The sequence below is a fragment of the Flavobacterium pisciphilum genome, assembly GCF_020905345.1.
GTDB classification, from domain to species: Bacteria; Bacteroidota; Bacteroidia; order Flavobacteriales; family Flavobacteriaceae; genus Flavobacterium; species Flavobacterium pisciphilum.
Map to the genome: position 1 here is coordinate 2,768,231 of NZ_JAJJMO010000001.1, position 230,686 is coordinate 2,998,916.

The following is a 230,686-nucleotide window of genomic DNA, read 5'->3' on the forward strand; positions in this document are numbered from 1 at the left end:
TAAATACAGAATGGGTAGGAAACTTTTGGAGTACTCGTTATAACAACTTCGAACAAATAGTTATCCCTAATGCAGAAATTTATTTTGAGGATAAATTAAGCCCACACGCGATCTTAGATTTTAAAAGATTTACCTCAGATGCACAAGGTGAATATTTAAACAGACAAGCCAAAATACTTCGAAAATACGTTGATTCAAAACAATGGATAACAACCAACTTTACTAATGTAATTTACGATGCCGATCCAAGAAGTGCTAACAAAATGGATTTTATTACCTACACGATGTATCCTGTGAGTGGAAGAAATCCATTAGGAGGAGATAGTTTTAGAATAGGACATCCAAACAAAATTTCGGAAGCCAACGATTATTACAGATCTATAAGCGGTGTTACTGGTGTTATGGAATTACAACCAGGACAAGTAAATTGGGCTAGCATAAATCCACAATTACTTCCCGGAACAGTTCATATGTGGATATCACAAGCTTTTGGTGGCGGTTGCTCATTTACTTGCACCTATAGATACAGACACCCACTAGGAAGTAGCGAAATGTACCACGATGGAATCGTAGGAACTGATGGCGTAACTCTTACTACTGGCGGAAAAGAATTTGTACAATCTATCCAAGATATGAAATTACTTCGTGCAGCATACAATCCAAAAGCAGTAATCCCACAGGACATTGCCAAAAGAAAAACAGGCTTTTTATGGAGTCACGAAAATCTTTGGGATTTAGAAAACCAAAAACAAACTGAATTCTGGAGTACATGGAAACACAGATCTATCTATACAACTGCTATAAAATCAACTGGAGCACCAATGGATTTTATTACCGAAGAAGATGATTTCTCTGCTTATCCGTTTATTGTTGCACCCGCTTACCAACTTATAGATCAAAAATTAGTTGACAAATGGACTAAATATGTAGAAAACGGAGGAAACTTAATTCTTTCTTGCCGTACCGGTCAAAAGGATAGAAACGGGCATTTTTTCGAAGCCAATTGGAGCGCACCAATTGTACCGCTAATTGGAGCCGATGTTGAGTTTTTTGACATGCTTGTTGCCGATGTCAACGGAACAATAAGTTCTGGTAACACTACTTATAAATGGAACACATGGGCAGATGTACTGAACCCAAAACAAGGAACTGAAGTTCTAGCAACATATACAGACCAGTTTTACAAAGGTAAAGCGGCAGCCATTACAAGAAAACTAGGCAAAGGAACCGTTACTTATATTGGAGCAGAAAGCAAAGATGGAAATCTGGAAAGACAAGTTGTACGAACTATTTACGAACGTGCAAAAGTTGCTATCGAAGATTTACCAAAGGGTGTATTTGTAGAATGGAGAGATGGTTTTTATGTAGGTGTAAACTATACAAACGAACCTATAAACTTACCAATACCACAAGGAAGTAAAATCCTTGTTGGACAAAATCCTTTGCAACCAGCCCAAGCTATTATTTGGAAATAGAAGAAATATGCTTTTAATTTATAACCTCATTTAGCTCCAAAAATCTTAACCGATAAAAATAATTTAATACCAAATACCAATGATTTTTTCAGAAGCAGACATTCAGCAATTAGCGATAGAACATTATGGGTTATCCGCTACCGTAAAAGCACTAGACGGCTATGATGAATTGAATTTCATACTAACCGATGAAAAAAATCAGAAGTATATCTTAAAGCTTTCTGATGAAAATCAGCCCCATCCCTTCTTGGAAGCACAGGTAAAAATCATTCAGCACTTAAGAAAAAGTCCATTAGCCGATAATTTTCAGCAATTTTCTATAAATAAAAAAGGGGAAGCATTAACTCAAATTGCTAAAGACAATAAAACATATTATATACGGATTCTAAGTTTTCTCGAAGGTTCTTTCTGGTATGAACAACCAAAAAAATCAAATACTGCTCTTTACAATTTAGGAGCATTTATGGGGAATATGGACAAAGCATTACAGGATTTTTCACATCCAGCAATGCATCGCCATTATACTTGGGACATTAGCAGAGCTAGTGACGCCAATGAGAAACTGAAGTATATTACAAATCACGAACGCAGACGAATTGCAGGTTATTTTCTTTTGCAGTTTGATACCGAAGTGCTTCCGCAAATACACCAGCTTCGACACGCATACATTCATAATGATGCCAACGACTGTAATGTAATGGCACGAGAAGAAAAAACAACTGGATTAATTGATTTTGGCGATATGGTTTATTCTGCCTTAATCAATAACCTTGCGATAGCTTGTACGTATGCAATCCTAGAATATGATGATCCATTAACAGCTGCATCATTTATTGTAAAAGGATATCACGAAGCCTATCCTCTTAAAACAGAGGAACTTGATTTGTTATATTACTTAATTGCAGGAAGACTTTGCATAAGCGTAACACAATCAGCATACAATGCATCTTTAAACAGCGATAACATACATCATTTTATTACCGAAAAACCGGCTTGGGAGTTATTATACAAACTCATCAAGATTAATCCCATAAAAGCACAAGATACTTTTAGAAAAGTATGCGGATTTGATGGTGTAATAAACGATTCGGATTATTCGGATTTATTAGAACTTCGTCAAAAAAACGTAGGTCGAAATCTAAGTATTGGCTACAACGACAAATTAAAAATTGTAAAAGGAGCATTACAATATTTATATGACGACAAAGGAAGAACTTTTGTCGATTGTGTAAACAATCCCTCTCATGTTGGGCATTGCCATCCTGTAGTGGTAAAGAAAATGCAAAAACAAATTGCGACTTTAAACACCAATACAAGGTACCTTAACAATACAATATTAGAATACGCCGAAAAACTTACTGCTACATTACCTCCCTCATTAAGCGTGTGCTATTTTGTAAACTCAGGTAGTGAGGCCAACGATTTAGCCATCCGAATGAGTCGCCATTACACCAAACAAAAAGATATTGTAGTACTAGACCATGCGTATCACGGAACCTCAACCGTAGCAATGGAAATGAGTCCTTATAAATTTGATAGTAAAGGAGGTTTTGGTAAAATGCCTTGGATTCATAAAGCAATTAACCCCGACTTATATCGTGGCCCATATAAATATGGTGATGCTAATGCAGGCGAAAAATATGCCGCTGATGTACAACGAATTATTGAAGATTTAAAAAAAGAAAACAAATCGCCAGCAGTATTTATCTGTGAAACCCTATTGGGTGTTGGAGGTCAAATTCCGCTACCTGATAATTATTTAAAAACTGTTTATGATTACGTAAGAGCCTCAGGAGGTGTATGCATTGCCGATGAGGTACAAGTAGGTTTTGGAAGAGTTGGGGATAAGTTCTGGGGATTCGAACTGCAAGATGTGGTTCCAGATATTGTTGTACTCGGAAAACCTATTGGTAACGGACACCCGCTTGCAGCAGTAATTGTAACAAATGAAATAGCCGATGCTTTTAATAACGGCATGGAATACTTCAATACTTTTGGAGGGAATCCGGTATCTATGTCAGCTGGATTAGCCGTTCTAGAAGTAATTCAAGATGAAGAAATGCAACAGCACGCTTTGGAAGTAGGCAATCACCTAATGGATTTACTAAAAGGATTAATGAATAAGTTTCCAATTATCAGCGATGTTCGTGGTCATGGATTATTTATTGGTGCCGAAATGGTAAAAGACAGGACCACTATGGAACCAGCAATTCCAGAAATTGATATTGTAGTCGAAAAGATGAAAGAGAAAGGGTATTTACTAAGCACAGATGGGCCTTTACACAATGTTTTAAAGATAAAACCACCAATGCCATTCAATAAGCAAAATGCGGATGAAATGGCTCGATACCTTGAAGAAATTTTAAATGAGATTGGTCTTTAGAATAAATTAATTGTCAATTAGTTAATTACTCCACTGGGAATTTTTTATCTCAATAAATTAAAAAGGCGTATGAAATTTTCATACGCCTTTTTTTTATTCTCTCTGATATAACTATTATCAAGATTCGATATCCATTTCACCTTAAAATTATCCTTTAAGCACCTTACTTTTCTCTTCATCAAATTCTTCTTGCGAAAGAATTCCTGCATCAAGCAGTTCTTTTAAATCCAATAACGCTTTCTTTTTAGCAGCCATCGGATCTTGTTCTGTACCATTTGTTGGTTGACTTTGTTGCTGCTGAGGTGCAACAGTTGTTCCTGCGGGACTTGCCTTTAAAATGAATTCCGTTATTTCATTAAAGCCTTTAATATTACTGTAATCAATAGCTTTTTGTTCTTTTACATTCACAATGCTTAAATCTGCATTTTGGTCTAAAAGATATTTTACAACATCTTTCTTTCCACTTGCCGCAGCATAATGCATAGGTGTATTACCACTTTCATCTTGAATATTAATGTTTGCATCTCTTTCGATCAGCAATTTCACCATACTTAAATTACCTTTTTTAGCAGCTACATGCAACAAACTTTCACCACCATAACTATAAGAAGCATTAAGTGTAAATGTTGCTTCAATTGAAATGTTGTTAGCGGCTTCTATCCAATCTAAATAACTGTTCATAGAAGTAGTATCTTCGCTAAGTGGCTTACTAAAATTGACATCTACTCCATTATCTAAGAATAGTTCAACCATTTCTTTCTGATTCTTAGCACAAACATACCAAACAGGCAGAAGTCCATTATTTGAAGTTGTTAATACATCAGCACCTTTATCAATCAGCAGTTTCACAATTGCCCTGTTTGCTTCATAACAAGCAATTAGTAAAGCACTTTCTCCAGCATGATTAGCATGGTTGATATCAACACTATTATCTAAAAGCAAAGTCACTATAGGCAAGGCTTTAGAACGAACAGCAAGGATAAGTGTGTTATCACCTATTTTATTGGTCGTATTAATTTCTGCACCATTGTTCAATAACAATTCAACAATTTCTTTGTTTCTCAAACTAGCTGCGATTAATAGTGCTGTTTCAGCATTATTATCAGGCATATCAACATCAAAACCTTGTTCAAGTAATTGTTTAACAATTTCAGTTTGTCCGGTTTGCGCAGCAAGGTGCAATAAACTTTTGCCTTGTTTATCTTTGATAGTTACATCAGCCCCTTTATCAAGAAGATAAGTTGCTGTTTGCTTTTGTTTCTGAAGACAGGCAAAAAACAAGGATGTTTCGCCATTATGATCTTCGTAATTAATAGCTGCACCTTCATCAATAAGGATTTTTACTATATCAAGATAACCGCGATGTGCAGCATAATGTAATGCTGTTCGTCCTCTTTCATCAGTATATTTTACATCTACTTCTTTATTGGCTAGCAATAACTCTGCAATTTTCCTATTACCATTTTCACAGGCAATTATAAATGACATTGACATTTTTATAGTTTTTTAAATTATAGTTTTTTTGATTTTTATACTTTTTGCTGCATCAATAGTTCAACCGTTTTTATTTTAAGGTTGTCTGTTTGTGCTAGCGCTGAAGGAGTTTCATCTTTATCATTTACAACACTTGCATCAGCACCTGCACCCAATAATAATTTCACTTTCTGGTAGATACCCTTCGCCGCTTCTGCATCATAATTTACATTAAATGCGCATACTTTATGCAATACTGTGTTACCTGTATCGTCTTTTCTGTCAATATCTATATTCCCATTTTCTAATACAGCTTTCAGTACTGCTGCAGGTTTTTCTGCAAGCCAATCTACACCAGATTTTGGAGCGCTATAATAAAGACCTGTTTGATAAATATCGGCACCATCATTTAGCATTTCTAATAAAAATGCAATTTGATTTTCTGATGCTCCAACCCCTTTTATAAAAGCTGGAAGAATACGTTCACCATCATTATTTTCTAAATCAAAATCTGGAGAAGCATATTGTTTTAATATTTTGTATAATTCAAAATCCTGCTGCCAATTAACCGCTAAATAAAATGCTGTATTCCCTTTATTATCCTGTTCATTAGCATCAGCTCCGTTTTGTAATAGAAATTCCAAGCATTCTTTTTTTCTATCTTTTACTGCCGCCATCAATGGCGTTTCGCCAACGATGTCTTTTTCATTTACATCTAAACCTTCTGCAATCAACAATTCTAAATAAGCCAATGCCTGTTGAGTGTTCTGCATTCTTTTATTCACCACTTCATAAATAAAGTTCCGCTCTGCATTATTTTTGTAGCGAACATCACAACCTTCTTCAATCAAACATTTAATAATGGCAGGGTCTGCACCTTGCTCTAAACAATATCCTAGCAGGGTTTGATCTTTTACCTCATCGTTTTTATTATCAATTTTCTGCATGAACTCTTTCAGGAAAGAAATTGATTCATCATCCCCTTTCAATTCTGTAGCAATAGTTTTAAAGAATGATTTATCAAAGCTGTCATATTCATAAACATCAGTTTCTATTATGCCGTTTTTAACTAAAGAATCAACTAAATCAAATGCCTTTGATCGTAGAATACTACTGAATATTTGCCCTTTATTATTTTCAAAATAGTGCCCCGAAAGTTTCTCTCCCTCATTTAATAATAATCTTGCTTCATCGATTTTCCCATAAAGGATTGCTTCAGCTAATTTGTTTTGTTCTGACATAATTTAAATGTTTTGTTCTATAATAAAGTTTTAAATCCCAAATTAAAAAATAAAAAAAATTCTTACGTAAAAATAGAGATTGATTTGATTTACGTGACTCTATTTGTTGTTAAAATTCTTATAAAACTCTCCAAAAACATCATTATAGACACCGCTATAGATACCAACAAGTATTTGAAGCTAAAAATAATTAGAAATCAATACTGTTTTAGGATTTGCATTTAAATCAATAAAAACAGAAAACCCATTTATCTCTAAAGACAAATGGGTTTTTATTCTATTTAAAAACAATTTTACTCCTCAAACAACTCCATCAGCTCTAATGCCTTTTTAATTGATTTTACGTTGTCAAAAGTCAACAACAGACGCAAACCATTAACGGTTTGTTTTTCTTTCATTTTACAAAGTGTACTGTGTTTTTGTATAAACAGTAAAACCTTTCTAAATTTAGAAGATTGGTAATAATCCGATTGTTGATCGGATACAAAATACCCTATCATTTTACCTTGCTTCATTATCAGCCTTTCGATTCCAACATTAGTAGCAATCCATTTTATACGGATACTATTGAGTAACGAAACGGCTTGTCTAGGCAATGGCCCGAAACGGTCGATTAATTTTCTTTCGAATTCTTTTAATCCAGCTTCGTCTTTTATAGCACCAAGTTCATTATACAAAACCAATCGTTCTGAAACGTTGTTGATGTACTCGTCTGGAAATAACAATTCAAAATCGGTATCAATTTGCAGATCTTTTACATATTCCTTAGTATCGATATTATTTTCTTCAGGATATAAATCCTTGAATTCATTTTCTTTTAATTCTTCAATAGCTTCATTCATGATTTTTTGATAGGTATCAAAACCAATCTCATTGATAAAACCACTTTGCTCTCCTCCTAATAAATCTCCAGCTCCACGAATTTCGAGATCTTTCATAGCGATATTGAAACCACTTCCTAACTCGCTAAATTGTTCCAAAGCCTGAATTCGTTTACGAGCATCCTCTGTCATTGATGAATAGGGCGGACAAATAAAATAACAGAATGCTTTCTTATTGCTTCGTCCTACTCGTCCACGCATTTGATGCAAATCGGACAATCCAAAATTGTTAGCGTTATTGATAAAGATAGTATTGGCATTTGGTACATCCAAACCACTTTCGATAATTGTTGTAGCAACCAAAACATCGAAATCACCGTTCATAAACGCCAGCATCAATTCTTCAAGTTTAGCCCCTTCCATTTGTCCATGTCCAATTCCTACTCTAGCATTTGGAACCAAACGCTGAATCATTCCAGCAACTTCTTTTATATTTTCAATTCGGTTGTTAATAAAGAAAACCTGTCCGTTACGCTGAATCTCATACGAAATCGCATCACGAATCAATTCTTCACTAAATCCAACTACATTAGTTTCTATAGGATAACGATTAGGTGGAGGTGTTGTAATTACAGATAAATCTCGTGCAGCCATTAAAGAGAACTGTAAGGTTCTAGGAATTGGTGTTGCAGTCAATGTCAACGTATCAACATTGGCAGCAATAGTTTTAAGTTTATCTTTTACGTTAACCCCAAACTTTTGCTCCTCATCAACAATTAGCAATCCTAAATCTTTAAAAACTACATTTTTATTTACCAATTGGTGTGTCCCAATTACAATATCAAGTTTACCTTCTGCTAAATCTTTTAGCGTTTGTGCCTTTTGTTTTGCCGTTCTAAAACGGTTTAAATACCCAACAGAAACAGGCATTTCTTTTAACCGTTCCGAAAAAGTACGATAATGTTGGTAGGCAAGAATTGTTGTTGGTACCAAAACAGCGACTTGCTTGCTATTATCTACTGCTTTAAAAGCAGCACGAATTGCAACCTCTGTTTTCCCAAATCCAACATCACCACAAACCAAACGATCCATTGGTCGGTCGCTTTCCATATCGGCTTTTACTTCCTGTGTAGACTTAGTCTGATCTGGTGTGTCTTCGTATATAAACGAACTTTCTAATTCGTTTTGTAAATAACTGTCTGGAGCAAACTGAAATCCTTTTTCCAATCTTCTTTTTGCATACAACTGAATAAGATTGAATGCAATATGTTTGACACGTGCTTTGGTTTTTTGTTTTAAAATCTTCCAAGCATTAGAGCCTAACTTATAAATCTTAGGAGGTGTTCCGTCTTTACCGTTGTATTTTGAAATCTTGTGAAGCGAGTGAATACTCACATACACTATATCATTATCAGCATAAACCAATTTGATGGCTTCTTGCGTTTTCCCTTCTACCTGAATTTTTTGTAAACCACCAAACCTTCCAATTCCGTGATCAATATGCGTTACATAATCCCCAACCGATAAAGTGGTAAGTTCCTTAAGCGTGATATTCTGCTTTTTAGAATAACCGTTTTTAATATTAAATTTATGATAACGCTCAAAAATCTGGTGATCCGTATAACACGTAATCTGATTCTCATCATCGATAAAACCTTGATATAATGGTAAAACTACGGTATGGTATTGCTTACGAATATTCTCAGAATTGGCTTCGTCTAATGTTTCAAAAATATCATGAAATCGTTTTGCCTGCGCATCATTTGAACAAAACAAGTAATTCTTATATCCATTAAAATGATTATCACTTAGATTATTCAGCAATAAATCAAACTGTTTATTGAATGATGGTTGTGGCTGAATATGGAAATCGTATTGTTTTATTGTTTTAAAAATTGGCTTACTGGCTAATTCAACAATCGAAAAATCCAATGCCTTTTTTATAAATGAGCTCTGATTTAAGAACAACTGATCTGGCGTAGCATGTTTTATATCTTTTGATAATTTCTCATACGCTTCTTCTGCTCTAGCAAATTGCTTATCCAACTGACTTAAAAAACCATCAGTATTCTGGATAAAAAGTACTGTTTTTTCAGAAATATAATCTAGAAAGCTCTCTCTATTTTCCTGAAAAATTTTATTCTCGACATTTGGGATTATCGTGATTTTTTTATGTGTCTCAACAGATAATTGTGTTCCAACATCAAAACTTCGAATACTGTCAACTTCATTTCCGAAAAACTCAATTCGATACGGGTTATCATTCGAAAAAGAAAAGACATCGACGATTCCACCACGAACAGAAAACTCTCCTGGTTCTGTGATAAAATCAACTCTTTTGAATTCGTATTCAAACAAAACTTCATTGATAAAATCAATTGAGATTTTATCGCCCACAGCCACTTTCAAAGTGTTTTTATCTAATTCTTTTCTAGTAACTACTTTTTCAAATAATGCTTCGGGATAAGAAACAATTATAGCAGGTTTTTTTCGTGAATTAATTCGGTTTAATACTTCCGCACGAAGCAAAACATTTGCATTATCTGTTTCTTCAATCTGATATGGCCTACGGTATGATCCTGGATAAAACAATACATCTTGCTCACCAACCATTTGTTCTAAATCATTCAAATAATAGGCTGCTTCTTCCTTATTATCCAAAATAATAAGAAAAGGCAACTCCGATTTCTTAAACAAAGAACGAATTACAAATGAAACCGACGAGCCTAACAAACCGTTAAGATGCAGTTTTACTTCATTATTTTCTAATAACTGATTAGCAATTTGCTGTGTTTTAGGCAAATTATCATACGTAGTATATAAAGCACTTTTACTCAACTCTTGGAATATTTGGGTCTATAGGGGTATTAGGAATTGCTCTTGCAGTATCCTTTATCATTTTCATTAATTCTGATTCTCCTTCTTCCAATGGAATTTTATTCTTCTCAACTATTTTATCCATTTGTCTTTCTAGAGAAACCAGTTCCTTATTGATATCACCAATCAATAAAAGAACCTTTTCATCAGGAATTTTATCTAAATGAATATATAAATCCATCATTTTTATCTTAGTAATCAAGATAGAAATTCTGCTTTTTATTTGTGGCTGATTAAATTGCTCTGGAATATTATTATTTAATGCCACCGCTTTTTGGGCAATAGCACTTGATTTTTTCTGGAAAGCACCGATTGTTTTTTTAGGTTTTCCTTTTAGCTCCTCAAGAAATTGGCGCCATTCGTTCCAGCTCTTTATACTTTCTTCAGAAACGGTATTGATTGGAGTATCATAAAAAACCCAGCCTTTATTAATATTATTAAAAATCAATTCTTTCTTTTTAGCTTCCTTTTTATTTTCGGCAAGTCGCTTTTCATCTTGATTTTGACAAGAATTTAAAAGAAAAACAAAAAGGAGAAAAAGAGATATTCTATATTTCATCGGTTCAAACATTAGGCTACAAAGTTACAAAGTAAATTTACAATTATGAATTCCCCTTTAAGAAGAAGTTATGAATTTATTGTTCTGTTTTTAATCAACTTACTAAAACAGACATTAATGAACTATCATAAGAAACAAACACTGTTTTTGAGAACTTCTTAAATAATCAATAGCCAATTAAAATATAATTGCGAAATCGTTACCTTTGCTAGACTAAACAAACTTAACATGAATCCTAAAATATTAATCATTGGTGCTTGCGGCCAAATTGGAACGGAGCTTACCCAGAAACTACGTAAATTATACGGAACTGAAAATGTAATAGCATCTGACATTCGTAAATTAAACACAGACGTTGTTAACTCTGGTCCTTTTGAAGTAGTGAATGCGTTAGATTTCAATCAAATTGAGCACCTTGTAGAAGTTCATAAAATAACCGACATCTATTTAATGGCGGCATTATTATCTGCTACTGCCGAAAAGAACCCTGCATTTGCTTGGGATTTGAACATGAACTCTTTATTCCACGTTTTAAACTTAGCTAAAGCACAAAAAATAAAAAAAGTTTTCTGGCCATCAAGTATTGCTGTTTTTGGACCAACAACTCCAAAAGAAAACACTCCACAATACACTATCATGGAACCTTCAACTGTTTACGGAATTAGTAAACAAGCTGGAGAAAGATGGTGCGAATACTATCATAATATTTATGGTGTTGATGTTCGTAGCGTACGCTACCCTGGTTTAATTAGCTGGTCAACTCCTCCAGGTGGTGGAACAACTGATTATGCTGTTGACATTTTCTATAAAGCTATTGCTGATAAAAAATACGAATGTTTCTTATCATCTGAAACTAAAATGCCAATGATGTATATGGATGATGCTATTGAAGCAACTATAAATATCATGAAAGCTCCTGCTGAAAAGATCAAAATTCATTCTTCATACAACTTGGCAGCAATGAGTTTTACTCCAACTGAAATTGCAAACGAAATTAAAAAACATATTCCTGAATTTGAAATCACTTACAATCCAGACTTCCGTCAGAAAATTGCTGATAGCTGGCCTGCAAGTATTGACGATAGTTCGGCAAGAGAAGATTGGGATTGGAAACATACTTTTGACCTTGAATCAATGACAAAAGATATGCTAGAGCATTTAGGATAACCCTGAATACACAATAAATTCAAAGCGTATTATTTCTGAAGAAATAATACGCTTTTTTTTTGTAAAAATTTTCACTCTTAAGTCGATGATTATATAATTTTATTGCTTTTGATTGCGTTAGAATAATTTAAAGTTTATCTAAAAATACCAATCAAATCACAACGAAAACATTAATCAAATGACAAATTCTTACCAACCTCTTGCGCAAAACAAAAGAACTGCAATTGTAGACATCCTTCGGGGATGGGCAATTTTTGGTGTTGCCATTGGCAATTACTCCGGGTATCAATTTATTGGAATACCAAACGAAACCAAGAATAGTACTCTATCTGAGGTACTATCTAATTTTGATCAATATTTTTTAGCAGGAAAATCTTGGACCTTGTTAACCATTTTATTTGGCTATGGTTTTGCAATTTTAATTAATAATGTTGTCTCGAAAGGTAAAAACCCTGTTGCTTTTTTTAGTTGGCGAATGCTATTGCTTTTTGGCTTGGCTTTTATTAATTCGTCTTTTTGGTTTGGCGACATATTAAAAGATTATGCTTTTTTAGGACTTATATTATTATTGTTCTCAAAGTGTTCAGCAAAAACATTAGGTTATATTTCTGCTATCCTTATTCTTGCTATTCCTTTTATAATGTCTTACATCAAAGGCCTTAATATAGAAAAAGTGTCAATTATCACAAATCCTGAATATTTAAAATTATATCATTCTGGTAACTGGCTTGACTTTTTTAGATTTAATCTATTGGCCTCTTTTTACCAGCAAATTATTGTTCCTGGTTACGCCATTACATCACATATTGTAATGCTGGCTTGCATGCTTTTTGGGGTTATGCTTCAGAAAATAGATTTTTTTAATCGTTTAAACGAAATGAAAAATCTTTTAAAATATGTGCTTATATGTAGTTTCTTCATTGCCGTTCTACTAGGCATCATTTTTTACTTTGCTATTGAAAATAAAGCTGAATTTCTTAAATTCTTCCATCCTTATTTTTGGCTTATTTTAAGCACAATGATTTTTATCGCAACTGGAATTTGCCAACTGTATATCAACGGAAAACTAAAAACAATTTTTATCTATTTTAGCGCCGGTGGCAAAATGACATTGACCAATTACATCACTCAAAATATATTAGGAGCTTTCATTTTTTCTGGAATTGGTTTAGGAATTGCAGACGCTATGCCATATTGGTTTTACTTCTCGCTAGCTGTTTCTATTTTTATTGTTCAATTGTTCATTAGTAAATGGTGGCTTTCTAAATACACTTATGGACCAGTAGAATGGCTTTGGAGAGTAACAAGCTACAGACAACTATTTCCTTTTAAAAAACCAACTCAAAACAATCCTATCATCGAAATCAACACAAAAATAGCCGAATAATCATTTCGTCAGAATCAAGATATATTACACAAAAAAAAGCCCTTAAAAACAACATGTCTTTAAGGGCTTTTCATTTAATAACTAAAGAGAATTACTTCACTTCATAAACATTATTTGCTGCTTTTACATCAGCCATTAATCCGCTTGGATCAATAATTATTTTCTTAATAGAACTTTTGCTTTTAGCAATTGTAAAATTATACGTTGGCATTGCCCAAGCCCAATCATTTAAAACTGTTCTTTTCACATCTGGATTAGGGTTTTCTTTTATAAAGTTCATCATTCGTAACGGAATGTAGAAACTTTCTTTAGTCCCATCAGTATATTCTACAGTTAAATCAATAGGCATTGGCATTCTACCAATTCTTTCTAATGTTACAACCGTTTTGTCTCCGCTATCACTTACCTCTTTAATACCATAATCAATAGTATTTGTTGTTTGTGTCCAATCAATTAAATACCAATCCAATTCAGCTCCAGAAACACGTTCAGCAGTTCTTTTGATATCATTTGGTGATGGGTGTTTGAATTTAAAATCGTTATAATATCTTTTTAATGTAGCATCTAAATTATCCTGACCAATTACATAAACCAGCTGCGAAAGAAAAATACTTCCTTTTACATAAGATGAAATACTATAAGGTCTGTTCTCATCATAACGATCCCCATGTGTTGTTTGAGGCTGTTCTTTACCAGATGCAACTAAGTTGTAATAAGCTGCATAATTCCCTTTAAATGGGTTTTCAACCTTTTTATCACCTGCTAATTCGTTCAAAGCCATGTCTTCAATATAAGTAGTAAAACCTTCGTCCATCCATGGGTGTTTTGACTCATTTGAAGCTAAAACATGTTGAAACCAAGCATGTCCTAACTCATGTGTTGCAGTACCTAACATTCCTTGTAAAGTTCCACTTCCTAACATCAAAGTACACATTGCATACTCCATTCCACCATCTCCACCTTGAATAAATGAATATTGTTTGTATGGATATGGTCCCACTTTATGGTTATAAAAATCCATCACTTTTACCATTAACGGCTGTAGATTTTTCCAGTTTTCAATTATTTTTGGATTGTTTTTGTAAAAGAAATGCAAATCAACATCGTTTGGTCCTTTTACTACATCATGAATATATTCATTATCTGCAGCCCAAGTAAAATCATGTACCATTGGTGCTACAAAATGCCATGTAAGTGTTTTTGTTTTCTTAGGGTAAACTACAGTAACACCAGCATCTTGGTATCCATGACCAATTTCATTTTTGTTCTGTAAATAACCAGAACCTCCTATTGTATAATCCTTATCGATTGTAATTTTCACATCAAAATTCCCCCAAACACCATGAAATTCTCTTGCGATGTATGGATCTGCATGCCAACCTTCGAAATCAAATTCTGCCAATTTAGGGTACCATTGAGACATTGACAAAGCAACACCTTCTGTACTGTTTCTTCCTGCACGACGAATTTGTACAGGAACCTGTCCATCAAATTCTAATGTAAAAGTAGTTTTTGAATTTGGTAAAATTGGCTTAGCCAAAGTAACTTCCATAATTGTCCCCGAAGTTCTCGTTACTGCTGTTACTCCATCTTGCTTGAAATTTGTGATATTAAGAAAACCTATTTCATTAGGTTTTAAAGTTTTCATACGGCTTTCTTTAACATCCTTACCGTCAACTTTTACCTTATTTATCATTCTTCCATCAGGATCCTTAATAGTTTGGACTCTAGCATCCATCTCGCTTCCTGGTTGAAATGCATTAAAAAACAAATGATAAAACACTTTTCGCAAAGTATCTGGTGAGTTATTGGTATAAACCAATTCTTGCTTTCCTTTGTACAAATAGTTTTTTACATCCATCGATACATCCATTTTATAATCAACATGTTGTTGCCAATATGGTGCATTTTGAGCAACCAGAGAACCAAAACTAAGGCTCAAAAAAGAAAGTAATATAATTTTACGCATGGGCTATATAATAAAAAATGGAAGGGTTGCCACCCTTCCATCGGATTAATATTCTATACAATTTATTTTTTTGACATTTTTTCTGCCATCAATAATGCATTATAAGCATTCACCATTCTACCTGTTTTTGATGATTCGGTAGATGAAACCGCAACTGGTTTTTCCTCTGGGTTTGGATTTTCACCCAAAATCAACATCTCCGGAAGTAGAACTCCTGAATTCATTAAAATATGTTTTACCTGTGGAGCAGTTAACTTAGGATAATAAGAACGGATTAAAGCTGCAACTCCAGCCGCATTTGGTGCAGCCATTGAAGTTCCTTGTAAATACTTGTACTTATTATTTGGAATTGTTGCATAGATTTCTTCTCCTGGAGCAAAAACATCAACGTTTATTTTTCCAAAATTAGAGAAACCTGCCACTACCTTTTCTCCATATACTTTATTTATTGCACCAATTGTAATTAAATTATCTGCAAATTCTTTGATGTTATCCTCTGAGTCATTTGGGTAATTAATATTTTTCTCAATATCAATATTGTAACCATCATTTCCAGCTGCATGCACAATTAGAACATCTTTTTTAGCTGCATATTTTATAGCATCGTAAACCCATTGTTTATGAGGAGAAAAACTTTTTCCAAAACTTCCGTTGATTACTTTTGCTCCATTATCTACAGCATAACGTATTGCCAATGCAATATCTTTATCATACTCATCTCCATCTGGAACAGCTCTCACTGCCATAATTTCAACATTATTAGCAACACCATCTCCACCTAAATTATTGTGACGCAATTGAGCAACTATACCTGCTACGTGAGTTCCGTGTAATGCTTTATCTTTAACTGGTCCAATAACATTATTATTCCCGTAACGAGTATCTTTAATATCTTCTGGATTATCTCCTACAATTTTTCGACCATCAAATTCTTTATTCAAATTAAAATTTAACTGATCATACACTTGTTCTCTATACTCTTCAAAATCAGCTTCAGGATTAAAAGTAGCTCCTGCATTAGTGAAAATTTGAGTCATGATCATTTTACTTCTAGTTACTTTTGGGTCTGTAGAAGTAATAGTGCTTAAATCTTCAATCTTGTAGTTATCTTTATTTAATGCTTTTTTTACAGTCGAATGAACATCAAGTAAAAAATCTACCTGTTGTTTATCTTCTAATGCCTTTTCGTATTTTTCATTATACTGCGCCAATGCATTTTTATATTCAGCAGATCCGTCATCGCCTTTCTTTACAATACGAGTAAGTTCTAAATTCTCGCTTACAGCATCACCAAGAAAGTTCCAACCGTGAACGTCATCTATAAAACCATTTTTATCGTCATCGATTCCGTTACCAGGAATCTCTTTTGTATTCGTCCAGATTTTTCCTTGTAAATCTTCGTGTTCGATATCAACACCAGAATCAACAATTCCTACGATTACCTTTACTCCTTTTTTATCTTTTAGTAATTCGGCATACGCCTTGTCAACACTCATTCCCGGAATAGTATCTTTTACTAAATCCAAATGACTCCATCTCTTTAAATCATTTTCGCTAACTGGAGCATTTTTTTTAATAATTGCAGGAGCAATTTCAACAACTGGAGGTGTTGCAATTGATGCTTGTTTTGTAGCACCACAACCTGCTAAAACCATTAACGCAAAAGCAGACATGTAAATAGGCTTGATACTATTCATTTATATAAATTTAATAAAAGTTAAAATATGGGTCTAATTTATGATTTTTTGTTACAAAAAAAAGACAGATTAACACACTGTTAGGAATCTTACTCAATCTTTTTTCATCAAACTAGAAACGGTTCAAATATAATCATTCTATTAGAAATGGAAATAATCATTTTAATTACTACCTGACAAATAAAAGTTTAACAAGAAATCATTTCTAATTTGTATTATTGCATCAGCTAATTTCAAAAACCCTATTTATGAAAACAAAACTACTTTTATTGCTATTACTAGCAAATTTTTCTATTCATGCCCAGACACCAAATGTCCCAAATTACGTCCCTACAAATGGGTTGATTGCCTATTATCCGTTCAACGGAAATGCAAATGATCAAAGTGGTAATGCTGCAAATGGAATTACAACTAACACTACACTAACATCTGATAGATTTGGAGCTCCTAATACTGCCTATTCTTTTAATGGCACGACTAGTACTATTGAAGCTCTAATATCTAATATTCCTCAAAACAATTCCCCTAGAACAATTTCGGGATGGTTCAAAACAAACGATGCCTTTGCAGCTCCAAACAAACATGAAATTTGTATTTTTAACTATGGTATTTTAGCAAAAACACAAAGACTTTCTCTTTCTGTTTACTCAAAGGGATACCTCAATATAGTAAATGGTCCTGTTTTTTCTGATAACTCATTCTATATAAACAACTTTGATTATTCAAACAATGACTGGTATTTCTACACCCTTACCTATGATGGAAGTAAAGCTTCAATATTTATTAATGGTGAATTTGTATCCGAAAATATCATAAGCCTAAACACTACAGGAAACACTTTAAAAATAGGCCAAAGAATCTCTGGAGACACTACCGATGAAAGCTTCAAAGGAACAATAGACGATATTGGAATTTGGAACCGTGTCTTAACTCAAACAGAAATCATCGCTTTGTACGAGTCTGGAAATACAACCAATTCTTACACATTAATCCCCGATGCAAACTTTGAAAAAAAGTTAATTGCCTTAGGCCTTGATTATGGTCCTATTAATGGAAAAGTCTTTACAGCAAGTATATCATCTATAACTTCCTTAGACGTATCTGCCAGCCAAATATCAGATTTAACCGGAATTGAAGATTTTACAGCTTTACAAGTCCTTAATTGCAGAGCCAATTCCTTATCAAATTTAAACATAAGTAAAAACACTGCTTTGACATATTTAAACTGTAGCAGCAATCAGCTAAAAAATTTGAATATTTCTAATAACACTGCTTTAGCAACTTTAAGTACTGACAATAATCAACTAACGAGTTTAGATGCTTCTAACAGTACCGCTTTAAAAACTTTATTATGTGCTTCCAATAATGTATTAGCAAATCTAAATGTTTCTAAAAACACCGCTTTAACATATTTAAAATGTGATACCAATAAGTTAACATCTTTAGATGTTTCTAATAATACTGCATTGACATATTTAAATTGCAATGCCAATCGATTAACTAGTTTATATACTGAAAAGAACGTCTCTCTAAATATTTTATCTGTAGCTGTCAATCAATTAACTAATTTAAATCTTTCTAAGAATGTTGCCTTAACAGAATTATATTGCAGTGTTAACCAATTAACTAATTTAGATCTTTCTAAAAATATTGCCTTAACAAATTTTTCTTGTAGCGAAAATCCACTATTGACAAGTCTGAATTTAAAAAACGGAAAAAATACTCTTTTAAAAAGTTCTAATTTACAATTCATTTATAATCCAAATTTAACCTGTATTCAAGTAGACGATGTTGCTTACTCTAATGCAAATTGGTCAACAAAAAAAGACACAACTGCAAATTATAATACAAACTGTCCTTCTACTTATACAATAATTCCTGATATAAATTTTGAAAAAAAATTAATATCATTAGGAATTGATTCTGGTGCTCCAGATGGAAAAATTACAATTTCAGATGTTAGCTCAATTACCGATTTAGATCTCTCTAATAGCAACATTAAAGATTTAACCGGAATAAGCAGTTTTATTTCACTTAAAAGCCTAAAGTCATCAAACAATCAATTAGTAGATTTGGATTTATCCAAGAACATTCTTTTAGATGCCTTAGACACTTCTATGAACAACCTTTTAAAATTGAATATAAAAAATGGAAATAACACTAAATTTTACATCCCAAATTTAAATTTCACAGGCAACCCAAATTTAACATGTATTCAAGTAGACGATGTTACTTACTCTAATGCAAATTGGTCAACAAAAAAAGATGCAACTGCAAATTACAATACAAACTGTCCTTCTACTTATACAATAATTCCTGATATAAATTTTGAAAAAAAATTAATATCATTAGGAATTGATTCTGGTGCTCCAGATGGAAAAATACTAACTTCAAATGTTTCATCACTTACTTCATTAGATGTTTCATCAAGTTTAATTTCAGATTTAACAGGGATTCAAGATTTCACTTCATTGAATATATTGAATTGTGGAAACAACAAACTTTTGACCCTTGACATTTCCAATAACAAACTCCTGAAAGAATTAAATTGCAGATATAATAATTTAACCGCTTTAGAATTATCAGCAAATATAAATTTAACTTCATTAGATTGTATTTATAATCAGATTACTAACCTTGACGTATCCCAAGCGAAGTATCTTGAATCATTATTGTGTAATTCTAATCAAATTACCCATTTAGATGTGACTAATAATTTAGTTTTGGACTGGTTTGGTTGTAATGGCAATAAACTAACAACTTTGAATGTTTCAAAAAACAAAAATCTGCGTTTTTTAGACTGCGGATTTAATCAACTATCATCACTCGATATTAGTAGTAATAAAGATTTATTTTATTTAAATTGTTACAACAATAAACTCACTTCATTAGATGTTTCTATGCTTACTGAGTTAACGAATTTAGCTTGTTCCTCAAATCAATTGAGCAACCTAGAGGTTTCTAAAAATATCAAACTAAAATCTTTATTGTGTGAAAACATTAATATTTCATCTCTTAATCTTTCTAAAAATACAGTTCTTAAAGAATTATATTGCGGAAATGGACAACTCACAACTTTAGATATTTCCAAGAATAAGGCCCTAACCCATTTATCCTGCCAGAATAACCTATTAACTTATTTAAATATTAAAAATGGAGAAAATTCACTACTTACCGATGTTGATTTTAAACAAAATCCAAATTTAACCTGTATTCAAGTAGATGATGTAGCATACTCGAATGCAAATTGGGCAAACAAAAAAGACGCAACTGCAAGTTACAATACTAATTGCACTTCTTATTTCGTCCAGATTCCAGATCAAAATTTTGAACAAAGATTAATTGATTTAGGGATTGATAAAGATGGAAAGAATGGAATGGTCTTGGATAGTAGCATTTCACAAATAACTTATTTAAATATTAATTCTAGTTCTATAAAAGATTTAACTGGAATAAGCGGTTTTATTTCACTTAGAGGTCTAAAGTCATCAAACAATCAATTAGTAAATTTGGATTTATCTAAGAATACTCTTTTAGATTCCTTAGACATTTCTATGAACAACCTTGTAACATTGAATATAAAAAATGGAAATAACACTAAATTTCACATCCCAAATTTAAATTTCACAGGCAACCCCAATTTAACCTGTATTCAAGTAGACGATGTTGCTTACTCTAATGCAAATTGGTCAACAAAAAAAGACACTATAGCAAGCTATAACACATATTGTCCCTCTTATTTTGCCCAAATTCCAGATCAGAATTTTGAACAAAAACTAATTGATTTAGGAATTGACACAGATGGCTTAAACGGAAAAATTACAATTTCAGATGTTAGCTCATTTACCGATTTAGATCTTTCTAATAGCAACATTAAAGATTTAACCGGAATTGAAAATTTTACCGCTTTAAAAAATTTAAATTGCAGTAACAACCAACTACCCTCTTTAGATCTTTCTAAAAACACAAATCTTCAAATTTTAAGTATTATCAATAATCCACTAGTGTATTTAAACTTAAAAAACGGAAACAATAGAAACCTGATCATAGCATCTGGAACTGGCAAAAAAACAGTTAACACATCAGCAACCACCTTTTTAGGAATCACCACTTTAGGTTGTGTAAAAGTAGATGACGTTGCTTATTCTAATGCAAACTGGTCCAAAATTAAAGAGGCATCAACAACCTATTCTGAAACTTGCACTTTGGGACTTGAAGATTCAGTCTTAGACAAAATCACAATTTATCCAAACCCAACAAAAGGAGAATTACATATAAACAATACATTACTTGATAAAGCAACTGTTTATAATTCTTTAGGGCAATTAGTAAAAACTTTTACCCTTGATTCGGGTAATACCAACAATACAATAAACTTATCCGAACTACCAAAAGGTGTTTATTATGTGTATTTAATCCATCAAGACACAGCTTCAGCTAAGAAAGTCATAATAGAATAAATACAATCAATTAAACTAAAAAACCCGTTTTCAAATTTTGAAAACGGGTTTTTTTATCCTTTAACATTTACAATTTTAAAAAATATCCTCACAAGTAAAAACATCTTTAAAACGAACCCCTTTTTCAGTATGTTCTACTGTTATAATTTGATTATGTGCATCGTGCTCTAGAAACAAATAGTAGTTATTATCTGCTGCTGCATTCAGAAATTTTGCTTTTTCTGGCATTGTCAATAGTGGTCTTGTATCATACCCCATAACATATGGCAACGGAATATGTCCAGCAGTAGCCAATAAATCAGCACAAAAAACTATCGTTTTGTCTTGATATTGAATATGCGGAATCATTTGTTTCTCAGTATGTCCATCGGCAAAGAAAATTCCAAAACCAAGTTCAGACGTTGAAAGAAAATCTGCCTCAGTTCTTTTTATGAAATTTAATTGTCCGCTTTCTTGCATTGGTAGAATATTTTCAGACAGAAAAGAAGCCTTTTCACGAGCATTGGGTTTAGTCGCCCATTCCCAATGATTTTCGTTACTCCAGTATTTAGCATTTTTAAAAGCAGGTTCATAACCTGTTTTATCAGAATTCCATTGTACACTTCCTCCACAATGGTCAAAATGCAAATGAGTCATAAAAACATCTGTAATATCATCTCGGTGAAAACCATATTTTGCCAATGATTTGTCTATCGAATGATTTCCCCAAAGCGAATAATATCCAAAAAACTTATCCGATTGTTTATCTCCCATTCCAGTATCTATCAAAATAAGTCGGTTACCCTCTTCAATAAGCAAGCATCTTGCAGCTATATCTATCAAATTATTACCATCGGCAGGATTAGTTTTATTCCAAATTGTTTTAGGCACAACACCAAACATGGCGCCACCGTCTAATTTAAAATTTCCAGATTCTATTGGATAAAGCTTCATTTTATTTAATTGTTTAAAAATTCAAATGTTACAAAAATTAAGATTCAATAATCTTTTGTTTGATTAATCCTGCAATTTAATAAAATCCTTTTGCTTTCAAGGAAATGAAATAGACTTTATCTATTTTAACATTTGTTATAATAATGTGAACCGTTATGGAAAAAGGTTTTTATATAGTATCTTTGCAAATAATTTAGACAATAATCTATATAACAATGATAAAGGTTTCTGATTCTGCCAAAAAGAAAATTATCGACTTAATGCAAGACGATGGTTTTGATGCCGCACATGACTATGTAAGAGTAGGAGTGAAAAGCGGTGGGTGCTCCGGTTTATCATATGATTTAAAATTTGACAAAACCAAAGGGGACGACGATAAAATATTCATAGACAACGATATAACTATTGCTGTCGAAAAAAAATCATTTCTATATTTAGCTGGAACGATATTAGAGTTTTCAGGTGGATTAAATGGAAAAGGATTTGTATTTAATAATCCAAACGCAAGTAGAACTTGTGGTTGTGGCGAAAGTTTTTCACTTTAGCCAAACGTCGAAAGTCTTAAAGTCAAACGAAGCTATACATACTTCGAGCTTATAAGACATTCAAACTTTTAAGACAATATTGAAACAATGAGCAAATACACTGAAGACGATTTAAAAATCGAACTCGAAACTAAAGAATACGAATACGGATTTTATACAGATATAGAATCTGAGACGTTTCCTATTGGGCTAAACGAAGATATTGTTCGTGCCATTTCTCTAAAAAAAGAAGAACCACAATGGATGACCGATTGGCGTATTGAGGCTTTTCGTGCTTGGCAAGAAATGATTGAACCAGAATGGGCAAATGTGCGTTATGAAAAACCAGATTTCCAAGCAATATCTTATTATTCTGCTCCAAAGCAAGTAGATCCAAATAAAACATTAGACGATGTGGATCCTGAACTTTTAGAAATGTACAAAAAGTTAGGAATCTCTGTCGATGAACAAAAAATGATGAACAATGTCGCTATGGATATTGTAGTTGACTCTGTTTCAGTAGCTACTACTTTCAAAAAGACATTAGGAGAAAAAGGCATCATTTTCTGTCCTATTTCAGAAGCTATAAAAGAGCATCCTGAGTTAGTTCGTAAATACTTAGGAACAGTTGTTCCTCAAAAAGATAATTTTTACGCAGCATTAAATTCAGCTGTTTTCTCAGATGGATCATTCTGCTATATTCCAAAAGGCGTTCGTTGCCCAATGGAACTTTCAACTTATTTCCGAATCAATCAAGCAGGAACTGGTCAGTTCGAAAGAACATTGGTTATTGCTGACGAAGGAAGTTATGTATCCTATCTAGAAGGATGTACTGCACCAAGTCGTGATGAAAATCAATTACATGCTGCTGTAGTAGAGTTAATTGCTCTAGATGATGCAGAAATTAAATACTCAACAGTTCAAAACTGGTACCCAGGAAACAAAGAAGGAAAAGGTGGAGTTTTTAATTTCGTAACCAAAAGAGGTTTATGCGAGACTAATGCAAAAATTTCATGGACACAAGTAGAAACAGGTTCTGCTGTTACATGGAAATACCCATCTTGTGTTTTAAAAGGAGACAATTCGGTAGGAGAATTTTATTCAATTGCCGTTACCAATAATTACCAACAAGCAGATACTGGAACTAAAATGATTCATTTAGGAAAAAACACTAAATCAACAATCATTTCTAAAGGTATTTCAGCTGGAAAATCACAAAACAGCTACCGTGGATTAGTACAAATAAGTGCTCGTGCAGATAATGCAAGAAACTTTTCACAATGTGACTCTCTTTTAATGGGTAACAATTGTGGTGCACATACTTTCCCTTATATCGAAAGCAAAAACCCTTCTGCAAAAATAGAACACGAAGCTACAACAAGTAAAATCGGTGAAGACCAAGTATTTTATTGTAACCAACGTGGAATTCCAACTGAAAAAGCAATTGCATTAATCGTAAACGGATTTAGTAAAGACGTTTTAAATAAATTACCAATGGAATTTGCTGTAGAAGCACAAAAATTATTAGAAATTTCTTTGGAAGGTTCTGTGGGTTAAAAAGTTTAAAGTTTCGGGTTCCTAAGTTTGCAAAACACACTTTGATCCTTAAATAGAAACTTTTCACAAAAACCTAAATTGAAAATAAATAGTTTAAACAAGAAAAATTTTAAAGTAGCTATTCTTAACAAAATCAAGAACTTGAAACTTTAAACTTTAAACAAAAATAATATGTTAAGTATAAAAAACCTTCACGCCTCAATTGGTGACAAAGAAATTCTTAAAGGAATAAACATAGAAGTTAAAGCTGGCGAAGTACATGCCATCATGGGGCCAAACGGTTCTGGAAAAAGTACACTTTCAGCAGTAATTGCTGGAAACGAAAACTACGAAGTAACACAAGGTGAGGTTTTCCTTGACGGAGAAGATTTAGCCGATTTAGCACCAGAAGAAAGAGCACACAAAGGTGTTTTCCTTTCTTTTCAATACCCTGTAGAAATTCCAGGAGTTAGTGTAACTAACTTTATGAGAACTGCAATTAATGAAACACGTAAAGCAAACGGTCAAGAAGAAATGCCAGCTAACGAAATGTTGAAAGTAATTCGTGAGAAATCAGAATTATTAGAAATTGATCGTAAGTTTTTATCACGTTCTCTTAACGAAGGATTCTCAGGTGGAGAGAAAAAACGTAATGAAATTTTCCAAATGGCAATGTTGGAGCCAAAACTAGCAATCCTTGACGAAACTGACTCAGGTCTAGATATCGATGCATTAAGAATTGTTGCTAACGGTGTAAACAAACTAAAAAGCGATAAAAATGCAATTATAGTTATTACACACTACCAACGTTTATTAGACTATATCGTTCCTGATTTCGTTCACGTTCTTTACAATGGTAAAATTGTAAAATCTGGAGGAAAGGAACTTGCTTATGAGCTTGAAGAAAAAGGATACGACTGGATTAAAGCAGAAAACTAGGTTTTTGTTTCATGTTTCATGTTTTTTCTAGTTTGAAGTTAAGCTTATGTTTTGTAAGTTTAAACTTAAAATAAAAATCCATGACGACAATAAATAGATTTGAAGATTTAGAAATCTGGAAAGAAGCAAGACGATTAGCAAAAGAAATTCATCTCATTGCAAATGGAACTGAATTAAAATCAGATTTCAAATTTAAAAATCAAATAAAAGCATCATCTGGTTCAGTAATGGATAATATAGCTGAAGGCTTTGAAAGAGATGGGAATTTAGAGTTCCGACAATTCTTATCCATTGCAAAAGGTTCAGCTGGAGAAACAAGATCTCAGCTTTATCGAATTTTTGATTTTGAATATATTTCAGAACAAAAATTTGAAATTTTAAAAACAGATTATGAAAACTTAAGCGGTAAAATAAAAAACTTTATCACTTATCTTAATAAGAAGGATTTTAAAGGAAATAAGTTTCAATAGGCAAAACCTGAAACTTTAAACCTGAAACCCGAAGGAAACAAAAGAAAAATGGATTTAAAAGAAAAATTAGTATCGTCTTTTATGGCTTTTGAAGAACGTGTAGATGTCCATACAGACCTTCACGAAATCAGAACACAAGCGATAAAAAACTTCGAAAATAAAGGTTTTCCAACCAAAAAAGAAGAAGCTTGGAAATATACATCGCTAAATGCCATCTTAAAAAATGACTTTACTGTATTTCCAAAACAAGAAAATGCAATCGAATTTAATCATGTAAAAAAATACTTTTTACACGAGATAGACACCTATAAAGTTGTATTTATAGATGGTGTTTTCAGTTCACATTTATCTTCTACAACACACGATGGAATAGATGTTTGCTTAATGTCTTCGGCATTAACCAAGCCTAAATATAAGATGATTATTGATAATTACTTTAATCAAGTTGCTAACAAAGAAGACAGTTTAACTTCTTTGAATACAGCTTTTGCAATTGAAGGTGCTTACATCAATATTCCAAAAAAGAAAGTTGCTGACAAGCCTATCGAAATCATGTATTTCTCGACTGGAAATGAAACAGCACTTATGGTTCAGCCAAGAAACTTAGTAATTGTAGGTGAGAACTCTCACGTACAAATTATTGAGCGTCATCAAAGCTTAAACGAAAATCCTGTTTTAACCAATTCAGTTACTGAGATTTTTGCTCAAAAACGCGCTATTATTGATTATTACAAAATCCAAAACGACAATAGCGAAGCCAATTTAATAGACAATACTTACGTTTCACAACAACAAGAAAGTCATGCATCTGTGCACACATTCTCATTTGGTGGAAACTTAACCCGTAACAATTTGAATTTTTATCACTTTGGAGAAAGGTTAACAAGTACGTTAAACGGAATAACAATTATAGGCGAAAAACAACACGTAGACCACTATACATTAGTGAAACACGCAACGCCAAACTGTGAAAGTTTTCAAGATTATAAAGGAATCTTTACAGACCGCTCTATAGGAGTTTTTAACGGAAAAGTATTGGTTGAAAAAGAAGCGCAAAAAACAAATGCATTTCAAAAAAGCAACAATATTTTATTGAGTGACAAAGCAAGTATAAATGCAAAACCTCAATTAGAGATTTTTGCTGATGATGTAAAATGTTCTCACGGTTGCACAATCGGGCAATTAGACGAAACAGCTATGTTCTACATGCAATCACGTGGAATTCCTCAAAAAGAAGCAAAAGCTTTACTAATGTATGCATTCTCAAATGCCGTTATCGAAAGCATCAAAATACCTGAATTAAAAAAACGAATTACTACAATTATTGCCAGCAAACTAGGCGTAAAAATGGGATTTGATTTATAGACGGATTTAACTAAAAGTCTTGCAAAAGATTTAACCAAAAAGTTCGCAAAGGTTCACACAAAGACCGCAAAGTTTATAAGCTTTGCGGTCTTTTTTATATAAAACTTAACCGAAACACGAAGTTAGCTGAACTTAGCGCTCTTTGCGATTTCTTTTACTTTGCGAACTTTGCGGTTATTTTTTTACTTAATAGAAGAAACTATCTCCTTCAAAAAAGTATTAAAATTAAATTCAAGATCATCGGTCAGACCCATTCTAACTATGACTAGATCCAACGATGGAATAATAAAAACCTTTTGCCCTTGGAAGCCACTGCAATAAAACATATCTCTAGGAGCATCTTTGTATTTACCACCTGCATTAAGCCAAAATTGAGCACCATAGTCCCCTTTAGAGGTATTGGTCGGAGTAGACACATATTTCACCCAACTTTCATCAAGAATCTGCTCTCCTTTCCAGTTTCCTTTATGCAAATACAACAAGCCAAATTTAGACCAATCTCTAGTAGTTGCCCAAGCATAAGATGAGCCTACATAATTCCCCACCATATCAGTTTCAATAACTACAGAGTTCATCCCGATTTTATCTATTAATGCCGAATACCAAAAATCTAAATATTCCTGATGCGTCTTAAATTGTTTTCTCAAAATAGCTGATAATAGATTACTTGTTCCTGAGGAATAATTCCAATGCGTATCTGGCTTAAACAAAGCTGGCTTTTCTAATTGCACTCTTGCCATGTCTTCTGACTCAAAGAGCATAATCGTTGCATCACAAATAGTATTGTAATTCTCTACCCATTCCAAACCAGAATTCATATGAAGCAAATCATTGGTAGTAATAATTCTGCGGTCATCATTTTGCCATTCGACTATGGGAGCAGGTTTATAAATATCAAACTTTTTTTGTTTTTGAAGCACCCCAAACATAGTTCCCGTAATACTTTTAGTCATAGACCAACCAAGTAATTTACTGTTTTTAGTAAAACCTGGCTCATATTTTTCAGCTATCAGCTTATCTTTGTACAACACCAAAACTGACCTTGTTCTTTTGCTTTTTCCCCCTGAAACATCAAATGCATTTGCAACAGCTTTTTCCAACTTAGAATAATCAATAGTAGAGAAAATGGTATCTTTAGGTTCCTTATCTCCATAAGGAAAAGGCAAATCATTTATCAGCTTTACTCTTTTGGGAACTTCATAAGGCTTCGACGTATCAAAATTATCATTAATTAGAGTAGCACCAATACCTTCACGATAAATTGCTTTACGCTCTTTTAACCCATAAACATTAGATGTAGCAAACTTCCCTTCTGCATTAATTTTGCTTGTTGCCAAGTCAAGCAAAGGAATATCATTATCCCCTTTCTCGATCGATTCCAGAGATCGATTATCTATAAAATGACATGACGCAATACTTTTTGAGGTAAAGCCAGAAATCAAATCAAGTTTGGGATAAGTAGTAAATCTGAAATAAATAATTATGATAACCAGAAGAAGAACAAGTAATTTTAAGATTTTTTTCATAATAGTACAGGTTTATTTACACTGCAATATAACCATAATTTCTTCACAAATTAACTTTTAATAGGCTCGAAATCAAAGACAAGCCGTATAAAAATATCAAATATGCAAAACAATATTACTTTTAATAGGATTATCTAAAACCATAAAGGAAATTTATCAATTACTGGATAAAACAATTTAGTTTTAGTACTTTTGTACGTAGAATTTTTCTAAATAAGATATGCTAGATATTCATAAAATAAGAGCTGAGTTTCCGATACTTTCACAAAAAGTAAACGGAAAACCGTTGGTATACTTTGATAATGGAGCGACATCACAGAAACCACTAGTTGTGATTGATGCTATTTCAAAATACTATCAAGAGATTAATGCAAACATACACCGTGGAGTACACACTTTGAGCCAGTTAGCAACAGATGCTTACGAGATCTCAAGAGTAAAAATCCAACATCATATTAATGCTAAACATTTACACGAAGTACTATTTACTTCTGGAACAACTCATGGAATTAATTTAGTTGCAAATGGTTTTGCCGCTATATTAAAACCTGGAGATGAAGTAATGGTTTCGGCATTAGAACATCATAGTAATATTGTGCCTTGGCAAATGTTATGTGAAAAGACTGGTGCTATTCTTAAAGTGATTCCGATGAATCAGGATGGAGAGCTTATCATAAGCGAATACGAATCTTTGTTATCTGAAAAAACAAAAATAGTTACCGTAAATCATATTTCGAATGCATTGGGAACAATCAATCCTATAAAATATATGATTGAGAAAGCCCATGCTGTAGGTGCTGCCGTATTAATCGATGGTGCACAAGCTGTACCTCATTTAAAACCAGATGTTTTAGATTTAGATTGTGATTTTTATGCTTTTTCAGGTCATAAAATGTGTGGTCCAACAGGAACTGGAATTTTATACGGAAAAGAAAGCTGGCTAAACAAACTACCTCCTTACCAAGGTGGTGGCGAAATGATTAAAGAAGTTACTTTCGAGAAAACTACTTATGCTGAGTTGCCACATAAATTTGAAGCTGGAACACCAAACATAGCTGGCGGAATTGTTCTAGGAACAGCGGTAGATTACATGAATAGTATAGGTTTTGACAATATTCAAAAACAAGAAAATGAATTACTGGCTCACGCTACTAAACAATTACTTGAAATTGAAGGATTGAGAATTTATGGTACTGGCAAAGAAAAAGCTTCCGTTATATCGTTTAATATCGACGGAATTCACCCATATGATATTGGCTCAATAATTGATAAATTAGGAATTGCAGTACGTACAGGACATCACTGTGCTCAGCCAATTATGAATTACTTCGAGATTCCTGGAACCATTAGAGCTTCTTTCTCTTTTTATAACACAAAAGAAGAAATTGATTTGATGGTCGAAGCGATTAAAAAAGCAAAAACAATGCTATCTTAATACAGTAAACTTATGAAAATACTATCCTTATTATTTCTGACAATTTTTATTGGAAGCAGTTGTGTAAGCCAAAAAAAAATAGATATGAGTTCTGTAGAGATAGTATACTCAGCGGTGTCACGTGGTTATTATCAAAAGATAGTCGTTAAAAATCAAATGGTATCTATTACCAAAAGCAGAGGAGAAGAATCTGTTACAAACAAAATCAATGGGGCACAATGGGCAAGAATTGTTTCTGAATTCAAAAAGATAAAATTAGAAAGCATTCCGCAACTAAAAGCGCCCACCGAAAAACGTTTTCATGATGGAGCTGCCATTGCTAATTTAAGAATAACACAAAATGGAAAAACATATGAAACTAATGGTTTTGACAATGGTTTTCCACCAGCAGAAATAGAAAAATTAGTAACTTTATTGGTTGCTTTTACTCAAGAATAAAACATGACAATAAAAGAAATACAAAACGAAATAGTCGAAGAATTCTCAATGTTTGATGACTGGATGCAACGTTACGAGTATATTATCGAACTAGGGAAAAATTTACCATTAATAAAAGAAGAATACAAGACCGAAGACAACTTGATTAAAGGTTGTCAGTCGAAAGTTTGGCTACAGGGCGAACAAAATGGCGACAAAGTTGTTTTTACAGCTGATAGTGACGCGATTTTAACTAAAGGTATCATTGCAATTTTAATTAGAGCTTTCTCAAATCAAAAAGCAGAAGACATCTTAAAAGCCGATGTAGATTTTATTGATGAAATTGGTTTGAAAGAGCATTTATCTGCAACTCGTGCCAACGGGTTAGTTTCGATGATAAAAAACATCAAAATGTATGCTTTGGCATTCGACTCAAAAAACAAAAAATAAACTAAAATAAAAGTACAGCTTACTTTATTAGATAGAAATTATGGAACACGAAATAGACACTAACGAATTAGGAGAATCAATCGTAAAAATCTTAAAAACAATTTACGACCCTGAAATACCTGTTGACATATACGAACTAGGATTAATTTATGATGTAATGGTAAACACTGATTACGAAGTAAAAATCTTAATGACATTAACATCTCCTAACTGCCCAGTAGCCGAGAGTTTACCAAGGGAAGTAGAAGAAAAAGTAAAATCTATCGAAAACGTAAAAGACGCCGAAGTAGAGATAACTTTTGATCCACCATGGAGCAAAGAATTAATGAGTGAAGAAGCAAAATTAGAATTAGGAATGCTTTAAAAAAGGATACAGTATTCAGTCTCAGTTATTAGCATTCAGTTGAAACTGAGATTGAAGACTGCTACAGCAAATAAACGATAATGGAAGAAATAATCAATAAAGTTGCCAATAGTGCCTTGGAAGTTTTTGATCTTGAGGATTATTATCCAAAAGGACTCCGAGCACAAATTGACATTTCACAATGGCTTCTCGAAGGCTTTCTTTTAAAAGAAAAAGACTTTCGTGAGCATCTTAAAAATCATAATTGGTCACAATACCAAGATGCATATGTAGCTATTAATTGTAGTACCGATGCTATTGTTCCCGCTTGGGCATCAATACTTGTTGCAGTTCAATTAGCTCCATTCGCTAAAAAAATTGTTGATGGTACTCTAGAAGATTTAGACTCTAGCCTTTACGAAGAAATTTTACGCAACCTAGATTACTCAGTATACAAAAGTAAACCAGTAATCATAAAAGGATGTTCAAAAAAACCAGTTCCTACACGCGCATATATTCTGGCAGCTCATCATTTACAGCCTTTTGCAAGAAGCATTATGTATGGTGAAGCATGTTCTGCTGTCCCATTATACAAAGAGAGCAAGAAATAATTTACAAATAAAATTAAGTATTTTTTAACAATTTCATGGTTTTTAGTATATTTGTTAATATCAACACTAAACAAGGAACCTATGAAAAATCTTCTTCAACTCCTTTTTATCTTCTTAGCAAGCTTTTCGCTTCTACAGGCACAGAACACAGAAAAAGAATTAATAAAAAACACAGAAAAAGCAGTTAAAACCATATCCGACACTACAGGAAATGGATGGAAAAGCACTGGAAATGTTTCGTTTCTTTTTAACCAATCAAATTTCAATAACTGGATTGCTGGAGGTGAAAATAATATCTCAGGGAATTTAGGCCTTAATTACAACATCAATTACAAGAAAGATGACATTAGCTGGGATAACAAAATTCTCGCTTCATATGGTATCTTGCAAACTGAGAATTCTGACTTTGAGAAAAAGACAGATGACCGTTTAGAAATTAATTCTATTTATGGAAAAAGAGCATTTGGTAATTGGTATTACTCCTTTTTTGTGAATTTCAGAACGCAGTTCACTAAAGGGTACGTTTATGGACAAGATGTAAATGGCGCAGAGATACGAACTGAAAACACAAACTTCATGTCACCGGGTTATCTTACTTTTGGTCCTGGTATTTTTTGGAAGAAAGATGACAATCTAAAACTAAATTTCGCTCCTGTAACCTCCAAAATGACTTTTGTAGACAAACTATACACATCCGACATTGGATACGTAAGCGAGTCTTATTTTGGCGTTAAAGCAAACAAAACGATGCGTTACGAATTAGGTTTTTATGCATCCGCTTATTACAAGCTTAATATTATGACCAATGTTTCTGCAGAAAACATTTTAAACTTATATTCAAATTATCTTGAAGACCCACAAAATGTGGACATAGACTATTCGTTAAATATTGTAATGAAAATTAATAAGTTCCTATCGACTAACTTATCATTTCAAGCAATTTATGACGATAATGCTTTCCAAGGGTTCCAAACCAGAGAAGTATTTGGCTTAGGAGTCAATTACATGTTCTAAAACATAAAAAAAGGGCTTGCAAATTGCAAGCCCTTTTTTTTATTCTTCATCTTCTTTTTCGATTGCGTCCTTATAATCAGGATACAAAAATTTATTATAAGGAAATCGAGTAATATGAATTTGTCTTACAGACTCATATACACGCTCTCTGAATTCTTCAAAATTTTCTTTGTTGGTAGCTGAAATAAACAAAGCATTTTGCTCTCCTAAACGATGCATCCAAGTAGTCTTCCATTCCTCGATTGTATAATGTCTAGGTGTTTTTTCAGTAATCAAATCATCCTCATCAATAGTTAAATGCTTGTAAGCATCTATCTTATTAAAAACCATAATAACAGGTTTATCATTAGCCTTAATATCTAATAAGGTTTGATTAACTGACTCAATATGATCTTCAAAATCTGGATGAGAAATATCAACAATATGCAATAACAAATCGGCTTCACGAACCTCATCAAGTGTACTCTTGAAAGAATCTACCAATTGAGTTGGTAGTTTACGAATAAAACCAACGGTATCAGAAAGTAAAAAAGGTAAATTTTTAATAACTACTTTACGAACTGTTGTATCTAAGGTAGCAAACAATTTATTCTCTACAAAAACATCACTTTTACCAATAGCATTCATTAATGTTGATTTTCCAACATTGGTATATCCTACCAAAGCCACACGAACCATTGCACCACGATTACTACGTTGTACCCCCATTTGCTTATCGATAGTTTTTATTTTTTCTTTCAATAATGCAATACGATCACGAACGATACGTCTATCAGTCTCAATTTCTGTTTCTCCAGGTCCACGCATTCCAATACCTCCTTTTTGACGCTCAAGGTGTGTCCACATACCCGAAAGTCTAGGCAATAAATATTGACATTGTGCCAACTCAACTTGCGTTCTTGCATATGATGTTTCAGCTCTTTGAGCAAAAATATCAAGAATTAAGTGCGTTCTATCAAGGATTTTACAATCTATAATTTTAGAGATATTCTTTTGCTGTGAAGGAGACAATTCGTCATCAAAGATCAAAGTCGAAACACCATGCTCTTTTACAAAAAGATTGATTTCATCTATTTTACCAGTTCCAACAAAAGTTTTAGGGTTTGGACGTTCCATTTTTTGAGTAAAACGTTTTATAACTTCTCCACCTGCGGTATAAGTCAAAAACTCTAACTCATCAAGATATTCGTTTAACTTTTCTTCACTTTGATTTTGAGTTACAATCCCAACAATGGCTGTTTTCTCAAAATTTAGTACTTCTTTTTCTAACATAACTTTAAATAAGCTACAAATTTAGTGATTTGCAAGGTACTAAAGCCAATTGATGTCTTTTTTTAAATACAAAAACAAACACATCAATTGGCAATAAGTAATAATTTCTATTCGTAAATATATGTTTTATCAATTTTTACAATCCCGTTTTGTTCTAAAAAAGAAGATGATATTGGATAATTCAATACATTATACTTGTATTTTCCTGATACTCCAGTATAATTTGTAGAAGATGGAGCAAATGCCAATTCATTATTATAAGAAATAGATTCAAAACTAAATTCGTCTTCATGAAAAGAAATCAACGGTACAATTACTTTATAATTTGGGCCAAATAAATTTTGTACAATCAATAAATCAACTGATTTTTTATCATCAAAGGTAAAATTATTGATCATTTTTTCACCTAGCACTCCTTTGTGACGTACCACATTCTCATTTGAATATACATATTCAATTTTATTAAAAATTTGTTGGTTTCTATCTCTAGAAGAACGTCTTATGATAAGTCCGTTTTCAACAACATATTCAATATCTTCTATCACAGTGTGAATATTACTTTTTTTGGTTATTACTTTTATTCTTGCACCTTCATAACTCATGGTAACTGTTTTAGTTACAGTTTCTCCATTCTCATCATACTTCTTCATGAACTTAGTAATTCTATCGTCTTTGTCGTAACTATACTTAACAACTTCTTTCCAGTTACTGCCTATTCTCTCTTTTACAGTCATATCCAAAAGACCTTTGGGGTTGTAGAAAAAGCTATGTACAACATCGGATGTTTTTATTGTTAGAAGCTTACCGTCTTGAAATAAAACAGTTTTATTTTCTATCTCTCCGCTTTTTAGATCGCGGTAATTCGTCTTAACGACATTTATTTGTTTTAACTTAATTTGTTGATCTTGACTGTGGATCAAACATGAAAAAGCCATCGTAAAAATGGCAATGAAGTAGTTTTTCATCATGGTATTTTATATCAATTTGGGATGACCAAAATACAAAAAACATAGAAAGAATAATATTTTCACATACAAAAAACTAAACCATATTAGTGACCTTTAAAACAATTCACTTCAGAACAACTGACTATCAATCATTTATCGTCACCAACAAAAATAAAATCCACATACCTACCCTACTTATCTCCTACAATAACTACATCATCTACCATAAAAGCACCGTTAAGAACTTTATCTTTACCTGATCCAACATACTTAAATGCAATATGAATATCTCCTGAATAGAAAGACAAATCTATCCGGTCTGAGCTTATAAACTGACGAACAGGAGTAGACAATGTAGGAAGCTTAGCATCTAACTTTGTCCATTTTGCATTAGCTACATTAGAACCATCAAAATTAGTTGACACATAAACACCTAAAGAATTCAATGGAGAATCAACTTTTAAATCATGCTGAGCACTTCTAAAAGACAGCACAGAATTTTTAAAATCATCCATATTTATCTTGGGAGAAACTAGCCATGCCGTAATTTCAGCAGCTGTTGTACTTGTTGTATTAAACTCAGCATAACCATTACCTGCATAAACAATACTTTTCCATAACTTGGTTCCCTTTTCTACAATATTACTCCAACCCGGAAGAGCAAAATTGACATTATTCTGTACCGATTGGAAATCTTCTGAGAAAAACGGAACTGTTCGTTTTCCTTCCAACAATACATCTTTCTCTGATCTAACCATTATTTGATAATCTGAGCCATATTTTGTCAAAATTCCTCGAACTCTCCCACTTCCCTCCGGTATTAACTCTTTTGCGAAATTAGCATAACTACTAGTTCTAAAAATAACCTGATTCCCTGCTCTATCGCGCAAATTCCAATTGGTTGCACCACCAACACTATTAGTTTCTTCAAAATAATGATGTCCAATAGCGGCATCTGAAAATTGTACATCAAACAATTCAACTAGTGTATTTATATTATCATCATTTAATAATTCTGACACTGAAAGCAAACGAACCAACTTACTTTCATCAATTACTACACAGGAGGCACTAAGCACATTTTTATAATCGTTCTTCACAATTCTTCCAACTGAAGCATTACCATAGGCATTAACATACAAACTCCCTATTCGTAAACTGCCAAACTTAATATCAGTAAATTGATCTTTTAATTTAACAAATACCTTACTTCCAACTCTATAATTTATATACGTATTTGTTGCATCAACACCTATACTAAATGCTTGCACTGCACCATTTTTATTAGGTAATGTTTGAACCGATATTGTTTTAAAAAAATTACCTGATTCATCACTCGAAATCACGTATCCCTCAACAATATCATCATATCGATATTTTGCAGCAACAAGATTAGCATTATTGCGAACCTCAACAACTGTTCTATTAGCAATTAAATTTGGTTGATTACATATAAGTTCTGGAATAGCCGTTTCGTCTCCAACACAACCCAAAAAAGTAAAAACTATTATTAAAAAAATCAAAGAGCTACATCTGTTTTTCATATTCATTACTTTTTTAAAATTCATAAGTTAATAGCTAAATTCCCGAAATAAGTTCTCCCATATCCATAAAAATATTTTGGACCAAATGATGGTGTTCTGCTAGATTCTTGCTGGTTCAATCGTCGAAAATTTGCATTCCTAGCTTGTTCAAAACCTCCAGTTTTATAAATCGCATCCAATACGTTATTAATGCTCACAAAAAAGGACACATATTTTCGACGAATACGCCATGACTTCCCTCCTGTAATATTTAATAACGAAATAGGATCAAATTTTTCTTGTTTCAATAACACCTTGGCTCTTTCTTGTGATGCTTCTGGATAAGGGAAACTACTCTTGGGATTGACATAAAACTGGGCTGTTCTAGAAATTGGAGAAACATCAATATAAGAATTCGAGAGGTAATTTATATTAGTACCAAGCCACCAATACTTAGAATTTCTATACTCAAAGCCTAATGAATAAGCCTGTTGAGGCATTCCTGGCTGCTTATAATTTTTTAGTGCTGCTTTTCCAAAATCAAAAATAGGATTACTATTTGCCAAAGATGCTTTCGCATCATTCGTAATGCTGACATTAGGGTTATTGTCATATGTATACTGTCCATAAGCAGCAGAAAAAACACCTTTAAAGGAGGGTAAAATTTGATATTCAAAACTCAACTCTGCCCCAATATTCTTTTTACTCAGATGCTTTAATGTCTGACTTACAAAAGCATTGGCATTATCATTACCTGCGCCAACATCAAAAATTCCCTCAGCATAAAAAAATGAGGTCTGTGTTACATTTTTCATTAAAGAATAATACCCTGTCAGTCGTGTTTTTAGCTTAGGGGAATGAAAAACATAATTCCCTTCAACACAACTGATATTTACACTTTCTATACCATTAACAACATTATTAACTCGCGCATTCGGAAATGTATTTCGAATTGAAGGGGCTTGAGTTAAATAAGCTCCATTAAAAAACAACCATTGCTTACCTGATATCTTATAAGTTAGCCCACCTTTAAAAGCAAAATTTTCAAAATTTACTTTTTCACTTTTACCAAAAGAATTAGTGGTATAAATTCCATTTTGATACAACCCATCTCTTTGATAAGTTGAACTCGAAAAAGCCTGAGCAAGATAAAAATCAACTTTACGGTATATAAATTTAAATTGTGTAAAAACATCAATTGTATTCGCTAGATAATTATAATTATATCGATAAGAATCTCTAACTCCAACTCTCCTATTTGGATTTTTCAAATCAGACTGTGACTGATCGCCTTTATAAAACAAATCGATATCTTCAAAATATAAACCTCCCAACAAATCAGTAAGAGACCTAAAATTATGAGATTTCAAATTCCTAAAAGCGATCCCGCCATTAAAAAAGATATTTTCTGTTAATAGAGAATTTATGTTTGAATTAAAGAATATCGTTTTATCATCGGTTCTGTCTTCATACAAAACATAATGGCTTTTTACTGGTGCATAACTAGTAGCAATTCCGTCTGAATCTGTAACCAGAATTTGATTTGCCCGATATAATTCATTCCAATTTATTTGTGAATTAGTTACAAATAGTTCTTTATTTTTATTGGCATTTTCATAATCGGGAGTGAAATCACCTGAATATTCTCCTTGGTCTTTTGCGTAAACTGAACTATAGTAGCTTGGTAATTTACGGTAATGAGTAGGATCTGGACTACTTACATTCTGGTAATCTATATTACCATTGCTTACTTTACCAAATTGATAGGCAATACTTGAATTTAGAGTTGTTTTATCATCTATCCTAAAAAAATGATTCAACATTAAAACTGGTTCTTCTACTTTTTTAATCCTCGCATTTCTTTTCTTTCCGTTTTGCCAGCCCCAATAAGAATTATATCTCTCATTTGTAAGTTGAGTTACCTCATCTGTATTTGGGGAGTTTTTGCCTCTTGAATTTGGAGTATAAAATCCTGTAAAATTTAATGAATGCTGAGAACTTAATTTCTTTTCAATACTCATAAAAAAAGAATCCGCATCGTAGTTTGTTCCTTCAAAAAAACCTTCATTTGCCCAACGTTTCCCTGCTGAAACTACAAAAGCCCACCCAGAAGGCATCAAACCTGTAGCATAAGTAGCCATTGCTCGCAAACTATAATTGGTATTACTACCCGAAAATGTAATTCGTGAACTTGGTCTGTAAATTGAAGCTCGTGTATTAATTTGTTGTGTTCCTAGAACACCACCAAAACTATAATCTGAAGTAGCTATTCCAACAGAGAATTCCTGATTCCTTGTAGCATCATTTAAACCTCCCCAATTACTCCATTGTGGACGTCCATCATACATTTTATTCATCGTGATTCCGTTGATTGTCATCTTAGCGTGCTCACTATCCAATCCTCGCATCCTAAAACGGGCTTGTCCCCAATTAAAAGCTGAGGCTTGAATAAAAGCATCTCGAGAAGATTGTAAAAGTCCCGAAGTAGTTTCAGAGCTACTATTATCATCAGTCAAATCACTTTCTGATAAAGCAATTAAGATTAATTCTGATCCGATTTGATTATCTTCTTCTAAAACCAAAACACCTAAATCCATCATTTCTCCAGAAACAGCTTTTACTGGAAACAATAAATCTTTATATCCCTGACTGTGCAACAATAACAATTGATTCCCTTCTGATTGCAAAACCAACTTAAATGCACCATCCCTTTCTGTCAATTGCATAATTGCAGAGTTTTGAATACTAACCACAACATATTGAAGTGCCTTTTGTGTTTTCGAATCAATAACTCTCCCTTGAAAACCAGTTTCTTCTTGTGAAAAAGCAATTCCTGATTGAGAAATAAATAAAATTATGACTAAACACTTTTTTATAAACATGATATCTTTTTTAACTATCTAAGATTTTTTAATTATTAAAAATCAAAGGATTAAAATTTGATTGTTGCAATAATTTGAAATGAAGAATCATCAACTTATTGCAACAATCAAAAGATGTTTTTGAAGAAGTGGTATTTTATAATTACATAATATAAGAATTTTACTATATTACATAAACGCCAAATATAGAAAACAAAAATTGAATATAATATTTTTCCTGTTAAATATTATTTAGAAAAGATACTGAACAGGAGAGTACTAATGTTATAAAACAAGTTTACTACTCTATTGCTTTTATTCTAGAAACCATAAAAGCAATTAAAAATCCGAAGATCCCGATAAATGCGAAGGAAAAACGAAGACCAAAGGCTTCAGCAATATAACCAATAACGGGTGGGCCCATTAAGAAACCTAAAAAACTCACACTCGAAACTATTGTTAAAGCTTCGCCTGCTGGGACTGTTGGATTTTTCCCAGCTACGCTATACAAAGTTGGTACAACTGTAGAAACTCCAAGCCCTACAAACATAAAAGCGATGGTACATGGAATTATATAAGGAAATAATACTGAGGTAAAAAGCCCTAACGAGATAACCAATCCACTGATTTGCAGTACTTTTTTTCTTCCAAATTTGAGGATAAGTCCATCACCAAGGAAACGCCCGCTCGCCATCATTATCATAAACGAAGTATACCCTACGATAACCAAGGCTCCTGGAGCTTTTACCACATCTTTAAAGTAAACGCCACTCCAATCAAACATTACTCCTTCACTCGCCATACAACAAAAACCAATTACTCCTAGCCAAATCAATGAACTGTCTGGTTTTGCAAATAATTTCTTTTTCTTCTCTTCTACCTTTACTTTAATTTTTTCTTTGGCTTTAATCAAGAATTTATAATTAAAAGCAATCATAACCAATACAATTCCTGCTACAATAACAAAGTGATAGTATGGTGTCAATTTTAAAGCAAGCATCCCTAATCCTACTAATGCACCCGAAAATCCAGCAAAACTCCACATACCGTGAAAAGAAGACATTATTGTTTTCTTAAAAAGTACTTCGGTATAAACACCTTGGGTATTTACTGCAATATTGGCTAAGTTTCCAAATATTCCGAATACAAACAACGCAAGTGATAATTGCCATGAAGCATTGGCTAATCCTAAATTAGTTAAACTAAAAGCGTAAAATAACAAAGAAAGAATTAGAATTCTGTGGCTTCCAAATCTTGTCACTAGTTTACCCGAAAAAGGCATAACTACCAGTTGACCAAGTGGCAATGCAAACAAAATAGATCCCAATTGCCCTTCGCTTAAGTGCAAAGCCGTTTTGATATCTGGAATCCGGCTTGCCCAAGTGGCAAAACATAATCCCATTGCAAAATAAAACATCCCCACAGCAAATCGAATTCGATTTAAGTACGAAGCTTTTACATGTTTATAGGTTTTCTTAAATTTTGCTTTGGTCTTAAATCTGCCAATGAAGTTTAAATCTATCAAAATGAATCGTTTATGGTTTGATTGGGCAAAATTACGAAAATCATTCTTGCGATTAATTCAACCCAACCAGTTCCTACAAATTATAACGTTATTGTTTATAAATTAACCACTTTTTGATGAGTACTACTCTCAATAGCAGCTTCTATTATTTTCATTGTTTTTACACCATCTTCAGCCGTAACAGGCTCTATTGTATTAGCAACAATCGACTTATAAACGCCATCAAAAAAGTCATAATAATTACCCTGAAAAGTTGGAATCTTTTCTTTGATAATCTTACCATCAATTTCGGTGTGTAAAATCCCTTTTAAATCTTCTGATTCAGTTCCCCAAGTCGCAACATCTGGTTTTTTACTTAATTTTAAATCGTCTTCCTGAACATCGCCTCGAGGTTTTAAGAAAGAGCCTTTCTTACCATGCACAACATAAGCTGGATTAGCTTCTCGAACAAAGAAACTTGCTTTTAATCGAACTCTAAAATCATTGTAATACAATAGCAGATCCATATAATCATCAACCAATGATTTTTCGCGTGTTATTCTGATATCTGCAAAAACAGATTTTGGAAATCCGAACAAATGCAATGCTTGATCTATTAAATGTGGTCCTAAATCTTTTAGAATTCCCGCTCCAGAATTGGCCGTTTCCTTATGAGCTTTGATACTTAATAAAGGATTATAACGATCAAAGTGAAATTCTGCTTCGACTAAATCTCCTAAAACACCATCTTTAACAACCTTTTGAACAGTTTTAAAATCACTATCCCATCTTCTGTTTTGAAAAACCGCCAATTTTAATCCTTTCGCTTTAGCTAAATCATCCAATTCCTGTGCCTGAGCAACAGTAGTTGTAAATGCCTTTTCTACTATAGCATGTTTACCTGCCTCCAAAACTTTTTTAGCAAATTCATAATGGGTTTCAACGGGTGTATTTACAATTACCAAATCGATATCATCTACAAGAACATCCTCAATTGTTGGATAACTTTTAACTGCTGGGTAATCTTGCTGTATTAATTTCTTGCTTCTTTCCCAAGAACCTATAAGTTCAAATCCAGGATGAATGGCTATAAATGGTGCGTGAAAGACTTTCCCCGACATTCCGTATGATAATAGTGCTGTTTTTATTTTTTGCATTGTATTTGTTTGTTTTACCATTAAGTGATTACGTAAATTAATCTATTCTCTTAATGGTTAAATTTTAAGTATTTATCGTGTTTTGGCTCTTTCGTATTGTTTCGGCCATTGAATATCTGAGTTTAACTCTGATGCAAAATGCAATGCCAAGTTTGGATCACGAAGTGATTCACGAGCAAACAATATTAAGTCGGCTTGACCTGAATTTAAAATAGCTTCGGCTTGTGTGGCTTCGGTAATTAAACCGACTGCTCCAGTTAATACTCCTGTCTCTTTTTTTATCCTTTCGGCAAAAGGAACTTGATAATTTGGGCCGAGCGAAATTTTTTGATGAGAAACCAATCCTCCCGAAGAAACATCTACAACATCTACTCCTTTAGATTTTAAAATTGAAGAAAGTTTAATTGACTCTTCAACATTCCAACCGCCATCTGCCCAATCCGTTGCCGAAATCCTAACAAACAAAGGCAAATCAGCAGGCCATTCTGCTTGAACTGCATCTACAATTTCAAGGGTAAGACGGATTCTATTCTCAAAACTCCCTCCATATTCATCAGTTCTAAGATTAGATAACGGTGACATAAACTGATGTAGTAAGTATCCGTGTGCTCCATGAATTTCCAAAACTTGAAATCCAGCGGCAACAGCTCTTTTGGTAGTTGCTTTAAAATCGGCAATTACTTTTTGGATTCCTGCTTTATCTAAAGCTACAGGTGCTATTTCATTATCATGATACCCTATTGCACTTGGAGCAACTGTCTGCCATCCACCTTCAGCAACATCTAACTTTTTATTACCCTCCCAAGGAGCCGAAACACTAGCTTTTCGCCCTGCATGTGCTATCTGGATTCCTGGAATTGCATTTTGAGAAACAATAAATTGATTAATTACTTGTAATTTCCCGATTTGCTCATCATTCCACAGACCTAAATCTGCTGGTGAAATCCTCGCTTCTGGCGAAACTGCAGTCGCCTCCTGAACTATTAATCCCGAACCACCACTCGCACGAGCACCTAGATGTACCAAATGCCAATCATTGGCAAAACCGTCAACAGCGGAGTATTGACACATTGGCGAAATAACGATTCTGTTCTTTAAAGTGATTTTTTTTATAGAAAGTGGAGAAAATAATACTGATCCCATACGATGTAACTTTTAATGGTTTTACACTACTAATACTTTACATAGTGTTCAAAAAGTAAAGTTACTGCATCTTAGCAAAACAAGAAATTTAAATGTTTATTAATTAACAAACATTTAAAACCTTATAACTTATATTGCACTACGAATTAAAATAGAAAACGTTACTTTTGTGCGTTATTTAAGAACAAAAACTAAACAATGGATATAGTTATCAAGCTTTCTCAATTTTTATTGAGTTTATCATTACTTATTATTCTTCATGAATTGGGGCATTTTATCCCAGCAAAACTATTTAAAACAAGAGTCGAAAAATTCTATTTATTTTTTGATGTAAAATTTTCTCTTCTAAAAAAGAAAATCGGTGAAACCGAATACGGAATTGGATGGTTACCTCTAGGTGGTTATGTAAAAATCTCTGGGATGATCGACGAAAGCATGGACAAAGAACAAATGGCTTTACCACCACAACCTTGGGAGTTTCGTTCTAAGCCAGCTTGGCAACGTTTAATCATTATGCTTGGTGGAGTTACGGTAAACTTTATCCTTGCCTTTATCATATATATAGGAATGGCTTTTGCTTATGGCGAAACGTACGTTGCTAATACTGATATTAAAGATGGTCTTTTAATAGACAATCCTGTAATGAATAAAGTAGGTTTTAAAACTGGTGATAAAATCATTGCTATTGATGGTAAAAAAGTGGAGAATTTTGACAATCAGATCAACATGGATTTAGTTATGTCAAAACAAGTTCTTATTGAAAGAAACGGAGTTGAACAAACTATCAACATGCCAAATGATCTTGTTGATCAATTATCGAAGCATGAAAAAAGCCCGCTTGTTTCTATGAGAATGCCATTTGTAATTGGTGCTATTGCTTCCGAATCTGCGAATACTACTTTACAACCAAAAGATTTGATTACTTCTATCAATGGACAAAAAGTAAAATATTCTGATGAAGTAAGAGCCTTTTTAGAAAACAACAAAGGAAAAACTGTTCCTGCGACTGTTTTAAGAAACCAAAAAGAAACTCCGATTAATCTTATCATATCAAAAGATGGTAAGCTTGGTGTACAACTAGGCGGATTAGGAATGGACTCGTTAGAGAAATTAGGTTACTATAAAGTAAGTACTAAAGAATTTAGCTTCTTTGAATCAATTCCAGTTGGAATCGAAAAAGGGAAAGATCAATTAGTAGGATATGGAAAACAATTAAAAATGATTTTTAATCCTGAAACTAAAGCATACAAACAAGTAGGTGGTTTTGCTGCTATTTACAATATTTTTCCAAGTACTTGGAGCTGGGAAGTGTTCTGGTCTATTACTGCACTTTTATCAATAATGCTTGGAGTAATGAATTTATTGCCGATTCCTGCACTTGATGGTGGTCATGTGATGTTTTTATTATACGAAATCATTAGTGGCAAAAAACCGAGCGATAAATTCTTAGAAAATGCGCAAATGGTTGGCTTTGTCTTACTTATCACATTGCTTTTATTTGCTAACGGTAACGATATCTACAAAGCAATTGTAGGGAAGTAAAAAATATTAATAAAAAGTGCAAAAAAGTTTTTTTGAAAGCAAAAAACGTTCTATATTTGCACTCGCTAAAAAGAACAACAACTTCCTCCTTAGCTCAGTTGGTTAGAGCATCTGACTGTTAATCAGAGGGTCCTTGGTTCGAGCCCAAGAGGGGGAGCAACTTTTTTTTAGCAAACATATTTACCTTTAAGGTGATTCCTTCTTAGCTCAGTTGGTTAGAGCATCTGACTGTTAATCAGAGGGTCCTTGGTTCGAGCCCAAGAGAGGGAGCAAAAAAGACTATCAGAAATGATGGTCTTTTTTTTTGCCCTTTAACTAAGACCTATTCTCTATGCACTTTGTTTACATTATATACTCTCCAAGTAAAGAAACTTACTACATAGGAGAAACTTCGGATATTCAAATTAGGATTCAATGGCATAACTCTGGGCAATTCAAAAATTCACATACCAAAATTGCAAATGATTGGATATTATTTTATTCTATTATGTGCACTGATATTTCTCAAGCGAGAAAAATTGAAAGACATATAAAAAACATGAAAAGCAAAACCTATCTTCTTAATTTGCAAAAGTATCCTGAAATGACAGAAAAACTATTAGCGAAATACTCTTAATCAGAGAGACCTTGTTCCGATAGCTATCGGAACGAGCCCAAGAGAGGGAGCAAAAAAGACTATCAGAAATGATGGTCTTTTTTTTTTGCAATACTTTACCTTACTTCAATCTTGTCACTCTGAGGAACGAAGGGTCTCCACAAGAAACTAACACAAAGTATATATTTAGATTATCGAGCTAGTATTCCTTACCTCAATCGTTGTCTCCTTGAGCAGCGAAGAGGGATCAGGTAGAAAAGTTGGGGATTAGACAAAAAAGATTTTACCGCAAAGCGCACAAAGATTTACGCAAAGTCTGCAAAGTTTTAAAACATCTCCACAAAAAACTAACACAAAGTATTTTTTAGATTGTCGAGCTACGAACGGAGACTCTTCGTTTCTCAGAGTGACAAGCTCGCGATTGTTTTGTGGAAAAATTAGAGCCGTAAAAACATTATTAAGCCTCAACAGAAGCAATTAAAACCATAGTGACGAAACAGTATCAAATGTTATCAATAATACTTTTACTGCTCATGATAATTCAACAATCAACGCAATTAACATTCAACCTAATTTCAATCCACTCGATAAGATGATAGAACTATACGAGCGTTTAGTTTTGGTCGAAAAAGAGAAAGTTGAATACTTAGAAAAACTATTAAAGGACAAATAATCTTTTTAATACACCATCAAATAAAACCAAAAAAAAAGCGCTACAATTACTTGTAGCGCTTTTTTTTTATAATCCTAAAGTGGTAATAAACTTAAACCCCTAGTTTTTTAGCGATTTCAGCAGGTATTCCGCCTTTGTTTACCATTAGAGCAGTAGTTTTATACTTCACGAAGTTTTTAGTCACAAATAAGTATCCTTTGTAGTCATTTGTTTCTCCCCATGAATTTTTCACGATATAATACTCTTTTCCAGTTTGATCTTTTGCTAAACCAATAATGTGCATTCCGTGATCATCTGTAGTTGTATAATTATCAAAAGCAGTCTGACGCATTTCTGCAGTAATTTCAGGCTCTTCTTTTGGTCCATTAAACATATTCGCTTTTTCATCTGCAGTCATATCATCGAAACTTTTAGTCGGTACATATGCTACTCCATTTTTCCAGCTAAAACTTTTTTCGCTCACATCTGTAGCCCAAGCAACTGTATAACCTTTCTTTAATGCGTTATCAATAACATCTGTCATATCATTAATTTTCACATTATATACTTGATCAAATGACCAGTTGTCTGGTACTGCCAAAAATGTTTTTTGGTAATATGGCGCATTTGTAAATGATGACATTTCAACATACTCATCTGGATTAATACCTACAACCTCTTTTGCAAATGATTGTGGTGTATAGTTTTTCCCTTTGTAAGCAAAGTTTTCTGGCACTTTACCTAAATAAGAGTCAATAACTGCTGCATAGGCTTTTTCCCAGTTTGGAGTAAGTACTCCGTTTGGATTCTTAACTACTGCTGTTAAAACACCTTCGTTAATAGCTGCCATTTCAGCAAATTTATTTTTATCTGTTCCGTAGTTCAATCCTGTATAAACTTCTCTTGGAACTGTTCCGTATTTTTTATACATATTGATTACATCATGCAACGAACCTCCATCACCTAATGTTACTGCTCCATGCATACGTACATAGTTTTTACCTTTCTCAACATATACATTTCTTGCAGAGAAAATTTGAGATAACTCAACTGGTTGTTTCCCTATTCTGATCATTTCAGACTCTAAGAAAGAGTTTGTAGCATAACTCCAGCACGTTCCCGAAGATCCTTGTGCCTTAACCGATGTTGTACCTAGGTTAATTTGCTCTGTAAACTTAAAGCTCTCTTTACTTTTTTCGCTTGCATTTACTTTTAAAGAGTTAACCAAAATGTCTTGCGCGAAACAGCCACTAACCCCTACCATAAAGGCAGATGCAGCGAAAACTGATTTCATAGAAAATTTATACATAATTATTTTTTAATGGTTTTGATAAATTAGTAGTGATAATTTATTTTTTGTTACAAAACAATCAAATATTAAACAGATTATTTAGAATTTAAGCGTTAATATTTCTATAATTTTTTTGTTAATCTATAAAAACCTACAAAAAGTAAAAGGCTATTGGAAAAGTAATTTTCCAATAGCCTCTGATTTTTCTGCGCTAATCCTTTTGACTTTATTTTTTAGCAACTAATCCTGGAGGAAATCCAGCTAAAATTTTCTTAACTGAAGAACTGATAAATTCATCCGGATTATCTGGTCTTTTATCTAGTTCGGTATTACCGATTCCTTGCCAAATTAATTTTTGTGTTTTAGTCGATACTATATCAATTATCAAAGACCCGTCAACATAATCATATGTATTATACGTTGTTCTACCCGTTATCATACCACCTCCCCAATATCCATACGGACGATACATACCGCCATATCCATAAAAATCAGAATTTGCTGTAACCTGTTTTTTGTCTTTTAGAATTGTAACTGCATTGACTTTTAAATCAGGATCATTAGTTGATTCTGTAAATCCTTTATTAATCATTTCAATACGAATTGCATTTGTAACTCGCTCTGCATTTAATTGACTTACTTGACCTTCTTGTGCTTTTAGATCATAAACTGCAAATGTTTTATACTGCGAAAAATTAACTGAACGGTCATAATCAGTTGTAACTTTTACAGATGGACTACAACTGTAAATTAAACCCAATATCATAATCGGGAGTATCAATAAGGCTTTTCTTCTTGTGTTCATTTTATTAAATTTTAAAGTGATTATTAAAAAATTAGTAAGCTATTAAACTCTTAAATAAATGATGAAACTAATAATGAAAGGAATTTTTACTTAAAATACTTGAAGTCCAAGCATAAGTCTTTATTAGATTTATGTGGTATTTTCATTAAAGATAAATGATTTTATCTAATTAGCACGAATAAAACTGGCTAAATACCTACCATAACAAACTGAATTATGACCAATTACCTTAAAAAATAATATGACAACAAATAGACCTTACCCATTATTTCCATCTATTCCTTTAAAAAAAAAAGCCTCATGAAAAAGAATCTCATGAGGCTTTTGAATATTTACAACAACACACTATCTACTTCCTAATAAAAGAAGTTCGGTTATAACAACTTCGGTTATAAATCGTTTTTCACCGTTTTTATCATCATAACTACGGTGGGTTAACTTCCCTTCAATTGCTACTTCCTTACCCTTAACGACATATTTTTCGATAATTTCGGCAGTTTTACCCCAAGCAATAAGACGATGCCACTCTGTTTGCTCTACCTTTTCTCCTTTGTCATTGGTATACCTATCATTTGTAGCAATTATTAAATTGGCTAACTTTTTACCTCCATCTAGGTCTCTAATTTCTGGATCGTTTCCTACGTTTCCAACTAACTGTACTTTGTTTCTTAATGTACTCATGGCTTATACTATTTAAATGGTTATATATATATTATTGAAATCACCCTGAAATCAACAAGGCAAAGATGCGACATGAAACTATCCTTAATCGGTAGGTAACTATTTACTTTCGACTGTAACTGCTTGTAAACGTTTGTAAATGGGAATAATTCATTATATTTGAGGAAAATCTCACATTATGCAGGCCAAAATTAATAAAGTAGAATTACGCAACTTAGAATTTGAAGACTACAAACAGCTCAAGAATTCTATGGTAGAGTCTTATCCTGCAATGGCTGATTCTTATTGGAGAGTTGAACATATTGAGAAATTACTTCAGGTTTTTCCCGAAGGTCAATTGGTAATTCTTGTAGATGGAAAAGTAGTTGGATCTGCATTATCTCTGATTGTAGACGAAAAACTAGTTGACAAAAAACACAATTATCTTCAAATAGTTGGCAACTACACATTTTCGACTCATAATAAAAATGGAGAAATTTTATACGGTATAGATGTGTTTATACATCCCAATTACCGTGGCTTGCGTTTGGGTAGACGTTTGTACGATGCTAGAAAAGAATTGTGCGAGCAGCTAAACTTAAAAGCTATCGTTTTTGCAGGAAGAATACCTAATTATGCTCAACATTCTAAGAAATTATCTCCAAAAAATTATATTGAGAAAGTAAAACACAAACAATTACATGACCCAGTACTTTCTTTTCAGTTAAGTAATGATTTTCACGTTATCCGAATCATGAAAAACTACTTGGAAGGTGATGAAGATTCGATGGAGTTTGCTGTTTTACTAGAATGGAATAATGTTTATTATGATGAAAGTCCGAAATTAATAAATCTGGAAAAAAGCATTATTCGGCTTGGATTAATACAATGGCAAATGCGCCAATTGAACAATATAGAGGCTCTTTTTGAGCAATCGGAATTTTTTATAGATGTGGTTTCTGGCTACGGAAGTGATTTTGCTTTATTTCCAGAACTTTTCATAGCACCTCTAATGGCCGATTACAACCATCTGTCTGAAGCCGAAGCAATACGAGAATTAGCAAGACATTCTGAGCCGATTCGTAAACGTTTTCAAGAGTTTGCAATTTCTTATAATATCAATATCATTACAGGAAGTATGCCTTACTTAGAAAATGGCAATTTATACAATGTCGGATTTTTATGTAAACGTGACGGAACATCTGAAATGTATAGCAAAATACATATAACTCCCAACGAAGTTCAACATTGGGGAATGAAAGGTGGCTCTGAAATTAAGACCTTTGATACTGATTGTGGCAAAATAGGAATTCTGATTTGTTATGATGTTGAATTTCCTGAGGTATCGAGAATCATGTCTGATGAAGGTATGAATATTTTGTTTGTTCCTTTTTTAACTGATACTCAAAATGCTTATGTTAGAGTAAAACATTGCGCACAAGCTAGAGCTATCGAAAACGAATGTTATGTAGCCATTGCTGGTTGTGTTGGAAACTTACCAAAGGTGAACAATATGGATATTCAATATGCTCAGGCGGCAGTTTTTACTCCTTCTGATTTTGCATTTCCTAGTAACGGAATAAAAGCCGAAGCAACACCTAATACTGAAATGACCTTGATTGTTGATGTAGATTTAGATTTGTTGAAAGATATTCATGAACATGGTAGTGTCCGAATTTTAAAAGACAGACGACATGATTTATATGAGATTAAAAAACTAAATCCATGAGAAAATGCTTGGAATGCTCTGAAAAGATTGTAGGTCGAGAGGATAAGAAATTCTGCTCCGACAATTGCCGTAATGCTTATAACAACAAAATAAACAAAGACAGTACTAACTTTATGCGTAACGTAAACAACAAGTTACGAAAAAATTACCGTATATTATCCGAACTTAATCCCGAAGGAAAATCAAATACAACAAGAAGTAAAATGCTCAGTAAGGGATTCGATTTTGAATTTTTTACTAATATCCTGGAAACCAAAACCGGAAATACCTACTATTTTTTATATGACCAAGGATACCGTTCTTTGGAGAACGATTATTATATGCTTGTTAAAAAAGAACTTTAGCCACCAAATACCACATGAAAAAAAACATCCATTCCGTCTTATCCATTCTAGTCATTATTGCAGTACTAGCTTTTATTTATATTACCCTTAAACCCCAATGGGTTTCTAAGGGAGAAGAAGCGCTTGCCGAATTTTCAACCGACAGGGCCTTATCTCATGTCAAAGAAATTGCTCAAAAGCCCCATTATGTTGGTTCCCAAAACCATGAAATAGTTGCGCAGTATATCGAATCAGAATTAAAAGAACTTGGACTAGAGACTTCTATTCAAGAAGGCTTCACGATGAGTGACTGGGGAAATCTAGTGAAATCCAAAAATATCATGGCCCGTATTAAAGGGACTAACAACACCAAAGCTTTATTATTACTCTCTCATTATGATAGCGCTCCTCATTCTGCCTCTCATGGCGCTAGCGATGATGCATCTGGAGTTGCGACAATTTTAGAAGGTGTTCGCGCCTTTTTATACAGCAAGGAAAAACACAAAAATGATATTATTATCCTTTTTACTGATGCCGAAGAATTAGGTCTCAATGGTGCTGCTCTTTTTGTAACACAACACAAATGGGCTAAAGATGTAGGTTTAGTAATAAACTTTGAAGCTCGTGGTACTTCTGGACCTAGCTATATGCTAATGGAAACCAACAGTGGAAATGCTGAACTAGTTAAAGAATTTGCCGAAGCAAAAACAACCTATCCTGTATCTAATTCTCTTATGTACAGCATTTACAAGATGCTCCCGAATGATACCGATTTAACTGTTTTTAGAGAACAAGGCGATATTCAAGGATTTAATTTTGCTTTTATAGATGACCATTTTAATTATCATACTCAACAAGATGATCTTGCTCATTTAAACAAAACGAGCTTAACACATCAAGGAAGCTACTTAATGCCTTTGATGAAATATTTTTCGAATGCTAACTTAAATAAAGCACCGACTACTGAAGATTTTGTTTATTTCACTGTTCCTTTTACATTTATAAACTATCCTTTTGCATGGGTTTTACCAATGACTATTATTGCATTAGGTCTTTTTATATTATTAATTTTCATAGGGAAAGCTAAAAGAATTATCACTTTTAGCGAAATATTTAGAGGGTTTGTGCCTTTACTAGCATCAATCGCTACAGCAGGTCTTGTTACTTTTTTAGGATGGAAAATCATTTTACAAATTTACCCTCAGTACAACGACTTACTAAACGGATTTACTTATAATGGTCATCTCTATATTGCAACTTTTGTATTATTAACAATAGCTATTTGCTTTGGATTCTACAACCGTTTCTCTGACACAAAAATGACAATGAATCATTTTGTAGCACCATTATTCTTATGGATAATCATTAACGCTATATTGGCAAATAGCTTAAAAGGTGCAGGCTTTTTAATCATTCCTGTTTACTTTGGATTGCTCTTATTTGCAATTTATGTAATTACGCAAAAAGCAAATCTATTGATTAGCCTCTTATTTAGTGTTCCTGCATTATTGATAATTGCACCATTTATTCAAATGTTTCCAATAGGATTAGGATTAAAAGTACTTTTTGGAAGTGCTATTCTAACAGTTCTAACCTTCGGATTATTACTTCCAATTTTTGGTTCTTTCCTAAAAAAGGGAATTTGGGCACTGGTGTTCCTTGTAGCTTCTATTGGTTGTTTTGCTTGGGGAGGTTATACTTCTGGCTATGAAAACGGAAAAGCAAAATCGAATAGCTTATTGTACATCTACAATGCAGATAACAACACGTACAAATGGGCAACCTATGATGTTAACCTAGACGAATGGACTAAAAAATACCTAGGGCAAGAGCCGAAAGATGCAATAGCCTTAAACAACCTACAGTTGTTTAGCAAATACAGCTCTGGATTTACCTACAGTGCTGATGCACCAAAAATAGCATTAGCCAGACCTACAATTGCTTTTCTTCAAGATAGTGTGAGAGGAAATACAAGGTATCTAAAAATTAAAATCACACCTAACAGAAAAGTAAATCGTTACGATATTTTTGGCGACACAAAAATGGAATTCAATGATTTTAAAGCAAACGGTGCTGCTCCTCTTGGACAAAAGGGCAAGCAATTGACACGAAAAGGGGATAAAATTTTAAGTTATTACGTCGTAAATAATGAACCACTTGTGATGCAATTTAATATCGATGCTAAGACTGTTTTTGACATGACTATAATGGAGAGTTCATTTGATTTATTGACCAATCCATCCCTTAATGTTGAGAAAAGAGCTTCTTGGATGATGCCGACTCCTTTTGTATTAAATAATGCAGTTGTTGTTAGGGAGAAAATAAAACCTTCGAAAGTCGTTTTAGAAGCAGCCCAAACTACAACAGCTCCTCAAGATAGTTTGAAGGTTGCAAATGATAGCTTAAAACCAAGTACTATAGTTGTACCTTAATCTGATTTAAAAAATAAAATGACAAAGGTTAGCATTTTAGGTTGTGGATGGCTTGGATTTCCTTTAGCGGAAACAATGATCGCAAAAGGTTTTTCTATAAATGGCTCCACAACCTCAACTGAGAAAATCTCGATATTAAAAGCATCTGAGATTAATCCATTTTTAATAAATATAAATCTTAACGAAACCAATTCTTCTTTTGGGGAAAGTATAGCATCTGAAATTGAATCTTTTTTAAATGAAAGCTCTATTTTAATTATCGATATCCCACCCAAATTACGTGGTGACAACGCTGAGAGTTTTGTAGATAAAATCGCTTTTTTAATTCCGTTTATTGAAAAATCAACAATCGAGAAAGTCCTTTTTATAAGCTCTACATCTGTTTATGGTGAGAATAATGAATTGATAACTGAAGATACCAAAGCAAATGCCGATACTGAAAGTGGCAAACAATTGCTAATTGCTGAAGCTCTTTTGCAAGGCAACACTAATTTTAAGACTACAATTTTACGTTTTGGAGGCTTAATAGGCGAAGATCGAAACCCAATAAAGTTTCTGGCAGGAAAAGAGAATATTGAGAATCCTAGAGCTCCTATCAACTTCATACAGCTAGAAGACTGCATGGGCATCATCCTGAAAATAATAGAATCCAATTCATGGAGTGAAATATATAATGCCGTTGCTCCTTTTCATCCTTCTCGCGAGGAATATTATACGCTAAAGGCTCGAGAAAACAATTTGCCTTTACCTAAGTTCAATCATGAGAAAGAAAGCACCAAAAAGATTATATCTAGCTCTAAAATAGAAAATGTACTCGGATATACTTTTACAAGAAAACCATAAAAAAAGGCTCAAAGACTCAGAGTTGCAAAGGGACAAAGATTTTATACTGCGACTGAAAACTGCGACTGTTTTATTTTTGTTTCAAGTTTCAAGTTTCATTCAAATAGCCTTGCTGCCCCTTGCGCATACCTTTGCGAACTTTGCGGTTAATCTTAAAGTTTAGTTTTCAGTCGCAGTTTCAAGTTTCATTCAAATAACCTTGCTGCCCCTTGCGTATACCTTTGCGAACTTTGCGGTTAATCTTAAAGTTTAGTTTTCAGTCGCAGTTTCAGGTTTCATTCAAATAACCTTGCTGCCCCTTGCGTATACCTTTGCGAACTTTGCGGTTAATCTTAAAGTTTAGTTTTCAGTTGCAGTTTCAAGTTTCATTCAAATAGCCTTGCTGTCTCTTGCGTATACCTTTGCGAACTTTGCGGTTAATCTTAAAGTTTAGTTTTCAGTCGCAGTTTCAGGTTTCATTCAAATAGCCTTGCTATCTCTTGCGTATACCTTTGCGAACTTTGCGGTTAGTTTTAAGTTAAGAAAACCTATAAAACAAAAAAAGAGGCTGTTACATTAAGTTGTAAACAGCCTCTTTTTTTATGCAATTTTAATATTACCAGATTTTCACTCTTTTCTCTGGCTCTATGTACATCTTATCTCCTTTTTTGATAGAGAATGCTTCATAAAACATATCCATATTCTGGATTGGCACATAAGCACGGTACATTCCAGGAGAATGTGGATCTGTTTTTACTTGATTTTTCAAAGCTTCATCACGTGTTTTAGTTCTCCAAACCGTAGCCCAAGAAATAAAGAAACGTTGCTCTGGAGTATATCCGTCAATCAAACCTGGATTCCCATTAGCTTTTAAATACAATTGTAATCCGTCGTAAGCTGCATTTACACCACCTAAATCTCCAATATTTTCACCTAAAGTAAACTTACCGTCTACGTGAATTCCCGGAAGTGGCTCTAAAGCACTATATTGATTTGCAAGTGCGTCTCCTAATTTTGTAAATTCTTTCAAGTCATTTTCTGTCCACCAGTCAACAAGATTTCCTTCTGCGTTATAACGCGCTCCTGAATCATCAAAACCATGAGAAATTTCATGTCCGATTACTGCTCCTATTCCACCATAATTTACAGCTTCGTCTGCTTGATAATTATAAAAAGGTGGTTGTAATATTGCCGCTGGAAATACAATTTCGTTATACGATGGATTGTAATATGCGTTTACAGTTTGTGGTGACATTCCCCATTCTGTCTTATCTACTGGTTTGCTTAAATTAGAAAGACCTTTTTCAAAACTCCATTTAGAGTAGTTTCTCATGTCTTCAAAAAAGCTTCCTCCTTCTGCAAGACTTCTAACCTGTAAAGCCGAGTAATCTATCCATTTGTCAGGGTAACCAATTTTAATTGTAATCTTATTTAATTTCTCAATCGCTTTAACTTTTGTTTCAGCAGACATCCAAGTCAAATTGTTTATTCTGTTTTGGTATGCTAAGATTACATTATGAATCATTTTTTCAGCTTTTACTTTAGCTTCAGCTGGAAACAATTTCTCTACATATAATTTACCTAATGCCTCACCAATAGTTTGGTTTACTACTTGAAGAGCTCTTTCCTCACGTGGGCGTTGCTTGATTGCTCCTGTTAACGTTTTCCCGTAAAAATCAAAATTTGCTCTTTCAATTTCTGTAGATAGTTGTGATGCTGTTGCGCTCAATAAAGACCACTTCATATACTCTTTCCAAGCTGCTACTTTGTTTTCTTTAAAAACAGTTTCTAAAGCTTTCATGTATCTTGGTTGCAATACGATAACCGTATCAACTTTAGCCATTCCAATTCCAGAAAAGTAATTTTTCCAGTTAATAGCTGGGGTCATTTTTTGCAAATCAGCAATAGCGGTTGGGTTGTATTGCAATCTGCTATCTCTACGCTCTACTCTATCTAATCTAGGTTTAGACATTTCGATTTCTAATGCTAATATTTTTTCCGCATTTTGTTTAGCAGCTGCAGGAGTTTCTCCAATAAACTGCAACATTCTTGCTACGTGAAGCACATATTTTTCACGTTTTTCTTTTGAGTCTTTATCTTCAGCTGTGTAGTAATCTTTATCTGGTAAACCTAATTCTCCTAAACCAAGGCTTACTGAGTTTTTAGTACTGTTTTTATCATCTGCACTTACATATACTCCAAAAAAACCAATTCCACCAATAGGTTCCATTTCAATTAAGAACTTCTGTAAATCGGCAGTATTTTTGATTGCCTCAATTTTTTTAAGGTATGGTTTTAAAGGTGTAATTCCTTGTTTGTTTCTTCCAACAGTATCTAATATTGCATTAAAAAGGTTTATTGCTTTTCCTTGATCTGTATTGGATTTGTATTTTGGATCTTTCGAAGCTTCTTTTAAAATAGCTAATGAATTTGCATCTGTTTTCTTCAGCAACTCATTAAAACTTCCCCAAGTTGTCCTATCACTAGGAATCTCTGTTTTTGCCAACCAAGTTCCATTTACAAAACGGAAAAAATCTTCGCTTGGCTTAACATTTTTATCCATCAAGGATACGTCAATTCCTGATACTGAAGGTGCCTGACTTTGGGCTTGGCACATTGCAAATCCTAACATTGCAGGAATTGCAAATAGCAAATTCTTACTATTGTGTTTTTTCATTTTTAAATAAGGTTTTATAGTTTCACAAACTTATTGTTATTATTTTTAATAAAATGCTAATTTTTGTTAGATTTAAGCTTGTAATTAGATTGGTCTAAATTTAAAAAAAATGTTACATATTTAGATTAAAACTTGTAAGCAAAAAGCAATTTCATGGTATTAATTCAAAATTATTTCTGAATATTTACATCATAAAACAATCAGTACGTGAGAGCTAAAATTCAGCAGGCCTTTTCTAACAAAGTAGAATCTATTGGTTTACCAATACTCGCTTTGTGTTGGGTAAGTTTTTTTTGGGGAACAACATGGCTAGCATCTAAGGAAGGCGTTAAACACATGCCTGCATTACAACTAGCGACTATCCGACAATTTATAGGCGGTATTTTATATGTTGGTTACTTTTTACTCAAGAAAGCACCATGGCCTAAGGGAAAACAATGGCAAACTATTTTTGTGTTGAGTATCTTAAATTTTGCCTGTAGTAATGGGTTAAGTACTTGGGGCGTAAAATACATAAGTAGCGGTCTAGGTGCAATTATTGGTGCTATTTTCCCAATATGGATTGTTATTATTTGCTTTTTTAAAGGAGAACGAATTGCTAAACTCGCTGTTGCTGGAATTTTAATATGTTTTGTTGGGGTGTGTATTATTTTTATGGACCACCTAGCTGATTTTCTTAACCCTGAATTTCAATTCGGAATCTTCTTATCTGTAGCTGCAACTATAACTTGGGCATTTGGAATTTTACATATCATGAAAAAAGCTGCTAGTTTTAACCCCTATTTTAGTTTGGGCTTACAAATGCTTATTTCTAGTTTCATTCTTTTTGGTATAACCGAAGCAACTGGAACTAATATAGCGCTAGATAAAATTCCTGTTTCTTCTTGGTGGGCAATCGCCTATTTAGTTATTATTGGATCTGTCTTAACTTTTATTGCTTTTATATATACGCTGCAACATTTACCAAAAGAAGTTAGCAGTATTTATGCCTACATCAATCCTATCGTTGCCCTATTATTGGGATTCATACTTTTTAATGAAACACTTACCCTTGCTATTGTTATTGGAGTTTTAGTAACTTTAATTGGCTTGTATCTGGTGAATTCGTCGATTCGAAAAATAAAGAATTAGACAATTTTAGACTGCTTAGATTAATTAGACTAGCTTAGATTGTTAGAATTCTTAGAATTTTGGATTGTTAGATTAGCTAGATAACTTGAATTGATTGACTACTTGAACAACTTTAATTCTTGGATTATTTGTGAATTTTTATGTCATGCTGAGTGGAGTCGAAGCTTTTAACTGATTAGGTTATAAATTTCATAACTCGTGACTACAAACAACTAATACATATTCCAGATTTTAAGCACAAAATACTTAATACTTAATACTTAATACTTAATACTTAATACTTAATACTTAATAGTACTGAAATAAAAAACGGCTGCCTTATTAAGACAGCCGTTTTTAAATATTTGTTTTACCAAATTTTAACTCGCTTTGATGGTTCTATATACATACCATCACCTGGTTTTATTGAGAATGCATCATAAAAAGCATCTACATTTTGCAACGGTACATAAGCACGGTACATTCCAGGAGAGTGCGGATCTGTTTTAACCTGACTTTTTATTGCTTCATCACGGCTTTTGGTTCTCCAAACTGTTGCCCATGATATAAAGAAACGTTGTTCTGGAGTATATCCATCTATTAACCCTGGATTTCCATTAGCTTTTAAATACAATTGTAATCCATCATAAGCAGCATTAACACCACCTAAATCACCGATATTTTCTCCTAATGTAAACTTACCATCTACATGAATTCCTGGTAAAGGCTCTAAAGCGCTATATTGATTTGCTAATGCAGTTCCTAAAGCTGTAAATTGTTTCAAATCATCTGCTGTCCACCAATCAACTAGGTTTCCATTTGCATTGTAACGTGCTCCTGAATCATCAAAACCATGAGAAATTTCATGTCCAATTACAGCTCCAATTCCACCGTAGTTCACAGCCTCATCTGCTTCATAATTGTAAAAAGGAGGTTGCAAAATAGCCGCTGGGAATACAATCTCGTTGTATGATGGATTGTAATATGCGTTTACAGTTTGTGGTGACATACCCCATACCGTTTTATCAACTGGTTGTTTGTATTTAGAAATGTTATCATCATAACTCCATTTCGCTAGATTAAGGCTATTCTCAAAATAACTTCCTCCCTCTTGTACATCTTTAATAACTAAAGCGCTGTAATCTTTCCATTTATCAGGGTAACCAATTTTTATTGCAATTTTATTAAGTTTTTCAATTGCTTTTGTTTTCGTTTCTGCTGACATCCAAGGCAGATTATTAATACGGTTTTGGTAAGCCATAACTATATTACGAATCATTTTTTCAGCTTTTACTTTAGCTTCAGCTGGAAACATTTTTTCAACATACAATTTTCCTAAAGATTCACCAACAGCTTGATTGATTACCTGTAATGCTCTTTCTTCACTAGGACGTTGTTTAATTGCCCCTGTTAATGTTTTTCCGTAGAAATCAAAGCTTGCATCTTCTATTTGAGTAGTTAACTGTGAAGTAGATTTATTTAAAGCGCTCCATTTTAAATATTCTTTCCAAGCTCCTACTTTATTCTCAGTCAAAATTGTTTGCAACGCTTTCATGTAACGTGGTTGTGTTACAATAATCGTATCTGCTTTTGCCATTCCTATCCCTGCAAGATATTTATCCCATTGAATTGCAGGTGTCATCTTTTTAAGATCAGCAACTGCTGTTGGGTTATATTGTAGTCTTCCGTCTCTGCGCTCAACACGATCTAATCTTGGTGCAGACATAGCAGTTTCTAAAGCCAAAACTTGTGCAGCACTCTCTTTAGCCTTTTGTGGAGACTCTCCGATAAACTGCAACATTCTTGCAATATGGAGTTCGTACTTTGCTCTTTTTTCTTTAGAATCCTTATCTTCAGATACATAATAGTCTTTATCAGACAACCCTAATCTACCAACACTTAAATTAACAGTATTGATATTACTATTCTTTTTATCTGCACTAACATAAATTCCAAAGAAACCAGCTCCTCCTAAAGGTTCCATTTCTATTAAAAATTTCTGTAAGTCTGCTACATTTTTGATAGCATCTATTTTATCCAAATAAGGTTTTAATGGTTTTATACCTTGCTTATTTCTTCCAACAGTATCTAAAATTGTATTAAAAAGCGCAATTGCCTTTCCTTGCTCTGTATTTGATTTATACTTTTGACTTTTTGAAGCTTCCTTTAAAATTGCCAAAGCATCATTATCCGTCTTCTGACGTAGTTCGTTAAAGCTTCCCCATGCATTTCTATCGCTAGGGATCTCTGTTTTATCTAACCAAGTTCCGTTAACATAACGAAAGAAATCTTGGCTTGGCTTAACATTTTTGTCCATTAAAGAAACATCAATACCTGATGCCTTAGGTGCCATGCTTTGTGCTTGACACATTGCAAATCCTAACATTGCAGGAACAGCAAACAACAAATGCTTATTAATTTGTCTTTTCATATTTTGTTTTTGTTTAGTATTCACAAACTTATTGTTATTATTCAGAATAAAATGTTAACAATAACAAGATTTTTTGTTTCAAAACTCAAAATATCCAATTATTCTAAAAAAAACAAAACGACTAAATACATGCTACAGAAATGTACATCCTATAATTTGGTTAAAAAAAACAATGTTACCTTATTTAAAAAGAGGTTTTTGTACTTTTGCACCAAATTATAATTATGAAATCTTTACTCTACAAATACAGGAAATTTTTCTTGGTACTATTCGTATTTTCTGCTGTTACAATTTCGTTGTTCTATTCAGCATTAAAACCAAGTAAAACATTGCCTATTTATAATCCAGCTGATGTAAATCCTGAACTGGTTGATAGCACCATGCAATATAAAAGCAAATACCACACTATTGCCGATTTCGCATTTGTAAATCAGAATGGTGATACGATTACTCAAAAAGATTATGAAGGAAAAATATACGTAGCCGATTTCTTTTTTACGACTTGCGGTTCTATCTGTCCTAAAATGACAGCTAATTTAGCTGATGTTCAAAAAGCAATTTTAAACAATCCAAAAGTAAAGTTACTTTCGCATACTGTATTTCCTGAAACGGATAGCGTTCCTGTTCTAAAAGCTTATGCAATTAAAAATGGTGTTGTAGATAGCAAATGGAATCTTGTTACTGGTGACAAAAAAGAAATCTATACTATGGCTCGAAAATCATATTTGGCAGTAAAGCTTGGAAGACCTGATCAATTATATGATATGGTCCATACAGAGAACTTCATTTTAGTAGATCAAAAAAGACGAGTTCGTGGTTTTTACGACGGAACCAAAAAAGAAGATATTCAAAAACTAATAGAAGATATTACCTTTTTATCTGCCGAATAACTTCTCTGTTTTAAAATTCCTTTCAAAAGAGTTAATTCCCTGAATAAACAGTTTTCATTTAACTTTTGATGAATCTCATTTCATATGTGAATTATATCTTAAAACATTGAAACCGTAGTAGAAAACGGCTTTTAATAAATATTAAATGACTATTATTGCAATATTAATTCAATCTAAATAAACTTGAAACATTCTATCCACTCCCTTAAAAAAGGCGAAAAAGCCACTATCAAAGAATTTGATATTGATCTAGTTCCGTTGAAATTATTAGAAATGGGTTGCTTACCAGGTAACATGGTCGAATTACTTCAAATTGCACCATTTGGTGGTCCTTTATATTTGAATATTAATGGTTCACATGTAGCTATTCGCATAGAAACAGCACGTGTAATTGAAGTAGAAATAATCAAATAGAATTTGCAATGAGTATCCAAAATATAAATGTAGCCTTAATAGGTAATCCAAATACAGGAAAAACTTCCGTTTTTAATCAATTAACAGGTCTTAATCAACAAGTAGGTAACTATCCAGGAATTACTGTTGAGAAAAAGATGGGCTTCTGTAAATTGCCCAACAACATCAAAGCCAACATTCTTGACTTACCAGGAACATACAGCCTAAATGCCAGCTCTATCGATGAGAATATGGTAATTGAGCTTTTGTTGAATAAAAACGATAAATTATATCCAGACGTAGCATTGGTTGTTACTGATGTTGAGAATCTAAAGCGAAACTTACTACTTTATACTCAAATAAAAGACCTTGAAATTCCAACAATATTAGTTATTAATATGGCTGATAGAATGGAATCTAAAGGAATAACTCTGGACATTCCATATCTTGAAGAGCATTTAAAAACAAAAATTGCTTTAATAAGTTCTCGTAAAGGGCATGGAATTGAAGAACTTAAAAATCTAATTGTTAACTACAAAAATATACCTAATGGCCCCTGCTTAAATGCATCGGTTATAGATCCAGAATATTTTAAAAGTTTACAACATGCTTTTCCTGACCAACTATTGTACAAACTATGGCTGGTAATTACACAGGATGTTAACTTTTTGAATCTAGATAGAAACGAAGTCAGAAGTACCTTTACCAAATCGCACTCTGAGTTAAAACGTTTGCAACAAAAAGAAACCATTAAAAGATATCAATTTATAAATGATATTTTAAAAGAGGGATTAAAAGTAGACAATACAATAGCCACAGATTTCCGTGCAAAACTAGACCGCATATTAACGCATAAGGTTTGGGGTTATGTTATATTTTTTGTCATACTCTTTATTATATTTCAAGCTATATTCCAATGGGCTGCTTTCCCAATGGATTTAATCGATGGCGCATTTGCTTCATTAAGTAAATTAACTGCTGAAAGATTGCCAAGTGGGATTCTAACTGATTTAATTTCTCAAGGAATTATCCCTGGAATTGGCGGAATCTTGATATTTATTCCACAAATTGCTTTCTTATTCTTCTTTATATCTGTACTTGAAGAAAGTGGTTATATGAGCCGTGTGGTTTTCCTTATGGATAAAATTATGCGCAAATTTGGTTTATCAGGAAAGAGCGTTGTGCCTTTAATTTCGGGTACTGCCTGTGCAATTCCAGCAATTATGGCAACTCGTAATATCGAAAGCTGGAAAGAGCGATTAATCACTATTTTAGTAACACCGTTTACTACCTGTTCAGCTAGATTACCTGTTTATACAATTATCATTAAACTAGTAATTCCAGAGGACCTCCTTTTCGGATTCCTTAACTTACAAGGATTAACTTTAATGCTATTGTATCTTCTAGGTTTTGGAATGGCAATTTTATCGGCTTATGTTTTAAATAAAATACTAAAAATAAATAACAAAACGTATTTCGTAGTTGAAATGCCAAGCTATAAAACACCATTATTCAAGAATGTTTTTATTAATGTTGTCGAAAAAACAAAAGCATTCGTCTTAGGTGCAGGAAAGATAATCTTAGCAATATCTGTTGTGTTGTGGTTTTTAGCCTCGTATGGGCCTGGAAAGAACTTTAATGAAGCCGAAGCCATTGTAGCAGAAAGACACAAAGACAAGCCTCTAGATGAATTTGAATATGAAGAAGCTGTTGCTTCACAAAAAATAGAGAACTCTTACATCGGATTGATGGGTAAAACTATCGAACCAGTAATTTCTCCTTTAGGATACGATTGGAAAATTGGTATTGCAATCATAAGCTCGTTTGCAGCTAGAGAGGTATTTGTAGGTACATTGGCAACCATTTACAGTGTAGGTGGTACTGATGATGAAACTACAATAAAAAATAAAATGCAAGAAGAAATCAATCCACAAACCGGAGAGAAGATTTTCAATTTTGCTTCAGGAATCTCATTATTACTTTTTTATGCGTTTGCATTACAGTGCGCAAGTACAATTGCGATTACAAAAAAAGAAACAAACTCATGGAAATGGCCAATAGTTCAGCTGGTCTTAATGAGCGGATTAGCTTATGTTATAGCTTTAGTAGCTTATCAATTCTTAAAATAATGCATCATGGTACAAGAAATTCTAGCTTTTGTAATATTATTTATAGCGATTGCTTTTTTAATTCGTAAGTTTTTCTGGAAACCTAAAAACAAGAAAAACTGTGGAGACAACGACTGCGGTTGCCATTAAATAAAATAGAACTTACTATACACATTTCAGCTCCGCTCAGGATGACATTTATTGTCGCTTGAGCGGAGCTGAAGTATATATAAGCTAGTACTAAATGCCTATTTAATTCTCTGAAGGTCTAGATCTTGAAAATCAAAACTAAAATCAATATTTGGCGAGATCCCTTTCATCTTAATGCTTTGTGCTTTTCCTTCTTCATCTAAACTAAATATTGCAAAAGCATCACAATTCATATCCTGATACTCCCATTTTACAGCAAATGTGTTTGCTTTGTAAAATTGCATTGGTCCATTAAGTTTTGGTGAACGAAGCGATTTAAACCACAATTGATTGCCTTTTAAGAATATTTCAACTTTACCGAACCATTTATCTTCATACTGCCCAATAAAATCGTCATTTTTAACTTTAATACTTTTAGCCTTATTTACAGTCTCCCAAACTTTACTGGTTACTTCATCACCACCACTTTTTTGTGACTGCATAAAAGAAGCATACTTATCTACCCAGCCGAAATCATTAAGGCCTAAATAACTATCAATGATCGTTTGACTTACTGAAGAAAAAATACCTGCTCCACCATCTTCTGTATTAGTTAATATTATAATCCCTAAATTCAGATCAGGAATCATTGTAACGATAGAAAGCATTCCTGGTAATCCTCCAGTATGGGATACACTTAAATTCCCTTTTATATCTGATAAATTCCAACCTAATCCATAACCTGCAAAATGTTGGTTGTATCTTGGATTAGGATCTGCTTCTTCAACAATATGTAATTTCCACATTTCACTTTGTCTCTCTTTAGAGAAAAGTTGTTTGTCCAAATTATCTCCATATTTCCCTTTATTCAACTGCAAAAGGACCCATTTAGACATATCATCTACATTAGATATAATTCCTCCCGCAGCACCATTAATCATTTCATCAAATCCTTGAATGGTTCTTATTTTTCCATTTTCTGCACCATTAGTAGAATGTGGTGTTGCCAAATTAGATTTATCTTTCACGCTTTTAATAGAAGCTTGCGAGTTACTCATCTGTAAAGGATTCAAGATTTTTGTTTCAATAAACTTCTCCCAACTCATTCCGCTAACTCTTGCTGTCACTTCACCCGCTACTAAATAAAGTAGGTTATCATAATCAAACTGTGTTCTAAACTCAGAAACAGGTTTAAAATGTTGAAAATTACTTAGAACGTCTTTCATAGTAAAATCTGAACCATTTGGAAAAAACATTAAATCCCCAGCTCCCAAGCCGAGGCCACTACGATGGCATAATAAATCTTCTATAAGGAAATGCTCCGTTACATATTCATTATACATTTTAAACTCGGGAATATATGTTTTGACTTTGTCCTTCCAAGATATCTTACCCTCATCCACTAAAATAGCCAAAGCAGCAGTTGTAAAAGCTTTACTGTTCGAAGCGATTTGAAAATTGGTATGTTCATCAACTAATTGTTTTGTGCTAACAGATTTTACTCCATACCCTTTCTTGTGTATAACTTTCCCATCTTTTACAACAGCTACTGCAACACCAGCAACGTTGAATTTTTCTAACGATTTTGCTACGAGTTCATCAATCTCTTTTGAAGAAATTTGAGCAAAAAGGGTACTGCTTGAAAATAATAGTAAGGTGGTTAAAATTGATAAGGCAAATTTTGTTTTTTTCATGTTTTTTGGTCTAATTATTATATAATATTGGGTTTGAAATAGCATTTTTATATCAAACGAATATATAAAATAAAAGATTAATTCATCCTAAGACAGAAGTGTAAAATATCAGAAAAATTACCGTTTTACTAAGATTGAAAACGAAGCCTTAATACTACTCCTCAATATTCTTTTTCTGAATAATGAGGAATAGTAACAAGAAACCGACACAAGTCTATGTATCGAAATGGAGTCAAAAAGTTTTTAATAACCAAGCTCCACATGAAATTTATCATCCTTAGAGATGACAAGTTCATGGTTAGTAACTGGTTTTACTATAATTAAAACCTTCAAGACTATCAGTGTTAACTGAGGACTAAAAATAAAGACTACTGCAACTTCACGAATAAGTTCGAAGCTATTTTGTTAGAAATGGTCAGTTCTTTTTCATTAACCTTAATTTTTAAAGATAAATCAAAGCTTTCTTTCGATAAGCATTCAATTTTAGATCCTAAAGCGATTCCTTGTTTATCGAGGTATTGCAAGAACTCAGATGAAGTATCTTTTACCCCTACACAAACACCAACTTGCTTTTCGTTAAGTTCCGAAAGCAATTGTTTTTCTACTTTAATGATTCTGCCTTGCGCATCGGGAATTGGATCTCCGTGCGGGTCTTCGGTTGGGTTGCCTAGAAAATCATCCAATTTATTAATTAATTGCTCTGATTTAATATGTTCCAATTGTTCAGCAATATCATGAACTTCATCCCAAGAGAAATCAAGTTTATCTACCAAGAATACTTCCCATAAACGGTGTTTACGAACAATCATTTTGGCTGCTAGTTTTCCGTTTTCAGTAAGCGAAACTCCTTGGTATTTTTTATAATTTATCAAATCCTTTTCGGATAATTTCTTAAGCATATCCGTTACCGATGAGGCTTTGGTTTCCATCATTTCAGCAATAGCATTAGTACTAACCTCTGCTTCAGAGGAAGTCGTTAAATGATAAATAGCTTTTAGATAGTTTTCTTCTGAGAAGGTCATTGTAGTATTTTTCAGGTTTTAAATTTTAAAGATTCTGAGATTACAAGTTTTAAAAAATTAGTTACTCAAAACCTCAGCAACTATTTTTTAACAATAAACAAAGGTATTGAAATTTTGTGACGCAATTTATCAACTGTTGTTCCAAAAACTAAATCTTTAAAGCCCGTATGTCCATGTGTTCCCATAACCAAAATATCAAAACTTCCTTTGTTTACAATGATTGGGATAATATTGTTTGGTTTACCAAATCCAAGTTCTGTCTCGATTTTAAATCCTTTCGCCGTAAGCATCTCTTTATATTCTAACAGCAGTTTTTCGTCAATTGTTGTTTCATGATCATCAACATTTTGACCATACATAAGAGCACCAACAGTTTCTACAACATGAATTAAAGTATAATTACCATCTATTCCACCCAACTCAAAAGCACTGTTGATAGCTGCTTCATCGGCACTAGAGAAATCAACAGAAATAGCAATGTTCTTTTTGCTATACGCTTCTTTCACAGAAAAACGCAATGTAAGATTATGTGGAGAATGATTTTGTATATCCGATTTTGCTCTAGCTATAAACGGTTTAATAACGATATAAAGCAACAGAACTAAGAATGCGATTGCCAAAGGCACTACGGTTACCCAGAGTACGATTGGATTCTCTGAAGCTTCTAACCAACCACTTATTTCATCATAAACCAATTTCCCGTTTAGCGATACAATTATTAAAGCAATAATCCATGCAGTAACCTGAGTTAATCTACTAATATGAAATCCTTTCATCTTTGTTTTATCACTCACAAAATGTATCAAAGGAATAATTGCAAATCCTAATTGCAAACTCAATATTACTTGGCTTAAAATCAATAATTTTCCCGTGACGCTTTCGCCATAAATCAAGATTACAACTACTGCTGGAACAATGGCAATTAAACGTGTTATTATACGACGAACCCACGGTTGTATTCTTAAATTCAAATAACCTTCCATAACAATCTGACCTGCCAAAGTCCCTGTAATTGTTGAGCTTTGACCTGCTGCAATTAAAGCAACTGCAAAGAGAATCGGCGCCCATTTAGTACCCAAAAGCGGTTCCAAAAACTTATGTGCATCCTGAATCTCGGCAACTTCAAACATCCCATTTCGATGAAAAGTAGCAGCCGCCAAAATCAAAATAGCAGCATTTACAAAAAAAGCAAGATTAAGAGCAATGGTTGAATCTATCAGATTGTATTTTAATGCTTGCTTAATTCCTGCTGCACTTCGGTCAAACTTTCTTGTTTGCACCAAAGAAGAGTGTAAGTATAAATTATGAGGCATTACTGTCGCTCCAATAATTCCGATTGCGATATATAAAGCCGCTGAATTAGGAAGAGAAGGAATCAATCCATACAAAACTTTATCTAATTCTGGCTCAGCAAAAATCATTTCAAAAACAAAAGAAAATCCTATAATTGCCACCAAGACAATAATAAAAGCTTCCATCTTACGGATCCCTTTGTTGATTAAAAAGAGTAATAAGAAAGTATCTAGAACGGTAATTAAAACACCCTCAATTAACGGAATATCAAATAATAAATTAATACCAATTGCCATTCCCAATACCTCAGCAAGATCACAGGCAGCGATAGCAACTTCGGCAAGAATATATAATATATAATTGATGAATTTAGAATAGGTTTCTCTTGAAGCTTGAGCTAAATCACGTTGAGTAACAATTCCCAATCTAGCACTAAGACTTTGTAATAACAAAGCCATTAAATTACTCATTAACAAAACCCAAAGTAAGGCATACCCAAACTGGCTTCCACCCGCAATATCTGTCGCCCAGTTTCCTGGATCCATATAACCCACACTTACTAAATAAGCTGGACCAAGAAATGCCAATATTTTTCTAAAAACTGAGGTCTTATTTTGTGTTTGTACCGATTGGTTAACTTCTTCGAGAGATTTAGTCATTTCATAAAAATTATTAAAGCAAATATATACAAAAATTGCATTGCTCAAACATTATTTTTAGCCTTGTCTAAAAGTTAAAGAAAATTATAAACAATTCGGACACAATCCTGAAAGAGTAAAATTCACATCGTTAACCTTGTAATTGCGGGGAATTATATAGCTTGGCTGTACATTTTCCATACAAGTCACCTTCAAACATTTTTCACAACTAAAATGCACATGGTTGTGGATATGCACGTGATTTTCATGATGGCATTTAGCATATTTAATAGTTCCATCAAGATTCACAATTTTATGAATAACATCTTCATTCACCAAACGGTCTAAAATTCTATAAATAGTAACTCGATCACATAAATCCTGAGTCAGTTTATGAATCTCTGAATGGGATAATGCCGAATCTGAATTGCTAATTAAATCTAGAATGGCTCCTTTGGCCACAGTATTACGGGTAACTTTCATAAATAAAACATTAACGCAACATAGTTGCATTTTGAATAATTTTTTTATATTTGCAACATTATTGCATTAAACAAATATACGAGAAATGAAAACAAAAACAACTTTTAATTGGGACATTTTAGGAATTTCTAGCGCTACTATATGCCTGGTACACTGTTTACTATTTCCAATTCTAACAATAATACCTTTAGGAATAACCCATAATCCTATAATCGATTTGCTTTTTGCATCCATAGGTTTCTTTGCGATTATAAAAATAGCAAAAAAAGCGACTCTACTTGTAAGCAGTATTTTAATTCTATCAATAACGCTAATTTATACAAGCATCCTTATAGAAATTATACTAGACGTACACACCTATTTAATATTTATTGGCGGAATTGGGATGATAATTGGCCATTTTATAAACTACTTAGAACACAAAAAGGAAAGAAAATGAAAAAACTACCTGTAACTGTATTGAGTGGTTTTCTTGGAGCTGGCAAAACAACTTTACTAAACCATATCCTTCACAATAAAGAAGGACTTAAGGTTGCTGTAATTGTCAATGATATGAGCGAAGTAAACATTGACGCTCAACTCGTAAAAAACGAACACACCTTATCACGCACCGAAGAGAAGCTAGTTGAAATGAGTAATGGTTGCATTTGCTGCACCTTAAGAGAAGATTTAATGGTTGAAGTCGAGAAACTCGCTAGAGAAAACCGTTTTGATTATTTACTCATCGAAAGTACTGGAATTAGCGAACCCATACCTGTTGCACAGACATTCTCGTTTATAAATGAAGATGAAAACATCGATTTGTCCCGATTTAGTTATGTAGACACCATGGTTACAGTAGTAGATAGTTTAAACTTTTTTAAAGATTTTGGCTCTGCTGAAACATTACAACAACGAAAAGCTTCTGACATTGAAAATGACAATCGAACTATTGTAAATCTTTTAGTAGACCAAGTAGAATTTGCCAATGTCATTATCTTGAACAAAACCGATTTAATATCATCTGAATCACTACAAATACTCAAAGCATCAATTCAAAAACTAAATCCAGTAGCCAAAATACTTACTTCGGTTTTAGGGAAAGTAAATCCAATAGAAATCATAAATACTGGGTTATTCAATTTTGAAGAAGCTGAAGTTTCGGCTGGTTGGATTAGGGAATTGGAAGGAATTCACACGCCAGAAACAGAAGAATACGGAATAAACTCGTTTGTTTTCCGCAATCCAAAACCATTTCACCCTGAACGCCTTTGGAATTTCATTAAACATGACTTTCCATCAAATATAATTCGAAGCAAAGGATTAATGTGGATGGCATCACGTCCTGAACAAGCCATAAACTGGAGTCAAGCTGGCGGATCTATGAAAGCTGAAGGTGCAGGCGTTTGGTGGGCAAGTATGCCCCTAAGCCAACGCATGATGTTCAACAACTTCGTAGAATTTCAAGATATAATTGAAGAACGTTGGACTGCTGATTTTGGCGACCGCCTAAACGAAATAGTATTTATAGGTCAAAAAATCAAAGAAGACAAAATACTAAAAGAACTAAAAAAGTGCCTTTGTACTCCCGATGAAATTACTGATTATCTAAAAGGCAACTTTTTGAGGACTGACCAATTCCCTATACCAAGAAATATTTCGTAATCCTTAAATATAAAATCATGACAAATAATAACAAATATGATGTTATAATAATCGGAGGTAGTTATGCAGGCTTTTCGGCTGCAATGGCATTAGGACGTTCGCTACGTAAAGTATTAATCATAGATAGCGGAAAACCTTGCAACCAACAAACCCCCTATTCACATAATTTCATAACTCAAGATGGCAAAAGACCTGCAGATATTAATGCAAAAGCAAAAAAACAAATCTTAAAATATCCAACAATAACTTTTTTAGAAGGCAAAGCTACCAAAGCAATAAAAAGAGAACAAGAATTTGAAATAGAAACTGAGAAGAGAGAAAAGTTTACAGCAAGGAAATTACTTTTTGCAACGGGTTTAAAAGATATACTTCCAGAAATAGAAGGGTTTGCAGAATGCTGGGGAATTTCAATATTGCATTGCCCCTATTGCCACGGATATGAGGTGAAAAATGAAAGAACTGGCATTATTGCAAACGGTCCCTTGGGATATGAATTTACTAAGATGATTTCCAATTGGACTAAAAACCTGACTGTATTAACAAATGGAAAAACATCATTGACCGAAGAACAAACTGCTGCACTTAAAAAAAACAATATCGCAATTTTAGAAAATGAAATAGATTATTTCCAACACAATGAAGGAAAAATAATGAACATTGTTTTTAAAGACAAAACAAAAATAGCCATTAAAGCACTTTATGCTAAACCCCCTTATGAGCAACATTCTCTTTTGCCACAAGAATTAGGCTGTGAAATAACAGAACAGGGCTTAATAAAAGTTGATGCCTCTCAAAAAACAACCATCATCGGAATTTATGCAGCAGGTGACAATTCTACTTTTGGACGTTCACTAGCACTAGCTGTTTCGTCAGGATCAGTCGCTGGGGCATTAATAAACAAAGAACTCATAGAAGAAGACTTTAATTAGTCACAAACGTAATTTCAATAATTTTAATAGTTTGTTAGTACCCAATTGTTTTGGGATGCAATTGGGATGTAAGCGGTTCATTATAAACTTATGAACCGCTTTTTTTAATGCCAGAATATATTTTATTAACAAAGAATTTTGTTTGTCAAATATAATTTTTAGATTTGCCTAAAATATAATTTACATAAAATGAAATATTTATTTACAATACTACTGTTTTCAATACTTCAGCTCTCATTTTCACAAAACACCGCTAAAATTTCAGGAAAAGTGTCCATCGAAAATCAAGAGAATCAACAATCAAATGTTCAATTATTAAAAACCAATTATAAAACACAAACCGATAGCTTAGGCCATTATAAACTAGAAAATATCCCTCAGGGCAATTATAGAATACAGATTTCGTCACTTGGTCTACAAACAATAACAAAAAGTATTACTGTCAAAGAAAGCCAAGCATTAACTTTAGATTTTGAACTATCAAATGACGAGAATGAACTAAATGAAGTAGTAATCTCAGGAACACTAAAAGCAGTAAAAAGATTAGAAAGTGCAGTACCCGTTGAAGTCTACACCCCCGTATTCTTTAAAAAGAACCCAACAGCCAATATTTATGAAGCCCTACAGAATGTAAATGGGGTACGCCCTCAACTTAATTGTGGCGTTTGTAACACAGGAGACATTCATATAAACGGCCTTGAAGGTCCATATACAGCAGTTATGATTGACGGAATGCCGATTGTAAGTAGCTTGTCTACCGTTTATGGATTATCCGGAATACCAAATTCGTTAGTTGAAAGAATAGAAATTGTAAAAGGCCCAGCATCTTCCTTATATGGAAGTGAAGCAGTAGGTGGTTTAATAAATATTATAACAAAAAGCGCAAGTAATGCACCCGTATTCTCAGCAGATGTTTTTACAACAAGCTGGTTGGAAACAAATGTTGATCTAGGCGTAAAATTCAATACAGGTAAAAATGCAACAGCTTTACTTGGTGTAAATTACTTCAATTACAACCAAAGAATTGACAATGACAATGATGGTTTTACAGATGTCACACTTCAAGACCGCATATCCGTTTTTCAAAAATGGACTTTTAAAAGAAAAGAAAATAGACTTTTTACAATTGCAGGACGCGGGATGTACGAAGACCGTTGGGGTGGCGATGTCCGTTGGGAGAAAAAATACCGTGGTGGTGATGAAATTTACGGAGAAAGTATTTACACCAAACGTGGTGAACTTATAGGAAGCTATCAATTGCCAACAGACGAGAAACTGATATTCTCTTTCTCTGGTAATGTACATTATCAGGATAGTCGTTATGGAACAACCTCATATATTGCAAACCAAAAAATAGGATTTGCCCAACTTACTTGGGATAAAAAAATCCGAAACAATGATTTACTAGCAGGAATAGCATCCCGTTACACCTATTACGATGACAACACACCATCGACTGCATCACAAGGAAAAAACAACCCAGAAAAAACATGGTTACCCGGTATTTTCTTGCAAGATGAAATAACATTATCTGAAAAACACAAAATACTTTTAGGACTACGATACGATTACAACTCAATTCACGGGAATATTATAACACCTAGATTTGCTTATAAATTAAAATTCGATGACAACAACATCCTTCGTTTCAATGCTGGAACAGGATACAGAGTAGTGAATTTATTTACAGAAGACCATGCAGCTTTGACTGGATCAAGAGAGGTTGTTATTGCAAACAATCTAAATCCAGAAAAATCAGTCAATGCCAATTTAAACTATATAAAAAAAATATACTTCCCAAATGGAACATTCATCGGCATTGAAACCACAGCATTCCATACCCGATTTAGTAATAAGATAATTGCAGATTATGAAACTGACCCGAACAAAATCATTTATGACAACATTAATGGACATGCGATAAGCCAGGGAATCAGCACAAACATTGACGTAAACTTTAATAACGGATTAAAATTAATTGCAGGTGCAACACTCATGGATGTTTCTAATATAGAAAACGGGAAACGAGAAAGACCCTATCTAACAGAGAAGTTTACAGCAACTTGGAGTGTTTCGTATAAAATTAGTCCAATTGATTTAGCCATTGATTATACTGGAAATTTATATAGTCCAATGAAGTTACCGCTATTAGGCGATAATGATCCCAGAAGTCCAAATTCACCTTGGTATAGCTTACAAAACATTCAATTCACTTACACAGGTTGGAAGAACTTTGAGTTATATGCTGGAATTAAAAACCTACTTAACTTTACACCAAAACGAAACAATCCGTTCTTGATTTCAAGAACCAATGATCCTTTTGACAAAAATGTAGACTACGACTCAAACGGAAAAGTACTAGCGACTCCTAGTAATCCATACGGTTTGACATTTGACACAACCTATGTTTATGCTCCAAATCAAGGAATCAGAAGTTTCTTTGGTCTACGTTATAATCTGAGATAAAAACTCTTAAGCCACTGATTTCTCAGACCAGAAAAGATTTTTAAGCAACATACTTAGTCCTTTAAATCTGAGAAATCAGTAAAAAAACGTAACAAATGAGAAATCTAGTCCTAATTATCCTCTACTTAAGTCTTACTACAACTGGATTTTGCCAACTCAAAAGCATCCCATTTGAAGCAATCGACAGCCTACAACAAATTCAGAAACGAAAAGTTATCGTTTTTATCCACACCGATTGGTGCAAATATTGTCAGGCAATGAAGAATTCGACTTTTAAAAACAAAGCGATAATAGCCCAACTCAACGAAGAATTTTATTTTGTTGATTTTCAAGCTGAGGAAAAAAGGACAATTCGTTTTAATAATCAGACATTCAACTACAAATCAACAGGAAATACTACTGGTGTTAATGAATTAGCAATTCAATTAGGAACCGTTAATAATCAACTGACTTACCCAATAGTTTGTGTTTTAAATTCAGAAAACGAAATTATATTTCAAGACACCCATTATCGAAATGCAAAGGATTTCGAAATGATTTTGGCTAAACTGAAAGAACAAAACTAAGCATATCAGTTTATAAAGGTCCATTTAAGCTAAATACATCCTCTAAATTTAAATCACTTAAACAGCCAATACAATCAATGAAATGATATGTTTTTAAATAATTTTGCTGAATAAACTCAACGAATTAAAATTGCCTATTTTTGATAAAAATAGTATTTCCAGAACATGAAGCACTTCGATTACATTTTTACAGGAACTGGTCTATCAGCAATGATGACTGTTTATAAAATGATTAAGTCTGGGAAATTTACTGAAAAAGCCATCTTATTAATAGATGAGGACACCAAGAAAACGAATGATCGAACATGGTGTTTTTGGCAAAAAGAACAATCAATTTGGGAAAATGTTATTTCTAAAAAATGGGATTTGGCTTTATTTGCCAATGAAGACTTCAAAAGAGATTTAGACCTATCCCCTTATCAGTACAATCAAATTCGAAGTTCAGACTTTTATAATTTTGTTTTCGAATCTATTAAAAAACAAGCGAATATTACTTTTCTACATGACAAAGTAACTGATATTAATGAACTCGATACTCATGTTTTTATAGCAACTTCAACTAATACATTTACTTGCAGTCAACTTTTTAATAGCATTTATAACAAAGCATTAATTGAAAATCAGCAACAATACCCTGTTTTACAACAGCATTTTATAGGTTGGTTTATCAAAAGCAAACAGCATATTCTTAATTCAGAAAAAGTTACATTCATGGATTTTTCGGTTGACCAAAAAGGCAATACACGATTCATGTACGTTTTACCAACATCAAAGAATGAAGCTTTAATCGAATATACCTTGTTTTCGCATACCCTTTTAGAGAAACAAGAATACGAATCGGAGATTAAGAACTACATTAAGAATTTAGGCATTCAAGATTATGAAATAATAGAGAAAGAACAAGGAAGTATTCCGATGACATGTTATCCCTTCTGGAAAAGAAACACCAAACGCGTGCTGAACATTGGTACAGCTGGTGGCTGGACAAAAGCAAGCACAGGATACACATTCAAAAAATCAGATAAGAACTCCACCCAACTAGTATCGTTTCTTGAAATTCAAAACAACAAGGCATCTATAGCGATTGATATGACCTCATTTCATAAAAAAAACAAATTCTGGTTCTATGATTTACTCTTATTAGATATCCTAGACAGGAATAACGAACTCGGAAGTCGCATTTTCTCAGATATGTTTCAAAAAGGAAATCCATCATTGATATTTAAGTTCTTAGATGAAGAAACGAACTTTACTGAAGATGTTAAAGTTATTTTAAAGTGCCCAAAATTACCATTTATAAAAGCGTTATTTAGAGTGGTTTTTCTTTCAAAATAAATATTAACTTTAATACAATAGCCATTGAAAAAAATCATTCTAGGTTTAAGTTATTTAATCTCTTTTTACACATTTGCTCAAGCGCCCAAAAATGAAGCTCAAGAAGCTATTATCAAGCAATCATTAGATAGTTGTGCTTATAAATACAACTATACTTTTCAAATGCAAGAATGGCAAAACTGCATTGATAACGGTTTAAAAAAAGACAGCACTATAGCCTATTTATGGCAACAAAAAGCAATGCCTTATTTTAAATGCCAAAAATATGAGGTTGGAATGTCCTTTTTAGACAAAGCTGTTTTATATGACAAACAAGAATGGCTCCCCTATAGAGGTTTTATGAAATGTATTTTCACAAAAACATATAGAGATGCAATCAAAGACTTAGAAGAATGTATCAAGCTTTATGGCAATGGCTATAGAATGGATCACACCTATAGTTTTTATATTGGACTTTGCCATTTACAGCTAAACGAGTATGACAAAGCCGAAAAGATTTTTGATGATTATGTAAATGACATTTATAAAAACAGACAACAACTAGAGCATCCTACGGCCTATTTTTACCAAGCGATAGCTAAATATGAACTAAAAAAATGGGATGAGGCAATTGCAATTTTGGATAAAGCAATAAAAATCTATCCACAATTTTCAGATGCGAAGTATTACAAAGCCATTTGTTGGTTTAAATTAGGGAGGTCAAAAGACGAAATCTCAGCCTTAGCTACGGAAGCAAGAGCTGATGCTGCAAAAGGTTTTTCGATAAATGAAGACAATACAATTTACGAAACCTATCCATACCAAAAAAAGTTCAGCAAATAACAATTAAACTATAACAAAACTTTATACTGGAATTAAAGTTCTTGTTTTTAAACTTTGTAACTTTGCAAATCTAAAAAGTTAAACTAAAAAATAAAAAATATGTATCCAGAAGAAATGGTAAAACCAATGCAAGCTGAATTAACATCAGCAGGTTTTCAAGATTTACATAGTGCAGCAGAAGTTGATAACGCAATCAAATCAGAAGGAACAACACTAGTAGTAGTAAATTCAGTATGTGGTTGTGCAGCAAGAAATGCACGTCCAGGAGCAAAAATGAGTTTAGAAGGTGCTAAAAAGCCAGACCATTTAATCACTGTTTTTGCAGGTGTTGACAAAGAAGCTGTAGATGCAGCAAGACAACATATGTTCCCTTTTCCTCCATCTTCGCCAAGTATGGCATTATTCAAAAACGGAGAATTAGTTCATATGCTTGAGCGTCACCACATCGAAGGACGTCCAGCTGAGCTAATTGCAGAAAACTTACAAGACGCATTCAACGAGCACTGCTAAGATTAAGAAACTAAGGTTCTAAGATACTGAGTTACTAAGATCTGTAAAGACTCAAATATTTAAAAAGCACTATTAATTTAGTGCTTTTTTGTTTTTTATATCTTCCTAAGCAACTTTTCAAAAACCTTTGAGTCCCAACAAGCCTAAGTCTTTACCACTAAAAAACTCAGAACCTTAGCAACTTAGCCCCTCAGTAACTTCCAAAAAACCTTTGAACCTCTGTAACTCTGAGCCTTTGCCCCTCAGCAACTTCCAAAAAACCTTTGAACCTTTGTAACTCTGAGCCTTTGTAACTAAAAAAACTCAGAACCTTAGTAACTCAGACACTCAGCAACTTCCAAAAAACCTTTGAACCTCTGCAACTCTGAGTCTTTGTAACTAAAAAACTTAGAACCTTAGCAACTTAGCCCCTCAGTAACTTCCAAAAAAACCTCTGAACCTCTGCAACTCTGAGCCTTTGCACCTAAAAAAACTCAGAATCTTAGCTACTTAGCCCCTCAGCAACTTCCAAAAAACCTTTGAACCTCTGCCACTCTGAGCCTTTGTAACTAAAAAAACAGCACGCAGATCACGCAGATTAAGCAGATTTCATCAATCCTCAAAAATCACAAAGATTTAAAATGATTTGGCTAAAACCTTTAATTTCAAAATATACTTACCCAAACTAAAGCTACAGGCAATTCAATAAAAACTCAGAAACTTAGTAACTCAGCAACTTCCAAAAAAACCTTTGAACCTTTGCAACTCTGAGCCTTTGTAACTAAAAAAACTCAGAAACTTCCAAAAAAACCTTTGAACCTTTGCAACTCTGAGCCTTTGCACCTAAAAAACTCAGAACCTTAGCAACTCAGACACTCAGCTACTTAGAGCTTTTGGCACTTTGAACCTTTTTCCTTACCTTTGCACCTCAAAATTATTTCTCAACTTAAAACTGTTTATAGCATGCAACTGTATAACACTTTGAGCGCAGAAGAAAGAGCCATCATGATTGATGATGCAGGTAAACAACGTCTTACGTTGTCTTTCTATGCGTATGCAAAAATTCAAGATCCCAAAAAATTTCGCGATGATTTATTTCTAGCCTGGAACGCACTCGATGCTTTAGGCCGAATTTACGTTGCCAACGAAGGAATAAATGCTCAAATGAGTATTCCGGAGGAAAATTTAGAAGCTTTCAGAGCTACTTTAGAAGTTTATGATTTCATGAAAGGCATCCGTTTAAATGAAGCTGTAGAACATGACGACCACTCATTTTTAAAATTAACCATCAAAGTTCGTGACAAAATTGTTGCTGACGGTCTTAACGATGAGACTTTTGATGTAACAGATATAGGCGTACACTTAAAAGCCAAAGAATTTAACGATATCCTTGAAGATCCAAATACAATTGTTGTTGATTTCAGAAATCACTACGAAAGTGAAGTGGGTCATTTTAAAGGTGCTATAACTCCAGATGTAGAAACTTTCAGAGAAAGTTTACCAATAATCAACGAGCATCTTCAAAATCATAAAGAAGATAAAAACCTAGTAATGTATTGTACTGGTGGAATTCGTTGTGAAAAAGCAAGTGCTTATTTTAAGCATCAGGGTTTTAAAAATGTATATCAGCTAGAAGGCGGAATCATTAATTACAAAAAACAACTTGAAGAAGAAGGTTTAGAAAGTAAATTCATTGGTAAAAACTTTGTATTTGATAATCGTCTAGGTGAAAGAATCACAGATGATATTATTTCACAATGTCATCAATGTGGGAAACCTTGCGACAATCATACCAATTGCGAGAATGACGGATGCCATTTATTATTTATCCAATGTGATGAATGTAAAGCGGCAATGGAAAACTGTTGTTCTACAGAATGTCTAGAAGTTATACACATGCCTTTGGTAGATCAGGTAAGAATGAGAACCGGAAAACAAGTTGGAAACAAAGTGTTTAGAAAAGGTAAATCAGAAAATTTAAAATTCAAACATTCAGGAGAGCTACCAGATACAGCTTTGGCTGCTGCAGAGAAACCAGCAGATATTCGCCTAAAAATAAAAGTAAAAAAAGTATTGCTTGGAAAAGCAGAACATTACTACGTAAAAGCACAAGTTGGGCTTTTCACTATTGAGAACAGCGAACTTAACAGTGGTGATACAATCTTAATTTCAGGACCAACAACGGGTAACCAAGAATTGGTTTTAGAAAAAATGATGGTCAACGATGCTGCAAATACTACAGCTAAAAAAGGAGACAGAGTAACTTTTGAAGTTCCCTTTAGAATAAGATTGTCGGACAAAATCTATAGAATCTTAGACTAATCCATCATGACAACAAATAATAAAATTGAACTTATGGCTCCCGCAGGGAGCTTTGAGTCACTTCAGGCTGCGCTTGATAATGGCGCCGATTCTATTTATTTTGGAGTAGAACAACTCAACATGCGTGCGCGTTCAACTGTGAATTTCACTATAGATGATTTGCAAGAAATTGCCAATCGATGCGCCACCAAAAACGTACGAAGCTACCTTACTTTAAATACAATTATTTACGACCATGATTTATCGGTTGTAAAAACATTATTGAACAAAGCCAAAGATGCTACTATTACAGCCGTAATCGCATCAGACCAAGCTGTAATTGCAATGGCAAGAACAATCGGCATGGAAGTGCACATCTCGACTCAGCTTAATGTTACCAACATCGAAACCATAAAATTCTACAGTTTATTTGCAGATACGATGGTTTTAAGTCGAGAATTGAGCTTGCGTCAGGTAAAAAGCATTACAGAGCAAATCGAAAAAGAACAGATAAAAGGTCCTAACGGAAATTTAGTTGAAATCGAAATCTTCGGACATGGTGCTTTATGCATGGCCGTATCAGGAAAATGCTATTTGAGCTTACATTCAAATAACTCATCAGCAAACCGTGGTGCTTGCAAACAAAATTGCCGTAAAAAATATACTGTTATAGACCAAGAAACAGGTTTTGAAATCGAAGTCGATAACGAATATCTAATGTCACCTAAAGATTTATGCACGCTTGATTTTCTAGATCAAGTAATTGATTCTGGAATTCAGGTATTAAAAATAGAAGGTCGCGGACGTGCACCCGAATATGTCGCGACAGTAATAAAAACATATCGAGAAGCTATTGACTCTTATTATGATGGTACTTTTTCAAAAGAAAAAACCCCCATTTGGATGGAAGCTTTAAATACCGTTTATAATCGTGGTTTTTGGTCAGGATATTACCTAGGTCAAGAATTAGGCGAATGGAGTGATATTCCAGGGTCAGCAGCAACGCAAAAGAAAGTCTATGTAGGTAAAGGAACCCATTTTTTCCCAAAAGCTGAAGTTGGACAATTTAAAATTGAAGCTTACGACATTAAAATCGGAGATAGAATTCTTGTAACTGGCCCAAGTACAGGAGCACAAGAAATGGTAATCGACGAAATGTATGTAAACGATATTTTAGCAGATAAAGCTACAAAAGGAGATGATTGCACTTTCAAATTACCTTTCAGAATCAGAATGTCTGATAAATTATATAAAATTGTTGAGGCGTAATGGTTATTGTAACACTACAAAGAGACAAGTGCATTGGATGTAACTACTGTGTAGAAATGGATCCAGTACATTTTCAAATGTCAAAAAAAGATGGAAAATCAGTTTTGATACATTCAGTAAACGCAAAAGGGTTTTTCACTTTAAAATCTCCAAATCATACTATTGTAGAAAGCTGTGAGTTGGCAGCAAAAGCCTGTCCAGTAAAAATCATTACGGTAAAAGAAACCTAAAAGAAAACCCCTATTCTATATGATATAGAATAGGGGTTTTCTTTTTTATAAGGTTAAATTAGTGTCTGTTATCACAATTTAAAAAAACATCTGGTTCATTTTTATCTAAGAATGAAATCCCTGGACAACCGAAAGAAACGTATTCAAAACCAAAAACTACCTCTGGTTTATTCTTAAACAGTTTACCAGTCCATTGAATGACTTCTCTATCCTCATTATTACTATTTAATTCTGCAAGCGAGTTACCTTCACTTTCTCGGTAATGCTTATCACAAACAATCTTATTTGTTTTTTCCTCTTTAACAATCAACCTTCTCAAAAATACTCTTTCTTCTTTTATGTAATCTTGTAAAAAGTATTCAAAACCATTTGATTTATAACTATAAGCCATTTTTTTACTTGCCGTTTTTATCAAATCATTATCTCTCAGATTTACAGCTGCGGCAGGCACCTTAGCAATTGTTGTTTCTTTCCACTTTATCGCTTTCAATTGCTTCATTGCAAAAGGATTCTTTGAACCAATGCCAACCAAAGTATTCAGATAATATGAGTCAGATCCTTTTAGTAATTTGGGATCTACTTCAAATCCAATCATATAATCATGTTGTGAATAAGGCCAATCTGCTCCGTATACATTTATAACAGCCACTGCTTTTAGAGATTCCACAGAAAATGCATTGACAATATTGGTGGCATAATCATAGACATAAACACTATCTTTTTCAGATATTTTCATTTTGGATAGCATTCTATTTCTATATGTCGAATTCAATACTAAGTATTGAGCATCCTTTTCTTCTAATTTTTTGACATCAGGAATAGCAAGAGAATCTTTATGTTCGCTTAATTGATAGTTATCAGACAAGGATATATGTGCAATAGTATCTTTTTCGCCAAAAATTGAATTAACATTATATATATCCAAATCAGACATTTTTTGTGTTTCCACAGCTACAACACCAGCAAGAGTTGTGTCTTTTTTAGCTGAATTTATATTTTTTTGATCTAAAGGCTTTTTATCCGTACAGCTAATAAAAAATGGGATTGCGAATAAAACGTAAAATAATTTGTTCATGGGTTTTGTTGTAAATAGTATAAAATAGATTGATAATATTTGAAGGTATTAACAATGAACTCAGCAGCATAAAAATAGCGAGCGATTCATGTCAATGAGGGATATTTTGTTTTTTTAATCAACACTTGATCTTAAGATAAAACCTATAAATGCAACCCAAATATAAGTTTAAATAATTATTTAAGAATAATCAGAATAGTTTTTTTATTCAAAAAGACCACCCCTAAAGAGTAAGTTCTTTTAACTAAGACAAATAAATAGCAAAAGAATTTTCTTGATAAATCCAGTTTCATACTATCATAAAAATCATTAATTTTCTCTTAAACATTACTGTCTTTTGTTTTTAACGTAGCATTAGTGTTAATCCATTAAAAAGCAAACTAAAAAAAATACTATCTTTACACATTAATCTTTTTAAGAACTTAAGTTGCATTAATTGCAACACTACATATAAAATTATGGCATGTACAAGTTGTTCAACTTCTGATGGTGGCGCACCTAAGGGTTGTAAAAATAATGGGACTTGCGGCACCGATAGCTGCAACAAATTAACCGTTTTTGATTGGCTTTCTAACATGAGTTTACCTAACGGAGAAGCTCCTTTTGATTGTGTTGAAGTACGTTTTAAGAATGGTAGAAAAGAATTTTTTAGAAACGTAGATAAATTAACTTTAAGTATTGGAGATATCGTTGCTACTGTAGCATCTCCAGGACATGACATAGGAATTGTAACTCTTACAGGCGAATTAGTAAAAATTTAAATGAAGAAAAAGGGAGTTAATCCAACAAGTAATGAAGTTCCTAAAATTTACCGCAAAGCCTCTCAAAAAGACATCGATATTTGGTCAGCAGCTCGTGAAAGAGAAGAGCCTATGAAAGTTCGCGCACGTGAACTAGCGATTGCTCAAAAACTAGAAATGAAAATTTCAGATATTGAATTTCAAGGAGATGGCTCAAAAGCTACTTTTTATTATACTGCAAATGACAGAGTCGATTTTAGACTTTTAATTAAAGATTTCGCTAAAGAATTCAGTACCAGAGTCGAAATGAAACAAGTTGGTTTCCGTCAGGAAGCTGCTCGTTTAGGTGGAATTGGTTCTTGCGGAAGAGAATTGTGTTGTTCTACTTGGTTAACTGACTTTAGAAGTGTGAATACCTCTGCAGCTCGTTACCAACAATTGTCTTTAAACCCGCAAAAATTAGCTGGACAATGTGGAAAACTAAAGTGTTGCTTAAATTATGAACTTGACACTTATATGGATGCTCTTAAGGATTTCCCAGACTATGACACTAAATTAGTTACTGAAAAAGGTGACGCTGTTTGTCAAAAACAAGATATTTTTAAAGGTTTAATGTGGTTTGCTTATACAAATAACTTTGCAAATTGGCATGTTTTAAAAATTGATCAGGTAAAAGAAATCATTGCCGAAAACAAACTTAAGAATAGAGTTTCTTCACTTGAAGATTTTGCAATAGAGGTTACTCAAGAACCTGAAAAAGACTTCAATAACGCTATGGGTCAAGAAAGTCTAACTCGTTTTGACCAACCTAAGAGAAAGAAAAAACCAGCTAAGAAACGTAAAACTATTGGTGAAAATGCTGCTGTTGCTGCTACCCCTAACAATCAAGCACCAAGAGGTAATAAGCCAAACGGAAACAATAACAACAATAAGTCCAATAACAATGCTGCGAATGATAAGAAACCAGCAGGACCTAGAAAACCAATAATTATTACAAAAAATGAGAATAAAAAATAGCGGGATTCTTCTTTTAGTAGCTATACTTCTTTTTTCATGCGATAAAAAAAGAGTATTTGATGAATACAAATCTGTTGGATCTGCTTGGCACAAAGACAGCATTGTAACATTTAATTTACCAGAATTAGATTCAACCAAACGATACAATTTATTTGTAAATTTGAGAGATAACAACAATTATCCTTTCAATAATATATTTTTAATTGTTGCTATTGAAACCCAAAGCGGTTTTACCAAAGTAGATACCCTTGAGTATCAAATGGCACATCCTGATGGAACTTTAATGGGTAACGGATTTACGGACATAAAAGAGAGCAAACTCTTTTACAAAGAAGACGTTAAATTTAAAGGGAAGTACAAAGTTCATATCAAACAAGCCGTTAGAGAATCAGGAAAAGTTCCTGGTGTACAACAACTTGAAGGAATTACTGATGTAGGTTTTAGAATTGAAAAAAAAGATTAGAATAGATTTATATGGCTGCTAAAAAAAACAATCCAACAAAAACTGATAAAGACATAAATTATTACAAAAAGGCCTTTTGGAAAATTTTTGGCTACGGTTTATTAGGTGTTATTACCTTTTTCCTATTTGCTTCATGGGGAATTTTTGGTTCTATGCCTTCATTTGAAGACTTAGAAAATCCAGATTCAAATTTGGCTACTGAAATCATCTCCTCAGATGGAGTTGTTATTGGTAAATATTTCCAAACAAACAGATCACAATTAAAATATTCTGACTTACCTAAAAGCTTAGTCGAAGCACTTGTAGCAACTGAAGATGAGCGTTTTTACGAACATTCAGGTATTGATGGTCGTGGAACATTAAGAGCCATTGCTAGTTTAGGAACTAGTGGAGGTGCAAGTACACTTACCCAGCAATTAGCGAAACAATTGTTTCATGGAGAAGGATCTAAATTTTTGCCTTTTAGAATTGTACAAAAGGTAAAAGAATGGATTATTGCTATTCGTCTAGAAAGACAATATACTAAAAATGAAATCATTGCAATGTATTGCAACGTATATGATTTTGGTAATTACTCTGTTGGGGTAAGTTCTGCAGCGCAAACCTATTTCTCTAAAGAACCGAAAGATTTAACTATGGACGAATCGGCAATATTAGTTGGTATGTTCAAAAACTCAGGTTTATATAATCCAGTAAGAAACCCACAAGGGGTTAAAAATCGTCGTAACGTTGTACTTAGCCAAATGGAAAAAGCAGGTATGATTACTAACGATCAGAAAAATAAATTGCAAGCACTTCCTATCTCATTGAAATTCAAATTAGAAAGCCACCGTGAAGGAACTGCAACTTACTTTAGAGAGTACTTACGTGACTACATGAAAAAATGGGTAGCTGAAAACAAAAAACCAGATGGTTCTGACTACAACATTTATAAAGATGGTCTAAAAATATACACTACTATCGATTCTAGAATGCAATTACACGCTGAAGAAGCTGTTTCTGCACACATGAAAAACCTGCAAGAAGAGTTTTTCCAACAATCAAAAACAAACAAAAATGCTCCTTTCGTTAATATTTCTGAAGCTGAAACGCAACGAATTATAAACCAAGCGATAAAATCTTCATACCGTTGGTCAGTAATGAAAGCTGCTGATAAGAGCGATGAAGAAATCATAAAATCATTTAGCGAAAAAACAAAAATGACTGTATTTACTTGGAAAGGTGAACGAGATACAATCATGACTCCTCTAGATTCTATACGTTATTACAAGCACTTTTTACAAGCTGGTTTAATGGCAATGGAACCACAAACGGGTAGCATCAAAGCTTGGGTTGGTGGAATCAATTACAAATATTTCCAATACGATCACGTAGGTCAAGGAGCTAGACAAGTAGGTTCTACATTCAAACCGTTTGTTTACGCTGCTGCAATTGAACAACTAAACATGTCTCCTTGTGATTCTATTCTTGATGGACCATTCATGATTCACAAAGGGCGTCATCATGTTACAGCTGATTGGGAACCAAGAAACTCTGACAACAGATACCGCGGAATGGTAACTTTAAAACAAGGTTTAGCAAACTCTATCAATACTGTGTCAGCAAAATTAATTGACCGTGTTGGACCAGAAGCAGTAGTTGATTTGGCTCATAAATTAGGAGTAAAATCTCAAATTCCAATACAACCTTCAATCGCATTAGGTGCAGTTGAAATCACTGTCGAAGACATGGTTGCAGCTTACAGTACATTTGCAAACCAAGGGGTTTATGTAAAACCACAGTTCCTAAACCGAATTGAAAATAAAAGTGGTGAGGTGATCTACGAGCCAATCCCAGAATCTCACGATGTACTAAATAAAGACATTGCTTTTGCAGTAATTAAACTTCTTCAAGGTGTTACTGAGAGTGGTTCAGGTTCACGTTTGCGTACTGAAGGTGGTGGTAGCGGAGACAAACGCTGGACAGGATATCCATATATGTTCCGTAACCCAATTGCTGGTAAAACAGGAACAACACAAAACCAGTCTGATGGTTGGTTTATGGGTATGGTTCCAAACTTAGTAACGGGTGTTTGGGTAGGTTGCGAAGACCGTTCGGCACGTTTCAAGAGCATTACCTACGGACAAGGAGCAACAGCAGCCTTACCAGTTTGGGGGTACTTTATGAAACTTTGTTATGCCGATCCTTCGTTACAAGTATCTAAATCTGAATTTGAAAGACCTGCTAATCTTTCAATAAAAGTAGATTGCTACTCAGCTCCAAAAGTTAAAGACACCACAGACACTGAGCAAAACACAGACGAATTCGAACTGTAGTTTATTTCGCTTTTAAAATAATTAATATCCTTTTGTTACTTCTGAGTTTTTCGGAAGAAACAAAAGGATATTTTTTTGAAACAAGTTAATTTACAGATCAATCCAAAACTGAAATAACAAAAACTTGAATATAAAGATATACCACAGAGCGCGCAATCCAGAAGCTTTAAAATACGTAAAGTTCGCAAAGCTTAATTTACAAATGCCTTTACGTTTTTGTCTTTGTGAACTTTGCAGTTAATTGCAGTTTCTATTAGATTATCCCCAACGAATTACCTTGCAGATTTATTTTTACGAAATCGTTATAAATTAATCTAAAAATGGTATTTTTATCAAAAATATACGTCAATACAAGACAAATAATATGATTAGTAAAAAAGTCAACACAGTTCAGGAAGCAATTCAAGGAATCAAAAACGACATGACAATTATGTTTGGCGGATTTGGTTTATGTGGTATTCCAGAAAACACTATTGCCGAATTGGTAAAAACAGAAACCTCAGGTCTTACTTGCATCTCAAACAATGCAGGTGTTGATGATTTTGGTTTGGGATTATTATTGCAAAAAAAGCAAATCAAGAAAATGATTTCTTCTTATGTAGGTGAAAATGCCGAATTTGAACGTCAGATGCTTTCAGGAGAATTAGATGTAGAACTTATTCCACAAGGAACTCTAGCCGAACGTTCACGAGCAGCACAAGCTGGGATTCCAGCTTTCTTTACTCCTGCCGGTTATGGAACAGAAGTTGCTGAAGGCAAAGAAGTTCGCGAATTCAATGGTAAAATGCACATTATGGAAGAAGCTTTCAAAGCTGATTTTGCAATTGTAAAAGCATGGAAAGGGGACGAAGCTGGAAATCTTATATTCAAGGGAACGGCTAGAAACTTTAATGCTTGTATGGCTGGTGCAGCAAAAATAACCATTGCCGAAGTAGAAGAATTAGTCCCTGTTGGAACTTTAGATCCAAATCAAATTCATATTCCAGGAATTATGGTACAGCGCATCTTTCAAGGAGAAAAATTTGAGAAGAGAATCGAACAGCGTACAGTTAGACAAAAAAAATAGATAATTTGAAAATGTGATAATTAGATAATCAAAAGACAATGCAAAAACATTCTCTGAATATCTAATTTCCAAACTGACACATCAAATCATGTTAACAAAAGAAGATATTGCAAAACGAATTGCACAAGAGCTTAAAGACCGTTATTTCGTAAATTTAGGCATCGGAATACCTACATTGGTAGCAAACTATATCCCGAAGGGAATTGACGTCGAATTTCAAAGCGAAAATGGCGTTTTAGGAATGGGGCCTTTTCCTTTTGAAGGAGAAGAAGATGCTGATGTAATTAATGCAGGAAAACAAACTATCACAACACTTCCTGGAGCCAGTTTTTTTGATTCGGCTTTTAGTTTTGGAATGATTCGTAGCCAAAAAGTAGATTTAACAATCCTTGGTGCTATGGAGGTTTCAGAAAATGGTGATATTGCCAACTGGAAAATTCCTGGAAAAATGGTAAAAGGAATGGGTGGAGCAATGGATTTAGTTGCTTCTGCCGAAAATATTATTGTTGCCATGATGCATGTAAACAAAGCTGGTGAATCTAAAATATTAAAAAAATGCAGCTTGCCATTAACTGGAGTTGGCTGCGTAAAAAAAGTTGTTACCGAATTGGCAGTTTTAGAAATAACTCCAAAAGGTTTTAAATTATTAGAACGAGCTCCCGGAGTTTCTGTAGAACATATCATCGCTTCAACTGAAGCAAATTTGATTATTGAAGGTGATATTCCAGAGATGATTATCGAATAATATTTCGCTCTAAACTCATATAAAAAAAGGCTAACACGTAAGAAATGTTAGCCTTTTTTAATTCCAATTATCTTAATCCCACCTAGATTATCATTTATAATTTAATCAGCTCCATCAAGCTTATTTATTCATAAACAGCTACAAATCAACAATATAATAATAAAAACAAGTTGTTTCTGACAATTATTTCTATTTTGTTATTATTTAATAATTATTTAGCAATAAATGTTGTATTTTATCGATTAAAGTAAATTATGTGGTTTTATTTAACAAAATGTTTATAATTTTATAATTAATTAAAGTATTAACCTACATACTTTAATTGATCTATAACCAAATTATTAAATTAACATTAAACCCCAAATCGATTATGAAAAGTACATTACCCAAAATTATCACAACTACCACCGTTGTGCTTACATTCTCTTTATCGGCATTTGCGCAAATAACAGATAAACGCGTAAGCCAAAAAAATGTATCCGAAAATGGACAACCTAGCTTAATCACTTTTAGTGATAAATCGACCTACAGAGGTTCTGATTCTCAAAAAGTGTTTCAAGAGCAATTAGGTTTAAAAGAAAACCAATCTTTTGCTAGAGTCAAAACCGAATCTGACCCACAAGGATACACCCACGAAAAGTTCCAATTGTATGAACAAGGCATTAAAGTAGAATTTGCAAACTACACCCTACATTCAAAAGATGGAAAATTAGTATCAATGAATGGTGAATACTACAAAATTGACAAAGTAAAAACAACTCCCAAGCTTTCGGCTCAAGATGCTTTTAACAGAGCAGTTAGCTATACTGGCGCTACACAATACTTATGGGAAACTCCTCAAGATGCCAAAGAGATGGGATATGAAAAACCTAAAGGAGAATTGTTGCTTCTACCTGCAATGGAAGACCAAGGTTCGAACAGAACAAGCGACAAGGTCCGTTTAGCCTATAAATTTGACATCTACGCAACAAATCCAGTAAGTAGAGGGGATTTATACATAGATGCAGAAAATGGGCAAATACTGTTCTATAATGCAACTATAAAACATATCGGGGAACACAGTCATGGAACCAAGTCTAAATCTGCTACTGCAAACCAAAAAGGCGATGCAAGTTCTAAAATGGCAATTGTTGCAGGAAATGCTGCTACTCGTTACAGCGGAACTCAAGTAATACAAACTACCTTAAGCGGAGCTACATATAAACTAGCAGATGCAACAAGAGGTTTAGGCGTAAACACCTACAATATGAAAAAAGGGACTAGCTATACTGCTGCTGTAGATTTTACAGATGCGGATAATAACTGGACTGCTGCTGAATATGCCAACACAAATAAAGACAATGGTGCACTTGATGCGCATTGGGGAGCTGAAAAAACATACGATTATTGGTCAACCGTACATGGTAGAAACAGTTATGATAACGCAGGCGCAATCATAAAAAGCTATGTGCATTACAGTAATGCATACGATAATGCATACTGGAATGGTAGCGTCATGACTTATGGAGATGGAAGCGGAACTTATTTTGACATCTTAACTGCTATTGATGTTGCAGGACACGAAATTGGTCATGCTGTTTGTACCTATACAGCAAATCTTGCTTATCAAAAAGAATCAGGTGCCATGAACGAAGGGTTCTCTGATATTTGGGGTGCTTGCATCGAATATGCCGCAGCACCTGGAAAATCAACTTGGTTAGTTGGTGAAGATATCGAAAGAAGAGCAGGACATCTTGCTTTACGTTCTATGAGCGACCCAAAGTCTGAAGGTCAACCTGACACGTATGGCGGTACAAACTGGAAAGTTATTAATTGTGGAACTCCTACTCAAGCAAATGATTATTGTGGAGTTCACACCAATTCTGGGGTGTTAAATCACTGGTTTTATATCTTGTCAGTAGGTAAGACAGGAACAAATGACATTGGTAGCGCCTATAGCGTAACAGGAATTACAATTGACAAAGCGGCCAAGATTGCTTATCGTTTAGAAAGTGTGTATCTAACTGCAAATTCAACTTTTGCCAATGCTAGAACCTCAGGAATCCAATCGGCTATTGATTTATACGGTGCAGGTTCTCCTGAAGTTATTGCCACTACAAATGCATTTTACGCTGTTGGAGTTGGAGCTGCTTATGTAGATTCTAATGACACTGTTGCGCCAACTGCACCAACGGCTTTAGCTGCATCTGGAACAACTGGATCTACTACTAATTTGACATGGACTGCATCAACTGATAATGTTGCTGTTACTGGATATGACATTTACCAAGGAGCGACTCTTAAAGGTTCTTCTACTACTACAAGTTATACTGTTACTGGATTAACTGCTTTAACAGCCTATAGTTTTAGTGTAAAAGCTAAAGATGCTGCAGGAAACGTTTCTCCATCAAGTAATACCGTAAACGTAACAACCCTTGCTGCAACAGTAAACTATTGTGCTTCTCAAGGAAACAATACTGCTGATGAAAAAATTGGTAAAGTTGTATTTGGTACTATCAGCAATACCTCAACAGGAACAGCTGGTTATGAGAATTACACAGCCATTTCTACTAATGTAGCTGCTGGAACAGCATATACCATTACAATAACTCCATCATGGACATCAACTATTTATAGCGAAGGTTATGCTGTTTTTATAGATTACAATCAAGACGGTGACTTTGCTGATGCTGGCGAAACTGTTTGGACAAAAGCTACTTCTAAAACAACTCCTGTAACTGGAACGATTACGATTCCTGCAACAGCTACACTTGGAACTACAAGACTTAGAGTTTCGATGAAGTACAACGGAACACCAACATCTTGTGAAGCTTTCTCATACGGACAAGTTGAAGATTATTCAGTAAACATAACTGCTGCTGGTCCAATAGTTACTCCTGAAACTCCTGTTGCATTAGCCGAAACTACAGCCAATTCTAGTTTTGCTTTATATCCAAATCCTGTTGATACTGAATTGAATGTTTCATTGACAAAAAGCAGTGACGCTACATTCAGAATTACAAATAATTTAGGACAACAAATAAGCGCAGGACAATTAACGGAAAATCCAATTGATGTAAGCCAATTAAATACAGGAATTTACATTATTGAATTAAATAACGGAGGAAATAGAATTGTTAAAAAATTCGTCAAAAAATAAAATATTGCTTACTAAAAACGGAAAAGCCTCGCTATATGCGAGGCTTTTTTTATTCTGTAGTTTGTGGATAAAACTCATTAAAAGTAATGTCTTTTTTCCAATATACCTTATCCTGTGGGGTTAACAATCGTTTTTCCCATTTATTGTTTTTTAGATGAAACACAGTAGAATCCGAATGTTCTACAGTCCCCATCTCTTCATCATTTACATCTTCTTTACCACCGTAAGAGACTCGCTTACTATAAAAAGAAACAGGTTCATTTTTAGGATTTATTCCTCCAAATTCTAACCAACTTCCCCAGCCACCGTCACTCATCGAATCCCATTGATGCACTAATTGAACTGAATTGTCCGTTAAATAATATAAATAAGTATTTTGTACATAACCACAGGCTTCATAACCACAATTTACCTGAATCAAACGTGAAACATTAGCATTATCTAATTGAGACAAACCATAAGATGCAGACCATACCGATCCAGCATCGTAATGGAAAATGGTAACTTTACTTGACGCTACTTTCTTTTTATTGGTATAAAAATCAAGCTTATGATGGGTTGTAATGATACTGTCTTTATCCATCTTTTTAGACAAGAGTGAAACTAAAATAAAATTTCTTTTATTGAAATCTTCGTTACCATTAATATAAATCGTGTCATCTTTTAATCGCTTTTCTTCAACAGCTTTTATTGGTGCTGAAGCTTTTTTGTCGGCTTCTGTCCATTTTGGACCTAAGGATGGTTCTTTTTTACAACTAATTAGAACCAACAGAAACAATGTAATATAAATTCTGTTCATTTTAATCAACTACTATTTAAGCTAATAAGCTCGTAATTAAAAAAAGCAACAATAGTGCAATTGCAATGTATTTTGTGTATTTACTTGTTCTCATTCTGTTTTATATTTATATAATTTTTAATTTAAATGCTTTTCTAAAAAAACCAGCTCGCCACAAATATAGCTGTAATCACACAAATTACATCTACCAAAAGCATAGTACCTAATGCGTAACGGGTATTTTTTATATTTACTGAACCAAAATAAACCGCAATTACATAAAAAGTACTTTCGGCGCTACATTGGAAAATACTACTCAATCTTCCGGTCATTGAATCTGCACCAAAAGTATTCATTGAATCGATAAGAAATCCTCTTGATCCTGCTGAACTAAAAGGACGAAGCATTGCCACTGGTAATGCATCTGTGATTTCTTTACTCACACCCATGTTCGAGAAAATAAAAGCAATCCATTCGCTAATAATTTCAAACAAACCACTATTTCTAAATAATGATATAGCAACCAACATCCCTAAAACGTAAGGAAAGATAGTGACTCCTGTTTTTACTCCATTGTTTGCTCCTACTACAAATGCATCAAAAACAGTTGTACTAGCATCAATGAATTTCTTTTCATGAATAAATGAAAAAACCAAAGTAAAACCAATTATTGCAAACAATATCAATCCAGAAAGGTTTGATGTGAAGAAGTTTTTACCAATTAAATCCAAACCATTTACATAAAACAAAAGCCCAACAATCGCAGCAATCATAACCATTAAGGCTACAACTAAAGAAGCACTCTTGAAATTAATTTTTTGTTTGATTCCAACAATTAAAAAAGCGGCAATTGTTCCGATAAAAGAGGTAATAATACAAGGTAACATTACATCGGCTGGATTTGTTGCACCAGCAGCAGCACGATACCCAATAATAGAAGTTGCGATTAATGTAAGTCCTGATGCATGCAAACACATAAACATAATCTGCGCATCACTGGCTTTGTCTTTATCTGGGTTTATTTCTTGCAGACTTTCCATGGCTTTAAGACCAAATGGTGTGGCTGCAGAGTCTAACCCCAAGAAATTAGCAGCAAAGTTTAATGTCATATATGAAATAGACGGGTGATTTTTTGGAATACTCGGAAACACCTTAACAAATACAGGACTCAACCCTTTAGCTAATTTTCCTGATGCTCCCGAAATGATTAAAAGCTCCATCAATCCGCAGAAAAAAGCCAGATAAGCAATAAGTGGAAGAATTAAATCAACTAAAGTGCTCTTACAAGTAGGCAATAGCCCATCTGATTTTTGAACACCGCTAAAAATCTTTACCGTTTTGTTTTTATAAACGTAGGTTGTGTCAGCATTTGCCGCATCATAATTAACAATTATGGTTTGATCTGGAGCTTTATTAATACTATCTCTAACAAAAGCTGGAACTTGATCAATATATTTTTCAGAAATTAAAATAGGCTCGTCTTTCTTGCCATTCAATACATAATCAATAGTATATGTATTACCAGTAAACAAACTGATTACGATAAAAGCAATTGACGAAATAAAAATAGCTAACCAGAATCTACTTAATACCATAATTATAATTTTTTGTAAATGTAATTATTTAGCCATAATATGCACAACCATTTTACTTACCAAAAGAGAAGTATTTGTTTAAAACCACCTATTTTTACTAAAACATCAGGTTATCCGATAACAATTTTAGTTTCTAAGTAGCTCTCAAAAGGTTTAATAGCTTCGAAAACAAGACTCTTTTTATCAGCTGGAATCGTTTCAAAAAAATTAGTTTCTATTTTTGTATGTTCCTTTTTGACTGCTCGTTTCCATGTTCCAATAACTTTTTCATCTTCAATAATTATTGGCCAAAAGATACCATTATTAGTAAAAGCACTGGCTTGATGCTCTTTGGCAATGGTTATTTCACGGGTTTTATATGAAATTAAAATCTCATCAAACGAAGGAAGAAAATGAATGCTTTTGGGAGTATTAATTTCTGAAGGAAGTCCTTTTTTAAACCAATACTTTTTGCCATCAACTTCAATCGAATCTAACTCTGTTTCAATTGAATGAACAGCTAGCTTTGCCGTTGTTGCAGGAAAACCTGACCACCACGTAAAATCTAGTAGTGTTGCAGGCCCGTGACTTTCAAAATATCGTTTTGCTAGTTTTGCTAGTCCCTCCTCTTTTGTCAGTTTAGTATTTGTTCTCGGAACTTTTTCTTCAAGCAATGAATATGTTAACTGCTTTCCTTTCATTGTTCCATTACAAACTAACCCATCTAGTTCAGCATTCATCATAACGATAGTGCTATTCAAAAAACCCTGACTGGAATCATTTTTAACATTGAGCTCCCTCATTATCTCCTCACGGGTTAACGAATTGTTCCCTGCTAAAATCTTTTCGATTGACGCATTAATTTTATGTAGCTTCTTATCGTCAAGACCATTTTTTTTAGCCGCCGAAAGTACAATCTTTTTTACTTGAGGTCCCGAAATATCTAGCATCCAATAAATATCTTCGGCTGAAACAAAATGCCAAGTGGGACGTAGAATATGCGTTCTGATAATTTTACCTGAATTAATAGCTTCTTCTATACTCTTTTCAGATGCATCACATCGTGAGCCAATTGCCCATTTTGCCATTGCGTAATCTTGCGCCTGCATAGCCCCTAAATGTTTTACAATTTCTTGAGGTTCATGAAAATTTGTCTTCAAAATTTTCTGAGAAGCCATTCTTAAAAAAGCTATTTCTGGATGTGTCATTTTTTAAATTTGATTAAAATAGATGAGTTATATAAACACACTTAAACCATTTTAGTTAAGTCATTTAGCAAAACATCTTGTTTTTTAATTGTTCCCCGAAAAGACGCTAAAGCGTAAATTTTATCTTCGTTTGTTTTTATCATTGACCCTTTGTTCCTTTGCATCTCTGCACCTTTGAATCTCTAAAAACTAAACATGAATTATCTCATCATCAATTAATAAATCCTCACGTCGTAAGCGAAGAAAAATTTGTGCCACTGCTATGGTATCTTTTTCACAATACGTGACGATTCTATCAATATCTTTCTCTACATAAAAAACATGTGCTACCTGACTTCCGTCTATATCTCCTTTTGGTGAAGGGATACCAAGGATTTTTGTCAATAATTTCAAGGAAGTAAAGTGCTTATAATCCCCAAACTTCCATAATTCTAACGTATCTAAATGTGGGATTTCCCATGGTTTTTTCCCAAATAGATTTAGCTTATCTGGAATAGCAATTTGATTGATAATCATTCGCCTAGCAATAAATGGAATATCAAACTCCTTTGCATTATGCCCACACAAAACATGGTATGGTTTGTTGTAATGATTATTCAATAAATTATTGAAGTCTCTCAAGATTTTCACCTCATCTCCAAAAAATGAAGTCACTCGAAAATTTCGAATATCACCTTTGATCGTAAAATACCCAACTGAAATACAAACAATTTTACCAAACTCAGCCCAAATTCCAGCTCGGTCATAAAACTCTTCGGCTGTAAAATCCTCTTTTCGTTGGTATTGCGTTTTATGTTCCCAAAGTTCTTTCATCTCATCATCTAGTTCTCCAAAATCGGCTGTTTCGGGAACGGTTTCTATATCAAGAAAAAGGATGTTATTTAGATTTAATTTTTCAATCATTATTTTGGACTTTTAAGACTTCTTGAATCCTTTGGATGCAAAACTTACATTATTATACGGCTTTACAAACCTTTTAAGAAGTAGATTTTACCTATTCTCTTCCTTACAAATATGTGCAAAATTCTCACTATTTTTAAACATTGTCTAGAACAAACTTTGTTGTTTTAATGGGTTTTCGTGATCCAACAACCATTTCTTACGCCATAATCCTCCTGCATATCCTGTTAATGATCCATCGGTTCCTATTACACGGTGGCAGGGAACAACAATCCAAAGTGGATTTTTCCCATTTGCAGATGCTACTGCACGAATTGCTTTAACATCTCCGAGCTTTTTAGATAATTGCAAATAACTCATTGTTTTACCATAAGGTATCTCAAGTAATCCTTTCCAAACTCGTTGTTGAAAATCGGTTCCTTTGGGATTGAGTTTAAAATCAAAGTCGGTTCTTTTGCCTAAGAAATAATCATTTAATTGCGAAACAGCTTCTTGCAATTCTGTTGCAATTACCTCAGAAACCTCATTGCCACCTGCCTTAGCAACCGTAATCTCAGAGATTCCATTTTCATCTCCAACAATTTTGGTGATTCCTAAAGGCGAATTGATGTATGCTGTTTCCATTTTATAAAAGTAAAAAAAATAACGATACCGATTTACAACGTCACCCTTATTCCCCTCAGATTGATGAATTGCCTATGTAAATCTCATCTTTACCAAAACGACAAAATTGTCTGAAACTGTTGTAAAGAAAAAAACCACTCGTAAATACGAATGGTTTTATTTTTAGCCCTATCCTGATTGTTATCGGAAGTAGCGACATCCTTTATGTTTTTGCTACCAAAAACATTAAAGATATAACGAATAGCAGGATTAGCTTCTACTTTAAATAACTGTAGAAATAAGCTTCTAGTGCTTTAAGTTCTTCGTCTGACATGGCTTGTGTTACTGGAAAATTTGTTTTCATAACCTCAAACTGACTCGGATCAACGATTGGTTCCCCTTTTCCTTTAAGGAATGTAACTATGTCTCCGTTTTTCTCTTTGTATATTTTTGCAATTTCTTTGATACTTGGACCAATAACTTTTTGATCTACCTGATGGCAAGCAAAGCAATTGCCTTGTCCTTCAAAAATTGACTTTCCTAATTCTACAGGTGTTTGAATTGCTGCTGATTCACTCGCTTCAATTGGCATTCCAGAATTATCTATGTTTACTTTTTCTTCTTTTTTACAAGAAGTAAACGCAAGTAGTGCAAATGCAAATAATGTATTTTTCATATTATTTGTTTAGTATTACCGCAGCTTCTTTGGCAAAATAAGTCGAGATAATACTCGCTCCTGCTCTCTTAATGCAATATAGTTGCTCAATCATAATTTTGTCGTGATCTAACCATCCTCTTTCGGCTGCGGCCTTTACCATAGCGTATTCGCCTGAAACTTGATATACAGCTACGGGAACATGAACAGCATTTTTTACCTCACGAACAATATCAAGATATGCCATTCCTGGTTTTACCATTACGATATCTGCACCCTCTTCTACATCTAGCAATGCCTCACGAATTCCTTCGATACGGTTTGCATAATCCATTTGGTACGTTTTCTTGTCTTTTGGAACTTCTTGTTGATCTACTGGAGCTGAATCTAAAGCATCACGGAATGGGCCGTAAAATGCCGAAGCATACTTAGCGCTATAACTCATGATTCCCACATTATGATGTCCATTTTCTTCTAATGCTTTTCTAATAGCCAAAACACGTCCATCCATCATATCACTTGGTGCCACAAAATCGGCTCCTGCATCAGCATGGCTTAAACTCATACGAGTTAACGCATCTACCGTTGCATCGTTTATAACTTGTCCTTTTTCTATAATTCCATCATGTCCGTAAATAGAATATGGATCTAGTGCTACGTCTGGCATTACAATCATTTCAGGAACTGCATCTTTTATCGCACGAATGCTTTGTTGCATTAACCCGTCTTTATTCCAAGATTCTACCCCTTTATTGTCTTTAAGGTTCTCACTTACTTTTACATAAAGATTTACTGCTTTTATACCAAGTGCCCAAGCTTCTTTTACTTCTTTAATGGTATTGTCTAATGAATGGCGGTAGATTCCCGGCATTGATGGAATTTCGATTTTTACATCTTTTCCTTCTGCAATAAACATAGGAAGCATAAAATCGTTTGGACTTAGGGTAGTTTCACGAACTAAAGAGCGAATAGATTCATTAGTTCTTAAACGGCGGTTTCTTTGTAGTGGGAACATATATGATTTTTATATTTTTTAAGAAGAACGCTAATGCAAAAAAGGCTTCGCATTCATTTTAAAGTTGAAATTAAAATTGTGTCGCAAAGTTAAAGAAAAATCAACAGAATAAGGCTTTTAGCATCGTTTAGAAAGCGTTAATATTATCTAAAATTTACTGTTTTAAAAATCTTTTTTAAGAATCTTCTTATATCAAGGTTTTTCAAATATTTAGATTTAAATTTGCACAATGAAGAAATTTCTCGCTTTATGCAGCTGTTTGCTCTTAACAGGATGTTTTGAGATAACTGAACGAATCAAACACCATGACAATCAAAGTGGTGAATATACTCTGATGATAGATTTTTCTAAATCATGGTTTAAGACAAAATCAGCTATTTGGCTTGAGGAAGTCGATGGTGTGAAAATCCCGAATGAAGAGGAAATCACAAAAAAGCTAGCCGATTTTAAAACTAAGGCCTTAAAAATTGACGGAATTACAAACGTAAACACCAAAACCGATTTTGAAAATTATATTTTTATTATCAAGCTCAATTATGCCAATTTAAAAGCACTTAATGCTGTTGTAAACAGCATTAATAATCAGAGTGAACAAATACACTTTAGCAGTGGCGCTAAAGGTTTTGAAAGAATTGCATCTTATCCTATTCCTGAAAAATTGGTAAAAGACCCAAAGAAAAAACAAGATTTAGAGCAAGCAAACATCATATCTATTTACACTTTTGACCGCGATATTGCAACTGCAGACAATCCTAACAGTAAAATCTCAAAAAATAAAAAGACTGTATTTTTAAAACAAAGCATGTACAGCGTACTTAAAAAATCGTCTTTAATGAATAATACAATCCAATTAATTCCCTAGTTACCTATGAAGCATTTTTTTACCTGTTTGATTTTATTAACATCATTTCTAGTTAGTAGTCAAACCAATACAAAACCTTACGATTATTTTGTACAATTTAACGGCAATCGACTTTCTAAAAAAGTTAATATTACTGATGTATTAAATCACTCTTTAATTAACAAATACGCTGAAGGCAAGTCTGATCTTGACATCAATCAATATGCTACTCTTTTTAAATTAGACCAAAAAACAAGCATTCACGGAAATTTCACGGATAGTATCCCCTATTATCAAGTTACAATTCCCATTAAAAACAGAAATGACATTAAGCAATTCATGCAAAAATTGAATGCAAAAAAAGAAGCTGATTCTTTACCAACAGCTACTATTGAGGATTTTCCTTTGTATTCACTTTTAACGTCTGGAGATAAAAAATCTACTATAGCATGGAATGACAGCTATATGGTGATTGTTGAATTTACCAACAAATACTCTTCGAACTTATTTGATACTTCTGAAATACAAGAAACATCTGTTGATGTAGCTGTACCTGAAGAAGATCAAACTGAAGAACCTATTGGTATTCATACTCAAACCGAAGAAATTACCGAAGAAGTTACACCTCTTAGGAATGATGATTATTACAAAGAATATGACTTAAAGCGTCAAGCTTTTGACAGTTTACAAACCATACAACGAAATAAGTTTGTCAAATCTCTTTTCGAAAATGGTTTTACCGCTCCATATTCTGATAAAATAAATGCTACAGCAGATATTTCCTCTTGGATTAATTATAGTTCAGCTATGTCTACTGTATACAAAGCTTATGCAACGCTATCATTATTTACCAATTACCAAAAATTTATGCCTGGAGAAAAAAGCTTAGGCAATTTTATAAAAGGAATTAATCTTGATTTTTATTTTGACAATGATAATGCTCGCGTAGAAGAAGTTATTGAATATTCTAAACCTCTGGCTGCTATTATGGAGAAAATAGCCAATAGAAAAATCAATAAAAACATTTATAATTATTTCCCAAACGACAAGCCTTTGGGTTATATGACTTATCATATCAACACTAAAGAAGCATTAAAAAACATTCCGTCATTGACATCAGAAATTTTAAACAATAATGGATTAATAAAAAAAGACATTACAATTTTTACTGATTTAATTTCGACTATAGTAGATGAAGATGCAACTGCAACTCTTTTTGACGGTGATTTAAGCCTGTTTTTACACGATGTTAAGAAAGTTGAAGTAACGACAAAATCATACGGATATGATGACAATTACGAAGAAATTGAAATTGAGAATAAAGAAATCAAATCAATTCCACTTTTTACAATGGTGTTTACCTCAACCCATCCTACATTTGGTGACAAACTATTAGAGTTAGGTGTTCGCAAAAACATGCTAATACAAAAAGACAATTATTATGAAATTACTGGAACTCAAGGTAAATATGGTGACTTATTTATCATTAAGGATAAAGATGTTGTAGTGATAGGAAATAGCCATGAATACTTTAACACCAACAATAGTTCATTCGTAAAAGAAATAAAAAAAGAACTTAAGCAAAATTACTTTTTATCAAAGCTTAATATTCCTGAAGCTTCAAAAGCCTATAGTGAAGAAACGAAAACGGCTAATAGCAAGAAATTTGATCAATTCGCAACACAATTTAGCGATATTACGTTTCAATCTCCAAAGAAAATGATTGATAACAAATTGAAATTAGAATTGAGATTAAATTCATTAAAGACCAATAAAAACATCATTTTGCAAACATTAGATTTTGTTGAGCAACTTGGCAAATAATCTAAATTTGATTTTAAAAAGGGAGGTATTCAGCTGAATACCTCCCTTTTTGTTATAATCCTGTTTTTTTATTTATTTTTTCATAAATCTGAGTCACTTTTTTAGGAGCATTAAATCGATAACCTGCTGTAATTTTCACAGTCGAAATATTATCGTTTAACCCAATACTATTTGTTTCACTCTGAATAAAATTGGTGTGGTTAACATTCATAAACACAAAAAAAGAATCTGAGTTATAACCTGTTTTTAAACTTGAATCTACTTCATAAAGCAGTTTAGTGTCACCATCTGTAATATTTATCCCCGCCCCCATAGATAATCCTACTGAAACCAAAATATGTTTTCCTAAAACTAGATTATAATAATAAGATGGTGCCAACGAAAGCAGGTAAGTATCTCCATTTATCCTATCTTCTGCTGATCTGTATTTTAAATTGGTATAGTAAGCCGAAAAATTAAGAATAAAACTTCCTGTACTCTTTGTTTGCCATTCATTCTGGCTTGCTATAGTTTTGTATGAGAAGTTTTTATTGAAAATATACGAAGTAGCACCTCCAATTTTTAACGACCTAAATCCAGGAAAGGCGGCACTAAAACCCCCTTGGCTTACATAGAATCCTTTTTGATAAAAATAGGTAAAGCTTTGCATCCAATGCTTGTGGTAAACTCTGGCATTAAAATTTAAAAGCTTTGAATCCGTATTATCTTTATTAGCATTTAAAAACTTTGGAGAGAAACCAAATGATAAATCGACAAACTTAAACGAAAGCGATGCTCCTAATTGCTCTTTTCGATTTGGAATTAAATCTAGTGTTTCTGTTTCTTCTCCCGGAACTGGATAAACAATCTGAAAATTATTTGATGTATCTAGATAATAAACACTTGCTGTTACTTTATCATCATATGATTTAAAATATGTTTTTTGAATAGAGTCTGTTTGGGCAAAGCACCCAAAACCACTCACAAAAAACATAATATAAATCAGTTTCACATCCATTCTCTTGGGTTTTCAAGTGTTTGAACTAGCTTTTCTTCATCACTACCTACTTCAGGATGATGGTCGTACACCCATTGTACATGTGGTGGTAAACTCATCAAGATGCTTTCAATTCGTCCATTGGTTCTTAATCCAAATAAAGTTCCTTTATCATGAACCAAGTTAAACTCAACATAACGACCACGACGAATTTCCTGCCATGTTCTTTGTTCATCTGTATATGATAGCGTCTTTCTTCTTTCAACAATTGGAACATAGGCTTCTAAGAAACTATTTCCTACTTCAGTAACAAAATTATACCAATCCTGCATACTCATTTCGTCTGTAGCTTTGCAATAATCAAAGAATAATCCTCCAATTCCGCGGGCTTCATTACGATGTGCATTCCAGAAATAAGCATCACATTGTTTCTTATATTTTGGATAAAACCCTGGATTGTGTTTATCGCAAGCCGTTTTACAAATTTGATGAAAATGTTTGGCATCTTCTTCAAACAGATAGTAAGGCGTTAAATCTTGTCCTCCACCAAACCATTGCTGAATTACTTTTCCCTCTTCATCATACATTTCAAAATAGCGCCAATTGGCATGAACCGTAGGAACCATTGGGCTTTTAGGATGCAAAACCAAGCTTAGTCCACAGGCAAAAAAATCAGCTTCGCCTACGTTAAACATCTTTTGCATGGCTTCTGGCAATTTACCATGAACTGCCGATATATTAACACCGCCTTTTTCAAAAACTGCTCCGTTTTCGATTACACGTGTTCTTCCACCACCACCTTCTGGGCGTTCCCAAATATCTTCACGAAATTTAGCCTGACTATCAACTGCTTCTAATCCTGAGACAATTGTGTCCTGAAGGCCTTGTATGTATTTATAAAATTGTTCTTTCATTTAAATAATCTGATTTAAGCAATCCAAAATAAACTGTATTTTCTAATGTGCCGTCTCCATTTCTAAATTCGTCACGTAAAATTCCTTCTTGTCGAAAGTTATGCTTTAATGCAACTCGCTGGCTTGCTAAATTAACCTCTGAAGTACATATGAAGACTTTATTCATTAAAAGTTCGTTAAAACAAAAATCTAATGCATCGCTAACCATCTTTGATATAATTCCCTTTCCTTGAAAATCTTCATCTATAAAATACCCAAATTCGCATTTAGAAATACGAGTATCTATACTTTTCACACACAAATAACCAATTAAAGCATTGGTTTCTGAATCTCTAGCATAAAAATGATAACCTTCATTTTTCTTCTCTTTATCAATACTTACTGCTATGAAACTTACTGCTTTTGTTAGCGTATCTGAGTTAACTAAAGTTACTGGAAAAGTTTTTTCAATATGCTGTCTATTCTTATCAATTAACCTATAAAATTCTTCTGGAAGGATATTTTCAATTCGCTCTGTTTTCCAATTAATACTACCCATGGTTTTATTTTTTAGCAGCAGCTATTTTACTGATAATTCCAAATGAGAAAATCTTGCTTTCTTGCTGAATATATTCATAAATAGCGATTGCCTTTCCTGAAAAATCATAATTTTCAACAATAGAAAATTTTACTAAAAAATCTCCAAATAATTCTAATTGATTCCAATCTAAATGACATCGAACTAAGAGTGTAATTAAATCTTTTTCGTCAAGACTGACCAAAGTTTCAACGCTTAATCCAAAATTTTTAAGGTCATTATCCATTAGACTAGTGTCTTCGACATTCCAAAACTTAGGCAAAAATCCTATCGACATTAATACTTTAAGCACATTGTCTATTCGAGTACTTTCTTCGTCTCGTAGTCCTTTGTTTAGCATAATTTCATTTTTCGTTTCCTGCAAGATATTAAATCCCAGTTATAAATGATATTTTTCCACAACACTATGTCTAGCATGATTTAAGAATATCTTTTTATCACTCGCTCTTTTACAAAATAAAAATTGTGAGCATCTTTTATTCTTCTGAATATAAAGAACAAAACGGGCAGTGAATAATATAAAAAACCCATGCACATTGCTACATAAGGCTTTTCCATGATTAATCCACTGGATTTAATTTTATCAAAATAGTGTACTTTTTGTAAAAACTCGGGTGTAAGACCTAGTTTAGGCACTATCCCATTTCCTAATGCTACTCCGGCAAGTAAAACGCAATACAATATGGTTCGTACAACTGATTTTACTATTTCTTTTATTCGAACTTCATCACTAACATTTGAGAAAGCAAATCGCATTCGATTTAAAACTGTCAGCAAATAAATATAAAAAAGATTAGTTGAAATTACCGAATTATTAAAACTATATGCAAAGAGACCAAACATTGGAAAAAAGACCAAAATGGAATATCTCTTTGGTAATACAGCCATAAAAACTCCCGAATTAACCATTATAAATTCAAAAGCAACTAATACTGCAAAATCATTTATCAAACTAACATTATACTCTTCGGGATGAATCCAAACTAATAAAAAAACGCTCGCATAATAAGCATAGAATCCATATTCTATAAAAGAAAATGGCGAGTTTCTATGTAAGTTTATGTTTGCGAACATTTATTTTCTATATTCTTTCACAGATTTCAAATAAACTAATACATAGTCTATTCCTAAACTTGTTTTTTTAGTTTTCAATCGCAGTTTACAGCATCAATTATCGAAACTATAAACTGCGATTGAGTACTATAAACTAAACGCTAGTTACCGTATTCTTTTACAGCATCAATAAATGCTTTTGCGTGATCTACTGGGATATGTGGTAAAATCCCATGACCTAAATTTACAACATATTTATCTTTTCCGAACTCATCAATCATTTCATGTACCATTTTTTTAATGGTTGGAATTGGTGAAAGCAATCTTGATGGATCAAAGTTTCCTTGTAGTGTAATGTTTCCTCCAGACAAGTAACGAGCATTTCTTGCTGAACATGTCCAGTCAACTCCTAATGCCGAAGCACGGCTTTTACCCATTTCGCCTAAAGCAAACCAACATCCTTTTCCGAAAACAATTACCGGAGCATCATCAGCCAAAGCTTCAACAATCTGGTTCATGTATTTCCATGAAAACTCTTGATAATCAACAGGAGAAAGCATTCCTCCCCAAGAATCAAAAATCTGAACAGCATCAACTCCTGCTTTTACCTTTTCTTTTAAGTATAAAATAGTGGTGTCTGTAATTTTTTGTAACAATGTATGTGCTGCTGCTGGGTTTGAAAAACAAAATCCTTTAGCAATATCAAAACTTTTAGATCCTCTTCCTTCTACAGCATAACAGAAAATTGTCCAAGGAGAACCTGCAAAACCAATCAAAGGCACCTCATCATTCAGCATTTCCTTTGTTAATTTAATCGCATCCATAACATAACCAAGACTTTCTTGAATGTCTGGTATATATACTCTCTGAACATCCTGCATCGTACGAATAGGATTTGGTAAAAACGGACCAAAGTTCTCTTTCATCAATACTTCTATTCCCATTGCTTGTGGAACTACTAAGATATCTGAAAACAAGATTGCAGCATCTGGAGCAATACGACGAATTGGCTGTACAGTTATTTCTGCAGCTAATTCTGGAGTTTGACAACGAGTGAAAAAATCATATTTATCACGCAAAGCGATAAATTCTGGCAAGTATCTTCCTGCCTGACGCATCATCCAAACTGGTGGACGTTGAACTGTTTCTCCTCTTAGTGCTTTTAAAAATAAGTCGTTTTTTAACATTGTTTCTATTTGCGTTATGCTTTAAGCCACAAGCTTTAAGCGTTTTTATTTGTTTTTGCTTATAGCATAAAGCTTACTGCTTATCGCTATAATGGTTTATACATTGAATAATCGTATTTTCTATCGTTGGATAATTTGCGATTACTATATTTTTGGTGATATTCTCTAATGCTTCGGCTGTTGTATCGCCAATGCAAAAGCAAATTTCATTCTTAATCTGATTGTCTTTTAAGTAACTTTCTATTCCAGATGGACTGTAAAACAAGATTCCATCTACAGCTGAGTTAATTTTTTGAGGTGTTAAAGTAGTTTCATATACTTTGATCTCATTGAATTTTATTTTTGCCTCTTTTAAAGCTTCTGGCAATGTGTCTCGACGTAAATTTCCACTAAAAAAAGTATAGCTTTCATTGGCATAAATCAAAGTGATTATTTCAGCCAAATCAGCTGCGTAACCTGTATAAGCAATTACATCAAAACCATTTTCTGTTAGTAATGCTTTGGTTTTTAATCCAACACAAAATACTTTTTTACTTTTTAAAGCTTCTACATCCGAATATTCTAAAATACTATGTACAGCATTCTGACTTGTAAATATCAGATTGTCATTTATTTGATTTAATTCGAAAGGCGTTTTTTCTGTAGCGATAAAATCTGCTTCAACTACACTAAAATTGGCATTGAGCAAATATTGTTTCTGATTGCCTAAAAGTTTTTTGGTTGAAAGTATGCGAATGTCTTTACCCATTTTTCAAACTTTCTTTAATCGTTTTCATTAATTCTGCTCCGCCATTCTCTAGAATTTCCTTTGCCATATTAAATCCTAGTTTCTTCCATTCTTCAATTGGAACAATCTTATCAATCTCGATTTTTATTTTTCCGTCTAATGAGAACAAAGCTCCTTGAAAGTGTAAGGTATCTTCTTCGTCATTATAGGTTACTAAAGATCCTATTGGTGCAGTACAACCTCCTTCTAAAGTTCTTAAAAACTGACGTTCGATATAAGTAACTATTTCAGTTTCGATGTCATTAAGTTGGGTAAGAGCATCCAAGGCAAAATTATCATTCTCCATTGCTACAACTACCATTGCCCCTTGAGCTGGTGCTGGAATCATCCAATCCAGATTAATATAATGTTCTGGTTTCAAACAGATTCTTTCTAGTCCTGCTGCTGCAAAAACGGCTCCACTCCAATCACTTGCATTTAACTTTTGCATGCGTGTATTTACGTTTCCACGCAAATCGACTACTTTATGATTCGGGTATTTATTTAACCATTGTGCCTGACGACGCAAACTTCCTGTTGCAATTGTCGCTGACTCATTTAAGAAATCAAGATTCCCTTTATGAACTAAAATATCCAATGAATTGGCTCTTTCCAGAACAGCTGCTTGAACAATTCCTTTAGGCAAAGCCGTAGGAACATCTTTCATAGAGTGCACCGCAATATCTATTTCGCCATTAATCATGGCAATATCTAAAGTTTTGGTAAAAATTCCGGTGATACCAAGTTCATAAAGCGGTTTATCAAGTAGTATATCACCTTGTGATTTTACCGCAATAATTTTGGTTTTATACCCTAAGTCGTTTAGTTTTTTCTCAACCGTATGTGCTTGCCAAAGGGCCAATTCACTATCTCGGGTACCTATTCTGATAATTTTGTCTGCCATTCTTGTTTTTTAAACCGTTGGTCTAACTTAAAACCATATAAATTATTTAAGCTTGGTGCAGCAAAATCTTGCTACTCTTTATATTAACTTAAATTACCTATATGGTTTTAAATATATTTGATTCTCTTAATCTCTTAATGGTTCAATCCCTTTTTAAGAGCTTATTTTAAACACTTTTTCAATCCATTCAATACTCTCATCTACCATTGTATCATCATCTTTTAAGTGATTGGCAAAATGTGTTGTAATTTTCTGAATGATTCTTGCGCTGATAATTTCAGCTTGTTCTTCGTTAAAATCAGCTATTTTTTTACTTTGAAAATCTAATTCTGAATTTTTTATTGCGTTCAGTTTTTCTTTCAAAGCATTGATAGTAGGTGCAAATTTTCTCCCTTTTGTCCAGGTTACAAATTCTTCCTTAATTTCTTCGATGATTGCTTCGGCTGCAGGAATGTGTTTCTTGCGGTTTTCTAATGTTTCATCTGTTAACTGTGACAAGTAATCCATGTGAATTAATGTAACACCTTCCAGTTCTTCTACATTTTCATTCACATTCTTAGGAATTGATAAATCTAAAATCAATAATGGTTTTTTAAGATTTAGGATTGCTTTATCAACTGTAGGGTTTTGGGCGCCTGTTGCAACAACTACAACATCGGCTTTTTGTAATTCAAGATGTAGCTCTGAATAATCTTTTACAATTAGATTTAATTTTCCAGCTAGTTTTTCGGCTTTGTCTTTAGTACGGTTTATTAAAGTGATATGTTCGTTTTTAGTATGTTTCACTAAATTCTCACATGTATTTCTACCTATCTTACCTGTACCAAATAACAAGATGTTCTTGTTACCGATATCTTCAACGTTTTTTATAATATATTGAACCGAAGCAAAAGATACCGAAGTGGCACCTGAACTTATTTCGGTTTCATTTTTGATTTTTTTACTAGCCTGAATCACTGCATTTACTAATCTTTCGATAAAAGTATTTGCCAAACCAAAAGATTTTGATTGTGTGAAGCTCGTTTTTATTTGAGCAATAATTTCAAAGTCTCCTAGGATCTGACTATCTAAACCAGTTCCTACTCTAAAGAGATGATTAATTGCTTCATGATTTTTATATACGAAACCTACTCTTTGAAATTCTTCAATAGAACCATTACTGTTTTCGCAAATCAATTTTATAAGTTGAAAAGGGTGCTCAGCAAAACCGTATATTTCGGTACGGTTACAAGTAGATGTAACTATTAAGCTTTCAATTCCCTCATTTTTGGCTTGTTCCAATAGGCGCGTTTTTGCATCTACGTCTAAACTGAACTTACCTCTAATCGCAGCATCAGCTTTTTTATAGCTCAGTCCAACTGAATAAAAATAGTGATGTTTCGATACGTTATTATTTTCCATAAATACCCTTATCATAAAAGTGCAACAAAATTATCATTATAGTATTTATAAAAGTAACGCTCAAAGTACTATTTGTGTCGCTATGTGTTTTTTTAATTCTAATTGATTGTAATTATGCAAAAAACGTTATTTTTGCAGCAAAATCAAGTCTTTCGAAATGTTTTATTTAGAGTTGTTCTAAATAAGAATTTGGATCAACTTTCATTTTTAACAAAAAAAAATATCGCTATGAGTTCTCAAGAAATTATAAAAATTGAAGACGACTTTACGCTTATACGTTTTCAAAATGACAGTCCAGAGGTATTTAATGCGCAACGAGAAATCGGTAGTGGCCTGATACAGTTTCACTTTGGTATAAAAGGAAAAGCAAAATTCCTATTCAATCAAGGCAATTATGCATTAGAACTACAAGAAGAAAAATCATTGCTTTTGTACAATCCTCAAAAAGAATTGCCTCTTCATTTAGAGCTCGATCCTAATTCATGGGTTATATCAGTGATTATTTCTATTAAGAAATTTCATGCATTATTCTCAACTGAAGCCGATTACATTACTTTTTTGAGTGCTGACAACAAGGATAAAAAATATTATAACGAAGGAAATATTAGCCCATCGATGGCAATTGTACTAAGTCAACTATTTCATTATAATCTACATCCATCTATAAAAAACTTGTATTACAAAGGCAAAGGCTACGAGTTATTAAGTTTATACTTTAATAGAACTGAAGATCCAAATGCTGAACAATGTCCTTTTTTAATTGATGAAGACAATGTTTTAAAAATACGAAAAGCCAAAGAAATCATTATTGCTAACATGGCCGAACCGCCAGGATTACAAGAGCTAGCAGATGAAATTGGTCTGAATTTGAAAAAACTCAAAATGGGTTTCAAGCAAATTTACGGAGATACTGTTTATGGTTTTTTATTTGATTACAAAATGGATTATGCTCGAAAATTACTTGACAGCGGTTCTTATAATGTAAACGAAGTAGGTTTAAAAATAGGATATAGTACTGGGAGTCACTTTATTGCCGCTTTCAAAAAGAAATTTGCAACAACTCCTAAAAAATATTTGATGTCGATTAACACTAATATTTAAAATCAATATCAATTTTATATATCAAACAATAATTAAAAAATAGTTAATCACAATTTATCAAAAAGTAAGAATCTATATTTTTACCAAAAATTTCAACAAACTAACGCTTAAGCCTAAAGCTTAAAGCCTAAAGCAATAAAAATTACAATGAAAGGTGTATTATTAGTAAATCTAGGTTCCCCCGAAAGTCCAACTCCAAAAGACGTAAAACCATATTTAGATGAATTTTTAATGGATAAATACGTAATTGATGTTCCGTATTTATTAAGAGCATTACTAATTCGTGGAATCATCTTAAGAAAAAGACCTGAAGAATCGGCGCATGCATACGAAAAGATTTGGTGGGATGAAGGTTCTCCACTAGTAGTGCTATCTGAAAGAATGCAAAAAAAGGTACAACCTATGGTGGATGTTCCTGTTTCATTGGCAATGCGTTATGGTAGCATGACCATCGAAAAAGGGCTACAAGAATTACATGACAAAGGAGTTACCGAAGTATTACTTTTTCCTTTGTACCCACAATACGCAATGGCATCTACATTGACCATTTTAGTAAAAGCTGAGGAAATTCGTAAGAAGAAGTTTCCGAACATGAAAATAACAGATGTTCCTGCCTTTTATAACAAACCTGATTACATAAAGAATTTAGCTGATTCTATGAAAAACCACCTAAATGGTTTTGAATACGACCAACTTGTTTTTTCTTATCACGGAATTCCTGAGCGTCATGTACGTAAAACGGACAAAACAAAATCACATAAAAAATTCATAACCAACGAAATGTGTTGTGAAGTTGGTACTCCACAAGCTGAATTTTGCTATAGAACACATTGTTACGAAACGACTCGCTTAGTTGTGGAGCAATTAGGAATCCCGAAAGATAAATATTGTGTTACTTTCCAGTCAAGATTAGCGGGCGATAAATGGCTTGAACCATATACCGACATTGAAATCAACAAAATGCCATCCAAAGGAATCAAGAAAATTGCAGTTGTAACTCCTGCATTTGTTACTGATTGTTTAGAAACTCTTGAAGAAATCGCTATGCGTGCCAAAGAAGATTTTCAAGAAAATGGTGGCGAAGATTTCCTTGCAATTCCATGTTTGAATGATGATGACGAATGGTGTGTAACTGTAAGTAATTGGATTAAAGACTGGGCAAAATAAAAACTAGTAAACTCTTTTAGATACGTTTTATGGAATATTACAACTACCTGAAATCACTTCACCTCATCTTTGTAATCACTTGGTTTGCAGGATTGTTTTATATCGTTCGCTTATTTGTTTATCAAATAGAAGCAAATGACAAACCATCTCCAGAAAAAGAAATTTTGCAAAAGCAATACAAGATAATGACATATAGATTGTGGTACATTATCACCTGGCCCTCAGCAGTATTGGCAAGTTTTTTTGCTTTTTGGATGTTGTTTTTTACTGATTTAGGAAAGTCTTGGCTACAAATGCCTTGGATGCACGTAAAGCTTTGTTTTGTATTTTTATTATATTTATATCACGGAAAATGCCATCAAATATTTAAGCAATTGCAAAACGACAATGTAAAATACACCACTAATTTCATGCGTTTGTGGAATGAAGGAGCAACGATAATCTTGTTCTCAGTAGTATTTTTGGTTGTTTTAAAAAATGCTGTAAACTGGATTTATGGCGTAATCGGAATTATACTATTCTCGGTTTTAATCATGCTTGGTTTTCAATTTTATAAAAGAATACGAGAGAAAAAATAATTTCTCAGTCGTAGTATTCGGTCTTATAGTAAGCTGCAAACTACCTCTGTAAACTAGAAAAAATGCTCAACAACTTCAAAATGTCAATGCTTTCGCTGCGTGTTAGGATATTCCTTTCGATGATTCTATTGATTGTTGTTGCTTCTGTTTTACTAGCTTCAATTTCTATTATCCAATTTAAGAATGAAGCCAAAGAATACCATCAAGAACGGTTGGAACGCAAAGAAAACGCGGTTAAAGAGCACATCAACTATGTTTTATCTACAACGACCTATCCTTTAAAAACGGCGAACCTAGATTTAATTTTTAAGGATAAGATTCATGAATTAGCCCAAATTCATAATATCGAAATTAACATTTACAGTCTTAAAGGCGAACTACTTAAATCATCCAAAGAGTCATTTGCTGTTGATAAAGTTTCTCCTCCAATCCCCGAATACATCTTAAAACTAGTACGTTCTTCTATCGAGAAACGTTTTGTAGATATTAAAACTCAAGATGGTGTAAAAAATCGTTCTTCTTATAGTTTGATCAAAGATGAAAAATTCAAGCCTCTTGGAATTTTAAACTTACCGTATATAGAAGATGATGGTTATTATGAAAATGAACTAAACACGTTCTTAATTCGTTTGGGTCAAGTATATTCATTTATGCTTATTGTAGCATTTGCGTTAGCTTATTTCTTATCAACCTACATCACCAAATCATTAAAAACTATTTCGGATAAGCTAAGCGAAACCAATCTGAATCAGAAAAACGAAAAGATTGTTTTAGAGGCCAGCAGCAAAGAGATTAACTTCTTAATCAAGTCTTACAACGGAATGGTTGAAAAACTTGAGAAAAGTGCGATAAAACTAGCTCAAAGCGAACGAGAAGAAGCTTGGCGAGAAATGGCAAAACAAGTAGCACACGAAATCAAAAATCCGCTTACACCAATGCGTTTGACGGTACAGAGTTTTCAAAGAAAATTTGACCCTACTGCCCCAGATGTTAAGCAAAAACTGAATGACTACTCCGAGACATTAATTCAGCAAATAGACACTATGACCGCTGTGGCTTCGGCATTTTCAAATTTTGCCTCTATGCCTGCACAACAAAACGAAACATTAAATGTGGTAGAAGTTGTAGAGCTATCGTTGGACATCTTTAACGAAGAATATCTTGTTTTTCAGAGCGATGAAGAGGAAATTATTTCCAAAATGGATCGAACACAACTAATTCGAATTATTACCAATTTGGTTAAAAATGCAACACAAGCTATTCCTGAAATTCAACAAAACAAATCGATTTTAGTAACTGTCAAAAGACAAGGTGATAATGTTGAAATTGCTGTAAAAGACAACGGAATAGGAATACAAAAGCAAGATGTTGATCGTGTTTTTGAACCAAAATTCACTACTAAGAATAGCGGAATGGGTCTTGGCCTCGGAATTATAAAAAACATCATCGAAAATTATAAAGGAACAATTACCTTTGAAACAGAATACGGTAAAGGAACTACATTTACAGTTACATTACCAATTACAAACTCATAAACAACTGTATCATGAACTACGAAAACATACTAATTACAATCGAAGGGAAGATTGCAACTATTACAATTAATCGTCCAACTAAACTTAATGCTTTAAACAAAGAGACAATTAATGATTTACAAAAGGCTTTTAAATTATTAGCAAAAAACAATGATGTTCGTGTGATTGTTTTAACTGGAAGTGGAGAAAAAGCTTTTGTAGCTGGTGCTGATATATCTGAATTTGCTAATTATACTATCGAAGAAGGAACTGCTCTAGCAGCTGAAGGTCAAGAGAAGTTATTTGATTTTATCGAAAACCTAAAGAAACCTGTTATTGCTGCAGTTAATGGTTTTGCTCTTGGTGGCGGATTAGAATTAGCAATGGCTTGCCATTTCAGAATTGCATCTGACAATGCAAAAATGGGATTACCAGAAGTTTCTCTAGGTCTTATACCTGGCTATGGAGGAACACAGCGTTTACCTCAACTTATTGGTAAAGGCCGTGCAATGGAAATGATTATGACTGCAGGAATGCTTAACGCTGAGGAAGCCAAACAATACGGATTGGTTAATCATGTAGTGCCTCAGGCTGAACTTATTGCTTATTGCAACGGTATTGCAGAAAAGATAATCAAGAATGCTCCAATAGCTATTTCTAAAGCAATCAAAGCGATAAACGCTAATTATAAAGATGGCAAAAATGGTTATGACGTAGAAATAAAATCATTCGGAAAATGCTTTGGAACAAAAGACTTTATCGAAGGAACTACTGCATTTTTAGAAAAAAGAAAAGCAGTTTTTACTGGAAAATAGCGTTTGTAAACGCAAAGTACGCAAAACTTCTCTGATTTTTTCTAGCGTTCATTGCGCAAATCTTTGCGAGCCTTGCGGTTAAACAAATTATAATATTAAAACAACATTATGTCTTACGAACCTGTATTAAACGAATTTTGGCAAAAAGTAAAGGAAAGTATCCTAAGCGGTACTTTTGCTAAACTAACATTAGCCAAAACGATAGGTGACACCGAATTGAAAAACATTTATATTCGTCTTGTTATCAACGAAGACAATACTTATGGTGTATCGCTAACTGCACGTTATAAAACTGAAGAAATAGAAAGTTTCCACACACTTGACGAGTCTTTTATTGTGCTAGCTCCATACATCAAAAACCCATTTTTAACTGCTCTATTATTCACAACCGAAGCTGATGTTACTTTTAAAGTAAACAAAAAGAATGTAGGAAGTATCATTGAGCAAGCACCAACCTTTAAAAACGCATCTCCTGTAATGCTTGAGATGATTGAAAAAGGCATTGTGTAGTTACTAACAAAATTATCATTTTAAACCTAAACCCATAAAATTACCAAATGAAAACTACTGTAACATCTTTATTTTTGATGGCATCTCTTTTAATGAGTACAGCAATTTTTGCTCAAAGTACTATGAAAGAATATAAAGCCGGACATATTTTTAATATAAGTCTACCTGATTATATGGGTAAAACTGCCGACTTAAACAGCTCTGCAGCGATACAGTACAAAAACGAAGTAAAAGATATTTACGGAATAGTTATTTTTGACACCAAAGAAGAATTGAAACTTCTTGATATGAATTATACCTCTGTTGCTGATTTTTATGAAGATTTCATTAAAGACTTTTTAAAAGATGAAGAAAAGAGAAACGTATCAAAATCTAAAGCAACTAAAAAAGGCGACATTAATTTCATAGAGGCTGATGCAAGCTATTTTGACAAAGAAATAAACAATAGCATTTACTACTTTGTTGGGATTGTAGAAACAAAAAGTGCTTATTACAAAGTCTTATCTTGGTCATCTCTAGAGGACAAAGACAAATACAAAGCCGATTTCCAAAAAATACTTTATAGTATTAAAGAATAAAAAAAGAGCCAAAGTTTAATCGATTAAACTTTGGCTCTTTTCTTTTACCGAATAATTCAATGTTGTTTAAATACTCCATTTCCACAATACAGCACTGAAACTGAAAACTGAATCCTACTTCACCCCTTCCCACTCCGCATAAAATTGAGAAAGAAACGTTTCCATAAAACGGTGTCTTTCAGCAGCGATTTGTCTTCCTGTATCGGTATTCATTTTATCTTTTAACAACAACAGTTTTTCATAGAAATGATTAATTGTTGGTGCTTTATTATTTTTATACTCTTCTTTAGTCATATTTGTTATTGGCGCAATAGAAGGATCATAAAGCGTTCTATCCTTAAATCCTCCATAATTAAATGCTCTTGCCACTCCAATAGCTCCAATAGCATCCAATCGATCTGCGTCTTGTACAACATCTAACTCTATTGAACTAAACTTCTTTTCAAAATTACCTCCTTTGTATGATATGTTTTCGATAATCTTAACAACATGTGCTATAATATCTTCTGAAACATTCTCCGATTCTAGAAACAAACGGGCAGTTCTAGGTCCGATAGTCTCGTCTCCATTATGAAACTTACTATCTGCAATATCGTGTAATAAAGCTCCCAATTTAACCACTGTAACATCACAAGGAGTGTTTTTAGCAATTAAAAGTGCATTTTTATATACTCGTTCAATATGAAACCAATCATGCCCTCCTTCAGCATCATTTAGCTTCTCTTTTACAAAAGTGATGGTCTTATTAATAATCTCGTTGTGAATCATGGCTATATATGAAAAAAAATGTTGATTGCGAGAACTTTAAAGTCTCAACAATCAACATATATTTATTAATTTTTTAAGGCGATCTGTATATTACAATCTAGCAGGTTCTACCCATTTAAAAATATGTGATTCTTGAGGAATAACCAATCTTTCCGAAATTTTCGCCATTCTTCCAGGTAATTTCATCAAATAGTCACGGGCTTTTTCAGCTTCATCAGTAAGTCCACCAATTTTATCAATTTCCCATTTGTTAATTAACTTTTGCATGATATCAACATAATCACTAGCGGTGTAAACTCCGATACGTTGTGCTGAATCTGAAAATTGTTCAAAAGCGGTACTTATTTTTTGTCCCGATTCTCTAAGGAAATGTGCAGGCATAACGATTTTTGCTTTCATCATGTATTGAAAAGCAAGCATCATTTCACTAGGATCTACTTGAAAAATACGAGTAACAAATTCGCTATATGCATGGTGATGACGCATTTCGTCACCTGCAATCATTTTACACATTTTAGACAATTTATTATCTCCATATTTCTTAGCCATTTGTGCTACTCTGTTATGTGAAACATAAGTTGCTAGCTCTTGAAAACTAGTGTATACAAAGTTTTTATATGGATCACTTCCTGTTCCAATATCAAAACCATCGTTGATTAAATGCTGTGTAGTCATTTCTATCTCACGCATGTTTACACGACCTGATAAATACAAATATTTGTTTAGTAAATCACCATGACGGTTTTCTTCACCTGTCCACTGTCTGATCCATTTAGACCATCCATTTCCACCATTTTCAACTTGATTGATACCTTCTACATCCATTAACCATGATTCATAAGTAGGTAAAGCTTCTTCGGTAATAGTATCCCCTACTAAAGTTACCCAAAAATCGTATGGTAACTCTTTAGCAATTTCGCGTAGCTCTTTTACTTCTTCAAAAAAAGTATCTTTTTCTGAATTAGGTAAAAAATCTGACGGCTGCCAAATTTTCTCAACAGGTATTAAATACTGTTCAACGAAGCTGTCCACGTTTTTCTCTAAAAACTGCATTACTTCTAATCGAATGTTCTTTATAGACATTTTATATAATTTAAATTTTAATTCCTTCTACTACAGCCTTTTCCGTATTCTCCATTATCGTAGCAAAATCATAATCTTTCACTGCTAACGGTTTATGAATGGTAAAGGTAAGATGATTTCCTAAACCCACAGGGAAAAAACCAAATTTTACCATTTTCCATGAGTTATTAATACTAACTGGTACAACATATGCAGATGGTGCATATTTGCATAATATCTTCAAGCCGCTTTGTGCAAATTCCTTAGGTTTTCCGGTTTTACTCCTAGTGCCTTCTGGGAAGATTACGGCAGCACGTTTGTATTTTTCAATATATTCAGACATTCCTTTGATTACTGGAATGGCTTGTTTAGGGTCTTTTCTATCAATTAGGACTGAACCTCCATGGCGTAAATTATAAGATACACTTGGTATTCCAGAACCTAACTCTTTCTTACTTACAAATTTACAATGAAAACGGCGTAAATACCAAATCATTGCCACAATATCGTACATGCTTTGGTGATTTGAAACAAAAATGATGGGAACTCCTTCAGGAATCAATTCTCTATTCTCAAATTTATAGGTTGTCCCTACAAGGTTAGTACATTTTACCAAAAAGAAATTGAGATAGTCAACACTTTTTTTATGCGCTTGGTAGCCAAAAACATTAAGACAAACCCATTGAATTGGATGGAAGATTGCTAAACAAAATCCAAAACACAAATAATAAATAACGGATATGGGGTACGAAATAAGTTTTTGCATGCTTAAAAAATTAGCTGCAAAAGTAATAAATATATTTTTAGCTCTAATTAAATCGTAAATAATAATAGGTTTGTTGTTAAATTGTACCTTTGTTGCATAATCCACAGTATTTTCCTAAAACAAAAGATGAGCTTTACATACCCAAAAAACGAACGACTAAAAAGCAAAACAATAATTGGACTACTCTTTTCCGAAGGGAAATCAGTTTCTAAATATCCGTTGCGATTGGTTTATTATTCAGGAGGTTTGGAGGAAAATGAGAAAATTAAAATGGGTGTTTCGGTATCCAAAAAATATTTCAAAAAAGCTGTTGACCGCAATTACTTCAAACGTGTTTTACGCGAAACGTATAGATTAAACAAACATATTTTGCTTGATAATTTAGACAAGCCTTATTCGTTTATGCTCTTTTATCAAACAAAAGACAGGTTGTCTTATGACGAAATCAATACTAAAACGATTCAATTGTTTGAAAAATTTTTACTTCAGCTAAATCCAAATCCTGCTCCTGAGGCTAAAACAGATTTACAAAACGATACTATTCAATAGTTTTTGTCTTTCTAAAACGTGTTTCCTCATAGACCCGCGTTAATGTTGCTGAATTATTCTTATTTTAGTACTCTGAAATTTAAGATAACTCACAAACATGGTCACGTTTTTCAAAAAAAAAATTATAATTCCAATTGTTGCAGCTGCATTTTTATTCATTGGAACCAGTTTCAAAGATGACTTCTTTGAAATTGCCAAACAAATAGAAATCTTCACAACCTTATTTAAAGCCGTTAACACTAATTATGTAGACGAAACCAATCCTGGTGATCTAATGGACAAAGCCATTAAGAGCATGTTGGGTAGTTTAGATCCTTACACTGTTTACTTCAATGAGCAAGATGTTATCAATTTTAAAATTAATAATACTGGAGAATATACTGGAATTGGTGCTTTGATTACCCGAAAAGCCGATCGATTAATCATAAAAGAACAATATAAAGATTATCCTGCCGATAAAGCTGGACTTAAGGCTGGTGATGAAATTATTCAAATTGGTGATGTCTTAATTGCTGACTTTAAAGATGATGCTTCGCAATTATTAAAAGGAGCCAAAAACACCAAAATTGCAGTAAAATATCTCCGTCAAGGAAAAACAAATACTACTGATATTGTTCTAGATGAAGTAGATATTAAATCGGTTCCTTTCTTTGGTAAAATAGATGATAAAACGGGGTATATCGTTTTGGCTCATTTTAGCCGTAAAGCTTCTGCCGAAACACAAAACGCATTAGAACAACTTAAACGTGACGGTGCTACACAGATTGTTTTGGATTTGAGAGGAAACCCTGGTGGACTTCTTAATGAAGCAGTAAATATTTGCAATCTTTTTGTGCCAAAAAATGAAGTTATTGTAACTACAAAATCAAGAATCGAAAAACACAACAATACTTATAAAACTACCAAAGAGCCTATAGATACACAGATTCCGCTAGCAATTTTAGTTAATGGAAGAAGCGCTTCGGCATCTGAGATTGTTTCGGGGGCATTACAGGATTTAGACCGTGCCGTTGTTCTGGGTAGCCGCAGTTTTGGAAAAGGTTTAGTTCAACGTTCTGTTGATCTTACTTATGGAACGCAATTAAAGGTTACTATTTCTCGCTATTATACTCCTTCTGGAAGATGCATTCAGGCATTAGACTATGCTCATAAAGATAAAAATGGGGTGGCTACAAAAACTGATGCTAAAAACTTTAATGCTTTTAAAACCAGAAAAGGCAGAACTGTTTATGATGGTGGTGGCGTTATGCCAGATATTGAATTGGATGAAACCAAATTGAGCCCTATTACCAATGCTTTATTAAAAAACGACGGTATATTTGACTATGCAACAAGTTACTACTATAAAAACCCTAATCTAGGAACCCAAGTTCCGAACTTAACTGATGCTGATTACAATAGCTTTAAACAATTTTTGAAAACGAATAAAATCACATTTGACACTGAAACTGAAGTAGCACTGAAAAACACTTTGACCGCTGCCAAGAAAGAAAAAATAGACGAGACTATTACTGCTGAATATCAGCAATTACTGAATGCTCTGGAGAAAAGCGAAACTACTTTGCTTGACAAAAATCAAAAAGAAATTAAGAATCTAATTTTAGAAGAGTTAATAAAAAGATACCAATATCAAGAAGGTTTGTATCGATATTATATTAAAAACAATTCTGAGATTAAAAAAGCCGTTGGCATTTTAAACAATCAAACAGAATATAAGTCTATCTTAAAAATGTAATACTAAAAAACCCAAAATCAATGATTTTGGGTTTTTTATATCGTTTATTTTCTCTCCATATCTATATGCGGAATATCATCTTCCAGATACATTTCGCTGGTTTGAACAAAACCGTGGCTTTCATAGAATTTTTGCAAATATAGTTGGGCTCCAATAGTAATATCAGTTTTACCAAAATGCGTTTTGATTCCTGCTATTGCTTCTGTCATTAAATCATGTCCCCATTTTTTATCTCGATAATCTGCACTTACAACTACTCTTCCTATTGATGCGTTATCAAAACTAATTCCCGCATCAAATAGACGTGCATGTGCTACAATTTTACCTTCATATTCGCCTATTAAATGTAAAGCTAGTTTGTCTTTGCCATCAATATCCAAATAAACACAGTTTTGCTCTACAACAAAGACTTCACTTCTTAGTTTTAGGGTATCATATAGTTCGTGAACAGTTAATGCCTCAAAAGGCTTTATTTTCCAATTTGGTTTCATCGGTCTACTTTTAATCATTAAAAAACAAAATTACACCAAATATAAATCCCGATTGCGAATTACAATCGGGATTTAGTATAAAGATTTCATAAAAAACCAATTTATTATCCAACGACTTTACCTAAAGTAAATTTACAACTGCCCGGATATGCACTACAATTGTCCATCCAAAATTTATATTGCATGTTGCCAAAATAAATTAAGACTTAAAAAAAATCCTGATTACAAAATGCAATCAGGACTTTTAATTATTTGTTTAAGAATCAATTTTTCTTAGTCATGATAATTTCCATGCTTTTAAACTCTTTGCCGTTTTTCACATCGAACATTTCCATTTTTCGGGTTTTAGCGTCAACAATAGTATATAGTTCACGATATGGTGTTTTTATACCATTCATCGGATTGACCATATCCCCTTTTAGTTCGATACTTTTTGTCTTATCATCATATTTCCCGTATGCGACCAACATTCCCGTTCCCATATTATCTATAAAAGTGGTTGTATATTCTTTGCTGGCATTATTGTAAGCAAGAGTACTTCTCCCTACAAATGGTTGTCCCATCATTTTTCCCTGATAATTAGCTTCCTGATAACGACCGCCCAAAATCATTTTAATATCAGCGGTTGAAGTTGCTTTTTCTGGTTTTCCATCGGGTGCAGACCAAAAAGTCATATCACAATTCCATGTTCCAATTTCATCTGCCATTAATTTATGTGGAGTTCCTGGCGTAGCATATGCTTGCCATGCTTTCATTTGTGCCACTGAATCTAATGGTACTTCTGCAACAGGTGCTTCTGTTTTAATACTATCTGACGCTTTATTGGGCATAACTTCTGTGTTTCCTTCTTTTTTGCAAGAAACAAAACACAGGACTACTAATACGGATATTACAGTTATTTTACTCATAAGTATTTGTTTTAAAGTTTATTACAAAACAAAATTAAGAAAAATAACAATTAGTCCATTTTTAGATTCTAGTTTTAAAATTATACTTAAAAAAGACCTTCTAATGGTTTCACTACTATTTCAACCGATTTAAAGTTTATCGCTTGTTGATTTTAACCGATTTGATTATCGCTTCTAGTTCTAACATCGAATCTCGTTCTTCATGCGAAGGCGAATAACAAAATCCCTCTAGAACTAGTATACGGTTATACGATTCATCTATAATTGCATAATTCACAAATGGTCCAGTCATGAAATCATTTCTTAAATCCCATGTCCCTTTTGTTTCAAATGCTTTTTTCCCATCTAAGGTTATTTTAGAAAAATAAGGTGCATAAGCTTCTTCGGTAATCATTCGGGTATTGGGTTCTCTCCCTTTAATATAGCTACCTACAGAATCTCGCATCTTAACGATGTTGCCTACTATATTTGAATTCTTGGTAATATTTTTTATTGGAACTTGATAAATAAGCAAACTCGTACTGCCACTTACCATTTCCTTTTTTAGCCAAATAAAATTACGTTTATGTAAAACATATTCATATCCAGTTGGAACATCTAACTTTATGTGAAACTTGTTATTCAATATCGCAGGATTCATCAAAGATTTGCTGTTGATTCTTTGACATTCTGCAATTTCAGTTTCTCTAATGATTCGAATGATTTGCGGTGTATGAATTTCAAAAGCATTTATAATATCCGAAACTGATTTTCCTGATATTCGGAACACATTCTGTGGTGATGTGTATACATTTTTGGTGATTTCGAATTTATTGACATTCGATTTTTTAACCACAATAATATTTCGCCCATCGGTCATAAAACCTTCTAATAATTTGGCTGGATATTGATTTATGGTAAATAAAGGCTCCTCTTGGATAAGCCCAACAACTGGTGAAGCAAATTTATTTCGGATACTATCTCCTACTTCTCCATACCACAACTGATCATCTATAATAATCGAGATTGTGTTGATCTTACTGCTATTCTTATGCTGATGTACCTTCTCATTCTTTTTAAGGCATGAGAATAACAAAAACGGGATTATAAGCAATAAAAAATGGGTTTTATTCATTTTTAATTTTTAGTTAAGTTCTGAAATAAAACCCAAATTTATATACAATTTTTGATTATCCGTTTATTTTGAGTTTCATTCCGGGTTTAATATCTCCGTTTTCAATGTCATTCCATTTTTTAATATCCGAAATAGTTACTCCTGGATATTTTTTGGCGATACTATATAACGAATCTCCTTTTTTGACATAATAATCAACTCCAATATTTTTTACAGAAGCAGTTTTTTTCTTAAATGTATCAATATTATTTGATGCCACCATGATTTCTGGAGCTTCATCTGATTCTTCAGCTTTTGAATGGATTACTAACTTCTTCATTGAAGATACCATATCCATGTTCTCTGCAGTAAGTCCGTTCCATTCTTTTAGGTCAGCTACTGAAACATTAAGCTTCTTTGCAATACTGCTTAAGTTATCTCCTGCCTGCACCACATAAAGTGATGGTTGTGCTTCTTTTGTATTTTTATCTTCAACACTAGCAATGGCTTCTTCAGTACGTTTTTTATCAACTGCTGGAACCAATTTTACTTCGTTAATGTCTTTCTTGATAATTTTGCTTTCTGAAATAATTTTTAAGTTTCTACCTAAAGCGATTGAATTACTTTTTAGATTATTCCATTTCTTCAACTGTACAATTGAAACATTGTATTTGTTGGCAATTGAACCTAAATTATCTCCTGAACGAACTTTATAAAGTTGTGTTTTTGAAACAACTGTTTGCGTTGCTCTAGGCGAAGTTGCTTTCGTTGTTGCAACTAATGTTTGAACCTGATTTGATTTTGGGCTTACTTCATGATCAAGGTAAGCATAAATCTTATCTTCATTTGAAGCAAACACAGAAGCTTTTTCTTTTGGTAACCTCAAGAAATGCTCTTCATCTTGATAAAACGGAACTACATTAAGTTTGTACGAAGGGTTTAAAAGCTGTAACTGGGCTTCGGGAATATCAAGCAAACTAGAAATTTGCTTAAATGTCATTTTCTCTTTAATTCGTATAGTATCTGTCTGGAAATGTTGTACGACAGCTCTATCCGGGTTTATTCCATGTTCATTGTGGTATTCATAAAGATACATTGTTGCTAAAAAAGCGGGAACATATCCTTGTGTTTCTTTTGGTAAGTGATTACGAATATCCCAATATGTCTTTTTTCCTCCTGAACGACGAATCGCTTTAGATACATTTCCTGGACCTGAATTATAAGATGCTAGAACCAGTTCCCAATCGCCAAATATGTTAAACATTTTTGACATGTATTCGGCAGCAGCAGCTGAGGCTTTTAAGGGATCACTACGCTCATCGATAAACGAATCTATTTTTAGATTGTATTGTTTACCTGTGTGGTACATGAATTGCCAAAGTCCTGTAGCGCCCATTTTAGAAACTGCTTTAGGGTTTAAAGCAGATTCTACAACGGCTAAGTATTTTATTTCTAAAGGAACGTTCTGTTTAGCAAATGCTTCTTCGAACATTGGAAAATAATACTCTGATAAAGCCATTAATCGAGAAAATGATTTTTTACGATTCTTTAGGAATGACTTTATAATATTTTCCAACCCTTGATTATACTGAATATTAAAGGGCGATTTTTCATTCATTGCTTCAAGTCGTTGTTTTAGCAACTCTGTTGGCAATTCATAATCTACCTTTGCATCTGTATTTATTGTTTGGATATCTTTTGATAAATCTTCGTAAATATCTAAACTCACCAATTCCTTCATCCAAAGACTATCTACGCGAGTTGCATATTCATCTTTTACGAATGATTTCTTAACTGAATCTAAATATGAAATTTTGATTTCCGGTTTTACAACGGTATTTGTTTGTGCAACATCTTGTGCAAACAAGCCCATTGTGGATAACAGGAGTACTGATAATGTGGTATTTTTTACAATCATAATGTATATTTCTACTGGCTATATTTCAAACAATTATAATGCCATTATTTGCAAACTTAATAACTACAAACTAAAATACTCTTTAAAAAGTGTTAAAAATGAGGTAGTTAGTCTAAAATAGCTGCTATTCCAGGTAAAACTTTACCTTCTAACATTTCTAACATTGCACCACCTCCGGTAGATACATAACTCATTTTTTCTTCGAAACCAAATTGTTTTACAGCTGCTACTGAATCTCCTCCACCTACTAGTGAGAAAGCTCCATTTGCAGTCGATGCAGCAATATAATCTCCTAAAGCAATTGTTCCTTTAGCAAAAGATTCCATTTCGAAAACTCCTAATGGTCCATTCCATAAGATCGTCTTTGAATCCATGATTACTTTTTCAAAGTTTTCTAATGATTTAGGACCTGCATCAAGACCTTGCCATCCATCAGGAATTTCATATACATCTACTACTTGTGTATTTGCTGTATTTGAGAAATCATCTGCAGCAATAACATCAACTGGAATATGTATTTGTACTCCTTTTTCTTTAGCTAGTCTTAAAATTTCAAGTGCTAATTCTAATTTGTCATCTTCACAAATAGAATTTCCTACTTTACCACCTTGTGCTTTGATGAAGGTAAATGTCATTCCTCCTCCAATAATCATGTGGTCTACTTTGTCTAAAATATTCTCGATAACTGTAATTTTCGAAGAAACTTTAGATCCACCTAGAACTGCTGTAACTGGTTTTTCACTATTTTTAAGTACTTTATTTAAGCTTTCTATTTCTTTGGCCAATAATGCCCCGAAACATTTTTCGTTAGGAAAAAATTGGGCAATTATTGTTGTCGAAGCATGTGCTCTATGTGCTGTTCCGAAAGCATCGTTTACATAGATATCACCTAATGATGCTAATTCTTTTGCAAAAGCAACATCTCCGGCTTCTTCTTCGGCGTGAAAACGTAAATTTTCAAGTAATAAAACTTCGCCTGGTTTTAAATTTGCAGCTGCATCTTTGGCAACTTCTCCAACACAATTTGTAGCAAACTGAACTGGAACTCCTAAGATATCTGAAGCTGTTTTTAAAATATGTTTTAAAGAGTATTTCTCTTCAACTCCTTTTGGTCTTCCAAGGTGTGACATTAAAATCACACTACCTCCTTGTGCTAAAATGGCATCAATTGTAGGTTTTGCAGCTTCAATACGTGTTGCATCTGTTACATTAAAATTTTCATCTAATGGTACATTGAAATCAACACGAATTATTGCTTTTTTATTCTTAAAATTAAAATCTTTTAAAGTTTTCATTAAGGTACGTTTTTTAGTTTTTTTGAAAGAATAACAAATATAGAACTTTTAACTTAGTAATAAATTTGATAAAAATAAAAAACGCAGGTTTATATAAACGAAAACGTTGTAATTTGATAATTATTTTAAATAATACACAAATCTTTAAAATAAGCTAAATTAATTATCAATCATGAACCGGATTTTGGGTACATGGGCAGTTACTAATTGCTTGAAGGAAATCGAATCCTATCGTTACCACATGGGTCCCTGAATTATAGGCTCCAATTCGGTTTAGTGATGCTTGGTATGAATATCCAAAATAAAAATCTGACTTTTTAAAACCTGCCATCGGACCTACCATCAAGGGTTGAAAGAACTGATCATTCAAGAATCGATATGAAACTCCTAACCAGTAATAATCTTCGTAACGGTTGTATTGTCTGAATTTAAAGTTGAAATCGGTACTTGAACGTTGATCACTAGCAAACAATTGGTAGTAAACTGATGGTTCGAACTCGATTCGGTTATTTTCAGCTCCTCTAAAAACATATCCTGTATACACTTGATAGTTTCGAAGCAAATTAGGCTCTATCCCATCAAATCTATCTATTTCCTTGTTTAGGATGTTACTTGCATTAAGGCTTAAGTAAAACGCCTTATTACGGTACAAAACACCTACATCAAAGTTGTTATTAGAAACGAATCGATTGTCAGTAATACTTGGATCCGGAAGTGGATTATCGTACGTTGGTGTGAACTCGTTTATATTGATTTTAAAATTATTGATATTATACGATATACCAAATGACAGGTATTGTTTTGAATAATAATCAAGAATCAAGTGGTGAGCAAATGATATTTTGGCACCAGTTTGTCTGGTATAACCATTTTTATCATTATAAAGCGAGATTCCCACTCCTGAACGATCCAAAATTCTAAAATCGGCATAAAGCGATTGGTTATCGGGTGCATCCTTGATACCTACCCATTGCGTTAAACCATTGGCACGTATTCTAAGGTTATCCCCAATACCTGCAAATGTTGAAGATACTACAAATGGGTTATCGGCTAGGTACTGTGTAAAAACTGGCAAATTTAACTCTTGGCTGTAACCTGATGTTACAGCCATAAGTAGAAATGATATGATAATTTTTTTCATTGTATTTTTAATTTTAGATAACATAATTACTTTGTTATTAGTTATCTGTAAAGGGTGAAATGTCCTACAAACTCTCTGTCATCTTTTTTGTCATTGAGTTTCAATACATACCAGTAATCACCTGATGGCAATTCGTTACCATTGTATTTTCCATCCCATTTTTGACCCAATCTATATTTGCAGATTACGCGACCGTATCTATCAAAGATATCGAACGTTAAATCTTTGTAGTTCACTGTACATCCTGGCGCCCAAGTATCGTTTATACCATCTCCATTTGGAGTAAAGTGATTTGGAATACAAACATCGATGTATTCAAAATATCTTGATGCTGTAGCTGTACATCCATTTTTATCTGTTACAGTAACTGTGTATGTTCCTGATTTGTAAATAATGAATTTATTAACTGATCCATAAGGCTCACCATCTAATGTGAATTGGTAATCACCACCACCACCTGTAGCGGTAGCAACAATTTCATTTAATCCACCATCAGCTAATGTTAATGTTAATGGCTGAACCACAGCAATAGTAAATGGTAACGTTGTTTGTTCACAACCATTAGTATGTCTAGCTGTTACAGTATGCGTACCTGGAGCTACATTAACAAATATGTTGCTTTCTTGATACATACCACCATCTAGTGCATAATCTACATCTACTGGATTTGTATTTGATCCATCAATTGTAATCGTTACAAAATTTGCTGCCAAATTGTTCACACAATCCGTATTAACCTTAGCTGTAGGCTCAAGTTTAACTGCATCTGGAGTAACAATTTCAAGCTCTGCTATACAATTGTTAGCGTCAATTATATATACAGTATGTGTACCTCCTACTAATTGAATGAATGTATGTTCATCTCCTAAAATTTGCTCATACGTTCCATTTCTGTCATCTAATACTACTTTGTATGGAGCAGTTCCTCCAACTATTTTAATACTAAATGCTCCATCTTTATCACCATCACAATACTCTGGTAATATACTACCTGGCACTAAACTAAGGCTTAAGATGTCTGGTTGTTTAATTTCTATATCCTTAATAAGGAATTCACATCCATTTTCATCCTGAATTAATATATCATAGAAACCTGGTTCTAAATCATCAAAAACATTAGATTCAAAGAATTGTCTAAAGTCTGGTGAAATTGCATATCTAAGAATTCCTGTACCTCCTTGAGCAGTAACCACAATTTTTCCGTTGTCTGATCCATTACAAGTTAAATCAGTAGGAACAGCAGTTGCAGTTATGCTAGTAGCTGGTTCTGTAATTGAAACTGGCAATGAAATAGCCTTACAATCATCACTAACCACTTGTACAAAATAATCTCCTTTTGCAAGGTTATCAAATTGACCAGGTTTGTTTTGAGTTGGTGCAGGTGTAACTGGTAGTTTACTTGCATCTAACAACGTGTAAACATAATTACCTAAACCTCCTATAGCTGTTGCATATATACTACCTGTACTTGATCCTTTACAGTGAATATCATAATCGACAACACTAGAGAAAACTAACGCTGGAACTGGTGAGAAATCAACTTGAGTAGCATAACTAATACAACCTAAAGCATCTTGTACATAATATTTATATGTAGTCGCTACTGCAGTTTGTGGCAATGTAATATCTACTGAAGAATTAAAAGGAGCAGAAGTAAAATTAATTCCATCTGTACCATATTTATAAGGACCACCATTTCCGCCTGTTGCAGTAAGTGTAATCACAGGTAATCTATTACAACCTTCGATTGTTTTAATTCCTAAAGATGCTTTTACTATAGTAGGTTCTTTAATTTCTACCGATACTGATGTACCTGTACATTTCCATTCATCTGAAACAATAACCATATAACTTCCAGCTTTCAGATTAGTAAACACAGGATCCACTTGTGGTCCATTTTTAGTTACAACTCCATCAGGATATGTTGAAACCAATGTATATAAATATTTACCTGAACCTCCTGTAGTAGTTACTGTAAGTTCTCCAGAATTATCACCGTTACAAGTTAACATTGCCTTAGCTACAGTAGCTAAAACCTTAACTTCTTCAGGGATTTTTAATTCTAAAGGTACTGAATCCTCACATTTACTATCTCTTACTTTTACTACGTAATTACCCACTCCTAAGTTAGGGAAAGTTGATTGAGTAGACCAAGCCACTAATGGTGCACCATTCAATTCCAATTGGAATTCGTAACCTCCTGGCCATCCTCCTTTAGCAGAAGCTATGATTTTCCCATCATTATTACCCACTGCACAAGTAATCTCTGAATGTTGTATTTCAAGTTCTAATGGTGTCAATGGTCCATCTATAGTAAACATAGTAGTTACAGTACAGAAAGGTGAATCTATTAATGTCGCTTCTATTTTATAAGAACCTGCTTTTAAATTACCAATTTTAAGTGGTCCTAAATTTGAACTAGTACCCGTACTAGGTGTAGGACCCGTAATTACATAAGTGAATCCATTAGGAAGATTAGAAGGAATAGCTTTAGAATCTACTAAAGTGAAATCTATGCTTCCGTCTGCTGCATTAAAACACGTAATGCTCTTAACGTTTGTTGCTTTTAAATCGAAAGTATTCGGCTTATCAACAGTATGAATTCTTTCAATACTACATCCTGTATCAGGATTTTTAACTGTAATCGTATATTCTCCTATTGGTAAATTAGTAAATACATTTACTCCAATTAAATTAGTTTTAATTGTACCATCTGGATATGTTATAGAATACTCTAAAGCTGGCAATACTCCTTTAGAAGTTACTGTAACTTTAATATTCTCTCCATCATTACATGTTATTATAGCATCAACTGATATAAAAGCATCCTCAATGTTTACATAAGGCTTAATTGTTGCTGTAGTAGTAATTGGACAGCTATTACTATCATGAACTTCAATAATATAAGTACCTCCAGCTTGATCAGACGAAGTATATTTAGTCTCTTTTCCAGACTGAACAATTCTATCTTCTGCTACTGTAGCTCCTTTTTTGATAAATACGTATTTGCTATACGGTAATGTTCCTCCTGAAGCACTTACTTCTATCGTTGCAAACTTAGGCTCATTTGTTCCTGCATTACAAACGAATTCAGTAACAATTGGAGTAGCAATAACGATAAGACTTGGTTGAATAATTTCAGTTTTTGCTGAACCTGGACAATCTCTACCAGACATAACCGATACGGTATACTTACCTGCTGGTAAATTACTGAATGTAGGGTCTTTTTGTTCTGGTCTAGCAACAGCATTCCCATTATAATCAACACCTGTTAAAGTAAACTTATAATCAGGGTTATTATTACTTGCATCTAGAGCAACTGTTATAGTACCATCAGCTCCACCGTAACAAGCAACTGGAGTTGGTTTTAAATCAGCATCTACAATAGTAACAACTGCTGCTGTAGGTATCACATAATCAATTGATGCAGTACAACCAGTATCCATATCTTTTACCCAGAAATAATACTTTGTTCCTGGAGTTAAATTTGGGAATACAGCTGATACGCTAAATACACCTGGTACTGTCGCTGATCCAATAGCGAACTGGTAATTCGGTGGAGCTACTGTTCCTCCTATACCTGTTAGGGTTACAACACCATCACTACCATTACAAGTTGGATAAGTTGAAATTTCTGCCGATAATCCTAATGGATCCAAAATTGTAAATGCTGCAAGTACTTCTGTAATACATCCGTTTGCATCTTTCACATATACTGCGTAAGTACCTGGTGATTTTACTGTTAATTTAGGGTTTATTGTAAAATTATCTTTATCTAAACCATATTGTAACTGTCCTACACCATTAGCAGTTACTGTAATTGTATAATCTGCACCAGCAACATAACATTGGCTATCTGGTGTAGCTACAATTGCACTAGGAACTGGATCTATAGTAATATCAACAGTTGTCATAACTGAACATCCATTTTTATCCATAACCCAAACATCCCATTTTGGGCTTACAGTTGGATCTAATGTAGCAGTATTGCTATCAAGATACTTCCCAATTGGTGAATCTCCTGATTTAACAAACGCATATTTATAACCCGGTGTTCCACCAATAACAGATGTAATAGGAACTGTTACTTGTGCGCCTTTAGTTTTACAATTTTGAGGCACATTTGTAATTGGACCTAAACTTAATGCTAATAAAGGTTCAGTAATTATAACCGCAGTTGAAGTTGCTTCACATTTAGGGAAAGCTGATTCTTTAACTACAACTGTGTATTTTGTTCCTGCTGGTAATCCTGCAGTTACTGTTGAACCTAAAGCTGTATCTCCATTTCCTGCATCTACAGGAAGAGGATTGATACCGTTAAAAACTTCATAAGTATATTTTCCAGTATATCCAGTAACATCAATAGTTATTTTTCCTGTACTATCTGTTTTACATCCTACTTGAGATGATGCAAAAGCAGTTATTTCAAGATCATTAAATAATGGAACTGGTTGAACAGTTGATTTTATACTACAACCTGTATTATTATCGAAAATTTCGAATTCATAGTAACTACCAGCTGTTAATGCATCATAAGCAAATGTAGTACCAGTAACAGTCGTTAAACTTCCTGCAATAAGAACTCCATCTTGATACACTTGGTATGTAAACTCTTTTGGAGTATTTGTTCCTCCAGTAATAACAACATTCATTACTTGCTTGCCGTTTTCACAATCTATTAATGGTCCAAATGTTACATCCGCAGCAATTAAACTAGGGAATGGAGCAATTGGAATCGTAACATCATCGATACAACCGTTTTCATCCTTAACGTAATACGTTACGTTTTGAATCGCTTTGTTATCATCTACATAGAATTCATTTATGTCTTTATAAGTAATATTATCTTTACTATATGTGTATTTCCCAGTTCCACCAGCACCTGTAACGGTAACTTTTGTAGCTTTAGGAGTATTTCCTGTAGAACAAAGGAATGGATCAGCTACTGCACTAGCAACAACTTCAACAGGTATACCAATAGTAACTCTTACTGTTTTCTCACAACCTCTTTCCGATTTTACTGTAACATCATAATCTCCTGAAACTAATCCATCAAAATAACCATCTGATACTTGTGTAGTTGGAAGTCCTGTTAATGGAGCAATTGGCGTAAGGATAAATGTATAAACTGGATTATTGTTAGCTGCTGGTAAATTAACTTTAATTGTACCATTACTAATGTTTCCTTGAGCTGGTTGTCCAGCTGGAGTCATACAATTAGGTAATGTCACTTCAATATCACCAATTGCTAATACTACTTTCGTAGGAAGCGGAATATCAACATTTACAGATTTTGTACAATTGGTACTTAAATCCTTAACCGTTACAGTATAACTTCCTGCTGCTTGATTTAAGAAAATACCATTGTTAAGCTGCACTACATCTGCAGGAGTAGGAACTACTGTATTATTTCTTAATGTATATTCAAATTTATTTCCAGTAGCTGCAGTAATATCACCTCCAGAAACTTCTGCAGTAATAGTACCATTTGCAATTTCACAAACTGGTGGAAGAGTAAATTTAGCTTTAAGGTCTAACGGTTTGAAAATTTCTAATTCCACTTCGTTGCTCGTACAACCATTTAAGTCCTTAACTTTAATTTTGTATTTCCCTGAAGCCAAATCAGATATTGTAAATTTTGGTACTGTTGTAATAGCAACAGCATTACCACCATTTAAACTATATGTATATGGTCCTACACCAAGTGTAGATATATCTACATTGATAGCAAAATTACCTTCGGTAGCTGAACAGAAAGCAGGGTCGATAACAGCAGCAATTACTGGTTCTGGATCTAACTTAACTGTAACTGGTGCATATGTAATACATCCGTAAGCATCACGAACATACACAAAATAATCACCTGCTTCTACGTTGAATGTGTTTGATTTATGCAAAGTAATATCAAAAGATGCGGCTGTTGGCTCTATATCTAATGCATCTTTCCCTGCAGGTAAATTATCCTTCACTATTTGATATAAATATGGAACTGCAGCAGAAGCTGGAATTGCAGGTACTCCTGGTGAAGCCGGTACACCAACAACTGCTGGTAAAGTAGTACCTCCTTTTGCAAAAGCTTCAACTCTACCTGCATTTAAAGCACAATTATCATTTTTATCTGATTTAGCTGTCAACTCTAAAGCTGTAGCTGAACCAGTAATATTAAATTGAAGTGTAGCAATACTACATCCTATTTTAATAGGCGTAGTTGTTCTATCTAGTACTTCTGTTACCAAAACATAGTAATTCCCAAATGGAAGTGTACCAAAATTAGTTATATCAAAAGATGTACGTGGTACAGTCCCAGCAGGAACAATACCAGTTCCTATGCCTCCGATTGGAGCTAACGTTTCTGCATTAAAAATTTGATAGTTAATATCCGTTGCTACTCCATATTGGCTATAAACTTTAAGCGATACATTTCCATTGTCAGCATTCAAACAAGTGATATTTTGTGCCTGTACATTCTCTAAAGTTAACTTAGTGTTTGTCGGAATCGCTTGGTCAGCAGTCTCAAAATAATAACACTTTGTTCCTTCATCATAAACAATAAATGTATAGGTAACTCCTGGTGTTAAATTATTAAAGACAGCCTTTTTACTACCTGGTATAATAACTGGGTCTCCTACTGGAGAGCCTAAAACTGTCTCATCTACCCATGGAGCAGTTGTAGGAGATTTCCAAACCATCCCTGGGCCAGTATAGATAGCAAAATGGAACGGTCCATTTCCTGTAATTCCAGCTCCAGTACCAGTACCAACAGCAACAGTTGCTGATCCCCCTGTAGAACAATCTGCAGGTGGAGAAGATATTGTAATATCCAAATCTTCTGGAGGAGATGCTACTAGTATATCTTTTATAATTTTAGAACAATTATTTGAATCTGTTATAATAATTTGATAGTAACCAAAATCTACTACTTCAAAAACTTGTGTTGCACCAGTTTGTCCAGTAAATTTTTTATCATATCCATTAACACCTTTTACATGATAAATATAATTTGGTGTCCCTCCAGATACAGAGGTAATTGTAATTGACCCCAATGATACACCACCTGATTTACAAGTTATAGGGTCTACTTTGTAAACTATTGAAATTGGTGTAGGTTCATCAATTTTAATATTTAACTTTTCTGTAAAACAAGATTTTGAATCAGTAACTTTTACAGTATAGATTCCTGCCGGAAGTCCAGTAGTTTGTTCACCATAAGATGTACTAGTAGTTGTATTATACACATCTATTACATAAGGACCTACTCCAAAAGCGGTATCGATAGTTACAGTAATTGAACCTGTAGATTCCCCATTACATAAAATCGTTGAATTTGGTGTAGCTGTGAATTTCGGATCTGTTTTTGGTTTTACAATAACTGTAGAAGTTGTTGTACAACCTGTATTATCTTTTATAAAAAATTCATATTTAGTATCTGTTGTAGCAGTAGTTGCTACATTATTTGTATAAGAAAATTTATTCCCTGTTATTACTTTAACAATAGGATCTGCAACTCCATTTACTGATACGGTGTAAGTATATGGTGCTGTACCTTCAAACACTTCACCTTTAATAATAACATCTGGATTAATCGTACAATCGATATCTTTATCCATCTTTACAGATGCTGTTAACTCTTTTGCAATATGTTGAGATGTTAATACTAATGTACAACCTGTTGCTTTGTCTCTAACAGTTACAACATAATCTCCCGGTTCTAAATTAGGAAAAGTTCCAGAAGGCTGATAAGCTCCATCATTAAGTTTGTATTCGTAAGTTGGCGATGGTACTATTGCTGGCGTGACAACTATAGTTGCTTTATTAACTTTATCATAACATAAATCTGAAATCAAATCTATTTTAGCATCAGGTTGAACTTTAGCAGCCAATGTAAATTTATCAGACACTTCACAACCATTTAAATCTTTTACAGATACTGTATACTCTCCAACTTGCGTTAAATTATCAAAACTATTTTTTGGCTGTGGACCTACTGTAGTTTTATCAGGTTGTGTAAGGGTATATTTATTACTTCCCCAACCACCTTTTGTACTAACCACTACTTTACCATTAACATCACAAGTCATTGGTGTTGCAGTTAATAGTGTTATCTCTAATTTTTCAGCAGGAGCTAAAATTTTAGCAGTTGCTGAAGCGGTACAATTTGTCTCTAGATCTGTTATGATTAATTCATAATTACCCACTCCTAAATTAGGTGCGTCTACAGAAAATGTTGTTGATCCCGCAGCAGGAGTTAAACCTGTTACTGCTGTTCCTCCGTTGATAGAGTATGAATAACGAACTTTATTCCCTAAATCCTTGATAGTGAATTTTGCAGAACCATCTGTACCATTTAAACAAGAAATATTTATTTCTTCTTCTACTGTTACTACTATTGGTATTAATTTTTCAATAGTATAAGGCAATGAGAAAGTACATTTGTTTGCATCTCTAACAGTAAATGTATACGTACCTGGAGCTAGACCTATAAACGTAGCATTTGTTTGGTAAGGTCTTGTAAGTCCAGCTGGAGCAGTTATTGCATATTCATATGTTCCTTTTCCTCCTGTTACACTGTTAATAGTAACATCAACTTTATTAGATGGACATTTGAGATCTGTATTTTTAATATCCAACGCTGTAATCGGAACTAAATCCAAAATAGTACCTGCATCTTTAGTAACTGTACATCCTTTGACATCAGTAATTGTAACTGAATAAGTTCCGCCAGTAGTTAAATCTTTAAATATACCTGTATCATTTGTTGCTACTACTGTAGTAACTCCATTTTTGGTAATATTTAATACATAGGTATAAGTTGTACCGTTTCCTCCTGTTGCTGAAGCTGTAATAATAGCTTTAGTTTCACAAGTATATGGTGTTGATATAGAAACTGAAGGAGTTATTACATCTGGTTGTGTAATCTCAACTTCTACCTCTCCTGTACAACCATTAGTATCTTTTACATAAAATTTATGCTTTCCTAAAGTTAAACCTGAAAAATTAGGAGAGCTTGTAAATCCTGTTGTAGGTTTATCACTAAACTCATAATCACCTGTTCCATCATGTCCAGTTAATACTACTGAACCATCTGACAATCCATTACAACTAATGTGAGTTGGCACTGCCTTAACTGTAGGGTTTGTAATTGAAGCCACATTACCCTCCGCAGTTGTTATACATTTATTTTTATCGGTAATTTCAAAAGTATATTTACCTGAATTAGTTGTAGTATATGTAAATTTTGGACCTGCAATAGTTCCTACACTAGCGTATACTTGATTACCTAAACCATCTTTAACTATATAACTAAATGGTGTTGTTCCACCATTAATTGTCACTTCAATCTTAGCCTCTTTTGGAGCGATACAAGTTAATGAAGTCGTTGTAAGCGCATCAGCAGTAAGCTTAGGATTAATTGTTTGACTAATAACTGTAGCTTCACAACCAAAATCATCAGTAATTATAAATGTGTAATTTCCTGTTGCTTTTGCTTCATAAGTAAATGAAGTACCTGGTGCTGGAACAGGAATTTTTGAACCTAATGCACCCGTATTGTATTTAACCTGATAGAAATAAGGACCTACACCACCAGTAATATTAACTGTTATCGTGGCAATTTTTCCATCAAAACATAAACCTGTATTATCTGCAATTTCAGCTTTTGGAGCGACTGGAGCATCAATAACTAAAGCCGTATCTATATCATCTAGACAACCATTTTTATCTTTACCCGAAACAATATAAGTGCCTGGCTTAACATCTGTTAATATTCCATTAGATGGGAAAGTAACTACATTAGGCGGTGTTGCCGAATCTGTAAGTGTAAATGTATAGTCTTTTGTTCCTCCTTTTCCTGTTGCAGTAACTGTAGCACCTACAGAACACTTAGCAGCAGTAGCTTTTGCTTCTACTTCAAACTTTTCTGGTGAACCAATTGTAGGGTTCAAAGTAAAGTCACAACCTACAGAAGCAGCATCATAACGAATCTTAACAACATGAGGGCCTTCACCTAAATCATTAACAATAGTCTCTTCCAATTTAGAAATTTTCCAAGGAAGAACTCCATCTATTAAATATTCAAATCCGTTGGTCGTATTAAAATTCTTAGCAATAATAGTTATAGATCCATCTTTACTTCCTTTACATTTTGTATCAATAATGTCTTTAACATCAGCCGTGAATTTTTTATTAGGATCAACAATAACCTTAAAGTCTTTAGTTGATAAACATGATTTTGGTAATTGATATACTTCTATATCGTCAATCACTAAATCATTACCAGAAATTTCTAAACTTCCAGATCGTATTACAAATGTCAAATTATCATTATCTCCAGGGTTTAACTCTAAATGAATTGGAACCCATTTCGTTCTATTAGGATCATTTGGATCTTCTGCAATTTTACCTGTATCTTGCCTTGCAACAACTTTTCCTAATTTATCTACTAACTCAAATCTAACAATTGGAGCGGCACCAGACATACCCGTATTAAGTAAATTACCAACAAAAAGATCTACTTTTATAGGTTGATTCTTTATAACATCAATAATAGGTTTACTATATAAAACACCGTATGTACCTGCAGCAGAACCGATATTTACTAATAAATATCTCCCTAGTGGATCTGGTTTTGGATTAGCTGCAGTAGTATGATCTTTATATTGAAACCATGCTGTATCATTTCTCCAAAAGAAGCTAGTTACAGAATATTGATTATCCTCAACAGATCGTGTTCCACATTTATAAGGAGCATTAACTCTTTGATCATTAAAACAATATGCCGCAGCAATCCCTGGTGATGTAGTTGTTCCACCTGAACCAAAATCTTCTTTTAACAAAGTACTATAGGTTGGTACCGAAACCAATTTGTATCGTACTGATATTACGTGTGGAGTACCAGGAACTGATGGTGGTACGTTTACAAAAACATTCGGTGGGTTATTGGTATTAACTACTCCATTAAGTAAATATTCATACTCATAATTACCTCCTCCTGTATTAGTAACTGTAACTGTTGTTGATGCAGTTCCATTACAATTAAAAGTTGGTGTTGAAACCTCAATTGTAGGGTCCGCAGGTTTTGGATCTAAAACAATTCCTGTCATTGGAAAAATACAATCTGCCGCATCTTTTATATAAAAGGTGTATGGAGTTGCACTAGGATCAATATAAGCTTCATTAGAAGTTATCCAAGTTTTTCCACCATCAAAACTATATCTATATAAATTTGGTGCAGGAAAAGGTTTTCCTCCTTGAGCATTTGTAATTCTAACTTTACCTTGATTTTCATTTCCTGGTAGTCCGCAACCAGATAACTCAGCAATTCCAGCTGATGCTGTTAATGCAGATCCAGATCCACCTATTGTAATAGTTTTTGATGCATCAAAACAATCTACTCCGTCATAGGTATATTTTACTACAACATCATAATCCCCTGCCGCTAGATTTTTGATTGGATTAATTGTACTAAAAGGCCCCGCAACACCATTAATACTATATGAAACAGTATAAGGTGAAACAGCAGGATTTAAAGTAATTGAAATTTCTCCTGTTGCACTTCCGTAACAGTTAACATCTTTCTTATCAATAGTTGCAGTTGGTCGTATAAGATCTGGAACCTTAATAGTAGGAATTGTAACACTACATCCCGCAGCATCTACAACAACTATATCATAATTTCCGGCAGTATTTATAGGAATAACCGGATTGGTTAAAGGAGTGGTTACTCCATTAACATAATAGTAATAGTATGGTGGAACTCCTGCTACAGGTTTTCCTCCTGTTACCACTACAGTAATCTCACCATCCTCACAAGTAAGTGGTTTTGTAATAGTAGCTGTAGCAGATAATGAATAATCATCTATAGTAACTTTTTTTACTTCCTTACAACCATCTTTTGAAGTAATTTCTACATTATAAGTACCTGGAGCAATACCTTCAAAAAGATGATAATTAGTAGGATCAGCAATTTGTCCTGAGTCACCTTTTAGTTCTCCTGTTGTTGCGTCTTTAACTGTAAATTGATACCATCCGTTTACACCATTAGCAGTCGCTTTGATAGTTCCTCCTTTTCCAGTACATAATGGATTTGTTGTTTCTACATCTGCTGAAAAAGTTAATTTAGAAATAGTAACATCTGCAGTGTAGACACACTTTTCAAATGTATTATCTACCGCTTTTGTTCTAATATGAACTAGATATCTTCCCGCTGCAACGTCATCAAAAACATTAGAAGCTTGGTATGGTAATTTTCCATCCAAACTGTATTCATAACCATATCCATCATTTGGTTTTGGATTTGTAATTGTAATACTTCCTTTTGTATCACAAACAATATCTTGTTTGATAAAAGTAGGATCTACAACACTTTGAGTTGCATTAAAATAATACATATTAACACACGTATTATTATAAGTAACAACAAGTCTAAATGTACCTGCTCTATTTACAGTATATGTTGGTCCAACTGCTATCTCAGTCCAGTTTGTAGCATTTACATCTGGACAAGTATCATCTAAACCACCTGGTCTTGCATCTTTTGTCTCTTGCCAAACAATACTTGTTGCTCCTGTAATTTTAGTATCAATAAATTTAGTTGCCGTTTTACCACATAAAAATATCTTAGGAAATGGCTTTCCATCATTAATACATTTATAAGGTAATTTAGTTGTTGGATCAATATTATCCGCATATTCATTAACAGGATTATCGTTAATATTTACTACATAATCCTTAACAATAAATTTTTGTTGTATCCCTAAACAAGGTGGAGCAGCAGTCGTAACTACTGTATATGTACCTGCTTTAGTAACTGTAACTTCTTGGTTATTTCCGCCAAAAATAACTCCATTTTCATCTTTCCAAACATACGTTTTATAACCACCACCTGCTTTAAGTTTAACCGTACCGCACAAAAATAATGTTTGCTCAAATTTACATTTATCAAGTCCGATAAGAAAGTTTGTCGCAGTAGGTTCTCCTACATTACATCCTTCATCAGAAGAAAGACTTCCCTCTCCAAAAGTAGCTGGATTAATCGTTCCATTATATTTTGAAATAGCAGTATTTTTAATTTCATTAGAGCAAGCGTCTGTTAAAGATTCACAATCTTTAATGGTCTTTACTCTAAATTTTATAGTATAAACTCCCCCTTTTGCTTTAACTAAAGCTGGGCTAATGTTAAATACTATTGTTCTAGTAGCTTTATCATAAGAAGCAATTGTTACCCCTGATGGCAAAGGCAAAATATCGTTTTTGTCATCAAAAATAATATTGTTAGGTAGAATATCTGTTATCGTAAAATTTACAGCATTATCATTCCCTTTATTTTGAAACGAAATTTCATATCTTAAATCTTTATCGATACCGATGTCTTTTCCTCCCGCATCATAATCTTTACCCTTATCATCTGTTCCTATAACTTTTTTAACAAGAACTATCCTTGGAGCAATAATCTCTACTGCAAAAGCATTAAAATAATAAAAATATACATCTTGATTACTACCTAAACTTATTGTTGCCGAGGTATCTCCATTCTTAATTACTGACCCCCCTGGATATGCTGTTGTTGCTGGATTATCTACTTCAAACACTCCCGCATCAAATCCTAAAGTATTGGAACTATTAGGGGTTCTATTATTAAGAATAGTACCTAATGAAGTAACTGTACTGTTAAAGAAATTATAATAGGTTTGATAGATCCACTCCCAATCCTTTCCGTTCCACACCCACTTATATGCTCCTCCTTCTGTTGGTCTTTCTGGTGGTACTGACTTCACTCCATTGATAGCTAAGAAATCACCTTGGATATCCGCATCTCCCTCTATTGCCGAAAAAGCAAATTTTGCTTTTACTGGTCCTACAGGTATTGTTGTAAATCCAGAAACTTGTATGTCTAAATTAGTATCTGCATCAATAGCACTAAATCCGTCAAATGAAGTAATTGCTTTTTCTGGTAGAGTTGCATTTTCATATACAAAGAACAATGACCATCCTGCAGATAAACCTGTACCTCCAGAACTACTTCCAGCAGGTCTGTTATACCCTTGTGCAGTTGATACATTGGCTACTGTATAAACACCCTGAGGATCAGGTCGTGGAGATTTAGTAAAATAATCTGTTACATTAGCATAACATGCATAAGGATAACTAGTACCAACTACACTATTTTTTGCATCATAGATAACAGTTCCATCTATATCAACATAGCTTCCTCCAGGCATTTTAAATTTAACCTTATCTATTGGATTGGGATTACTCGTTTTGTCTCTGGTAACAGCACTCCAATACAATCCAACATACACAATCTTAGAGCAAGATGCATCTGGCAAAGTCAACTTTGCACTACTTGAATTGAAAGTATCTGGATCTAGGTCAATATCAACATATTTCATATTGAAATTGGCATTACCACCACTATAAATATAGGGGTCATTCGGCTTTTGATTTGATCCATTATCTCTATTCAAGATATTATTTCCAATCAAGAGAATATCACCTCGTAAATTTTTATTATTGTACCTAGGGGCAAAATCTTTAAAATTTTGAGAATAAGAAATAATACTTTGCAAGAAAATCAAAGCAAATAAAGCAATCTTTAAAATAGTAGGTTTTTTCATGGTATTTTTTTATTTTATTATTTGCAATGTTTTCCTAATGGGCCGTCAGGAAAACAAGGCAAATAACTCTCTAAATTTATTCGGCAGCAGGCTCTTCTAAAAACTAGAAATTCACTTACATGCCTATTCTTATAATTTTATACAATAATTTCTTTTATTCGTTTTCAACTTTTACAATAGACATTTTTCCGTTGTATGGTTTATTGCCTTTTGATTCTAATGCTTTACTTGCCTCTTGTAAATTATCATACTTTTCATAATAAATATAATATTTACTAGAACTTACATTGTAAAAGAAATTAATCTCCGATTGACCTGCTGAAACTGCTTGTGTCAAAAATTGATCTCTCTTATCAGTGCTACTATGAACTGCAACAATCAAATAATATCCACTTTGAGCATTCTTAACGTTCTTAATAATTTGCATGTTCGACTGCTCGTCGCCAAAATCAAAATCATTTGCTGTTAATGGTCTACTACTTGGTCTTGTTGTTTCTTTTATACGTTTTAAAGCTGCAACATCTTGTTGATAACGACCTTGGTCATTTTCGAAAGCAGCACGCTTAATTCTACGTTTTCTCTCTATTTCGGTTTCAAGTTTAATTTTTTCTAAACTTGCAATTAAATCAGCATTCTCTCTTTCTGCTTTTAATTGTTCCGCTTTTAATGCTTCAATTTTGGCTAAATAACTTTTGTTAAGTGCGTCATTTTTATTTGGCACTTTTTTAAGTCTCTCATTGTACAAATTCGTTAGCCTAGCAAGCGCATCTTTTTGTTCCCTATTAACTTGTGCTATTTGTGATTTTAACGCTTCTAACTCGCTATTTTCAGACGCAACACTTTTAAATGGTTTCGGTTCTTTATATATTCCTTTTTCACTTAAATCATTTTCTTCTCTAAGGTCATTAAGGTCTCTTTGTTTTTTAGCAACTGTTTCTGTCAATTTGCTTAATAAATCTGTTTGTGTTTTATATGAACTATCAAACATATTAGTTAAATTATCAATTGATCTAGCAGTTTCATCTTTAGCAGCATTTGCGGCCGCATTAGATGCAGCAAGTGCATCAGCAGCTTGTTTCGCTTTTAGTTCTGCATCTTGAGCAAGTTTTGCCTGAAGTGCATCTGCATCTGCCTTGGCTTTTGCGTCAGCCTCCAATTTAGCTTTTGCATCAGCGTCTGCTTTGGCTTTGGCATCTGCAGCCAACTTAATTTGTAATGCAGCTGCATCAGCTTTCGCTTTAGCATCGGCAGCAAGTTTTGCATCAGCATCAGCTTTGGCTTTTATTTTAGCATCTGCTGCGAGTCTTGCTTCAAGTGCAGCGGCATCAGCTTTCGCTTTCGCATCGGCTGCTAATTTCTCTTTAGCTTCTGCGTCTACTTTTGCTTTAGCATCGGCAGCTTCTTTAGCTTTGGCTTTGGCATCTGCAGCAAGTTTTACTTGAAGTGCAATCGCATCGGCTTTCGCTTTAATTTTTGCTTCCGCAGCAAGTTTTGCTTGTAGCGCATCCGACTCAGCTTTCGCTTTGGCATCAGCATCTATTATTGCTTTCAATTCTGCTGCTTCTGCTTTTGCTTTTGCGTCAGCTTTTACTTTAGCATCAGCATCAAGTTTAGCTTGAATTGCATCTGCATCGGCTTTGGCTTTGGCATCGGCTGCTAATTTCGCTTGAAGAGCATCTGCATCGGCTTTCGCTTTTGCGTCAGCAGCAAGTTTTATTTTCAGTGCTTCAGCGGCATCAGCTTTCGCTTTGGCATCGGCATCTAATTTAGCTTGTAAAGCAGTAGCGTCAACTTTAACTTTGGCATCAGCTGCTAATTTTGCTTTAAGTGCTTCAGCAGCATCAGCTTTCGCTTTAGCATCCGCATCTAATTTTGCTTGAATTGCATCAGCGTCAGCTTTTACTTTAGCATCGGCTGCTAATTTCGCTTGAAGAGCATCAGCATCGGCTTTGGCTTTGGCGTCAGCAGCAAGTTTTATTTTCAGTGCTTCAGCAGCATCAGCTTTCGCTTTGGCATCGGCATCTAATTTAGCTTGTAAAGCAGTAGCATCAGCTTTTACTTTAGCATCGGCCGCTAGTTTTGCTTTAAGTGCTTCAGTAGCATCGGCTTTTGCTTTGGCATCGGCCGCTAATTTAGCTTGAAGCGCATCTGCATCGGCTTTCACTTTAGCATCTGCAGCAAGTTTTGCCTGAAGCGCATCAGCATCAGCTTTCACTTTGGCATCAGCTGCTAATTTAGCTTGAAGCGCATCTGCATCGGCTTTGGCTTTGGCGTCAGCAGCAAGTTTCATTTTTAGTGCTTCAGCAGCATCAGCTTTCGCTTTAGCATCGGCTTTCGCTTTGGCATCAGCATCTAATTTTGCTTGAATTGCATCAGCATCGGCTTTGGCTTTGGCGTCAGCATCTAATTTAGCTTGTAAAGCAGTAGCATCAGCTTTGGCTTTAGCATCGGCTGCTAGTTTTGCTTTAAGTGCTTCTGCAGCATCGGCTTTCGCTTTGGCATCAGCAGCTAATTTAGCTTTAAGTGCTTCAGCAGCATCAGCTTTCGCTTTAGCATCAGCTGCTAATTTTGCTTTAAGTGCTTCTGCGGCATCGGCTTTCGCTTTGGTATCCGCAGCAAGTTTTGCTTGAAGTGCATCAGCATCGGCTTTCACTTTTGCATCTGCAGCAAGTTTTGCTTGTAAGGCTGCTGCGTCAGCTTTCGCTTTGGCATCAGCTGCTAACTTAACTTGAAGTGCATCAGCATCTGCTTTAGCTTTAGCATCTGCAGCAAGTTTTGCTTGAAGAGCAGCTGCATCAACCTTTGTTTGTCCATCTGATGAAAGTTGTTTTGCTTTAAGTGCTTCGGCATCTGCTTTAGACTTAGCTGCATCTAATTTAGCTTGTGCCTCAGCATCGGCTTTAGCTTTTGCATCAGCAGCTAATTTGGCTCTATTTTCAGCAGCGGCATCGGCTTTCGCTTTAGCAGCATCTAATCTCGCTTGTGCAGCGGCATCGACTTTTCCTTTTGCATCAGCAGCTGATTTTGCTCTATTGGCATCAGCATCAGCTTTGGCCTGAATTGCATTTAATCTCGCTTGTGCAACAGCATCAGCTTTGGCTTTAGCATCGGCTGCTAATTTGGCTCTATTTGCTTCTGCATCGGCTTTAGATTGAGCTGCTCTTAATTTAACCGCTTCTAATCTCGCTTGTGCTTCCGCATTAGCTTTAGTTCTATTATCAGCTGCCAATTTAGTTCTTGCTTCCGCATCCGCTTTAACTTTTGCTTGAGCATCTAATCTGGCTTGCATTGCAGCAGCATCAGCTTTCGCTTTGGCATCAGCTGCTAATTTAATTTTTTCTTCTGCATCCGCTTTAACTTTAGCTTGTGCTTCTAATCTAGCTTGCATTGCAGCTGCATCGGCTTTCGCTTTAGCATCAGCAGCAAGTTTTGCTTTCTCAGCTCCATCTGTTTTTGTAACAGGGCTTGTAACCTTAGCTGGTGCAACTTTTTTAACCTCACTAGGTGCAATAAGTGCTCCCTCATCTTCTTCATTATCCCCATAATAGTAACTTTTACTTTTAAATTTATAGGCAATAACAAATTCATGAGACGCTCCAAAATTGGAGAAATTACCAGTTCCTTTTTCGTAATTGTATTCAATAGCAATTTTTGGTGTTACATTAACACCAAATCCTGCTGACATTCCGTATAATGTATTGTAACCTGCTTGAGCCCAGAATCCTTTTGGAATAGCAATCATCGCCAATCCAGAAATTACAGTTTTGTCTTTCTTAAATTCTGATTTTACAATCCCAGAAAACTTACTTCTATCAAAAAACCCATAAGCATCAATATATCCAGTATACATAAGATGTGCTACAACGGCTTGTTCAGGATTATCTTTCACCATCTCTGAAGTACCAAAATTATATAGCAATAGATTGTTTACAGATAAACCTACATCCAAAAAGCCATTACCGTAGTTAACCCCCGGATTTATCGTAAGCATTGAATTAGAAGGTATATTATCTATATTAAGATTTGTATCGTTTGAAATAATTTTCCCTTGATCTAATCCACTTTTATAAAAACCAACATTAGCACCAAAAGTCAAATTACTATCTTCTTGAAGTACTACGTTATGAGCAAAGTTTCCTACGATTCCAAAAGTGGTCATAAGGCCATAGTTTTGTTGGAACAAACCAACTCCTATCCCTTGATTTTCTCTAAATCTTCCCGAATAACTAAACAAATAAGTTTGCGGTGCATTATCAAATTGTACCCATTGACGCTTGTTATAAAAACTCGCATATGTATTTTGTTCTCTAACGAAACTAAAAGCAGGGTTAATTAAATATCTATTAAATTTTAATGAATTTCTGATAGGTATAGAAAATGGAACAACTCCATCCCCTTTGACATTGTCTTGAGAATAGAGTACTTGTGTTGAGCCGTAAAGAAAAGTAATGAATAGTAAAATTTTCTTCATATTATTTAATTACAGTTATAGATCCCTTTTTTTCATCACTACCTTTTTTTATAATGTAATAATAAACTGGATTTATATTTTTAAAATCTTTTATTTCCCATTTAGAAGGATCATAATCCACACCATTGAACATGACCTCTCCTTGTGAACTAACAATCATAACATTTGTTTCTGCATTTTTATAATCTGTTGGTAAATCCCAAGTATTAAATGCACTACTTAGACTCACTATATTTGGAATATTTTTAAGGTTTGAATCGGAAACTTGAAAATCAAATTCTTTCGTAGAACTACAGCCTGTAGTTTGCGTAACAGCTACTTTATAATTACCAAGAGTCTTAATCAAATAACTATCAGTAATTGCATCAGTAATAAGCGTCCCATTTAAATACCACTTATAAGAAGGATTTACCGCATCTGTAGTTACAGTTACATTCAATGTTTCTCCAGTTTCTACGTTGATTGGATTACTGCTTGGTACATTTAGGCTTCCAGTGAAAGATCCTTCACTTTGTAAATTAATTGAACCATTCCCTGTACACCCGCCAAAATCGATTTTAACAGTATATAATCCACTAACGTTTGTATCGTAGGTTTGCTTATCTGAGACTAAAACATCTTTACCAGAACCATCTCTTTTAAACCACTCGTATTTTACACCTCCCGAAACACTTAAAGTAGTACTTCCTCCGTTAGGACAAAATGGATTCCCAAGACTAGAAGTTATTGTAGTACTCGCATCTGTTGTTGATTCACTAACGGTAACTTGATTAGAATAAGAATTTGAGCTTAATATACAAGCTCCATAATTAGTTCTAGCATAATACACTCCTGGTTGCGTTACAGTATAAGTACCATTAGTAGCAGTAGCAACTAATGTTTCTGGCAAAACAAGTCCATTGTTTTTATACCAATTATACGTTAAATCAGGATGCTTTAAAGGGGAGTCATTAAGTGGTCCTCCAGGATTATCGATAGATAAAACATAATTCCCACCAGCACAATATGTAGCAGTAGGAATAAAGTTATTTATAGTATACTGTGAGTTATGGACTCTATAGTATGCTGGAAATTCAATCGAAGGTTGACCAGTAGCAGCAGGAGCTGTTCCTTTTATTCTAAGCCTATATTTTTCTCCTCCAGTATTTGTTGGAAATGCAAGTGTAATTTTGCCTGGTGATGTTACAATTTCACCAACAGCCGAGGTATAAATTACCGTTGCTTTAGTAAAACTTCCATCTGGTGCAGATAACTCTACTATAAACTGATTCGTCGCTAATAATCCAGTAACTGGTGAAAAATTAAAATTCACATCATAGCTATTAAATCCAGGACTAGCACAAACAGGACTAAAATTAAATGTAGGTTGCCCAATAGTTATCTGTGCAAATACATTCGTATTTGCAAAAAAAAACACACATAAAAAAAGAAAACTTATGCGAAGATTAGTAGGTAAATCTTTTATCATATTATTCGTTCTTTAATTACATCGATATCAAAAAACAATAAACTATCTATAAAAGTTTCAGAGAAATCATACTTGCAGTTTACATCAAGTGTATTTACAGGATTATTCCATGAAGCAAACGACGATTGAGTATCGCCATTTATATCATAAGAATTATTTACCACATCTGAATTTATAGCAAAGCTACCCATGGGGACAGACAACTCTACTATAGACTCATTTGTAGTACTTAATTCTAAAATTGATGAAGAGCAAATATTCTCTCCAACAGCTGTGCAAATCGAGGAAACAGGTACTTCTATTGGTTGTACTGTAGTTGCCTCTTGAGCAAATGTATAATTAGTTGTTATAAGTAATCCAAATAACAACATATATGGTATTTTTTTACAAAGTGGGGCTGCCATTCTTTTATATCTTATATGTTTCCAATTAAAAACTGTGACTCTTTTTTCGACTAAATCGTTAAAAAAAATTAAGTATCAAACAATAGGTAGGTATACTATTTGTTTGATGCCGTAATTTTACCGATATTAAGTCTGTAGTCCGGTCTTTTTGGATTCGAGATATCTATAAAAGTTTCGTTATTATTACTTTGTGAATACACGTTAAAGAAGATACTGTTACCATACCAATTCTCTAAATCTTCATTGTTAGAGTTAAACTCTGTGAAAATATTTCCTTTACATAAATTGAAATACATTTCCTCAAATTTGATTTTTTTCAAATTAGCATCGTTGATCTCTATTTTGCTATCTAATACAACCGCAGGGTTAAATCCTGAGATTACACTTCTTTTAAGTTCTAAAGCTGCATTGCTTCCAACGTAAATAGCTTCTTTTACCAATCCAGATTGTATATCTGCACTAATGTTATCACTATCATTTAACATTGTAATATTTGCTGCTGTAACCAATGTTTGTTTTTTAGTAAAATCTGTTTCTTCTTTTTTATCATAAGAAACAACTTCCATACAACGAGAACCTTCTTTATTACTAGTTAAGTAAGAAGATCTAACTGCTAATGAATTGTATATTTTACATTGTGTTCCTTGAGTAAATTTGAAATCATTGTTGATAGACTTATAAGAAACAAATTTTGTAATATTTAAATCACCACCAATCATATCAAATGAATCACCTCCTGAGAAGCTAGCCATCACGTTTTCTAAAACAGTTTTGTTTCCAACACCCGCTAATGTTAAGGCATTAAGACTTCCAGCGCCTCTTACTTTTTTTCCTGCAAATTCAATTCTAACATATCTTAATATACCAGAATTTGCTGCTGCATTTTCTCCTCCATAAGTTGTTAATGCTGGATCTAGATCATAATTAAAAGATGAAATATTACCAAACTTATTTATCGGAGCATCGCCTAGAATTACAATTCCACCCCAGTCTCCCGCTTTTTTAACTCCTTTGTTTGAAGTAAAAACGATAGGATCAGTTTCTAAACCATCGGCTATAATTGAAGCACCTTTTGTTATAACAAGAGTTCCTTTTGATTCATAGTCACCAATAATTAATGTACCTGGTTCTATAGTAAGAACTGCATTATTTGTTACGTAAACATTACCTTGAAGAACATAAATATTCCTCTTCAATAATTTTGTGTTTACAGATATCTTTCCTGCTAAAATTTGATTTGCTTCTCCGTAATCAACTTTGTTCGGTTTAAATTCTGTCCAATTGTTTAACCAGTTGCTATAACCCATTATTCCTTTTTCTTGTTGTGCATTTACGCTGCACACCGCAAAAAGGGCAATCCAAATAATTTGTAATGTTTTTTTCATGGTAGTAGGTTTTAATATTAACACTAAATAATATTTTGAGTTAATGAAAATTAAAAAAACTCATTTCGGTATTTTCCTGATAAATCAAAGAAAACACCGAAAACGAGTTGAATATATCCTGCATCTCATTCAACAAAGCTCTTTATCATTGATGAGAATAAATTAGGCACTTAATTATTCGTTGCTCTCGTTAAAAAGATGCAACGTTTTTAAAGTGTTTTCATAAAACAAAATCGCTGCGACTAAATTATCTTTATCAGAGTAAGGCATCATTTTTCTTTGAAATTCAACTGTTACATCAAGGAATGAATTAGTTGATGCTACTTGGGCGTCTTGGATTTTTTTGTTTTCATTATCCATTGGAATACCAAGATCAGCCATCGTAACTCCAGGTTTAGTAGCCAAAGCTATATAAGGTAATGTTTTTACCAAAACTTTGATACGCTCGATGTATAATTCTAACAGTTCACCTTTTTGCATCGCTTTTAATTCTTTTTGATCATGGTATTTTCTGATCAGTGCAGTTGTGCTAATAATGCTTTGGGGAGCATTTTTCGCTTGAGACGATACCATCTCTGTTGACAACATTAAAAAGATGCTTAAAAAAATAATTTTCCCTTTCATAAATTCTGATTTAAAAATTCAATTATAAAAACAAAAATATGTAAATAAAGTTAACTCGCAATCTTTATTGTCCTTTTTTTAATCAAAAAGAGCCAAAATAAGACAAAAAAAGTGCCGTATAACGACTAAACACATTCTTTTATCGGTTTTTTTTTGAACAATTAAAAAAAACCATTATGTAAGACTCTAATTGCATTTACATAACTAAACACCAATACTTTAATACTTTTTATAATAAAAAAAACATTCTCTTTTCAATTATGTTAAAAATAATATTAACAAGAAAATGTTAACATTATTTTTAATAATCATCACAACAGAACATCTGTTTTTAATTTTTTTATTTTGACAGAAAAAAAATGGCGAAAGGAGATAAAAAAGATTAAAATCATGTTTTCTGTCCAAAAAAAATTTTAAAATAAACAGATATAATTAGCATATTAAGACGTAATAAACTTTATATATGAAAATTTTCGACTAAATCATTTTCTACTATCTTTGCTTCATGCAATTTTCTGAAATTTTAGGGCAAGACCACATCAAAAACCACTTAATAAAAACTGCTTCTACAGGTAGAATACCTCATGCACAATTATTTATAGGTTCTGAAGGTTCTGGAACCTTACCCACTGCCATCGCATACGCGCAATATATACTGTGTGGAAATTCTGGTCCTGATAATGAAAACGGGAACACATCCTGTAATTTAAAGTTCCAGTCCATATCACATCCTGACCTACATTTTATATATCCAACTGTAACTACCGAAGATGTAAAAACCAAACCTAAAAGTCTGGATTTCATACAAGATTGGCGCAACTTCATTCAAGAAATGCCATATGGAGGTTTATTCGATTGGTATAAAATCCTTGGTGTACAAAACAAACAAGGTGAAATTCGGGTAGAAGATGCTCAGGAAGTTTTAAAATCACTCGCCTTAAAGTCTTATGAAGGTGGTTATAAAATTATGATTATCTGGATGGCTGATAAAATGAATATCGCAGCATCTAACAAACTTCTGAAATTACTAGAAGAACCATCCGATAAAACTATTTTCATTTTAATATCCGAAAACGAAGAATCTATTATTCAAACTATCCGTTCGCGTTGTCAAGTATTACACTTTAATGGGCTAAGTGAACAAGTAATTGCCAATGCACTCGTTTCTAAAGAAAACTTAGAACCCAATTCGGCATTAAAAATTGCACACCAAGCACAAGGTAATTATAACAAAGCTTTACATCTGATAAAAAATGATGATGACGAATATCCATTTGAACAATGGTTTGTAACATGGGTACGTGCCGCTTTTAAAGCCAAAGGAAATGCAGCTGCTATCCAAGATTTGATTACTTGGAGTGAGCAAATTGCAGCTTTGGGTCGAGAAAGTCAAAAAAAATTCTTAGAGTTCTGTATAGAAATGTTCCGTCAAGCACTTTTGCTTAATTATCAAGCACCAAACTTGGTATATATGGAGCCTAAAGTAGAGAAATTTAAACTAGAAAATTTTGCTCCATTTGTTAATGGAAATAACATAAATGACATATTCAAAGAGCTTTCTGATGCGATGTATCACATTGAGCGCAACGGAAATGCAAAAATTATTTTAACCGATTTATCCATAAAACTAACCCGTTTAATTCATAAAAAATAAAAAGATGAACAATATTGCCTCAATCCTAATTTTAATATTCTTAGCTGTAACATTCCTTCAATCTGGTTACGACAAAATTTTCTATTGGAAAGATAATGTGAGCTGGCTAAAAGAACATTTTGCCAAAACACAACTTAAAAACCAAGTACCACTTGCCTTATTTAATGTTCTTATTTTAGAATTAATATCGGGTATATTATGCGTTGTAGGTTCAATTCAATTGTTTTTAAATAGCGGAAGAGAATATGGATTATATGGAGCAATATTTTCTTGTATTACCCTAATAATGTTACTATTTGGACAACGATTAGCTAAAGATTATGATGGAGCAAGAACAATTGCTATTTATTTCATACCTGCAGTTGTAGCGGTCTACTGGTTAAATTAACCAAAACACTTAAGTAAAATAATATAGATGCCCATAAACAGCGCTATTAAAATTTACAAGTGTCTATTTTTATCCATATAAAACATGAAAACCTTAAATTTAGAAAAATTGCTTTTTTTCATTTTTCTTCTTTTATCATTATCTTCAGAAATAACTTCTCAGGAATTTTATATCGAAGATTGGAAATTTGGACTAAAAGACGCTAACGGAAAGATTCTTATTGCAGCAAAATATGACACAATGGAGTTCATTGAAAATGACTTGATTGTAGTTTCTTTAAATGATAAAATAGGCCTACTAACCCAAAAGGGAGTAGAAATTGTCACGCCTAAATACGACTATATTTCAGATTTTAAAGACGGATTTGCATTTGTAAAACAAAACAAAAAGATGGGTTATATAAACTCATCAGGATTAGAAATTACTCCAATAAAATATAATTCTGTTATAAGTGAATTTTATAATGGATTTGCTGTCATGCGTTTAGATAAAAAATGTACCTTAATTGACACGACAGGAAAAGAAATTCTTTCGAATAAATATGAATCAATCGGAAAATTTGAAGAAGGGTTTGCCTCAGTATTTACCAATAATAAATTCGGTTTCATAAACGAAAAAGGAAATGAAATTACACATCTAAAATATGATACTGTATATGATTTTAAAGATGGAAATGCTGTAGTTAAAATTGGTGGGAAGTTAGGGTTAATTGATAAGTCAGGAAATGAAATTACACCATTAAAATATGACAGTATATACCCAATTAATGATCTTTTCGTAGTAGATATAGACTCCAAAAGAGGCTTAATAGACAAAACTGGAGCAGAAATTACCGCATTAAAATATGATGCCCTTTATCCTGCAGAAACTACCAATAACAGAAAAATAATTCAAGTAGAAATTGGCAATAAAAAAGGATTATTAGACGAAAAAGGAATAGAAATTACTCCTATAAAATACGACAAAATAGGAGCTTTCAACAATTATACTATAGTTGAAATAAATGAAAAATATGGATTTATCAATCAATTAGGACAAGAAATTGTAGCTCCAAAATATAACTACATCGCTCCATTTAATGGAGAAAAAACAGAGGCAATCCTTAACGGTAAAACACTATATATTAACACCAAAGGCGAAGAAACACTTAAAAAATAAAACCTATATTTTATGAATCTTTTAAAATTAAACCAGCACATTCTTTTGCTTTTAATAGCATTCGTATTTCAAACAAAAACAATCGCACAAGAAGCATATTTAGATCCAGAAACTGAAAAATGGGGATTAATAGATGAGAATAGTAACTATATCATCAAACCAAAATATGATAAAATGTTTATCCCGGAAGGTGGATTTTTCATAGTTGTTACAGACAATAAATATGGAGTTATTGACTTAACAGGAAAGGAAATTATTGTACCTAAATACGATGAGATTTTAACATCGGAAGATGGTTTTTTTGTTATGCGAATGGGCAAAAAACAAGGTGTTATAGACCATAATGGAAAAGAAATTGTAGCTCCAAAATATGATGAAGTTTATGTTTATCAAGAAGGTTTGGCAGTCGTTATTTTAAAAGATAAATGGGGATTAATCGATACTAAAGGAAAAGAAATTACCCCATTGAAGTATGACAAAATATATGGCGTTAAAGATGGCTTTTCAATGGTTGTACTTAACAACAAAACTGGATTTGTAGATCGAAGCGGAAAAGAAGTTGTTGTACCAAAATATGATGATGCATTTGGCTTTGACAAAGGAGTATCTATTGTTGGAAATAAAGATAAATGGGGGCTAATTAACACCAAAGGAAAGGAAATTACTCTATTAAAATATGACAAAATATATGGCCTAGAAGAAAATATCTCACAAGTCACACTAAACGGAAAATCAGGATATCTAGACACAACTGGAAAAGAAGTTATTCCATTAAAATATGATGTTATTTATGCTTTCGAGGGAGAATATGCACCAGCAAGCATAGGAAATAAATGGGGATTGATTAACCGAAAAGGAGAAGTAATGATTCCATTTAAATACGATTCAATGACATGTTTTTGTGGAGAAAGAACAGAAGTAGAACTTGACGGAGAAACATTTTCAATCAACATCAAGGGAGAACGTATTTAAACATTATAAGCTTATTAATGAGTTTCATATTACAATTATGAAAAAAAGAGTTTTATTATTATCACTGTTATGCATGTTAATTGGTTGCAAAGCTAAAAAAACAACAAAACTAACCGGATTAGAATCAAAAACTTCAAATTCAGAATTTTATGGTGCTATTAAAAAAGTGGTTTTAACTCATTACAACATACATGATTCTTCTGAAATTATAAGGGATAAAAAACCTCTTTTTGTTCAAATTCAAACATTTGACGTATCGGGAAATTTAACTGGAAATAAAGTTACTGAGCAGGATAAATCGAAAAATTTAGATGCTGAATATCTTTTTGATGCAAACAATAAAATCACATCTTCAAAATTTTCATATAATACTTTGCAAAGTAATTCAATATATAAATACCAGTATAACGAAAAAAAACTAATCAATTGTGAAGAGTATGATGAGGATACAAATGACCTGAAAGCTGTTACAAAATATAACTATGATGCAGAAAATTTAAAATCTATAGGCTCCTTTATCACAGAAAAAAACTCTTTACAATTGGCAAAGAATACGTTTTTAAATAGTTCAGGAACAATAACTGAAGAAATTAAATATGATAATTCAAAAATTTCTGAACGAAACCTTTATGATTCAATTGGTCGAATTATGATTTCATATTCAGGATTTTATCTGGATAATTCAAATCCAACAAATACTGTCTTATACACCTATGATAAACAGGGAAATATTTCTACTAAAAAAGACAATGCCTATTCTTTCAAGTATGAATATGACTCCTATGGAAATGAATCTACACGGTATCTTTTTGATAGTGACTTATTTTTCTGCCCAACTGAAGATTGTATAATCGGAATCAGATATTATATTTATGAATATGATAAAAATAAGAATTGGATAAAGAAAATAGAATTCGATAGGCAATGTATTCCAAAAACCATTGAAATTCGCACTTTCGACTATTATTAAGCAACAATAGCTGAGCAGAATAGCTTATTCTTAATTAATGTAACTAAAATAGTAAACTTAACCTACGCTTTGAGCAATACAAATAAAAAAGTGCCTTTATAATTTTAAATTTTAATTACATTTGACCCAAATAATAAATTTTAATGTTTAACAATTAAAACATTAAAAATCAACAACATAATAATTACAATGAAACCAAAACATCCTTTAGAATCTTTAACAATATTAACCGATTTGGTTTTACCGAGCGAAACTAATCCTTTAAACAACCTTTTTGGTGGCGAATTATTAGCCAGAATGGATCGTGCTGCAAGTATTGCTGCCCGAAGACATTCACGCCGAATTGTGGTTACAGCATCTGTAAATCACGTGGCTTTTAATAGAGCTATTTCATTAGGAAGTGTAGTAACTGTTGAGGCAAAAGTATCAAGATCGTTCAAAAGTTCGATGGAAGTTTTTATAGATGTTTGGGTAGAAGATCGTGAATCAGGAAATAGAACAAAAGCCAATGAAGCAATTTATACTTTTGTTGCCGTGGATGATACTGGAAGACCTGTTGAAGTACCGCCAATTGACCCAGAAACAGATCTTGAAAAACAACGTTACGAAGCAGCTTTACGCCGTAAGCAATTGAGTTTACTATTGGCAGGGAAAATAAAGCCGGAAGAAGCTACCGAACTTAGAGCTTTATTTTTATAAAAAATAATCTCGAAAAAGAGAAAATAAATCCCGTTGCAACTTCAGAAAAAAGAAGTATTTTTACGTCGATTACATGCCAAAACAAATAAAATCAAGAAGTTAAAACTTCATTGATTTAATATAAAAGAATTATAACAATTTAGATGAAAGAAAAGATGAGTTCAGAGAAAGAAGCCAAATTAAAAGCGCTACAACTTACGCTTGACAAACTTGATAAGACTTACGGAAAAGGAACCGTGATGAAAATGGGCGATAAAGCCATTGTAGAAGTAGAAACAATTTCATCAGGTTCATTAGGTGTAGATTTAGCCTTAGGGGTAAACGGATATCCAAAAGGAAGAATTATCGAAATATACGGACCAGAATCTTCTGGAAAAACAACGCTAACATTACATGCTATTGCCGAAGCTCAAAAAGCAGGTGGAATTGCAGCTTTTATAGATGCTGAGCATGCTTTTGATAGAAATTATGCTGAGAAATTAGGAATTGATATTGAGAATTTAATTATTTCTCAACCAGATAACGGAGAACAAGCACTTGAAATTGCTGAGAACTTAATTCGTTCAGGAGCAATTGATATTGTTGTAATTGACTCGGTTGCTGCATTAACTCCAAAAAGTGAAATCGAAGGAGAAATGGGAGATTCAAAAATGGGACTTCATGCTCGTTTAATGTCACAAGCTCTTCGTAAACTTACAGGAACGATTAGTAAAACAAACTGTACTGTATTCTTCATTAACCAGTTAAGAGAAAAAATTGGTGTAATGTTTGGAAACCCAGAAACAACAACGGGTGGTAACGCCTTAAAATTCTATGCTTCGGTACGTTTAGATATTCGTCGTTCATCTCAAATTAAAGACGGAGACAATGTTATTGGTAACAGAACTAAAGTAAAAATCGTTAAAAACAAAGTGGCTCCACCATTTAAAACTGCTGAATTCGACATTATGTACGGAGAGGGAGTTTCTAAAACAGGAGAGATCTTAGACTTAGCTGTTGAATTTGAAATCGTTAAGAAAGCAGGTTCATGGTTTAGCTACGGTGATACTAAATTAGGCCAAGGTCGTGATGCAGTAAAATCGCTAATTAAAGATAATCCAGAATTAGCAGATGAGCTAGAAGTTAAGATTAAAGCACATATCAAAGAATTGGCAAGCGCCTAAAATAAAAAAACCCGAAAATATTTTCGGGTTTTTTTATGCTTTTTACGCAACCTTTTTCAATAAATGGTATCTACATAAGGAATCGCTAGTTTTAAGCCTTAAAAAAGCTTATTTGTATCAATTTTTAAACATAAAAGATGAAAAAGAAGCTGGAAACGTTATTCCAAAAACGCTGGATATCAAAAAGAAAATTAAGAGTTGTAATGAATTTTATTTCACAAAAAATAATTCATCGATAAGATAAAATTTACTTATTAAGACTTAATGCTAGATTGTTCATTCTGTAAAACAACATCTTCCTGAAAGGTTTTGGCTTTGCTGAAGATTAACAATTGCTTATAAATCAACTGTCTTACCTGATCTCGAAGGTCTTTTCTATCTTCGGGATGTAGCGTCGCTGTTTCTATAAACGAATGTATTTTTACCCTCATTTTTCCAGGACTACCGCTGAAGAAAGTATATGAAAATCGTTTTTTATTGTCGGCATAAGTAATTGGAACAATTGGAATGTGGTGTTCAACTGCCAAACGAAAAGCACCGTCCTTGAATTCATCCAAAATAATTGATTCATCATCAGGAACTCCTCCTTCAGGAAAAATACAAATACTCAACCCTTGATTCAAACGTTTTTGAGCTCTGTTAAAAACGTCCATTTTACTTTTTGAAGATTTTCTATCCACCAAAATGCAAGTTCTTTTATAGAAAAAACCAAACAAAGGAATCTTAGAAAGTTCTTTCTTTCCAACAAAAACAAATGGGTTTTTAATAATAGCCAATGTCAACATGATGTCAGTCATCGAAGTATGATTGGCAACTATCATATAACTTTTTTTAGGATCAAGTTCTTGCTCCTGCTCTATTTTGTAGTAAAATCCCATTCCAAAAAGAATGAATTTGGCCCAAATTCTGGCCATTCTAAAAAAATACGGATACCCGCTTTCAGTAAGAATTGATAACACTAAAAACGGAAACATTACCAATATTGGGATGGCCATTAAAACATAAAACCAAACACGCCAAATAGCCCAAAAAACAATTTTTACTCCTTTCATAAATCCAAAAGTAACAAATTGAATGTGATTTTTATTAAAAGAATTTACATTCGGAAAAACTTTGCGAACTTTACCGTTAAGAAAAAATAAAATTTGTAGACTTTGCGAAAAACTTTGCGAACTTTGCAAATAAGAAAAAATTTAGCATGGCAAAAATACTTACAGGCGTACAAAGTACCGGAACGCCGCACTTAGGCAACTTATTGGGAGCAATTATTCCTGCAATCGAATTATCTAACAAACCCGAAAACAAATCATTTTTGTTTATCGCCGATTTACATTCGATTACACAAATAAAAGATGGTAAAACTCTAAGCGAGAATACCTATAGCGTTGCTTCTGCTTGGCTTGCTTTTGGTTTGGATATTGACCGTGTTACTTTTTACAGACAGTCAGATGTTACACAAACAACTGAGTTAAGTTGGTATTTAAGTTGCTTTTTTCCATTTCAAAGATTAACATTAGCCCATTCATTCAAAGATAAAGCTGATCGTCTTGATGACGTAAACGCAGGTTTATTCTCTTATCCAATGTTAATGGCTGCCGATATTTTGCTTTATGATGCTGAGTTTGTTCCAGTAGGAAAAGACCAATTGCAGCATTTAGAAATTACTCGTGATGTAGCTTCTCGTTTTAACCATCAAATGGGAGAAACATTTGTAATTCCTGAAGCTAAAATTCAAGAAGACAGTATGTTGATTCCTGGAACAAATGGAGGAAAAATGAGTAAATCAGCAAATAATTTTATCAATATATTTCTAGATGATAAAACATTACGCAAGCAAGTAATGAGTATCGAGACGGATAGTACACCACTTGAAGAACCAAAAAACCCTGATACTTGTAATGCGTTTGCTATTTATTCTTTAATGGCAGATGAGAATCAAATTGCTGAAATGAGAGCCAATTACTTAGGTGGAAATTATGGTTATGGTCATGCCAAACAAGCTTTGTTTGAATTGATTACTGAAAAATTTAAAACTGAAAGAGAAAAATACAACTACTACATCAATAACCTTGACGAAGTAGATGCTTTACTTAAAAAAGGAGCCGAAAAAGCAGCTGTTATTGCTGATGAAGTTCTTGGAAGAGTACGAGTGAAACTTGGATTTGGAAAATAAATATTTGCCAAAAAATGACTGTTCAAGAAGCAATAGAAGAATTACAATATCAAAGTGGAAACCACGAAAATATTGAAAGCGAAAGATGGGAAAATGGCTTTTTAGGTCAATTACGTCCTTACAAAGGCGTATTACATGAAAAAAACTACCATTTAATTATTCAAGCTTTGAAAGTACTTGCACCAGAATTGGAGAAGGATTTTATTGATAAAAATATTATTAACTCAATATGGGGAATTTGTCATTTGGGTAGAATGTGGGCCATTCATCCTGATGGAATGTTACAGAGTAACAAACTAATAAACAAGCAACAAGCATCACAAATTGATAATTGGTTAATTGATGTTTCTTATGTCGCATTCTGTTTACTCAGTGGTACTGGTTCAGATGAAGCATTTGCGGATTATGATAAAGAGCAACTTGAGAAGTTCAGGTTAGAATAAAAATACTATGTTACATAGAATCAACTCCTTTCAAATTATATTTGAAGGGAGTTTTCATTTTAAATAGCCTCAAATAGTTTTCCTGGCAAAGGACGAATTACTCCTTTAAGCTCCATATTCAATAGCAATCCAGAAATTTTATAAATCGGAAAATCACATCTCAAAGCAATAATATCCATCAGGTCTTTTCCAGATTTTTGCAAATAATCATATACTTTTTGCTCGTCTGGTTCTAGATCAACAAACAACTGTTTCTGAACCGTTTTAACCTGATTATCAAGATCCCAATTGAGCATATAAATCAAATCGGCAGCACTAGATAATACATTCGCTTTTTGGGTTTTAATTAAATTATTACAACCTTGACTGTACTTATCAGTTGTACGGCCAGGAACTGCAAAAACATCACGATTGTAGTCATTTGCCATGTTGGCAGTAATAAGCGAACCTCCTTTATCAGCAGATTCAATTACAATAGTAGCTTCACTCAAACCAGCGACGATACGATTTCGGCGCACAAAATTTTCTTTATCAGGGTTTGAAGAACTCCAAAACTCAGTCATTAAACCTCCATTTTGTTCTACTCTAGCAACATACTTTTTATGAGTTTTAGGATATATTTGATTTAAACCGTGTGCAACAACACCAACTGTCTGCAAATTGTTATCAATTGCAAATTGATGTGCAACAATATCCACACCATAAGCAAAACCACTTACTATAACAGGATCCAAAGGAGCTAAATCTTCAATTAGTTTTTTGCAAAATTCTACTCCATAAGACGTAATTTGTCGCGTTCCTACGATACTTATGACCTTTTTATTACTCAAATCAATGTTTCCAGAGCTAAATAACAAAACTGGTGCATCGATGCAATGTTTTAATCGCTCAGGATAGTTTTTTTCATCAAAAAACGTTACATTAATGTCATTTGACTTGATAAAGTTCAGTTCTTTTTGTGCTTTATCAAAAATTGATTTTTCTTGAATATTCTTTAATAAAACTGACCCAATACCTTCAATTAAAGCAAGTTGTGATTGCTTAGTTTTAAAAATATCTTCGGCAGTTCCACAATGTAATAATAATCTTTTTGCCATTATATCTCCCACTCCTTCAACACTTTGTAAAGCCAATAAATAAAATAAATCTTGCTCAGACATTTGTTACTATAATTTGGTTATTCAAATAAATTATAAATCATATTTCTTGATTACAAAGATGATAATTTTAAGTAAATTCTTCCCAAAATAAACAAATTAAAAAACTGCACTAAAAAAAGCTAAAAAAACATTAAATTATAAATAACTGAATTGTAACTGTTTAAATAAAAAAGAGAATTGTTAATAAAAATTGTGAATAAAATTTTGATAACTATTTTCCTTGCCTAACTTTGTTACTATGAAAATCGAAACTTACATCGCGCAGTTATTGTATCGTTATCAGTGTGTAACGATTCCTGGGTTTGGAGCTTTTTTAACCGAAATTCAATCGGCCCAACTTAATGAAAGTTCAAATTCATTTTTTCCACCAAAAAAATTAATTTCTTTCAACCCACATATCAAAAACAACGATGGTTTGTTAGCAAATCATATTGCTCTAACCGAAAAAACATCGTACAAATTTGCTGTTAGTGCAGTTCATTTTGAAGTTTTATCTTGGAAAAAAGAATTAGAAGACAACGGTTTTCTAGCTATAAAAAATGTTGGTGAAATTCGAATGAATGCTGATAGAAATCTTGTGTTTACTCCAAATGATCAAAAAAATTATTTGGCTACTTCATTTGGTTTAAGCCCATTTGTTTCTCCAATGGTTAAAAGACAATCTTTTGAAAATCAATTAGAAGCTTTAGAACTAGAAACAGCTCAAGAAAAAGAAGCAATTGAATTACATACAGAATACAAAGGAGCTAATTCTTATTTAAAATATGCTGCTATTTTTGTGCTTGCATTAGGAGTTACAGGAAGTATTGGTTACCCTATGTACCAAAATCAAATTGCTAACCAAACTGTACTAGTAGAAACTGCTGTACAAAAACAGGTTCAGAATAAAATTCAAGAAGCTACATTTTTCATAAAAAATCCAATGCCGGCAGTAACAGTAACTCTTTCTGTAAAAGAAGAAAAGTTACCAATGCCTTATCATATCATGGCAGGCGCTTTTAGAAGTGAAAAAAATGCTCAAAAAGCATACAACAGATTAAAAAAAGCAGGATTTGATGCCAAAATTATTCCTGCAAATAGACATGGACTTTTCCCTGTTTTGTATGGTAGTTATGCCACAATGCGTGAAGCAGAAAAAGCACAAAGAGAGATTCAAAATACTATAAATCCAGAAGCTTGGATTTTAATAGAAACACTATAAATTCTAGAAGTAAAGAATACATTATCTTCACTAAAACAGAATACTATATACTACAAAACACCATTTTATTTAAATTATAAAATGGTGTTTTTTTTATAATAAAATGATTCTATATAAAGCCAATCCAAGTTATTTTTAAAACTTTGGAATAGTGTTTGTAAGACTATTACAAATATTAAAATTAAAATAGTATGAGAATAGTACGAAATTTAGGATTTGCAATTTGCCTTTTTGTTACATCACAATCATTTTATGGTCAAGAAACAAATGCAACTAGTTTAAATCAAGAAATCTTATTAAACAAGGAAAAGGAGCACGCGAAGAAAACACTAGAAAATCAAAAAGAATTACAAAAGAGACAAGATCTTTTAAAACAAGACCAAGACAAGGCTCTAAAACGTCAAAGGAAAATTGAGTCAGCTCAAAATAAAGTAGAGAGAACAAAAAAGGACATTAAGAAAACAGAGGATAGAAATCAAAAAATTCAAGACGAATTAAAACTTAATAAACTTACTGAAAACAAAGTTCATCAAAAGAAAATAAAATCTAAAGAGTATGAGCTTCAAATCTTAAAACTCCAGTCTAAGCTAACTGAGCAACAACTAAGTCTAAGTAAAATATTAGATTCTAAATAAAATTAATCATTACAAAAAAACCTATTCTTTACGAATAGGTTTTTCTTTTTTAATCTATTTATTTAATTCAAACTTGCTTTGAACATTCTCAGTTCATCCCAAGTAAATTTTTCTCCATGTTGTTCTTTCAATCCACTAAGCGATTCCTCTTGATAAAACTGGAAAGCTTCTGTTAATGCTGCAATTTTATCAGCTGGTAAAACATCTGTAATGGTAATCTTTTTGTCTTGAATAAGTTTTACCAAATGAGACTCAATAGTTTGGGTAGTGAGTTTTCGAATACTAGCAATTTCCTTAATCGAAATTTTTTCAAGCCATAATTCATACGTTTCTTGTACTGTGGATTTTTTAACGGGTTTTTCTTTTGTTTCCTTACCACTGTAACGTCTAATAGGTTCATCATCTTCGATTAAGTCACCATTTTTACTTTTAAAATTATCTTGAATAATCGTTGTTTTCTTCGATCTGTAACTTTTGATCTCTGGCGACGTTAATTTCTCTTTTGATATAGTATCACCAGCGACAACTGTTTCGATCAGTAAACGGGCTTTCATTAGGCGCAAAACGGCTTTGGTTTGAAATTCCTCAAGCGAATTTAATTCATCGTAAAACGCTTTCATTTTTTTGGCACGCTGAATTTCTTCCATTTTATACAAAAGCTCATAAACCAATTCATCCATAGGCTTCATAAAATAACCATAAGCAGCTTCTATCCGCTCAGATACATGCATTAAATCAACCGTTTCATTATTGAAAATTCTATTTAACTGAACAATAAACTTTTTAGCAGGATCAACAAGCGATTCTACAATCAAAGCTTGCTTCTTAGCCCACTCTGCATGCTTGCCTTTTTGAGAGTTTTCAGATTTATCATTGTAACTGTATTGATGATTGCGCCATTCTTGAGCCAAATCAGCCCAATCAAAACTGTTAGCCAAATACTTATGAATAAAATTCTTTGTTTCAAAATGCAACGAATTCTTTAATAATTCCTCTGATGCTTTATTCAAAGCGTAATCCATCACATCTTGATCATTAGAAATACCATTCATGCGCAACGGAGAAAGTAAAATAAGCCCATTTAAGGAACGTAAACGTGATAATGCTACATACGCCTGCCCAGGAAGAAAAACTTGCGATACGTCGAGCGCAGCTTTGTCAAAAGTCAAACCCTGGCTTTTATGAACGGTAATTGCCCAAGCAAGCTTAATCGGATATTGTACAAAAGTCCCCAAAACCTCCTCTTCTATTTCTTGAGTCATTTCATCGACTTTGTAACGAATATTCTGCCATTCGTATTTTTCAACTTCGATAGTTTTGTCTTCCTCTGGAAAATGAACCATAATCTCTTGGCTCGAAAGCGATTTAATCACCCCCATTTTTCCGTTGAAATAATTTTTATCAAATGACAAATCATTCTTAACAAACATGATCTGTGCCCCGACCTTGAGTTGAAGATTTGGATCAAGTGGGTATATCTTTTCTGGGAAATCACCAACAATATCCGGAAAATAATTATTCATTTTACCTTTTAAATCATTGATTGCCTGATTATTAATAGCATCAGCTTTAGCATTATGCGTTGTAAGCGTAATATATCCTGGATTGTTTTTTAAATCAAAATCAGGTTGAACATACTGATTTAAACTCTCAATATCTTGCTGTGTAATTTGATTATTTCTCAGATTGTTTAAAACCGAAATGAAAGAATCATCCGTTTGTCTGAAAATTTTAGATAATTCTATGTACAAAGGGGGATTTTGTTGAATTACATGCGAGTGAAAAAAGAATTTTCCACGGTAATAAGTTCTTAAGGTCCTCCACTCTTCATCACGAATAACAGGAGGCAATTGCAATAAATCACCAATAAATAAAACCTGAACTCCACCAAAAGGATAACTGTTTTTACGAACCGTCTGCATCATAAAGTCCATTGCATCAAGCAAATCAGCACGAAGCATACTGACTTCATCTATAATCAAAAGCTCCATATTTCTGATGACAGCACGCTTTACATTATTCATTTTAAAGTGCCTGCGTAAAGTTGCCTTTGTTTCAAACTTAGTAGTTTCAGAAAATTGCGGTGATGAATTATCTGGAATAAATCCAGCAAAAGGCAACTGAAACATAGAGTGAATCGTAACACCTCCAGCATTAAGCGCAGCAATACCAGTAGGCGCAACTACGACAGTATTTTTATGAGTAGTTTCAATAATTTCGCGCAACAAAGTAGTCTTTCCTGTTCCTGCTTTTCCAGTAAGAAAAACGGAACGTTGTGTCTGATTAATAAACTGTAACGTGTAAGATGCGGCTTCAGAAATGTTTTGCATTAGGCTTGTATTTTAGAACTAAAAAGAATCGAAATTCATATCAGAAAATCATTTTACAAAAATAGAAGAACATATTGAGTAAAAAGCCTACTTGCAAATATTTTATAATAAAAAAAGCCTATATCTTTTGGATATAGGCTTTAAAAATAGTTTGATTGTATTATTTTTTTACTGCAGCTGAGTCTTTTGCTTTAGCATCAGTTTTAGTATCCAATTTTGTTCCTGCTTTGTAATTGTCATTCAAAGCTTTAACAATCTCTTTTGTAATATCATATTTATCTTCTGCATACAAAATCGATGCAGCATCTCCAGTACCATAAATGTATGAATACCCTTTTTCTTTACCGTAATTCTTGATGAATTTTTTAACTCCTGTAACTAAAGTGTCCATTTCTGCACCACTTTCTTGTTGCAATTGTTGAGCAAGAGCTTGTTGAGCATACCCTAATTGTTGTTCTCTTTTTTGTAACTCAGCACCTCTTTGTTGAGCCCATGCTTGACCATTAGCTTGTGCTTGACTTTGAAAATTAGCAGCATCTTGTTTGAAACGAGTAATCTCTGCTTGAAGCTGTCTTCCTTTTTCCTCTGCTTGTGCTTTGTATTTAGCTTCAAGATCTTTTGCTTCTGTGTACTCTTTCATTAAAACTGAAGTGTCAACGTAAGCTGTTTTTACTTCCTTAACTTCTGCTGTTTTATTACAAGCAACAACTGAAATCGAAAGTGCGATAATTACTAATGCTTTTTTCATTTTATTAATTTCTATTTTTTTAAAGTATGAAAGACAAAAATATAAAAAAATCAATAGCATCGACATAAAGTTTAAAAAATGCTCCATTTTTCTAGTATCAATTTTTGTTATCAAACCAAGATTATTTATAATTTACTGTTATTAATAGTGGATTCACCAGCCTTTATTTAAGCAATTTTCTAAAAAAAGGAATACAAACACATGTTTATTACCTAAAAAGCGCTTAAAAACAACTTAAAATGCGTTTTACTTGTTTTTTAAGACATAAATGTGCGATGAATATTCCAAAGTTCGTTTTGCTTTCCAATTTGATTTTAATCCAATAAAAAATGCAGATAGGTAATTCATTTTTCCTGTTTTGTATTTTTCAGAAAGTAGGCTCACATAAAATGAATCAAATTTCATTGGAAGAATTTTTTCCAGACGCATATCTACTTTTTCAAAAAGGGACTGAATTGCTTTTTTAGAGAAATGCCAAAAATGAATTGGCACATCATAAGCAGCCCAAAAAGTTTTATAATGATTTGCATCGAAAGATTTAAAATTTGGAACTGCTACAATTAACGTTCCAGTTGGTTTTAATAATCGCTTCAATTCTTGAATTTGTAATTCTAAATTTGGAACATGTTCCAAAACGTGCCACATCGTAATTACGTCAAAAGAATTATTTTCTAGATCGGCTATTTTATCAACAAAAGAAATTCCTTTTTTTGTAGCAATTGACTTTGCTCTGTCGCTCGGTTCTACTCCAACAGTCTCCCAACCATTTTCTTTTGCGGTTAATAAAAAATCACCTGTACCTGCTCCAATATCTAAAATTTTTCCTTTTTGAGGATTCTGAGAATTAATCAAATTTAATTTATTCTTCAGTGCAATATTTTTGACTATGTGATATGCTTTTTCAAATAACGAACGTTTGTTGTCTGTGTGCGAAATATAATCTTCGCTTTCGTAATATTTCCCCAAATCATTTTCGTTGGGTTGCGGAGATGTAATTAACATGTCTAGCGTTTCATCATAATACAATTCAAAAATTTCTTTTGAAACCGAATGATCTTTTACAGTAAGAAAATGTTTTTTGTTTAAAACGTCCATTTTATAATTATTGGTATTTTGGTTTATTTTTATAGCAAACCCTAAAAACGATTTTTTTCATTTTTAGGGTTTTTTATTCTTATTATTCTACTTTTCTCTTTAACGCTTCCAGTTTATTTTAACAGCCGATATTTTTTCGTTTTCAATTCTGGCTTCTGTACAAACAGTAAACCCGTTTTTCAAGTAAAACAATACTGGCGATTTATAAGGCTCTTTATTCAGTTTTATTTCTTTGTCGTGATCAATAACCCAACCATTCAAATGATGATGATTATTTTTTAATTCTGTAATCAATAATGAACCGTTACCACTTCCTTGAATTTGATTATCTATTAGTATTGCAAACCAATCTTCATTATCTCTCAAAAAAGCAAACGCCCAGCCTTTGATTTTAGTTTCGTCATCAATAAGCAAATAATGCTTTAAATCAGACAATCCATTTAAATACAAATCAAAATCATGAATTTCTCCATAATTTAAATTCACAGGATATTCAGTATTCCAAAGTTGCATTAAGGATTTCTTATCTTCAAATGATAAAACTTCTTTCTGAATAATCTTCATACTTAAAAAATTTAAAACTCAAACTCTTCAACGAAACCAAGGCTTCACAAAATAGTTTCACGTGGAACAATTTTTAGTTTTCAGTTTGCAGTCTTAGTTTGCAGTCTTAGTTTGCAGTCTTAGTTTGCAGTCTTAGTTTGCAGTCTTAGTTTGCAGTCTCAGTTTACAGTCTCAGTTTACAATGTTCAGTTTACAATGTTCAGTTTACAATGTTCAGTGTTCAATCTCAGTGTTCAATCTCAGTGTTCAATCTCAGTGTTCAATCTCAGTGTTCAGTTTACAGTGTTCAGTTTGCAGATTCAATTTACATCTCATCTTTCACATTTCACTCCTTACATCTCACACTTTACATTTTACAATCTAAAAACAAAACTACCTTCCCATATAAATTAACAATACCGAAATATCACTTGGAGAAACTCCGCTAATTCTTGAAGCTTGAGAAATTGTCACAGGACGAATTTTCCCTAGTTTTTGCTTTGCTTCAATCGACATTGATTTTATTTTATTATAATCGAAATTTTCTGGAATTTTCACTTCTTCTAATCTCGTTAGCTTATCAGCGTTGTTTCTTTCTTTTTCGATATAACCTGAATATTTGACTTGAATTTCGGCTTGCTCTAAAATTTCCTGATCCAAATCATTTTCTGCAATATATTCTTTTACTTTTTCAAATTTCACAATATCCTCCAAATCTATTTGTGGACGAGAGAAAACCTTAAACATTTTGTCTCCTTGTGAAATTAGTGCTGTTCCCTTAGATTCCAAAATTGGATTGGCTTCTGCTACAGAAACACTCGTTTCTTTGAAAAAAGCAACCATTTTTTCAGATTCTTTCAATTTATGCTCCATTCTTCTCAAACGTTGCTCCGAAGCCAAACCAATTTCATACGCCATTGGTGTTAATCTGAAGTCGGCATTATCTTGACGCAACAATGTTCTGTATTCTGCACGAGACGTAAACATACGATAAGGCTCTTCAGTTCCTTTCGTAATTAGGTCATCAATTAAAACACCAATATACGCTTCATCGCGTTTTAAGATTAATGGTGCTTTTTCTTTTACTTTTAGATGCGCATTTATTCCAGCCATCAAACCTTGTGAAGCCGCTTCTTCATATCCTGTCGTTCCATTAATTTGTCCCGCAAAATACAATCCTTCGACTAATTTAGTTTCAAGTGTATGCTTTAATTGAGTTGGTGGAAAATAATCATATTCTATCGCATAACCAGGACGGAAAAATTTCACGTTCTCAAAACCTACAACAGTACGCAATGCTTTAAATTGAATATCCTCTGGCAGAGAAGTAGAAAATCCGTTTACATAAACCTCACAAGTATTCCAGCCTTCAGGCTCAACAAATAACTGGTGGCGTTCTTTATCAGCAAAACGATTAATCTTATCTTCGATAGAAGGACAATATCTCGGACCGATACTTTTTATACGACCGTTGAACATTGGTGAACGATCAAAACCAGATCTCAAAATATCATGTACATCTAAAGACGTATAGGTCATGTGGCAAGATCTCTGATGAACAAGAGGCGAAGTCACATCTGAATATGAAAACTTATCCGGCTTAGCATCTCCCTTCTCTTCATTCATTTTAGAATAATCCAAAGAACGACCATCAACTCGTGGCGGTGTTCCTGTTTTCATTCTTCCTGCTTCAAAACCTGCCTGAATTAAATCTTCGGTGATTCCGTATGCAGCACTTTCTCCTGCTCTTCCTCCACCGAATTGTTTGTCTCCAATATGAATCAAACCATTCAAGAAAGTTCCATTTGTCAAGACAACAGATTTGGAACGGATTTCAATTCCAAGAGAAGTTCGAACTCCTTTTATCTTTCCATTTTCAATTATCAAACCTTTTACCATTTCTTGGTAAAAGTCAAGATTAGGCGTTCCCTCGAGCATCATTCTCCACTCTTCTGCAAAACGCATTCTGTCGCTTTGAACTCTTGGCGACCACATTGCTGGTCCTTTTGATTTGTTCAACATTTTAAATTGAATTGCCGTGCGGTCGGAAACAATTCCTGAGTACCCACCAAGCGCATCAATCTCACGCACAATTTGTCCTTTTGCAATTCCTCCCATCGCTGGATTACATGACATCTGTGCGATGTTTTGCAAGCTCATTGTAATAAGCAACGTTTTAGATCCAAGATTTGCGGCCGCTGCCGCGGCCTCTGAGCCGGCGTGTCCTGCGCCAACAACAATAACATCGTATTCTTCTAAAAACATTTTTTTGTTTTATTATTCTCTAGAAACCACCTAAAGGCGGTTTCTAAAATTAACTTCATCTATTTGTTCCACGTGGAACGCTTTAAAAATTCTACTCATTAAATGTTCCACGTGAAACATTCTATGTTCTACTGAACAAAAAACAACACATGTTCCACGTGGAACATGCTTATAAAAAGAGGTAGTCTAATTATAGTTCCACGTGGAACATAGCAATTTTCTCTTCTTCTTTAGCTCTCATTAAAGCAGCGTCAGCATCTGATTTGTCTTTATAACCACAGTAATGTAATATACCGTGAGCTAAAACACGCTTTAATTCATTCTCAAAAGTAACATTAAAATCAAGAGCGTTGTCGCGAACTCTTTCAACAGAAACAAATATATCTCCGTTTAGTTCGTTACCTACTGTATAATCAAAACTGATAATATCAGTAAGTGTATCATGATTAAGATACTCTACATTGATTTTATGAAGGTATTCATCATCACAAAATATATAACTTATCTCACCTTCTTTTTTATTCTCCGAAAGAATCACAGCTGAAAGCCACTCTTCAAACGCTTCTTCATTATCTAAAACGAAGTCTGTTTCGTAATTAAAATTGATCATTTTTTTTTAAAATATTCTTGAACCTTTTGATTAAAATTCGAGCGCAAAGGTAATGATTGTCTATTTAAAATCTCTATGCTATTTAAATAATCTGATAATGACGTTGGCAACGCATTCGATTGATTATTAAATTCTTTCCTATTTGTTTCAGATTGTCGCTTGTTCTCTTGACCTTGTTCTTGAACAGCCGTATTCAACTTTAATAATTCTTGCTGAATATTTAATATACGCTGTAAATTTTCATTCTTAAATCCCTTATTCAAAAGTTGTTTTTCCAACTGTTTCATTTGTTCTAAAGTCTTTTGACCATTCGGACCAAGTCCTTGTTTTTCTAATTCCTTTTGTAAAGCTTCCCTAAGACGAACCTGCTCTTTATAAATTTCCATTATTTCTTGAGCGTTACCTTCACCATCATCACCGCTCTCGCCAGAAGTTCCTTTACCACCAGACTTAGAATCTTTACCATCTTTACCGTTTTTACCTTGACCCGGCTCCTGCCCTTTCTGCATTCCTTCCTTCATTTTCTTCCCTAATCCTTCTTGCTTTTTCATAATATCGGGTAATTGCATACCTTCACCTTGACCTGGTTTAGGTTCGCCCGAACTAGGATTGGCCATAGCCATTTGCATATTACTTAACAAGTCGCTTAAAAAATCAGCTAGTTTGTTTGCAGAAGAAACAGCATATTGCTGGTGAGAAACTCCTTTACGAATCTGAACATCAGTCAAAGTCTCAAGGGCTTTGTCCATATTATATTGAATATTTCCAATTTCTTTAGTAACATCTTCAGCAACTTTAGGGTTACGTAGCGACAAAGCAAACAAGCTATCATCAATATGTTTGAACTGTAATTTTAAGTTTTGCTGAATCTTTATATTCTTATTGAATACAGAAGAACCTAGTTTCATAGATTTAAACTGTAACATAACCGCTTCTTCTGATAATGAAAAAGCCAACAGATTATCTAAAATCTGACGTAACATCTTTACATCTTCTTCTAGTTGCTCCTGCTCTGAAGACTGCATTCCTTCTTTCATCTTATCAGCCATCTCTTTCATTTTCTTAGCAGCATTCTTCTGCTTTGGTTTAGCACCAGCACTGTTATTTTTCTTTAATTCATCAGATGCTTTCTTTAAATCACTATCAATGTCCTTCTCTTTATTTGAGTCAGTTGGAATTTCCATTGGTGCTTTTAGTGTCTTATTCTCTTCTTTCAAATCCTTTAAATCCTCTTGAAGTTTATCAAAAGCTTTATTGATTTCATCTTGTTTGTCTGCAGTGTTTTCTTTTTCTTTATTAGAAAGCTGCTCCTGTTTATCGGCTAACTTATCTAGTTTATCTTTTAATTGTTCTGCCTTTTTAGCTACATAAAACCTCTTAGTAAGCTCAACTAATTGTTCCAAATTCTTAGATTGGTTCTTTGAAATTTGCTTGAACTTATCAATCTTCTCAAACAATTCATCACTCTTGATTTTATCATTTAAGTCTTTAAGTTCATCTAAGAGCTTTTGATTTTTCTCTAAATCTTTATCAGCATTATCTAAACGCTTTTGTAGATCATCTATTTTTTGATCTTTCTTTTCTGTCTTGAATTTATCTAAATTCTGATTCATCTTCTCAGCAAATTCTTTCATCATTTGGTCTTGTTGTTTCTGACGCTTGATAAAATCATTTACTTTTTGCTGGTCTTTAAATTCTAAATTATTCTTTTCCTTACCTACTTTTTGAAGCTTTTCTAATTCAGAAATTTGCTTATCCTGACTTTTTAATGACTTAGATAAAGCATTAATATTACTATTTTGTTGTTCTAAATCTTGCTCATGCAACTCTTCATTGGTAGCAACTCTATCTGAAAAAACTGAAGACTTTGCACTCTTAAAATTATGTGGTGCATCATTATCAAAAACTTCAAAATAATATTCATAAGATACTCCTTGCTCTACTGGAAGATTACTTGGGAAAGAAAAAACAAATTGATCGAAAACATTATTCTTAACAGCAATTGTTCCACGTTTGGCAGTGTTAGGTTTGTTGCGTTCGTAATAGACAATTTGCAATTTTGACAAACCATAATCATCAGACAATTGGCCCAACATATAGTCCTTACCAAGCTTTAAACTATCAGGCGCTACACTTACATTGATTGTAGGGAACTGATCTTTGATGACAGATAGCTGATAATTGAGTTTTTCGTAGTTTTTAACCTTATTATTAGATGTAAGGATTTGATATTCTGTATTTTGACTTATATTTTTTGATAAAACAAAGCTATTATCAGCTTTAACAAAAGGAATTAACGAATTAGCTTCTTTCCAATCTACATTTTGAGTAGATTTTGTATTCATTTTCCATGTTACTCGAGTTCCTTCAGGTAAGATTGCATTACCTGTTCCATTAATAGTTTCACTTTTTTTATTTAAATAAGAAGGAAAGTTTAATTGCATTTCAAAATTTGCAATCGATGGAACTGTAATAACTTTCAATTCATAAGTAGGAGATGTAACTTGATTACCCTCTACATAGAATTCAATATTTGAAATAGGCTTTTCTATCTTGAATTCAAACACACCTGGTTTAGTCGATTCCATAAAATAACTTTCGTTTTCAATATGAATCATAACATTCTCAGGAATCACTTTACCCTCTGATTCTACTTGAAGGATGAAGTCTTTATTTTGTTCCGTTTGTAAATTAGAATTTATGACAACAAATTTAAAAGGAGCTGGTGGTAAAAAAGCAGCATTAAAATGCACTACCCTATTTAAACTTTGAGAAAGAATATTAGTGTTTCCAGAGATATAAAAAACTAAAAAGAACAAAATAGGAATTAAAGCTAAAGGCAAATATTTCTTATTTGCACCAAAGTTAATGGCATTACTAAATGGAATTGGTTGCAGTGAATTTGCTTTTTGCTCAATAGAAGCCAACATTAATTCAGAGTTTTCTATGGTAGAAGCTGTAGCAGAGAGCTGCAAAAAGTTAGTTAGTTTATCATTTACTTCCGTGAAATGATTCCCAATAATAGCCGAAGCCTCATTGTAATCTATCCCCTTTTGAAGTTTGAATAACTTAAAAAGCGGAAACATAATAAAACGAAACAACAAGAATACTTCCACACAAACAAAAGCACAGAATAAAAGTGTTCTTCCTAATGGCTTCAACCAAAGAAAATATTCAATGAAGATGGTAAATAAAAAATACAACAATCCAAATCCAGTGAAAAGAAGCAAGCCTCTTATCAATTCATTGGTGTAATATTTCTTTATAAAATCTTCTAACTTTTGATATATGAATGGAACTGTTTTCAAAATAGTAATCTGTTTTACTTATAACCCATAAAAGTACTAATTTTAATTAGAAAATGAATAATTAGAAAATTGGCCAAATAAGCTATAAACAACACATTATCCCTATAGCTATCCTATTCTAACTTTATAATTAGAGTTGTATCTTTGCATCAAAATTTATAAAAATGTCAAAACAAGTTCGTGTGCGTTTTGCACCAAGTCCAACTGGACCTTTACATATAGGCGGTGTTCGTACTGCATTATTTAATTATTTGTTTGCCAAAAAAAACAATGGAGTTTTTTACTTGCGTATTGAAGATACCGACCAAACTCGTTTTGTTCCTGGTGCCGAAGAATATATAATGGAAGCATTAGAATGGTTGGGAATTGCTCCTGAAGAAACAGTAGGTAAAAACGAAAAGTTTGGTCCTTACCGTCAAAGTGATCGTGCAGCATTATACCAACAATATGCTGATCAATTAATAAATTCTGGATGGGCATATTATGCTTTTGATACTCCTGAATCATTAGATGCACATAGAAAACAACACGAAGCTGAAGGAAAAACATTTATATACAACCATCACAACCGTGAAAAATTAGATACTTCGTTAGTAATTTCTTCTGAAGAAACTGCTAAAAGAATTGCAAATGGTGAACATTATGTAATACGTTTTAAAACTCCAGTTAATGAAACGTTGCATTTACAAGATATCATTCGTGGTGAAGTTAAGTTTGAAACAAACTTATTAGATGATAAAGTTTTATTTAAAAGTGACGGAATGCCAACATACCATTTGGCAAACATTGTAGATGATCATTTGATGGAAACATCACATGTAATTCGAGGTGAAGAATGGTTACCATCTATGCCATTACATGTTTTATTATATAGAGCTTTTGGTTGGGATGCACCTGAATTTGCACATTTACCATTAATTCTAAAACCTATTGGTAACGGAAAACTATCTAAAAGAGATGGTGATAAACTAGGATTCCCAGTATTCCCATTAGAATGGAAAACTGAAGAAGGTGTTTCATCTGGTTATAGAGAAAAAGGATTTTTCCCAGAAGCAGTAATTAACTTCCTTGCATTACTTGGTTGGAATGACGGAACGGATAAAGAAATATTTTCATTAGAAGAATTAGTAGCTGCATTTGATCTGAACAGAGTTCACAAATCAGGAGCTAAATTTGATCCTGAGAAAAACAAATGGTTCAATCACCAACATTTGATAAAAAGAAGTAACGAAGATTTAGCTAAAGACTTCTCACCTATTCTTGAAGAAAAAGGGATTACAGTTTCTAAAATTGATCTAGTAAAAATCGTTTCGTTAATAAAAGAACGTGCACATTTTGTATCGGAATTTTGGGAACTAAGTGATTTCTTTTTTCAAGCACCAACATCTTACGATGAGAAAGCTACCAAAAACTGGAAAGAAGAAACTCCTGCTTTAATGCAAGAACTAACTTCTGTTCTAGAAAATATTGAAGATTTTACCTCTTTGAATATAGAAACTATAGTGAAAGATTGGATGACAAAAAATGAAATAGGAATGGGTAAAGTAATGCAACCTTTCCGATTGAGTTTAGTTGGAGCTTTAAAAGGTCCTCACCTATTTGATATAGTTGAGATGATTGGAAAAGAAGAAACAATCTCTAGAATTCAAAAAGCAATAGTAGCTTTATAAACAAATAAAGACAGCAATCAATAAAAGCGTTAAGAACACCTACACAAGGTATTCTTAACGCTTTTCTATTTTAATGAAAACATAACGTATTAAAATGGAAGAAATTTCGTAATTTGACCCTTAATATTTAAACTAAATTTATCAGTTATGAACATTCCAATTATTATTCTTTTAATCTTCGGATTATTTATTTTCCTATCCTCATTCTTTACAGTAAAACAACAGACATCTGTAATTATAGAACGTTTTGGAAAATTTCTTAGTGTAAGAACTTCAGGTTTACAATTAAAAATACCAATGATTGATAGAATTGCTGGACGAGTAAATCTTAAAATTCAACAGCTTGATGTAATCATTGAAACAAAAACTAAAGACAACGTTTTTGTAAAACTTAAAGTATCTGTTCAATTTATGGTCATCAAAGAAACTGTTTATGATGCCTTTTACAAATTAGAATACCCACATGATCAAATCACATCTTATGTATTTGATGTAGTTCGTGCAGAAGTTCCAAAATTAAAATTGGATGATGTTTTTGAAAGAAAAGATGATATTGCAATTGCAGTAAAAAGAGAATTGAATGAAGCAATGACTACTTATGGATATACAATTATCAATACATTGGTAACTGATATTGATCCAGATATCCAAGTTAAAAATGCAATGAACAGAATTAATGCTGCAGATAGAGAAAAAACAGTTGCAGAATTTGAAGCTGAAGCATCTAGAATTAGAATTGTTGCTAAAGCAAAAGCTGAAGCAGAAAGCAAGAGATTACAAGGTCAAGGTATCGCTGATCAAAGAAGAGAAATTGCGAGAGGTCTTGTAGAAAGTGTTGATGTTTTGAATAAAGTTGGTATTAATTCACAAGAAGCCTCTGCTTTAATTGTAGTTACTCAACATTATGATACATTACAAGCTATTGGTGCAGATGCAAATTCTAACTTAATTTTATTACCAAATTCACCACAAGCGGGAAGTGATATGTTAAACAATATGGTAGCTTCTTTTAGTGCATCAAACCAAGTTGGTGAAATGATGAAGAAAACTAATAAAAAAGTTAAACCTGTAATTGAAACAAAACCAGATTATGAAGCACCTGAAGATTCAGAAATAGCACAATAATAAGAATATAGAAAATAAAAAAGAGGCTTAATTGCCTCTTTTTTTGTTCATAAACCATCCTATCAAATAAGGGATGGCAGCCTGAATAATTTTTATATAAGAATTTGAAAGTATCGTTTTGTATGATCCTAAGAAACCATTTATAATATTTTGTGGTTCTAAAGATTCTTTGGTTTGTTGAACACTTAATACTAACTTTTGATAATTGATCTGTTTTTCTAATTTCAGAATTTCTAATTCTCTTTCGATTTCAGCGTAAGATGAGTATTTTTTAGTTTCCATAATTTAGTCGTTAAAAAAGATTTCTGAAAATTTTTCTAAAATTGGTCCTTCTACCATTTTATCTTTTATAAAGAAAATAAGTATCGTTGCTAACAAATACGCCCCTCCTACTATAAGAAAACCAAAAGTATAACTACCCAAAGCAGCACTAATTGCAAAGGCAGCAGCAACAGATCCAAATAGCATAACCATACTAAAACACAGTAAAATCAAAATAAATTTAAATATTACTGTAGTAGATTTCATTGCTACTTTAAAACCCCAAAGTTTATAATAAGCAAGGTGACTATCAACATAAGCTTTAGCCTGATCTTGAATATTCTCGGTATGTTCTTTAAACTCTTCAAAAGCCATAAATAACTATTTTAATTGATTTTGGTAAAAAATACAAAGTACACAATGAGACTAATGTATTGTAATTCTTAAAATTAAATAAATTTTTTGAAACAATAACTATTAAAGTTCAATGTGTACTTTGGTGATGCCTTAAAAAAAGGCTATTTATTTCTGAAGTTTAGCGTTTTGAGTTTTCAAATCTGCTAATTTATTTTCAAGAAAAGAAATTACTTCTTCCGTTTTATAACTCATATTTGAAAGTAAGTTTTCATAAGTTCCATCTAAATCTTCTTTGGCATTCAAAAACTTATCACGTAATTCTTCTGTTGAAGTTTCAAATTTATGCTTTAAATTATGTTTAGCATCGTCGATTCCATGTTTAATACGTCCTCTTGTTTTTGAACCTTTATCTGGTGCAAACAAAATTCCAATTCCTGCTCCTATCGCTGCTCCAGTAAGAAGTGCCAATATTGTGTTTCCTGTGTTGTTTGACATAACTATAAATTTTAAAAGTTGATAATAAAGATAATCAATTTTATATAGATAAAATTCTTATAAATTAATGTTTAATATAATTTTAATATACATATGCTATTGCATGATACTTTCCATCCGGTTTTTCTACAATGGAAACAAATGGATAACCATTATCAGCAGACTTGGTTTTAATACGTCTTTCTGTATGCTCTTTTAAAGCCAAAGGAGACTCCCCTTTTGTTTTAGTAGATAAGCCAGTAAAACTTTCAACCTCTTTGAGTCCAATAGTTTGGCTAGGTTTTAAAACCCTTACCGAGCTATAATCCTTTTTATCAGCAACTACAATTTTTGGAGAAATAGATTCAGATTTAGAACTAGCTTTTTCAGTAAGAGATGAAACCGCATATTTACTAATTGCTAATTGTTCCTGACTACCATTCAATGAATAGTAAAGAAGATTATTATCTTGCTTTATATAATTAACATCTAATTTTTCTCCATTATGTTTTATAATTTGATGAGTTTGTGAAAAAGCAAAACTCGTAAATAATAACCCTAATATTAAAAATTTGATTTTCATAATTTCTGATTTTAAGTTTAACTTAATAATTAAACCTTCTTAAGCAGATTTTAAAAATGAAATAAACAATTTGAAAATAATCAAAAAATCAATTTAGGTGATTTTGGTACTTATGAAGTAAAATTGAAAAACACTTAAATAAAAGTATTATCAAAACTAAATCACAATCAAAATACAAACGATAAATTAATATTTAAAATTCCATCTAAAACTATTCAAAAACTAAAATTTGCATAAAATCAAATTTTAAGATTTAAGAAATAATTTTATAATCATAGCCCACTCCATTTTTATTCCAAAATGAATAAATTCATTTTTTAAAAATTTGCTAAATTGGCTTTTCATAAAAATAATACATTTATAAAGATTTTTGTGTTAACAACGCGTTAAACCACCCTAAATTTTACTAAAAATTAAAATAAAGCGTTTTGTTAGACCATCTTTATAAAACCAACAATAGAGTTATCTCTTTTTAAATATTGTCTTAAAATTAAGATATGAAAGCTGTTTTTAATCTATAAAAGCTATAATTTTTAATATAATAATAGTTATTATAAATAATAAAATAAAACATAGTTAATCAAAATTATAATAATTTAAATTGATACTTAATTGCTATTGATTTTTATCAAGAATATGCTCTTCATAATAAAATTGAAGAAAGCGAAATAGCCCAATAATAAAAATTGATATAATTTTTCAACTTGGATTAATTTTATCAATTTGATTGATAAAACAACTGAAAAGCTATACTTATAAACATTTCAGTGTTGACAAGCACAAAAAAGGGATAGAATCAGGCTAAAAATCAAAATAAAGAGTTCTATTGAATTATATTTATAAAACTAATAAAGTAGTCATCTTAATTTAAATAACTTCTTAAAATCAATATATGAAAACCTTTTTTAATCTATAAAAACTATAATGTTTTAAATATTAATAGTTTTTATAAATAATAGAATAAAACTTAATTAATAAGTATTTAAATAATTTAAATTTATACTTATTATTATCCATTTTTATGAAGAATATCTTCTTCGTAATAAAAGTGAAAAAGGCAAAATCCTTAAGTAATAAAATTGGTAGAATTTTTTAACTTAAATTAATTTAATCAATCAAATTAATAAAAATGGTTATGAAACTGTACTTATAAACATTTCAATGTTGACAACAGCAAAAAGGATATCAAATCAGGTCAAAACTAAAATAAAGATCGCTAATCAACCATTTAATTAAAAACATAAATTATATCGTCTGATTTTAAAAAACACCTTAAAATCAATTTATGAAAGCTGATTTTAATATATTAAAACTATTGTTTTTAATATATTAATAGAAAATTTAAATAATAAAAAAAGCGCTTTTTATAAGCGCTTTTCGATAATTAAAATTGATGTTATTTATTAAGTACTTCTAGTAAAATTTCCTTTTCTCTATCAGTACTGTTTTTTGGAGGATTTGAATTTAATTTTTGAATTTCTTCTTCAAACTGATTTTTAAAATCAATACTTTCAAGATCTCTTAAATTTAAAAGTGCTTTTGAACGAACAAAAGATGATTCACTTCTTAGAGACATAGTATATAATTTTTTTATATCCTCTTCTTCAAAATCTGAAGATTTCAAACTTGAATATTTAAGAATAAATTGAGCAAATAACAATGAACTCTTATTATTGTTAATATTCTTCTTCAATGAATTTTGCAATAATGAAAAACTTGAAATAGTTGCGATGTTCTCCCCTATTGCATTTTCAATTGCTAAACGTTCTGGCTTAGTTTCAACTTTAAAATATTTATTGATATCTTTTAAAGAATTATTGATACTGTTTTCTTCTTTTTTACCTTTTTCTTCCCAAGCATCTTTTAATCCAACAGTCTTATTAAATACTAATTTTGAAGTAGTTGAGTCTTTATCAACAGTAAAATAACCCAAACGTTGAAACTGAAATTTATCTTCATTTACAGCTGTAGCTAAACTTGGTTCTACAAATCCAGTAACGATTTCTAATGAATTTGGATTCACAAAATCTAAGAAATTTTTATCTTTATAACTGTCAGGAGCTTCATCTGTAAACAAACGATCGTATAAACGAACTTCTGCTTCTACTGCATGAGGAATAGAAACCCAATGCAATGTTCCAGATACTTTACGTTGACTTGCTTCGGTCCCACTTCCGCTTAAAGAATCAGTATCATAAGTAACGTGAATTTCTGTAATATTACCTTCTGAATCTTTTATAACGCTTTCTCCTTTAATGATATATGCATTTTTAAGACGTACTTCTTTTCCTAACGTCAAACGGAAAAATTTAGCTGGAGCTTCTTCTAAAAAGTCTTCTCTTTCAATATATAATTCACGAGAAAAAGGAACTTTTCTGAATCCTGCACTTTCGTCTTCTTGGTTATTTTCGGCTTCTAGCCATTCTTCTTTTCCTTCTGGATAATTGTTAATAACCAACTTTACTGGATCTAAAACAGCCATTACTCGCGGAGCAATTTTGTTCAAATCTTCACGAATACAAAACTCTAAAACTGATACACTAATTAAATTATCACGTTTTGCAATACCAATTGTATTAGCAAAATTACGCAATGAAGCTGCAGTATATCCTCTTCTTCTTAATCCTGAAATAGTTGACATTCTAGGATCATCCCAACCATTAACATGTTGTTCTTTAACTAATTGTTGTAATTTTCTTTTACTTACAACTGTATGTGAAAGATTACGTCTTGCAAATTCTCTTTGCTTAGGACGTAACTTATTATCATCTATAATTTGATCCAAAAACCAATCGTATAATTCACGGTGTGGTAAAAATTCTAGTGTACAAAATGAATGTGAAATTTCTTCTAAATAATCACTTTGTCCATGTGCCCAATCATACATTGGATAAATCTTCCAGGTATCACCTGTTCTATGGTGATCTCTGTGCAAAATTCTATACATAATAGGATCACGCATCAACATATTTGTTGATTTCATGTCAATTTTTGCACGTAAAATATGTGTTCCAGCTTCAAATTCTCCCTTTCTCATTCTTTCAAATAAGTCAAGATTTTCTTCAACTGAACGATTTCTATATGGACTATCTGTACCAGTAGTTGATGGGGTTCCTTTTTGAATAGCCATATCTTCAGAAGATTGACTATCAACATAAGCTTTATCTTTTTTAATTAATAAAACTGCCCAATCATATAATTGCTGAAAATAATCTGATGCATAACGTTCTTCTGACCAAGTATAACCTAGCCATTCAACATCTTTTTTTATTGCATCAACAAATTCTTGTTCTTCTTTTTCTGGATTGGTATCATCAAAACGTAAATTCACAGGCGATTGATAATCAAGTCCTAATCCAAAATTTAAAGCAATAGAACTTGCATGACCAATGTGTAAATAGCCATTTGGTTCTGGTGGAAAACGAAAATGAAGCCTATCTTTTGATAATCCTGATTTTAAATCTTCTTCTATGATTTGTTCAATAAAATTGAGTGATTTTTCTTCTGATGCCATTATTTATAGTAATTTTAGCAAAGATAAAAAAGTTTACAGTTTTAGGTTTACAGTTTACAGTTTTCTTTAGAAACTTCTCAGTAAATCTGAAACTTAGAACAAGAAATTAAAACAAAAAATGGGAATTATTAAACTAAAAAATATCCGTACTTTTTCTTACCACGGATGTTTAATTGAAGAAGGAAAAATAGGATCAGAATATGTAGTGAATTTAGAAATTCATGCCAATTTAAGAAAATCTGCTGAATCAGATCACCTTGCTGATACTGTTGATTACGTACATTTGAACAAAATTGTTGCCGAAGAAATGGCTATTAGATCCAAATTATTGGAACATGTTGCCAAAAGAATCAATACTAGGGTACTTGAAGAGATTCCAATGATAACAAAAACAATCGTTGAAGTTTCTAAAGTCAACCCTCCTATTGGTGGTGATGTTGAGACGGTTACAATTAGAATGAAAGATACTAGAAAGAAATAATTTAAATTCAAATTTATAAAAAGAAATAAATTTGAAAAATAGTTGGCTTTAAGTTTTTAAAATTTAAAGATTATGGTTACTTTTGCCATCCGTTCAATTAATGGCGTCGTGGCCGAGCGGCTAGGCTGGGCTCTGCAAAAGCTCCTACTCCGGTTCGAATCCGGACGATGCCTCTAAAAGAGATACAGAAATGTGTCTCTTTTTTTTGTGCTTTATTTTTCCATACAATTGTCATTTCTACCCAAAGAGAAATCGTACTGAAATTACTTCTATTACTTATGTAATTTCTCGTCCCACAAAATGAAAAACATCAGTTATGAACATAAAAAAACCTCTCGTTATGAGAGGTTTATATTTTAATTTTGCAGTTATTAACAACTACTTATCTATCTTTTCAAAAGCATGTTTTACCATTTCTTTTTCTTTTGGAAACCATCCTTGAACGATTAAAACAAATCCAAAAATCATTAAAACTACACTTATTCCTTTTTTAATTTTAAGAATATTTGATGGTGTCATTTTAGATTTTAATTGCTTAGCTAAAACAATTTTTATACAGTCAATAATTAAATAAGTTAATACAACTGTTACAAAAAATGTCATCATTCTAGAAGTTTGCATTTCTAATTTTGGTCCAATAGAAATAATTATTGCAACCCAAAAACCTAGTACTCCGATATTTATAACATTCAGGAAAAAACCTTTTACAAAAAGGCTTCCATAATTTCTTTTTATGATATCACGATCTATTTCTTCATCGTTTATTTTCGCTTCTTTCTTAAGTTGTACAAAAGAAATAATACCATAAGCTAACATGATTATACCACCAAAAATAAATAGAGCTGGTTTATCTTGTAAACTTTTAATTAATCTATAACTTCCTAAATAAGCAATAGCTATAAAGAAAATGTCTCCAAGAATTACACCGAGATCAAAAACCAATGCAGCTCTAAACCCTTTGGTAATACTAGTTTCTAGTAATATAAAAAATACCGGGCCAACCATAAAGCTTAAAAATACTCCCCATGGAATCCCTGCTAAAATATCGTTTATCATTAAAATACAATTTCGTTTTATTCTTTTTCTTCAATCCTACCGCCTAGAACAGTTTTTTGGTTAATTTGTTTTGGTTTACCATAGATGTAAATATAGCCTCCAGCGTTTACTTTTGCATCAACTAAGGTAGTAGCATGGATTTCGGCATTTCCTCCCGCAGAAACGCTTATTGTCGTTTGTGAGGTATGTAATCCCTTTGCTCTTAAAATTCCTCCTGAACCTAAACTAGCTACTTGATTTTTTGCTTCTCCAGATATTTTTATAGTTCCACCAGAAACAGCTCTAACTTTAGCGTTATCAACATCTAAAATTACATTGATTTCTCCTCCTTCTTTAGAGTTTAAGTCAATTGTAGTTTGTTTGAATGTTTCTTTGCTTGAAACGATACTTCCTTCGCTTACATCAATGCTTTCAATACGTTTGTAATACAACTGTATTGAAACATCATCTCCTGATAAAAGTTTTGGAAATGGCATTCTTAGTTTCAATTCTCCATTTTTATTAACAACTTCTACTTCACTCTCTCTGCTTCCTTTTATAACTATCTTATTTTCTGAAGCATGAATTAGAGTAATACTCAATTTATCGAATACTTTAACTTTATCAAAATCTCCTAAATTCTTCGTTATCTGACCGAATGATACTTGTACAAATAAAATTGCAACTCCTATTAATAACTTTTTCATGTTTTCTTTTTTAAATTTTTACTACTTATTCTGCTCTTCTTAAAAAATGAAAATCCAATTGTTTTTTAACTAAATCGGCATTTTTTACTTTAACGTAAATCTCATCGCCTAATTGTAATATCTTATCTGATGTAGCACCAACTAGTGCGTATTGTTTTTCATCAAAGGTGTAATAATCATCTTTTATCTCTCTGATTCTTACCATTCCTTCACATTTATTAGATACAATTTCTACATAAATTCCCCATTCAGTAACTCCTGAAATAACTCCCAAGAACTCTTCATCTTTATGATCCTGCATGTATTTAACCTGCATGTATTTAATACTATCTCGTTCTGCATTGGTAGCTAAACCTTCCATATTCGAACAATGTAAACACTTTGTTTCGTATGTTTCTTCATCTACCGATTTTCCACCATCTAGATAATATTGCAGTAATCGATGTACCATTACATCGGGATAACGACGTATTGGTGAAGTAAAATGGCTGTAATAATCAAAAGCTAAACCATAATGCCCAATGTTATCAGTTGAATATTTGGCTTTACTCATACTTCTAATAGCAAGAGTATCAATTAAGTTTTGTTCTTTTTTACCATTAACTTCTTCCATTAAAGCGTTTAATGATTTAGATATATCTCCTTTATTACGGAAATCTATCTTATAACCAAACTTAGCAATTACAGATTGCATTGCAATTAATTTATCTTCATTTGGCTCATCATGAATTCTATAAACAAACGTTTTCTTTTGTTTACCAATGTATTCAGCAACTTTTCTATTTGCTAAAAGCATGAATTCTTCAATCAAATGATTCGCATCTTTTGATACTTTAAAATAAACTCCTTCTGGTTCTCCTTCAGCATTCAAATCAAATTTAACTTCCACTTTATCAAAAGAAATAGCTCCATTAGCCATTCTTTTCTTTCTTAAAATCTTAGCTAATTCATCTAATTTTAAAGTTGCATTTGTAATTTCATCTGAAACAACATAAGAGCTTCCTGTAATTGAAGTTTCTGCAGGAATTGTATTGTCTTTTGTTTCAATGATATATTGCGCTTCTTCATAGGCAAATCGTTGATCTGAATAAATTACAGTTCTACCAAACCATTGGTTAATAACTTGTGCATTCTCTGATACTTCAAAAACAGCCGAGAAGGTATATTTTTCTTCATTAGGTCGTAATGAACATGCAAAGTTAGATAACACTTCTGGAAGCATTGGTACTACTCTATCCACTAAATAAACAGATGTTGCACGTTGATAAGCTTCATCATCTAAGATTGTTCCTTCTTCTAGATAATAAGAAACATCGGCAATATGAATTCCAATTTCGTAATTTCCATTCTCTAATTTCTTAAAAGACAATGCATCATCAAAATCTTTTGCATCTTTTGGATCTATCGTAAATGTAAGCGTATCTCGCATATCGCGACGCTTAGCAATTTCACTTGCTTGTATAGAAGTATCTATCTTTTGTGCATATGCTTCTACTTCTACTGGAAAATCTGATGGTAAACCATATTCAGCCAAAATAGCATGAATTTCAGTATCATGTTCTCCTGGTTTTCCTAAAACTTTTACTACTGAACCAAATGGACTATCTGCTCTCTTTGGCCAATCTTCTATCGTAACTAAAACTACATCACCATTTTGCGCCTCTCCTATTTTATCCTTTGGAATAAAAATATCAGTATACATTTTAGGATTTGCAGTAGAAACGAAAGCAAAATTGTTTTGAATATCAATAACACCAACAAAGTCAGTTTTATTTCTTTCTACAACTTCAATAACTTCACCTTCAGGACGTTTACCTTTTCTTCTGTTATAAACGTAAACTTTTACTTTATCTTTATCTAGTGCACGATTTAAATTGTTAGTAGGAATAAATACATCCTCTGTAAAGTCTGGACAAATAAAATAAGCCGTTTTACGACTTGTCATATCTATCGTACCTTCATAATAATCCTGACTAATTGCTTTGATTAAATATTTACCTGGTTCTGATTCTACAATCTTATTTTGAGATGCAAGAATCTTTAAATCTTTTATAATTTGGTTACGACTTTTAGTATCGTCTAGTTCGAGCTTTGCTCCTATTTGTTTGTAATTAAATGGTTTATTAGCATGTTGCGATAAAATTTTTATAATCTTACTTGAGAAATCTTTCTCATTCTTTATCGGTTTTCTAATTTTCTTACTCATATATCTTTTCTTATAAGGTTTAAAATTACAAAGAAGATATCAGATAATAGTTTTTAGGCCTCACTTTATTAAAAATATAACTTTCAAAAGTAGCTATTTATTGATTTTCAAAGGGCATTTGCAATTCACATACTTAAACAAATTTAAGTAATACTCATTTCGTATCTTTACAAAAAGACCTCTATGCAAAGCTTTAAAACCATTGCTATATTCAATTATCTACACGAAACTGTTGTTCTAAAACATTTATTAGAACAAGAGGAAATTCCATATTATCTCGAAAATGAAATGACCCTTTCGGTTGTTCCCTTTTATTCGACAGCTTTGGGCGGAATCAAACTTAACGTTCATCCTGAGGATTTCGAAAGGGTTCAGGAAATCCTTGACAATCTCAATAATCCTCTTTCAATCGTTTAGCTTCTTTTTCTAATTTTTTTTCTTTTTAAAATTTTAATAGTTGTTAACATATATTATATAATACAAAAGAAAAAATTTAAATTTAATTAATTTTTGGTTGTTATTATAGTGTGTTAATATGTCATATAAATTTATTTTTAAATGTATTGAAATGAAGTTTGTCTTAGTTATATTGAGTTATCAACATACTTATATTTCGTTAAAGGATTAATTCATAAGACTTTTTAGATTTTAATTAACATTGGTTAACAACCTAAAATGAATTCATTTTGTAGATAACTTCATATGTTGATTTTTGTTGAAAATGTACTTTTTGATATTGATAACTTTTCTAAAAATTCTCCAAACTTTATTAGGTTTTTAAATTCCAGTTTTGGATTAGGTTTTTTAATGACACAACCAAAAAAAACTTCTAATTTTCTTTCTATACTTATTAACAAAAGATGTTAATTTAAAGTTAACTGAATATCAAGCAATTGCGTTTTGCTATTAACAATATAAAAAATTAACAAAATCATTAAATAATTATAACTGATTATCAATTATTTATGTAATATGTAAATCGTTAATAACTCTGTAATGTCCTGTTAAAATGAGAGTTATAATTCAGTTAGCTTTTATGCTTTAAATACAAAATAAGAATAACATTCTACAGCAATGTAAATAAACAAATGTTAGTAAAGTATATCTAAAATTCTTTGGTTAAATTTGCGCTACACAACTTAAATATACTTAAAATGAAAATTTCAATAGGAAACGATCACGCAGGACCTGATTATAAAAAAGCAATTGTTGCTATGCTTAAAGCAAAAGGACATGAGGTAACTAATTATGGTACTGATTCTGAGGACTCTGTAGATTATCCAGATTTTGGTCATCCAGTTGCTACAGATATTACTGAAGGTAAGGCTGATTTTGGAATTGTTATTTGCGGAAGCGGAAACGGAATAGCAATGACTGTTAATAAACATCCAAAAGTAAGAGCTGGACTATGTTGGACAAAAGAAATAGCTGTTTTAACTCGTTTACACAATGATGCTAACATTATTAGTATTCCAGCACGTTTTACATCGATTCCTCAAGCTGTAGAAATGGTTGAAGCTTTTTTAAATACCGAATTTGAAGGAGGAAGACACCAAAATAGAGTGAATAAGATTGCTTGTCAATAAAAAGTAAAAAAAACGGGTGCTTCGCACCAAAGATAATTAATAAGCCAGACGGATTTTTATAATTCATCTGGCTTATTATAGTTTTATATAGTTTATATTCAGGGTGTTAAAACGTATTTTTAGAGTTATTAACATTGTTAATATCTATCTTTTATAATTTAATATTGAAATTACAAACAGGATTTGAACAAATATAATTCCACCAAATTTTACAATAAAAGAAGATTTACTCGTTTTATGTTTAAACAATACCATTGCTATTAACAAACCTAAAGAACCACCCAAAAGACCTATTGTAAAGAGTGTTTTTTCTGGTATTCGATGCTTGTTTTTGATAGCCAGGTATTTATCATATCCAGTAAGGATAAAACTAAGAACATTTACAACTAAAATATATATTAATAAAACTTCCATAGGCTTAAAATTATAAACAAAGATATTATTTTAGCCGAGTGATTGTTTAATTTGCAACAATGGTTCTAATAAGCAAATTATCTCATTTTCTAATCAAGAAATTATTTCGTTAAAAATATGACTAATATTCAATTCATTGCCAAGTCTGTTCAAACAGCAGCGATTAACATTCAAAACACAGTTAAATTATTAGAGGAAGATTGTACAATTCCGTTTATTTCAAGATACCGAAAAGATACAACAGGAAATCTTGATGAAGTAGTAATTGAACAAATTGCAAAACTTCAAAAAGAATATGAAGTTATTGTAAAACGTAAAGAAGCAGTTTTAAAATCAATAGATGAACAAAAACTACTTACACCAGAATTAAAACAAAAAATCGAACAAAGTTTTGATTTACAAGAGATAGAGGATTTTTATCTTCCTTTTAAAAAGAAAAAGAAAACTAAAGCCGATGTCGCACGTGAGAATGGGTTAGAGCCTTTGGCAAAAATAATAATGTCGCAAGGAAATGATGATGTTGATTTTATTTCTACTCGATATATTAATGACAATGTTATTAACGAAGAAGCTGCATTACAAGGAGCTCGCGATATCATTGCTGAATGGATTAACGAAAATATTTATGTACGTAAACAATTACGTAGATTATACCAACGTAAATCGACTATTGCAACTAAGGTTGTAAAAACGAAAAAAGACGATGAAAACGCACAAAAATTTAGTCAGTATTTTGATTGGGCAGAACCATTAACAAAAGCACCTTCACACCGATTATTAGCAATGCTTCGTGCTGAAAACGAAGGATTTGTAAAAATGAAAGTTGAAGTTGATATTGATGAAGCTTATGATGTTATTGATGAACTGGTTATTAAAGGTCAAAATAATACAACGCCACATATACAATTAGCAATTGAAGATAGTTATAAACGGTTGTTGAATCCTGCTATTGGAAACGAAACACTTCAGGAAGCTAAAGCTAAAGCTGATGCCAATTCTATTCAGGTTTTTGCAAATAATCTAGGACAGTTGTTGCTTGCGCCGCCATTAGGAGAAAAGCGTATTCTAGCAATTGATCCAGGATTCAGAAGTGGATGTAAAGTAGTTTGTCTGGATGAAAAAGGAGATTTGTTATACAATGAAACCATTTATCCACATGCACCACAACATGAAGATGCTATGGCGATGAAAAAAATCCGCTCGATGGTGAACTCTTATAAAATTGATGCTATTTCAATAGGAAATGGAACTGCATCTAGAGAAACGGAGTTTTTCATAAAAAAAATCGCGTTTGACAAACCAGTTCAGGTATTTATTGTTTCTGAGGCTGGAGCTTCGGTATATTCAGCATCCAAAATCGCTCGTGAAGAGTTCCCAAGTTATGATGTAACAGTTCGTGGATCGGTTTCTATTGGGAGACGACTTTCTGATCCATTGGCTGAATTGGTAAAAATTGATCCAAAAGCGATTGGAGTAGGACAATATCAACATGATGTTGACCAGTCAAAATTAAAAGAAGAGCTGGATAATACTGTAATCCGTTGTGTAAATTCGGTAGGTATTAACATTAATACAGCAAGTAAACATTTATTGAGTTATGTGAGTGGAATAGGAGAGAAGCTTGCTGAAAATATTGTGCAATATCGTTCAGAAAATGGTCCGTTTGAAGATCGTAAACAGTTGAAAAAAGTACCTCGTTTAGGTGATAAAGCATACCAACAAGGAGCTGCTTTTATTCGAATTACTAATGCAAAAAACCCGTTGGATAATTCGGCTGTACATCCTGAAGCATACGGAATTGTTGAAAAAATGGCTAAAGATTTAAAACTAACTGTTAATGATCTTATTGCTAATAAAGAACGTACAGCTTTAATAAAACCAGAGAATTATATTACGCCAGAAATAGGGTTATTAACATTAAAGGATATCATTAAAGAATTAGAAAAACCAGGTTTAGATCCTAGAAAATCAGCTAAGGTTTTTGAATTTGATCCGAATGTAAAAAGTATAAAAGATGTAAAAACCGGAATGATATTACCAGGGATTGTTAATAACATCACCAATTTTGGTTGTTTTGTTGATATCGGTGTTAAAGAAAGTGGATTGGTTCACATTTCTCAACTTAAAGCTGGTTTTGTAAGTGACGTAAATGAAGTGGTAAAATTACACCAACACGTTGATGTAAAAGTAACTGAGGTTGATGAAGATAGAAAGCGTATTCAGTTGACAATGATATTATAAAACAAGAAATTCCAAATCCCAATAATGTTTTATTGGGATTTGGAACTTATAACAGCATTACTTTATTTAATAAATTAAGCTGGTTTATCTTCTTCTTTTTCTTTCTTATCAGCTGGCTGATCATTGTCTTTAGCAGCGTTTTTGAATTCTTTAATTCCACTACCTAAACCTTTCATTAATTCTGGAATTTTTTTACCTCCAAAAAGTAATAAAACAACTGCTAATATAACAAGGATTTCTGTAACACCTAATCTTCCCATGATTGAATAGTTAATTGCCGGAGCAAATTTGTATATAATAAAGACAAAGGTATACAGAATTAGTTAATATGAATTAGTTTTACTATAAAATATTTTTTTCTAGACGAGTTAAATATTTTATAAAATGCTATTTTAAAGGCTATCGGATTCTCTTTTGTCCGTTTTATCAACACTATTAATTATTATATTTGTCAATTAAAGTACCACAATGACAGAAAAAAGATTAAAACGGATTAAATTCAGAAACAGATTATTTGTTAAAAACAGATTAGTTATTTTGAATGAGAATACTTTTGAAGAGATCTTCTCTTTTAAGTTAAATCTTATGAATGTTTTTGTAGTTGCAACATTAGGGGCAATTTTTTTAATATTAATTACCACATTTATAATTGCATTTACACCATTACGCGAATTTATACCGGGGTATTCATCGACTGAATTGAAAAAAAATGCAACGGAATTGGCTTTAAAATCGGATTCATTAACGGTTGCATTAAAGAAAAATGAAGCTTACATTAAATCTATTCAAAAAGTGTTAACAGGTCAATTAGAATATGCTAAATTTAACAAAGATTCTATTTTAGCAAGTGTTGATGAAAAAGAGGAAGAAATAAATTTAGCACCATCTAAAGAGGAATTAGAATTGCGTGAAGAAGTGGCTAAAGAAGATGAAAAAGTAAACACTAATTCTGTAAAAAAGAATAAAAGTGATAAAAAACAAAAATAAGGAATGTCTATAAAATCAGTCGCTGCAAGATTATTTGCAAGCAAAATTTATAATAATACGCAGACTTGGGCCAAAAAACCTGTTGAAACTCAACAGAAAGTTTTTAAGAGTTTGATAAAAGCTGCAAAAGATACTGAGTTTGGAAAAGACCACCATTTTGATAAAATAAAGACGTTTCAAGATTTTAAAAAGCAAGTACCTGTAAGAGATTATGAAGATTTAAAATCATATATAGCTAAAGTACAATTGGGTGAGAGCGATATCTTATGGAAAGGTAAGCCTCTTTATTTTGCCAAAACCTCTGGAACAACTTCAGGAGCCAAATATATTCCGCTTACCAAAGAATCAATGCCTTATCATATTGAAGCTTCTCGAAATGCAATTTTACATTATATACATGAAACTGGAAAAACAGATTTTGTAGATGGAAAAATGATTTTCTTACAAGGAAGCCCCGAATTGAGTGAAAAAAACGGGATAAAACTAGGAAGATTATCAGGAATTGCAGCTCATTTTGTACCTAAATATCTTCAGAAGAACCGTATGCCTTCTTGGGAAACCAATTGCATTGACGATTGGGAAACTAAGATTAATGCCATTGTCGATGAAACGATAGACAAGAATATGACTATTATTTCTGGGATTCCGTCTTGGGTACAAATGTATTTTGAACGCTTAGAAGAAAGAAGTGGAAAGAAGGTAGGAGATTTATTTAAAAACTTCAATCTTTTTATATATGGTGGCGTTAATTATGAGCCTTATAGAGCAAAGTTTGAAAATCTGATAGGAAGAAAAGTAGATAGTATCGAGTTGTTTCCAGCTTCAGAAGGGTTCTTTGCTTACCAAGACTCTCAAAAATCTAAAGGAATGCTTTTGCTATTGAATTCCGGAATTTTTTATGAGTTTATAAAAGCGGATGAGTTTTTTAGTGAAAATCCACAACGATTAACAATTGGTGAAGTAGAATTAGGTGTGAATTATGTTTTGATTATATCAACAAACGCTGGGCTTTGGGGGTATAATATTGGAGATACTGTACAGTTTACTTCTTTATTTCCACATCGAGTTATTGTTTCAGGTAGGATTAAACATTATATCTCAGCATTTGGAGAACATGTTATTGGGAATGAGGTTGAAAACGCAATGAAAGTGGCTATGGAAAATACCAATATTAGAATTAATGAGTTTACTGTAGCACCACAAATTAACCCAGCTGAAGGGTTACCATATCACGAATGGCTTGTAGAATTTGAAAATGAACCAGAAAATATAGTAACTTTCGCAGAAGCAATAGATGATGCGATGCGAAAACAAAACATTTATTATGACGATTTGATTACTGGAAACATTTTGCAAAAAGTGGTGGTAACCAAAGTTGCTAAAAATGGTTTTCAGGAGTATATGAAATCGCAAGGAAAATTAGGAGGACAAAATAAAATCCCGCGACTGTCTAATAATAGAGATATAGCAGACGCATTAAATAAAGAATAAAGCTTAAAAAGTTTAAAAAATATATTTAGAATGAAAGAATCAAAAAACATTTCGAGATCAAGAGCGCAAGAATCGTCAGCAGCTATTGAAAAAATGTACATTACAATGCGCCATTTGTTTAACAGAGGTTTTTATAAACCAATGGGAATTTCGGGCGATACATTACGTGAAGCGTTATTAGCCTTGCGACCAGAAATTTACGGAAATATTGCCGAAGAAAAAGTAGAACTTAACGGACTTTTATATGTTATAGAGAGACTTCCAATAGGAATTGAAGAATGCCGTTATATTAATCTAACTTCAGACGAAGGATATTCGAAATCACACTTTCAAGCAATTGTTCCTCCAAAAAGAAGAAGAAATTGTTATAGAATTGATGAAGAACAAATGAATGTTGAAATCACTCGTGGACGTTCTGATATCTATGATATCTTGACCCATTTGACTTTTATTTTCATTGAATCACATAAAATCAGAAATAGAGTTTTATTAGATGATGGAGGCGAAGTTTCACGTGATTGGTTAAAATTGGAGTTAGCAGTAATGCAAACAAAAAAATTACCACTTATAGAGAAAGAAAAGGCAATATCACATGTTGCAAATATCTTAGGAAGAACATTTGAAGAAGTTCTTAATATTTATGATGCTTTTGGTTCTGAAGCTGAACCAGACAGATTTTTACACATTATTTATTGGTTAGGTAAACTAGCAATTGAAGAAGTTGTTGAAAATAATAAACGCACAATTACATTTAGTCCTATTTTACGTGAGCGTTTAGGACATCATATTCACGGTGAAATCTGGGCAACAAACATCAAGGAGGTTTTAAAGGCAAATGGGCTTTTGGATCGCCCTATACACGTAATAAGTGCTAATATGCACAGTGTGATGAATTCTATCTTTGCAACACCTTTGTTGAAAACCAAGTTTAAAGATAAATCTGATTTCTTTATTTATGAAGAGCTAAGTAAATCGGGAGCAACAATACGTAAAGACGTTGAAGCAGTTGCATTGAAAAATGGAATGATTTCATTACCGGATACTTCAGGAACTAATATAGATGTACAAATTTTTGATACTGCTAAAATTGATTGGGCCAAAAGTGCATTTCCTAATGCAGATTTAACGGATAAGAAACCAGTAATCATTGTTATGGATTACGCGTTTGGAGAGCAAGCTTATGAAACAATTGATGAGTTGTTAAAACCTTATAAAAAGGAAACACTTCTTAATGTAAAATCGGTTTCGATAATGGGTAAAGCAGGGATTCTAGAAGGTGGAAAAGGAGATATTATGATTCCGACAGCACATATAAATGAAGGAACGGCTGACAACTATTATTTTGAAAATGAGTTAAGAGGAGCAATGTTTGAAGGAAATGATATTGCTGTTTTTGAAGGTGCTATGGTTACTGTATTAGGTACTTCATTACAAAATCGTGATTTATTAAAATTTTTCCATGAATCTACTTGGGGAGTTATCGGTCTTGAAATGGAAGGGTCGTATTATCAAAAAGCGATTCAATCGGCTTCAAAAATTAGAAAAAGTGTTCCACATGATATAAAGGTTAGATACGCTTATTATGCATCAGATAACCCATTAGAAACTGGAAGTACATTAGCTTCGGGTGGATTAGGTACAACAGGAGTAAAGCCAACTTATTTGATTACAATTAAAATCCTTGAACAGATTTTTAATATAAAATAATAATGAGTGCAAACGCACTCTAAATAAAATCACAAATTTGATTTGTGGTTAATGTTATCGCAAAAATTAGATTACAATATTTTAAAGAATGTGATTTATAAATTATTTTTTAAATCATTTACATTTGTTACATAGAAAAGACACAATGAAAAGAATACTTATTACAGGAGCTGCAGGATTTTTAGGTTCACATCTTTGCGACCGTTTTATAAAGGAAGGGTACTATGTTATAGGAATGGATAATCTAATTACAGGAGATTTAAAAAATATAGAACATTTATTTAAACTTGAGAATTTTGAATTTTATCATCACGATATCACAAAGTTTGTACATGTTCCAGGGCAACTAGATTACATCTTGCATTTTGCTTCACCAGCAAGTCCAATTGATTATTTAAAAATTCCAATCCAAACATTAAAAGTTGGTTCATTGGGGACGCATAATTTATTAGGATTGGCGCGCGTAAAGCAAGCAAGAATTTTAATTGCTTCAACATCTGAAGTTTATGGAGACCCTTTGGTACACCCTCAAACAGAAGAATATTATGGAAACGTAAATACTATTGGCCCACGTGGAGTGTATGATGAAGCCAAACGTTTCCAAGAATCTATCACAATGGCATATCATACTTTTCATGGTGTAGAAACTAGAATAGTACGTATTTTTAATACCTATGGACCAAGAATGCGATTGAATGATGGCCGTGTAATTCCTGCTTTTATTGGACAAGCACTGCGTGGAGAAGATTTAACCATTTTTGGAGATGGTATGCAAACGCGTTCATTTTGTTATGTAGATGATCAAGTAGAAGGTATCTTCCGATTGTTGCATTCAGATTATGTTTATCCAGTTAATATTGGAAATCCAGATGAAATTACTATCAAAGATTTTGCTGAGGAAATTATAAAACTTACAGGAACAAATCAAAAAGTAGTTTACCATCCATTACCAATTAATGATCCATTACAGCGCCAGCCAGATACAACTAAGGCAAAAGAATTGCTTGGTTGGGAGGCAAAAGTTGATAGGGCTGAAGGAATGAAAATTACGTACGATTATTTTAAGTCACTTTCTAAAGAAGAGTTATCGAAAGAAGAACATAAAGATTTTTCAAACTATATAAGGTAAATGCGAACAAAAACAGGAAGATATTCAGGTTATATTCGGCCTTTCTCATATTTGATAGATTTAATTATCATCAATGTATTTGCGGTTTACATAATTGATTTTCCTGTTAATAAAATTGTATTTCCTATAGCTTTGTGCTTTGCTTGGATAGCTATTGCTGCCCATTTAGGTTTTTATGAGGTATATCGATATACTAAAGTAATTGCAATTTTAAATTGTGCTCTTAAGCAATATGTTTTGTTCAGTTTAGTTGTTTTTGCATTGGCTTTTTTTTATTCAAAAAGAATAAGTTTACTTTCTGTAGTTGTATTTATTAGCAGCTCTTTTTTGGTAATATTAGCCATTAAGTTTTCTATTTATTTTTTCCTAAAAAAATTCAGAGTACTATACGGAGGTAACTCTAGACGAGTTGTACTAATGGGGAATAACAAAAGTGTTGCTCCATTACAAAATTTTTTCACGGATAATTTAGATTATGGCTATAAGTTGATACATATATTTGATATTGGAAGTGATAAAAAATGTCAAATTAAGCAAATGCTCGATTTTGTTTTATTAAATAAAATTGATGAAATGTATTGTTCTATGGTTGATTTATCACAGCAACAAATGAGGGATCTTATTTATTTTGCGGATAACAATTTGAAAACTATAAAATTTATTCCAGATGATAAACAAGTATTTTTTAGAAATTTCATGTTTGAATATTATGATTATATACCTGTTCTTAAGTTAAGGAATATTCGATTAGATGATAATTTTAATAAAGCCGTTAAGCGGGTTTTTGATGTTGTTTTTTCTAGTATAATTATAGTTGGAATACTTTCATGGTTAACACCAATTTTAGGAGTTCTAATAAAATTAGAAACAAAAGGGCCTATTTTTTTTAAACAAAAGAGGAATGGGCTAAATAATAAAGAGTTTTATTGTTATAAGTTTCGCTCCATGAGATTAAATGATGAAGCACATTTAAATTTGGCTTCTAAAAATGATGAAAGAATTACTAAAATAGGGACGTTTATTCGTAAAACGAGTATAGATGAACTACCACAGTTTTTCAACGTTTTAAAGGGTAATATGTCAGTTGTAGGGCCAAGACCTCATATGTTGAGTGTAACAGAAGTTTATGCCCTTAAAATAAATAAATTTATGGTACGGCATTTTGTCAAACCAGGCATTACAGGATTAGCTCAAACAAGCGGTTTCCGCGGTGAAGTAGAATCAGATAAAGATATTATCAATCGAGTTAAATATGATATTTTTTATATGGAAAACTGGTCTATTTTGCTAGATGTAAAAATAATTTTTGATACAATTCGCAATACGTTAAAAGGCGATGATAAAGCATATTAATGGATTTAGTTTCTATTATAATTCCTACGTACAATTGTGAAAAATTCATTGGTAAAACGTTACAGTCTGTATTGAATCAGAGTTATTCCAATTGGGAAATTATCTTGGTTGATGATGCTTCCATAGATAATACAGTAGCCATAATAAAAGAATTTACTCAAGATGATAATCGTATAAAACTAACGCGATTAGAAAATAATTCAGGCAATGGCTTTGCAAGAAATATCGCTTTACAAAATGCAAGTGGTAGATACATTGCATTTCTTGATGCAGATGATTTATGGGCTCCTTTAAAATTAGAAAAACAAATCAGCTTTCTACAAAGCCATAAATTACCATTTACTTTTAGTTTTTATGATTGTATTGATGAACAAGGAAACAATCTTAATAGAAGGGTAGAAGCGCCATTAAGTTTAAGTTACAATCAACTATTTTATTGTAATTATGTGGGTAATTTAACGGCAATCTATGATGTAGAATTTTTCGGAAAAATTAAAATTGAAGCCACTCAAAAAAGACAAGATTGGAGATTGTGGCTTACGATTTTAAAACAAATCAAAACAGCTCAACCTGTTCAAGAACCTTTAGCTTTTTATAGAATTAGAAAAGATTCAATTTCATCGTCCAAATTCAAATTAATAAAACACAACTTTGGTGTTTACAGAGAATTTCACGGTTATAATTTTGTATTTTCAATTTTGTTGATGACTCGTTTTCTGTTTACACAATTGGTTGTAAAGCCTCGTTATATAAAGAAATTATAATAATAGCAGGAGTTGAATATTTAAAATCTTTAAGAAATTATTTTTTGTACCCAATTTTTATTCTCTCAGTAGCAGTTTCTTTTTTCTCTGTTAGTTCATCTAAATAAGAGAAAACCAATTCTATATTTTTATCATGATTTTCTAACTTCTTTTGAATTTGAAGAATGTCTATTTTTATTTCTGTAGTATCCAAAAGCATTTCTCTGACCTTTGTAAAAATACGCATGATCTGAATATTCGTTTGAATTGCTTTATCACTCTTAAGAACGCTTGATAACATAAGAACTCCATGTTCCGTAAATGCCATTGGACTATGACGTAAACCCATTTTGTCAGAATTGGAGGTCACAATTTGTGACCTCCAATTTTTAAACTCTGATTTATTGAGCTCAAACATAAAATCTTCAGGAAATCTTGAGATATTTCTTCTTACTGCTTGTTTTAAAACCCTTGTTTCGATACCATAAAGTAAAGCTAAATCGCGATCAAGCATTACTTTTTGATTGCGAATTAAGTATATTTTGGTAGTAATATTTTCTTCTGAAAGTAAAGATTGATCAATCATAAGTTTTTAATTAAAAACAAATGTAAGATTTTATTTATATTACAGATAAGATTTAAATTGTTTTAACTTTCCACGATTGGTTCTTTCAAGACTAGTTTTTTGAGTGAAATGAAAGTTTAAATTAGGTTCTAAATACAAAGAAATAGCTTCTTTAATTTTTTGAATCTTATTTTTATCTAACTCAATATCACTTACATATTCAATGTAAAAAGTATCTAATTGAGTTTGTTTGATGATAAATTCTTTTACATTTCCATCGTCCTCAATAATACTTTTAGTTATGTAATAAAATGTTAATCCAGGCGATTTTTTACCACTTGGTAAAATTGCAATATCATTGGTTCTGCCAATGAGTTTTTTAAGAATAGGTTTTTGTAAAGTACTTTTTTCATCTAGAACTCCAATATCGCCAATGTCGTATCGAATAAAAGGATGTGCTTTGTTGAACAATGAAGTAATTACAATTTTGCCTTCAGTTCCATTAGGAACAGGCTGATTGTCTTTATTCAAAATTTCGACAAAAAGTGTTTCAGAATTTATTTGCCATTCTCCTTTCGGGTTTTCGAAAGCTATTAAATCAAGTTCAGACGCACCATATTCATTAATAATCGGAATCCCAAATTGTTTTTTTAAGAGTTCTTTATCAGATTCAAAAAGCATTTCGGAAGTGACAAAACAAGCTTTTAAGGTCGGACAGGTATTTTTTAAGATGATATTTTTCTTTTCTAAAAACTTAGCAAATAAAACAATCGAACTTGTATAACCGTTGAGGTAATCAAATTTCTTCGTTCTAAATTTCTGCAAAAACTTTTCTAAAACAACATCAGATAAATTAAAAACAGGAAAACGCAAACGGTTGCTTAAAAAATCTTTAAACCTTTCCTTTCTATTCCCAATAAAATCCATTGGAATACCATAAAATCGAGCTTGATAAGAAGTATTAAAATCGATTCCATACCAACCAAAACGCATACTATTTGAAGCCCAAGTTAAAGCATGGCAATATTTATCTTTTGCAAAAATAAAAGGGGTTCCACTTGATCCAGAGGTCTTGTTGAGATAAATGTTTTTGGTGGTGTATCCTTTTGAAAGTCTTTCGGAAAGTGGTTTTTGTAAATTTTGTTTGTTTAAAACAGGTAAATCATTCCAGTTTTTGACATTTACAGAATCAGCTAACGAAGCATAAAAAGAATTATTTTGCAAATGAAAAGCAACGATTTCTTCTTTTTTATCTTCAATGAATTGGATATGATCTTTTTCAGAAAGGCTAATAATTTTATGCAACTCGGCTTTTGCTTCCTTGATTGGAAATCCATTTATAAGAAGGGAAATATCAAAAAGTCGAAGCATTTGGAGCATAAATTTCCTCAAAAATAATACTTACTAACAACTAAAAATCATGAACCAACAACTTTTTAAAAATTAATTCTGTTTTAAGGTTAAAAGCAATTATTTTTGCACCACAACTAAATACAACTATACAATGACAATTTTACTATTGGGTTCAGGAGGAAGAGAGCATGCGTTTGCATGGAAAATGATTCAAAGTCCGCTATGCGATAAACTTTTTGTGGCACCAGGAAATGCCGGAACAGCTGGTATTGCTCACAATGTAAATATTAGTCCGACTGATTTTGAAGCTATAAAAACGTTGGTACTTCAAGAAAATATAGGTATGGTTGTCGTTGGACCAGAAGATCCATTGGTAAAAGGGATTTACGATTATTTTAAAAATGACGAAAGTTTAAAACATATTCCGGTTATTGGACCATCAAAATTAGGGGCTCAACTTGAAGGAAGTAAAGAGTTTGCTAAAGAATTCTTGATGAAACATAATATTCCAACAGCAGCTTATGATAGTTTTACTGCTGAAACAGTAGAAAAAGGATGTGATTTTCTAGAAACATTACAACCTCCATATGTTTTAAAAGCAGATGGTTTGGCAGCTGGTAAAGGAGTTTTGATTATTCAAGATTTAGAAGAAGCAAAAGCTGAATTGAGAAACATGCTTGTGCATGAAAAATTTGGTGCAGCGAGTTCAAAGGTTGTAATTGAAGAATTCTTAGATGGTATTGAATTAAGTTGTTTTGTATTAACAGATGGTAAGAGTTATAAAATTCTGCCAACTGCTAAAGATTACAAACGTATTGGAGAAGGCGATACAGGGTTAAATACAGGCGGAATGGGAGCAGTTTCTCCAGTTCCTTATGTTGATGCTGTTTTAATGGAAAAAATAGAAACACGCATTGTAAAACCAACAATCGAAGGTTTCCAAAAAGATGGTATAGAATACAAAGGTTTTGTATTTATTGGATTGATAAACGTAAAAAATGAACCAATCGTAATAGAATACAATGTGAGAATGGGTGATCCAGAAACTGAAGTTGTAGTTCCAAGATTAAAAACAGATTTAGTAGAATTGTTTTTGGCTGTTGCTAATGAAAAATTAGACACTATTTCTTTAGAGGTTGATCCAAGAAGCGCTACAACAATTATGGTTGTTTCGGGAGGTTACCCAGAAGATTTTGAAAAAGGAAAAGTAATTTCTGGATTAGAGAATATTTCAGATTCTATTGTTTTCCATGCAGGTACAAAGCTAGACAATGATAATATCCTAAGTAATGGAGGAAGAGTTTTAGCAGTAACTTCATATGGAGACGATTTCCAAGAGGCCATAAAAAAATCTTATCAAAACATAGACAAGCTAAATTTTGATAAGATGTATTTTAGAAAAGATATCGGCTTTGACTTACTTTAAGAAAGAGTGAGCCGTTGTATCTTGATTTTCTGTTCCTTGAGCATCAAAAATGCGTAATTGTTTGATCCAATATACCATTGCAGCAGCACAAATGATCATGAAAATCCAGTTAATTGTATTAGCGCCAAACCATGATACAAGTTCTAATGAACGTAAAAAATCAAGTGGAGCAAATAAAATGTTTACGAATAAGTACTGTATTCCTTCAAAAAAAGTTGTCATAATTTATAAAATTATTTTGTTATTTATTGTTTTGTAACGCATTGAAGTTATAAACCCCGATATTCAGAATCTTTATTTCAAGTTGTTGGTTTCCTTTTTAAACAAGTATTATATTTACAGTCACAAAAGTATAAAATATCCTTATGATAACAAGTGTTTTTAAAAAATCTACACCATTAAATTATTCTTTGGTTGTAATTTTAATGCTGGTTTTCTTTTTCATCTATCAATTTCAAGATATTTCTTGGGCAAAATCACTTATATCTATTTCAGAAAAAATAAGTTTATTGATTGTTGCTTTAGGGTCAATGTTGATAACAAATTTTGTGGTCAAGAAAAACGGACTTAGCAAAGACAATGGTTACACGATATTTTTTTATTTATTACTAACATTATTTTTCCCGTCAGCGCTTAATAACCCGGATATTTTGTTAGCCAACTTTTTTGTTCTATTGGCGCTTCGTAGATTGCTATCATTGCAGTCTCTAAAAGCTTCAAAAGAAAAAATATTCGATGCCTCATTATGGATACTACTAGCTTCATTGTTCCAATTTTGGAGTATTTTGTTTATGTTATTGGTATTTATATCAATTATTTTTCACGTTGCAGGGGATTATAGAAACTGGATTTTACCATTTATAGCCCTTTTTACTATAGCTACACTTTTTTCATTAGTAGCTTTATTGTTTAATATTGATATAATCACATTTTTCCAGAACCGCATAGTTGTAGATTTTAGAATTAATTATTTTACCAATAATTACCAAAATGGAGCTTTATCTATATATGTAGCAGTTGCTTTATTCTTTGTAGTTTCATTATTGTTGACATTATCAAATAGACCATTATTACTACATTCTTCTTATAAGAAAATTGTAGCCTATTTTTTTATAGGAGTTATTGTGTTTTTAATATCTCCTAATAAAAGTAATGATTTGTTGTTGTTTACGGTTGCACCTTTGGCCATTATGGGAACAAGTCATATTGAGTTTTCACAAAATAAACTAAACAATGAAATTGTTTTTGGAGTTTTAATTTTGTGTAGCCTTTTTACTTTTTTCTCTCAATTATAGCTTATTTCCATACGCTAAGTCGCCAGCATCACCTAATCCAGGAACAATATAATTTTTCTCATTTAAGTTGCTATCCAAAGCAGCAATCCATAAATGGCAAGAATCTGGAAGATGTTTTTCTAGATAAGCAACACCTTCAGGGGCAGCAATTACAACAGCTAGGTGCATTTCTTTAGGGGCACCATTTTGTATTAGTTTTTGATATACAGCTACGATAGATTGCCCTGTTGCAAGCATAGGATCAATTAATAAAACGGTTTTATTATTGATGCTAGATAAGGCTTGGTATTCAACCAAAATAACAAATTCATCATCATTGTTTGGATGATGCCTGCATGCTGAAACAAAACCATTTTCGGCTTCATCAAAGTAATTTAAAAAACCAATATGTAATGGTAAACCTGCACGTAAAATAGAACACAAGATAAGTTTATCATCAATTTCAGTTGTACTTTTAATACCAAGTGGTGTTTCGATTTCGACATTTTTATAAGATAGATCTTTACTTATCTCGTATGCCATAATCTCACCAATTCGCTCAATATTTCTTCGAAAACGCATACTGTCGTTTTGAACTTTTATATTTCGTATTTGACCTAAAAAATGGTTTAATACGCTATTGTTTTCGGATAAATAATGAATCTGCATGATGGTATTTTTTAATTTATTTTTAAATCTGATTTGTGATATATAGATTTATGATTTGATATTTTTTTATAAAAGTATAAAAAGTATCTTTGTATCTATAAAAATTAAAGACATGTTTTCAAAATTAGCATATTCTGTATTCGAACAAAGCATCAAAGATTATCATAAATTTGATAATGTTGATCAGCCAATAAACAATCCATATCCAAAAGATAAATTTGAACATTTATTATATCTAAAAAACTGGATAGATACCGTACAATGGCATTTTGAAGATATTATTCGTGATCCGAATATCGACCCAGTAGCAGCACTTACTCTAAAAAGAAGAATTGATGCTTCTAATCAAGAGCGTACTGATATGGTGGAATATATTGATAGTTATTTTTTACAAAAATACAGCCATGTAAAAGTAAAAGATGGAGCTAAAATTAATTCTGAAAGTCCAGCATGGGCATTTGACAGATTATCTATTTTGGCTTTAAAAATTTATCATATGAATGAAGAAGCTACTCGTGCAGAGGCTTCACAAGAACACAGAGATAAATGTCAGGAGAAATTAAATGTACTTTTGGAACAAAGAAGTGATTTGTCAACTGCAATTGACGATTTGTTAACTGACATTGAAAATGGAGATAAATTCATGAAAGTGTACAAACAAATGAAAATGTACAATGATGATGATTTGAATCCTGTTTTATACCAAAATAAAAAATAATTGGCAGAATTGTCCAATAAAATTAAGCATATAGCCGTCATGAGACTTTCCGCAATGGGAGATGTCGCTATGACGGTTCCTGTTTTACGCGCTTTTGTAAAACAGTATCCAGAGGTTCAATTAACCATTATTTCACGCCCATTTTTCAAACCATTTTTTGATGGAATTCCTAACTTGACTTTTTTTGTTTTTGATGATAAAGAGCGTCATAAAGGGTTTCTTGGATTAGTGCGTTTATATAAAGATTTAAAAAAGCTACATATTGATGCTTTTGCTGATTTACATAACGTTTTACGTTCTAAAGTTGTTCGTACTTTTTTCGCTTTAGGCGGTAAAAAGACTGCTTTTGTTGATAAAGCAAGAGAGGCAAAAAAGGCATTAATGCGTACAGAAAATAAAATCTTTAAGCAATTGCCAACTATGTTTGAACGACATGCAAAAGTGTTTGAAGAACTAGGATTTCCATTGGATTTATCTAACCCTGAGTTTCCTAAAAAAGCAATTTTAAGTGCAGAAATTACAAACTTGGTAGGAGAAAATTATCAAAAATTAATTGGTATTGCTCCTTTTGCACAGTATGAGTCTAAAGTTTATCCTTTAGATTTGATGCAGGAAGTAATTGCAAAATTGGCTGAAAATAAAGATCATACCATCTTACTTTTTGGTGGAGGAAAGAAAGAAGTTGAAATTTTAGAATCGCTTTCTGAACCTTTTAAAAATGTAATAAATGTAGCAGGAAGGATAAAGTTTCAACAAGAGCTAAAACTAATTAGTAATCTTGATGTAATGCTTTCTATGGATTCTGGGAATGCCCATATTGCGGCTATGCTAGGAGTTAAAGTAATTACACTTTGGGGAGCTACACATCCGTATGCAGGATTTTTACCTTTTAATCAAAAGTTTGAAAATGCATTAGTATCTGATAGAATAAAATTTCCTTTATTGCCAACATCAGTGTATGGAAATAAAATAGTTCCTGGTTATGAAGATGCAATGCGAACTATTTTGCCTGAACAAGTAGTAGATAAGATTCAATCTCTGTTATAAGTTTACAGTTTACAGTTTACAGTTTACAGTTTACAGTTTACAGTTTACAGTTTACAGTTTACAGTTTGTGTTATATAAAAAAAGAGTTTGCATTGCAAACTCTTTTTTTATAGCTGTTAACTAACTGTGACTGAATACTTCTTATACGTCGTCGTAATCTACATAAATAGTCTCTGATGTAGGATGTGCTTGACAGGTAAGAATTAATCCATCTGCAATTTCTTTATCAGTTAAAATAGAGTTTTTTCTCATCTCTGCAGTTCCAGCGGTTACACGTGCAAGACAGCTGCTGCAAATTCCGCCTTGGCAAGAATATGGAGCATCAATTCCTTGTTTTAAAGCTGCATCAAGTATGGTTTGTTTTTGAGACATTTCAAAAGAAACTTCTTCATCATCAACAAGAACAGTAATTTTTGAATGTCCTTCTAATGAAGTATCAATTTTATTTTCTTGAGTAGAAGTAGTAAAAAGCTCAAATTTAATAGCTGATTCTTTTACATTTTTTTCTTTCAAAATTCCTGAAACGGTATTAATCATTTCTTCAGGACCACACAAAAAGAATTTATCAAATTCTAATTCTTTGTGCTTGTTATTCAATACATAATTCACCGCTGATTTATCGATTCGGCCAAACAATGCATTTTCTGCTTTAGCTTGACTAAAAACATAATGTACGAAGAAACGACCTACATATTGTAATTGTAAATCGTGTAATTCTTGATAAAAAATTGTTTCATCGGGAGTTTTATTTCCATAAACCAATACAAATGAACTTTTTGGCTCACTTTTTAAAACTGATTTTAAGATAGAAAGTACTGGAGTTATTCCACTTCCAGCAACAAATGCTGTATAGTTTTTTTGTCTTTCAGGTTCAGGCTCAAATGTAAACTTACCCTCTGGTTTACCTACTTCAAGGACATCTCCAGCTTTTAGTTTTGTAGTTGCAAATTGAGAAAAGACGCCATTTTTTACCGCTTTTACCGCAATGCGTAGTTCACCACTTTCTGGAGAAGAACAAATAGAATAAGCACGACGAAGTTCTTTGTTATCTAATGTTAATCGTAAATTGATATATTGACCTGCAATAAAAGTATAGTTTGATTTTAGTTCTTCAGGAACATTAAAAAGTATCGAAACCGCAGCTGCAGTTTCACGTTTTACTTCTTTTATTATTAGTTTTAAGAATGAAGGCATGATATTATTTTTTTGCAAAAGTAGCAAACAGCTATTAAATGATTGGTATTAAACGGTAATATTTTATTTTGTTTGTAACGTTTTCTACATTTACATACTTACTCTACAGACTAAACCAAAAAAATATGATTAAAAAATTTATTTATCTCGAATGGAAAGCCTTTTCAAGGTCGGCATCTTTTGGTGCTAATGTAGCATTGAAAATCATAATAGGTTTTCTAGCAGTTTATTTCTCACTTATTTTCGTAGCAGCAGGAGCAGGAGCTTTTTATGTTCTTAAAAAGATGAATCTAGATCCTTTATTAACTATAAATAAGTTTTTAGTTTATTATTTCTTGTTCGATTTGTCTATTAGACTTTTAATGCAAGCGATCCCTGTACTTAATATAAGACCTTTATTAACATTGCGAATTCAAAAGAAAACAATAGTTCATTTTTCACTTGGTAAAACAGCCTTATCATTTTTTAATATTGTTCATGCTTTCTTTTTTCTTCCTTTTACAATAGTTTTATTAATAGAAGGATATGATATCTTGGGTGTAATCTTTTGGCTTTTAGCTATAATAGCTTTAATTTATATTAATAACTATCTGAATATTTTATTAAGTAACATCGATAAATTGTTTGTCCTTTTTCTTGGAATAATAGCCCTTTTAGGGGGATTACAATATTATGGATTTTTTGATATTACAAATTATACTGTTTTGTTTTTTAATGGATTATATACAATAAAAGGACTTTTTGTTATTCCGGTTTTAATTTTGATAGGGTTATATTATGTAACTTTTAACTATTTTAAAAGTAATTTATATCTAGATGCAGGACTTTCGAATAAACATGATATTGCTAAAACTGAAAACCTAACATGGCTTAATCAATTTGGGACATTAGGAACGTTTCTTAAAAATGATATTAAACTTATAAAGAGAAATAAAAGGTCGAAGATGACAATTATAATGAGTGTTCTTTTCTTATTTTATGGTTTCTTATTTTTTTCTGGAGGCGTCAAATCTTACAACAGTCCAGTTATGCACATTTTTGCTGGTATTTTTGTTTCGGGTGGTTTCCTGTTTACTTTCGGACAATTTGTACCAAGCTGGGATAGTTCGTATTACCAACTTATGATGACACAAAACATTCCATATAAAGGATATATTACCTCAAAATGGTGGTTAATAGTTATTGCAACTATTGTTTCGACGATAATAGCTTCGTTTTACCTTTATTTTGGATGGCAAGTATATCTAACTATTGTTGTTGGAGCAATTTATAACATTGGTGTAAATTCACATTTAGTCCTTTTAGGAGGTGCATTTACCAAAACTCCAATTGATTTAACATCTACCAGTGGCGCTTTTGGAGATAAAAAAGCATTTAATGTAAATGCAATGCTTCTTACATTACCTAAATTATTATTACCAGTGGGATTATACTGGATTGGTTTTTCACTTGGAAATCCTAATATCGGATTAGCATTGGTTGCCTTAGCTGGAATAATTGGTTTTGTACTTAAAGACAAGGTTTTTTTATTAATCGAAAAAAGATATAAAATCGAGAAATATAAAACGATAAGCGCCTATAAACAAAAGGCATAATTAATTATAATAATTACATAATGAGGTAATTATAAAATTATTTTGAATCAAAAATTAGATAAATAGACAAATAAAAAATCAAAAACATAAAATTATTATGATACAAGTAAACCAACTTTCAAAAACATATAATACAACAACAGTCTTAAAAATCGAAAACCTTGAAATTCCAAAAGGGCAAAGTTTTGGATTGGTAGGAAACAATGGAGCAGGGAAGACTACATTTTTTAGTTTATTATTGGATTTAATTCAACCATCTACAGGAAATATAATTAACAATAGTATACAAGTAAATAATGATGAGGGATGGAAATCTTTTACAGGATCTTTTTTGGATGAAAGTTTCTTGATAGGATATTTAACTCCTGAAGAGTATTTTTATTTTGTAGGAGATTTACGCAATCAAAATAAAGCTGATGTTGATGCATTATTATCAAAACATGAAGAATTTTTTAATGGTGAAATCCTAAAAAATAAAAAATATTTGCGAGATTTATCCAAAGGGAATCAGAAAAAAGTAGGAATTATAGCGACACTTATTGGCAGCCCTGAAGTAATTATTTTAGATGAACCATTTGCCAACTTAGATCCAACAACAGTAAGTCGATTGAAAAAAATAATCAAGGAACTAGCAGATAATCCGAATGTTACAGTATTGGTTTCAAGCCATGATTTGCAACATACCGTTGAAGTTTGTGATAGAATTGTTGCTTTAAATAAGGGAGAAATTGTAAAAGATATTCAAACTTCAAGAGAAACACTTCAAGAGCTTGAGGCGTTTTTTGCCGTTTAAATATAAATATTTCAAAAAGAAGCGTATTTTTACCAGTCATTATACTAAAAAACTTTTTTAGATGTTAAATGTTAAAAGTGTTTCCCATTGAAAAACAATCGATTTAAATACATTTTTCTGTTCTTATTTATCTCCTTTTTGATAGCTTGTTCTACAAAAAGAGACACGTTTTTGGCAAGAAACTCTCATGCTTTAAGTACAAAGTATAATATTTTGTATAATGGACAACTGGGTTTTGATAAAGGTATGAAAGCTATAGAGGCTAATTATACTGATAATTTTTGGAAATTACTGCCTATTGAAAGGATGCAAATTGATGAAGGTAATTCGGATGAAACTAAAGCAAAAAATCCGGATTTTCAACTTGCAGAGACAAAAGCAACCAAAGCCATCCAGAAACATTCGATGAATATTGGTGGACGAGAAAAAAACAGTCAGATAGACGAAGCATATTTAATGCTTGGTCAGGCTCGTTATTATGATCAGAGATTCTTACCTGCTTTAGAAGCATTTAATTATATTTTATACAAATACCCAACAAGTAGCAATATCAATACAGCAAGAATTTGGCGTGAAAAAACCAATATGCGTTTAGGTAATGACGAGTTGGTTATAAAAAACATCTATAAATTAATAAAAGGAGTTGCATTAAAAGAACAGGTATATGCAAATGCAAATGCTTTATTAGCAGAAGCTTTTATTAATTTGGAAGAAAAAGATAGTGCAATTACAAAACTTAAAATTGCAGAGGAGTTTACTAAAAGAAATCCTGAAAGATCTAGATACCGTTTTATTTTAGGACAATTATATCAAGAAACAAATAAGAGAGATAGTGCCCTTTATTTTTATCAATCTGTAATTGATATGAACAGAAGAGCTGAGCGAAAGTATGTAATTCACGCTTATGCCAAAAAAGCTCAGTTATTTGATTATCAAAATGGGGATAGTGAACTTTTCCTCAAGACATACAATAAATTAGTTGACGATAGAGAAAACAGACCATTCTTAGATGTAATATATTATGAGATGGGAGTCTTTTTTGATAAAAAGAAAGATGAAAAAGCGGCATTAGAATTTTATAATTATTCTTTAAAAAGAAAATCCAAAGATCCATATTTAGTAGCATCTACCTATCGTAATATTGGGAATATGTACTTTAAAAAAGCAAGTTATACATTGGCAGCAAAGTATTATGATAGTACTTTGGTAAAAATGGACCCTAAAACTAGAGAGTATGTCTATATCCAGAAAACTCGAAAAAATTTAGATGATGTAATAAAATATGAAGGTATTGCAAAACGCAATGATAGTATTATAAATGTTGTTGGTCTTTCAGACTCAGCTAGAGTAAAATATTTTGGAGACTATATCGCCAAGTTAAAAACTGCTGATGAAGCAAAACGAATTCTTGAAGAGAAACAAAAAGAAAAAATTGCTAATATAGAGCGAAACACAAACGGAGGAGGTTTAGAAACAATTACTGCAAAAGGGGCTCTACCAGGAAATCCTGAGAAAACAGGAGTTCCAAGTCCACCAACAGGAAATGAAGTAGCAAGTGTTTTTTATTTTTATAATCCTTCAACAGTAGCTTATGGAAAATTACAGTTCAAAAAACTGTGGGGGAACAGAGATATAAATAGCAATTGGAGGTTACCATCTAATAAGTCTAATTCAAATTCAGATGATGATAAATCGACAGCTGATGTTGCAAATGATTCAATAAAAGAAGATGTAATAGTCGAAAAATACACTACAGATTTTTATTTAAAACAGCTTCCTAAAGACAAATCGGCAATAGATAGTATTGCTCAGGAACGAAATTTTTCTTATTACCAATTAGGACTTATATATAAAGAGAAATTTAAAGAATATGAATTGGCTAGCAATAAGTTAGAGCAATTATTGAAGAATAATCCTGAGGAAAAATTGATTTTGCCGGCGATGTATAATCTCTATAAAATTTATGAGATTACAAATCCAGCAAAAGCAGTTGTGATGAAGATGGATATAACGACACGTTATCCAAATTCACGCTATGCACAAATCATAAATAACAATGGTTTAGATGAAGGGGCAGGAATTAAGGCGCCAGAGAAAGAATATCAAAAGTGGTATAAACTATTCCAAGAAGAAAATTATGCCGAAGTCTTAAATAATATTGATGATCTTATTAATCAATATTCTGGAGATGAAATAGTATCTAAATTCGAACTTTTAAAAGCCAATACATTAGGAAAGGCCAAAGGATTAGTTGCATATAAAAAAGCAATAGAAAATGTAGCAGAGAACTATCCTAATAGTGAAGAAGGTAAAAAAGCACAGGATGTTTTAATCAATCAGATTCCATTTTTGGAGAAACGAGTATTTACAACGACAGATAACAAAAACTGGAAAATATTGTATAAAGTTGGTATTCATGATGATAAAGCAAGAAAAACAATTGAGGATATTATTAAAAAATTCTTAGTTGATGAGAACTTCCAAAAACTAACTTATTCTTTTGATAAATACGATTTGGATTCAGCATTTGTTACGATTCATGGTATAAAATCAGAAGTTTACGCAAATGATGTTGCCAAAGTATTAAAAGAAAACAAAAAGTATAATTTAGTAGAATATCCAGCAGTAATAATATCAAGTGACAATTATAGTATAGTACAAATTAATAAAAATTTAGAAGCCTATTTAGCTCCTAAAACCCCTTAAGCATGTTTAATAAAGCCCCAAAATTTAGCACAGAAAACCTAGGAAAAACAAATAGAATAGTTGAAGGAACTATCATAACAGGAGACATTACTTCGCTAGCCGATTTTAGATTAGATGGACAATTAATAGGTAATTTTACCTCAAAAGGAAAAATTGTAATTGGTCCAGCTAGTAAAGTTAAAGGAGATATCATCTGTCAGAATGCCGATATTGAAGGAGAATTCACAGGAAATATTAAAGTTGTTGAACTTTTAAATGTAAAAGCAACAGCAAAAATTAATGGAGAAGTAACTGTAGGCAAATTATCTGTAGAACCAGGTGCCGATTTTACAGCGACTTGTATAATGGCAACTGATTTAAAAAGTGGAATAAATGGAGGACAAGGAACCAAATGAAAATCAGAGAAATAACAAATGGATAGTTTTTGTTAACATTCCAATACAGATGGGAGTAATTATATTTTTATTTTCCTATTTGGGTATTTGGTTAGATGAAAAATATTCAAATGGCGGTTCGCTGTGGACAATTATTTTGTCTTTATTTTCTGTCTTCTTAGCACTTTATAATGTCATCAGACAAGTTAAAAATTTAAATAAATAATGAATAGAGTTATAGATTTTCTTAAGTATTTTGTTCCTTTTTCGATTGTATTGTTTGTGTCGCAATATTTTGTAATGCAATCTTTATCAGATAAATTAGTTTTTTTTTACTCCGTGTGGAGTATTTATATATTTAATATTGTTGCTACTTTTTTAGTGTACTTGTTTTTAATTTTTGTTAATAAAAATTTTTCAACTTATACAGGGTTCGCTTTTCTTGGAGCAAGTTTTTTTAGAATGATGGTGGCAATTATTTTCTTGATTCCACTGATAAAAGCGAATGTCAAAGACCCGATAATTGATTTGGGGGCGTTTTTTATCCCTTATTTTTTATTTTTACTTTTTGAAACATATTTCACAGTTCGTCTAATAAATAAAAGCTAATCACTTCATTATTAGATAAATTGAAAAATTAAAATGTAATTTTAAAAATTATATCTATAAATTTTCAATTTTCAATTTAAAATGTACCTTTGCAAAAAATTTTTGGAACCTAAAATTAGATAAAGATTTAATAATGATATTTTCAAATAAACCAGTTCAGTACTTATTAGTTACTTTATTAGCTTTTACTTCGTCGATAAATTTCGCCTCTACTCCTGTTGATAGTGTTTCTATTAAACACGAAAACGTTGTTGAGACAGTTGAAGGAAGCGGTCACGGAGAAAGTGTTGGTCACAAAATAGAAAAAGAATTCAATGCAAGTGAGTTGATCAATTCACACATTGGAGATTCTCATGATTTTCATATTGCTGACTGGAATGGTCACCCAATTTCGCTTAATCTACCAGTTATTTTATGGACTAAAAATGGATTAGAGATTTTTTCATCAGAAAAATTTCACCACGATAATTCAGGAGAACATGTTGTAGATATCAATGGTCAAAAAGTTGTTCGTTATAAAGAAGTAATTTTTTATGCTGACAAATTTGAGCAAATGGCAAAAGAAGATAGAGATAATGGAGCTTTTGCTTTTGACGCAAGACCTTTAGATTTTTCTATAACAAAGAATGTTTTTTCTATGTTGTTATCAGCAATAGTTTTGTTCTTCATGTTTTTTGCTGTAGCAAGATCATACAAGAAAAATCCAAAAGCACCAAAAGGATTAGCTGGATTTTTAGAGCCACTAGTTACTTATGTTAGAGATGAGATTGCTATCCCAAATATTGGAGCAAAAAAAGCTGGTAAATATATGCCATACCTTTTAACTATCTTTTTCTTTATCTGGATAAATAACCTTATCGGATTAATTCCTTTCTTTCCATTTAGTTCTAACTTAACAGGTAATATCTATTTTACATTTGTAATGGCATTTATTACTTTTATCGTTACAACTTTAAGTGCAAACAAAAATTATTGGGGACACATTTTTAACACACCAGGAGTTCCTGTGTGGTTAGCTCCAATTATGATTCCTGTAGAGATTATAGGAATGCTTACTAAACCATTCGCATTGATGATTCGTTTGTTCGCAAACATTACTGCAGGTCACATTATTATTTTAAGTTTAGTTTCTTTGATCTTCATTTTCAAAAGTATTGCTATCGGACCAGTTGCTGGAGCATTCGTATTGTTCATGAGTGTATTAGAGATGTTGGTTGCTGCTTTGCAAGCGTATGTATTTACTTTGCTTTCAGCATTATTTATTGGTCAGGCTGTTGAAGAGCACGATCATCATTAATCAGAGTTTTATTAATTATTAACTATATAAATTTATTATTATGGTATTAGCTGGAATCGGAGCTGGATTAGCTGTAATTGGTGCAGGTCTTGGTATTGGAAAAATTGGTGGTTCTGCAATGGACGCTATCGCTCGTCAACCAGAAGCTGCTGGAAAAATCCAGACTGCTATGATTATTGCTGCTGCACTTATTGAAGGTGTTGCACTTTTCGCAGTAGTTGTTGCGTTAATCACAAACGCATAATTAAAATCTAAAACTTCCTGTAGCGGTTGGCTTCAGGAAGTTTTTTTAAAAAAAGACAAACAAATTTTAAATATATAATGTTATGCAATTAACTTCACCAGAAAGTTTAATTTTTTGGACAACAACTATCTTTATTGTTTTCTTCATTCTTTTGGCAAAATTTGCTTGGAAACCTATTTTGGGTGCAGTAAAAAGCCGTGAAGAATCTATTAATGAAGCATTAGCAGCTGCAGAAGCAGCTCGTAGAGAAATGCAGAATTTAACTGCTGATAACGAGCGTATCTTAAAAGAAGCTCGTGCTGAACGTGATGCGATGCTAAAAGAAGCTCGCGAAATGAAAGAGCAAATTATAGCTGAATCTAAAAATGAAGCACAAGAGCAAGGTCAAAAATTAATTGCCCAAGCTAAAGCAGCTATTGAAAATGAAAAGAATGCAGCTATGGCTGAATTGAAATCACAAGTTTCAACTTTATCATTAAGCATTGCTGAAAAACTATTGAAAGATGAATTATCTAGCAAAGAATCTCAAACTAAATTAGTTGAGAAAATGTTAGATGACGTAAAGTTAAACTAATATTATGGCAAGTACAAGAGCAGCAATTCGTTATGCAAAAGCAATTCTGGACTTAGCAAACTCTAAAGGTGTTGCCGAAGTTGTTAATAACGACATGAAATCAATTGCTTCGACAATTGACACAAATGCAGAATTGAGTACCTTTATTCAAAGCCCAACTATTAAAGTTGAAGTTAAAGAAAGTGCTCTTTTAGAAGTTTTTACAACTGTAAATGGTGTAACCAAAGGGTTATTTCATTTATTGTTTGAAAACAAAAGATTCGAAATTCTAGAAGCAATTGCACTAGAATACGTTAAATTATTTGATGAAAATAATGGTGTTGAAGTAGCTACAGTTACAACAGCCATTCCTATGGATGCTGCTTTAGAAGCTAAAGTTTTAGCTAAAATTGCAACATTATCAGATAAGAAAATTACAATTGAAAATAACGTAGATGCTTCAATTATTGGAGGATTTATTTTAAGAATAGGTGATAAGCAATATAATGCATCTGTTGCAAACAGATTACAAGTATTAAAAAGAGAGTTAAGTAATTAGTTTTATTACACATAAAAGTGTCTAAATAATAAATTTAAGATGGCGGAAATCAAACCTGCTGAAATTTCAGCAATATTAAGAAAGCAAGTAGAAGGTTTTGAATCTGGTGCTACGCTAGAAGAAGTAGGAACAGTACTTCAAGTTGGAGATGGTATTGCTCGTATTTACGGGTTATCAAATGTACAATACGGTGAGTTAGTTGAATTTGAAAACGGACTTGAAGCTATTGTATTGAACCTTGAAGAAGATAATGTTGGTGTGGTACTTTTAGGACCATCAACAGGAATCAAAGAAGGATCAACTGCAAAAAGAACACAACGTATTGCTTCTCTTAAAGTAGGTGAGCAAATGGTAGGACGTGTAGTGAACACTCTTGGTTTTCCAATTGATGGAAAAGGACCAATTGGAGGAACTTTATACGAAATGCCTTTAGAAAGAAAAGCACCAGGAGTTATCTTCCGTCAACCAGTAACTGAACCATTACAAACAGGTATTAAAGCTGTTGATGCTATGATCCCAGTTGGACGTGGACAACGTGAGCTTGTAATTGGTGACCGTCAAACAGGGAAATCTACTGTTTGTTTGGATACTATCTTAAACCAAAAAGAATTTTACGATGCAGGAAAACCTGTATTCTGTATATATGTTGCAATTGGGCAAAAAGCTTCAACTGTAGCAGGAATTGCTAAAATGTTAGAAGAAAAAGGAGCAATGGCTTATACAGTTATTGTTGCAGCAAATGCTTCTGATCCAGCTCCAATGCAAGTTTACGCTCCTTTCGCAGGTGCTGCAATTGGGGAATATTTTAGAGATTCAGGTCGTCCAGCACTTATTGTTTATGATGATTTATCTAAACAAGCTGTTGCTTACCGTGAGGTTTCTCTTTTATTAAGAAGACCACCGGGACGTGAGGCATACCCTGGAGACGTTTTCTACTTACACAGTAGATTATTAGAGCGTGCTTGTAAAGTAATTGCAGATAATGGAATTGCTAAAAACATGAACGATTTACCAGATTCTATTAAGTCAATCGTAAAAGGTGGTGGTTCATTAACTGCTTTACCAATTATCGAAACTCAAGCTGGTGACGTTTCTGCATATATCCCAACAAACGTAATCTCGATTACTGATGGTCAAATTTTCCTTGATGGAGATTTGTTCAACTCAGGAGTACGTCCTGCTATTAACGTAGGTATCTCAGTATCTCGTGTTGGAGGTAATGCACAAATTAAATCAATGAAAAAAGTATCAGGTACTTTAAAATTAGATCAAGCACAATTCCGTGAATTGGAAGCTTTTGCTAAATTTGGTTCTGATCTTGATTCTGTTACTTTAAACGTAATTGAAAAAGGTAAAAGAAACGTTGAAATCTTGAAACAAGGTTTAAATGATCCTTATACTGTAGAAAATCAAGTAGCTATTATTTATGCAGGTTCTAAAAACTTATTAAAAAGTGTTCCTGTAAATAAAGTAAAAGAATTTGAAGCAGATTTCTTAGCATACCTTAACACTAAGCATAAAGATACTCTTAATGCTTTAAAAGCTGGTAAGTTAGATGACAACATTACAGATGTTATCGAAAAAGTAGCAAAAGAAATTTCAGCAAAATATAACTAAAAAAGTATTGAGTGTTGAGTATTAAGTATTAAGGTTTTACCTGTACTTAATACTTGATGCTTAAATCTTAATACTTAAAAAAAAGAATGGCAAATTTAAAGGAAATCCGTAATAGAATTACTTCCGTTTCGTCTACGATGCAGATTACATCGGCGATGAAAATGGTTTCTGCAGCAAAGCTTAAGAAAGCACAAGATGCAATCACAGCGATGCGTCCTTATGCCGAGAAATTAACGGAATTATTACAAAACCTTTCAGCAACACTAGATGGTGACGTTGGAGGAGATTTTACTACACAACGTGAGGTAAAAAAAGTATTACTTGTAGCTATAACTTCAAATAGAGGTTTATGTGGTGCATTTAATACCAATGTAATAAAGGAAGCAAAAGCACGTTCTGAATTTTATGCAGGTAAACAAGTTGATATTTTTCCTATAGGTAAAAAAGGAAATGATGTTTTATCTAAAACTTATAAAGTTCACGGTCATCATAATGCAATTTTTGATCATTTAACTTTTGATAATGTTGCGGCTATTGCTGATAATTTAACTGAAAAATTCTTGTCTGGAGAGTATGATAGAATTGAATTGATTTACAATCAATTTAAAAATGCTGCTACTCAAATCGTTCAAGTAGAACAGTTTTTACCATTAGCTCCAATAAAATCAGATGAGGCTGTTTCAACAGGAGATTATATCTTTGAGCCTTCGAAAGAAGAAATTGTATTGACATTGATTCCTAAATCATTAAAAACACAATTATACAAAGGTATCCGTGATTCATTTGCTTCAGAGCATGGTGCGCGTATGACTGCGATGCATAAAGCAACTGATAATGCAACAGACTTGAGAAATCAATTGAAATTAACTTATAATAAAGCACGTCAAGCAGCTATTACAAACGAGATCTTAGAGATCGTTGGTGGAGCAGAAGCATTGAAAGGATAAGAAAAATTATCAATTTTTCAAATCTTCAAATTGCGAAGCTTTGAGAAGAATTTAATTTTCACATATCCAATACTTAATTTATTTTAAGTTACTAGTATATAAAAAAGAGAGCCAACAATTGTTGGCTCTCTTTTTTGTTATTAGCTATAGTGTTTCAAAAATACCGTTCTTCTATAAGAGAAAGCATATCATTCAAACTGACACTAATCGTTTTTATTATTTCAATAAATATCCAATTGCATATCCTAAAAAAGAGAAAGCAGCCATAATAAAAATGGTATACCTTATTATTTTTATTATTTTATTTGGCTCCATTGGTAGGATAAATTATTTTGTTGCAAATACAAATCTACCCAATTCAAAGCCTATATAGGTTAAAATGAATGAGATCCATAGTAGCCATGCTATAAAATTATTGGTTTTTTCTCTAGCATAGACCGCCAATTTATTTACCTGTTTTTCCATTTTTTCTAGTTTATTTTGTTAGTAGTTTTAAGGGCTGTTAATAGCCAAAGTTTGAAATTGTTTTTCCAATTATATAACCAAAAAAATATAAAAATCCCCAAAGAATAATAGCCGATATTACTATCATGGAAATATTGTTAGTATTCATAAGATTGTTTTTAATTTTCATAGTTTCAGTTTATTAAGGTTATAGAATGTTAAATGTAAAATTATTTATCAGACACACAAAATATTTTGTAAATAAAATCTGTGCTAATTTAATTAAAGCTGATTAAATTGATAATTTTCATAAAGAAGGGAGACTTTTTTTTACATAAATAACGTAGGTAAATTCGGTCGCTAAGAGTAAATAATATATTATCTTCCGTGATTAATAGATTAAATACCAAACATCATTATAAAACATGAAAATATTTTACAGTATAATTCTTTTTTTTATCTTTTTATTAGGTTGTAAATCGATAAAAGAAACAAATATTTCAGAAGCAAAATTAGGTTCTAAAAAAGAACTTACCTCATTGGAGTTACAGACTTGGTATCAAAAAGATCTTAGAGAAGATTCAATACCAGGAATTTCATTGAATAAATGGTATCGTTTAAACAAAAAAAAGCCCAAAAGCAAAAATATTATTGTAGCTGTAATAGATACTCAAATCGATATAAAGCACGAAGATTTACAAGGACAGCTTTGGAGAAATGATAAAGAAATTCCAAATAATGGAATTGATGACGACGATAATGGTTATGTAGACGATATTAATGGATGGAGCTTTATAGGAACTAAAAACGGAGGTTATGTGGCATGTGCTAATTATGAATATGTGCGTATTGTAAGAGATTGGGGGCCATTGTTTGCAGGTAAAACCGAATCTCAAATAGATGCTCAAGATTTGTACAAATACAAAGAATACCATAGAGGGCTAAAGACGTTAGAAGAAAAAAACAAGTATTATAAAAACTGGCTCAAATCTTTGAATTATAATGTTGCTGTTTATCCACTGGTAAAAGAGACTTTAAAGCAATTTTTTCCTAAAGAGGATTATACATATAAACAGCTAGATAGTTTGTATGAGAAGTATAAAATAAATGATAAGAGATACAAACAAAGACGTGATGATAATGATAAAGATTTAGGAGCTTTAATATCTTATATGATGGTCAATCTAGAGGTTAATCAAGAAACTTTTGAAAAAGTACAAGATATGCAGACACAGTTGAATTCGATTGTAAATAAAAAACTAAATATAGAATACAATGAACGTCTTTTTATAGGAGATAATCCTAACGTTTTAGAAAAAGGGTATGGTAATAACAATGTGAGTAATAATAAAGAGGGGCATCAGGCTATTCAAGACCACTGTACCAAAATGGCAGGAGTTATTGGGGCGGATAGAGAAAATAATATAGGGATAAAAGGGATTGTACAAGATGTGAAAATTATGCCTCTTAATATTTCTCCACTTGGAGAAGAACACGATAAGGATATTGCCATGGCAATACGGTATGCGGTAGATAATGGGGCAAAAGTTATAAATATGTCCTTTAGTAAGGAATTTTCATTGCATAAAGAATGGGGTATAGATGCATTTAAATATGCTGAAGAACATAATGTACTATTAGTACGTAGTGCAGGTAATGGGTCACTTGATATCGACAAAAATATATATTATCCTAATGATATTAATCTTGATAACTCTAAAGAGTTTTGCTCCAATTTTATCACTGTAGGATCTGTTACCCATAAAGTAGATAGTACTTTTGTATCTGATTTTTCTAACTACGGTAAAGACAATGTAGATTTATTTGCTCCAGGAGAGGAAATATATACTACAGCTTCAGAGAATAGTTATAAATCAGATCGTGGGACTTCGATGTCGGTTCCAATGGTTTGCGGAACAGGAGCTTTAATTTGGTTGTATTATCCAAAACTCACAGCTCAGGAAGTGAAGCAAATTATTCTGGACTCTGGAACGGCTTATAATCTCGAGGTTATTGTTCCAGGAACAAAAGATAAAAAAGTTCCTTTTTCGGAATTGTCCAAATCAGGTAAAGTTCTAAACGTTTATAACGCGATGCAACTTGCGGAAAAAGTGAGTAAAAAGAAACGCTTATAAAATTTAATTTATTTCTAATATCGTTTTAATTTAAATATAATTGAAAACTATTTCAAGTAGCATTATTAGTAGTGCTAAAAAACCTTTTGATTCGAGACTCAATGAAATTCCTCTCGGATTGGTTGTTGTTTTAGATAAATAAAAAAGACCTTTTCTAACTGGTAAAATAAAAAGTGAATATAAAATATAGATAGTTAATAAGTTAGAACTATATTTTAAAGAATATTGGTTTATTAAAAATGGATACAGGGTATTGAAAATTGTTTCATGTAATAATCAATTATTGCCTGTTAATGAAATAAATAGATTACTTTGAGGTATTTGATTGATAATTTATATCGTTATTATAAAACAATAGTCCATCAACAATCTTCTCCAATTTCCCATCAATAGAGTAAGACTTCTTATTAATCGGTTTTTTTGATTAATTTTGGCTTCTATTTTTATATCATATGCAATTTATAATCAAAGAACTTACTACAACAGAAGAAATGGTTGCTCAAATTGCTACCATGCAATATTTATATCCCAATTTGAGTTTAGAGAAATATGAAGAGTACCTTTCGGAAATGGTTCCTCATAATTATACTCAAATTGCTGTTTTTGAAAATGATATCTGCATAGGTATTACTGGTTGTTGGTCATCTACAAAATTATGGTCAGGAAAATATCTAGAGATTGATAATTTTGTTGTACATCCGGATCATCGTTCAAAAGGAATTGGTAAATTATTGACAGATTATATTGAAAATAAAGCACTTGATTTGGGATGTTCAAATATTGTTTTAGATGCTTTTACGTCTAATTTTGCAGCCCATCGTTTTTATTATAATCAAGGATACGGGCCTAAAGGATTTCATTTTGTAAAAATCCTTGATGAGAACAAGTTGACTTAATATAAAAATATCATAACATTTTCTTATTGAATCAACAAAAGCGATATAAAACCAAAGAATTGGTTATTTTTGTTTTATAAATTTTATCACTACAATTATTTTGGGATTATATAAAAATCTTTTTAAACAGACAGCTATTTACGGGCTTGCAACTGTATTGCCTCGAATGCTGAGTTTTTTATTAGTACGTTTATACACTGGTATTTTGCCAACAGCCGAATACGGAGAAGTTTCTATTGTATTATCATGGATGGTTTTCTTTAATGTGGTCCTTTCTTATGGAATGGAAACTGCTTTTTTTAGGTTTTATAATTCCGAACCAGACAAAAAAAATGTAATTGCCACTTCAACAATATCTATTTTTTGGTCGTCAATTGTTTTTCTTTTTGCAGCTTTAATTTTCAGAAATACACTTGCAAGCCTTGCCGAGGTTGATGTGCAATATGTTACCTATTCGGTTTGGATTCTAGTATTAGATGCATTGGTTTTAGTGCCTTTTTCTAAACTACGAGCCAATCAACGACCAATGGTTTATGCAGCAATTAAAATCGGAAATGTAGTTGTAAATCTTGTTCTGAATATTTTCTTCTTGATTTACTTACCTACGCTTGCTGCTGAGAACCCAAACTCTATTTGGGATAATTTATATGTTGAAAATTTCCAAATTGCTTATATTTTCATCGCTAACTTGCTAGCGAGCTTAGCTACTTTTATTGTATTATCTCCAAATTATCTTTCGCTTGGACGTAAATTTGATCCTGCATTATGGAGAAAAATGATGAAGTATGGTTTGCCAATTTTGGTGGCAGGATTAGCTTTTGCAGTTAATGAACATTTTGATAAAATCTTATTAGGTTATTTATTACCTGAGAACATAGCAAAATCAGAGGTAGGTGCTTATTCAGCATGTTACAAACTTGGATTGTTTATGGTTCTATTTGCAACAGCATTTAGATTAGGGATAGAGCCTTTCTTTTTTAGTCACGCAAAAAATGAAAATGCACCACAAACGTATGCAGTAATTACAAAGTATTTTGTGATTCTGGGATCTTTGATTTTATTGGGGGTAATTGTTTTTGCTGATATTCTAAAATTACTTCTATTAGAAAACAAATCCTATTGGGAAGCTATGAAAGTAGTTCCATTGATTATTCTGGCTAACTTTTTCTTAGGTATTTACAATAATTTGTCGGTATGGTATAAACTTACAGATAAAACAAAAATCGGGGCTTATATATCGATAGTTGGAGCTATATTGACTTTAGTTCTGAACTATTTATTGATTCCTAAGTACAGTTACTACGGATCAGCAATCGCGACAATTTCTGCCTACGGAAGTATGATGCTTATCTCATATGTTTTAGGAAACAAATATTATCCAATACCTTATGATATGAAGAAAATCGGATCCTATTTAGGGATTTCGATAGTGTTCTCGATTATTTCTTTTTACGGATTTAGAGAAAATTACTTCGTTGGTATCCCTTTATTCCTTCTGTTTGTTTATTTTGTTTATTATAACGAAAAGGAAACTATAAAAGGAATACTTAGTAAGAAATAACAATTTTAAGATTTAGCTTTAAAAATATAAAAATGACGATTAATATTATCAACAAATCACAACACGCTTTACCTAACTACGAAACAATAGCTTCGGCAGGGATGGATTTACGTGCTAATTTATCAGAATCAATAACATTGAATCCTTTAGAAAGAACAATAGTTAAAACAGGACTTTTTATTGAATTACCAATTGGTTACGAAGCACAAGTGAGACCAAGAAGCGGATTGGCAGCTAAAAAAGGAGTAACAGTATTAAACTCTCCAGGAACTGTAGATGCGGATTATAGAGGTGAGATAGGAGTAATTTTAGTAAATTTATCCAATGAAGCTTTTGTAATTGAGAATGGTGAAAGAATTGCACAACTTATTATTGCGAAACATGAAAGAGCAGAATGGGTAGAAGTTAACGAACTTTCTGAAACCTCAAGAGGTGAAGGTGGTTTTGGCAGCACAGGAGTGAAGTAGTTTTCAGTTGCAGTTTTCAGTAATCAGTTTATATACTGTGGAATTGAATAACCAATGCAATTTACTTTACACTCTTAAAATTAAATGAATATAGCTCAGCGAACTTTGCGTAAAACCTTTGTGAACTTTGCGGTAAATAAAAAATAAAATATGAAAATAATCGTTCCAATGGCGGGTCGTGGATCAAGACTTAGACCACATACTTTAACTATTCCTAAACCATTAATTCCCGTTGCAGGAAAATCAATTGTGCATCGTTTGGTAGAGGATATAGCAAAAATACTTAAAGAGCCTATTGAAGAGGTTGCTTTTATATTAGGAGATGAAGCCTTTTTTGGAGAAGATGTTGTGTTAAGTTTACAAGAGTTGGCACAAAGTTTGGGTGCTAAAGCATCTATATATCGTCAAGATTTACCTTTGGGTACAGGACATGCAATTATGTGTGCTAAAGAATCTTTATCAGGGCCAGCAGTAATTGCTTATGCAGATACATTAATTAGAGCTGATTTTGAATTAGATCCAGAAGCAGACGCGGTAATTTGGGTAAAGCAAGTTGAGCAACCAGAAGCATTTGGCGTAGTTAAGTTAAATGCTAATAATGAAATTGTTGAGTTAGTTGAAAAACCAAAAGAGTTTGTTAGTGACTTAGCAGTTATTGGAATATACTATTTTAAAGAAATAGAAATTCTTAAAAATGAGCTACAAACAGTTTTGGATAATAACATTAAAAATGGGGGAGAGTACCAAATTAATGATGGTATTAAAGCGATGATGGCTAGCGGAAAAGTTTTTAAAACTGGTAGCGTAGATGAATGGATGGATTGTGGTAATAAAGATGTTACTGTTGAAACCAATTCAAGAATGTTAGGGTTTTTGCATAACGACGGAGAACATCTAGTTGATTATGATGTAAAATTAGAAAACGCAACGATTATTCCACCGTGTTATATTGGTGAAAATGTAGTGTTGAAAAATGCAACTGTAGGTCCAAATGTATCTTTAGGAAAAGGATGTCATGTAATTGATAGCTCGATTAAAAATAGTTTGGTACAAACATATACACAAATAAAAAATGCTAATTTAGATAATGCAATGATAGGAAACCATGTTAGTTATGATGGGAAGTTTACTAGTATTAGCATTGGGGATTATTCGGTTCTAGAATAAATAAGAAGTTTAAAAAGAGTTCGTTTTTACTTTAAGGATTAATAATAGAAATGAAAAAAAGAGTTTTAATAATAGTATTCATGGCTTTGCTTGGTAACCAGGCTTCGATAATGGCTCAAACTGAACCAGAAGACATTGCTATGGCTACCAATGAATTTCAGGACTCTTTTTATGAATCGTTATTACAAAAGGGTATCGAAAATTATGATAAAGCAATTACTGCTTTACAAAAATGCGAGAAACTTCAACCTAATGATGCAACAGTTTATTTTGAATTAGGTAAAAATTATTTGTCTTTAAAAGACTATAGAAATGCTCAAAGCTCGTTTGAAAAAGCAACTCAATTAAACCCCAATAACAAATGGTTTTGGTTGGGGATTTACGATGTTTGTTATCAGACGAAGAATTATCCTTTGGCAATAGAGACAATTCAGAAGATTATTCCGTTTGATGAGGAGTATAAAGATGATTTGATTTCGTTGTATATGATTACAAATCAGTTAGACAAAGCGCTTTTGTTGATTAACGAAATGAATGAAAAGTTTGGTAAATCTGATGAAAGAGAATTATATAAGGCACAGATCTTGTCACAAGGTAAATATCAGAATGCTGAAATACAAAACCTTATAAATCAGATTAATAAAAATCCGAAAGAAGAGACTAATTATATCGCTTTGATTACTTTGTACGCAAAGAATAATGATGCTGATAAAGTATTGGAAATTACGCAGCAATTAGAAAAGGCTATTCCAACATCGGAGTGGGCGCAAGTAAGTTCTTTTAAAAGTTATTTGGATCAAAATCAGCCAGAAAAAGCTATTCAGGCAATGAATGTTGTCTTATCAAATTCTAAAATAGATTCTAAAATAAAACATCGAATTTTAAATGAGTTTTTAATTTTCGTAAGTAAGAATCCTCAATTTGCATCAGATTTAGATAAAGCAATTGCTTATTTTAAAAATGATCCAGATGTCGATGTAGCAAAAGAAATTGGAAAATTTTATCATAGCAAAAAACAATTTGATCAAGCGGTTAAATATTATGAGTTGTCGGTAAACTCGGCTTCTCAAGTTGATATTGAAACTAATTTACTTTTGCTTCAATCATATACTGAAACCAAACAATATGAGCCAATGGCAAAACGTTCGGTGGTAATGATAGAAACGTTTCCAACGCAGCCGCAGTTTTATTTTTATTCAGGTCTGGCTAATAATGAATTGCAACAATTTAAAAAGGCAAAAGACGTTCTAGAAATGGGGCTTGACTATGTTGTAGATGATTTAACTTTGGAAGCAAATTTTAACATTCAGTTAGGAGAAGCTTATAATGGTTTAGGGGATATGAAGAAAAAAGAAGCGTATTTTGCGAAAGCAAATCAATTATTAAGACAAAAAAAGTAAATTCTGATGAAGAAGTATCTAATGCTATTGTTACTCGTTTTTATCGTTTCGTGTAAATCGAAATCGGGTGCAGTACAAGGAAATAACAATAAAGAAGAAGTAAATCTTATTTCTGCAAATAAAATTATTGATGGGCATTACTCTAATAAATTAGAGTTCTCAACTTTATATATTAAAGCAAGTGCAAAATATTCGGATAATAAACAAAGTCAAAATGTTACTGCTGAGATAAAAATTAAAAAAGACGAACAGATTTTGGTAAGTATTCGTTTTTTAGGAATTACTATGGCAAAGGCTTTAATTACACCAAATTCAGTGAGCTACTACGAAAAAATAGGAAGTACTTATTATGAGGGTGATTTTAGTAGTTTGAGCAAATGGTTGGGAACAGATTTAGATTTTGATAAAGTTCAAAACCTTTTATTAGGAGAAGCAATCGACGATTTAAAGAAAGGTAAATATACCGAAACATTAATTGATAGAGTGTATCGATTAGATGAGGCGAAGGAACAGGATATTAAAAAATCATTCTTCTTTGAAGCGGATAAGTTTTTGTTAGAAAAAGAACAGATTTCACAAACGTCAAAAAATATCATGATGCAAATTGCATATGGTGATAATAAAACTTTTGACCAAGGAACACTTCCTAGAGCCGTTGCTATAGAAGCGATCCAACCAAAAGGGAAAACGGAAATCAATTTAAATTACAATACAATTACTTTTAATGAAGAACTTTCTTTTCCTTATAGTGTTCCAAATGGATATAAAAAAATTATAATTAAGTAAGTTTGCAAAAATATATTTTAAAGATGCCAAAATTTCTCCTAAGCCTAATTTTAATTTGCACCACTTCATTGATGTGGGCGCAAGATTCGCAACAAGAAAAACTGGAACAACGTAAAGCTCAAATTCAACAAGAAATTAGAGACAACGAGAAAATGTTACAATCTGTAAAGAAGAAAGAAAAATCTGCAGTGAATGTTTATATAGTTCAGTCTAATAAAATTAAACTTAAAGAAAAGCTAATCAATACTACCGAAAAGCAAACGAAGCTTTTGAGTAATGATATGTATATTAATCAAACAAAAATTAACAAGCTTAAGAAAGAGTTAGAGGTGTTAAAAGCTGATTATGCCAAGATGATTCTTAAGTCATATAAAAGCCGTTCAGAACAAAGTAGAGCGATGTTTTTGTTGTCTTCAGAGAATTTTCTGCAAGCCTACAAGCGTGCACAGTATATGAAGCAATATACAAATTTCAGAAAAAATCAAGGGGAAGAAATTAAGTCAAAATCACTTCAATTAGCAGATTATAATGCGAAATTAGATGGACAGAGACAGGTTAAGAAAAAGTTTATTGCTGAAAACGAAAAAGAAAGAATAACTTTAGAACAAGAAAAGAAAGAACAGCAAAAGCTAGTTAACTCGATTAAAAAGGATAAAAATAAAATTATTGCTGATACGAAAAGCAAACAACAGGAATCGAAGAGAATTGACAGACAAATTGATCGTTTAATTCGTGAAGCTATTGCTGCTGCTAACCGTAAAGCTGCCGCCGAAAAAGAAAAAGCAACAGGAACAAAATCTGTTGCAGCAGTATCGGATACAAAAATTGCATTAACCGCTGAAGCAAAAATACTTGCTGCCGATTTTAAAGCCAATCGTGGAAAATTGCCTTGGCCTGTAGAAAAAGGATTTGTATCATTGGGTTATGGTGATCAACCACACCCGATTTATAATACATTGGTAATTCATAATAGTGGGGTTGAAATCACAACTGAGGCAGGTTCAAATGCAAGAGCAGTATTTGAAGGAGTTGTATCTAGTGTTATGGTGTTGTCACCAATAAATAAAGCTGTAATGATTCAACATGGAGATTACTTTACAGTATATCAAAACTTAAGTTCTGTGTCTGTGAGTAAGGGAGATAAAGTAAGTATCAAACAAAGTATAGGTAAGATTAGAACTAGTGGTGAAACAGGAAAAACGACTATTAAGTTTTTAATACTTCAAAACACAACTTATAACAATCCACAGAGTTGGTTGTATAATATGTAATAGAAAACGGGACTTATGTCCCGTTTTTTTATGGCTCTATTTGATTAATCATATTGTTCTAAAAAGTATCTCACAACATCAGTTGTTGTTACAATACCTTTGAGTTCTTCATTATCGACTACAGGTAAAGCGTGAAATTCTTCTTTTACAAAAATTTCAGCTAAATTTCTTATAATCGTATCAGATGATACAGTCATCGGCTTTGATGTCATTACTTGAGGAATTGTGAGCATATCAAGGATTGCTTCATCTGCTCCTTCTTGTCCTTCAAAGAGAGCTCCAAAAGTTAATCGGTTTATATCTGTGCGACTTATGATACCAACGACTTCTTTACCCTTAACGATAGGAATATGTCTAATGGTGTTTTTTCTAAGTTTTTCGACTACCTCTCTCAAGCTGTCGTTTTCATTTGCAGTTACTACAGTTTTTGTCATTATATGACTTATTGGTTCTCTCTTTTTCATAATAAATATTTTTTGTTATATCTTTATTAAAGTTGTAAAATATTTCTGATAAAAAATATGATTTTTATCACTTTTATGAAAAGAAGTAATGGGCGAATAATTATCTCAATTTTGGGTTTTTATTAAAAAAGAGTACCGAAATTTGTGCTAAAGGGAATAAGAATATAAAAATGATCTTATTGTTCATTTGAAAATGTATCGATTGAAATTTAAAATAGTATTTTTGCACTATGGAAACAAATAGACAGAAAAAAATAGGCGGTGTCATCCAAAAGGATTTGGTTGATATTTTGCAAGGTGAAGTGAGAAAAAATGGGATTAATAATTTAATAATTTCAGTATCCAAAGTTAGCGTAACTACAGATTTATCAGTGGCAACAGTATATTTAAGTATTTTTCCTCAAGAGAAAGCTAAAGAAACATTGGAAGCAATTAAGTCAAATTCGACTTTAATTAAACATGATTTATCGCAACGTGTACGTTTGCAATTACGTAAAGTACCAAACTTAGTATTTTTCATAGATGACTCATTAGATTATATTGAGAAAATTGACAATGCTTTGGCAAACAGAGATAATCCAATAGAAAACCGTGATCTTTTAGAAAAAAGAAGAAAATCATAGCTTGAACTTCCCCCTTTACATAGCCAAACGGTATATTTTTAGCAAGAGTAAGAACAATGCTATCAATATCATAAATCGTATTGCCAGCCTTGGAATAATTGTTGGTACTATGGCTTTGTTTGTGGTTTTGTCCGTTTTTAGCGGATTAAAAGTATTCAGTCTTTCTTTTACAAATGAGATAGATCCCGATTTAAAAATTGAAGGTACCTATGGAAAATCTTTTTTGGTTACTCCAAATCAGGATACTCAAATTAAGAAAATCGATGGGATTGCTTCGTATACTAAAATAATCGAAGAACGAGTTTTGTTTATTTTTAATGGTAAACAACAAGTTACCTACTTAAAGGGAGTTGATAGTAATTATCCTGTTGTAAATGATATTAGAAAAAAACTCTTTAATGGGCAATGGTTAAAACCAGATACCTATCAGGTTGTTGTGGGGTATGGAATTTCTAAAAATTTCTCAATGGGAATATTGGATTTCGAGAATCCATTGCAGGTGTTTGCCCCTAAACCAGGAAAAGGAACTATCGAAAATCCAGAAGAAGCATTTAGTAAAACTGATGTATTGCCTGTAGGTATATATTCGATAAGTGAGGATTTGGACTCTAAATATGTTTTTGCAGATTTAGGTTTGGTTCAAGAACTCTTAGAGTATAAACCCAATCAAATTTCTGGAATTGAATTTAAGTTAAAGCCGAATGCAAGTGAATCAAAAATTGATTCTCAATTGCAAGCTATTTTCAATAATAAAGTCACTACCAAAAACAGGGCACAACTTAATGCGTCTTTGTATAAAATGCTTAATACCGAAAATATTGCAGTCTATTTAATATTTACGTTGGTCATTATTGTCGCTCTTTTTAACTTGATTGGAGCATTAATTATGATGATTTTAGATAAAAAAAGTAATTTGAAAACACTTTTTAATCTTGGAACTGAAATTAAAGATTTGCGAAAAATATTTTTGTTACAAGGAACATTATTAAGTTTCTTTGGAGGTTTAATAGGTCTTGTTCTAGGAATTATCCTAGTTATGTTACAACAACAGTATGAGCTTATAATGATTACTTCTACGCTAGCTTTTCCTGTTGTTTTCACTCTTGAAAACGTATGTATTGTTTTGGGAACTATTTTTTCACTTGGATTTATAGCCTCATTAATAGCAAGTACACGTGTTAGTGTAAAATTGCTAGATTAGATTTTTTTAAATTAAAAAAAATAATACTTATATTTATCGTCTCAAAAATTAAACTTTATGATAGTTTCTGCCTAGTCCTATTTTTATTTTAGAATAATTAGGATGCCTTCAAATTTTTTAAGTCCAACCAATAAATGGTTCTGGACAATTTTATCATTTATCCTAAATTATCATGACAGAAACAACAATACAGAAAAGTTTATTTTCTCGAATTTTCTCAACAATAAAACAAGCAATCAAAGGAGATGAATCTTTTGATTATACTTCAGGTAGTATTAAGAAAGCTGTAATCCTACTTGCTATTCCAATGGTATTGGAAATGTTAATGGAATCGGTTTTTGCATTAGTCGATTTATATTTTGTAGGTCATCTAGAGCATAGCAGTTTTGCTATTCAGGCAGTTGGACTTACAGAGTCGGTTATTACCATTGTTTACTCTATTGCAATCGGAATTAGTATGGCAGCAACAGCAGTTGTTGCTCGACGTATAGGCGAAAAAGATCCAGTGGCAGCCGCAAAAGCAGGAATGCAAGCCATTATTATTGCCTTTGCAATTAATAGTGTGATTAGTATTTTGGGTTTTATTTACGCCAAAGAGATTTTACTACTTATGGGAGCTTCGGTAGAAGCTGCTGAATATGGCTATAGATTCACACAGATTATGATAGGTGGAAGTTTATGTGTGATGCTTTTGTTTCTTATCAATGGGATCTTCCGTGGCGCAGGAAATGCAGCTATAGCAATGAAAAGTCTCTGGATAGCCAATATTTGTAATATTATTTTATGCCCTATCTTAATTAATGGATTTGGATCAATTCCTGCTTTTGGATTAATTGGAGCGGCAATAGCAACGACTTTAGGGAGAAGTATTGGGGTATTATACCAATTGTATCACTTATTTAATGGAAAAGGCGTTTTAAAAATTATTCCGTCTTACTTTATTCCTGATTTTAAGCAAATTAGTGCTTTGGTGAAAATAGCTGCTCCAGGAGTATTACAATTTGTTATTGCATCTTGTAGTTGGATTTTTCTTGCGCAATTAGTTGCTACAACTGGTAGAGATAATGGGTCTGCAGGATATCAAACAGCATTGCGTATTATGATGTTTTTTATCCTTCCTGCTTGGGGATTGAGTAATGCTGCAGCGACTTTGGTTGGACAGAATTTGGGTGCCAAACAAATTGAGCGTGCTGAAAAATCAGTTTTCACAACAG

184 protein-coding genes, 3 tRNA genes and 1 pseudogene (2 of these 188 cut by a window edge) are annotated in these 230,686 nt (G+C 32.6%); 107 read left to right on the forward strand and 81 right to left on the reverse strand.

Annotated elements, in window-relative coordinates:
* Positions 1–1,475: the 3' portion of a beta-galactosidase gene (locus LNQ49_RS11695; RefSeq protein ID WP_229989019.1), read on the forward strand. It extends 661 nt beyond the left edge of the window; only the last 1,475 of its 2,136 coding nucleotides appear in the window; its start codon lies off the left edge, out of view; the stop codon is at positions 1,473–1,475.
* 79 nt (positions 1,476–1,554) lie between these two features.
* The gene (locus LNQ49_RS11700; RefSeq protein WP_229989021.1) at positions 1,555–3,858 is read left to right on the forward strand and encodes an aminotransferase class III-fold pyridoxal phosphate-dependent enzyme; all 2,304 of its coding nucleotides are present in this window, start codon (positions 1,555–1,557) and stop codon (positions 3,856–3,858) included.
* 147 nt (positions 3,859–4,005) lie between these two features.
* Here the strand turns inward: LNQ49_RS11700 and LNQ49_RS11705 are convergent, their stop codons facing one another.
* The 4 genes from LNQ49_RS11705 to LNQ49_RS11720 all read right to left on the reverse strand — a co-directional run bounded on the left by LNQ49_RS11705 (position 4,006) and on the right by LNQ49_RS11720 (position 10,829).
* A complete protein-coding gene (locus tag LNQ49_RS11705; RefSeq protein WP_229989023.1) occupies positions 4,006–5,352 on the reverse strand; it encodes an ankyrin repeat domain-containing protein in 1,347 nt (448 codons plus the stop codon).
* Positions 5,353–5,387: 35 nt separating this feature from the next.
* On the reverse strand, positions 5,388–6,572 hold the full coding sequence (locus tag LNQ49_RS11710) for an ankyrin repeat domain-containing protein (RefSeq protein ID WP_229989024.1): 1,185 nt from the start codon (positions 6,570–6,572) through the stop codon (positions 5,388–5,390).
* 293 nt (positions 6,573–6,865) lie between these two features.
* A complete protein-coding gene (mfd, locus tag LNQ49_RS11715) occupies positions 6,866–10,231 on the reverse strand; it encodes a transcription-repair coupling factor (RefSeq protein ID WP_229989025.1) in 3,366 nt (1,121 codons plus the stop codon).
* Positions 10,224–10,829 (reverse strand): hypothetical protein, encoded by a 606-nt coding sequence (locus LNQ49_RS11720; RefSeq protein ID WP_229989026.1) that lies wholly within the window; start codon positions 10,827–10,829, stop codon positions 10,224–10,226. The genes mfd and LNQ49_RS11720 overlap by 8 nt, the downstream gene beginning before the upstream one ends.
* Positions 10,830–11,057: 228 nt before the next feature.
* Here LNQ49_RS11720 and LNQ49_RS11725 point away from each other — a divergent pair, with 228 nt between their 5' ends.
* Complete coding sequence (locus LNQ49_RS11725; protein WP_229989027.1) at positions 11,058–11,996, forward strand: L-threonine 3-dehydrogenase; 939 nt, start codon at positions 11,058–11,060, stop codon at positions 11,994–11,996.
* Between the two features lie 178 nt (positions 11,997–12,174).
* Positions 12,175–13,383, forward strand: coding sequence for a DUF418 domain-containing protein (locus LNQ49_RS11730; RefSeq protein WP_229989028.1), 1,209 nt, complete (start codon positions 12,175–12,177; stop codon positions 13,381–13,383).
* A 91-nt stretch (positions 13,384–13,474) separates the two neighbouring features.
* Here the strand turns inward: LNQ49_RS11730 and LNQ49_RS11735 are convergent, their stop codons facing one another.
* Positions 13,475–15,352, reverse strand: coding sequence for a M1 family metallopeptidase (locus LNQ49_RS11735; RefSeq protein WP_229989029.1), 1,878 nt, complete (start codon positions 15,350–15,352; stop codon positions 13,475–13,477).
* A gap of 62 nt (positions 15,353–15,414) precedes the next feature.
* Positions 15,415–17,049: a S8 family peptidase gene (locus LNQ49_RS11740; RefSeq protein ID WP_229989031.1), complete on the reverse strand. Its 1,635-nt coding sequence runs from the start codon at positions 17,047–17,049 to the stop codon at positions 15,415–15,417.
* Between the two features lie 248 nt (positions 17,050–17,297).
* Here LNQ49_RS11740 and LNQ49_RS11745 point away from each other — a divergent pair, with 248 nt between their 5' ends.
* Positions 17,298–21,509, forward strand: coding sequence for a LamG-like jellyroll fold domain-containing protein (locus LNQ49_RS11745; protein WP_229989033.1), 4,212 nt, complete (start codon positions 17,298–17,300; stop codon positions 21,507–21,509).
* A gap of 75 nt (positions 21,510–21,584) precedes the next feature.
* Here the strand turns inward: LNQ49_RS11745 and LNQ49_RS11750 are convergent, their stop codons facing one another.
* Positions 21,585–22,442 (reverse strand): MBL fold metallo-hydrolase, encoded by an 858-nt coding sequence (locus LNQ49_RS11750; protein ID WP_229989035.1) that lies wholly within the window; start codon positions 22,440–22,442, stop codon positions 21,585–21,587.
* A 215-nt stretch (positions 22,443–22,657) separates the two neighbouring features.
* On the opposite strand from LNQ49_RS11750, the gene LNQ49_RS11755 reads away from it, so the two are divergent.
* The 5 genes from LNQ49_RS11755 (at position 22,658) to sufD (ending at position 27,276) form a co-directional block, all read left to right on the forward strand.
* On the forward strand, positions 22,658–22,987 hold the full coding sequence (locus LNQ49_RS11755; protein WP_229989037.1) for a HesB/IscA family protein: 330 nt from the start codon (positions 22,658–22,660) through the stop codon (positions 22,985–22,987).
* Positions 22,988–23,074: 87 nt separating this feature from the next.
* Positions 23,075–24,523: a Fe-S cluster assembly protein SufB gene (sufB, locus tag LNQ49_RS11760; protein WP_229989039.1), complete on the forward strand. Its 1,449-nt coding sequence runs from the start codon at positions 23,075–23,077 to the stop codon at positions 24,521–24,523.
* Positions 24,524–24,694: 171 nt separating this feature from the next.
* Positions 24,695–25,441 (forward strand): Fe-S cluster assembly ATPase SufC, encoded by a 747-nt coding sequence (sufC, locus tag LNQ49_RS11765; protein WP_035618340.1) that lies wholly within the window; start codon positions 24,695–24,697, stop codon positions 25,439–25,441.
* Between the two features lie 80 nt (positions 25,442–25,521).
* A complete protein-coding gene (locus LNQ49_RS11770) occupies positions 25,522–25,911 on the forward strand; it encodes a four helix bundle protein (protein WP_229989041.1) in 390 nt (129 codons plus the stop codon).
* A gap of 48 nt (positions 25,912–25,959) precedes the next feature.
* Entirely contained in the window at positions 25,960–27,276 is a 1,317-nt protein-coding gene (sufD, locus tag LNQ49_RS11775) for a Fe-S cluster assembly protein SufD (RefSeq protein ID WP_229989043.1), read from the forward strand.
* 182 nt (positions 27,277–27,458) lie between these two features.
* Here sufD and LNQ49_RS11780 read toward each other — a convergent pair whose 3' ends face one another.
* Positions 27,459–28,802 (reverse strand): serine hydrolase domain-containing protein, encoded by a 1,344-nt coding sequence (locus LNQ49_RS11780; RefSeq protein ID WP_229989044.1) that lies wholly within the window; start codon positions 28,800–28,802, stop codon positions 27,459–27,461.
* A 220-nt stretch (positions 28,803–29,022) separates the two neighbouring features.
* Here LNQ49_RS11780 and LNQ49_RS11785 point away from each other — a divergent pair, with 220 nt between their 5' ends.
* From LNQ49_RS11785 to LNQ49_RS11810, 6 genes are all read left to right on the forward strand, one after another.
* Entirely contained in the window at positions 29,023–30,237 is a 1,215-nt protein-coding gene (locus tag LNQ49_RS11785) for an aminotransferase class V-fold PLP-dependent enzyme (RefSeq protein ID WP_229989045.1), read from the forward strand.
* 84 nt (positions 30,238–30,321) lie between these two features.
* A complete protein-coding gene (locus LNQ49_RS11790; RefSeq protein ID WP_229989046.1) occupies positions 30,322–30,675 on the forward strand; it encodes a hypothetical protein in 354 nt (117 codons plus the stop codon).
* Positions 30,676–30,678: 3 nt separating this feature from the next.
* Entirely contained in the window at positions 30,679–31,104 is a 426-nt protein-coding gene (locus tag LNQ49_RS11795; protein ID WP_229989047.1) for a SufE family protein, read from the forward strand.
* A gap of 40 nt (positions 31,105–31,144) precedes the next feature.
* Positions 31,145–31,468, forward strand: coding sequence for an SUF system Fe-S cluster assembly protein (locus tag LNQ49_RS11800; RefSeq protein WP_229989048.1), 324 nt, complete (start codon positions 31,145–31,147; stop codon positions 31,466–31,468).
* Positions 31,469–31,548: 80 nt separating this feature from the next.
* Positions 31,549–32,058: a DUF2480 family protein gene (locus LNQ49_RS11805; protein ID WP_229989049.1), complete on the forward strand. Its 510-nt coding sequence runs from the start codon at positions 31,549–31,551 to the stop codon at positions 32,056–32,058.
* Between the two features lie 81 nt (positions 32,059–32,139).
* Positions 32,140–33,072, forward strand: a complete 933-nt coding sequence (locus LNQ49_RS11810; protein ID WP_229989051.1) for a DUF3078 domain-containing protein — start codon at positions 32,140–32,142, stop codon at positions 33,070–33,072.
* Positions 33,073–33,111: 39 nt separating this feature from the next.
* Here LNQ49_RS11810 and hflX read toward each other — a convergent pair whose 3' ends face one another.
* The 7 genes from hflX to LNQ49_RS11845 all read right to left on the reverse strand — a co-directional run bounded on the left by hflX (position 33,112) and on the right by LNQ49_RS11845 (position 43,479).
* Entirely contained in the window at positions 33,112–34,344 is a 1,233-nt protein-coding gene (hflX, locus tag LNQ49_RS11815) for a GTPase HflX (protein ID WP_229989053.1), read from the reverse strand.
* 107 nt (positions 34,345–34,451) lie between these two features.
* The gene (locus tag LNQ49_RS11820) at positions 34,452–35,312 is read right to left on the reverse strand and encodes a hypothetical protein (RefSeq protein WP_229989054.1); all 861 of its coding nucleotides are present in this window, start codon (positions 35,310–35,312) and stop codon (positions 34,452–34,454) included.
* A 170-nt stretch (positions 35,313–35,482) separates the two neighbouring features.
* Positions 35,483–36,859, reverse strand: coding sequence for a DUF5689 domain-containing protein (locus tag LNQ49_RS11825; protein ID WP_229989055.1), 1,377 nt, complete (start codon positions 36,857–36,859; stop codon positions 35,483–35,485).
* Positions 36,856–39,696 carry a TonB-dependent receptor gene (locus LNQ49_RS11830; protein ID WP_229989056.1) on the reverse strand — a complete coding sequence of 947 codons (2,841 nt, stop codon included), beginning with the start codon at positions 39,694–39,696 and terminating at the stop codon, positions 36,856–36,858. The genes LNQ49_RS11825 and LNQ49_RS11830 overlap by 4 nt, the downstream gene beginning before the upstream one ends.
* Positions 39,697–39,976: 280 nt before the next feature.
* Positions 39,977–41,200, reverse strand: a complete 1,224-nt coding sequence (locus LNQ49_RS11835; protein WP_229989057.1) for an MFS transporter — start codon at positions 41,198–41,200, stop codon at positions 39,977–39,979.
* Between the two features lie 95 nt (positions 41,201–41,295).
* Positions 41,296–42,336 carry a Gfo/Idh/MocA family protein gene (locus tag LNQ49_RS11840; protein ID WP_229989058.1) on the reverse strand — a complete coding sequence of 347 codons (1,041 nt, stop codon included), beginning with the start codon at positions 42,334–42,336 and terminating at the stop codon, positions 41,296–41,298.
* A 72-nt stretch (positions 42,337–42,408) separates the two neighbouring features.
* Positions 42,409–43,479, reverse strand: a complete 1,071-nt coding sequence (locus LNQ49_RS11845) for an NADH:flavin oxidoreductase/NADH oxidase (protein WP_229989059.1) — start codon at positions 43,477–43,479, stop codon at positions 42,409–42,411.
* Positions 43,480–43,677: 198 nt separating this feature from the next.
* On the opposite strand from LNQ49_RS11845, the gene rseP reads away from it, so the two are divergent.
* From rseP to LNQ49_RS11865, 4 genes are all read left to right on the forward strand, one after another.
* The gene (gene rseP, locus LNQ49_RS11850; protein ID WP_229989060.1) at positions 43,678–45,021 is read left to right on the forward strand and encodes an RIP metalloprotease RseP; all 1,344 of its coding nucleotides are present in this window, start codon (positions 43,678–43,680) and stop codon (positions 45,019–45,021) included.
* 83 nt (positions 45,022–45,104) lie between these two features.
* Positions 45,105–45,178: transfer RNA gene (locus LNQ49_RS11855), tRNA-Asn, on the forward strand.
* 39 nt (positions 45,179–45,217) lie between these two features.
* Positions 45,218–45,291 (forward strand) — tRNA-Asn (locus LNQ49_RS11860).
* Positions 45,292–45,352: 61 nt separating this feature from the next.
* Positions 45,353–45,637 (forward strand): GIY-YIG nuclease family protein, encoded by a 285-nt coding sequence (locus LNQ49_RS11865; protein WP_229989062.1) that lies wholly within the window; start codon positions 45,353–45,355, stop codon positions 45,635–45,637.
* Between the two features lie 743 nt (positions 45,638–46,380).
* Here LNQ49_RS11865 and LNQ49_RS11870 read toward each other — a convergent pair.
* The 3 genes from LNQ49_RS11870 to LNQ49_RS11880 form a co-directional block, all read right to left on the reverse strand.
* Positions 46,381–47,577 carry a C1 family peptidase gene (locus LNQ49_RS11870; RefSeq protein ID WP_229989064.1) on the reverse strand — a complete coding sequence of 399 codons (1,197 nt, stop codon included), beginning with the start codon at positions 47,575–47,577 and terminating at the stop codon, positions 46,381–46,383.
* A gap of 208 nt (positions 47,578–47,785) precedes the next feature.
* On the reverse strand, positions 47,786–48,364 hold the full coding sequence (locus LNQ49_RS11875) for a DUF4136 domain-containing protein (protein ID WP_229989065.1): 579 nt from the start codon (positions 48,362–48,364) through the stop codon (positions 47,786–47,788).
* Between the two features lie 345 nt (positions 48,365–48,709).
* On the reverse strand, positions 48,710–49,045 hold the full coding sequence (locus tag LNQ49_RS11880) for a single-stranded DNA-binding protein (protein WP_229989066.1): 336 nt from the start codon (positions 49,043–49,045) through the stop codon (positions 48,710–48,712).
* Positions 49,046–49,223: 178 nt separating this feature from the next.
* Between LNQ49_RS11880 and LNQ49_RS11885 the strand changes: the two genes are divergently transcribed.
* The 4 genes from LNQ49_RS11885 to LNQ49_RS11900 are packed head-to-tail and all read left to right on the forward strand — an operon-like array spanning position 49,224 to position 54,351.
* Positions 49,224–50,753 carry a bifunctional GNAT family N-acetyltransferase/carbon-nitrogen hydrolase family protein gene (locus LNQ49_RS11885; RefSeq protein ID WP_229989067.1) on the forward strand — a complete coding sequence of 510 codons (1,530 nt, stop codon included), beginning with the start codon at positions 49,224–49,226 and terminating at the stop codon, positions 50,751–50,753.
* Positions 50,750–51,097: a hypothetical protein gene (locus tag LNQ49_RS11890; RefSeq protein WP_229989068.1), complete on the forward strand. Its 348-nt coding sequence runs from the start codon at positions 50,750–50,752 to the stop codon at positions 51,095–51,097. Before LNQ49_RS11885 ends, LNQ49_RS11890 begins: the two co-directional genes overlap by 4 nt.
* Before the next feature lie 14 nt (positions 51,098–51,111).
* Positions 51,112–53,508, forward strand: coding sequence for a M20/M25/M40 family metallo-hydrolase (locus LNQ49_RS11895; RefSeq protein ID WP_229989069.1), 2,397 nt, complete (start codon positions 51,112–51,114; stop codon positions 53,506–53,508).
* Between the two features lie 18 nt (positions 53,509–53,526).
* On the forward strand, positions 53,527–54,351 hold the full coding sequence (locus tag LNQ49_RS11900) for a Rossmann-fold NAD(P)-binding domain-containing protein (RefSeq protein WP_229989071.1): 825 nt from the start codon (positions 53,527–53,529) through the stop codon (positions 54,349–54,351).
* A 595-nt stretch (positions 54,352–54,946) separates the two neighbouring features.
* Here the strand turns inward: LNQ49_RS11900 and LNQ49_RS11905 are convergent.
* A complete protein-coding gene (locus tag LNQ49_RS11905) occupies positions 54,947–57,007 on the reverse strand; it encodes a M13 family metallopeptidase (protein ID WP_229989073.1) in 2,061 nt (686 codons plus the stop codon).
* Between the two features lie 207 nt (positions 57,008–57,214).
* Here LNQ49_RS11905 and LNQ49_RS11910 point away from each other — a divergent pair, with 207 nt between their 5' ends.
* A complete protein-coding gene (locus tag LNQ49_RS11910) occupies positions 57,215–58,138 on the forward strand; it encodes a DMT family transporter (RefSeq protein WP_229989074.1) in 924 nt (307 codons plus the stop codon).
* A 349-nt stretch (positions 58,139–58,487) separates the two neighbouring features.
* Here LNQ49_RS11910 and LNQ49_RS11915 read toward each other — a convergent pair whose 3' ends face one another.
* Complete coding sequence (locus LNQ49_RS11915) at positions 58,488–60,548, reverse strand: M13 family metallopeptidase (RefSeq protein ID WP_229989075.1); 2,061 nt, start codon at positions 60,546–60,548, stop codon at positions 58,488–58,490.
* Positions 60,549–60,772: 224 nt separating this feature from the next.
* Between LNQ49_RS11915 and LNQ49_RS11920 the strand changes: the two genes are divergently transcribed.
* From LNQ49_RS11920 to LNQ49_RS11935, 4 genes are all read left to right on the forward strand, one after another.
* The gene (locus LNQ49_RS11920; protein ID WP_229989076.1) at positions 60,773–61,438 is read left to right on the forward strand and encodes an SCO family protein; all 666 of its coding nucleotides are present in this window, start codon (positions 60,773–60,775) and stop codon (positions 61,436–61,438) included.
* A gap of 183 nt (positions 61,439–61,621) precedes the next feature.
* Positions 61,622–61,852, forward strand: coding sequence for a FeoA family protein (locus LNQ49_RS11925; protein ID WP_129540266.1), 231 nt, complete (start codon positions 61,622–61,624; stop codon positions 61,850–61,852).
* A gap of 8 nt (positions 61,853–61,860) precedes the next feature.
* Entirely contained in the window at positions 61,861–63,960 is a 2,100-nt protein-coding gene (feoB, locus tag LNQ49_RS11930; protein WP_229989077.1) for a ferrous iron transport protein B, read from the forward strand.
* Between the two features lie 6 nt (positions 63,961–63,966).
* Positions 63,967–64,089: a FeoB-associated Cys-rich membrane protein gene (locus LNQ49_RS11935; RefSeq protein ID WP_229989078.1), complete on the forward strand. Its 123-nt coding sequence runs from the start codon at positions 63,967–63,969 to the stop codon at positions 64,087–64,089.
* Positions 64,090–64,187: 98 nt separating this feature from the next.
* Here the strand turns inward: LNQ49_RS11935 and LNQ49_RS11940 are convergent, their stop codons facing one another.
* From LNQ49_RS11940 to LNQ49_RS11955, 4 genes are all read right to left on the reverse strand, one after another.
* Entirely contained in the window at positions 64,188–65,762 is a 1,575-nt protein-coding gene (locus LNQ49_RS11940; protein WP_229989080.1) for a serine hydrolase, read from the reverse strand.
* Between the two features lie 368 nt (positions 65,763–66,130).
* Positions 66,131–66,784 carry a metal-dependent transcriptional regulator gene (locus LNQ49_RS11945; RefSeq protein WP_229989081.1) on the reverse strand — a complete coding sequence of 218 codons (654 nt, stop codon included), beginning with the start codon at positions 66,782–66,784 and terminating at the stop codon, positions 66,131–66,133.
* Between the two features lie 80 nt (positions 66,785–66,864).
* Positions 66,865–68,736 (reverse strand): Nramp family divalent metal transporter, encoded by a 1,872-nt coding sequence (locus LNQ49_RS11950; RefSeq protein ID WP_229989082.1) that lies wholly within the window; start codon positions 68,734–68,736, stop codon positions 66,865–66,867.
* An 84-nt stretch (positions 68,737–68,820) separates the two neighbouring features.
* Positions 68,821–69,198, reverse strand: coding sequence for a Fur family transcriptional regulator (locus LNQ49_RS11955; protein WP_229989083.1), 378 nt, complete (start codon positions 69,196–69,198; stop codon positions 68,821–68,823).
* An 85-nt stretch (positions 69,199–69,283) separates the two neighbouring features.
* Between LNQ49_RS11955 and LNQ49_RS11960 the strand changes: the two genes are divergently transcribed.
* The 11 genes from LNQ49_RS11960 to LNQ49_RS12010 all read left to right on the forward strand — a co-directional run bounded on the left by LNQ49_RS11960 (position 69,284) and on the right by LNQ49_RS12010 (position 81,249).
* The gene (locus LNQ49_RS11960) at positions 69,284–69,637 is read left to right on the forward strand and encodes a MerC domain-containing protein (protein ID WP_229989084.1); all 354 of its coding nucleotides are present in this window, start codon (positions 69,284–69,286) and stop codon (positions 69,635–69,637) included.
* A complete protein-coding gene (locus LNQ49_RS11965; protein WP_229989085.1) occupies positions 69,634–70,842 on the forward strand; it encodes a GTP-binding protein in 1,209 nt (402 codons plus the stop codon). Before LNQ49_RS11960 ends, LNQ49_RS11965 begins: the two co-directional genes overlap by 4 nt.
* Before the next feature lie 17 nt (positions 70,843–70,859).
* Entirely contained in the window at positions 70,860–71,771 is a 912-nt protein-coding gene (locus LNQ49_RS11970; RefSeq protein ID WP_229989087.1) for an NAD(P)/FAD-dependent oxidoreductase, read from the forward strand.
* Between the two features lie 189 nt (positions 71,772–71,960).
* Positions 71,961–74,237 (forward strand): TonB-dependent receptor, encoded by a 2,277-nt coding sequence (locus LNQ49_RS11975; RefSeq protein WP_229989088.1) that lies wholly within the window; start codon positions 71,961–71,963, stop codon positions 74,235–74,237.
* Positions 74,238–74,332: 95 nt separating this feature from the next.
* Positions 74,333–74,803 carry a thioredoxin family protein gene (locus LNQ49_RS11980; RefSeq protein WP_229989089.1) on the forward strand — a complete coding sequence of 157 codons (471 nt, stop codon included), beginning with the start codon at positions 74,333–74,335 and terminating at the stop codon, positions 74,801–74,803.
* Positions 74,804–74,968: 165 nt separating this feature from the next.
* A complete protein-coding gene (locus tag LNQ49_RS11985) occupies positions 74,969–76,138 on the forward strand; it encodes a lycopene cyclase family protein (protein WP_229989090.1) in 1,170 nt (389 codons plus the stop codon).
* A 24-nt stretch (positions 76,139–76,162) separates the two neighbouring features.
* Entirely contained in the window at positions 76,163–76,960 is a 798-nt protein-coding gene (locus LNQ49_RS11990) for a tetratricopeptide repeat protein (protein ID WP_229989091.1), read from the forward strand.
* A gap of 99 nt (positions 76,961–77,059) precedes the next feature.
* A complete protein-coding gene (locus tag LNQ49_RS11995; RefSeq protein WP_229989092.1) occupies positions 77,060–77,470 on the forward strand; it encodes a BrxA/BrxB family bacilliredoxin in 411 nt (136 codons plus the stop codon).
* Positions 77,471–78,412: 942 nt separating this feature from the next.
* On the forward strand, positions 78,413–79,771 hold the full coding sequence (gene trhO / locus LNQ49_RS12000) for an oxygen-dependent tRNA uridine(34) hydroxylase TrhO (RefSeq protein WP_229989094.1): 1,359 nt from the start codon (positions 78,413–78,415) through the stop codon (positions 79,769–79,771).
* Between the two features lie 6 nt (positions 79,772–79,777).
* On the forward strand, positions 79,778–81,019 hold the full coding sequence (locus LNQ49_RS12005) for a peptidase U32 family protein (protein ID WP_229989095.1): 1,242 nt from the start codon (positions 79,778–79,780) through the stop codon (positions 81,017–81,019).
* A complete protein-coding gene (locus tag LNQ49_RS12010; RefSeq protein WP_042563582.1) occupies positions 81,019–81,249 on the forward strand; it encodes a ferredoxin in 231 nt (76 codons plus the stop codon). Before LNQ49_RS12005 ends, LNQ49_RS12010 begins: the two co-directional genes overlap by 1 nt.
* A gap of 58 nt (positions 81,250–81,307) precedes the next feature.
* On the opposite strand, the gene LNQ49_RS12015 is transcribed toward LNQ49_RS12010, so the two are convergent.
* Complete coding sequence (locus LNQ49_RS12015) at positions 81,308–82,324, reverse strand: oxidoreductase (protein ID WP_229989096.1); 1,017 nt, start codon at positions 82,322–82,324, stop codon at positions 81,308–81,310.
* Between the two features lie 458 nt (positions 82,325–82,782).
* Here LNQ49_RS12015 and LNQ49_RS12020 point away from each other — a divergent pair.
* The 6 genes and pseudogenes from LNQ49_RS12020 to LNQ49_RS12045 all read left to right on the forward strand — a co-directional run bounded on the left by LNQ49_RS12020 (position 82,783) and on the right by LNQ49_RS12045 (position 91,809).
* Positions 82,783–84,081 (forward strand): annotated as a pseudogene (locus LNQ49_RS12020) (PSP1 domain-containing protein).
* Positions 84,065–84,544, forward strand: a complete 480-nt coding sequence (locus LNQ49_RS12025; RefSeq protein WP_195737643.1) for a gliding motility lipoprotein GldH — start codon at positions 84,065–84,067, stop codon at positions 84,542–84,544. Before LNQ49_RS12020 ends, LNQ49_RS12025 begins: the two are co-directional and overlap by 17 nt.
* A gap of 11 nt (positions 84,545–84,555) precedes the next feature.
* Positions 84,556–86,859 carry a penicillin-binding protein 1A gene (locus LNQ49_RS12030; RefSeq protein WP_229989097.1) on the forward strand — a complete coding sequence of 768 codons (2,304 nt, stop codon included), beginning with the start codon at positions 84,556–84,558 and terminating at the stop codon, positions 86,857–86,859.
* 364 nt (positions 86,860–87,223) lie between these two features.
* The gene (locus LNQ49_RS12035) at positions 87,224–87,925 is read left to right on the forward strand and encodes a CoA transferase subunit A (RefSeq protein WP_229989098.1); all 702 of its coding nucleotides are present in this window, start codon (positions 87,224–87,226) and stop codon (positions 87,923–87,925) included.
* 88 nt (positions 87,926–88,013) lie between these two features.
* Positions 88,014–88,670, forward strand: coding sequence for a CoA transferase subunit B (locus LNQ49_RS12040; RefSeq protein ID WP_229989099.1), 657 nt, complete (start codon positions 88,014–88,016; stop codon positions 88,668–88,670).
* 370 nt (positions 88,671–89,040) lie between these two features.
* Entirely contained in the window at positions 89,041–91,809 is a 2,769-nt protein-coding gene (locus tag LNQ49_RS12045; RefSeq protein WP_229989100.1) for a M4 family metallopeptidase, read from the forward strand.
* Positions 91,810–91,858: 49 nt separating this feature from the next.
* Here LNQ49_RS12045 and LNQ49_RS12050 read toward each other — a convergent pair whose 3' ends face one another.
* The 7 genes from LNQ49_RS12050 to hemB all read right to left on the reverse strand — a co-directional run bounded on the left by LNQ49_RS12050 (position 91,859) and on the right by hemB (position 98,542).
* Entirely contained in the window at positions 91,859–92,608 is a 750-nt protein-coding gene (locus LNQ49_RS12050) for a hypothetical protein (protein ID WP_229989101.1), read from the reverse strand.
* A 134-nt stretch (positions 92,609–92,742) separates the two neighbouring features.
* The gene (locus LNQ49_RS12055) at positions 92,743–94,182 is read right to left on the reverse strand and encodes a nucleoside recognition domain-containing protein (protein WP_229989103.1); all 1,440 of its coding nucleotides are present in this window, start codon (positions 94,180–94,182) and stop codon (positions 92,743–92,745) included.
* 110 nt (positions 94,183–94,292) lie between these two features.
* Complete coding sequence (locus LNQ49_RS12060; protein ID WP_229989105.1) at positions 94,293–95,369, reverse strand: winged helix DNA-binding domain-containing protein; 1,077 nt, start codon at positions 95,367–95,369, stop codon at positions 94,293–94,295.
* 189 nt (positions 95,370–95,558) lie between these two features.
* Complete coding sequence (locus tag LNQ49_RS12065) at positions 95,559–96,272, reverse strand: 3'-5' exonuclease (protein WP_229989107.1); 714 nt, start codon at positions 96,270–96,272, stop codon at positions 95,559–95,561.
* A 144-nt stretch (positions 96,273–96,416) separates the two neighbouring features.
* The gene (locus LNQ49_RS12070; protein ID WP_229989109.1) at positions 96,417–96,893 is read right to left on the reverse strand and encodes a methylated-DNA--[protein]-cysteine S-methyltransferase; all 477 of its coding nucleotides are present in this window, start codon (positions 96,891–96,893) and stop codon (positions 96,417–96,419) included.
* 256 nt (positions 96,894–97,149) lie between these two features.
* A complete protein-coding gene (locus LNQ49_RS12075; protein WP_229989111.1) occupies positions 97,150–97,548 on the reverse strand; it encodes a c-type cytochrome in 399 nt (132 codons plus the stop codon).
* Between the two features lies 1 nt (position 97,549).
* The gene (hemB, locus tag LNQ49_RS12080; protein WP_229989113.1) at positions 97,550–98,542 is read right to left on the reverse strand and encodes a porphobilinogen synthase; all 993 of its coding nucleotides are present in this window, start codon (positions 98,540–98,542) and stop codon (positions 97,550–97,552) included.
* A 229-nt stretch (positions 98,543–98,771) separates the two neighbouring features.
* Here hemB and LNQ49_RS12085 point away from each other — a divergent pair, with 229 nt between their 5' ends.
* On the forward strand, positions 98,772–99,404 hold the full coding sequence (locus LNQ49_RS12085) for a hypothetical protein (protein WP_229989115.1): 633 nt from the start codon (positions 98,772–98,774) through the stop codon (positions 99,402–99,404).
* Positions 99,405–99,410: 6 nt separating this feature from the next.
* On the forward strand, positions 99,411–101,207 hold the full coding sequence (locus tag LNQ49_RS12090; protein WP_229989116.1) for a hypothetical protein: 1,797 nt from the start codon (positions 99,411–99,413) through the stop codon (positions 101,205–101,207).
* 52 nt (positions 101,208–101,259) lie between these two features.
* Here the strand turns inward: LNQ49_RS12090 and LNQ49_RS12095 are convergent, their stop codons facing one another.
* The 9 genes from LNQ49_RS12095 to hemA all read right to left on the reverse strand — a co-directional run bounded on the left by LNQ49_RS12095 (position 101,260) and on the right by hemA (position 108,985).
* Positions 101,260–102,204: a DUF4421 family protein gene (locus tag LNQ49_RS12095; RefSeq protein WP_229989117.1), complete on the reverse strand. Its 945-nt coding sequence runs from the start codon at positions 102,202–102,204 to the stop codon at positions 101,260–101,262.
* Complete coding sequence (hemF, locus tag LNQ49_RS12100) at positions 102,195–103,097, reverse strand: oxygen-dependent coproporphyrinogen oxidase (protein WP_229989118.1); 903 nt, start codon at positions 103,095–103,097, stop codon at positions 102,195–102,197. Before hemF ends, LNQ49_RS12095 begins: the two co-directional genes overlap by 10 nt.
* Complete coding sequence (locus tag LNQ49_RS12105) at positions 103,078–103,635, reverse strand: GNAT family N-acetyltransferase (RefSeq protein WP_229989119.1); 558 nt, start codon at positions 103,633–103,635, stop codon at positions 103,078–103,080. The genes hemF and LNQ49_RS12105 overlap by 20 nt, the downstream gene beginning before the upstream one ends.
* 4 nt (positions 103,636–103,639) lie before the next feature.
* On the reverse strand, positions 103,640–104,014 hold the full coding sequence (locus LNQ49_RS12110; RefSeq protein WP_229989121.1) for a hypothetical protein: 375 nt from the start codon (positions 104,012–104,014) through the stop codon (positions 103,640–103,642).
* Between the two features lie 80 nt (positions 104,015–104,094).
* On the reverse strand, positions 104,095–104,748 hold the full coding sequence (locus LNQ49_RS12115) for a hypothetical protein (protein ID WP_229989122.1): 654 nt from the start codon (positions 104,746–104,748) through the stop codon (positions 104,095–104,097).
* 140 nt (positions 104,749–104,888) lie between these two features.
* Positions 104,889–105,914, reverse strand: coding sequence for a uroporphyrinogen decarboxylase (gene hemE, locus LNQ49_RS12120; protein ID WP_229989124.1), 1,026 nt, complete (start codon positions 105,912–105,914; stop codon positions 104,889–104,891).
* A 73-nt stretch (positions 105,915–105,987) separates the two neighbouring features.
* Entirely contained in the window at positions 105,988–106,662 is a 675-nt protein-coding gene (locus tag LNQ49_RS12125) for a uroporphyrinogen-III synthase (protein WP_229989126.1), read from the reverse strand.
* Positions 106,655–107,584, reverse strand: a complete 930-nt coding sequence (gene hemC, locus LNQ49_RS12130; RefSeq protein ID WP_229989127.1) for a hydroxymethylbilane synthase — start codon at positions 107,582–107,584, stop codon at positions 106,655–106,657. The genes LNQ49_RS12125 and hemC overlap by 8 nt, the downstream gene beginning before the upstream one ends.
* A 153-nt stretch (positions 107,585–107,737) precedes the next feature.
* Positions 107,738–108,985, reverse strand: coding sequence for a glutamyl-tRNA reductase (hemA, locus tag LNQ49_RS12135; protein WP_229989128.1), 1,248 nt, complete (start codon positions 108,983–108,985; stop codon positions 107,738–107,740).
* A 228-nt stretch (positions 108,986–109,213) separates the two neighbouring features.
* Here hemA and LNQ49_RS12140 point away from each other — a divergent pair, with 228 nt between their 5' ends.
* The 7 genes from LNQ49_RS12140 to LNQ49_RS12170 all read left to right on the forward strand — a co-directional run bounded on the left by LNQ49_RS12140 (position 109,214) and on the right by LNQ49_RS12170 (position 115,248).
* Entirely contained in the window at positions 109,214–110,086 is an 873-nt protein-coding gene (locus tag LNQ49_RS12140) for an AraC family transcriptional regulator (protein ID WP_229989129.1), read from the forward strand.
* Between the two features lie 147 nt (positions 110,087–110,233).
* Positions 110,234–111,253 (forward strand): ferrochelatase, encoded by a 1,020-nt coding sequence (gene hemH / locus LNQ49_RS12145; RefSeq protein WP_229989130.1) that lies wholly within the window; start codon positions 110,234–110,236, stop codon positions 111,251–111,253.
* Between the two features lie 29 nt (positions 111,254–111,282).
* Positions 111,283–111,831: a CopD family protein gene (locus LNQ49_RS12150; protein WP_229989131.1), complete on the forward strand. Its 549-nt coding sequence runs from the start codon at positions 111,283–111,285 to the stop codon at positions 111,829–111,831.
* A gap of 119 nt (positions 111,832–111,950) precedes the next feature.
* Complete coding sequence (locus LNQ49_RS12155; protein ID WP_229991334.1) at positions 111,951–113,366, forward strand: ATP-binding protein; 1,416 nt, start codon at positions 111,951–111,953, stop codon at positions 113,364–113,366.
* An 11-nt stretch (positions 113,367–113,377) separates the two neighbouring features.
* Entirely contained in the window at positions 113,378–114,160 is a 783-nt protein-coding gene (locus tag LNQ49_RS12160) for an enoyl-CoA hydratase/isomerase family protein (RefSeq protein ID WP_229989133.1), read from the forward strand.
* A gap of 108 nt (positions 114,161–114,268) precedes the next feature.
* Positions 114,269–114,670 carry a hypothetical protein gene (locus tag LNQ49_RS12165; RefSeq protein WP_229989134.1) on the forward strand — a complete coding sequence of 134 codons (402 nt, stop codon included), beginning with the start codon at positions 114,269–114,271 and terminating at the stop codon, positions 114,668–114,670.
* Positions 114,671–114,717: 47 nt separating this feature from the next.
* Positions 114,718–115,248 carry a hypothetical protein gene (locus LNQ49_RS12170; protein WP_229989135.1) on the forward strand — a complete coding sequence of 177 codons (531 nt, stop codon included), beginning with the start codon at positions 114,718–114,720 and terminating at the stop codon, positions 115,246–115,248.
* A gap of 114 nt (positions 115,249–115,362) precedes the next feature.
* On the opposite strand, the gene LNQ49_RS12175 is transcribed toward LNQ49_RS12170, so the two are convergent.
* From LNQ49_RS12175 to LNQ49_RS12185, 3 genes are all read right to left on the reverse strand, one after another.
* Entirely contained in the window at positions 115,363–116,016 is a 654-nt protein-coding gene (locus LNQ49_RS12175; RefSeq protein WP_229989136.1) for an HD domain-containing protein, read from the reverse strand.
* Positions 116,017–116,106: 90 nt separating this feature from the next.
* A complete protein-coding gene (locus LNQ49_RS12180; protein ID WP_229989137.1) occupies positions 116,107–117,099 on the reverse strand; it encodes an acyl-ACP desaturase in 993 nt (330 codons plus the stop codon).
* Positions 117,100–117,109: 10 nt separating this feature from the next.
* Entirely contained in the window at positions 117,110–117,844 is a 735-nt protein-coding gene (locus tag LNQ49_RS12185) for a lysophospholipid acyltransferase family protein (RefSeq protein ID WP_229989138.1), read from the reverse strand.
* 126 nt (positions 117,845–117,970) lie between these two features.
* Between LNQ49_RS12185 and rnpA the strand changes: the two genes are divergently transcribed.
* Together rnpA and LNQ49_RS12195 are read left to right on the forward strand one after the other, a co-directional pair.
* Entirely contained in the window at positions 117,971–118,393 is a 423-nt protein-coding gene (gene rnpA / locus LNQ49_RS12190; RefSeq protein ID WP_229989139.1) for a ribonuclease P protein component, read from the forward strand.
* A 97-nt stretch (positions 118,394–118,490) separates the two neighbouring features.
* Entirely contained in the window at positions 118,491–120,128 is a 1,638-nt protein-coding gene (locus LNQ49_RS12195; protein ID WP_229989141.1) for a S41 family peptidase, read from the forward strand.
* 44 nt (positions 120,129–120,172) lie between these two features.
* Here the strand turns inward: LNQ49_RS12195 and LNQ49_RS12200 are convergent, their stop codons facing one another.
* The 12 genes from LNQ49_RS12200 to LNQ49_RS12255 all read right to left on the reverse strand — a co-directional run bounded on the left by LNQ49_RS12200 (position 120,173) and on the right by LNQ49_RS12255 (position 149,938).
* Entirely contained in the window at positions 120,173–120,619 is a 447-nt protein-coding gene (locus tag LNQ49_RS12200; protein WP_229989142.1) for a GNAT family N-acetyltransferase, read from the reverse strand.
* A gap of 263 nt (positions 120,620–120,882) precedes the next feature.
* Positions 120,883–121,527: a DUF1579 domain-containing protein gene (locus tag LNQ49_RS12205; RefSeq protein ID WP_229989143.1), complete on the reverse strand. Its 645-nt coding sequence runs from the start codon at positions 121,525–121,527 to the stop codon at positions 120,883–120,885.
* A gap of 136 nt (positions 121,528–121,663) precedes the next feature.
* Positions 121,664–122,641, reverse strand: a complete 978-nt coding sequence (locus tag LNQ49_RS12210; RefSeq protein WP_229989144.1) for a DUF4837 family protein — start codon at positions 122,639–122,641, stop codon at positions 121,664–121,666.
* 55 nt (positions 122,642–122,696) lie between these two features.
* The gene (locus LNQ49_RS12215) at positions 122,697–124,538 is read right to left on the reverse strand and encodes a LysM peptidoglycan-binding domain-containing protein (RefSeq protein ID WP_229989145.1); all 1,842 of its coding nucleotides are present in this window, start codon (positions 124,536–124,538) and stop codon (positions 122,697–122,699) included.
* Between the two features lie 107 nt (positions 124,539–124,645).
* The gene (locus LNQ49_RS12220; protein ID WP_229989146.1) at positions 124,646–125,833 is read right to left on the reverse strand and encodes a phosphoglycerate kinase; all 1,188 of its coding nucleotides are present in this window, start codon (positions 125,831–125,833) and stop codon (positions 124,646–124,648) included.
* Between the two features lie 166 nt (positions 125,834–125,999).
* Positions 126,000–126,974 carry a PorP/SprF family type IX secretion system membrane protein gene (locus LNQ49_RS12225; protein ID WP_229989148.1) on the reverse strand — a complete coding sequence of 325 codons (975 nt, stop codon included), beginning with the start codon at positions 126,972–126,974 and terminating at the stop codon, positions 126,000–126,002.
* Between the two features lie 41 nt (positions 126,975–127,015).
* Positions 127,016–141,586, reverse strand: a complete 14,571-nt coding sequence (locus LNQ49_RS12230; RefSeq protein WP_229989150.1) for a T9SS type B sorting domain-containing protein — start codon at positions 141,584–141,586, stop codon at positions 127,016–127,018.
* A 154-nt stretch (positions 141,587–141,740) separates the two neighbouring features.
* Positions 141,741–146,057, reverse strand: a complete 4,317-nt coding sequence (locus tag LNQ49_RS12235) for a PorP/SprF family type IX secretion system membrane protein (RefSeq protein ID WP_229989152.1) — start codon at positions 146,055–146,057, stop codon at positions 141,741–141,743.
* Between the two features lies 1 nt (position 146,058).
* On the reverse strand, positions 146,059–147,525 hold the full coding sequence (locus LNQ49_RS12240) for a gliding motility-associated C-terminal domain-containing protein (RefSeq protein ID WP_229989154.1): 1,467 nt from the start codon (positions 147,523–147,525) through the stop codon (positions 146,059–146,061).
* Complete coding sequence (locus tag LNQ49_RS12245) at positions 147,522–147,929, reverse strand: hypothetical protein (protein WP_229989156.1); 408 nt, start codon at positions 147,927–147,929, stop codon at positions 147,522–147,524. Before LNQ49_RS12245 ends, LNQ49_RS12240 begins: the two co-directional genes overlap by 4 nt.
* A 95-nt stretch (positions 147,930–148,024) precedes the next feature.
* Positions 148,025–149,314: a hypothetical protein gene (locus LNQ49_RS12250; protein ID WP_229989158.1), complete on the reverse strand. Its 1,290-nt coding sequence runs from the start codon at positions 149,312–149,314 to the stop codon at positions 148,025–148,027.
* A 174-nt stretch (positions 149,315–149,488) separates the two neighbouring features.
* Positions 149,489–149,938, reverse strand: a complete 450-nt coding sequence (locus LNQ49_RS12255; RefSeq protein WP_229989160.1) for a hypothetical protein — start codon at positions 149,936–149,938, stop codon at positions 149,489–149,491.
* Positions 149,939–150,443: 505 nt separating this feature from the next.
* Between LNQ49_RS12255 and LNQ49_RS12260 the strand changes: the two genes are divergently transcribed.
* The 7 genes from LNQ49_RS12260 (at position 150,444) to recA (ending at position 156,942) form a co-directional block, all read left to right on the forward strand.
* Entirely contained in the window at positions 150,444–151,592 is a 1,149-nt protein-coding gene (locus LNQ49_RS12260; protein ID WP_229989161.1) for a DNA polymerase III subunit, read from the forward strand.
* A gap of 4 nt (positions 151,593–151,596) precedes the next feature.
* Positions 151,597–151,980: a DoxX family membrane protein gene (locus LNQ49_RS12265; protein ID WP_229989162.1), complete on the forward strand. Its 384-nt coding sequence runs from the start codon at positions 151,597–151,599 to the stop codon at positions 151,978–151,980.
* Between the two features lie 84 nt (positions 151,981–152,064).
* Positions 152,065–153,138 (forward strand): WG repeat-containing protein, encoded by a 1,074-nt coding sequence (locus LNQ49_RS12270; protein WP_229989163.1) that lies wholly within the window; start codon positions 152,065–152,067, stop codon positions 153,136–153,138.
* 12 nt (positions 153,139–153,150) lie between these two features.
* Complete coding sequence (locus LNQ49_RS12275) at positions 153,151–154,110, forward strand: WG repeat-containing protein (RefSeq protein ID WP_229989164.1); 960 nt, start codon at positions 153,151–153,153, stop codon at positions 154,108–154,110.
* A 37-nt stretch (positions 154,111–154,147) separates the two neighbouring features.
* Entirely contained in the window at positions 154,148–155,080 is a 933-nt protein-coding gene (locus LNQ49_RS12280) for a hypothetical protein (protein ID WP_229989165.1), read from the forward strand.
* Positions 155,081–155,269: 189 nt separating this feature from the next.
* On the forward strand, positions 155,270–155,779 hold the full coding sequence (locus LNQ49_RS12285) for an acyl-CoA thioesterase (protein ID WP_229989167.1): 510 nt from the start codon (positions 155,270–155,272) through the stop codon (positions 155,777–155,779).
* A gap of 155 nt (positions 155,780–155,934) precedes the next feature.
* Positions 155,935–156,942, forward strand: a complete 1,008-nt coding sequence (recA, locus tag LNQ49_RS12290; protein ID WP_129541129.1) for a recombinase RecA — start codon at positions 155,935–155,937, stop codon at positions 156,940–156,942.
* A gap of 254 nt (positions 156,943–157,196) precedes the next feature.
* Here recA and LNQ49_RS12295 read toward each other — a convergent pair whose 3' ends face one another.
* Complete coding sequence (locus LNQ49_RS12295; protein WP_229989168.1) at positions 157,197–157,994, reverse strand: lysophospholipid acyltransferase family protein; 798 nt, start codon at positions 157,992–157,994, stop codon at positions 157,197–157,199.
* 146 nt (positions 157,995–158,140) lie between these two features.
* Between LNQ49_RS12295 and trpS the strand changes: the two genes are divergently transcribed.
* Positions 158,141–159,115, forward strand: coding sequence for a tryptophan--tRNA ligase (gene trpS / locus LNQ49_RS12300; protein ID WP_229989169.1), 975 nt, complete (start codon positions 158,141–158,143; stop codon positions 159,113–159,115).
* Between the two features lie 14 nt (positions 159,116–159,129).
* Positions 159,130–159,558, forward strand: a complete 429-nt coding sequence (locus tag LNQ49_RS12305; protein WP_229989170.1) for a hypothetical protein — start codon at positions 159,130–159,132, stop codon at positions 159,556–159,558.
* Positions 159,559–159,617: 59 nt separating this feature from the next.
* Here the strand turns inward: LNQ49_RS12305 and dprA are convergent, their stop codons facing one another.
* A complete protein-coding gene (gene dprA / locus LNQ49_RS12310) occupies positions 159,618–160,718 on the reverse strand; it encodes a DNA-processing protein DprA (protein WP_229989171.1) in 1,101 nt (366 codons plus the stop codon).
* Between the two features lie 238 nt (positions 160,719–160,956).
* On the opposite strand from dprA, the gene LNQ49_RS12315 reads away from it, so the two are divergent.
* Positions 160,957–161,919: an HU domain-containing protein gene (locus LNQ49_RS12315; RefSeq protein ID WP_229989172.1), complete on the forward strand. Its 963-nt coding sequence runs from the start codon at positions 160,957–160,959 to the stop codon at positions 161,917–161,919.
* Positions 161,920–162,110: 191 nt separating this feature from the next.
* The gene (locus LNQ49_RS12320) at positions 162,111–162,554 is read left to right on the forward strand and encodes a hypothetical protein (protein WP_229989173.1); all 444 of its coding nucleotides are present in this window, start codon (positions 162,111–162,113) and stop codon (positions 162,552–162,554) included.
* A 62-nt stretch (positions 162,555–162,616) separates the two neighbouring features.
* On the opposite strand, the gene LNQ49_RS12325 is transcribed toward LNQ49_RS12320, so the two are convergent.
* From LNQ49_RS12325 to LNQ49_RS12355, 7 genes are all read right to left on the reverse strand, one after another.
* Positions 162,617–164,884: a helix-turn-helix domain-containing protein gene (locus tag LNQ49_RS12325; protein WP_229989174.1), complete on the reverse strand. Its 2,268-nt coding sequence runs from the start codon at positions 164,882–164,884 to the stop codon at positions 162,617–162,619.
* A gap of 160 nt (positions 164,885–165,044) precedes the next feature.
* Entirely contained in the window at positions 165,045–165,632 is a 588-nt protein-coding gene (locus LNQ49_RS12330) for an OmpH/Skp family outer membrane protein (RefSeq protein WP_195738360.1), read from the reverse strand.
* Between the two features lie 246 nt (positions 165,633–165,878).
* Positions 165,879–166,727 (reverse strand): class I SAM-dependent methyltransferase, encoded by an 849-nt coding sequence (locus LNQ49_RS12335; RefSeq protein ID WP_229989175.1) that lies wholly within the window; start codon positions 166,725–166,727, stop codon positions 165,879–165,881.
* 99 nt (positions 166,728–166,826) lie between these two features.
* Complete coding sequence (locus LNQ49_RS12340) at positions 166,827–167,291, reverse strand: GNAT family N-acetyltransferase (protein ID WP_229989176.1); 465 nt, start codon at positions 167,289–167,291, stop codon at positions 166,827–166,829.
* A 372-nt stretch (positions 167,292–167,663) separates the two neighbouring features.
* A complete protein-coding gene (gene mnmG, locus LNQ49_RS12345) occupies positions 167,664–169,535 on the reverse strand; it encodes a tRNA uridine-5-carboxymethylaminomethyl(34) synthesis enzyme MnmG (RefSeq protein ID WP_229989177.1) in 1,872 nt (623 codons plus the stop codon).
* 190 nt (positions 169,536–169,725) lie between these two features.
* Positions 169,726–170,145 carry an rRNA maturation RNase YbeY gene (gene ybeY / locus LNQ49_RS12350; RefSeq protein WP_229989179.1) on the reverse strand — a complete coding sequence of 140 codons (420 nt, stop codon included), beginning with the start codon at positions 170,143–170,145 and terminating at the stop codon, positions 169,726–169,728.
* Positions 170,142–173,453 carry a hypothetical protein gene (locus LNQ49_RS12355; RefSeq protein WP_229989181.1) on the reverse strand — a complete coding sequence of 1,104 codons (3,312 nt, stop codon included), beginning with the start codon at positions 173,451–173,453 and terminating at the stop codon, positions 170,142–170,144. Before LNQ49_RS12355 ends, ybeY begins: the two co-directional genes overlap by 4 nt.
* A gap of 164 nt (positions 173,454–173,617) precedes the next feature.
* Here LNQ49_RS12355 and gltX point away from each other — a divergent pair, with 164 nt between their 5' ends.
* Both gltX and LNQ49_RS12365 read left to right on the forward strand, forming a co-directional pair.
* Complete coding sequence (gene gltX, locus LNQ49_RS12360; RefSeq protein ID WP_229989183.1) at positions 173,618–175,123, forward strand: glutamate--tRNA ligase; 1,506 nt, start codon at positions 173,618–173,620, stop codon at positions 175,121–175,123.
* Between the two features lie 147 nt (positions 175,124–175,270).
* The gene (locus LNQ49_RS12365; RefSeq protein ID WP_229989184.1) at positions 175,271–176,248 is read left to right on the forward strand and encodes an SPFH domain-containing protein; all 978 of its coding nucleotides are present in this window, start codon (positions 175,271–175,273) and stop codon (positions 176,246–176,248) included.
* 27 nt (positions 176,249–176,275) lie between these two features.
* Here the strand turns inward: LNQ49_RS12365 and LNQ49_RS12370 are convergent, their stop codons facing one another.
* The 5 genes from LNQ49_RS12370 to LNQ49_RS12390 form a co-directional block, all read right to left on the reverse strand.
* Positions 176,276–176,530 (reverse strand): DUF6327 family protein, encoded by a 255-nt coding sequence (locus LNQ49_RS12370; RefSeq protein WP_229989185.1) that lies wholly within the window; start codon positions 176,528–176,530, stop codon positions 176,276–176,278.
* A gap of 3 nt (positions 176,531–176,533) precedes the next feature.
* Positions 176,534–176,884 (reverse strand): competence protein, encoded by a 351-nt coding sequence (locus LNQ49_RS12375; RefSeq protein ID WP_229989186.1) that lies wholly within the window; start codon positions 176,882–176,884, stop codon positions 176,534–176,536.
* A gap of 147 nt (positions 176,885–177,031) precedes the next feature.
* Positions 177,032–177,361 carry a YtxH domain-containing protein gene (locus LNQ49_RS12380; RefSeq protein ID WP_229989187.1) on the reverse strand — a complete coding sequence of 110 codons (330 nt, stop codon included), beginning with the start codon at positions 177,359–177,361 and terminating at the stop codon, positions 177,032–177,034.
* An 82-nt stretch (positions 177,362–177,443) separates the two neighbouring features.
* On the reverse strand, positions 177,444–177,923 hold the full coding sequence (locus LNQ49_RS12385) for a hypothetical protein (protein ID WP_229989188.1): 480 nt from the start codon (positions 177,921–177,923) through the stop codon (positions 177,444–177,446).
* 1,396 nt (positions 177,924–179,319) lie between these two features.
* Complete coding sequence (locus LNQ49_RS12390; RefSeq protein WP_229989189.1) at positions 179,320–181,437, reverse strand: glutamine--tRNA ligase/YqeY domain fusion protein; 2,118 nt, start codon at positions 181,435–181,437, stop codon at positions 179,320–179,322.
* Between the two features lie 118 nt (positions 181,438–181,555).
* Between LNQ49_RS12390 and folB the strand changes: the two genes are divergently transcribed.
* Both folB and LNQ49_RS12400 read left to right on the forward strand, forming a co-directional pair.
* Positions 181,556–181,918 (forward strand): dihydroneopterin aldolase, encoded by a 363-nt coding sequence (gene folB / locus LNQ49_RS12395; protein WP_229989192.1) that lies wholly within the window; start codon positions 181,556–181,558, stop codon positions 181,916–181,918.
* A 102-nt stretch (positions 181,919–182,020) separates the two neighbouring features.
* Positions 182,021–182,091 (forward strand) — tRNA-Cys (locus LNQ49_RS12400).
* 205 nt (positions 182,092–182,296) lie between these two features.
* On the opposite strand, the gene LNQ49_RS12405 is transcribed toward LNQ49_RS12400, so the two are convergent.
* The 3 genes from LNQ49_RS12405 to rnr are packed head-to-tail and all read right to left on the reverse strand — an operon-like array spanning position 182,297 to position 185,866.
* Positions 182,297–182,974: a LysE family translocator gene (locus LNQ49_RS12405; RefSeq protein WP_229989193.1), complete on the reverse strand. Its 678-nt coding sequence runs from the start codon at positions 182,972–182,974 to the stop codon at positions 182,297–182,299.
* A gap of 17 nt (positions 182,975–182,991) precedes the next feature.
* Positions 182,992–183,660, reverse strand: a complete 669-nt coding sequence (locus tag LNQ49_RS12410; protein ID WP_229989194.1) for a head GIN domain-containing protein — start codon at positions 183,658–183,660, stop codon at positions 182,992–182,994.
* A gap of 25 nt (positions 183,661–183,685) precedes the next feature.
* Positions 183,686–185,866 carry a ribonuclease R gene (rnr, locus tag LNQ49_RS12415; RefSeq protein WP_229989195.1) on the reverse strand — a complete coding sequence of 727 codons (2,181 nt, stop codon included), beginning with the start codon at positions 185,864–185,866 and terminating at the stop codon, positions 183,686–183,688.
* 183 nt (positions 185,867–186,049) lie between these two features.
* Here rnr and LNQ49_RS12420 point away from each other — a divergent pair, with 183 nt between their 5' ends.
* Both LNQ49_RS12420 and rpiB read left to right on the forward strand, forming a co-directional pair.
* Entirely contained in the window at positions 186,050–186,283 is a 234-nt protein-coding gene (locus tag LNQ49_RS12420; protein WP_229989196.1) for a putative signal transducing protein, read from the forward strand.
* 737 nt (positions 186,284–187,020) lie between these two features.
* The gene (gene rpiB, locus LNQ49_RS12425) at positions 187,021–187,452 is read left to right on the forward strand and encodes a ribose 5-phosphate isomerase B (protein WP_229989197.1); all 432 of its coding nucleotides are present in this window, start codon (positions 187,021–187,023) and stop codon (positions 187,450–187,452) included.
* A gap of 144 nt (positions 187,453–187,596) precedes the next feature.
* Here the strand turns inward: rpiB and LNQ49_RS12430 are convergent, their stop codons facing one another.
* Positions 187,597–187,866, reverse strand: coding sequence for a DUF1294 domain-containing protein (locus LNQ49_RS12430; RefSeq protein WP_229989199.1), 270 nt, complete (start codon positions 187,864–187,866; stop codon positions 187,597–187,599).
* A 117-nt stretch (positions 187,867–187,983) separates the two neighbouring features.
* Between LNQ49_RS12430 and LNQ49_RS12435 the strand changes: the two genes are divergently transcribed.
* On the forward strand, positions 187,984–190,107 hold the full coding sequence (locus tag LNQ49_RS12435) for a Tex family protein (protein WP_229989200.1): 2,124 nt from the start codon (positions 187,984–187,986) through the stop codon (positions 190,105–190,107).
* A gap of 74 nt (positions 190,108–190,181) precedes the next feature.
* On the opposite strand, the gene tatA is transcribed toward LNQ49_RS12435, so the two are convergent.
* A complete protein-coding gene (gene tatA, locus LNQ49_RS12440; RefSeq protein WP_129540358.1) occupies positions 190,182–190,367 on the reverse strand; it encodes a twin-arginine translocase TatA/TatE family subunit in 186 nt (61 codons plus the stop codon).
* A 208-nt stretch (positions 190,368–190,575) separates the two neighbouring features.
* Here tatA and LNQ49_RS12445 point away from each other — a divergent pair, with 208 nt between their 5' ends.
* The 6 genes from LNQ49_RS12445 (at position 190,576) to LNQ49_RS12470 (ending at position 197,538) form a co-directional block, all read left to right on the forward strand.
* On the forward strand, positions 190,576–191,094 hold the full coding sequence (locus LNQ49_RS12445) for a peptidase (protein WP_229989201.1): 519 nt from the start codon (positions 190,576–190,578) through the stop codon (positions 191,092–191,094).
* 3 nt (positions 191,095–191,097) lie between these two features.
* Positions 191,098–192,585 carry a GH3 auxin-responsive promoter family protein gene (locus LNQ49_RS12450; protein ID WP_229989202.1) on the forward strand — a complete coding sequence of 496 codons (1,488 nt, stop codon included), beginning with the start codon at positions 191,098–191,100 and terminating at the stop codon, positions 192,583–192,585.
* Between the two features lie 30 nt (positions 192,586–192,615).
* The gene (locus LNQ49_RS12455; protein ID WP_229989203.1) at positions 192,616–194,292 is read left to right on the forward strand and encodes a DUF6909 family protein; all 1,677 of its coding nucleotides are present in this window, start codon (positions 192,616–192,618) and stop codon (positions 194,290–194,292) included.
* 145 nt (positions 194,293–194,437) lie between these two features.
* Positions 194,438–195,421 (forward strand): UDP-glucuronic acid decarboxylase family protein, encoded by a 984-nt coding sequence (locus tag LNQ49_RS12460; RefSeq protein ID WP_229989204.1) that lies wholly within the window; start codon positions 194,438–194,440, stop codon positions 195,419–195,421.
* Between the two features lie 51 nt (positions 195,422–195,472).
* A complete protein-coding gene (locus LNQ49_RS12465) occupies positions 195,473–196,774 on the forward strand; it encodes an exopolysaccharide biosynthesis polyprenyl glycosylphosphotransferase (protein WP_346432470.1) in 1,302 nt (433 codons plus the stop codon).
* The gene (locus LNQ49_RS12470) at positions 196,774–197,538 is read left to right on the forward strand and encodes a glycosyltransferase family 2 protein (protein WP_229989208.1); all 765 of its coding nucleotides are present in this window, start codon (positions 196,774–196,776) and stop codon (positions 197,536–197,538) included. The genes LNQ49_RS12465 and LNQ49_RS12470 overlap by 1 nt, the downstream gene beginning before the upstream one ends.
* A gap of 37 nt (positions 197,539–197,575) precedes the next feature.
* Here LNQ49_RS12470 and LNQ49_RS12475 read toward each other — a convergent pair whose 3' ends face one another.
* Both LNQ49_RS12475 and LNQ49_RS12480 read right to left on the reverse strand, forming a co-directional pair.
* A complete protein-coding gene (locus LNQ49_RS12475; protein ID WP_229989210.1) occupies positions 197,576–198,103 on the reverse strand; it encodes an ORF6N domain-containing protein in 528 nt (175 codons plus the stop codon).
* Between the two features lie 39 nt (positions 198,104–198,142).
* A complete protein-coding gene (locus tag LNQ49_RS12480) occupies positions 198,143–199,453 on the reverse strand; it encodes a phenylacetate--CoA ligase family protein (protein WP_229989212.1) in 1,311 nt (436 codons plus the stop codon).
* Positions 199,454–199,586: 133 nt separating this feature from the next.
* On the opposite strand from LNQ49_RS12480, the gene purD reads away from it, so the two are divergent.
* A complete protein-coding gene (gene purD, locus LNQ49_RS12485; protein ID WP_229989214.1) occupies positions 199,587–200,861 on the forward strand; it encodes a phosphoribosylamine--glycine ligase in 1,275 nt (424 codons plus the stop codon).
* On the opposite strand, the gene LNQ49_RS12490 is transcribed toward purD, so the two are convergent.
* On the reverse strand, positions 200,853–201,083 hold the full coding sequence (locus tag LNQ49_RS12490; protein ID WP_229989216.1) for a DUF6341 family protein: 231 nt from the start codon (positions 201,081–201,083) through the stop codon (positions 200,853–200,855). The genes purD and LNQ49_RS12490 overlap by 9 nt on opposite strands.
* 143 nt (positions 201,084–201,226) lie before the next feature.
* On the opposite strand from LNQ49_RS12490, the gene LNQ49_RS12495 reads away from it, so the two are divergent.
* A complete protein-coding gene (locus LNQ49_RS12495) occupies positions 201,227–202,156 on the forward strand; it encodes a DUF6427 family protein (RefSeq protein WP_229989218.1) in 930 nt (309 codons plus the stop codon).
* On the opposite strand, the gene upp is transcribed toward LNQ49_RS12495, so the two are convergent.
* A complete protein-coding gene (upp, locus tag LNQ49_RS12500; protein ID WP_229989220.1) occupies positions 202,151–202,804 on the reverse strand; it encodes a uracil phosphoribosyltransferase in 654 nt (217 codons plus the stop codon). The genes LNQ49_RS12495 and upp overlap by 6 nt on opposite strands.
* 112 nt (positions 202,805–202,916) lie before the next feature.
* Here upp and LNQ49_RS12505 point away from each other — a divergent pair, with 112 nt between their 5' ends.
* Positions 202,917–203,522 (forward strand): DUF4254 domain-containing protein, encoded by a 606-nt coding sequence (locus LNQ49_RS12505; RefSeq protein WP_229989221.1) that lies wholly within the window; start codon positions 202,917–202,919, stop codon positions 203,520–203,522.
* A gap of 39 nt (positions 203,523–203,561) precedes the next feature.
* Positions 203,562–204,569 carry a glycosyltransferase family 9 protein gene (locus tag LNQ49_RS12510; RefSeq protein WP_229989222.1) on the forward strand — a complete coding sequence of 336 codons (1,008 nt, stop codon included), beginning with the start codon at positions 203,562–203,564 and terminating at the stop codon, positions 204,567–204,569.
* Between the two features lie 141 nt (positions 204,570–204,710).
* Here the strand turns inward: LNQ49_RS12510 and LNQ49_RS12515 are convergent, their stop codons facing one another.
* Positions 204,711–205,763 carry a ferredoxin--NADP reductase gene (locus tag LNQ49_RS12515; RefSeq protein WP_229989223.1) on the reverse strand — a complete coding sequence of 351 codons (1,053 nt, stop codon included), beginning with the start codon at positions 205,761–205,763 and terminating at the stop codon, positions 204,711–204,713.
* Between the two features lie 125 nt (positions 205,764–205,888).
* Between LNQ49_RS12515 and LNQ49_RS12520 the strand changes: the two genes are divergently transcribed.
* From LNQ49_RS12520 to LNQ49_RS12610, 19 genes are all read left to right on the forward strand, one after another.
* The gene (locus LNQ49_RS12520; RefSeq protein WP_229989225.1) at positions 205,889–207,358 is read left to right on the forward strand and encodes a DUF5687 family protein; all 1,470 of its coding nucleotides are present in this window, start codon (positions 205,889–205,891) and stop codon (positions 207,356–207,358) included.
* A gap of 97 nt (positions 207,359–207,455) precedes the next feature.
* Entirely contained in the window at positions 207,456–208,151 is a 696-nt protein-coding gene (locus tag LNQ49_RS12525) for an ABC transporter ATP-binding protein (protein WP_229989226.1), read from the forward strand.
* Between the two features lie 138 nt (positions 208,152–208,289).
* Positions 208,290–210,857 carry a type IX secretion system periplasmic lipoprotein PorW/SprE gene (porW, locus tag LNQ49_RS12530; protein WP_487313312.1) on the forward strand — a complete coding sequence of 856 codons (2,568 nt, stop codon included), beginning with the start codon at positions 208,290–208,292 and terminating at the stop codon, positions 210,855–210,857.
* Positions 210,858–210,859: 2 nt separating this feature from the next.
* Entirely contained in the window at positions 210,860–211,252 is a 393-nt protein-coding gene (locus LNQ49_RS12535) for a bactofilin family protein (RefSeq protein WP_229989228.1), read from the forward strand.
* Positions 211,230–211,457: an AtpZ/AtpI family protein gene (locus tag LNQ49_RS12540; protein WP_229989229.1), complete on the forward strand. Its 228-nt coding sequence runs from the start codon at positions 211,230–211,232 to the stop codon at positions 211,455–211,457. Before LNQ49_RS12535 ends, LNQ49_RS12540 begins: the two co-directional genes overlap by 23 nt.
* A 516-nt stretch (positions 211,458–211,973) precedes the next feature.
* A complete protein-coding gene (atpB, locus tag LNQ49_RS12545) occupies positions 211,974–213,137 on the forward strand; it encodes a F0F1 ATP synthase subunit A (RefSeq protein ID WP_229989230.1) in 1,164 nt (387 codons plus the stop codon).
* A gap of 40 nt (positions 213,138–213,177) precedes the next feature.
* Entirely contained in the window at positions 213,178–213,381 is a 204-nt protein-coding gene (atpE, locus tag LNQ49_RS12550) for an ATP synthase F0 subunit C (RefSeq protein ID WP_039113322.1), read from the forward strand.
* A gap of 82 nt (positions 213,382–213,463) precedes the next feature.
* Positions 213,464–213,955, forward strand: a complete 492-nt coding sequence (locus LNQ49_RS12555) for a F0F1 ATP synthase subunit B (protein ID WP_229989232.1) — start codon at positions 213,464–213,466, stop codon at positions 213,953–213,955.
* Positions 213,956–213,959: 4 nt separating this feature from the next.
* Entirely contained in the window at positions 213,960–214,493 is a 534-nt protein-coding gene (gene atpH / locus LNQ49_RS12560) for an ATP synthase F1 subunit delta (protein ID WP_229989234.1), read from the forward strand.
* Positions 214,494–214,532: 39 nt separating this feature from the next.
* Positions 214,533–216,110, forward strand: coding sequence for a F0F1 ATP synthase subunit alpha (gene atpA, locus LNQ49_RS12565; RefSeq protein WP_229989235.1), 1,578 nt, complete (start codon positions 214,533–214,535; stop codon positions 216,108–216,110).
* An 86-nt stretch (positions 216,111–216,196) separates the two neighbouring features.
* Positions 216,197–217,057, forward strand: a complete 861-nt coding sequence (atpG, locus tag LNQ49_RS12570; protein ID WP_229989237.1) for an ATP synthase F1 subunit gamma — start codon at positions 216,197–216,199, stop codon at positions 217,055–217,057.
* 869 nt (positions 217,058–217,926) lie between these two features.
* Positions 217,927–219,636: a S8 family serine peptidase gene (locus LNQ49_RS12575; RefSeq protein WP_229989238.1), complete on the forward strand. Its 1,710-nt coding sequence runs from the start codon at positions 217,927–217,929 to the stop codon at positions 219,634–219,636.
* Positions 219,637–220,088: 452 nt separating this feature from the next.
* The gene (locus LNQ49_RS12580; RefSeq protein WP_229989239.1) at positions 220,089–220,532 is read left to right on the forward strand and encodes a GNAT family N-acetyltransferase; all 444 of its coding nucleotides are present in this window, start codon (positions 220,089–220,091) and stop codon (positions 220,530–220,532) included.
* A gap of 100 nt (positions 220,533–220,632) precedes the next feature.
* Entirely contained in the window at positions 220,633–222,093 is a 1,461-nt protein-coding gene (locus LNQ49_RS12585; RefSeq protein WP_229989240.1) for a lipopolysaccharide biosynthesis protein, read from the forward strand.
* A gap of 32 nt (positions 222,094–222,125) precedes the next feature.
* On the forward strand, positions 222,126–222,560 hold the full coding sequence (gene dut / locus LNQ49_RS12590) for a dUTP diphosphatase (protein WP_129540394.1): 435 nt from the start codon (positions 222,126–222,128) through the stop codon (positions 222,558–222,560).
* Positions 222,561–222,710: 150 nt separating this feature from the next.
* A complete protein-coding gene (locus LNQ49_RS12595; RefSeq protein WP_229989241.1) occupies positions 222,711–223,727 on the forward strand; it encodes a sugar phosphate nucleotidyltransferase in 1,017 nt (338 codons plus the stop codon).
* A gap of 50 nt (positions 223,728–223,777) precedes the next feature.
* On the forward strand, positions 223,778–225,127 hold the full coding sequence (locus LNQ49_RS12600) for a tetratricopeptide repeat protein (protein ID WP_229989242.1): 1,350 nt from the start codon (positions 223,778–223,780) through the stop codon (positions 225,125–225,127).
* 6 nt (positions 225,128–225,133) lie between these two features.
* Positions 225,134–225,913, forward strand: a complete 780-nt coding sequence (gene lolB1 / locus LNQ49_RS12605) for a lipoprotein insertase outer membrane protein LolB1 (protein ID WP_229989243.1) — start codon at positions 225,134–225,136, stop codon at positions 225,911–225,913.
* 23 nt (positions 225,914–225,936) lie between these two features.
* A complete protein-coding gene (locus tag LNQ49_RS12610) occupies positions 225,937–227,184 on the forward strand; it encodes a murein hydrolase activator EnvC family protein (protein ID WP_229989245.1) in 1,248 nt (415 codons plus the stop codon).
* Between the two features lie 44 nt (positions 227,185–227,228).
* Here LNQ49_RS12610 and LNQ49_RS12615 read toward each other — a convergent pair whose 3' ends face one another.
* The gene (locus tag LNQ49_RS12615; protein ID WP_229989247.1) at positions 227,229–227,648 is read right to left on the reverse strand and encodes a CBS domain-containing protein; all 420 of its coding nucleotides are present in this window, start codon (positions 227,646–227,648) and stop codon (positions 227,229–227,231) included.
* Between the two features lie 230 nt (positions 227,649–227,878).
* Here LNQ49_RS12615 and rbfA point away from each other — a divergent pair, with 230 nt between their 5' ends.
* From rbfA to LNQ49_RS12630, 3 genes are all read left to right on the forward strand, one after another.
* Entirely contained in the window at positions 227,879–228,271 is a 393-nt protein-coding gene (gene rbfA, locus LNQ49_RS12620; RefSeq protein WP_129540401.1) for a 30S ribosome-binding factor RbfA, read from the forward strand.
* Position 228,272: 1 nt separating this feature from the next.
* On the forward strand, positions 228,273–229,472 hold the full coding sequence (locus tag LNQ49_RS12625; RefSeq protein WP_229989249.1) for an ABC transporter permease: 1,200 nt from the start codon (positions 228,273–228,275) through the stop codon (positions 229,470–229,472).
* A 172-nt stretch (positions 229,473–229,644) separates the two neighbouring features.
* On the forward strand, positions 229,645–230,686 hold the 5' portion of the coding sequence (locus LNQ49_RS12630) for an MATE family efflux transporter (protein ID WP_229989251.1). It continues 386 nt past the right edge of the window; only the first 1,042 of its 1,428 coding nucleotides appear in the window; it begins with the start codon at positions 229,645–229,647; its stop codon lies off the right edge, out of view.

Bases quoted from the DNA above. Each gene is read 5' to 3' on its own strand.
- dprA (WP_229989171.1), bottom strand. From the start codon at position 160,718: ATGTCTGAGCAAGATTTATTTTATTTATTGGCTTTACAAAGTGTTGAA.
- LNQ49_RS12250 (WP_229989158.1), bottom strand. From the start codon at position 149,314: ATGAAAAAAACATTACAAATTATTTGGATTGCCCTTTTTGCGGTGTGC.
- LNQ49_RS12260 (WP_229989161.1), top strand. From the start codon at position 150,444: ATGCAATTTTCTGAAATTTTAGGGCAAGACCACATCAAAAACCACTTA.
- LNQ49_RS11785 (WP_229989045.1), top strand. From the start codon at position 29,023: ATGCTAGATATTCATAAAATAAGAGCTGAGTTTCCGATACTTTCACAA.
- LNQ49_RS11710 (WP_229989024.1), bottom strand. From the start codon at position 6,572: ATGTCAGAACAAAACAAATTAGCTGAAGCAATCCTTTATGGGAAAATC.
- LNQ49_RS12215 (WP_229989145.1), bottom strand. From the start codon at position 124,538: ATGATTGTAAAAAATACCACATTATCAGTACTCCTGTTATCCACAATG.
- LNQ49_RS12105 (WP_229989119.1), bottom strand. From the start codon at position 103,635: ATGGGTAGTATTAATTGGAAAACAGAGCGAATTGAAAATATCCTTCCA.
- LNQ49_RS12520 (WP_229989225.1), top strand. From the start codon at position 205,889: ATGATTAAAAAATTTATTTATCTCGAATGGAAAGCCTTTTCAAGGTCG.
- LNQ49_RS11745 (WP_229989033.1), top strand. From the start codon at position 17,298: ATGAAAACAAAACTACTTTTATTGCTATTACTAGCAAATTTTTCTATT.
- upp (WP_229989220.1), bottom strand. From the start codon at position 202,804: ATGCAGATTCATTATTTATCCGAAAACAATAGCGTATTAAACCATTTT.
- atpE (WP_039113322.1), top strand. From the start codon at position 213,178: ATGGTATTAGCTGGAATCGGAGCTGGATTAGCTGTAATTGGTGCAGGT.
- LNQ49_RS12240 (WP_229989154.1), bottom strand. From the start codon at position 147,525: ATGATAAAAGATTTACCTACTAATCTTCGCATAAGTTTTCTTTTTTTA.
- LNQ49_RS11820 (WP_229989054.1), bottom strand. From the start codon at position 35,312: ATGATGAAAAACTACTTCATTGCCATTTTTACGATGGCTTTTTCATGT.
- LNQ49_RS12575 (WP_229989238.1), top strand. From the start codon at position 217,927: ATGAAAATATTTTACAGTATAATTCTTTTTTTTATCTTTTTATTAGGT.
- recA (WP_129541129.1), top strand. From the start codon at position 155,935: ATGAGTTCAGAGAAAGAAGCCAAATTAAAAGCGCTACAACTTACGCTT.
- LNQ49_RS11985 (WP_229989090.1), top strand. From the start codon at position 74,969: ATGAAGCACTTCGATTACATTTTTACAGGAACTGGTCTATCAGCAATG.
- ybeY (WP_229989179.1), bottom strand. From the start codon at position 170,145: ATGATCAATTTTAATTACGAAACAGACTTCGTTTTAGATAATGAAGAA.
- LNQ49_RS12390 (WP_229989189.1), bottom strand. From the start codon at position 181,437: ATGGCATCAGAAGAAAAATCACTCAATTTTATTGAACAAATCATAGAA.
- sufD (WP_229989043.1), top strand. From the start codon at position 25,960: ATGGATTTAAAAGAAAAATTAGTATCGTCTTTTATGGCTTTTGAAGAA.
- mnmG (WP_229989177.1), bottom strand. From the start codon at position 169,535: ATGTTTTTAGAAGAATACGATGTTATTGTTGTTGGCGCAGGACACGCC.
- LNQ49_RS12455 (WP_229989203.1), top strand. From the start codon at position 192,616: ATGAAAGAATCAAAAAACATTTCGAGATCAAGAGCGCAAGAATCGTCA.
- LNQ49_RS12460 (WP_229989204.1), top strand. From the start codon at position 194,438: ATGAAAAGAATACTTATTACAGGAGCTGCAGGATTTTTAGGTTCACAT.
- dut (WP_129540394.1), top strand. From the start codon at position 222,126: ATGACGATTAATATTATCAACAAATCACAACACGCTTTACCTAACTAC.
- LNQ49_RS11915 (WP_229989075.1), bottom strand. From the start codon at position 60,548: ATGAAAAGACAAATTAATAAGCATTTGTTGTTTGCTGTTCCTGCAATG.
- LNQ49_RS12090 (WP_229989116.1), top strand. From the start codon at position 99,411: ATGAAGCATTTTTTTACCTGTTTGATTTTATTAACATCATTTCTAGTT.
- LNQ49_RS12540 (WP_229989229.1), top strand. From the start codon at position 211,230: ATGGAGGACAAGGAACCAAATGAAAATCAGAGAAATAACAAATGGATA.
- LNQ49_RS11700 (WP_229989021.1), top strand. From the start codon at position 1,555: ATGATTTTTTCAGAAGCAGACATTCAGCAATTAGCGATAGAACATTAT.
- LNQ49_RS11795 (WP_229989047.1), top strand. From the start codon at position 30,679: ATGACAATAAAAGAAATACAAAACGAAATAGTCGAAGAATTCTCAATG.
- LNQ49_RS12155 (WP_229991334.1), top strand. From the start codon at position 111,951: ATGATTCTATTGATTGTTGTTGCTTCTGTTTTACTAGCTTCAATTTCT.
- LNQ49_RS11885 (WP_229989067.1), top strand. From the start codon at position 49,224: ATGCAGGCCAAAATTAATAAAGTAGAATTACGCAACTTAGAATTTGAA.
- LNQ49_RS12010 (WP_042563582.1), top strand. From the start codon at position 81,019: ATGGTTATTGTAACACTACAAAGAGACAAGTGCATTGGATGTAACTAC.
- LNQ49_RS12160 (WP_229989133.1), top strand. From the start codon at position 113,378: ATGAACTACGAAAACATACTAATTACAATCGAAGGGAAGATTGCAACT.
- LNQ49_RS12205 (WP_229989143.1), bottom strand. From the start codon at position 121,527: ATGAGTAAAATAACTGTAATATCCGTATTAGTAGTCCTGTGTTTTGTT.
- LNQ49_RS12420 (WP_229989196.1), top strand. From the start codon at position 186,050: ATGCAAAGCTTTAAAACCATTGCTATATTCAATTATCTACACGAAACT.
- LNQ49_RS12305 (WP_229989170.1), top strand. From the start codon at position 159,130: ATGACTGTTCAAGAAGCAATAGAAGAATTACAATATCAAAGTGGAAAC.
- LNQ49_RS12475 (WP_229989210.1), bottom strand. From the start codon at position 198,103: ATGATTGATCAATCTTTACTTTCAGAAGAAAATATTACTACCAAAATA.
- LNQ49_RS11725 (WP_229989027.1), top strand. From the start codon at position 11,058: ATGAATCCTAAAATATTAATCATTGGTGCTTGCGGCCAAATTGGAACG.
- LNQ49_RS11830 (WP_229989056.1), bottom strand. From the start codon at position 39,696: ATGTTTATAAAAAAGTGTTTAGTCATAATTTTATTTATTTCTCAATCA.
- LNQ49_RS11945 (WP_229989081.1), bottom strand. From the start codon at position 66,784: ATGACCTTCTCAGAAGAAAACTATCTAAAAGCTATTTATCATTTAACG.
- LNQ49_RS11805 (WP_229989049.1), top strand. From the start codon at position 31,549: ATGGAAGAAATAATCAATAAAGTTGCCAATAGTGCCTTGGAAGTTTTT.
- atpH (WP_229989234.1), top strand. From the start codon at position 213,960: ATGGCAAGTACAAGAGCAGCAATTCGTTATGCAAAAGCAATTCTGGAC.
- LNQ49_RS12065 (WP_229989107.1), bottom strand. From the start codon at position 96,272: ATGATTGAAAAATTAAATCTAAATAACATCCTTTTTCTTGATATAGAA.
- atpG (WP_229989237.1), top strand. From the start codon at position 216,197: ATGGCAAATTTAAAGGAAATCCGTAATAGAATTACTTCCGTTTCGTCT.
- lolB1 (WP_229989243.1), top strand. From the start codon at position 225,134: ATGAAGAAGTATCTAATGCTATTGTTACTCGTTTTTATCGTTTCGTGT.
- rpiB (WP_229989197.1), top strand. From the start codon at position 187,021: ATGAAAATTTCAATAGGAAACGATCACGCAGGACCTGATTATAAAAAA.
- LNQ49_RS12070 (WP_229989109.1), bottom strand. From the start codon at position 96,893: ATGGAAACAGCATACATCAATTCGCCTTTAGGAATCACCAAAATTGTT.
- trhO (WP_229989094.1), top strand. From the start codon at position 78,413: ATGCAACTGTATAACACTTTGAGCGCAGAAGAAAGAGCCATCATGATT.
- LNQ49_RS11975 (WP_229989088.1), top strand. From the start codon at position 71,961: ATGAAATATTTATTTACAATACTACTGTTTTCAATACTTCAGCTCTCA.
- LNQ49_RS11780 (WP_229989044.1), bottom strand. From the start codon at position 28,802: ATGAAAAAAATCTTAAAATTACTTGTTCTTCTTCTGGTTATCATAATT.
- LNQ49_RS12005 (WP_229989095.1), top strand. From the start codon at position 79,778: ATGACAACAAATAATAAAATTGAACTTATGGCTCCCGCAGGGAGCTTT.
- LNQ49_RS12340 (WP_229989176.1), bottom strand. From the start codon at position 167,291: ATGAAGATTATTCAGAAAGAAGTTTTATCATTTGAAGATAAGAAATCC.
- tatA (WP_129540358.1), bottom strand. From the start codon at position 190,367: ATGGGAAGATTAGGTGTTACAGAAATCCTTGTTATATTAGCAGTTGTT.
- hflX (WP_229989053.1), bottom strand. From the start codon at position 34,344: ATGTTAGAAAAAGAAGTACTAAATTTTGAGAAAACAGCCATTGTTGGG.
- LNQ49_RS11920 (WP_229989076.1), top strand. From the start codon at position 60,773: ATGAAATCTTTACTCTACAAATACAGGAAATTTTTCTTGGTACTATTC.
- LNQ49_RS12165 (WP_229989134.1), top strand. From the start codon at position 114,269: ATGTCTTACGAACCTGTATTAAACGAATTTTGGCAAAAAGTAAAGGAA.
- LNQ49_RS12380 (WP_229989187.1), bottom strand. From the start codon at position 177,361: ATGTCAAACAACACAGGAAACACAATATTGGCACTTCTTACTGGAGCA.
- hemF (WP_229989118.1), bottom strand. From the start codon at position 103,097: ATGAAAGAACAATTTTATAAATACATACAAGGCCTTCAGGACACAATT.
- purD (WP_229989214.1), top strand. From the start codon at position 199,587: ATGACAATTTTACTATTGGGTTCAGGAGGAAGAGAGCATGCGTTTGCA.
- LNQ49_RS12535 (WP_229989228.1), top strand. From the start codon at position 210,860: ATGTTTAATAAAGCCCCAAAATTTAGCACAGAAAACCTAGGAAAAACA.
- LNQ49_RS11950 (WP_229989082.1), bottom strand. From the start codon at position 68,736: ATGACTAAATCTCTCGAAGAAGTTAACCAATCGGTACAAACACAAAAT.
- LNQ49_RS12185 (WP_229989138.1), bottom strand. From the start codon at position 117,844: ATGCAAAAACTTATTTCGTACCCCATATCCGTTATTTATTATTTGTGT.
- LNQ49_RS12525 (WP_229989226.1), top strand. From the start codon at position 207,456: ATGATACAAGTAAACCAACTTTCAAAAACATATAATACAACAACAGTC.
- hemB (WP_229989113.1), bottom strand. From the start codon at position 98,542: ATGTTCCCACTACAAAGAAACCGCCGTTTAAGAACTAATGAATCTATT.
- LNQ49_RS11770 (WP_229989041.1), top strand. From the start codon at position 25,522: ATGACGACAATAAATAGATTTGAAGATTTAGAAATCTGGAAAGAAGCA.
- LNQ49_RS11810 (WP_229989051.1), top strand. From the start codon at position 32,140: ATGAAAAATCTTCTTCAACTCCTTTTTATCTTCTTAGCAAGCTTTTCG.
- LNQ49_RS12210 (WP_229989144.1), bottom strand. From the start codon at position 122,641: ATGAATAAAACCCATTTTTTATTGCTTATAATCCCGTTTTTGTTATTC.
- LNQ49_RS11705 (WP_229989023.1), bottom strand. From the start codon at position 5,352: ATGTCAATGTCATTTATAATTGCCTGTGAAAATGGTAATAGGAAAATT.
- LNQ49_RS12470 (WP_229989208.1), top strand. From the start codon at position 196,774: ATGGATTTAGTTTCTATTATAATTCCTACGTACAATTGTGAAAAATTC.
- LNQ49_RS12330 (WP_195738360.1), bottom strand. From the start codon at position 165,632: ATGAAAAAAGCATTAGTAATTATCGCACTTTCGATTTCAGTTGTTGCT.
- LNQ49_RS12255 (WP_229989160.1), bottom strand. From the start codon at position 149,938: ATGAAAGGGAAAATTATTTTTTTAAGCATCTTTTTAATGTTGTCAACA.
- LNQ49_RS11865 (WP_229989062.1), top strand. From the start codon at position 45,353: ATGCACTTTGTTTACATTATATACTCTCCAAGTAAAGAAACTTACTAC.
- rnpA (WP_229989139.1), top strand. From the start codon at position 117,971: ATGAGCTTTACATACCCAAAAAACGAACGACTAAAAAGCAAAACAATA.
- LNQ49_RS11980 (WP_229989089.1), top strand. From the start codon at position 74,333: ATGAGAAATCTAGTCCTAATTATCCTCTACTTAAGTCTTACTACAACT.
- LNQ49_RS11995 (WP_229989092.1), top strand. From the start codon at position 77,060: ATGTATCCAGAAGAAATGGTAAAACCAATGCAAGCTGAATTAACATCA.
- sufC (WP_035618340.1), top strand. From the start codon at position 24,695: ATGTTAAGTATAAAAAACCTTCACGCCTCAATTGGTGACAAAGAAATT.
- LNQ49_RS11900 (WP_229989071.1), top strand. From the start codon at position 53,527: ATGACAAAGGTTAGCATTTTAGGTTGTGGATGGCTTGGATTTCCTTTA.
- LNQ49_RS12200 (WP_229989142.1), bottom strand. From the start codon at position 120,619: ATGAAACCAAATTGGAAAATAAAGCCTTTTGAGGCATTAACTGTTCAC.
- LNQ49_RS12230 (WP_229989150.1), bottom strand. From the start codon at position 141,586: ATGAAAAAACCTACTATTTTAAAGATTGCTTTATTTGCTTTGATTTTC.
- LNQ49_RS12610 (WP_229989245.1), top strand. From the start codon at position 225,937: ATGCCAAAATTTCTCCTAAGCCTAATTTTAATTTGCACCACTTCATTG.
- LNQ49_RS12220 (WP_229989146.1), bottom strand. From the start codon at position 125,833: ATGAAAACTTTAAAAGATTTTAATTTTAAGAATAAAAAAGCAATAATT.
- LNQ49_RS12325 (WP_229989174.1), bottom strand. From the start codon at position 164,884: ATGCAAAACATTTCTGAAGCCGCATCTTACACGTTACAGTTTATTAAT.
- LNQ49_RS11935 (WP_229989078.1), top strand. From the start codon at position 63,967: ATGGTACAAGAAATTCTAGCTTTTGTAATATTATTTATAGCGATTGCT.
- feoB (WP_229989077.1), top strand. From the start codon at position 61,861: ATGAGTATCCAAAATATAAATGTAGCCTTAATAGGTAATCCAAATACA.
- atpA (WP_229989235.1), top strand. From the start codon at position 214,533: ATGGCGGAAATCAAACCTGCTGAAATTTCAGCAATATTAAGAAAGCAA.
- LNQ49_RS12315 (WP_229989172.1), top strand. From the start codon at position 160,957: ATGAAAATCGAAACTTACATCGCGCAGTTATTGTATCGTTATCAGTGT.
- LNQ49_RS12490 (WP_229989216.1), bottom strand. From the start codon at position 201,083: ATGACAACTTTTTTTGAAGGAATACAGTACTTATTCGTAAACATTTTA.
- LNQ49_RS12505 (WP_229989221.1), top strand. From the start codon at position 202,917: ATGTTTTCAAAATTAGCATATTCTGTATTCGAACAAAGCATCAAAGAT.
- LNQ49_RS11735 (WP_229989029.1), bottom strand. From the start codon at position 15,352: ATGCGTAAAATTATATTACTTTCTTTTTTGAGCCTTAGTTTTGGTTCT.
- LNQ49_RS12410 (WP_229989194.1), bottom strand. From the start codon at position 183,660: ATGAAAAAGTTATTAATAGGAGTTGCAATTTTATTTGTACAAGTATCA.
- LNQ49_RS11955 (WP_229989083.1), bottom strand. From the start codon at position 69,198: ATGAAAGTTACCCGTAATACTGTGGCCAAAGGAGCCATTCTAGATTTA.
- LNQ49_RS12175 (WP_229989136.1), bottom strand. From the start codon at position 116,016: ATGATTCACAACGAGATTATTAATAAGACCATCACTTTTGTAAAAGAG.
- LNQ49_RS12615 (WP_229989247.1), bottom strand. From the start codon at position 227,648: ATGAAAAAGAGAGAACCAATAAGTCATATAATGACAAAAACTGTAGTA.
- LNQ49_RS11750 (WP_229989035.1), bottom strand. From the start codon at position 22,442: ATGAAGCTTTATCCAATAGAATCTGGAAATTTTAAATTAGACGGTGGC.
- LNQ49_RS12085 (WP_229989115.1), top strand. From the start codon at position 98,772: ATGAAGAAATTTCTCGCTTTATGCAGCTGTTTGCTCTTAACAGGATGT.
- LNQ49_RS12170 (WP_229989135.1), top strand. From the start codon at position 114,718: ATGAAAACTACTGTAACATCTTTATTTTTGATGGCATCTCTTTTAATG.
- LNQ49_RS12595 (WP_229989241.1), top strand. From the start codon at position 222,711: ATGAAAATAATCGTTCCAATGGCGGGTCGTGGATCAAGACTTAGACCA.
- LNQ49_RS11880 (WP_229989066.1), bottom strand. From the start codon at position 49,045: ATGAGTACATTAAGAAACAAAGTACAGTTAGTTGGAAACGTAGGAAAC.
- rseP (WP_229989060.1), top strand. From the start codon at position 43,678: ATGGATATAGTTATCAAGCTTTCTCAATTTTTATTGAGTTTATCATTA.
- LNQ49_RS12225 (WP_229989148.1), bottom strand. From the start codon at position 126,974: ATGAAAAAAATTATCATATCATTTCTACTTATGGCTGTAACATCAGGT.
- LNQ49_RS12375 (WP_229989186.1), bottom strand. From the start codon at position 176,884: ATGGCTTTTGAAGAGTTTAAAGAACATACCGAGAATATTCAAGATCAG.
- sufB (WP_229989039.1), top strand. From the start codon at position 23,075: ATGAGCAAATACACTGAAGACGATTTAAAAATCGAACTCGAAACTAAA.
- rbfA (WP_129540401.1), top strand. From the start codon at position 227,879: ATGGAAACAAATAGACAGAAAAAAATAGGCGGTGTCATCCAAAAGGAT.
- LNQ49_RS12265 (WP_229989162.1), top strand. From the start codon at position 151,597: ATGAACAATATTGCCTCAATCCTAATTTTAATATTCTTAGCTGTAACA.
- LNQ49_RS12075 (WP_229989111.1), bottom strand. From the start codon at position 97,548: ATGAAAAATACATTATTTGCATTTGCACTACTTGCGTTTACTTCTTGT.
- LNQ49_RS12580 (WP_229989239.1), top strand. From the start codon at position 220,089: ATGCAATTTATAATCAAAGAACTTACTACAACAGAAGAAATGGTTGCT.
- LNQ49_RS12370 (WP_229989185.1), bottom strand. From the start codon at position 176,530: ATGGAAACTAAAAAATACTCATCTTACGCTGAAATCGAAAGAGAATTA.
- LNQ49_RS12040 (WP_229989099.1), top strand. From the start codon at position 88,014: ATGTTAACAAAAGAAGATATTGCAAAACGAATTGCACAAGAGCTTAAA.
- LNQ49_RS11870 (WP_229989064.1), bottom strand. From the start codon at position 47,577: ATGTATAAATTTTCTATGAAATCAGTTTTCGCTGCATCTGCCTTTATG.
- LNQ49_RS12405 (WP_229989193.1), bottom strand. From the start codon at position 182,974: ATGATAAACGATATTTTAGCAGGGATTCCATGGGGAGTATTTTTAAGC.
- LNQ49_RS12480 (WP_229989212.1), bottom strand. From the start codon at position 199,453: ATGCTTCGACTTTTTGATATTTCCCTTCTTATAAATGGATTTCCAATC.
- LNQ49_RS11845 (WP_229989059.1), bottom strand. From the start codon at position 43,479: ATGGGATCAGTATTATTTTCTCCACTTTCTATAAAAAAAATCACTTTA.
- LNQ49_RS11895 (WP_229989069.1), top strand. From the start codon at position 51,112: ATGAAAAAAAACATCCATTCCGTCTTATCCATTCTAGTCATTATTGCA.
- LNQ49_RS12150 (WP_229989131.1), top strand. From the start codon at position 111,283: ATGGAATATTACAACTACCTGAAATCACTTCACCTCATCTTTGTAATC.
- LNQ49_RS12055 (WP_229989103.1), bottom strand. From the start codon at position 94,182: ATGGTATTAAGTAGATTCTGGTTAGCTATTTTTATTTCGTCAATTGCT.
- hemC (WP_229989127.1), bottom strand. From the start codon at position 107,584: ATGGCAGACAAAATTATCAGAATAGGTACCCGAGATAGTGAATTGGCC.
- hemE (WP_229989124.1), bottom strand. From the start codon at position 105,914: ATGTTAAAAAACGACTTATTTTTAAAAGCACTAAGAGGAGAAACAGTT.
- LNQ49_RS11825 (WP_229989055.1), bottom strand. From the start codon at position 36,859: ATGAATTTTAAAAAAGTAATGAATATGAAAAACAGATGTAGCTCTTTG.
- LNQ49_RS12195 (WP_229989141.1), top strand. From the start codon at position 118,491: ATGGTCACGTTTTTCAAAAAAAAAATTATAATTCCAATTGTTGCAGCT.
- gltX (WP_229989183.1), top strand. From the start codon at position 173,618: ATGTCAAAACAAGTTCGTGTGCGTTTTGCACCAAGTCCAACTGGACCT.
- LNQ49_RS12140 (WP_229989129.1), top strand. From the start codon at position 109,214: ATGAGTTCTCAAGAAATTATAAAAATTGAAGACGACTTTACGCTTATA.
- LNQ49_RS11960 (WP_229989084.1), top strand. From the start codon at position 69,284: ATGAAAACAAAAACAACTTTTAATTGGGACATTTTAGGAATTTCTAGC.
- LNQ49_RS12180 (WP_229989137.1), bottom strand. From the start codon at position 117,099: ATGTCTATAAAGAACATTCGATTAGAAGTAATGCAGTTTTTAGAGAAA.
- LNQ49_RS12435 (WP_229989200.1), top strand. From the start codon at position 187,984: ATGACTAATATTCAATTCATTGCCAAGTCTGTTCAAACAGCAGCGATT.
- LNQ49_RS11730 (WP_229989028.1), top strand. From the start codon at position 12,175: ATGACAAATTCTTACCAACCTCTTGCGCAAAACAAAAGAACTGCAATT.
- LNQ49_RS12060 (WP_229989105.1), bottom strand. From the start codon at position 95,369: ATGACACATCCAGAAATAGCTTTTTTAAGAATGGCTTCTCAGAAAATT.
- LNQ49_RS11840 (WP_229989058.1), bottom strand. From the start codon at position 42,336: ATGCAAAAAATAAAAACAGCACTATTATCATACGGAATGTCGGGGAAA.
- LNQ49_RS12335 (WP_229989175.1), bottom strand. From the start codon at position 166,727: ATGGACGTTTTAAACAAAAAACATTTTCTTACTGTAAAAGATCATTCG.
- LNQ49_RS11800 (WP_229989048.1), top strand. From the start codon at position 31,145: ATGGAACACGAAATAGACACTAACGAATTAGGAGAATCAATCGTAAAA.
- LNQ49_RS12320 (WP_229989173.1), top strand. From the start codon at position 162,111: ATGAGAATAGTACGAAATTTAGGATTTGCAATTTGCCTTTTTGTTACA.
- atpB (WP_229989230.1), top strand. From the start codon at position 211,974: ATGATATTTTCAAATAAACCAGTTCAGTACTTATTAGTTACTTTATTA.
- LNQ49_RS12110 (WP_229989121.1), bottom strand. From the start codon at position 104,014: ATGCTAAACAAAGGACTACGAGACGAAGAAAGTACTCGAATAGACAAT.
- trpS (WP_229989169.1), top strand. From the start codon at position 158,141: ATGGCAAAAATACTTACAGGCGTACAAAGTACCGGAACGCCGCACTTA.
- LNQ49_RS12365 (WP_229989184.1), top strand. From the start codon at position 175,271: ATGAACATTCCAATTATTATTCTTTTAATCTTCGGATTATTTATTTTC.
- LNQ49_RS12510 (WP_229989222.1), top strand. From the start codon at position 203,562: ATGAGACTTTCCGCAATGGGAGATGTCGCTATGACGGTTCCTGTTTTA.
- LNQ49_RS11890 (WP_229989068.1), top strand. From the start codon at position 50,750: ATGAGAAAATGCTTGGAATGCTCTGAAAAGATTGTAGGTCGAGAGGAT.
- LNQ49_RS12015 (WP_229989096.1), bottom strand. From the start codon at position 82,324: ATGAACAAATTATTTTACGTTTTATTCGCAATCCCATTTTTTATTAGC.
- LNQ49_RS12515 (WP_229989223.1), bottom strand. From the start codon at position 205,763: ATGCCTTCATTCTTAAAACTAATAATAAAAGAAGTAAAACGTGAAACT.
- LNQ49_RS12555 (WP_229989232.1), top strand. From the start codon at position 213,464: ATGCAATTAACTTCACCAGAAAGTTTAATTTTTTGGACAACAACTATC.
- LNQ49_RS11790 (WP_229989046.1), top strand. From the start codon at position 30,322: ATGAGTTCTGTAGAGATAGTATACTCAGCGGTGTCACGTGGTTATTAT.
- LNQ49_RS12115 (WP_229989122.1), bottom strand. From the start codon at position 104,748: ATGTTCGCAAACATAAACTTACATAGAAACTCGCCATTTTCTTTTATA.
- LNQ49_RS12245 (WP_229989156.1), bottom strand. From the start codon at position 147,929: ATGGCAGCCCCACTTTGTAAAAAAATACCATATATGTTGTTATTTGGA.
- LNQ49_RS12295 (WP_229989168.1), bottom strand. From the start codon at position 157,994: ATGAAAGGAGTAAAAATTGTTTTTTGGGCTATTTGGCGTGTTTGGTTT.
- hemA (WP_229989128.1), bottom strand. From the start codon at position 108,985: ATGGAAAATAATAACGTATCGAAACATCACTATTTTTATTCAGTTGGA.
- LNQ49_RS11740 (WP_229989031.1), bottom strand. From the start codon at position 17,049: ATGAATAGTATCAAGCCTATTTACATGTCTGCTTTTGCGTTAATGGTT.
- hemH (WP_229989130.1), top strand. From the start codon at position 110,234: ATGAAAGGTGTATTATTAGTAAATCTAGGTTCCCCCGAAAGTCCAACT.
- LNQ49_RS11755 (WP_229989037.1), top strand. From the start codon at position 22,658: ATGATAAAGGTTTCTGATTCTGCCAAAAAGAAAATTATCGACTTAATG.
- LNQ49_RS12025 (WP_195737643.1), top strand. From the start codon at position 84,065: ATGAGAATAAAAAATAGCGGGATTCTTCTTTTAGTAGCTATACTTCTT.
- LNQ49_RS12285 (WP_229989167.1), top strand. From the start codon at position 155,270: ATGAAACCAAAACATCCTTTAGAATCTTTAACAATATTAACCGATTTG.
- LNQ49_RS12050 (WP_229989101.1), bottom strand. From the start codon at position 92,608: ATGAACAGAATTTATATTACATTGTTTCTGTTGGTTCTAATTAGTTGT.
- LNQ49_RS12095 (WP_229989117.1), bottom strand. From the start codon at position 102,204: ATGGATGTGAAACTGATTTATATTATGTTTTTTGTGAGTGGTTTTGGG.
- LNQ49_RS12235 (WP_229989152.1), bottom strand. From the start codon at position 146,057: ATGAAGAAAATTTTACTATTCATTACTTTTCTTTACGGCTCAACACAA.
- LNQ49_RS12445 (WP_229989201.1), top strand. From the start codon at position 190,576: ATGACAGAAAAAAGATTAAAACGGATTAAATTCAGAAACAGATTATTT.
- rnr (WP_229989195.1), bottom strand. From the start codon at position 185,866: ATGAGTAAGAAAATTAGAAAACCGATAAAGAATGAGAAAGATTTCTCA.
- LNQ49_RS12270 (WP_229989163.1), top strand. From the start codon at position 152,065: ATGAAAACCTTAAATTTAGAAAAATTGCTTTTTTTCATTTTTCTTCTT.
- LNQ49_RS12495 (WP_229989218.1), top strand. From the start codon at position 201,227: ATGATAACAAGTGTTTTTAAAAAATCTACACCATTAAATTATTCTTTG.
- LNQ49_RS11905 (WP_229989073.1), bottom strand. From the start codon at position 57,007: ATGAAAAAACACAATAGTAAGAATTTGCTATTTGCAATTCCTGCAATG.
- LNQ49_RS12125 (WP_229989126.1), bottom strand. From the start codon at position 106,662: ATGGGTAAAGACATTCGCATACTTTCAACCAAAAAACTTTTAGGCAAT.
- LNQ49_RS12430 (WP_229989199.1), bottom strand. From the start codon at position 187,866: ATGGAAGTTTTATTAATATATATTTTAGTTGTAAATGTTCTTAGTTTT.
- LNQ49_RS12035 (WP_229989098.1), top strand. From the start codon at position 87,224: ATGATTAGTAAAAAAGTCAACACAGTTCAGGAAGCAATTCAAGGAATC.
- LNQ49_RS12450 (WP_229989202.1), top strand. From the start codon at position 191,098: ATGTCTATAAAATCAGTCGCTGCAAGATTATTTGCAAGCAAAATTTAT.
- folB (WP_229989192.1), top strand. From the start codon at position 181,556: ATGGGAATTATTAAACTAAAAAATATCCGTACTTTTTCTTACCACGGA.
- LNQ49_RS11940 (WP_229989080.1), bottom strand. From the start codon at position 65,762: ATGAAAAAAACAAAATTTGCCTTATCAATTTTAACCACCTTACTATTA.
- LNQ49_RS11965 (WP_229989085.1), top strand. From the start codon at position 69,634: ATGAAAAAACTACCTGTAACTGTATTGAGTGGTTTTCTTGGAGCTGGC.
- LNQ49_RS11875 (WP_229989065.1), bottom strand. From the start codon at position 48,364: ATGAACACAAGAAGAAAAGCCTTATTGATACTCCCGATTATGATATTG.
- LNQ49_RS11970 (WP_229989087.1), top strand. From the start codon at position 70,860: ATGACAAATAATAACAAATATGATGTTATAATAATCGGAGGTAGTTAT.
- LNQ49_RS12280 (WP_229989165.1), top strand. From the start codon at position 154,148: ATGAAAAAAAGAGTTTTATTATTATCACTGTTATGCATGTTAATTGGT.
- LNQ49_RS12030 (WP_229989097.1), top strand. From the start codon at position 84,556: ATGGCTGCTAAAAAAAACAATCCAACAAAAACTGATAAAGACATAAAT.
- LNQ49_RS12275 (WP_229989164.1), top strand. From the start codon at position 153,151: ATGAATCTTTTAAAATTAAACCAGCACATTCTTTTGCTTTTAATAGCA.
- LNQ49_RS12385 (WP_229989188.1), bottom strand. From the start codon at position 177,923: ATGAAAATCAAATTTTTAATATTAGGGTTATTATTTACGAGTTTTGCT.
- LNQ49_RS12045 (WP_229989100.1), top strand. From the start codon at position 89,041: ATGAAAAGTACATTACCCAAAATTATCACAACTACCACCGTTGTGCTT.
- LNQ49_RS12600 (WP_229989242.1), top strand. From the start codon at position 223,778: ATGAAAAAAAGAGTTTTAATAATAGTATTCATGGCTTTGCTTGGTAAC.
- LNQ49_RS11720 (WP_229989026.1), bottom strand. From the start codon at position 10,829: ATGAAATATAGAATATCTCTTTTTCTCCTTTTTGTTTTTCTTTTAAAT.